This is a genomic window from Achromobacter sp. (genome assembly GCF_050285585.1).
Lineage (GTDB): Bacteria > Pseudomonadota > Gammaproteobacteria > Burkholderiales > Burkholderiaceae_B > Achromobacter.
The window spans coordinates 1-222433 of sequence record NZ_JBLZXF010000004.1; the positions used below are offsets into that span (position 1 = coordinate 1).

Annotated in this window: 218 protein-coding genes and 1 riboswitch (1 of these 219 cut by a window edge); of the genes, 112 read left to right on the forward strand and 106 right to left on the reverse strand. The window is 65.6% G+C overall.

Translation table 11 applies throughout. The features are described from left to right. On the forward strand, positions 1–1085 hold a 1085-nt coding region (gene obgE / locus ACN6PJ_RS07545), incomplete at its 5' end, for a GTPase ObgE (protein WP_427995263.1). A gap of 57 nt (positions 1086–1142) precedes the next feature. Next, positions 1143–2279 (forward strand): glutamate 5-kinase, encoded by a 1137-nt coding sequence (gene proB, locus ACN6PJ_RS07550; RefSeq protein WP_427995264.1) that lies wholly within the window; start codon positions 1143–1145, stop codon positions 2277–2279. Here proB and ACN6PJ_RS07555 read toward each other — a convergent pair. Continuing rightward, a complete protein-coding gene (locus ACN6PJ_RS07555) occupies positions 2248–2961 on the reverse strand; it encodes a transcriptional regulator (RefSeq protein WP_427995265.1) in 714 nt (237 codons plus the stop codon). The genes proB and ACN6PJ_RS07555 overlap by 32 nt on opposite strands. 75 nt (positions 2962–3036) lie before the next feature. Here ACN6PJ_RS07555 and ACN6PJ_RS07560 point away from each other — a divergent pair, with 75 nt between their 5' ends. Further along, positions 3037–3489: a helix-turn-helix domain-containing protein gene (locus ACN6PJ_RS07560; protein WP_427995266.1), complete on the forward strand. Its 453-nt coding sequence runs from the start codon at positions 3037–3039 to the stop codon at positions 3487–3489. Positions 3490–3555: 66 nt separating this feature from the next. Here the strand turns inward: ACN6PJ_RS07560 and ACN6PJ_RS07565 are convergent, their stop codons facing one another. After that, a complete protein-coding gene (locus tag ACN6PJ_RS07565) occupies positions 3556–4119 on the reverse strand; it encodes a SecDF P1 head subdomain-containing protein (RefSeq protein ID WP_427995267.1) in 564 nt (187 codons plus the stop codon). Between the two features lie 363 nt (positions 4120–4482). Here ACN6PJ_RS07565 and thiC point away from each other — a divergent pair, with 363 nt between their 5' ends. Further along, complete coding sequence (gene thiC / locus ACN6PJ_RS07570; RefSeq protein WP_427995268.1) at positions 4483–6396, forward strand: phosphomethylpyrimidine synthase ThiC; 1914 nt, start codon at positions 4483–4485, stop codon at positions 6394–6396. 198 nt (positions 6397–6594) lie between these two features. Here the strand turns inward: thiC and ACN6PJ_RS07575 are convergent, their stop codons facing one another. The 7 genes from ACN6PJ_RS07575 to gpmA all read right to left on the reverse strand — a co-directional run bounded on the left by ACN6PJ_RS07575 (position 6595) and on the right by gpmA (position 14756). Continuing rightward, the gene (locus tag ACN6PJ_RS07575; protein ID WP_427995269.1) at positions 6595–8007 is read right to left on the reverse strand and encodes an FAD-binding oxidoreductase; all 1413 of its coding nucleotides are present in this window, start codon (positions 8005–8007) and stop codon (positions 6595–6597) included. Further along, positions 8004–8720: a FadR/GntR family transcriptional regulator gene (locus ACN6PJ_RS07580; protein ID WP_427995270.1), complete on the reverse strand. Its 717-nt coding sequence runs from the start codon at positions 8718–8720 to the stop codon at positions 8004–8006. Before ACN6PJ_RS07580 ends, ACN6PJ_RS07575 begins: the two co-directional genes overlap by 4 nt. Before the next feature lie 81 nt (positions 8721–8801). After that, positions 8802–10001, reverse strand: a complete 1200-nt coding sequence (locus ACN6PJ_RS07585) for a diguanylate cyclase domain-containing protein (RefSeq protein WP_427995271.1) — start codon at positions 9999–10001, stop codon at positions 8802–8804. Positions 10002–10110: 109 nt separating this feature from the next. Further along, positions 10111–10866: a HesA/MoeB/ThiF family protein gene (locus ACN6PJ_RS07590; RefSeq protein WP_427995272.1), complete on the reverse strand. Its 756-nt coding sequence runs from the start codon at positions 10864–10866 to the stop codon at positions 10111–10113. Further along, the gene (locus ACN6PJ_RS07595) at positions 10863–12308 is read right to left on the reverse strand and encodes a S41 family peptidase (RefSeq protein WP_427995273.1); all 1446 of its coding nucleotides are present in this window, start codon (positions 12306–12308) and stop codon (positions 10863–10865) included. The genes ACN6PJ_RS07590 and ACN6PJ_RS07595 overlap by 4 nt, the downstream gene beginning before the upstream one ends. Positions 12309–12388: 80 nt before the next feature. Beyond that, positions 12389–13978 carry a peptidoglycan DD-metalloendopeptidase family protein gene (locus ACN6PJ_RS07600; RefSeq protein ID WP_427995274.1) on the reverse strand — a complete coding sequence of 530 codons (1590 nt, stop codon included), beginning with the start codon at positions 13976–13978 and terminating at the stop codon, positions 12389–12391. Between the two features lie 25 nt (positions 13979–14003). Further along, a complete protein-coding gene (gene gpmA, locus ACN6PJ_RS07605) occupies positions 14004–14756 on the reverse strand; it encodes a 2,3-diphosphoglycerate-dependent phosphoglycerate mutase (protein ID WP_043546851.1) in 753 nt (250 codons plus the stop codon). 171 nt (positions 14757–14927) lie between these two features. Between gpmA and ACN6PJ_RS07610 the strand changes: the two genes are divergently transcribed. From ACN6PJ_RS07610 to ACN6PJ_RS07630, 5 genes are all read left to right on the forward strand, one after another. Next, positions 14928–15350 carry a rhodanese-like domain-containing protein gene (locus tag ACN6PJ_RS07610; protein ID WP_427995275.1) on the forward strand — a complete coding sequence of 141 codons (423 nt, stop codon included), beginning with the start codon at positions 14928–14930 and terminating at the stop codon, positions 15348–15350. A gap of 51 nt (positions 15351–15401) precedes the next feature. Further along, a complete protein-coding gene (grxC, locus tag ACN6PJ_RS07615; RefSeq protein ID WP_043546853.1) occupies positions 15402–15659 on the forward strand; it encodes a glutaredoxin 3 in 258 nt (85 codons plus the stop codon). A gap of 63 nt (positions 15660–15722) precedes the next feature. Next, positions 15723–16268 carry a protein-export chaperone SecB gene (secB, locus tag ACN6PJ_RS07620; protein ID WP_427995276.1) on the forward strand — a complete coding sequence of 182 codons (546 nt, stop codon included), beginning with the start codon at positions 15723–15725 and terminating at the stop codon, positions 16266–16268. Between the two features lie 21 nt (positions 16269–16289). Beyond that, on the forward strand, positions 16290–17357 hold the full coding sequence (locus tag ACN6PJ_RS07625) for an NAD(P)H-dependent glycerol-3-phosphate dehydrogenase (protein WP_427995277.1): 1068 nt from the start codon (positions 16290–16292) through the stop codon (positions 17355–17357). 42 nt (positions 17358–17399) lie between these two features. Beyond that, positions 17400–18392, forward strand: coding sequence for a Bug family tripartite tricarboxylate transporter substrate binding protein (locus tag ACN6PJ_RS07630; RefSeq protein WP_427995278.1), 993 nt, complete (start codon positions 17400–17402; stop codon positions 18390–18392). Between the two features lie 21 nt (positions 18393–18413). Here the strand turns inward: ACN6PJ_RS07630 and ACN6PJ_RS07635 are convergent, their stop codons facing one another. Both ACN6PJ_RS07635 and ACN6PJ_RS07640 read right to left on the reverse strand, forming a co-directional pair. Beyond that, positions 18414–18884 (reverse strand): tRNA (cytidine(34)-2'-O)-methyltransferase, encoded by a 471-nt coding sequence (locus ACN6PJ_RS07635; protein ID WP_427995279.1) that lies wholly within the window; start codon positions 18882–18884, stop codon positions 18414–18416. 80 nt (positions 18885–18964) lie between these two features. After that, positions 18965–19447 (reverse strand): ComF family protein, encoded by a 483-nt coding sequence (locus ACN6PJ_RS07640; RefSeq protein WP_427995280.1) that lies wholly within the window; start codon positions 19445–19447, stop codon positions 18965–18967. Between the two features lie 318 nt (positions 19448–19765). Here ACN6PJ_RS07640 and ACN6PJ_RS07645 point away from each other — a divergent pair, with 318 nt between their 5' ends. Then, positions 19766–20701 carry a methyltransferase domain-containing protein gene (locus tag ACN6PJ_RS07645; protein WP_427995281.1) on the forward strand — a complete coding sequence of 312 codons (936 nt, stop codon included), beginning with the start codon at positions 19766–19768 and terminating at the stop codon, positions 20699–20701. Positions 20702–20734: 33 nt separating this feature from the next. Here ACN6PJ_RS07645 and ACN6PJ_RS07650 read toward each other — a convergent pair whose 3' ends face one another. The 7 genes from ACN6PJ_RS07650 to rsmB form a co-directional block, all read right to left on the reverse strand. Then, positions 20735–21979 (reverse strand): YbdK family carboxylate-amine ligase, encoded by a 1245-nt coding sequence (locus ACN6PJ_RS07650; protein WP_427995282.1) that lies wholly within the window; start codon positions 21977–21979, stop codon positions 20735–20737. A 360-nt stretch (positions 21980–22339) separates the two neighbouring features. Beyond that, entirely contained in the window at positions 22340–23809 is a 1470-nt protein-coding gene (locus tag ACN6PJ_RS07655) for a TrkH family potassium uptake protein (protein WP_427995283.1), read from the reverse strand. Between the two features lie 51 nt (positions 23810–23860). Next, a complete protein-coding gene (gene trkA, locus ACN6PJ_RS07660; RefSeq protein ID WP_427995284.1) occupies positions 23861–25240 on the reverse strand; it encodes a Trk system potassium transporter TrkA in 1380 nt (459 codons plus the stop codon). After that, on the reverse strand, positions 25237–25929 hold the full coding sequence (locus ACN6PJ_RS07665; protein WP_043546865.1) for a response regulator: 693 nt from the start codon (positions 25927–25929) through the stop codon (positions 25237–25239). Before ACN6PJ_RS07665 ends, trkA begins: the two co-directional genes overlap by 4 nt. A gap of 11 nt (positions 25930–25940) precedes the next feature. Continuing rightward, complete coding sequence (locus tag ACN6PJ_RS07670) at positions 25941–28256, reverse strand: ATP-binding protein (RefSeq protein ID WP_427995285.1); 2316 nt, start codon at positions 28254–28256, stop codon at positions 25941–25943. Continuing rightward, positions 28253–28843, reverse strand: coding sequence for a DUF4390 domain-containing protein (locus tag ACN6PJ_RS07675; RefSeq protein ID WP_427995286.1), 591 nt, complete (start codon positions 28841–28843; stop codon positions 28253–28255). Before ACN6PJ_RS07675 ends, ACN6PJ_RS07670 begins: the two co-directional genes overlap by 4 nt. 39 nt (positions 28844–28882) lie before the next feature. Beyond that, positions 28883–30220 (reverse strand): 16S rRNA (cytosine(967)-C(5))-methyltransferase RsmB, encoded by a 1338-nt coding sequence (gene rsmB, locus ACN6PJ_RS07680; protein WP_427995287.1) that lies wholly within the window; start codon positions 30218–30220, stop codon positions 28883–28885. Between the two features lie 105 nt (positions 30221–30325). On the opposite strand from rsmB, the gene ACN6PJ_RS07685 reads away from it, so the two are divergent. Then, positions 30326–30958, forward strand: a complete 633-nt coding sequence (locus ACN6PJ_RS07685) for a LysE family translocator (protein ID WP_427995288.1) — start codon at positions 30326–30328, stop codon at positions 30956–30958. Between the two features lie 19 nt (positions 30959–30977). Here the strand turns inward: ACN6PJ_RS07685 and ACN6PJ_RS07690 are convergent, their stop codons facing one another. Further along, positions 30978–33062, reverse strand: a complete 2085-nt coding sequence (locus ACN6PJ_RS07690) for a putative bifunctional diguanylate cyclase/phosphodiesterase (protein ID WP_427995289.1) — start codon at positions 33060–33062, stop codon at positions 30978–30980. 31 nt (positions 33063–33093) lie between these two features. After that, positions 33094–34740 (reverse strand): methyl-accepting chemotaxis protein, encoded by a 1647-nt coding sequence (locus ACN6PJ_RS07695; RefSeq protein WP_427995290.1) that lies wholly within the window; start codon positions 34738–34740, stop codon positions 33094–33096. A 134-nt stretch (positions 34741–34874) separates the two neighbouring features. Here ACN6PJ_RS07695 and ACN6PJ_RS07700 point away from each other — a divergent pair, with 134 nt between their 5' ends. Then, positions 34875–35006, forward strand: a complete 132-nt coding sequence (locus ACN6PJ_RS07700; RefSeq protein ID WP_427995291.1) for a hypothetical protein — start codon at positions 34875–34877, stop codon at positions 35004–35006. 191 nt (positions 35007–35197) lie between these two features. Here ACN6PJ_RS07700 and ACN6PJ_RS07705 read toward each other — a convergent pair whose 3' ends face one another. Next, positions 35198–36127, reverse strand: coding sequence for a LysR family transcriptional regulator (locus ACN6PJ_RS07705; RefSeq protein ID WP_427995292.1), 930 nt, complete (start codon positions 36125–36127; stop codon positions 35198–35200). A gap of 416 nt (positions 36128–36543) precedes the next feature. Between ACN6PJ_RS07705 and ACN6PJ_RS07710 the strand changes: the two genes are divergently transcribed. Both ACN6PJ_RS07710 and rimO read left to right on the forward strand, forming a co-directional pair. After that, on the forward strand, positions 36544–36801 hold the full coding sequence (locus tag ACN6PJ_RS07710; RefSeq protein WP_427995293.1) for a helix-turn-helix domain-containing protein: 258 nt from the start codon (positions 36544–36546) through the stop codon (positions 36799–36801). 179 nt (positions 36802–36980) lie between these two features. Further along, positions 36981–38318 (forward strand): 30S ribosomal protein S12 methylthiotransferase RimO, encoded by a 1338-nt coding sequence (rimO, locus tag ACN6PJ_RS07715; RefSeq protein ID WP_427995532.1) that lies wholly within the window; start codon positions 36981–36983, stop codon positions 38316–38318. 37 nt (positions 38319–38355) lie between these two features. Here rimO and ACN6PJ_RS07720 read toward each other — a convergent pair whose 3' ends face one another. Then, positions 38356–38673, reverse strand: a complete 318-nt coding sequence (locus ACN6PJ_RS07720) for a DMT family transporter (protein ID WP_427995294.1) — start codon at positions 38671–38673, stop codon at positions 38356–38358. Positions 38674–38755: 82 nt separating this feature from the next. Here ACN6PJ_RS07720 and ACN6PJ_RS07725 point away from each other — a divergent pair, with 82 nt between their 5' ends. Further along, positions 38756–39160 carry a winged helix-turn-helix transcriptional regulator gene (locus ACN6PJ_RS07725; RefSeq protein ID WP_427995295.1) on the forward strand — a complete coding sequence of 135 codons (405 nt, stop codon included), beginning with the start codon at positions 38756–38758 and terminating at the stop codon, positions 39158–39160. Here ACN6PJ_RS07725 and ACN6PJ_RS07730 read toward each other — a convergent pair. Beyond that, complete coding sequence (locus ACN6PJ_RS07730) at positions 39157–39717, reverse strand: ferritin-like domain-containing protein (protein WP_427995296.1); 561 nt, start codon at positions 39715–39717, stop codon at positions 39157–39159. The genes ACN6PJ_RS07725 and ACN6PJ_RS07730 overlap by 4 nt on opposite strands. Before the next feature lie 255 nt (positions 39718–39972). Here ACN6PJ_RS07730 and ACN6PJ_RS07735 point away from each other — a divergent pair, with 255 nt between their 5' ends. From ACN6PJ_RS07735 to ACN6PJ_RS07755, 5 genes are read left to right on the forward strand one after another with little or no spacing between them, the layout of a single operon-like run. Continuing rightward, complete coding sequence (locus tag ACN6PJ_RS07735) at positions 39973–40560, forward strand: TIGR00730 family Rossman fold protein (RefSeq protein WP_427995297.1); 588 nt, start codon at positions 39973–39975, stop codon at positions 40558–40560. A 35-nt stretch (positions 40561–40595) separates the two neighbouring features. Next, the gene (locus tag ACN6PJ_RS07740; protein WP_427995298.1) at positions 40596–41162 is read left to right on the forward strand and encodes a hypothetical protein; all 567 of its coding nucleotides are present in this window, start codon (positions 40596–40598) and stop codon (positions 41160–41162) included. A 32-nt stretch (positions 41163–41194) separates the two neighbouring features. Further along, on the forward strand, positions 41195–41821 hold the full coding sequence (locus tag ACN6PJ_RS07745) for an HAD hydrolase-like protein (protein ID WP_427995299.1): 627 nt from the start codon (positions 41195–41197) through the stop codon (positions 41819–41821). Positions 41822–41838: 17 nt separating this feature from the next. Further along, positions 41839–42465, forward strand: a complete 627-nt coding sequence (locus tag ACN6PJ_RS07750; protein ID WP_427995300.1) for a pyridoxamine 5'-phosphate oxidase family protein — start codon at positions 41839–41841, stop codon at positions 42463–42465. 13 nt (positions 42466–42478) lie between these two features. Then, entirely contained in the window at positions 42479–42994 is a 516-nt protein-coding gene (locus ACN6PJ_RS07755) for a class IV adenylate cyclase (protein ID WP_427995301.1), read from the forward strand. 35 nt (positions 42995–43029) lie between these two features. Here the strand turns inward: ACN6PJ_RS07755 and fmt are convergent, their stop codons facing one another. After that, the gene (gene fmt / locus ACN6PJ_RS07760) at positions 43030–43971 is read right to left on the reverse strand and encodes a methionyl-tRNA formyltransferase (RefSeq protein ID WP_427995302.1); all 942 of its coding nucleotides are present in this window, start codon (positions 43969–43971) and stop codon (positions 43030–43032) included. A gap of 151 nt (positions 43972–44122) precedes the next feature. Further along, entirely contained in the window at positions 44123–44629 is a 507-nt protein-coding gene (def, locus tag ACN6PJ_RS07765; RefSeq protein WP_427995303.1) for a peptide deformylase, read from the reverse strand. A 218-nt stretch (positions 44630–44847) separates the two neighbouring features. Here def and dprA point away from each other — a divergent pair, with 218 nt between their 5' ends. From dprA to ACN6PJ_RS07780, 3 genes are all read left to right on the forward strand, one after another. Next, positions 44848–45957 carry a DNA-processing protein DprA gene (dprA, locus tag ACN6PJ_RS07770; protein WP_427995304.1) on the forward strand — a complete coding sequence of 370 codons (1110 nt, stop codon included), beginning with the start codon at positions 44848–44850 and terminating at the stop codon, positions 45955–45957. Positions 45958–46026: 69 nt separating this feature from the next. After that, positions 46027–46935, forward strand: a complete 909-nt coding sequence (locus ACN6PJ_RS07775) for a hydroxymethylglutaryl-CoA lyase (protein ID WP_427995305.1) — start codon at positions 46027–46029, stop codon at positions 46933–46935. A 56-nt stretch (positions 46936–46991) separates the two neighbouring features. Further along, positions 46992–47471 (forward strand): hypothetical protein, encoded by a 480-nt coding sequence (locus tag ACN6PJ_RS07780; protein ID WP_427995306.1) that lies wholly within the window; start codon positions 46992–46994, stop codon positions 47469–47471. A 61-nt stretch (positions 47472–47532) separates the two neighbouring features. On the opposite strand, the gene ACN6PJ_RS07785 is transcribed toward ACN6PJ_RS07780, so the two are convergent. Next, positions 47533–48549, reverse strand: coding sequence for an amino acid ABC transporter substrate-binding protein (locus tag ACN6PJ_RS07785; RefSeq protein WP_427995307.1), 1017 nt, complete (start codon positions 48547–48549; stop codon positions 47533–47535). A gap of 170 nt (positions 48550–48719) precedes the next feature. Then, on the reverse strand, positions 48720–49961 hold the full coding sequence (locus ACN6PJ_RS07790; protein WP_427995308.1) for a PLP-dependent aminotransferase family protein: 1242 nt from the start codon (positions 49959–49961) through the stop codon (positions 48720–48722). A gap of 200 nt (positions 49962–50161) precedes the next feature. On the opposite strand from ACN6PJ_RS07790, the gene ACN6PJ_RS07795 reads away from it, so the two are divergent. Next, positions 50162–50881 carry a YggS family pyridoxal phosphate-dependent enzyme gene (locus ACN6PJ_RS07795; protein WP_427995309.1) on the forward strand — a complete coding sequence of 240 codons (720 nt, stop codon included), beginning with the start codon at positions 50162–50164 and terminating at the stop codon, positions 50879–50881. Positions 50882–51037: 156 nt separating this feature from the next. Next, positions 51038–52006: a Bug family tripartite tricarboxylate transporter substrate binding protein gene (locus tag ACN6PJ_RS07800; RefSeq protein ID WP_427995310.1), complete on the forward strand. Its 969-nt coding sequence runs from the start codon at positions 51038–51040 to the stop codon at positions 52004–52006. Positions 52007–52075: 69 nt separating this feature from the next. Here ACN6PJ_RS07800 and ACN6PJ_RS07805 read toward each other — a convergent pair whose 3' ends face one another. From ACN6PJ_RS07805 to ACN6PJ_RS07820, 4 genes are all read right to left on the reverse strand, one after another. Further along, positions 52076–52471, reverse strand: a complete 396-nt coding sequence (locus ACN6PJ_RS07805; RefSeq protein ID WP_277756763.1) for an Hsp20/alpha crystallin family protein — start codon at positions 52469–52471, stop codon at positions 52076–52078. Between the two features lie 37 nt (positions 52472–52508). Next, positions 52509–52952, reverse strand: a complete 444-nt coding sequence (locus ACN6PJ_RS07810; RefSeq protein ID WP_277756762.1) for an Hsp20/alpha crystallin family protein — start codon at positions 52950–52952, stop codon at positions 52509–52511. A gap of 227 nt (positions 52953–53179) precedes the next feature. Continuing rightward, positions 53180–57139: a DUF3683 domain-containing protein gene (locus ACN6PJ_RS07815; protein ID WP_427995311.1), complete on the reverse strand. Its 3960-nt coding sequence runs from the start codon at positions 57137–57139 to the stop codon at positions 53180–53182. A gap of 130 nt (positions 57140–57269) precedes the next feature. Further along, positions 57270–57806 (reverse strand): YqaA family protein, encoded by a 537-nt coding sequence (locus ACN6PJ_RS07820; protein ID WP_427995312.1) that lies wholly within the window; start codon positions 57804–57806, stop codon positions 57270–57272. A 147-nt stretch (positions 57807–57953) separates the two neighbouring features. Between ACN6PJ_RS07820 and ilvA the strand changes: the two genes are divergently transcribed. Continuing rightward, positions 57954–59462, forward strand: a complete 1509-nt coding sequence (gene ilvA, locus ACN6PJ_RS07825) for a threonine ammonia-lyase, biosynthetic (protein ID WP_427995313.1) — start codon at positions 57954–57956, stop codon at positions 59460–59462. A 190-nt stretch (positions 59463–59652) separates the two neighbouring features. On the opposite strand, the gene ACN6PJ_RS07830 is transcribed toward ilvA, so the two are convergent. Then, complete coding sequence (locus ACN6PJ_RS07830) at positions 59653–60765, reverse strand: porin (protein WP_427995314.1); 1113 nt, start codon at positions 60763–60765, stop codon at positions 59653–59655. A 424-nt stretch (positions 60766–61189) separates the two neighbouring features. Then, positions 61190–61573 carry a DUF4148 domain-containing protein gene (locus ACN6PJ_RS07835; RefSeq protein WP_427995315.1) on the reverse strand — a complete coding sequence of 128 codons (384 nt, stop codon included), beginning with the start codon at positions 61571–61573 and terminating at the stop codon, positions 61190–61192. Between the two features lie 383 nt (positions 61574–61956). On the opposite strand from ACN6PJ_RS07835, the gene ACN6PJ_RS07840 reads away from it, so the two are divergent. After that, on the forward strand, positions 61957–62865 hold the full coding sequence (locus ACN6PJ_RS07840) for a LysR family transcriptional regulator (RefSeq protein ID WP_427995316.1): 909 nt from the start codon (positions 61957–61959) through the stop codon (positions 62863–62865). Between the two features lie 17 nt (positions 62866–62882). On the opposite strand, the gene ACN6PJ_RS07845 is transcribed toward ACN6PJ_RS07840, so the two are convergent. The 8 genes from ACN6PJ_RS07845 to purT all read right to left on the reverse strand — a co-directional run bounded on the left by ACN6PJ_RS07845 (position 62883) and on the right by purT (position 71965). Beyond that, positions 62883–63434 (reverse strand): adenine phosphoribosyltransferase, encoded by a 552-nt coding sequence (locus ACN6PJ_RS07845; RefSeq protein ID WP_129525530.1) that lies wholly within the window; start codon positions 63432–63434, stop codon positions 62883–62885. Between the two features lie 54 nt (positions 63435–63488). Continuing rightward, a complete protein-coding gene (cydC, locus tag ACN6PJ_RS07850; RefSeq protein ID WP_427995317.1) occupies positions 63489–65186 on the reverse strand; it encodes a thiol reductant ABC exporter subunit CydC in 1698 nt (565 codons plus the stop codon). Beyond that, positions 65183–66943 carry a thiol reductant ABC exporter subunit CydD gene (gene cydD, locus ACN6PJ_RS07855; RefSeq protein ID WP_427995318.1) on the reverse strand — a complete coding sequence of 587 codons (1761 nt, stop codon included), beginning with the start codon at positions 66941–66943 and terminating at the stop codon, positions 65183–65185. The genes cydC and cydD overlap by 4 nt, the downstream gene beginning before the upstream one ends. Further along, positions 66940–67065 carry a cytochrome bd-I oxidase subunit CydX gene (cydX, locus tag ACN6PJ_RS07860; protein WP_043546919.1) on the reverse strand — a complete coding sequence of 42 codons (126 nt, stop codon included), beginning with the start codon at positions 67063–67065 and terminating at the stop codon, positions 66940–66942. The genes cydD and cydX overlap by 4 nt, the downstream gene beginning before the upstream one ends. Before the next feature lie 15 nt (positions 67066–67080). Further along, complete coding sequence (cydB, locus tag ACN6PJ_RS07865) at positions 67081–68235, reverse strand: cytochrome d ubiquinol oxidase subunit II (protein WP_427995319.1); 1155 nt, start codon at positions 68233–68235, stop codon at positions 67081–67083. Between the two features lie 13 nt (positions 68236–68248). Continuing rightward, positions 68249–69823 (reverse strand): cytochrome ubiquinol oxidase subunit I, encoded by a 1575-nt coding sequence (locus ACN6PJ_RS07870; protein ID WP_427995320.1) that lies wholly within the window; start codon positions 69821–69823, stop codon positions 68249–68251. Positions 69824–69950: 127 nt separating this feature from the next. After that, complete coding sequence (locus ACN6PJ_RS07875) at positions 69951–70496, reverse strand: GbsR/MarR family transcriptional regulator (protein ID WP_427995321.1); 546 nt, start codon at positions 70494–70496, stop codon at positions 69951–69953. A 251-nt stretch (positions 70497–70747) separates the two neighbouring features. Then, entirely contained in the window at positions 70748–71965 is a 1218-nt protein-coding gene (gene purT / locus ACN6PJ_RS07880; protein WP_427995322.1) for a formate-dependent phosphoribosylglycinamide formyltransferase, read from the reverse strand. 104 nt (positions 71966–72069) lie between these two features. Here purT and ACN6PJ_RS07885 point away from each other — a divergent pair, with 104 nt between their 5' ends. The 9 genes from ACN6PJ_RS07885 (at position 72070) to ACN6PJ_RS07925 (ending at position 79511) form a co-directional block, all read left to right on the forward strand. Continuing rightward, positions 72070–73059 (forward strand): KpsF/GutQ family sugar-phosphate isomerase, encoded by a 990-nt coding sequence (locus tag ACN6PJ_RS07885; RefSeq protein WP_427995323.1) that lies wholly within the window; start codon positions 72070–72072, stop codon positions 73057–73059. After that, positions 73056–73664 carry a KdsC family phosphatase gene (locus tag ACN6PJ_RS07890; protein ID WP_427995324.1) on the forward strand — a complete coding sequence of 203 codons (609 nt, stop codon included), beginning with the start codon at positions 73056–73058 and terminating at the stop codon, positions 73662–73664. The genes ACN6PJ_RS07885 and ACN6PJ_RS07890 overlap by 4 nt, the downstream gene beginning before the upstream one ends. A 37-nt stretch (positions 73665–73701) precedes the next feature. Then, positions 73702–74334, forward strand: a complete 633-nt coding sequence (gene lptC / locus ACN6PJ_RS07895) for an LPS export ABC transporter periplasmic protein LptC (RefSeq protein ID WP_427995325.1) — start codon at positions 73702–73704, stop codon at positions 74332–74334. Then, entirely contained in the window at positions 74331–74960 is a 630-nt protein-coding gene (gene lptA / locus ACN6PJ_RS07900) for a lipopolysaccharide transport periplasmic protein LptA (RefSeq protein WP_427995326.1), read from the forward strand. The genes lptC and lptA overlap by 4 nt, the downstream gene beginning before the upstream one ends. A gap of 33 nt (positions 74961–74993) precedes the next feature. Further along, a complete protein-coding gene (gene lptB, locus ACN6PJ_RS07905; protein WP_043546932.1) occupies positions 74994–75788 on the forward strand; it encodes an LPS export ABC transporter ATP-binding protein in 795 nt (264 codons plus the stop codon). 200 nt (positions 75789–75988) lie between these two features. Beyond that, positions 75989–76327, forward strand: a complete 339-nt coding sequence (gene hpf / locus ACN6PJ_RS07910) for a ribosome hibernation-promoting factor, HPF/YfiA family (RefSeq protein WP_043546933.1) — start codon at positions 75989–75991, stop codon at positions 76325–76327. A 335-nt stretch (positions 76328–76662) separates the two neighbouring features. Beyond that, the gene (locus ACN6PJ_RS07915; protein ID WP_043546934.1) at positions 76663–77118 is read left to right on the forward strand and encodes a PTS sugar transporter subunit IIA; all 456 of its coding nucleotides are present in this window, start codon (positions 76663–76665) and stop codon (positions 77116–77118) included. A gap of 22 nt (positions 77119–77140) precedes the next feature. Further along, complete coding sequence (gene hprK / locus ACN6PJ_RS07920; protein ID WP_043546936.1) at positions 77141–78067, forward strand: HPr(Ser) kinase/phosphatase; 927 nt, start codon at positions 77141–77143, stop codon at positions 78065–78067. A gap of 22 nt (positions 78068–78089) precedes the next feature. Then, positions 78090–79511, forward strand: a complete 1422-nt coding sequence (locus ACN6PJ_RS07925) for a PLP-dependent aminotransferase family protein (protein ID WP_427995327.1) — start codon at positions 78090–78092, stop codon at positions 79509–79511. Here the strand turns inward: ACN6PJ_RS07925 and ACN6PJ_RS07930 are convergent, their stop codons facing one another. Beyond that, a complete protein-coding gene (locus tag ACN6PJ_RS07930; protein ID WP_427995328.1) occupies positions 79512–80792 on the reverse strand; it encodes a c-type cytochrome in 1281 nt (426 codons plus the stop codon). A gap of 12 nt (positions 80793–80804) precedes the next feature. Then, complete coding sequence (locus ACN6PJ_RS07935; RefSeq protein ID WP_427995329.1) at positions 80805–81563, reverse strand: c-type cytochrome; 759 nt, start codon at positions 81561–81563, stop codon at positions 80805–80807. A 184-nt stretch (positions 81564–81747) separates the two neighbouring features. Here ACN6PJ_RS07935 and rapZ point away from each other — a divergent pair, with 184 nt between their 5' ends. Both rapZ and ACN6PJ_RS07945 read left to right on the forward strand, forming a co-directional pair. Continuing rightward, positions 81748–82620, forward strand: a complete 873-nt coding sequence (gene rapZ / locus ACN6PJ_RS07940) for an RNase adapter RapZ (protein ID WP_427995533.1) — start codon at positions 81748–81750, stop codon at positions 82618–82620. Further along, positions 82617–83576 (forward strand): septal ring lytic transglycosylase RlpA family protein, encoded by a 960-nt coding sequence (locus tag ACN6PJ_RS07945; RefSeq protein ID WP_427995330.1) that lies wholly within the window; start codon positions 82617–82619, stop codon positions 83574–83576. Before rapZ ends, ACN6PJ_RS07945 begins: the two co-directional genes overlap by 4 nt. 13 nt (positions 83577–83589) lie before the next feature. Here the strand turns inward: ACN6PJ_RS07945 and ACN6PJ_RS07950 are convergent, their stop codons facing one another. Further along, on the reverse strand, positions 83590–84174 hold the full coding sequence (locus tag ACN6PJ_RS07950; RefSeq protein ID WP_427995331.1) for a methylated-DNA--[protein]-cysteine S-methyltransferase: 585 nt from the start codon (positions 84172–84174) through the stop codon (positions 83590–83592). Between the two features lie 2 nt (positions 84175–84176). Beyond that, positions 84177–85112 carry a 16S rRNA (cytidine(1402)-2'-O)-methyltransferase gene (gene rsmI / locus ACN6PJ_RS07955; RefSeq protein WP_427995332.1) on the reverse strand — a complete coding sequence of 312 codons (936 nt, stop codon included), beginning with the start codon at positions 85110–85112 and terminating at the stop codon, positions 84177–84179. A gap of 66 nt (positions 85113–85178) precedes the next feature. Between rsmI and ACN6PJ_RS07960 the strand changes: the two genes are divergently transcribed. From ACN6PJ_RS07960 to ACN6PJ_RS07975, 4 genes are all read left to right on the forward strand, one after another. Beyond that, complete coding sequence (locus ACN6PJ_RS07960; RefSeq protein WP_427995333.1) at positions 85179–85664, forward strand: YraN family protein; 486 nt, start codon at positions 85179–85181, stop codon at positions 85662–85664. 85 nt (positions 85665–85749) lie between these two features. After that, complete coding sequence (locus ACN6PJ_RS07965) at positions 85750–86343, forward strand: phosphoheptose isomerase (RefSeq protein ID WP_165359025.1); 594 nt, start codon at positions 85750–85752, stop codon at positions 86341–86343. Then, positions 86340–87077, forward strand: a complete 738-nt coding sequence (locus ACN6PJ_RS07970; RefSeq protein ID WP_427995334.1) for a BON domain-containing protein — start codon at positions 86340–86342, stop codon at positions 87075–87077. The genes ACN6PJ_RS07965 and ACN6PJ_RS07970 overlap by 4 nt, the downstream gene beginning before the upstream one ends. Further along, complete coding sequence (locus ACN6PJ_RS07975) at positions 87074–87568, forward strand: TlpA disulfide reductase family protein (RefSeq protein WP_427995335.1); 495 nt, start codon at positions 87074–87076, stop codon at positions 87566–87568. Before ACN6PJ_RS07970 ends, ACN6PJ_RS07975 begins: the two co-directional genes overlap by 4 nt. Before the next feature lie 78 nt (positions 87569–87646). Here the strand turns inward: ACN6PJ_RS07975 and ACN6PJ_RS07980 are convergent, their stop codons facing one another. Beyond that, positions 87647–88435 (reverse strand): MetQ/NlpA family ABC transporter substrate-binding protein, encoded by a 789-nt coding sequence (locus tag ACN6PJ_RS07980; RefSeq protein WP_427995336.1) that lies wholly within the window; start codon positions 88433–88435, stop codon positions 87647–87649. A 265-nt stretch (positions 88436–88700) separates the two neighbouring features. Between ACN6PJ_RS07980 and argB the strand changes: the two genes are divergently transcribed. The 5 genes from argB (at position 88701) to ACN6PJ_RS08005 (ending at position 93932) form a co-directional block, all read left to right on the forward strand. Beyond that, positions 88701–89603 carry an acetylglutamate kinase gene (argB, locus tag ACN6PJ_RS07985; RefSeq protein ID WP_102775214.1) on the forward strand — a complete coding sequence of 301 codons (903 nt, stop codon included), beginning with the start codon at positions 88701–88703 and terminating at the stop codon, positions 89601–89603. Positions 89604–89793: 190 nt separating this feature from the next. Next, positions 89794–90540 (forward strand): pyrimidine 5'-nucleotidase, encoded by a 747-nt coding sequence (locus ACN6PJ_RS07990; RefSeq protein ID WP_427995337.1) that lies wholly within the window; start codon positions 89794–89796, stop codon positions 90538–90540. A 54-nt stretch (positions 90541–90594) separates the two neighbouring features. Further along, positions 90595–91170 (forward strand): nucleoid occlusion factor SlmA, encoded by a 576-nt coding sequence (slmA, locus tag ACN6PJ_RS07995; protein ID WP_427995338.1) that lies wholly within the window; start codon positions 90595–90597, stop codon positions 91168–91170. 203 nt (positions 91171–91373) lie between these two features. Further along, entirely contained in the window at positions 91374–92867 is a 1494-nt protein-coding gene (locus ACN6PJ_RS08000; protein ID WP_427995339.1) for a DASS family sodium-coupled anion symporter, read from the forward strand. Positions 92868–92879: 12 nt separating this feature from the next. Further along, positions 92880–93932, forward strand: a complete 1053-nt coding sequence (locus ACN6PJ_RS08005; RefSeq protein ID WP_427995340.1) for an Ldh family oxidoreductase — start codon at positions 92880–92882, stop codon at positions 93930–93932. Positions 93933–94149: 217 nt separating this feature from the next. Here the strand turns inward: ACN6PJ_RS08005 and rodA are convergent, their stop codons facing one another. From rodA to ACN6PJ_RS08030, 5 genes are all read right to left on the reverse strand, one after another. Next, positions 94150–95286, reverse strand: a complete 1137-nt coding sequence (gene rodA / locus ACN6PJ_RS08010) for a rod shape-determining protein RodA (protein ID WP_427995341.1) — start codon at positions 95284–95286, stop codon at positions 94150–94152. Then, positions 95283–97211, reverse strand: a complete 1929-nt coding sequence (mrdA, locus tag ACN6PJ_RS08015) for a penicillin-binding protein 2 (protein WP_427995342.1) — start codon at positions 97209–97211, stop codon at positions 95283–95285. Before mrdA ends, rodA begins: the two co-directional genes overlap by 4 nt. A 15-nt stretch (positions 97212–97226) precedes the next feature. Then, positions 97227–97793 (reverse strand): rod shape-determining protein MreD, encoded by a 567-nt coding sequence (gene mreD, locus ACN6PJ_RS08020; RefSeq protein WP_043546959.1) that lies wholly within the window; start codon positions 97791–97793, stop codon positions 97227–97229. Beyond that, on the reverse strand, positions 97780–98664 hold the full coding sequence (mreC, locus tag ACN6PJ_RS08025) for a rod shape-determining protein MreC (RefSeq protein ID WP_043546960.1): 885 nt from the start codon (positions 98662–98664) through the stop codon (positions 97780–97782). Before mreC ends, mreD begins: the two co-directional genes overlap by 14 nt. A gap of 84 nt (positions 98665–98748) precedes the next feature. Next, positions 98749–99792, reverse strand: coding sequence for a rod shape-determining protein (locus ACN6PJ_RS08030; RefSeq protein ID WP_006216320.1), 1044 nt, complete (start codon positions 99790–99792; stop codon positions 98749–98751). A 227-nt stretch (positions 99793–100019) separates the two neighbouring features. Between ACN6PJ_RS08030 and gatC the strand changes: the two genes are divergently transcribed. The 3 genes from gatC to gatB are packed head-to-tail and all read left to right on the forward strand — an operon-like array spanning position 100020 to position 103323. After that, a complete protein-coding gene (gene gatC / locus ACN6PJ_RS08035) occupies positions 100020–100328 on the forward strand; it encodes an Asp-tRNA(Asn)/Glu-tRNA(Gln) amidotransferase subunit GatC (protein WP_427995343.1) in 309 nt (102 codons plus the stop codon). 3 nt (positions 100329–100331) lie between these two features. Beyond that, complete coding sequence (gene gatA, locus ACN6PJ_RS08040) at positions 100332–101864, forward strand: Asp-tRNA(Asn)/Glu-tRNA(Gln) amidotransferase subunit GatA (protein ID WP_427995344.1); 1533 nt, start codon at positions 100332–100334, stop codon at positions 101862–101864. Between the two features lies 1 nt (position 101865). Further along, a complete protein-coding gene (gene gatB, locus ACN6PJ_RS08045) occupies positions 101866–103323 on the forward strand; it encodes an Asp-tRNA(Asn)/Glu-tRNA(Gln) amidotransferase subunit GatB (RefSeq protein ID WP_427995345.1) in 1458 nt (485 codons plus the stop codon). 75 nt (positions 103324–103398) lie between these two features. On the opposite strand, the gene pyrE is transcribed toward gatB, so the two are convergent. After that, positions 103399–104085 carry an orotate phosphoribosyltransferase gene (pyrE, locus tag ACN6PJ_RS08050; protein WP_427995346.1) on the reverse strand — a complete coding sequence of 229 codons (687 nt, stop codon included), beginning with the start codon at positions 104083–104085 and terminating at the stop codon, positions 103399–103401. A gap of 131 nt (positions 104086–104216) precedes the next feature. Here pyrE and ACN6PJ_RS08055 point away from each other — a divergent pair, with 131 nt between their 5' ends. Beyond that, entirely contained in the window at positions 104217–105005 is a 789-nt protein-coding gene (locus ACN6PJ_RS08055; RefSeq protein WP_427995347.1) for an exodeoxyribonuclease III, read from the forward strand. Here the strand turns inward: ACN6PJ_RS08055 and ACN6PJ_RS08060 are convergent. Beyond that, on the reverse strand, positions 104987–105919 hold the full coding sequence (locus ACN6PJ_RS08060) for a LysR substrate-binding domain-containing protein (RefSeq protein WP_427995534.1): 933 nt from the start codon (positions 105917–105919) through the stop codon (positions 104987–104989). The two genes, ACN6PJ_RS08055 and ACN6PJ_RS08060, sit on opposite strands and share 19 nt — an antisense overlap. 107 nt (positions 105920–106026) lie before the next feature. Here ACN6PJ_RS08060 and ACN6PJ_RS08065 point away from each other — a divergent pair, with 107 nt between their 5' ends. Both ACN6PJ_RS08065 and gdhA read left to right on the forward strand, forming a co-directional pair. Beyond that, complete coding sequence (locus tag ACN6PJ_RS08065) at positions 106027–106638, forward strand: LysE family translocator (RefSeq protein ID WP_427995349.1); 612 nt, start codon at positions 106027–106029, stop codon at positions 106636–106638. Positions 106639–107067: 429 nt separating this feature from the next. Then, positions 107068–108414, forward strand: a complete 1347-nt coding sequence (gene gdhA / locus ACN6PJ_RS08070) for an NADP-specific glutamate dehydrogenase (RefSeq protein WP_043541184.1) — start codon at positions 107068–107070, stop codon at positions 108412–108414. 162 nt (positions 108415–108576) lie between these two features. Here gdhA and ACN6PJ_RS08075 read toward each other — a convergent pair whose 3' ends face one another. Beyond that, complete coding sequence (locus ACN6PJ_RS08075; protein WP_427995350.1) at positions 108577–109077, reverse strand: copper chaperone PCu(A)C; 501 nt, start codon at positions 109075–109077, stop codon at positions 108577–108579. A gap of 19 nt (positions 109078–109096) precedes the next feature. Beyond that, positions 109097–109996, reverse strand: coding sequence for a LysR family transcriptional regulator ArgP (locus ACN6PJ_RS08080; protein ID WP_427995351.1), 900 nt, complete (start codon positions 109994–109996; stop codon positions 109097–109099). A gap of 146 nt (positions 109997–110142) precedes the next feature. On the opposite strand from ACN6PJ_RS08080, the gene ACN6PJ_RS08085 reads away from it, so the two are divergent. The 6 genes from ACN6PJ_RS08085 to ACN6PJ_RS08110 all read left to right on the forward strand — a co-directional run bounded on the left by ACN6PJ_RS08085 (position 110143) and on the right by ACN6PJ_RS08110 (position 117018). Continuing rightward, positions 110143–110775 carry a LysE/ArgO family amino acid transporter gene (locus tag ACN6PJ_RS08085; RefSeq protein WP_427995352.1) on the forward strand — a complete coding sequence of 211 codons (633 nt, stop codon included), beginning with the start codon at positions 110143–110145 and terminating at the stop codon, positions 110773–110775. Positions 110776–110880: 105 nt separating this feature from the next. Then, positions 110881–111819, forward strand: coding sequence for a LysR substrate-binding domain-containing protein (locus ACN6PJ_RS08090; RefSeq protein WP_427995353.1), 939 nt, complete (start codon positions 110881–110883; stop codon positions 111817–111819). Positions 111820–112128: 309 nt separating this feature from the next. Then, the gene (locus tag ACN6PJ_RS08095) at positions 112129–113292 is read left to right on the forward strand and encodes an ABC transporter substrate-binding protein (RefSeq protein WP_427995354.1); all 1164 of its coding nucleotides are present in this window, start codon (positions 112129–112131) and stop codon (positions 113290–113292) included. A 187-nt stretch (positions 113293–113479) separates the two neighbouring features. Continuing rightward, positions 113480–114352, forward strand: coding sequence for a branched-chain amino acid ABC transporter permease (locus ACN6PJ_RS08100; protein ID WP_427995355.1), 873 nt, complete (start codon positions 113480–113482; stop codon positions 114350–114352). A 2-nt stretch (positions 114353–114354) separates the two neighbouring features. Beyond that, a complete protein-coding gene (locus ACN6PJ_RS08105) occupies positions 114355–116277 on the forward strand; it encodes an ABC transporter permease subunit (RefSeq protein ID WP_427995356.1) in 1923 nt (640 codons plus the stop codon). A gap of 18 nt (positions 116278–116295) precedes the next feature. Beyond that, positions 116296–117018 (forward strand): ABC transporter ATP-binding protein, encoded by a 723-nt coding sequence (locus ACN6PJ_RS08110; protein WP_427995357.1) that lies wholly within the window; start codon positions 116296–116298, stop codon positions 117016–117018. Positions 117019–117093: 75 nt separating this feature from the next. Here ACN6PJ_RS08110 and ACN6PJ_RS08115 read toward each other — a convergent pair whose 3' ends face one another. The 3 genes from ACN6PJ_RS08115 to ACN6PJ_RS08125 form a co-directional block, all read right to left on the reverse strand. Beyond that, the gene (locus ACN6PJ_RS08115; protein ID WP_427995358.1) at positions 117094–117519 is read right to left on the reverse strand and encodes an organic hydroperoxide resistance protein; all 426 of its coding nucleotides are present in this window, start codon (positions 117517–117519) and stop codon (positions 117094–117096) included. 140 nt (positions 117520–117659) lie between these two features. Then, entirely contained in the window at positions 117660–118121 is a 462-nt protein-coding gene (locus tag ACN6PJ_RS08120; RefSeq protein WP_427995359.1) for a MarR family winged helix-turn-helix transcriptional regulator, read from the reverse strand. 70 nt (positions 118122–118191) lie between these two features. Beyond that, positions 118192–118902: a Crp/Fnr family transcriptional regulator gene (locus ACN6PJ_RS08125; protein ID WP_427995360.1), complete on the reverse strand. Its 711-nt coding sequence runs from the start codon at positions 118900–118902 to the stop codon at positions 118192–118194. A 169-nt stretch (positions 118903–119071) separates the two neighbouring features. Between ACN6PJ_RS08125 and ACN6PJ_RS08130 the strand changes: the two genes are divergently transcribed. From ACN6PJ_RS08130 to ACN6PJ_RS08160, 7 genes are all read left to right on the forward strand, one after another. After that, positions 119072–121048: an AMP-dependent synthetase/ligase gene (locus ACN6PJ_RS08130; protein WP_427995361.1), complete on the forward strand. Its 1977-nt coding sequence runs from the start codon at positions 119072–119074 to the stop codon at positions 121046–121048. A gap of 5 nt (positions 121049–121053) precedes the next feature. Further along, on the forward strand, positions 121054–121851 hold the full coding sequence (locus tag ACN6PJ_RS08135) for an ABC transporter ATP-binding protein (protein WP_427995362.1): 798 nt from the start codon (positions 121054–121056) through the stop codon (positions 121849–121851). A gap of 11 nt (positions 121852–121862) precedes the next feature. Then, positions 121863–122792: a branched-chain amino acid ABC transporter permease gene (locus ACN6PJ_RS08140; RefSeq protein WP_427995363.1), complete on the forward strand. Its 930-nt coding sequence runs from the start codon at positions 121863–121865 to the stop codon at positions 122790–122792. 26 nt (positions 122793–122818) lie between these two features. After that, complete coding sequence (locus ACN6PJ_RS08145; protein ID WP_427995364.1) at positions 122819–123883, forward strand: branched-chain amino acid ABC transporter permease; 1065 nt, start codon at positions 122819–122821, stop codon at positions 123881–123883. A gap of 167 nt (positions 123884–124050) precedes the next feature. Further along, positions 124051–125388 carry an ABC transporter substrate-binding protein gene (locus ACN6PJ_RS08150; protein ID WP_427995365.1) on the forward strand — a complete coding sequence of 446 codons (1338 nt, stop codon included), beginning with the start codon at positions 124051–124053 and terminating at the stop codon, positions 125386–125388. A gap of 187 nt (positions 125389–125575) precedes the next feature. Beyond that, complete coding sequence (locus ACN6PJ_RS08155) at positions 125576–126415, forward strand: ABC transporter ATP-binding protein (protein WP_427995366.1); 840 nt, start codon at positions 125576–125578, stop codon at positions 126413–126415. Between the two features lie 82 nt (positions 126416–126497). Further along, positions 126498–127766 (forward strand): phenylacetate--CoA ligase family protein, encoded by a 1269-nt coding sequence (locus tag ACN6PJ_RS08160; RefSeq protein WP_427995367.1) that lies wholly within the window; start codon positions 126498–126500, stop codon positions 127764–127766. Positions 127767–127785: 19 nt separating this feature from the next. On the opposite strand, the gene ACN6PJ_RS08165 is transcribed toward ACN6PJ_RS08160, so the two are convergent. The 5 genes from ACN6PJ_RS08165 to ACN6PJ_RS08185 are packed head-to-tail and all read right to left on the reverse strand — an operon-like array spanning position 127786 to position 131066. After that, positions 127786–128616, reverse strand: coding sequence for a sulfite exporter TauE/SafE family protein (locus tag ACN6PJ_RS08165; protein ID WP_427995368.1), 831 nt, complete (start codon positions 128614–128616; stop codon positions 127786–127788). Positions 128617–128626: 10 nt separating this feature from the next. Beyond that, on the reverse strand, positions 128627–129862 hold the full coding sequence (locus ACN6PJ_RS08170; protein WP_427995369.1) for an NAD(P)/FAD-dependent oxidoreductase: 1236 nt from the start codon (positions 129860–129862) through the stop codon (positions 128627–128629). 18 nt (positions 129863–129880) lie between these two features. Beyond that, on the reverse strand, positions 129881–130300 hold the full coding sequence (locus ACN6PJ_RS08175) for a DUF6691 family protein (protein WP_427995370.1): 420 nt from the start codon (positions 130298–130300) through the stop codon (positions 129881–129883). Then, positions 130297–130734: a YeeE/YedE family protein gene (locus ACN6PJ_RS08180; protein WP_427995371.1), complete on the reverse strand. Its 438-nt coding sequence runs from the start codon at positions 130732–130734 to the stop codon at positions 130297–130299. The genes ACN6PJ_RS08175 and ACN6PJ_RS08180 overlap by 4 nt, the downstream gene beginning before the upstream one ends. Then, positions 130731–131066: an ArsR/SmtB family transcription factor gene (locus tag ACN6PJ_RS08185; RefSeq protein WP_062683320.1), complete on the reverse strand. Its 336-nt coding sequence runs from the start codon at positions 131064–131066 to the stop codon at positions 130731–130733. The genes ACN6PJ_RS08180 and ACN6PJ_RS08185 overlap by 4 nt, the downstream gene beginning before the upstream one ends. 123 nt (positions 131067–131189) lie before the next feature. On the opposite strand from ACN6PJ_RS08185, the gene ACN6PJ_RS08190 reads away from it, so the two are divergent. The 4 genes from ACN6PJ_RS08190 to ACN6PJ_RS08205 all read left to right on the forward strand — a co-directional run bounded on the left by ACN6PJ_RS08190 (position 131190) and on the right by ACN6PJ_RS08205 (position 134583). After that, the gene (locus ACN6PJ_RS08190; protein WP_427995372.1) at positions 131190–132053 is read left to right on the forward strand and encodes an MBL fold metallo-hydrolase; all 864 of its coding nucleotides are present in this window, start codon (positions 131190–131192) and stop codon (positions 132051–132053) included. A 128-nt stretch (positions 132054–132181) separates the two neighbouring features. Further along, complete coding sequence (gene pap, locus ACN6PJ_RS08195) at positions 132182–133648, forward strand: polyphosphate:AMP phosphotransferase (RefSeq protein WP_427995373.1); 1467 nt, start codon at positions 132182–132184, stop codon at positions 133646–133648. A gap of 24 nt (positions 133649–133672) precedes the next feature. Beyond that, positions 133673–134122 (forward strand): N-acetyltransferase family protein, encoded by a 450-nt coding sequence (locus ACN6PJ_RS08200; protein ID WP_427995374.1) that lies wholly within the window; start codon positions 133673–133675, stop codon positions 134120–134122. After that, on the forward strand, positions 134119–134583 hold the full coding sequence (locus ACN6PJ_RS08205; protein ID WP_427995375.1) for an HIT family protein: 465 nt from the start codon (positions 134119–134121) through the stop codon (positions 134581–134583). The genes ACN6PJ_RS08200 and ACN6PJ_RS08205 overlap by 4 nt, the downstream gene beginning before the upstream one ends. Before the next feature lie 22 nt (positions 134584–134605). Here ACN6PJ_RS08205 and ACN6PJ_RS08210 read toward each other — a convergent pair whose 3' ends face one another. Together ACN6PJ_RS08210 and ACN6PJ_RS08215 are read right to left on the reverse strand one after the other, a co-directional pair. Then, a complete protein-coding gene (locus tag ACN6PJ_RS08210; RefSeq protein ID WP_427995376.1) occupies positions 134606–135760 on the reverse strand; it encodes a glycosyltransferase in 1155 nt (384 codons plus the stop codon). After that, positions 135754–136137 (reverse strand): hydrogenase, encoded by a 384-nt coding sequence (locus ACN6PJ_RS08215; RefSeq protein WP_427995377.1) that lies wholly within the window; start codon positions 136135–136137, stop codon positions 135754–135756. Before ACN6PJ_RS08215 ends, ACN6PJ_RS08210 begins: the two co-directional genes overlap by 7 nt. A 148-nt stretch (positions 136138–136285) precedes the next feature. Between ACN6PJ_RS08215 and nhaA the strand changes: the two genes are divergently transcribed. The 7 genes from nhaA (at position 136286) to ACN6PJ_RS08250 (ending at position 143774) form a co-directional block, all read left to right on the forward strand. After that, a complete protein-coding gene (gene nhaA, locus ACN6PJ_RS08220; protein ID WP_427995378.1) occupies positions 136286–137497 on the forward strand; it encodes a Na+/H+ antiporter NhaA in 1212 nt (403 codons plus the stop codon). Between the two features lie 58 nt (positions 137498–137555). Further along, positions 137556–137945, forward strand: a complete 390-nt coding sequence (locus tag ACN6PJ_RS08225; protein ID WP_427995380.1) for a DUF488 domain-containing protein — start codon at positions 137556–137558, stop codon at positions 137943–137945. A 126-nt stretch (positions 137946–138071) separates the two neighbouring features. After that, positions 138072–138860, forward strand: a complete 789-nt coding sequence (locus ACN6PJ_RS08230; protein ID WP_427995381.1) for a 3-hydroxybutyrate dehydrogenase — start codon at positions 138072–138074, stop codon at positions 138858–138860. Between the two features lie 93 nt (positions 138861–138953). Then, positions 138954–139616, forward strand: a complete 663-nt coding sequence (gene tenA / locus ACN6PJ_RS08235) for a thiaminase II (RefSeq protein WP_427995382.1) — start codon at positions 138954–138956, stop codon at positions 139614–139616. Positions 139617–139662: 46 nt separating this feature from the next. Further along, entirely contained in the window at positions 139663–140424 is a 762-nt protein-coding gene (locus tag ACN6PJ_RS08240) for a uracil-DNA glycosylase (protein ID WP_427995383.1), read from the forward strand. A 275-nt stretch (positions 140425–140699) separates the two neighbouring features. After that, entirely contained in the window at positions 140700–142448 is a 1749-nt protein-coding gene (locus ACN6PJ_RS08245; protein ID WP_427995384.1) for a DEAD/DEAH box helicase, read from the forward strand. A gap of 138 nt (positions 142449–142586) precedes the next feature. Then, positions 142587–143774, forward strand: a complete 1188-nt coding sequence (locus ACN6PJ_RS08250) for a class I SAM-dependent methyltransferase (protein ID WP_427995385.1) — start codon at positions 142587–142589, stop codon at positions 143772–143774. Here ACN6PJ_RS08250 and ACN6PJ_RS08255 read toward each other — a convergent pair. Further along, positions 143769–144887 carry a CCA tRNA nucleotidyltransferase gene (locus ACN6PJ_RS08255; protein ID WP_427995386.1) on the reverse strand — a complete coding sequence of 373 codons (1119 nt, stop codon included), beginning with the start codon at positions 144885–144887 and terminating at the stop codon, positions 143769–143771. The genes ACN6PJ_RS08250 and ACN6PJ_RS08255 overlap by 6 nt on opposite strands. Next, positions 144884–147013 carry a transglycosylase SLT domain-containing protein gene (locus ACN6PJ_RS08260; RefSeq protein WP_427995387.1) on the reverse strand — a complete coding sequence of 710 codons (2130 nt, stop codon included), beginning with the start codon at positions 147011–147013 and terminating at the stop codon, positions 144884–144886. Before ACN6PJ_RS08260 ends, ACN6PJ_RS08255 begins: the two co-directional genes overlap by 4 nt. A 122-nt stretch (positions 147014–147135) precedes the next feature. Here ACN6PJ_RS08260 and ACN6PJ_RS08265 point away from each other — a divergent pair, with 122 nt between their 5' ends. From ACN6PJ_RS08265 to ACN6PJ_RS08290, 6 genes are all read left to right on the forward strand, one after another. Beyond that, positions 147136–147810 (forward strand): 5-formyltetrahydrofolate cyclo-ligase, encoded by a 675-nt coding sequence (locus tag ACN6PJ_RS08265; RefSeq protein WP_427995388.1) that lies wholly within the window; start codon positions 147136–147138, stop codon positions 147808–147810. Between the two features lie 424 nt (positions 147811–148234). Further along, positions 148235–149668, forward strand: a complete 1434-nt coding sequence (locus tag ACN6PJ_RS08270) for a circularly permuted type 2 ATP-grasp protein (protein WP_427995389.1) — start codon at positions 148235–148237, stop codon at positions 149666–149668. 2 nt (positions 149669–149670) lie between these two features. After that, positions 149671–150642: an alpha-E domain-containing protein gene (locus ACN6PJ_RS08275; RefSeq protein WP_427995390.1), complete on the forward strand. Its 972-nt coding sequence runs from the start codon at positions 149671–149673 to the stop codon at positions 150640–150642. 10 nt (positions 150643–150652) lie between these two features. Next, positions 150653–151456, forward strand: coding sequence for a transglutaminase family protein (locus ACN6PJ_RS08280; RefSeq protein WP_427995391.1), 804 nt, complete (start codon positions 150653–150655; stop codon positions 151454–151456). Between the two features lie 97 nt (positions 151457–151553). Then, positions 151554–152417, forward strand: a complete 864-nt coding sequence (locus ACN6PJ_RS08285) for a peptidase (RefSeq protein WP_427995392.1) — start codon at positions 151554–151556, stop codon at positions 152415–152417. A gap of 180 nt (positions 152418–152597) precedes the next feature. Then, positions 152598–153596, forward strand: a complete 999-nt coding sequence (locus ACN6PJ_RS08290; RefSeq protein WP_427995393.1) for a tripartite tricarboxylate transporter substrate-binding protein — start codon at positions 152598–152600, stop codon at positions 153594–153596. A 108-nt stretch (positions 153597–153704) separates the two neighbouring features. On the opposite strand, the gene metF is transcribed toward ACN6PJ_RS08290, so the two are convergent. From metF to ACN6PJ_RS08335, 9 genes are all read right to left on the reverse strand, one after another. Beyond that, positions 153705–154553, reverse strand: coding sequence for a methylenetetrahydrofolate reductase [NAD(P)H] (gene metF / locus ACN6PJ_RS08295; RefSeq protein ID WP_427995394.1), 849 nt, complete (start codon positions 154551–154553; stop codon positions 153705–153707). After that, positions 154553–154888: a phage holin family protein gene (locus ACN6PJ_RS08300; RefSeq protein WP_006389784.1), complete on the reverse strand. Its 336-nt coding sequence runs from the start codon at positions 154886–154888 to the stop codon at positions 154553–154555. The genes metF and ACN6PJ_RS08300 overlap by 1 nt, the downstream gene beginning before the upstream one ends. Before the next feature lie 121 nt (positions 154889–155009). Continuing rightward, complete coding sequence (ahcY, locus tag ACN6PJ_RS08305; RefSeq protein WP_427995395.1) at positions 155010–156428, reverse strand: adenosylhomocysteinase; 1419 nt, start codon at positions 156426–156428, stop codon at positions 155010–155012. A 100-nt stretch (positions 156429–156528) separates the two neighbouring features. Then, positions 156529–156664: riboswitch (S-adenosyl-L-homocysteine riboswitch) on the reverse strand. Positions 156665–156715: 51 nt separating this feature from the next. Beyond that, positions 156716–157807: a glycosyltransferase family 4 protein gene (locus tag ACN6PJ_RS08310; RefSeq protein WP_427995396.1), complete on the reverse strand. Its 1092-nt coding sequence runs from the start codon at positions 157805–157807 to the stop codon at positions 156716–156718. Positions 157808–157916: 109 nt separating this feature from the next. Further along, on the reverse strand, positions 157917–158153 hold the full coding sequence (locus ACN6PJ_RS08315; RefSeq protein WP_427995397.1) for a DUF1289 domain-containing protein: 237 nt from the start codon (positions 158151–158153) through the stop codon (positions 157917–157919). A gap of 88 nt (positions 158154–158241) precedes the next feature. Further along, entirely contained in the window at positions 158242–159144 is a 903-nt protein-coding gene (locus ACN6PJ_RS08320) for an alpha/beta fold hydrolase (RefSeq protein ID WP_427995398.1), read from the reverse strand. Positions 159145–159192: 48 nt separating this feature from the next. After that, on the reverse strand, positions 159193–159843 hold the full coding sequence (leuD, locus tag ACN6PJ_RS08325) for a 3-isopropylmalate dehydratase small subunit (RefSeq protein ID WP_427995399.1): 651 nt from the start codon (positions 159841–159843) through the stop codon (positions 159193–159195). Next, on the reverse strand, positions 159840–161261 hold the full coding sequence (gene leuC, locus ACN6PJ_RS08330; RefSeq protein ID WP_427995400.1) for a 3-isopropylmalate dehydratase large subunit: 1422 nt from the start codon (positions 161259–161261) through the stop codon (positions 159840–159842). Before leuC ends, leuD begins: the two co-directional genes overlap by 4 nt. An 18-nt stretch (positions 161262–161279) precedes the next feature. Continuing rightward, on the reverse strand, positions 161280–162263 hold the full coding sequence (locus ACN6PJ_RS08335; protein WP_427995401.1) for a tripartite tricarboxylate transporter substrate binding protein: 984 nt from the start codon (positions 162261–162263) through the stop codon (positions 161280–161282). A 126-nt stretch (positions 162264–162389) separates the two neighbouring features. Here ACN6PJ_RS08335 and ACN6PJ_RS08340 point away from each other — a divergent pair, with 126 nt between their 5' ends. Next, a complete protein-coding gene (locus ACN6PJ_RS08340) occupies positions 162390–163313 on the forward strand; it encodes a LysR family transcriptional regulator (protein ID WP_427995402.1) in 924 nt (307 codons plus the stop codon). A 16-nt stretch (positions 163314–163329) separates the two neighbouring features. Here ACN6PJ_RS08340 and ACN6PJ_RS08345 read toward each other — a convergent pair whose 3' ends face one another. Beyond that, positions 163330–164334, reverse strand: a complete 1005-nt coding sequence (locus tag ACN6PJ_RS08345; protein WP_427995403.1) for an Lrp/AsnC family transcriptional regulator — start codon at positions 164332–164334, stop codon at positions 163330–163332. Between the two features lie 81 nt (positions 164335–164415). Between ACN6PJ_RS08345 and ACN6PJ_RS08350 the strand changes: the two genes are divergently transcribed. After that, positions 164416–165732 (forward strand): MFS transporter, encoded by a 1317-nt coding sequence (locus ACN6PJ_RS08350; RefSeq protein WP_427995404.1) that lies wholly within the window; start codon positions 164416–164418, stop codon positions 165730–165732. Positions 165733–165734: 2 nt separating this feature from the next. Next, positions 165735–167162, forward strand: coding sequence for an amidase (locus ACN6PJ_RS08355; protein ID WP_427995405.1), 1428 nt, complete (start codon positions 165735–165737; stop codon positions 167160–167162). A 60-nt stretch (positions 167163–167222) separates the two neighbouring features. On the opposite strand, the gene metK is transcribed toward ACN6PJ_RS08355, so the two are convergent. Further along, complete coding sequence (metK, locus tag ACN6PJ_RS08360) at positions 167223–168386, reverse strand: methionine adenosyltransferase (RefSeq protein ID WP_427995406.1); 1164 nt, start codon at positions 168384–168386, stop codon at positions 167223–167225. A 284-nt stretch (positions 168387–168670) separates the two neighbouring features. On the opposite strand from metK, the gene ACN6PJ_RS08365 reads away from it, so the two are divergent. The 5 genes from ACN6PJ_RS08365 to xerC all read left to right on the forward strand — a co-directional run bounded on the left by ACN6PJ_RS08365 (position 168671) and on the right by xerC (position 173102). Beyond that, on the forward strand, positions 168671–169537 hold the full coding sequence (locus tag ACN6PJ_RS08365; protein WP_427995407.1) for a lysophospholipid acyltransferase family protein: 867 nt from the start codon (positions 168671–168673) through the stop codon (positions 169535–169537). 35 nt (positions 169538–169572) lie between these two features. Further along, positions 169573–170463, forward strand: coding sequence for a lysophospholipid acyltransferase family protein (locus ACN6PJ_RS08370; RefSeq protein ID WP_427995408.1), 891 nt, complete (start codon positions 169573–169575; stop codon positions 170461–170463). 31 nt (positions 170464–170494) lie between these two features. Continuing rightward, positions 170495–171406, forward strand: coding sequence for a diaminopimelate epimerase (dapF, locus tag ACN6PJ_RS08375; RefSeq protein WP_427995409.1), 912 nt, complete (start codon positions 170495–170497; stop codon positions 171404–171406). Between the two features lie 3 nt (positions 171407–171409). Next, complete coding sequence (locus ACN6PJ_RS08380; protein ID WP_427995410.1) at positions 171410–172087, forward strand: DUF484 family protein; 678 nt, start codon at positions 171410–171412, stop codon at positions 172085–172087. Between the two features lie 79 nt (positions 172088–172166). After that, positions 172167–173102: a tyrosine recombinase XerC gene (gene xerC, locus ACN6PJ_RS08385; protein ID WP_427995535.1), complete on the forward strand. Its 936-nt coding sequence runs from the start codon at positions 172167–172169 to the stop codon at positions 173100–173102. Here the strand turns inward: xerC and ACN6PJ_RS08390 are convergent. From ACN6PJ_RS08390 to ACN6PJ_RS08410, 5 genes are read right to left on the reverse strand one after another with little or no spacing between them, the layout of a single operon-like run. Then, positions 173099–174109: a nickel/cobalt transporter gene (locus ACN6PJ_RS08390; protein WP_427995536.1), complete on the reverse strand. Its 1011-nt coding sequence runs from the start codon at positions 174107–174109 to the stop codon at positions 173099–173101. The two genes, xerC and ACN6PJ_RS08390, sit on opposite strands and share 4 nt — an antisense overlap. An 11-nt stretch (positions 174110–174120) precedes the next feature. Further along, the gene (locus tag ACN6PJ_RS08395) at positions 174121–174804 is read right to left on the reverse strand and encodes a DUF1007 family protein (RefSeq protein ID WP_427995411.1); all 684 of its coding nucleotides are present in this window, start codon (positions 174802–174804) and stop codon (positions 174121–174123) included. Continuing rightward, positions 174765–175760, reverse strand: a complete 996-nt coding sequence (locus ACN6PJ_RS08400; protein ID WP_427995412.1) for a metal ABC transporter substrate-binding protein — start codon at positions 175758–175760, stop codon at positions 174765–174767. Before ACN6PJ_RS08400 ends, ACN6PJ_RS08395 begins: the two co-directional genes overlap by 40 nt. 18 nt (positions 175761–175778) lie before the next feature. Next, positions 175779–176645, reverse strand: a complete 867-nt coding sequence (locus tag ACN6PJ_RS08405) for a metal ABC transporter permease (protein WP_427995413.1) — start codon at positions 176643–176645, stop codon at positions 175779–175781. After that, positions 176642–177361: a metal ABC transporter ATP-binding protein gene (locus ACN6PJ_RS08410; RefSeq protein WP_427995415.1), complete on the reverse strand. Its 720-nt coding sequence runs from the start codon at positions 177359–177361 to the stop codon at positions 176642–176644. Before ACN6PJ_RS08410 ends, ACN6PJ_RS08405 begins: the two co-directional genes overlap by 4 nt. 316 nt (positions 177362–177677) lie before the next feature. Between ACN6PJ_RS08410 and ACN6PJ_RS08415 the strand changes: the two genes are divergently transcribed. The 5 genes from ACN6PJ_RS08415 (at position 177678) to hslU (ending at position 182335) form a co-directional block, all read left to right on the forward strand. Next, the gene (locus ACN6PJ_RS08415; RefSeq protein WP_427995416.1) at positions 177678–178181 is read left to right on the forward strand and encodes a Fur family transcriptional regulator; all 504 of its coding nucleotides are present in this window, start codon (positions 177678–177680) and stop codon (positions 178179–178181) included. A gap of 375 nt (positions 178182–178556) precedes the next feature. Next, positions 178557–179684 carry a CobW family GTP-binding protein gene (locus tag ACN6PJ_RS08420; RefSeq protein WP_427995417.1) on the forward strand — a complete coding sequence of 376 codons (1128 nt, stop codon included), beginning with the start codon at positions 178557–178559 and terminating at the stop codon, positions 179682–179684. 125 nt (positions 179685–179809) lie between these two features. Beyond that, positions 179810–180274, forward strand: a complete 465-nt coding sequence (gene dksA, locus ACN6PJ_RS08425; RefSeq protein ID WP_043544572.1) for an RNA polymerase-binding protein DksA — start codon at positions 179810–179812, stop codon at positions 180272–180274. 116 nt (positions 180275–180390) lie between these two features. Further along, the gene (gene hslV / locus ACN6PJ_RS08430) at positions 180391–180930 is read left to right on the forward strand and encodes an ATP-dependent protease subunit HslV (RefSeq protein ID WP_043544571.1); all 540 of its coding nucleotides are present in this window, start codon (positions 180391–180393) and stop codon (positions 180928–180930) included. Between the two features lie 70 nt (positions 180931–181000). Beyond that, the gene (gene hslU, locus ACN6PJ_RS08435; RefSeq protein WP_427995418.1) at positions 181001–182335 is read left to right on the forward strand and encodes an ATP-dependent protease ATPase subunit HslU; all 1335 of its coding nucleotides are present in this window, start codon (positions 181001–181003) and stop codon (positions 182333–182335) included. 89 nt (positions 182336–182424) lie between these two features. On the opposite strand, the gene ACN6PJ_RS08440 is transcribed toward hslU, so the two are convergent. Then, positions 182425–182730 carry a copper-binding protein gene (locus ACN6PJ_RS08440; RefSeq protein ID WP_427995419.1) on the reverse strand — a complete coding sequence of 102 codons (306 nt, stop codon included), beginning with the start codon at positions 182728–182730 and terminating at the stop codon, positions 182425–182427. Positions 182731–182938: 208 nt separating this feature from the next. On the opposite strand from ACN6PJ_RS08440, the gene ACN6PJ_RS08445 reads away from it, so the two are divergent. From ACN6PJ_RS08445 to ACN6PJ_RS08500, 12 genes are all read left to right on the forward strand, one after another. Then, complete coding sequence (locus ACN6PJ_RS08445) at positions 182939–183499, forward strand: cob(I)yrinic acid a,c-diamide adenosyltransferase (protein ID WP_427995420.1); 561 nt, start codon at positions 182939–182941, stop codon at positions 183497–183499. Positions 183500–183667: 168 nt separating this feature from the next. Further along, positions 183668–184729 carry a dTDP-glucose 4,6-dehydratase gene (gene rfbB / locus ACN6PJ_RS08450; RefSeq protein ID WP_427995421.1) on the forward strand — a complete coding sequence of 354 codons (1062 nt, stop codon included), beginning with the start codon at positions 183668–183670 and terminating at the stop codon, positions 184727–184729. 85 nt (positions 184730–184814) lie between these two features. Next, positions 184815–185738, forward strand: coding sequence for a glycosyltransferase family 2 protein (locus ACN6PJ_RS08455; RefSeq protein WP_427995422.1), 924 nt, complete (start codon positions 184815–184817; stop codon positions 185736–185738). 8 nt (positions 185739–185746) lie between these two features. After that, positions 185747–186640 (forward strand): dTDP-4-dehydrorhamnose reductase, encoded by an 894-nt coding sequence (gene rfbD / locus ACN6PJ_RS08460; RefSeq protein ID WP_427995423.1) that lies wholly within the window; start codon positions 185747–185749, stop codon positions 186638–186640. Then, complete coding sequence (rfbA, locus tag ACN6PJ_RS08465) at positions 186637–187518, forward strand: glucose-1-phosphate thymidylyltransferase RfbA (protein WP_427995425.1); 882 nt, start codon at positions 186637–186639, stop codon at positions 187516–187518. The genes rfbD and rfbA overlap by 4 nt, the downstream gene beginning before the upstream one ends. Then, positions 187518–188063, forward strand: coding sequence for a dTDP-4-dehydrorhamnose 3,5-epimerase (gene rfbC / locus ACN6PJ_RS08470; RefSeq protein ID WP_277756736.1), 546 nt, complete (start codon positions 187518–187520; stop codon positions 188061–188063). Before rfbA ends, rfbC begins: the two co-directional genes overlap by 1 nt. Before the next feature lie 12 nt (positions 188064–188075). Next, on the forward strand, positions 188076–189086 hold the full coding sequence (locus ACN6PJ_RS08475; RefSeq protein ID WP_427995426.1) for a glycosyltransferase family 2 protein: 1011 nt from the start codon (positions 188076–188078) through the stop codon (positions 189084–189086). 100 nt (positions 189087–189186) lie between these two features. Further along, the gene (locus ACN6PJ_RS08480; protein ID WP_427995427.1) at positions 189187–190350 is read left to right on the forward strand and encodes a glycosyltransferase family 4 protein; all 1164 of its coding nucleotides are present in this window, start codon (positions 189187–189189) and stop codon (positions 190348–190350) included. Next, positions 190347–191297, forward strand: a complete 951-nt coding sequence (locus tag ACN6PJ_RS08485) for an NAD-dependent epimerase/dehydratase family protein (RefSeq protein WP_427995428.1) — start codon at positions 190347–190349, stop codon at positions 191295–191297. The genes ACN6PJ_RS08480 and ACN6PJ_RS08485 overlap by 4 nt, the downstream gene beginning before the upstream one ends. A 4-nt stretch (positions 191298–191301) precedes the next feature. Further along, positions 191302–192321, forward strand: a complete 1020-nt coding sequence (locus tag ACN6PJ_RS08490; RefSeq protein ID WP_427995429.1) for a rhamnan synthesis F family protein — start codon at positions 191302–191304, stop codon at positions 192319–192321. Positions 192322–192389: 68 nt separating this feature from the next. After that, complete coding sequence (locus tag ACN6PJ_RS08495) at positions 192390–193178, forward strand: ABC transporter permease (RefSeq protein WP_427995430.1); 789 nt, start codon at positions 192390–192392, stop codon at positions 193176–193178. A gap of 26 nt (positions 193179–193204) precedes the next feature. Continuing rightward, a complete protein-coding gene (locus ACN6PJ_RS08500) occupies positions 193205–193960 on the forward strand; it encodes an ABC transporter ATP-binding protein (protein ID WP_427995431.1) in 756 nt (251 codons plus the stop codon). A gap of 219 nt (positions 193961–194179) precedes the next feature. Here ACN6PJ_RS08500 and ACN6PJ_RS08505 read toward each other — a convergent pair whose 3' ends face one another. From ACN6PJ_RS08505 to ACN6PJ_RS08515, 3 genes are all read right to left on the reverse strand, one after another. Beyond that, positions 194180–194851, reverse strand: coding sequence for a putative nucleotide-diphospho-sugar transferase (locus ACN6PJ_RS08505; RefSeq protein ID WP_427995432.1), 672 nt, complete (start codon positions 194849–194851; stop codon positions 194180–194182). Positions 194852–195076: 225 nt separating this feature from the next. Continuing rightward, positions 195077–196189, reverse strand: a complete 1113-nt coding sequence (locus ACN6PJ_RS08510; RefSeq protein ID WP_427995433.1) for an acyltransferase family protein — start codon at positions 196187–196189, stop codon at positions 195077–195079. A gap of 34 nt (positions 196190–196223) precedes the next feature. Continuing rightward, the gene (locus tag ACN6PJ_RS08515) at positions 196224–199730 is read right to left on the reverse strand and encodes a glycosyltransferase (protein WP_427995434.1); all 3507 of its coding nucleotides are present in this window, start codon (positions 199728–199730) and stop codon (positions 196224–196226) included. Positions 199731–200184: 454 nt separating this feature from the next. Here ACN6PJ_RS08515 and ACN6PJ_RS08520 point away from each other — a divergent pair, with 454 nt between their 5' ends. From ACN6PJ_RS08520 to ACN6PJ_RS08530, 3 genes are read left to right on the forward strand one after another with little or no spacing between them, the layout of a single operon-like run. Further along, entirely contained in the window at positions 200185–201228 is a 1044-nt protein-coding gene (locus ACN6PJ_RS08520) for a dehydrogenase (protein ID WP_427995435.1), read from the forward strand. Beyond that, positions 201225–201815: an SIS domain-containing protein gene (locus tag ACN6PJ_RS08525; protein WP_427995537.1), complete on the forward strand. Its 591-nt coding sequence runs from the start codon at positions 201225–201227 to the stop codon at positions 201813–201815. Before ACN6PJ_RS08520 ends, ACN6PJ_RS08525 begins: the two co-directional genes overlap by 4 nt. Further along, positions 201812–203020, forward strand: coding sequence for an HAD-IIIA family hydrolase (locus ACN6PJ_RS08530; protein ID WP_427995436.1), 1209 nt, complete (start codon positions 201812–201814; stop codon positions 203018–203020). The genes ACN6PJ_RS08525 and ACN6PJ_RS08530 overlap by 4 nt, the downstream gene beginning before the upstream one ends. A gap of 201 nt (positions 203021–203221) precedes the next feature. On the opposite strand, the gene ACN6PJ_RS08535 is transcribed toward ACN6PJ_RS08530, so the two are convergent. The 12 genes from ACN6PJ_RS08535 to lipA all read right to left on the reverse strand — a co-directional run bounded on the left by ACN6PJ_RS08535 (position 203222) and on the right by lipA (position 215770). After that, positions 203222–203674: a DDE-type integrase/transposase/recombinase gene (locus ACN6PJ_RS08535; protein ID WP_427995437.1), complete on the reverse strand. Its 453-nt coding sequence runs from the start codon at positions 203672–203674 to the stop codon at positions 203222–203224. A gap of 431 nt (positions 203675–204105) precedes the next feature. Further along, positions 204106–204210 (reverse strand): transposase, encoded by a 105-nt coding sequence (locus ACN6PJ_RS08540; protein WP_427995438.1) that lies wholly within the window; start codon positions 204208–204210, stop codon positions 204106–204108. A gap of 102 nt (positions 204211–204312) precedes the next feature. Next, complete coding sequence (locus ACN6PJ_RS08545) at positions 204313–206040, reverse strand: tetratricopeptide repeat protein (protein ID WP_427995439.1); 1728 nt, start codon at positions 206038–206040, stop codon at positions 204313–204315. Positions 206041–206051: 11 nt separating this feature from the next. Next, positions 206052–207137: an acyltransferase family protein gene (locus ACN6PJ_RS08550; protein ID WP_277756723.1), complete on the reverse strand. Its 1086-nt coding sequence runs from the start codon at positions 207135–207137 to the stop codon at positions 206052–206054. A gap of 157 nt (positions 207138–207294) precedes the next feature. Beyond that, on the reverse strand, positions 207295–207672 hold the full coding sequence (locus tag ACN6PJ_RS08555; protein WP_277756722.1) for a GtrA family protein: 378 nt from the start codon (positions 207670–207672) through the stop codon (positions 207295–207297). 23 nt (positions 207673–207695) lie between these two features. Beyond that, positions 207696–208631, reverse strand: coding sequence for a WxcM-like domain-containing protein (locus tag ACN6PJ_RS08560; RefSeq protein WP_277756721.1), 936 nt, complete (start codon positions 208629–208631; stop codon positions 207696–207698). A 5-nt stretch (positions 208632–208636) separates the two neighbouring features. Further along, positions 208637–209578 carry a glycosyltransferase family 2 protein gene (locus ACN6PJ_RS08565; RefSeq protein ID WP_277756720.1) on the reverse strand — a complete coding sequence of 314 codons (942 nt, stop codon included), beginning with the start codon at positions 209576–209578 and terminating at the stop codon, positions 208637–208639. Beyond that, positions 209575–210699 (reverse strand): DegT/DnrJ/EryC1/StrS family aminotransferase, encoded by a 1125-nt coding sequence (locus ACN6PJ_RS08570; RefSeq protein ID WP_427995440.1) that lies wholly within the window; start codon positions 210697–210699, stop codon positions 209575–209577. Before ACN6PJ_RS08570 ends, ACN6PJ_RS08565 begins: the two co-directional genes overlap by 4 nt. Positions 210700–211462: 763 nt before the next feature. Continuing rightward, the gene (locus ACN6PJ_RS08575; RefSeq protein ID WP_427995441.1) at positions 211463–213271 is read right to left on the reverse strand and encodes a DUF2142 domain-containing protein; all 1809 of its coding nucleotides are present in this window, start codon (positions 213269–213271) and stop codon (positions 211463–211465) included. An 8-nt stretch (positions 213272–213279) separates the two neighbouring features. After that, positions 213280–213618 (reverse strand): 4-amino-4-deoxy-L-arabinose-phospho-UDP flippase, encoded by a 339-nt coding sequence (locus tag ACN6PJ_RS08580; RefSeq protein ID WP_427995442.1) that lies wholly within the window; start codon positions 213616–213618, stop codon positions 213280–213282. After that, positions 213615–214619: a glycosyltransferase gene (locus ACN6PJ_RS08585; protein ID WP_427995538.1), complete on the reverse strand. Its 1005-nt coding sequence runs from the start codon at positions 214617–214619 to the stop codon at positions 213615–213617. The genes ACN6PJ_RS08580 and ACN6PJ_RS08585 overlap by 4 nt, the downstream gene beginning before the upstream one ends. 146 nt (positions 214620–214765) lie before the next feature. Beyond that, positions 214766–215770 carry a lipoyl synthase gene (gene lipA, locus ACN6PJ_RS08590; protein ID WP_427995443.1) on the reverse strand — a complete coding sequence of 335 codons (1005 nt, stop codon included), beginning with the start codon at positions 215768–215770 and terminating at the stop codon, positions 214766–214768. A 240-nt stretch (positions 215771–216010) separates the two neighbouring features. Here lipA and ACN6PJ_RS08595 point away from each other — a divergent pair, with 240 nt between their 5' ends. Continuing rightward, positions 216011–216748: a LacI family DNA-binding transcriptional regulator gene (locus ACN6PJ_RS08595; protein WP_427995444.1), complete on the forward strand. Its 738-nt coding sequence runs from the start codon at positions 216011–216013 to the stop codon at positions 216746–216748. Between the two features lie 176 nt (positions 216749–216924). Here the strand turns inward: ACN6PJ_RS08595 and ACN6PJ_RS08600 are convergent, their stop codons facing one another. The 7 genes from ACN6PJ_RS08600 to ACN6PJ_RS08630 all read right to left on the reverse strand — a co-directional run. After that, complete coding sequence (locus ACN6PJ_RS08600) at positions 216925–217647, reverse strand: tetratricopeptide repeat protein (protein ID WP_427995445.1); 723 nt, start codon at positions 217645–217647, stop codon at positions 216925–216927. Further along, on the reverse strand, positions 217625–218281 hold the full coding sequence (gene lipB, locus ACN6PJ_RS08605; protein WP_427995446.1) for a lipoyl(octanoyl) transferase LipB: 657 nt from the start codon (positions 218279–218281) through the stop codon (positions 217625–217627). Before lipB ends, ACN6PJ_RS08600 begins: the two co-directional genes overlap by 23 nt. A 12-nt stretch (positions 218282–218293) precedes the next feature. Then, positions 218294–218566 (reverse strand): YbeD family protein, encoded by a 273-nt coding sequence (locus ACN6PJ_RS08610; protein ID WP_043544559.1) that lies wholly within the window; start codon positions 218564–218566, stop codon positions 218294–218296. A 112-nt stretch (positions 218567–218678) separates the two neighbouring features. Continuing rightward, positions 218679–219545 carry a D-amino acid aminotransferase gene (locus tag ACN6PJ_RS08615; RefSeq protein ID WP_427995447.1) on the reverse strand — a complete coding sequence of 289 codons (867 nt, stop codon included), beginning with the start codon at positions 219543–219545 and terminating at the stop codon, positions 218679–218681. A 129-nt stretch (positions 219546–219674) separates the two neighbouring features. After that, the gene (locus ACN6PJ_RS08620) at positions 219675–220940 is read right to left on the reverse strand and encodes a D-alanyl-D-alanine carboxypeptidase family protein (protein WP_427995448.1); all 1266 of its coding nucleotides are present in this window, start codon (positions 220938–220940) and stop codon (positions 219675–219677) included. A 235-nt stretch (positions 220941–221175) separates the two neighbouring features. Further along, complete coding sequence (locus ACN6PJ_RS08625; protein WP_427995449.1) at positions 221176–221829, reverse strand: alpha/beta hydrolase; 654 nt, start codon at positions 221827–221829, stop codon at positions 221176–221178. A 33-nt stretch (positions 221830–221862) separates the two neighbouring features. Further along, positions 221863–222433, reverse strand: the 3' portion of a protein-coding gene (locus tag ACN6PJ_RS08630; RefSeq protein WP_427995450.1) for an ABC-type transport auxiliary lipoprotein family protein. Its footprint extends 32 nt past the window's final position; 571 of the gene's 603 nt are visible here — the last part of the coding sequence; its start codon lies off the right edge, out of view — the gene reads right to left on this strand; its stop codon occupies positions 221863–221865.

Genomic DNA, 222433 nt, shown 5'->3' on the forward strand with positions numbered 1-222433 from the left:
ATGGCGTGGCGAGCTTTCGCCGCGAAAAGTTCATCCCCAAGGGCGGCCCGGACGGCGGCGACGGCGGACGCGGCGGCTCCATCTATGCGGTGGCCGATCGCAACATCAACACGCTGATCGACTTCCGCTACGCCCGCCTGCATCGCGCCAAGAACGGCGAAAACGGCCGCGGCTCGGACCAGTACGGCGCGGCCGCCCCCGACATCACGCTGCGCGTGCCCGTGGGCACCGTGATCCATGACGCCGAAACCGGCGAAGTCCTGTTCGACCTGAACCAGCACGACCAGAAGGTCGTGCTGGCGGCGGGCGGCCAGGGCGGCATGGGCAACATCCATTTCAAATCCAGCGTGAATCGCGCGCCGCGCCAATGGACGCCGGGCAAGGAAGGCGAACACCGCTACCTGCGCATGGAGCTCAAGGTGCTGGCGGACGTGGGCCTGCTCGGCCTGCCCAACGCCGGCAAGTCCACGCTGATCACCCGCATCTCCAACGCCAAGCCGAAGATCGCGGACTATCCCTTCACCACGCTGCACCCCAACCTGGGCGTGGTGCGCACCTCGCCGTCGCGCAGCTTCGTCGTGGCCGACATTCCCGGGCTGATCGAAGGCGCCTCCGAGGGCGCCGGCCTGGGCCACCTGTTCCTGCGCCACCTGGCGCGCACCCGCGTGCTGCTGCACCTGGTGGATGTGTCCACGCCCGATCCCGACGCCGATCCGGTTGAGCAGGCCGTGACCGATGCCCGCGCCATCGTCGAAGAACTGCGCCGCTATGATCCGGAACTGGCGGCCAAGCCTCGCTGGCTGGTCCTTAACAAGCTGGACATGGTGGCCGACCCCGAAGACACCAAGCGCCGCTTCCTCGAACTCTACGACTGGAAGGGCCCGGTGTTCGGCATTTCCGGCCTGTCGGGCGAAGGCACGCAAGACTTGATCTACGCGTTGCAGGACTACCTGGACGCCGAGCGCGAAAAGGAACAGCTGGCGCAGGACAAGGCCGATGACAGCTACGTTGCGCCGGATCCGCGCTTCGACGACAAGCGTTCGGACGCGGACCCGCGCTCCGCGCCGCGCAGCGGCGACGAATAGGCCATAATCGCAGTCCCTACGATTACGTCTTTGCACGCGCCGCAGCCCGCCGCCATCATGTCTGCCGAATCACCCGCCGTTTCCGTCGTCACCAACGCCCAGCGCCTAGTCGCCAAAGTCGGCTCGTCGCTCGTCACCAATGAAGGCCGCGGCCTGGATCGCGCCGCCGTGGCGCACTGGGCCGCGCAGATCGCCGCCCTGCACAAGCAGGGCAAGCAGGTCGTGCTGGTTTCCAGCGGCGCCATTGCGGAAGGCATGGCGCGCCTGGGCTGGCGCAAGCGCCCGTCCGTGATGCACGAGCTGCAGGCGGCGGCGGCCGTGGGCCAGATGGGCCTGTGCCAGGCCTATGAGGCCGCGTTCGCCGAGTTCGGCCTGCGCACGGCCCAGATCCTGCTGACGCACGAAGACCTGGCCGACCGCCACCGTTACCTGAACGCCCGCAGCACGCTGTTCGCGTTGCTGCGCCTGGGCGTGGTGCCCATCGTGAACGAAAACGACACGGTCGTCACCGACGAGATCCGGCTGGGCGACAACGACACGCTGGGCGCGCTGGTCACCAACCTCATCGAAGCCGACACGCTGATCATCCTGACGGACCAGCGCGGCCTGTACGACTCCGACCCCCGCAAGAACCCGGACGCCAAGTTCATGTCGCATGCCCAGGCGGGCGACCCGGCGCTGGAAGCCATGGCCGGCGGCGCCGGCAGCGGCATCGGCACGGGCGGCATGCTGACCAAGGTGCTGGCCGCCAAGCGCGCGGCCCACAGCGGCGCGCACACCGTCATCGCTTCAGGCCGGGAGCGCAACGTGCTGACGCGCCTGGCCCAGGGCGAATGCATCGGCAGCGAATTGCGCGCCGTGCTGCCCGTGTGGTCGGCACGCAAGCAATGGCTGGCCGACCACCTGCGCTTGCGCGGACGCGTGGTGCTGGACGATGGCGCCGTGCAGGCGCTGCTGCGCGAAGGCAAGAGCCTGCTGCCCATCGGCGTGACTGACGTGCAAGGCGAATTCGGCCGCGGCGACGTGGTGGCCTGCGTGGACAGCCAGGGACGCGAATGCGCCCGGGGGCTGATCAACTATTCATCGGCCGATGCCCGCCGCATCCTGCGCCAGCCGTCGTCGCAGATCGCGCGCATCCTGGGCAGCATGACCGAGCCCGAGCTCATGCATCGGGACAACCTGGTCGTGCTGTAGCGCCACGCCTTTGCGGCCGCGCGACGTCGGGTAGCAGCATGTAGCCCCACCCGCGCACCGCGAGCACGGGAAATTCGACATTGAGGCGCTGGGCCTTGCCGCGCAGCCGGGACACCAGCACGTCCACCCGCCGCGCCCCCTTCCGCGAATCGCGCCCGTCCTGGCAAGCAAGCGCTTCGCGGCGCAGACGATGACCGGGCGCATTCAGCAACCGGACAAAAAAAGCACACTCGGCGGCCGTCAGCGGCAATAACGCTCCGGCGGGGCCGGCCAGCGCGCCGGCCTGGGGATCGAGCCGCCACGGCGAGCCGCCGCCAAACCGGCGCCGGCACAGATTGCGCAGCAGCGCATCCCACTCCGGCACCTCCGTGCCTGCATCCACACAGAGGTCCGCGCCGGCATCCAACGCGGCGATGCGCGCGTCCGGGGCCGCGCCGCCGCGGTCCAGCCAGACCAGCCCGGCCGCGGGCGCCGCGCCGCGCAGCGCGGCGATCCATTCCGCCACGCCGGCGCCGGCGCCCTGCACCACCAGGACGTCGACCACCTCGGCCCGCAGGCCGTCGAGCAGGACCTCCAGGGAATCGAAAGCGCGCGCCGCCCACTGAAACGTGCGCAGCGCTGCGACGAGATCGTGCGCCGCCCCGTCGCACGCAAGAACGAAGACGCTGCCCCGTTGCGGCATAGGTTCCCTCTCTTTTATCACTTAAGTAATTTTTATAACTACCAAAGTACCTGACCGCCAAGCTTCAATCGACCTGTGAAGACATTCTCGGACCGACTGAAGCATGCGCGTTTGCTGCGTGGCCATACGCAGAAGACGCTCGCCCGTTTGGCGCGCCTCTCGCAGAGCGCCATCGGAAGCTATGAAAGCGGCTTGCGGCACTCCAGCCGCTCGGCCCGCAAGCTGGCGCAGGTGCTGAAGGTCGAAGCCGAATGGCTGGAAACCGGCAAGGGCCCCATGGAACTCCCCATGAGCGGCTACGATCTGAGCGACACCCTGCCCGCCACGGGCGTGGCGGAATCCGCGCCCAGGCCCGGCAGCCGGCCGCGCCCGATGGCTCCGTGGCCCTTCTCCACTATTTCACCGACCCAGATCGATCTGCTGACGCCTGACGAGCGCATCGGCCTGGAGGCGATGGCGCAGACCTACATCGAACATGCCGTGCGCATCCGCCGCGGCTCCAAGCCGCGGGGCCGCAAGACCGGTTGACGCTTGCGGCATTCACGAAAAAAAAGCCGCGACCATGTCGCGGCTTTTTTGCAGGGCGAGAACCGTTCAGGGCTTCGCGGCGGGAGCGGGAGCCGGAGCGGCGCCGCCCGCGGGAGGCACTGCGGCGTCGCCGCGGATCTTGGCGGCGATCTCCGAGGCGGCCTGGGCGGAGGGCACGCCAAAGGCCAGCACGCCGCGGTTCAGCGGTTCGCCGATGAGCGGCGCGGCGACCAGTTCGCGGTCGATGACCAGCGCCAGCATGTTGCCGACGTTCTTGGAGCTGATGTCATTGAGCTTGCGGGCGCCCGCTTCGGAGAAGCGCAGGCCCACGAAATTCTGGCCCTGGCGGTCCACCAGCGCGGCGGCGTCGGTCAGGTCGGCGCGCGTGAGCACCGGCACTTCCTGCATGTAGAGCTTGCCGTCCGGCAGGCTGATTTCGCGCAGGCCGGCGCCAGGTTGCTTGTGGGCCAGATAGAAGTCCACCGTGGCGGCCGTGGCGGGCGTCGTGGATTGCTGGCCGGATGTGGCGGGCGCGGTGTCGGACGTCTTAGTCGGGGCGGTCTTGCAACCCGCTAGCGCCAACGTCACGACAACCAGGGCGGGCGCCAATGTGCGTAAGGTCAGTTGCATGCTCGATTCCTTCTTAAGTGGACTAAGACCAGGCCGCACGGGGGCACGCCCGGCATGTCTGAAAAGTGTACCGAACCTGAATGATAGTGTCGCCCCAGTCTGAATCCAAATGTAAAGCGGTAATACCAGCTTCTCAGACTGAACCTCGCAACTTGCACCGACGCCATTCGTCGGAACGCGTTCCAGCCTCTATACTTCGCTTTCGCGCAGGGGTACTCGTCGCGGCTTGAATGCCGCGGCGTGTTGAGAGAGTCCCTTCGTACCAGTACGGATAATGCCGATGCTGGGAGCCGTATTTCCGTCCGCCCCTGCGCGGCGGAGATTCCTTCCCGATCGGCTCCAACCACTCGCTTGGAGCTTTCCATGAACGCAAATCCCAAATTCCTGGCCGCCACCGCCGAGGTCGACGCGGCCGCCGTCGCGCCGCTGCCCAAATCGCGCAAGGTGTACGAAACCGGCTCGCGGCCCGACATCCGCGTGCCGTTTCGCGAGATCGAACAGGCGGACACGCCCACCATGTTCGGCGGCGAGAAGAACCCGCCGCTGACGGTGTACGACTGCAGCGGCCCCTATACCGATCCCGAAGTCCGGATCGACATCCGCCGCGGCCTGCCGGAAGTGCGCCGCGCCTGGATCGACGAGCGCGGCGACACCGAAGTGCTGGCGGGCCCCACCAGCGACTACGGCAAGGAACGCCTGACCGATCCCAAGCTGACGGCCATGCGCTTCGACCTGCAGCGCCCGCCGCGCCGCGCGAAGCCCGGCGCCAACGTCTCGCAGATGCACTATGCCCGTCGAGGCATCGTCACCCCCGAAATGGAGTACGTGGCGATCCGCGAGAGTCTGCGCCGCGAGCACTACCTCCAGTCGCTGCGAGATAGCGGCCCCGACGGCGAGAAGATGGTCAAGCGCCTGCTGCGCCAGCATCCGGGCCAGTCCTTCGGCGCCGCCATCCCCGCCGCCATCACCCCCGAATTCGTGCGCGACGAAATCGCGCGCGGCCGCGCCATCATCCCGGCCAATATCAACCACCCCGAAGTCGAGCCGATGGCCATCGGCCGCAACTTCCTGGTGAAGGTCAACGCCAACATCGGCAACTCGGCCGTCAGCTCCGGCATCGGCGAGGAAGTGGAAAAGATGACCTGGGCGATCCGCTGGGGCGGCGACACCGTCATGGACCTGTCCACCGGCAAGCACATCCACGAAACGCGCGAATGGATCATCCGCAACTCGCCGGTGCCGATCGGCACGGTGCCGATCTACCAGGCGCTGGAAAAGGTCGACGGCAAGGCCGAGGAACTGACCTGGGAGATCTTCCGCGACACGCTGATCGAGCAGGCCGAGCAAGGCGTGGACTACTTCACCATCCATGCGGGCGTGCGCCTGCCGTTCATCCCCATGACGGCCGACCGCATGACCGGCATCGTCTCGCGCGGCGGCTCGATCATGGCGAAGTGGTGCCTGGCGCATCACAAGGAGAGCTTCCTCTACGAACGATTCGAGGAGATCTGCGAAATCATGAAGGCCTACGACGTCAGCTTCTCGCTGGGCGACGGCCTGCGTCCGGGCTCGGGCTACGACGCCAACGACGAAGCGCAGTTCGCCGAACTGAAGACGCTGGGCGAGCTGACCCAGGTGGCCTGGAAGCACGACGTGCAGGTCATGATCGAGGGCCCCGGCCACGTGCCGATGCAGATGATCAAGGAAAACATGGAGCTGCAGCTGGAGCACTGCCACGAGGCGCCGTTCTATACGCTGGGCCCCCTGACCACCGACATCGCCCCCGGCTACGACCACATCACCTCCGGCATCGGCGCCGCGCTGATCGGCTGGTACGGCACGGCCATGCTCTGTTACGTGACGCCCAAGGAGCACCTGGGGTTGCCGAACAAGAAGGACGTGAAAGACGGCATCATCACCTACAAGATCGCGGCGCACGCGGCCGACCTGGCCAAGGGCCACCCCGGCGCGGCGATCCGCGACAACGCCCTGTCCAAGGCCCGCTTCGAGTTCCGCTGGGACGACCAGTTCAACCTCGGCCTGGATCCGGACACCGCGAAGGAATTCCACGACGAGACCCTGCCCAAGGACTCGATGAAGGTGGCGCACTTCTGCTCCATGTGCGGGCCGCATTTCTGCAGCATGAAGATCACGCAGGACGTGCGGGATTATGCGGCGGCGCAGGGGGTCAGCGAGAAGGATGCCTTGCAGAAGGGGATGCAGGAGAAGTCGGTGGAGTTCGTGAGGAAGGGGGCCGAGGTCTATCACCGGCAGTGAGCCCGCGCGTTGCGTCGTAGGATGAGTGCAGCGCGAGAGCATCCGGGCAACGAACCGGATGCTCATCGCGCGTAACCCATCGGCCGGCGAGCGCCGGCGTTGTCTCTTGCCACGAAAAACGGCGGCTGGCGCCGCCTGATGGGTTACGCGCGTTGAATATTCGAGTTCTTGCTCAAGGACGCTCGCGCTGCACCCATCCTACAGCAGCTTCCCGGGATTCATGATCCCCGCCGGATCCAGCACCGCCTTGATCTGCTTCATCAACCGCAACTCCAGCGGATCCTTGCTATGCAGGAAGTGATCCCGCTTCAGTTGCCCGATCCCGTGCTCCGCCGAAATGCTGCCGCCATAGCGGTTCACCTCGTCCAGCACCGCATCGGTGATCGCCGGCCCATGCGTCGCCACCCAATCGCGGTCGGCGCCGGCCGGGCGCGACAGGTTGTAGTGCAGGTTGCCGTCGCCGAAGTGGCCGAAGATGAAAGGGCGGATATCCGGGTACAGCGCGCGCACGCGGGCCTCGGCGGATTCCATGAACTCGGGGATGCGCTCGATCGGCAGCGACACGTCGTGCTTCAGGTGCGGACCGTCGGCGCGCTGCGCTTCGGAGATTTCCTCGCGCAGCTTCCACAGCGCCTGCAGTTGCGCCAGCGACGCGGAGACGGCGGCGTCCAGGCACAGGCCGCGCTCCAGCGCCGTGCCGATCACGTTTTCCAGCAGGCTGTTCAACGCGGCCTCGTCGGCCGTGTCGGCCAGCTCTACGAGCACATAGGCCGGGTAACGCTCGGCGAAGGGCTCCTGCACGCCTTCGGCATGCTCCAGCACCAGATCCAGGCAATCTCCCGAAAAATACTCGAATGCCTGCAGCCGCGCCCCGCACTGCTCGAACAGGATCTCGAACAGCTGCAGCGCCTGCGCCGGTGATTCCACCGCGGCCAGCACCACAGAGCGGACGTCGGTGCGCGGGAACAGGCGCAGCGCCACGGCGGTGATGACGCCCAGCGTGCCTTCCGAGCCGATCAGCAATTGCTTGAGGTCGTAGCCGGTGTTGTCCTTGCGCAGGGTCCGCAGGCCGTGAAAGATCTCGCCCGTGGGCAGGACGGCCTCCAGGCCCAGCACCAGTTCGCGCGCCATGCCGTAGCGCACCACGTTCACGCCGCCGGCGTTGGTCGCGACGTTGCCGCCGATCTGGCTGGAGTCCTCGGCCGCCAGGCTCAGCGGCAGCAGGCGGCCCGCCTCCTGGGCGGCGCGGCGCAGATTGCCGAGAATGGCGCCCGCCTCCGCCACCATGGTGTTGGCCACGGTGTCGATGGAGCGCACGGCGTTCATGCGGTCCAGGCTGAGCACCACGTTCGCGGCGCCCGAGTCGGGCGTGGCGCCGCCGCACAAGCCGGTGTTGCCGCCGCGCGGCACGACCGCAACGCCGGCCTGCTGGCACAGCGCCAGGCAGGTGGCGACCTCGTCCGTGGTGCGCGGACGCACGACGGCCTGCGCCCGGCCCTTGTACAGCCCGCGCCAATCGGACAGCCACGGCGCAATGTCTGCCTCGGCGGTAAGCACGGTGTCGGGGCCCAGGGCCTGGACCAGGCGTTGTGTGAAGTCGGAGTCGCTCATGATGTCTGCCTTGCGGCCGGAAAGAGAAGATCGAGTCGCAGGCGGCTGGCCGCCTGCTGCAGATGATGGGTCGCCGCGAGCCGCGCCCGTTCGGGATCGCCCGCGCGGATCGCCTCGAACACGGCCACATGCTCCTGCTGCACGGCCGCGGTCAGGCCGTCGTGCCGGCGGCTGTTCGTGCGCGCCGTGCTGACGGCCAGCCGCAGTTGCAGATTCAGATATTGCAGCAGGTCCTGGTAGTAGCTGTTGTGGGTGGCGGCGGCGATGGCGACGTGGAACGAAATATCGTGCTCCACCCCCTCTTCTGGGTGCTCCAGATGCGCTTCCAGCGATTCCAGGGCCTGGGACATGGCCGCAAGGTCCGCGGCATTGCGGCGCACCGCGGCCAGGGCGGCCGCGCCGCCCTCCAGTTCCATCCGCAATTCGTAGACACTGGCGAGCTGCTCGCGGTCGGCGATGCCGGCGGACACCTGGAACCCCTGCGTGCCGGTGCGCGACACCACCACGCTGCCCGAGCCCTGGCGGCTCTGGATCAGCCCCTGGGCCCGCAGGCGCTCCGTGGCCTCGCGGATGACCGCGGCGCTGACGCCGTATTGCTCCGCCAGGATCCGCCCTGGCGGCAGCTTGGCGCCCACGGGATGGATGCCCTCGGCGATGCCGCCCGCGATCTGGCGGGCGACCTGTTCGGTCAGGGTAAGGCTCTTGCTCAGCATGCGCCCATTATAGGCGCACTTATCAGGTTATCTGAAAACTTTTGGAAAAATGAGCCCCGGGACCGGCGCCGGGCCGGCGCTTCACGCGACGGCGCGCTCGCCGTCCGGAAGGATCTTGCCCCCGGCCTGGTCCGTCTGGTCTGCGCCGGCCACCGCGCAGCAGCGCCCGCCGCGCGCCTTGGCGCGATACAGCGCGGCATCCGCCGAATCCAGGGCAGCTTGCGGGCTACGGTTCGAACCGGACACGATGGAAATGCCGATCGACAGGCCCACGCTGACGCGCGTGCCGTCCGCCAGCGTGATCGGCTGCGACACGTCGTGCAGGAGATGCTCGCCCAGGCGCAGGGCCGAGGTGGCGTCGATGCCGGTCACCAGGACGATGAATTCGTCGCCGCCGATCCGCGCCGCGACATCGTCCACGCGCAGCATGGCCCGCATGCGCTGGGCGATGGTCATGAGCACCTGGTCGCCGGCGGCGTGGCCGTAGGTGTCGTTGATCAGCTTGAAATCGTCCATGTCCATGTAGAGCAGCGCCGCCGAGCTGTCATGGCTGCGCGCGCTGGCGCACACGCGTTCCAGCGAGGCCAGCAGGCCCGCGCGGTTCGCCAGGCCGGTAAGCGCGTCCTCGCTGGCGCGGCGGTCGCTGTCGCGCTCGGCAAGCATCGTGGACACCAGGATGCGGTTGAGCCGGTGCGACGCAATGCTCATGCTGACCAGGTAGAACGGGATCTGGATGAAGACGATGGCCGTGACGTATTCGCCGGTGAAGGCCGCGCCCAGGCACATCGGCCCCAAGCTCAGGAAGATCATGGCGCCGACGAGCCTGGGCGCGCCGTAGTTGCGAAAGCAGATGCCCCCGGCCATGGCGCCGCAGGACACCCCGGCCAGCGTGGCCGCCAGCCAGTCGCCGTTGAGGAAGGTGACGAAAACGCCGTAGCCCACGCTGAACGCCCAGAGCAGCGCCAGCAGGATGTAGATGTCGGTATGGGTGTTGCCGCCTTTGGCCGCCGCCTTCAGGGCGGACCGCAGGATCGTGACCCGGACGATGGCGAGGAACACCTCCAGCACCAGCCACGACACGTATAGCGGCTCGGGGCGGCGCCAGGCGACGACGCCGGAGATCATCAATGTGTTGATGACCCCGCCCGCGAAAATGGGGAGCGTGCCAAACAGGCTGGCGATCAGCGCCGCACGGATGTCCGCGGGCGTATCGTGCCCCGAATGCGTCAGCCAACGCGTCAGGCGCCATTTGGGCAAGCTGAACTTCAGTGCTGTATCCACGCTGTCACGTCCCTGGCCACATCTACCCGGATTCAGATAGGCTGGCTGGCGTTATAGCAGGTATTTCAAGCCCTTAATATTGTCCGCGGGTTCAATACGCGGGGAAAATTCAGTGCCCGCGATGCCCGCAGACGGCGCATTCCGGATCGCGCTGGACGTTCACGCTGCGCCATTGCATGGTGCGCACGTCCAGCCACAGCAGGCGGCCGGACAGGCTTTCGCCGACCCCGGACAGCAGCTTGAGCGCCTCTGCCGCCTGCATGCTGCCGATGATGCCGACGACCGGCGCGAACACGCCCATCGTGGCGCAGTTGGCTTCCTCGACGTCATCGCCTTCCGGGAACAGGCAGTGGTAACAGGGCGCGCGGTCGTCGCGCAGGTCGTAGACGCTGACCTGGCCGTCGAAGCGGATCGCGGCGCCGGACACCAGCGGCTTGCGGTGCTGGACGCAGGCGCGGTTGATGGCGTGCCGGGTGGTGAAGTTGTCGGTGCAGTCCAGCACCAGGTCCGCCTGCGCCACCGCATCGGACAGGGCCTGGCCCTGGAGCCGCTCGACGCGGGCATGGACCCGCGTCTGCGGATTGAAGGCCGCCAGCATGTCGCGCCCCGATTCGGCCTTGTGGCGGCCGACGCTGGCGGTGGTGTGCAGGATCTGGCGTTGCAGGTTGCTCAGCTCGACGACATCGTCGTCGGCCAGGGTGATGTCGCCCACACCGGCGGTCGCCAGGTAGAGCGCGGCGGGCGAGCCCAACCCGCCGGCCCCCACGATGAGCACACGCGCCGCCAGCAGTTTTTCCTGCCCTTCTATTCCAAGCTCGTCGAGCAGGATGTGGCGGGCGTAGCGCAGCAGTTGCTCGTCGTTCATTTGTCCTTGCTGGGCTCGACTCCGGTCGGCGTGATCTTCATGCGCTGGGCAGTGCCGCCGCCGGGCTTGGCGTCGGCCTTGGCCTGGGCGCGGGCGGAGCCCTTCTGCACCGGCTTGCCGGCCAGCAGGTTCAGCGCCTGCTGCAGCTGGAAGTCGTCCTTGCCGCCGAATTCGAACACCTTGGCGGGCACTTCGGCGTTGTCCTGGTCCGCGGCGGACTTCACTTCGTTGGCCGTCTGCTGGTTCGACAGGTGGCGCTGCAGATCGGCTTCGCGCGGCAGGCGGAACAGGTCGCCGTCGGCGGTATCCGCGACGACGTAGTCCGGTTCGATGCCGGTGGCCTGGATCGAGCGGCCGCTGGGCGTGAAATAGCGCGACGTGGTGAGCTTGACCGCAGTGGTTTCGGACAGCGGAAGGATCACCTGCACCGAGCCCTTGCCGAAGCTGCGATTGCCCAGGACCTTGGCGCGCTTGTGGTCCTGCAGCGCGCCGGCCACGATCTCGGAGGCCGAGGCGGAGCCGACGTTCACCAGCACGACCATGGGCACCGTCTTGGTCCAGGCCGGCAGGCCGGACAGGTAGTTGCTTTCGCCGCGGGCGTACTCGGACGGCGTGGCCAGGTACTTGTGACGGGCGTCGGGGGTGCGGCCGTCGGTGGACACCACCAGGGAATCGGGAGGCAGGAACGCGCCGGCCACGCCGATGGCGCTGGTCAGCAGGCCGCCCGGGTCATTGCGCAGGTCCAGCACCAGGCCCTTGGGAGCCTCCTTCGCGCCCAGGTCCTTCAGCTGCTTGGCCAGGTCGGCGCCGGTCTTTTCCTGGAATTGGGCGACGCGCACGTAGCCCACGCCGTTGTCCAGCATCTTGCTGCGCACGCTGCGCACCTTGATGATGTCGCGCACGATCTTCAGCACGATGGGCTGGGGACGGTCGGCGCGCATGATGGTCAGCGTGATCGGCGACTTGGGCGCGCCGCGCATCAGCTTGACCGCGTCGTTCAGCGTCATGCCCTTGGTGGGCGTGTCGTCGATCTTGATGATGAGGTCGCCGGCCATCACGCCGGCGCGGGCGGCGGGCGTGTCCTCGATCGGCGAGATCACCTTCACGAAGCCGTCCTCGGCGCCGACCTCGATGCCCAGGCCGCCGAACTCGCCCTGCGTCGCCGTCTGCATTTCGCGGAACGCGTCGGCATCCAGGTAGGCGGAGTGGGGATCCAGGTTCGACACCATGCCGGAGATGGCATTGTCGATCAGGGTCTTGTCGTCGACGGCCTCGACGTAGTTGTTCTTGATGGCGGCAAACACGTTGCTCAGTTGCCTGAGCTCGTCCAGAGGCAAGGGACTGCCGCGCTGCGCGACCGCGGTCACGCCCACGCTGAGCAACACACCAGCCACCGCACCGATGGCAATCAGACCGAAACCGCGAAACTTACGAGTGCCCATGCACACTTCCCGAATTGTGTTTTCGCCGATGGGGTTTGGTATTCAATTACCAACGACACGTATCTGCCAACGACATCAATCTACTGCGCCAGCCACTGGGCCGGATCCACAGGAGCGCCACGATGGCGAATTTCAAAGTATAGGCCGGATTCCACTTGGCCGCCGGTTGCGCCTACCGTGGCGATCGTGTCGCCACCCGTCACCGAATCTCCCACCCGCTTGAGCAGGCTTTGGTTGTAAGCATAGACGGTCAGGTATTGCTGCCCATGATCCACAATGATGAGGTTGCCGAAACCCCGCAGCCAATCGGCGTAGACCACGGTGCCCGGCGCGACCACCTTGACCGGCGTGCCCTCGGGAGCGCGCAGCACCACGCCGCGCCAGACGCCGCCATCCGGGCGGTCGACCCCGAAACGGCCCTGCACCTGGCCGCGCACCGGCATGGCAAGGCCGTGGCGCAGGCCGCTGCCCCCGCCGACCGGCGCGGCGCGCGCGGTCTGCTGGGCTGGCTCGCTACGGCTTGGAGCGGTTTTTTCCTGCACAGGTTCCGCCTTTTTAGGCGGTTCCTGGGGCTTGGCCGGGGGCGGCGCTTCCTCGGGAACGATCAGGCGGGACTGCCTTTGCTCGGCCGGGCGCAGGCCAGCGGCGTCCGGGTCGGCCACGGCGACCGGTCCGCGGTTCTGGCGCGAGGCCGCTTCGACCTGCTCACGGGCCTGGGCGGCCTCGCGGGCATCCCGGGCGTCGCGTTCGCGCCGCGCATTGTCCGCGGCCACCTTGCGGTCGGCTTCGGCCTTCTTGCGGGCTTCCTCGGCACGGCGATCGGCTTCGGCGCGCTTGCGGGCCTCTTCGGCCACGCGGCGCGCCTCTTCCGCCTTGCGCGCCTCCTCGGCCTTCCTGCGCGCTTCCTCGGCCTTGCGGGCCTCCTCGATCTGCTTGGCGATGGCCGCGTCCAGATCGGTAATGAGCCGCGACAGGCGCTGGTCGTCGCGCCCCAGCTTGCTGGCCTCGGCCCGCTGGGCGGCGATCTGGCCTTCCAGCCGCGCCAGGAGCGTGGAGCGCTCTTTCTGCTGCGCGACCAGCGCGGTTTTCTGTTCGGTGGTTTCGGCCACGACCTTTTCGATCTCGGCGCGCCGGGCGTCGGCGCGCTCCTGCAGGGCGGCGAGACGGTCGATGTCCGCCCTCAGGGCCTGCACGGCGGCGGCGCGGGCCTGCGAAACGTAATCCAGGTAGCCCAGATTGCGTCCCAGCACCTGGGGATCGTCGCCGGACAGCAGCGCCGTCCACGGCGACAGGCCGCTGGTGTATTGGGTCCGGAGCTGCTCGGCCAGTTCGGTGCGGCGCTTGGCCAGCACGGCCTGCTGCGCGTCGATCTGCTTTTCCAGCCCGGCCAGGTCCGCCTGGGCCTGGCGGTTGGCCTCGGCCAGTTCGCGCAGACGCAGGTTGATGCGGGAAATGGCCGATTCCGACTGCTTGAGCGCGTCGGCCGCTTCCTTGCGGGCGGCCTCGCGGTCGTCGATTTCCTTTTGCAGGTTCTCGATGCGGTCCCGCAAGGCGGCCTGCTGCTTTTCGGCGTCGGACTGACGGCCGGCAAGGTCATTGGGCGCGGCGCCAGCCGACAACGCTCCCCCGGCCAGAACGACCGCCAACAACAACCCCGCCGTGCGACACATGGAAATATCAGTCCTTCTCAGGATGTCAGTCCTTCTTGGCCTTGCCTTGGGCGGCCACCGCCGCCATGGCCGCCTCGATCTCGGCGGCATCGCCCAGATAATAGTGGCGGATGGGGCGCAGGTCATCATCCAATTCGTAGACCAGCGGCTGGCCGGTGGGAATATTCAGGTTGACGATGTCGTCGTCGGACACATTGTCCAGGTGCTTGATCAGGGCGCGCAGGCTGTTGCCGTGGGCGGCGATGAGCACCTTGCGGCCCGAACGGATGGCCGGGGCGATGGATTCGTTCCAGAACGGCAGCACGCGGGCCACGGTGTCCTTCAGGCATTCGGTGGCCGGCAACTGATCGGCCGGGATCCGGGCGTAGCGGCTGTCGAAGCGGGGGTGGCGCTCGTCGTCCAGGGACAGCGGCTCCGGGGCGATCGCATAGGCGCGACGCCAGATCAGCACCTGCTCGTCGCCGTACTTGGCGGCGGTTTCGGCCTTGTTCAGGCCTTGCAGCGCGCCGTAGTGGCGCTCGTTCAGGCGCCAGTTGACGCCCACGGGGGTGTACATGGCGTCCATGGCGTCCAGGGCGATCCACAGCGTGCGGATGGCGCGCTTGAGCACGGACGAATAGGCCAGGTCGAAGGTGTAGCCTTCCTTCTTGAGGAGTTCGCCCGCCTTGCGGGCCTGCTCGCGGCCGGTGTCGGTGAGGTCGACGTCGGTCCAGCCCGTGAAGCGGTTTTCCAGGTTCCACTGGCTTTCGCCGTGGCGCATCAGAACAAGTTTATGCATGGTTTGGCACGCGATTGTCGCGGGTTAAAGTTAGGAAATGGTCAGAGAATGCGCTCATTTTATAATTGAGTGATTTTGCCCTTGATTTTGCCCCGGCGCACCCGCCCGTTTCGGCGGAGCCGCCCCGGGGTTCGCCGATACCAGGCTAGCCGCCACACTTCAGGATGCCCCGTGGATCTTCTGCAATTCTTGCTCGATAAAAACAACATCTTCATTGTCGCCGTAGCCGTGGTTTCCGGCGTGATGCTGGCCATCCCCGCCCTGCGCCGCGGCCGCACCGGCTCCGCCGTCAGCACGGGCGAAGCCATCCAGATGGTCAACCAGCGCCAGGCCGTATGGGTCGACGTGCGCCCCGCGGAACAATTCCAGGCCGGCCACATCGCCCAGGCGCGCAACGTGCCGGCCGCGGACCTGGAGCAGAAGGCCGCCTCCCTGCCCAAGAACAAGCCGCTCGTCGTGGTGTGCGACAACGGCCGCGATTCCGCCCGCGCCGCCGCCAAGCTGCGCGCCCAGGGCTTCGCCGACGCCGTGCCGCTGGAAGGCGGCATGCGGGCCTGGGCCGCAGCCAGCCTGCCGGTCACCCAGAAGGGTTGAATCCAAGGGTTTCGCCCCCATTTGCCTATTCTTGTACCCACAGGAGCGCCCATGAATAAAGTCGTCATGTACAGCAAGGACTACTGTCCCTATTGCGCGCGCGCCAAGTCGCTGCTGGAGCAGCGCGGCGTGACGGACCTGGAGATCATCCAGATCGACCGGGACCCGGCCCAGCGCGACGTCATGATCGAACGCACCGGCCGGCGCACCGTGCCGCAGATCTTCATCGGCGATACCCACGTCGGCGGCTGCGACGACCTGATGGCGCTGGACCGCTCGGGCGGCCTTGCGCCCATGCTGAACGGCTAGGGCGCCCTCCCGGCGCTCCGGCCCATCGCCCCTTTTTTGCCCCTCCCACCAACGGAAACACTCATGGCTGATCAAGACCAAAACACCCAGCAAGAAGGCGGCAACGACGCGCCCTCGTTCAATCTGCAGCGCGTCTACCTGAAAGACCTTTCGCTGGAGATGCCGAATGCGCCTCACGTCTTCCTGGAGCAAGAAGCGCCCCAGGTCGAAGTGAGCATCACCGTGGGCGGGCAGCGCCTGGCCGACACCGTGTTCGAGACCACGGTCACCGTGACCGTCACCACCCGCGTCAACGAAAAGGTCGTGTATCTGGTCGAAGGCACGCAGGCCGGCATCTTCGAAGCCGCCAACATTCCTGAAGAGCAGCTCGATCCGCTGCTGGGCATCGTCTGCCCGACCATGCTGTATCCGTACCTGCGCGCCAACATCGCCGACGCCATCACCCGCACGTCGATGCCGCCGCTGCACCTGACCGAAGTGAACTTCCAGGCCCTGTACGAACAGCGCCTGGCCGAACTGCAACAACAGCAGAACGCGGCCAACGGCAATGGCAACGGCAACGGCAGCGACTCGGGCATCATCCTGCCCCCGGGCGCGACCCGCCAGTAAGCACGCCGCGGCGGCTCTGCGATGAAAAAAAACCCCGAGCCGCGCCTGCGCGTCGCCGTGCTGGGCGCGGGAAGTTGGGGCACCGCGCTGGCGGCGGCCGCCAGCCGCCGCCACGCCACCCTGCTCTGGGCGCGCGACGCCGCCCAGGCGGCCGATATGGCCGCCACGCATGAAAATGCGCGCTACCTGCCCGGCATCCCGCTGCCGCAGGCACTGAACATTTCCTCCGATCTCGACGCCACCCTGCGCAGCCTGCAGGACGAGGGCGCGCAACGCCTCATCGTGCTGGGCGTGCCCGTGGCCGGCCTGACCGCCATCTGCGGCGAGCTGTCGCGCCGGCTGCCCGCGCTGGGATTGCAGGACACCCCTATCGTCTGGACGTGCAAGGGCTTCGAAGCCGACACGGCCAGGCTGCCCCACGAAATCATGCGCGAGGCCCTGCCCGGCGCGACCGGCGGCGCGTTGTCGGGCCCCTCGTTCGCGCGCGAAGTCGCGCAAGGCCTGCCCGTGGCGCTGACCGTGGCCAGCGACAGCGCTTCGCTGCGCGCCGCCACCACGGCCGCCTTCCATGGCGCGGCGCTGCGCGTCTACGCCAGCACCGACCTGGTCGGCGTGGAAGTGGGCGGCGCGCTGAAGAACGTCATCGCCGTCGCCTGCGGCATCTGCGACGGCCTCGCCCTGGGCACCAATGCCCGCGCGGCGCTGATCACCCGCGGCCTGGCCGAAATGACCCGCTTCGGCGTGGCCCTGGGCGCGCAGGCCGAAACTTTCGCCGGCCTGACCGGCCTGGGCGACTTGGTGCTGACCGCTACCGGCGAACTGTCGCGCAACCGCCGCGTCGGCCTGGAAATCGGCGCCGGCCGCAAGCTGGCCGACATCCTGGCCAGCGGCATCACCGCCGAAGGCGTGCGCTGCGCGCGCGCCGCCCTGGAGCGCGCGCGCGCCATCCAGGTCGAACTGCCGATCACGGAAGCTGTCTGCGCCGTGCTGTTCGACGGCGTCGCCCCCATGACCGCCGTGTCCGCCCTGCTCGCCCGGGACGCCCGCTACGAAAGCGGCGCCGGCCTGCCGGACGGCCCGTCCCACTGATCGACGACAAGACACCACGCCCCCATCGAGGAGACATTCTTCATGACGCAAACCCGCAAGTTCCGGGTCGGCCAGCTGCTACGCGGCCTGTGCCTGAGCCTGGCCGCGATCCTGCCCGCCGCCGCCCACGCCGACTGGCCCGACCGTCCCATCCATATGGTCGTGCCCTTCCCGCCCGGGTCTTCGCCCGACATCCTCGCGCGCACGATCTCGGAACCGCTGGCCCAGGCCCTGGGCCAGCCCATCGTCATCGACAACAAGCCGGGCGCGGGCGGCAACATCGGCACCCGCATGGTGTCGCAGGCCAAGCCGGACGGCTATACGCTGCTCTATACGATCAACGGCCCGCTGGTCACCGCCCCCACGCTGTACAAGAAGACCCTGGGCTACGATCCGCTGCGCGACCTGGCGCCCGTGTCGCTGGTGGGCACCAGCCCGAACGTGCTGGTCGTGCCCGGCAGCCTGCCGGTCAATAACGTCAAGGACTTCGTCGCGCTGGTGAAAAGCCGCGGCAACTCGCTGAACTACGGTTCCGTCGGCCCGGGCAGCTCGGCCCACCTGGCGATGGAAATGTTCAAGGAAAGCGCCGGCGTGGACCTGGCGCACATTCCCTATTCCGGCTTCCCCCAGGTCATCACCGCCATCATCGGCGGCGACGTCCAGGCCGGTTTCATGGTGCCCGCCATCGCCGTGCCGCAGGCGCGCGACGGCAAGGTGAAGCTGCTGGCCGTGACCAGCCTGGAGCCCAGCGAGGCGCTGCCGGGCATCCCGACCATGGCCTCCCAGGGCTATCCGGACTTCGAAGCCATTTCCTGGAACGCCGTGCTGGTGCCGGCCGGCACGCCCACCCCGATCGTCGAGCGCCTCAATAGCGAACTGGCGCGCATCATCGACAGCGAAGCCGTGCGCAAGCAGCTGGCCCTGCAGTATTTCACGCCCGCGCCCTCCACGCCCGAAGCCCTGACCGCGCGGATCAAGAACGAAAAGGCGCGCTGGGACCAGGTGATCGAAAAGCTGAAGCTGTCGCTGGATTGACCGCCGGACGGGCGGCCGCCCTTACACGCCGCCCTCGTAGCCCTGCTGGCGCCAGGCCTCGAATACCGTGACCGCGACCGCATTGGACAGGTTCAGGCTGCGCTGGCCGGCGCGCATCGGCAGCCGCAGGCGCTGCTGGGGCGGGAACATCGCCTGGTGTTCTTCCGACAGCCCGGCCGTTTCGCGGCCGAACACGAACACGTCGCCCGGCTTGAAGCCGATGTCCGCCACGCTGCGCTGCGCGTGCGTGGTCAGCGCATAGATGCTGGACGGCCCCGCGCCGGTATCGGCCAGGGCCTCTTGCAGCGTGTCGTGCACCCGGACGGGCTGCCACTCGTGATAGTCCAGCCCCGCGCGGCGCATGCGCGCGTCGTCGAGTTCGAACCCCAGCGGGCGCACCAGGTGCAATTGCGCGCCCGTATTGGCGCACAGGCGGATGGCGTTGCCGGTATTGGGCGGGATCTCGGGGCAGACGAGAATGACGTGGAACATGGCGGAGAGAGGCTCGGCAAACAGCTTGCGGCGCGAAAGGCCGTATACCGGAATTGTCGCCGATTTGCCGCCGCGCCGCCTCAGGGCGTGCGCGCGGCCACCAGCACCGTAACGCCCGCCGCGCCCGCGGCCAGCAGCGCGCCGGCCGCGGCATCGGCAGTGCTGCCGGTCGTCATGACGTCGTCCACCACGGCCACGTGCCGGCCCCGCACCCCGCCCACGCAGGAAAACAGTCCGATGGCGCCGCTTCGGCGGGCCTGCCGGCTCCTGCCCGTCTGCCGCGGCGCCTCGCGCCGCCGCAACAGCACGCCCCGCGCGAGGGGCAGCCCCAGCTCCGCCGAGAGGCCGCGGGCGATCTCGGCGGCGGGATTCATGCCGCGCCGGCGCAGCGAGGCGCGGCCCGCGGGCACGGGCACCAGCAGGGTGCCGGCGGGCAAGGGGCCGTCGCGCGCGACGGCCGCGGCAATCAGCCCGGCAAGCACGGGCGCCATGCTGAGGCGCCGCTGGGCCTTCAGCATCAGCACCAAGGCGTCGGCGGGCGGCTCGTAGTCGAATGCCGCCACCGTGCGCGCAAAGGACCGGGGGGCGCCCAGGCAGGCGGGGCAGCAAGGCGCGCCCCGCGGGACCCTGAGGGCGCAGCGAGGGCAGCGCGGCGGCGCGCCCGGGTCCCAGGCCAGGATGTCGGCCTCGCAACCCGGGCAGAGCCTTGCCCCCGCCACCCGAGAGCCGCACAAAGGGCAGTCGCAGCCGACCCGGGACAGCAGCCGCCGCCCCATGTTCTGTAGGGACAATCGGAGCCGGAGGCCGGGATGCGCAATAATGGATGCCATCCCTCATGAAACCATGATCCGCTCCGCCACGAAGGCGCGGGCGCGACCGAAATGTCCCTGCCAGAACCCGCAACGCTCCCTACCCTACCCATCGTCAGCGCCGACGTGCCCAGGCAGTTCGCCCGCCGCGGCGACCTGTCCGACGCCCAGTTCCTGTACGGGGAAGTCGCCCGCCGCATGCTGGGCCGCCTGCAATACATCCGCATACAACCCCAGGCGATGCTGGACGCGGGCTGCGGCGCGGGCGACAACCTGCCCCTGCTGCGCGAGCGCTATCCCGAAGCGGCCTACACCGGCCTGGACAACTGCGCCCCGCTGCTCGATCTGGCGCGCAAGCGGCATGCGCCGGCGGGCCTCTCCGCCTGGATCGGCAAGCTGGCCCGCCGCGGCCCGGCCGCCCCGGCTTTCGTGGCCGCCGACCTCGCGGAGACCGGATTGCCGCCCGAATCGCTGGAACTGGTGTGGTCCAACCTGGCCATGCACTGGCACCGCGCCCCGCACGCCGTGCTGGCGGAATGGCGGCGCATCCTGAAGGTGGGCGGGCTGGCCATGTTCTCCTGTCTGGGTCCGGCCACGCTGCGCGAACTGCGCCAGGCGCTGGCGGACGCGGGCCTGCGAACGGCCACGCCGTCCTTCGTGGACATGCACGATTTCGGCGACCTGCTGGTGGAAAACGGCTTTGCCGACCCCGTCATGGACCAGGAAATCCTGACCCTGACCTACCGCAGCCCCGAAAAGCTGCTGCAAGACGTGCGCGCGCTGGGTGGAAACCCCGCGGAAGGCCGCCGGGGCGGGCTGGTGGGCCGGGACTGGCGCGACCGCCTCTGCGCCGCGCTGGAAGCGCAGCGCAGGCCGGATGGCGTCATTGCGCTGAGCATTGAAGTCGCCTACGGCCATGCGTGGCGCGCGGCCGCGCATCGCACGACGGCGGGCGAAACCCGCTTGTCAGTCAGCGCGATCGGCGGCCGCCACCGCGGCAACCCCTGAAGCGGGGCCCCGCCGGCAGGCTGGGGGGGCGGCCTAGTGCAGGCGCTCGGGCATGGGCACCGCGACGCCCGGCTCGGACGCCCGCAAGGGCTGCATGGGCTCGGAGGTGGCCCGGATGCGGCGCCGCAGGACCGCCGTGGGTTCGGCGGGCGCGGCAACGCCGGCGGCCACGCCGCGCCATGCATTCGACATGGCTTCGACGAGCAGGGGCAGGTCGCGCAGGCGATGGAACTGGCTGCGCAGCCAGCGGGAATCGTTGCCGCTGCGCATGGATTCGTCGCGCAGCGCCGCGATCATGTCGCCCGTGCCCAGTTCCTCGGCCACCGGCATCAGGCGCTGGAACAGCACCCGCAGGTGGTCCATCAGGCGCAGCCGCTGGCCATCGGGGGTCACGTAGCTGCCTTGCAGGCCGAAACGGCACGCCTGGAAATGGTTGCTGCGGTAGGACAGCCAGGCGTTGTCGCTAGGATCGTCCTCGCGCATCAGCAGCACCGCCAGGGCCTGCGCGAACGCGGCGATCTGGCAGGCCCGCTCGACCGTCAGGGGCGTGTCGCAGACGCGGATCTCGACCGTGCCGAATTCGGGCTTGGGGCGGATGTCCCAGTACAGGTCCTTGATGCTCTCGGCCAGGCCATAGGCGCGCAGCTGGGCCAGGTGCGCCTCGAATTGGTACCAGTCCTTCACTTCCGGGGGCATGTGACCGGCCAGCGGGAAGCTATTGACCGCATTCAGGCGCGAGCACGAGAACAGCGTATCCACGCCCTCGCAATAAGGCGAGGAGGCCGACAGCGCGATGAAGTGCGGGACGTACGGTGACAGGCGGCGCAGCAGCTTGATGGAGTCGTCGCCGTTCCTGACGCCCAGGTGGATGTGCTGGCCGAAGACAGTAAATTGACGCGCCAGGTAACCATACATTTCGGCCAGGTACTGGAAGCGCGGGGTGTCGGAGATGGAGCGCTCTTGCCAGCGCATGAAGGGATGAGCGCCGCCGCCGGCCACCGAAACCCCGACAGCGTCCGCCGCCTCAACCAGCGCGTCGCGCATCTCGCGCATTTCTGCCAGGAGGCCCATCGGGTGCTCATGCACCGAGGAATTCAGTTCGATCATGGACCGCGTGATTTCCGGTTTGACGCGATCGGCGATGGGGTGGTTGGCCATTTGGGCCAGCAGCTCGTCAGAGGCTGCGGTCAGGTCAAAACTGCGGGGATCTATCAGTTGCAGCTCGAGCTCGATGCCCAGGGTGTTGGGGGCCGACGAAATGAACGGGATCTGTTCCATCTCGGACTCCTTTGAATGTTTGATGAGGATGTGCGCCGTTCGACCTTGAAGCCCGGCAACTTCCCGGGGGGCACTAGACGGCAGCTTGTGCATGCATGATAGCCGCAACTTTGTGGCAAAACGATTGAGAATCGTGACATTTATGTGCAACATCGCGAAGCATTCGGTTTTTCCCTGCGAGAGAAAGTGAGCGAGTGCTTACGGCATAGAAATGGCGCGGGTCTCCGGCCTGCGGCGCGCGCAAGGCCAGTCTGGAAGGGGCTTTCAGGGATGAGAGGGATAACCCTTATTAGGGTTATTACTAGGAAATCCGGGGGTGGCGGCCGCCATGGAATGAGCGCCCGCTCCCGCCGGAGCCGGCTACTTCCGCCAGAAAATCGGCGTGAACAGCACCAGCACGGTGAGCAGCTCCAGGCGGCCGATCAGCATCGCGAAGGTACAGACCCAGATCTGGAAATCGGACAGGACCGCGAAATTTCCCATGGGGCCGACCGGACCCAGGCCCGGGCCGGTGTTGTTCACGCTGGCGAACACGGCCGAGAACGCCGTGATCGGATCCAGGCCGGAGAGCAGCAGCAGGCTGGTGAACACGGCGATGGACAGGCCGTAGAACAGCATGAAGGCCAGCACGGACGACATGGTCCGGGCTTCGACCGCCCTGCCGTTGATCCGTACCGGGCTGACCGCGTGGGGGTGCAGCATGGTCACGAGCTCGTTGCGCGCCTGCTTGACCAGCAGGATCGCCCGGATCATCTTGATGCCGCCGCCCGTCGATCCCGCAGACGTTGCGAACCCCGAGAGCAACAGCATCGTCAACGGCGCGAACAGCGGCCACTGGGCGAAATCGGTATTGGCGTAGCCGGTCGTGGTCGCCATCGAGATCGTGTTGAACATCCCGTACCGCAGGGCCTCCAACGGTTCGGCATAGACCCCTTTCAGGTAGAGGAAGACGGAGATGACCAGCCCCACCCCCAGGACGACGACCAGGTAAGGGATGGCTTCGGGGCAGCGCACGTAGGCCCGCGCGCTGCGCTGGCGGAAGGCATTGAAATGGGTGGCGAAGTTGATGCCGGCGATCAGCATGAACACCATCGCCACCATTTCCACGGCGACCGAATCGAAATGGGCGAAGCCGTCGTCCCAGGTGGAAAAACCGCCCAGGCCCATCGTCGTGGCCATGTGGCACCAGGCCTCGAACCACGACAGGCCGACCGCGCGGTACGCCAGGAAGCACAGGATCGAAAACACGAAATAGACCGCATACAGCGCCTTGGCGGTGCTGGCGATGCGGGGGGTCAGCCGTTCGTCCTTCATCGGCCCCGGCGTTTCCGCCCGCACCACCTGATGGCCGCCGACCCCGAGGAGCGGCAGGATGGCCACGGCCAGGACCAGGATGCCCATGCCGCCGATCCAGATCAGCGTGGCCCGCCACAGGTTGATCGACGCCGGCAGGGTGTCCAGGTTGGTCAGGACGGTGGCGCCGGTGGTGGTCAGGCCGGACATGGCCTCGAAATACGCGCCGGTGAACGAGAGCGGCAGCCCCGCGCCATGGAAATAAAGCATCAGCGGGATGGCCGCCAGCAGGGGCAGGCCCGCCCACACCGCCGACACCAGCACGAAGCCGTCCCGCGCCCGCAGTTCGCACCGGGCGCGGCGCGTCAGCGCGGCGAGACCCACGCCGATGCCCACCGAAATCAGGAACCCGTCCAGGAAGGCATCGCGCGCCGCGTCGCCGCCTGCATAGGCGACGCCCAGGGGGATCAACATGGTGAGCGCGAACATCACCATCGTCAGGCCCAGGATGTAGAGGGTGCCCAGGACGCGCTTCATGGAGCTATCCGGCCGCGCGCGGCCCGCGCAGGATGAGGAAGGCGGCTTGCATCAGAAGAAGGACGCCGAGACTTGGAACAGCTTTTCCACGCGCGGCATCTGCCGGCGCGATGGCACGAAGACGATGACGTGGTCGTCCGATTCGATCACGGTGTCGGCGTCGGGCAGGATGATTTCATCCTCGCGCACCAGCGCCCCGATGCTGGCCCCCTTGGGCAGGCTGATCTGCCCCACCGCCCGGCCGACCACCTTGGAATTCGAACGGTCGCCGTGGGCGATGGCCTCCAGCGCTTCCGCCACGCCCTGGCGCAGCCGGTGCACCGCGGCCACGTCGCCCCGGCGCACATGGCGCAGCAGCTCGCTCATGGTGGCCTGGGAAGGCGAGACGGCGATATCGATATGGCTGCCCTGCATCAGCTCGCCGTAGGCCTGGCGGTTGATCAGGGCGATCACCTTGCGGGCGCCCAGGCGCTTGGCCAGCAGCGAGGACATGATGTTGTCCTCGTCGTCGCTGGTGAGCGCCAGCCAGGTGTCCATGTCTTCGATGCTTTCGCGTTCCAGCAGGGCCTCGTCGGTGCCGCTGCCATGCAGGACGAGCACGCTGTCGGGCAGCTGGGTGGCCAGGTACTCGCAGCGCTTCAGGTCGCGCTCGATGATCCGGACGCTGTATTTTTCCTCGGCGAGCTGGCGCGCCAGGCGCAGGCCGATGTTGCCCCCGCCCGCGATCATCACGCGGCGCACGTCGCGCTCGGCCTCGCGCAGCTGCCGGACCGCCCGGCGCGCGTCGCGCGAATCCACCACCAGGACCGCCTCGTCGCCCGGCGCGATGACGGTGCCGCTGCCGGCGCGCAGCGGCCGGCCGTTGCGCAGCACGTCGATCACGCGGGCCTTCACGTCGGGCCAGACGTCGCGCAGCTTGTCGACCGGGGAATGCGCCATGGGGCTGCCATGCCCCACCCGCACGGTCACGACGCTGACGCGCCCTTCGGCGAATTCCACCACCTGCAGGGCCTCGGGGAACTCGATCAGGCTGTGCAGGTACGTGGTGACGCTGCGCTCCGGGCTGATCAGCGCGTCGATGCAGAAGCCCTCTTCGCTCATGAGCTCGGCGTGCTCGGCGAATTCGGCGGACCGGATGCGGGCGATGCGGCGGGGGATGTTGAACAGCTGGCGGGCGATCTTGCACGCCACCATGTTGGCCGTGTCGGAGGCCGCGCAGGCGATCAGGAGATCGGTGTCCGCGGCGCCGGCGGCTTCCAGCACCGAGACCTGCGAGCCGTCGCCATGGACGACGCGCAGGTCGAAGTGTTCTTGCAGGTACTGCAGCTGGACGGGATCCGAATCGATGACGGTGATGTCGTTCTCTTCCGACACCAGGTTCTCTGCCACGCTGGTGCCCACGCGACCAGCGCCCATGATCAGGATCTTCATGTGCTCCGCTTGCGTGCGGACTCGATGCCCAATTGCTTGAGCTTGCGGTACAGGTGGGTGCGCTCCAGGCCGGTGCGCTCCGAGACCCGGGTCATGCTGTGGCTTTCCCGGACCAGATGGTATTCGAAATAGATGCGCTCGAATTCGTCGCGGGCTTCGCGCAGGGGCTGGTCCAGCGAGATGCTGCCCAGCTGGCCGTTGGACGCGACCGGGATTTCGTTGGCGGGCGCGGCGGCCAGGGCCGGGGGATCCAGCTCGTCTTCCAGCGCCACCGCCGGGCTGGCGGCGGCCGGATGCGCGGCCACGGGCGCCGGATGCGGCGCGCGGCCGCGGGCCAGGCCGGCGGCCACGGTCTTCAGCAGGCGCTGCAGCGTGATCGGCTTTTCGAGGAAGTCCATGGCGCCGATGCGCGTGGCTTCGACCGCCGTGTCGATGGTGGCATGGCCGCTCATCATGATCACGGGCATGTCCAGCAGCCCCTGCGAGCCCCACTCCTTGAGCAGGCTCACGCCATCGGTGTCGGGCATCCAGATGTCCAGCAACACCAGGTCAGGACGCATGCGCAGCCGCGCCGCGCGTGCCTGCGCCGCATTTTCAGCCAGCTCGACCGTGTGTCCTTCGTCGTAAAGGATCTCCGACAAAAGCTCGCGTATACCGACTTCGTCGTCAACCACCAGAATTCTGGCCATAAAGCATCCACCTATTGCGTAGCCGCATTATCCTTTTCTTGCGCGGTCGCGTCCATAGTATCGGCCTCGGAAGCCAGCCGGGTCAACAAGATGGAGATCCGCGCGCCCCCCTCCTTGCGGTTTGCAAGGTCGATACGCCCGCCGTGTTCTTCCACGATCTTGCGTACGATTGCCAATCCTAACCCAGTCCCGTGGGACTTGGTGGTGACGTAAGGCTCGAACGCGCGCTGCATGACCTGGGGCGGGAACCCGGGCCCGCTGTCGGCCACGGTGAACCTGAGGGCCTCGTGGTAGGCGCTGTCGGGCTGTTCGCTGCGCATGAGCTGCGTGGTGACGCTCACCCGCCCCTGTCCGCCCTGCTCCGCGATCGCGTCGCGGGCGTTGGACAGCAGGTTGTGGATCACCTGGCGCAACTGGGTCGGGTCGCCCTCGATCGCCGGCAGGTCCGGCCCCAGCGTCACGTCCAGGTTCAGGGCCTTTTCGCCATGCCGCGGCGAGCCGCCTTCGGGGTCCCAGCCGTACAGCGACAGCACGTCGGCCACCAGCGCATTGAAATCGATCCGCTGCATCACGGCCGGCGGCGTGCGGGCGTACTCGCGGAAATCGTCCACCATCTGCTTGAGCGAGGCCACCTGGTTCACGATGGTATTGGTGGACCGTTCGACGATCTGGGCCTCGGCGGGCGGCAGCTTGCCCTCCAGCTTCATGGCCAGGCGCTCGGCCGACAGCTGGATCGGGGTAAGCGGGTTCTTGATCTCGTGCGCCAGCCGGCGGGCTACCTCGCCCCAGGCCACCGTGCGGTTGGCCGAGATCACTTCGGTAATGTCGTCGAACACCACCAGGTAGCCGTTGCCGCGCCCGTCCACCTTCAAATGCGTGCCCCGCGCCAGCAGGGTCAGCGGCTGCGGCGCGACGGAGGCGCCGCCCTGGGCCGGGCTGATCTCGAACTGCTGCTGCCAGTGCTGGCGCTCGGAGCCCACCGCCGCGTGGGCGGAGAAGGCCTGCCGGACGATGTTGGCGAATTCGAGCATGCCATCGGCCGTCTCCAGCGGGCGGCCGATCACCGAGCGCAGGTCGGCGCCGAGAATGGTCTGGGCGCCCTGGTTGACGGTGGTGACGCGGAACGACTCATCGAACACCAGCACCCCAGAGGACAGGTTCGACAGCACGTTCTCCAGGTAGACATTGGAGCGCTCCAGCTGCTGGCGGTTGCTTTCGACCATGCGCCGCGCCTCGTCCAGCTGCCGCGTCATGGCGTTGAACGACCGCGTGAGCTGGCCGACTTCGTCGCGCTCCGGCGGCTCGGGCAAGGGCCGGTAATCGCCCACGCCCACCGCCTGCGTGCCGCCCGCCAGGCTGAGGAGCGGACGCACCAGCCGCTTGGACAGCGACAGCGCGACCGCGATGGCGCCGAACGCCGCCAACAGCAGGGCCAGGGTCAGCGTGATGCCATACAGCTTGCGCAGGCCCAGCCGCGACAGCGCCAGCTCCTGGTAGTCGCGGAAACCCTGCTGCACCAGGTTGGCGTTGTGCGCAATCTGCTCGGGCACGGGCTGCAGCAGCTGCAGCCAGCGCGGCTCGGACGACGCCCCCAGCAGATTGTCGTAGCGGTCCGGCCCCGCCAGCGGGATCACGACCCGCAGGTGCAGGCCGCCTTCGGCGCCCGGCGTCACGGGGTCGTCGGCCTCGGCGGCCGAATAGCCGCGCGCCAGCCGCAGCTGGTTCATGACGGTGGACGGCGGCATGGCGGGCAGCAGCTGTCCATACTGGCTGGTGGAAAACGCCACCATGCGCCCGCTGCCGGTGAACACCATGGCTTCCTGCACGCCATTGGCCTCGCGCAGCCGCGTCAGGGTCAGCGCCACGCCGCTATCGCTGTTGCGATTCAGCTCCATGGCCATGGAGCGGGCGCGCGCGTCCAGGTCGGCCAGCAGCGAATCCAGCGCCGCGCGGCCGAGGTTCAGGCCCGCTTCCAGCGCGGTATCCACGCGCACGTTGAACCAGGATTCGATGGAGCGCGACATGAACTGCACCGACACGGTGTAGATCAGCGCCCCCGGGACGACGCCGATCAGCGCGAACGCCAGCGAAAAGCGGGCGGTCAGCCGCGCTCCGAACTGGCGCCGGCGGATCTGCCTGGCCAGCCGCACGGTCAGCGCCACCACCCAGACGAAAAGCGCCAGCGCAAAAATGCCGTTCAGCACCAGCAGCGTGTCGTAGTAACGCGCGAAGCGCGAGGCATTGCCGGTGGACCAGGCCAAGAGCCCCAGCAACGCCAGGCCGCTCACGGCGCCGACCATCAGGGCCAGCCGAAGCAAAAGCCTCATGAGGGGTCTTTCTCCTTGTCACTCAATACGAACGAGAAATCGGTCCAGGGCGTGGCCTGCACCCACGAACTGCTGTTCAGGGCGTTGACCTGGAAGGGCCGCGGCAACATCGAGGTGTCCAGCCGCAGACGCAGCTGGCCGCCGTACAGCACGCCCGCGTCGAACTCGGCGGCATCCGCCACCGGCCAGTTGCGGATATGGCGGACGACGCCCATGGCGTCATCGAGCGACGCGACCGGGAAGGACAGTTCGCCCACGCCGGCGCGCCACTGCCGGGTCAGCGCGTTGTAGACGATGCGCCAGGTGCGGGACGTGTCCACCAGGGAGGCGTCGAACCACCACCAGCGCTCGCGCGTGATGGTGAGGTCGGCCGTGAAATACAAGGGGACGCCGCGCTGGGCCGCATCCCGGAGCTGGTCGTTCAGCCCGAATTCGATGTCCGCGTCGATCTCGAGCTTGCCGTCGCGAACCACGGGACTCACCTGGGTGACTTTGGGCTCGGCCCCATGTGCGTTTCCGCCCGATGCAAACGAAAGCAAGGCAGATGCGAGCAACAACCCAAGAAATAAGCGCGAGATAATGGACATACGACACCGAGACTACGTCATGCCCCTATTCTTGGCGATTCAGGACTGCTTGGCAAACAAGGCGTAGAAAAATCCGTCATGCTGCGCCGCCGGTGTTGCATCGACCGCAACTGGCAGCAATTGGCCCGGCGCGTCCAGCCGCAGCGCATCGGAATGGCGCTGCAGGAACGCCAGCGCCTGGCGCACCCCCTCCATGGGGAACACCGAACACGTTACATAGAGCAACCGGCCGCCGGGCGCCACGGTGCGCCAGAGCGAGTCCAGGATCCGGGCCTGCAGCGCGGCCGTGCGCCGCACGTCGTTCTCGCGCCGCAGCCAGCGTATGTCGGGATGGCGGCGGACGATGCCGGAGGCCGTGCAGGGCACGTCGGCCAGCACGGCGTCAAAGGGCTTGCCGTCCCACCAGGCGTCCAGGTCGGCGGCGTCGGCCGCCTTCAGCCGGACGTGGCTGCCCGCCAGGCCGAGGCGGTCCAGGTTCTGCTCCACGCGGGCGAGGCGGCCGGCGTCGGCGTCCAGGGCCAGCAGGTCGATATCGGCCAGCTCCAGCAGATGCGCCGTCTTGCCGCCGGGCGCCGAGCAGGCGTCCAGCACCCGCATGCCGTTGGCCGGAGCCAGCAGCTCGGCCGCCAGTTGCGCGCCGGCATCCTGCACCGACCACCAGCCCTCGGCGAATCCCGGCAGCTGCGTCACGGGCCGGGGCGAGGACAGCGCCAGACCGGACTGGCCCACGGGCTCGGCGTCCAGCCCAGCGGCCTGGAACGCGGTCAGCACCTGCTCGCGGCTGGCGCGCCGGCGGTTGACCCGCAGGGTCAGCGGCGCCGGCACGTTGGCGCTGGCGAGGATGTCGCGCCATTGCTGCGGATAGGCCACCGCCAGCTGCTTGACCCACCAGCCAGGGTGGTTCCATTGGGCCTCCGGACTGTCCGCGACCGCGGCCTCGAGGGCCGCGCGTTCGCGCAGGAAACGGCGCAGGCAGGCGTTCAGCATGCCCTTGTACGAGGCCAGGCCCCGCTGGCGGGACGCCGCGGTCACCGCCTGGTCCACGACCGTATGGGCGCCGTAGACCGGCATGCCGGGCAAGGCCGCGGCGGCCTCGCCCTCCTCTTTCAGCAGGGTCAGGGACACCAGCAGCAGCGACTCGAACAACACGCTGGGATAGCGCTGCACCAGTTCGCGCCCCACGGCATCGGCCCAGCCGAGGTAGCGCATCGCGTGGAACGACACCGCCTGGACCGCCGGCCGCAAGGACGGCCCCACGTCGGCCAGCGCGTCCGTCAGGGAACGGCCGTCCAGCACGCCCTCGACCACCTCCGCGCTGGAAAGCAGGACGGCGGAAAGCGGGGGAGCCAGAGCGGGGGAGTCGGAAGGCGTGGACATGATGCGGATTCTAGGGATAAGACGGATATGGTAGCCGGACCTGGACGAATTCCGGCCGCGGCGGCAAACTGGCCCGGGGCGCATTGGCCCCCGCGGAGCCCTCCCATGACCCTTGCAACCCTGCTGCTTTTCATCCTGGCCTCGGCCGTCACGATCATCACCCCCGGCCCCACCGTCCTGCTCGCCATGAGCAACGGTTCGCGCCACGGCGTGCGCGCGGCCTGCTGGGGCATGGGCGGCGCGGTGCTGGCCGACCTGATCCTGATCGGCACGGTGGCCTCGGGGCTGGGCGTGGTGCTGGCGGCCTCCGAAATCGCATTCCAGTTCATCAAATGGGCCGGAGCCGCCTATCTGGCGTATCTGGGGTGGAAAATGCTGCGCTCGGACGCGGCCCTGGTCATGCCATCCGTCCAGCCGGACGCCCCCCGCCCCGGCGGACTGGCCCTGGGCCTGCGCAGCTTCGCCGTGGCGCTCACCAATCCCAAGGCGCTGCTGTTCATGTCCGCCTTCCTGCCGCAATTCATCAACCCGGCCGCGCCCTTGTTCGCGCAGTACGCCATCCTGGCCTGCGTCATGGCGCTCATGAATATCGCCGTGATGCTTGTCTATGCGGCGCTGGGCGCGCAAATGGTGCGCGCATTCCGGGGCGCCGGCCTGCGCTGGCTGAACCGCGCCTGCGGCGGCCTGCTGATCGGCCTGGCGGGCACCCTGGCGCTGTACCGGCGCGGCGGCTCTTGATCGTCTGCGGAGGCAGCGCTCAGCGGCGGCGTCCGCCTTCGCGCAAGCCCCCCTCCTCTTCCAGCGGCTCCGGCCTCCCGAACAAATAGCCCTGGAACGCCTGGCACCCGTGCTCTTCCAGGAAATGGAACTGCTCCATCGAATCCACCCCCTCGGCCACGACGTCCAGTTCCAGGGCGCAGGCCAGGTCGAGAATGGTGCGCGCGATCGCCTTGCCGCGTGGATGGGTCATCAGGTCCCTGACGAAAGAACGGTCGATCTTGAGCTGATCGAAGGGCAGGTCCTTCAGGCAGGCGAGCGATGAATAGCCCGTGCCGAAGTCGTCCATGGAAAAGCGGATGCCGATCTTCTTCAGCATGGTCATCACTTCCACGGGCTGCTCGGGCCGGGCATGGAACATGCTTTCGGTCAGCTCGAGCCGCAGCCGCCTCGGATCTATCCCCGCCTCCTCGACGAGCCGCTGCACCGTGGCGGGAAAACCGGGGTCCCGGATCTGCCGGGCGCTCACGTTGACCGAGAGACTCCATTGGGCGCTGGCCGCAACACCGCTCCAGGCGCGCAACTGGCGGCAGGCGCTGCGCAACACCCATTCGCCGATGTCCACGATAAGCCCGGTCTGCTCGGCCAGGCCGATGAACTGATTGGGCAGCACCACGCCCCGTTGCGGGTGCAGCCAGCGGATAAGCGCCTCGTATCCCGTGACCCGGTGGCGGGCATCGACCACGGGCTGGAAATACAGGCGGAATTGTTCGCGCGCGATCGCCGCGCGCAGGTCCGCCAGCGTCGAGGCCCGCTGCAGGATGCTGTCCCGGAGGTCCGGGTCGAACAGGCTTGCCTGGTTCTTCCCCTGCACTTTCGAGCGGTACAGCGCCATATCGGCATGCCTGAGGATATCGCCATCGCACTCGGACTCGCCATGAAATAGCACCACGCCGATGCTGGAGGACGAATGCACCTCGACCTGCTGGATGCGGTACGGCCGGTTCAGTTCGCGCCGGATCCGCTCCGTCAGCGCGTGAGCCTGCGAGGCGGCTTCCGCCTCGTCCCGGCCCAGGTCCCCCACGATGATGACGTACTCATCGCCGCCCGCCCGCGCCACGGTGTCGCCTTGCCGCATCAAGCCGCTCAGGCGCGCGCTCACCTGCTTGAGCAGATCGTCGCCGCTTTCATGCCCCAGCGTATCGTTGACCTCCTTGAAATTGTCCAGGTCCAGGAACATCAAGGCCCCGTATGCCCCCGACTGCGCGCAGGCCTTCTTCGTTTCGCACAAACGCCGCTTCATCAGCCTGCGGTTGGGCAATCCGGTCAGGTCGTCGAAGAATGCGCGCCGCAAGCTTTCCTTTTCGAGGAGCTTGCGTTGCGTGACGTCGACCCTCAGGGAGATGTACTGCACCGGCTTGCCGGCGGCATCCAGGAACGGCACGATGGTCGTCTGCACCCAATACAACGAGCCATCCTTGGCCCGGTTGCAGATTTCGCCCGTCCATATCTCTCCCGAGGAAATGACCTTCCACAGCTCCTGGAAGAACGCGGGCGGGTGCGTGCGGGAATTGACGACCCGGTGCGTCTTTCCAACCAGCTCGTCCCGCTCGTATTGCGAGATCGAGCAGAATTTCTCGTTGACGGACGTGATCACGCCGCGCGCGTCCGTCACGGCCACGATGGCATGCGCGTCCAGGGCGATCTTCAGGTCCGCCAGGGCGTTGACCGACGATCGCAGCTTCTGCCTCATCCGCGCGGACTCGGTATGGTCGGACACGAGCATCAGCACATCCCACCCGTTTCCGGCCGCCCCGGACGCCTGCGGCAGCAGGGTCACTTGCTTGTGCGACGCCGCCCCGTCCGCGTGCCTGACGGAGAAATCGAACCGGACCCTGTTCCCGCGCAAGGCCTCGGCAGCCGCCGGCGCCAGCGCCGCCTGCCAATCGGGCGGCAGCAGTTCCATCACCCGGGCGCCTTTCAGCGCCTCGGGCGGCAGGCCGGCCTCATGGCTGAACGGCAGGTTCGCATACTTGCACCGCAGGCGCGGGTCGAGCCAGGCCGCCTGGATCGGCAGATGCTCCAGCACGGCCCATATCTGCATTTCCTGATTCGACGCGATCAAGATTCGGCACTCCAGACGTGACGGGCCACCTTCAGAAGGTTTCCCAGTCCGCCTCGCCCGCGCCACGCAAGGCCATGGCGGAACGAGGCGACGGCAGCGCGGACGGGCGGCCGGGGGCGGGCGTGGCGCCAGAGGCGGCGTCTAGCCTGAAGACGCCCACGGTGCGGACCAGTTCCTCGGCCTGGCTCCGCAGGCTGGCGGCCGCTGCCGACATTTCCTCCACCAGGGCGGCATTCTGCTGGGTCGCCTGGTCCATCTGGGTGACGGCTTCGCCGACCTGGCTCACGCCCGCGCTCTGTTCGACGCTGGCGGCGCTGATTTCCCCCACGATGTCGGTAACGCGGCGAATGGAGGCCACGACCTCGGCCATCGTCGCGCCAGCCTGCGCGGCAAGCGCGCTGCCTTGCTCGACCCGGCCGACACTGTCGAGGATGAGCGTCTTGATTTCCTTGGCCGCCGTCGCCGAACGCTGGGCAAGCGCGCGCACCTCGGAAGCCACCACGGCGAAGCCGCGGCCCTGCTCGCCCGCGCGCGCCGCCTCGACCGCGGCATTGAGCGCGAGAATATTGGTCTGGAAGGCGATCGAATCGATGACCTGGATGATGTCGAAGATCTTGTTGCTGGACTCGCTGATGTCCTTGATCGTGCCGACGACCTCAGACACGGCCTTGCCGCCGCGCTCCGCGGTCGCCGAGGCGTCCTGCGCCAGCTGATTGGCTTGCTGCGCGTTGTCGGCGTTCTGGCGCACCGTCGCGTTCAGCTGTTCCATCGAGGCTGCCGTTTCTTCCAGGGCGCTGGCCTGGCTCTCCGTCCGGGCGGACAGGTCCAGGTTGCCCTGCGCGATCTGGGCGCTTGCGGCGGCAACGCTGTCCGAGCTGCCGCGCACCGAACGCACCACGCCGCGCAGGCCTTCCTGCATCCTGCGCAAGGCTTCGAGCAGGACCGAGATCTCGTCCTTGCCGCGGACTTCGACCGCGCGCGTCAGATCGCCCCCGGCGATCGCATGGGCCGACGCCACCGCCTGCTTCAGCGACGACTGGATTCCGCGTATCAGCGCGATGCCCAGGAAAATGGCAAGGCCGATGCCCAGGAACGTCAGGCTGAAGGAGATGACTTCCACGATGACGTACCGCGCCTGGGCGGCGTCGTACTCGCTCTTGCCCGCGCTCAACTGGAAATCCGTCAGCTTGACGATGTCATCGCGCAGCGGCGCATACAGTTGCTCGTCCTTCTCGACAAGCAGCCGCCTGGCGTCCTCGGGGCGCCCCGCGCGCAAGGCGCCCTGGGCGGGAATGAGGTAACCGTCCAGGAACATTCTGCGACGGCCTTCGAAATCCGTCGCGATCGCCTGCTCTTCGGGCAACAGATTGGTGGACTTGAATGCGGCCCAGGCCGAATCGATCCGCGCGACACCGTCCGCGATGTCCTGCAGCAGTCTCTCGGTTTCCCGGGGATCCCCGACGGCGATGGCCCGCGACACCGAACCCCGATTGCGCAAAAGCTGCCGCTGGACGTCCAGCAGCTCTCCCAGCGCGACCATCCTGTCTTCATAAACCATCTGGAAACCGGCATTGGTCTGGCGCATGCCGTAAATTCCCGCCCCGCCGATGCCCATCATCAAGACGGAGAGCCATCCAATAATCAATGCCAGCCTGGTCGATATTTTCAAATTATTCATCCTGATTATCCTTGAAGCGGCTATTCGGTCCGCCTTGATCGATCCCGCGTTTATGTTTTTCATGCACGACAGGCGGCCTGGGCCGGGCCCTGTTTGCACAAGACCGTCGCCCACCTGGACATTTGGAAATTCAGTTGACCGCGCTGCTGCCGCCCAAGGCCCCGATCCTCTTTCCATCGGGTTTGGGCAAAGCCGTCGTTTTGCAATTGCGCCGCGCCCCGTTCGGGCGCCCTGACCGCGGCCAGGCAAAGAACGGCAACAATTGATGAAAACAGGATGATAAATGCAGGGTAAACCCTGATGTGTCAATTTTTTAATACATCAGTTGTATTGATAAATTGACGGTGAAATACAATTTATTGCATTTCAATGACTTATATTGATGTCGCCTTTTCCCGGCCCGAGCGCCATCGATAATCGACGCGGACGTGAATGTCGTTTTCAAACAGCACTCGGCCTAATACCTGTCGTTCCAACCGGGCATCGCATTTCTTTTTTCGACCAGAAAATCGATAAGCGCCCGCAGCCGCGCGGGCATTTGCGCGCGGACGGGAGCATAAATGTAGAACCCCGGGAAAGGCCGGCACCATGGCCGCAGCACGCGCACGAGGGAACCCTCGGCGATATGGCGCTGGACCACGACGTCGATGTGCTGCATCAGGCCCACCCCCTGCAAGGCGGCGCGGATCATCCCGTCGTCATCGTTGGTGGTGATGCTTCCGCGGGGCTCGACCGTGAATGCGTGGTTTTCGGGAGCGGGCGACGTGAATTCCCATTGGAAAACGGCGCCGCTGGCCAGCCTGTAGCGCAGGCAATTGTGCCGCGCCAGGTCGGCTGGCGTCGCCGGCTCGCCGAATCGGTCGAAATAATTCGGCGTGGCCACCACCGCCATTTCCAGGACCGGCGTAATCGGAACCGCCATCATATGTTCCGCCAGGCTTTCCCCGATGCGGATACCCGCATCGCAGCCGTCGGCGATGATATTCGCCAGTCCGTCGTCCATGACCAGTTCGAGATCCAGCCTGGGGTAGCGCGAGCAGAACTCCTCCAGATGCGGCTCGATCAGGAGTTTCCCGGCGGCGCGGGACGTATTTACCCGGATCAATCCAGCGGGCTCGTGCCGGGCGCCATGGATGTCGTCCACCGCCCGCCCCACGGCGACCAGCGCCGGATACCAGACGTCGTAAAGGCGTTGCCCCTCTACGGTCAGGGACATGTCCCGGGTGGTCCGATAAAGCAGCTTGACGTTGAGACGGCGTTCGAGGGCCTTCACATTCTGCGAAAGATTGGCCCGCGAAACACCCATCTCCGCGGCTGCCTTCGTAAAACTGCGGTGATGCGCAACGTGAGCGAACCATGCCAAAGACGGAAGCAACGACGGATCCATGCGCTCACTTCATATTTTGATTTTTGCGATATGACTATATTCCAGATTTCCGGATTTGCCTGGCCGGGCCATTCCCGCCATTCGCGGCCATGGCCTCCTGATTAATAATCATTGTTTTTCCAACCCCGTGAAAGGGGCGCATCGCGGCACGTTGTCGCGCCGGAATCCACGCAAGAAAAGAAATGCCGCGAAAATCGACACCGAAATCCGCCATGCGGCGAAGCCGGGCGCGAACCTGTTTCGCGTGCCGGGCTTTCGGGCCAAGGCCGCGGAGAAGCTGGGAGAGCCTCGGCCGCGTGCCCCCGGCCGCCCTACGGCAATGCCGTATAATTCGACCTTCGCCGTCGCCGCCATCCCGGCGCGACGGCCGGACCCTCGGGGGCCATGCCCAGGCGGCGCCCGAATGTTGAAGAGCCATGAAGAATGCTGCCCCGACGGCGCGCGGCGCGCGGTGGCAGGCGTCGCATATCAGCGAAGCACGCAGCCGCGTGGGCCTGCCGCAAACGGATTTCGCTGAACTGCTGGGAGTAAGCGTGCGCACTCTGCAGGATTGGGAGCAGGGACGGCGCACCCCCTCGGGCGCGGCGAAGACCCTGCTGCAAGTAGCAATGCTGCACCCCGAGACCCTGCGAGAGCTACCCCCGTGGCGCGCCAGCGAGCACGCCGAATCTTGAGGCCTGCCGCCCCGGCCTCGCCCGACACGAACAACACATCCGCCGCGCAGCATGCTTGCCGCGCGATTTTTTGGTGAACGATATTGGAAATCCTCGAAACCTCCCGGCCTGGCAAGGGCCCCGGCAAGGCCAACAGCGCTGACGCGAACGCCACCGCCGCCTCCACCCTGGCCGATACCATCGCCGCCGCCAACGCCGACGGCCGGACCCCGCGCGTGGGGTTCGTTTCCCTGGGCTGTCCCAAGGCCCTGGTCGACTCCGAACGCATCCTGACCCAGCTGCGCACCGAAGGATACGTCGTCACGCCCGAGTACAACGACGCGGACGTCGTCGTCGTCAACACCTGCGGTTTCATCGACAGCGCCAAGGCGGAATCGCTGGACGCCATCGGCGAAGCCCTGGCCGAGAACGGCAAGGTCATCGTCACGGGCTGCATGGGCGTCGAGGAATCGGTGATCCGCAACGTGCATCCCAGCGTGCTGGCCGTGACCGGCCCGCAGCAATACGAAGAGGTCGTGCGCGCCGTGCACGACGCCGCGCCGCCCAAGAAGGACCACAATCCCTACCTGGACCTGGTGCCGCCGCAAGGCGTGAAGCTCACGCCGCGCCACTACGCCTACCTGAAGATCTCGGAAGGCTGCAACCACCGCTGCAGCTTCTGCATCATCCCGTCCATGCGCGGCGACCTGGTCAGCCGCCCGGTCGGCGACGTGCTCAATGAGGCCGAGCGCCTGGTCAAGGCCGGCGTGAAGGAACTGCTGGTGATCTCGCAAGACACCAGCGCCTATGGCGTGGACGTCAAATACCGCAGCGGCTTCTGGAACGGCCGTCCGGTGAAGACGCGCATGACCGAGCTCTGTACGGCCTTGTCCGAAATGGGCGTGTGGACGCGCCTGCACTACGTCTATCCGTATCCGCACGTGGACGAAGTGATTCCGCTCATGGCCGAAGGCAAGATCCTGCCTTACCTGGACATTCCGTTCCAGCACGCCAGCCCGCGCATCCTGAAGGCCATGAAGCGCCCGGCGTTCGAAGACAAGACCCTCGCCCGCATCAAGCGCTGGCGCGAGATCTGTCCGGACCTGACGATCCGCTCGACCTTCATCGTGGGCTTCCCCGGCGAAACCGAGGAAGACTTCCAGTACCTGCTGGACTGGATGCAGGAAGCGCAGCTGGACCGCGTGGGCTGTTTCCAGTATTCCCCGGTGGAGGGCGCGCCCGCGAACCTGCTGGACAACCCGGTGCCCGACGAGGTCAAGCAGGAACGCTGGGAACGCTTCATGGAGCTGCAGCAATCCATCTCGACCGCCCGCCTCGAACGGAAGGTCGGCCGCGAGATCGACGTGCTGATCGATGAGGTGGATGAGGACGGCGCCGTGGGCCGCAGCAGCGGCGATGCCCCCGAAATCGACGGCTGCGTCTACGTCAGCTCGGACAAGCCCCTGAAGGCGGGCGACATGGTGCGCGCGCGCGTCACCGATTCCGACGAATACGACCTCTGGGCCGATACGGTCTGAATCCGGCCTCATGGGCGGCGCGCGCCGCCCGAGGGGCTCAGGCTTCCAACAGCTTGAGCCCCGCCACGCCGCCCACGATCATGGCGATGCAAAGCAGGCGCGCCACGGACGGCGAATCCCCGAACAGCATGATCCCCAGCACGGTAATGCCCACGGACCCGATGCCGGTCCAGATGGCGTAGGCCGTGCCCGCGGGCAGCTGCTTCATCGCCAGCGTCAAGAGGAACACGCTGCCCAGCGCGGCGGCGATGCCGATCACGCTGGGCCAGAACCGCGTCCAGCCGTCCGCGTACTTCAATGCCAGCGCCATCACGATCTCCACCGCGCTCGCGGCGACCAGAATCAACCAGGCCATCTCGGCCTCCCGACGGGAATGGAAAGAGCGCCAGCGTAAAAGCTATAGTTACCGGAAGACAAGTACGCACCTTTTGGTAACCATGGAAAACGCCCTGCCCTCCCCCGGAGACGTCTTCGACGCCGCCTGCCCGTCGCGGCGCGCGCTGGAACTGATCTCCGGCAAATGGGTGCCCCTGATCCTGCCCGCGCTCGAGCACGGCCCCCTGCGCAACAATGAATTGCTGCGCAGGCTGGATGGGATCTCGCAGAAGGTCATGACGCAAACGCTCCGGGAACTGGAGCGCCACGGCCTAGTGCTGCGCGAAGACCTTGGCACGGTTCCGCCGCACGTGCGGTACCGCCTGAGCGAATTGGGGCGGTCCCTGAACGTGGTCCTGGTTGCGCTGGACCGCTGGGCGGAACGCCACCATGCCGCGCTGGACGCGGCGGCGCGCCAGCATGACGCGCCCGCCGCCGCCCCGCCGCGCGCCTCCCGGCGCTCCTAGCGCTTCGCCAGGAAGTCCGACATATCGTCCGCGTGCTCCTCTTCCACGGCCAGGATCTCTTCGAGCAGGCGGCGCGTGGTGGAGTCCTGCTCGCCGATGTAGTCGATCATCTGGCGATAGCTGTCGATCGCGATACGCTCGGCGATCAGGTTTTCCTTGATCATTTCTTCCAGCGATCCGCCCTCGACGTACTCGGAATGGCTGCGCTCCAGCAGGCCCTTGGGCGAGAGATTGGGCTCGCCTCCCAGCTGCACGATGCGCTCCGACAGCCGGTCGGCGTGCTCCTGTTCCTGGGTGGCGTGTTCGGCGAACTCGGCCGCCACGGGCTCGGCATTCAGCCCGCGCGCCATGAAGTAATGGCGCTTGTAACGCAGCACACAGACGATTTCGGTGGCCAGCGCTTCGTTGAGCAGCTTGAGCACGGTCTGCCGGTCCGCGCGATAGGTATCGGTCACCGCGCCGGATTCGATGTCCTGGCGCGCTTTCGCGCGTATCGCCTTCACGTCCATCTCGAAGGGGCGGCTCGCCTGCGCTTGGGTACGGGTTGCTTGTTCCATATCGTGGCTCCTCTTGGTCAAGTGAAAGCACTGCGACATTGGGCGCACCGGTTCACACTGAAGCCGATGCTCCCTGGCTTCCTGTCGTTCCGAACCACCCAGTCTACCGATCGTGGCGGATCATGCTGTGTCCAAACATTGCCTCCGCCCCCGATACCGGCGCTGCAGAAGCCGCTTCGCAACCTTGCGTAAACTATGGGCTTCCCAAAACCCGTGACGCAATCTGTAACGGGGACAGGCATTACCCGAACGACTATGACTCTGAAGAATATTTGCGTGTATTGCGGCTCGAACCCCGGCTCCAGGCCGGAGTACGTGGAACAGGCCCGCGTGCTGGCCAGGGAACTGGTCCGACGCGACCTGGGCCTGGTGTATGGCGGTTCGGTCGTCGGCATCATGGGCGTGGTGGCCAATGAAGTGCTGGCCGGCGGCGGACGCGTGATCGGCGTGATCCCGGAACTGCTTCTGAAGAAAGAGCATGCGCACCGCGGCCTGACCGAACTGCACCTGGTGCAGAACATGCACGAGCGCAAGGCCATGATGATGGAGAAGGCCGACGGCTTCATCGCGCTGCCCGGCGGCGCCGGCACGCTGGAAGAGTTCTTCGAGGTCTGGACCTGGGCACAATTGAACATGCACCAGAAGCCCTGCGGCCTGCTGAATATCGCCGGTTACTACGATTCGCTGGTCCAGTTCGTGGATCACGCCGTGGAAGAAGAGTTCATCCGCCCCCAGCATCGCGACATGCTGGTGGTGGAAGACGACCCCGTCCTGCTGCTGGATCGCTACGCCATTTACGAGCCGCCCAACGTCTCGAAATGGTTCGATCCGGTCAAGGCCTGACAGGGCCCTAGCCCCTTAACGCGGAAACCCTTGCGATGTCCATCGATACATTGCCTCCCTCCAGCACCGAATCCGTCTTGCGCGACTATTTCCACGCCAAGGACGAGAACCGCCCGCACTACATGGCGCGCGCGTTCGCGCCGGACGCGGTGCTGAAGATGGCCTTGCGCACGCAAGCCATCGCCTTCCCGCCCGAATCGCATGGCCTGGCGGCCATCGCCGATACGCTCGTGCGCAAGTTCGGCCAGACCTACGAGAACGTCTACACGTTCTATCTGTCGCGGCCCGAGCCGGGCGCCCGCCTGCCGGGCTATCAGTGCGACTGGATCGTGGGCATGACCGAAAAGGGCACCGGCAACGTGCGGGTGGGCTGCGGCCGATACGACTGGGAATTCCAGGACGAGCCCTATCTCGCCTCCAGCCTCGTCATCACCATCGAAACCATGGTCAGCCTGCCGGCTGCCGACGCGGAAGCGGTATTCGGCTGGCTGCTGGCGCTGGACTATCCCTGGACGAATGCCGCCCGCGTCGTGGCGGGCGCGCCGCCGCTTGAAGCCCTGGCGCCCGTCGTGCACTATCTACTCCATCCCAACGGCGTCTGACGCCTGCGTCCGCCGCGCATTGGATCCTTCCCTTGAAATACGACATCGCCGCTTTTGACTTCGACGGAACCCTGGCGGACACCATGCCCTGGTTCAACTCCATCCTGAACACGGTGGCCGACAAGTACGGTTTCCGCAAGATCGACGCAGCGGAACGCGATCAGCTCCGGCATCGCGAGGCCTCCGAGATTCTGAAGTTCCTGGGCATCCCCCTCTGGAAACTGCCGGCGATCATGGCGCACGTGCGCACGCTCATGCAGGACATCGATCCCAGCGTGCACCTGTTCGACGGCATCCCCGACGCGCTCGCCCGGCTCAAGGCCGGCGGCCTGCGCCTGGCCGTAGTCAGCTCGAATTCCACCGAAAACGTGCGGCGCGTGCTGGGCGCCGAGACCGCCGCCCTGTTCGACGATTTCGAATGCGGCACCGACCTGTTCGGCAAGTCCGCCAAGATCGACCGCCTGCTCAAGCACCACGGCACCGCCCCCGAACGCTTCCTGCTGGTGGGCGACGAAATGCGCGACATCGACGCCGCCCGCAAGGCCGGCGTGCGCGTCGGTTCCGTCGCCTGGGGCTATAACCATGTCGAGGCGCTGCGCGAACGCGGCCCCGACGAGCTGTTCCTGACAGTCGCCGACCTGCCATCCACCCTGGCCTGAACCTGGAGCCCATCGCCATGCACCTAGATCCCGCCCATCTGATTTCCGACGCCGACACGCTGCACGCCTTATACGGCGAACCCGGCGAAGCCTCGATCAAGAAGGAAGTGGATCACGTGCATCCGCACTACCGAAGCTTCATCGAAGCCGCGCCGTTCGCGATCCTGGCAACTGCCGGGCCCGATGGGCTGGACGCGTCGCCGCGCGGCGACCCCGCCGGCTTCGTCGTGGTGGAGAACGAGAAAACGCTGCTGCTGCCGGACCGCCGCGGCAACAATCGCATCGACAGCCTGCGCAACGTGCTGGCCGATCCGCGCATCGCGCTGCTGTTTCTCGTGCCCGGCGTGAACGAGACCCTCCGGGTCAATGGCACGGCCCGCATCAGCGTCGACCCCGCCCTGCTCGCGCGCTTCGACATGGATGGCAAGCAGCCGCGCTCGGTGCTCGTCATCGACGTGCAGACCGTGTACTTCCAGTGTTCGCGCGCCCTGCTGCGCTCGAAGCTCTGGGACCCGGGCACCCAAGTGCCGCGCAGCGCGCTGCCCAGCGTGGGCCGCATACTGTCGGACCTGACCGCTGGCACCTTCGACGGCGTCGCCTACGACCGCGACCTGCCCGCCCGCGTGGCCGGCTCGCTGTACTGAGGCGGCGTCCCGCATGGCGCGCAACGTCGAGATCAAGGCCAGGGTCGACAGCCTGGCCGCCATTGAACCGCTGGCGGCCGCCATGTCCGGCCAGGAGCCCGTCTCCATCGCCCAGGACGACACCTTCTTCGCCTGCGCCAACGGCCGCCTGAAACTGCGCGCCTTCGCCGACGGCACGGGCGAGCTGATCTTCTATCGCCGCAGCGACTCGGCGGGGCCGAAGGAGAGCTTCTACGTGATCTCCCGGACCGATGCGCCCGACTCCCTGCGCGAAGCGCTCACATTGGCCTATGGCACGGTGGGGCGGGTCAGGAAGCAGCGGCGGCTGTACATGGCCGGACGCACCCGCATCCACCTCGACCTGGTGGAAGGCCTGGGAGAGTTCCTGGAGCTGGAAGTGGTGCTGCGCGAGGGCGAAACCCCGGACGCCGGCATGGAAGAGGCCCGCAGCCTGATGGCGGGGCTGGGCGTGGCCCCCGAACAGCTGGTGTCCGGCGCCTACGTGGATCTCCTGGGCCGCAAGCCCTGACCCGGTTCCCCCGGCGGGCCAGCCGGCGCCTGGATTCAGGCCGGCTGCCAGCCGCGCGCGAACACATCCACGGGCTGGCGCTTGCCGCCCGCCTTCTGTAATTCGAGCAGGCGCAGCACGCCCTGGCCGCAGGCGATATCGATTCCCGCGCCATCGACGCGCAGCACGCTGCCGGGCGCGGCCGTCGCCGCTTCGTCCAGCGCTTGCGCGCGCCAGACCTTCACGGGGTCGGGCAAGCCCGGCAGGCGGATGCTGGCGCCGGGCACCGGATTGAATGCCCGCACGCGGCGCGCCAGCAGCTCGGCCGGCTGGGTGCAGTCCAGCGCGCCCTCGGCCTTGTCGAGCTTGGCGGCGTAGGTCACGCCTTCCTCGGGCTGCCTGCGCGGCGTCAGCCCGCCCTTCGCCAGGGCGTCGAGCGCCTCGACGATGGCCTCGCCGCCTGCCAGGGCCAGCGCATCATGCAGCTGGGCCGCGTTGGTGTCGGCGGCGATCGGCACAATGCGTTCAAGCAGCATATCGCCGGTATCCAGCCCCTGGTCCATCTGCATGATGGTCACGCCGGTCTGCGCATCGCCGGCCTCGATGGCGCGCTGGATGGGCGCGGCGCCGCGCCAGCGCGGCAACAGGCTGGCGTGAATGTTCAGGCAGCCCAAGCGCGGCAGGTCCAGCACCCATTGCGGCAGGATCAGGCCATAGGCGGCGACCACCATCACATCGGGCGCCACGCGCTCCAGCAGCGCACGGGCCTGCCCGGCCTCGTCCGGATAGCGGCCGTCCAGGCGCAGGCTGCGCGGCTGGGCCACGTCGATGCCCGCGTCCAGCGCCGCCTGCTTGACGGGGCTGGGCGTCAGCTTCAGGCCCCGTCCTGCGGGACGGTCGGGCTGGGTCATGACCAGGGGAATTTCGTGGCCGGCGGCCCGCAGGGCGTCGAACGCGATGCGGGCGAATTCCGGCGTGCCGGCAAAGACTAGGCGCATGGGAATTGGCAAAGAATGAGACAGGGGTTCAAAGAATCGCGTTTCCGCGCAGGCAGATGCCCTGCCCGATTCGGGGCGCCGCGGAGCCGGCTTCGCCGGTCCGCCAGCGCCGCCCCCCTTGAGGGGGGCCGCGAAGCGGGTTGGGGGTGGGTCACGCCCTTTCGCGCTCGGCCTTCTTCAGCTTGGTCTTGATGCGGTTCTGCTTCAGGCTGGAGAGGTATTGGACGAACACCTTGCCTTCGAGATGGTCCAGCTCATGTTGCACGCACACCGCCAGCAGGCCATCGGCCTCGAATTCGAAAGGCTTGCCGTCGGCGTCCAGCGCCTTGCAGCGGATACGCGACGCGCGTTCGACCTCGTCGTAGATGCCGGGCACGGAGAGGCACCCTTCTTCGTAGACCTTGTAGTCGTCGCTGCGCCAGGTGATCTCGGGATTGATCAGGACCAGCAGCTGGTTGCCTTCCTCGGACACGTCGATCACGACGACGCGTTCGTGCACGTCGACCTGGGTCGCGGCCAGGCCCACGCCGGGCGCGTCGTACATGGTTTCGGCCATGTCGCGCACCAGTTGGCGGATGCGGTCATCGACCTCGGCGACCGGCTTGGCCTTTTTGTGCAGGCGCGGGTCCGGGTAGCGAAGAATGGGAAGTAAAGCCATTGAAGGGGAATTGCCAGGTAGTGTTGCTTAGCAACAGTTTAATTCATTAGATTCTTGATTTCTAATAGTTTTCGGCTAATTTCAGTATTGGCCGGATTGCTGCGTCCCTTATTATTGCGCGGGCGCTTGGCGCCGCAATTCCGTCCGCCCCGAGGCGCCGCCTGCCGGCCGGCATGCGACACTCTCGCACCACCCACCGACGCTCCCGCGCCTGCGACATGCCGCTTACGCAATCCCCCCCAGAACTGGCCGCCTGGCTGCGGCTCTCCCTTGAGCCGAACGTCGGCCCGGCCACGGCCTGCACGCTGCTGAGCGCGCTCGGCCTGCCGGAGCAGATCTATGCGCAGCGCGCCACGGCGCTGGCGCGGCATCTGCCCGAGGCGCTTGCCCGCCAATTGGCCGCGCCGATGCCCGCCGACATGGCTGCCCAGGTCGAAGGCGCGCTGGAATGGGCCGCCGAGCCGGGCCGGCACATCCTGACCCTCGCGGATCCGACCTACCCCCAAAGCCTGCTCACGATCGCGGATCCTCCGATCCTGCTCTATGTCGCCGGCGACCCGGCCTTTCTGCAAGGGCCCACGCTGGCGGTGGTGGGCGCGCGCAACGCCACGCCCGGCGGCCGCGAAAACGCCCGCGCGTTCGCCCGCCACCTGGCCGCCCATGGCTGGCGGGTGGCCAGCGGCTTGGCCCTGGGCATCGATGGCGCCGCCCACGAAGGCGCGCTGGAAGCCGGGCCGGACGGCGCGGGCACGGTGGCGGTCATGGGCACGGGCGTCGACCGCGTCTATCCCGCCAAGCACCGCGAACTGGCGCACCGCATCGCGGCGCACGGGGCGCTGGTATCCGAACTGCCCCTGGGCACCGGCGCGCAGCCCCAGCATTTTCCCCGGCGCAACCGCATCGTGGCGGGGCTGGCGCGCGGCGTGCTGGTGGTGGAGGCGGCCCGCCAGAGCGGATCGCTCATCACCGCCCGGCTGGCCGGCGAAAGCGGGCGCGAAGTCTTCGCCATCCCGGGCTCGATCCACTCGCCCCTGTCCCGCGGATGCCATGCGCTGATCCGCCAGGGCGCGAAGCTGGTGGAAACCGCCAGCGACATCACCGACGAACTCGGCGGCGGCCCGGTGCCCGCCCCGCGCGTCCAGGCCGCCAGGGCCCCGCTGCCCTCCCATCCCGTGCTCGAGGCGCTGGGCTTCGACCCGCTGCACCAGGATGCCATACAGGCCCGCTGCGGGCTGGCCACCAGCGACCTGCAGGCGCAGTTGGTGGAACTGGAACTCCAGGGCCGGATCGCCCGCCTGGACGACGGCCGATACCAGCGTCTTGAGTAGGCGCTAATATTGGGCGATAGCGCCGCAGCCTTGCGGCGCCGGTCATCCCATCCCGAAACAGGAAGAGACATGGCTTTGCCCTCCCGCGTGAAGATCGTCGAGGTGTCGCCTCGCGATGGCCTTCAGAACGAAAAGGAATTCGTGCCTACCGACGTCAAGGTGGAACTGGTCGACCGGCTGAGCGCCGCCGGCTTCCCTAACGTCGAGGCCGCGTCGTTCGTATCGCCCAAATGGGTGCCGCAAATGGCCGACGGCGCGGACGTCATGGCCCGCATCCAGCGCCGCCCCGGCACGATCTATTCCGTGCTCACGCCCAACATGAAGGGCTTCGAGGGAGCGCTTGCGGCCGGCGCCGACGAGATCGTGATTTTCGGCGCCGCCAGCGAGGCCTTCTCCCAAAAGAACATCAACTGTTCCATCGCGGAATCCATCGCGCGTTTCGAACCCGTCGTGCAGGCCGCCCGCGAGGCCGGCATCCGCGTGCGCGGCAGCATCAGCTGCGCGCTGGGCTGCCCGTACCAGGGCGAGGTCCCGGTCGAGGCGGTGGTGGACGTGGCGCAGCGCTATCTGGCGATGCAGGTCGACGAAATCGACGTGGCCGACACCATCGGCGTGGGCACGCCCAAGCGCGTGCGCGAGGTGATGGCGGCGGTCACGCGCGCGGTGGATCCGGCGCGCGTATCCGGCCACTTCCACGACACTTACGGCCAGGCCCTGGCCAACATCCTGGCGGCGCTGGAGTCGGGCATTTCCATCTTCCACACCTCCGTGGCCGGCCTGGGAGGCTGCCCCTATGCCAAGGGCGCCACCGGCAACGTCGCCACCGAAGACGTGCTGTACATGTTGCGCGGCCTGGATATCGACACCGGCGTGGATTTCGACGCCGTGGTCGACATTGGGCAATGGATGTCGTCCCACTTGAACCGCAAGGGTTCCAGTCGGGCCGGCAACGCCATCGCCGCCAAACGGGCCGCATGAGCTCGCCGGGCCGCCCCAATAGCGAATACCGGCATGCGCAGCGTGAAGGTAGCCCAGTGAGCGCTCCCGCCGGCACACCCGCCCCCGAGGACCGCGCGGCGCTGCTGCGCGCCATCGGTCCGCTGCCCTTGTCGGGCCAGGCGTGGCCGGACTGGGTGCGCATCCTGACCTGGATCATCCTGGCGATTCTGGGCGTGCAGGTGGTAACCACCGCCATCCGCGCGCCCTCCCAACCCTTCGATACCCTGCTTATCGCGGCGGTCGTGCTGTGCTTCGTGGGCCTGCTGTTCGTGTCCTGGCACATGCAGACGTCCATCACCACCATCGACGAACGCGGCCTGCGCCAGACCTGGTTCACCCGCCGCGAAGTCGCCTGGGAAGACGTGCGCTATGCGCGCTTCGTGCCCATGCTGTTTTCAAAGCGCCTGGTCGTGTTCACGCATCGCGGGCGCCCGATGATCTTCCAGGGCGGCACGCGGGAGTTGCGCGCGGCGTTCGTGAAGATCGCGGAACTCTACAAATCTTCCCATGCCTGACACCCCCCGCGAGGCGGCTCGACGGGCGATGCCGCCCCGCGTGGGCGCCGGGCGCGCGGAATCACCGGATCGGTAAGGCGTACATCAGGCCGCCCTGGGTCCATTGCGCATTCAGGCCGCGCTGGATCTTCAGGGGGCTGCCCTGGCCAACGTTGCGCTCGAAGCTCTCGCCGTAGTTGCCCACCTGCTTGACGATGTTGTAGGCCCATTTCTCGTCCAGCCCCAGGTTGGCGCCGCTGCCGGGGATGACGCCCAGGATGCGCTTGATGTTGGGGTTGGCGCTCTTGGCCTGCTCGTCCACGTTCTTGGACGACACGCCGTACTCTTCGGCCTCGATCATGGCGGACAGCGACCAGCGCACGATGTTCAGCCAGGCGTCGTCGCCCTGGCGCACGAAGGGGCCCAGCGGTTCCTTGGAGATGATCTCGGGCAGCACCACGTAATCGTCGGGATTCTGCAACTTGGAGATGCGGATAGAGGCCAGGCCCGACGCGTCCGTGCTGAAGACGTCGCACCGGCCCGCCGCAAAGGCGTTGACCACCTCGTTGAAGGTTTCGATCACGACCGGTTTGTAGCTCACGTTGTTGGCGCGCGCCCAGTCGGCCAGCGTGTTTTCGTTGGACGTGCCGGTCTGCAGGCAGATGGTGGCGCCGTTGATCTCCTTGGCGCTTTTCACGCCCAGCGACTTCGGCACCAGGAAGCCCTGGCCGTCGTAGAAATTGATGCCGGCGTGGATGATGCCCAGCGCGGTGTCGCGCTGCTGCGTCACCGTGGTGTTGCGCGTCAGCACGTCCACTTCGCCGGATTGCAGCGCGGTGAAGCGCTGTTGCGAATTCAGCGGCACGACCTTGATCTTGTCGGCATCGCCGAAGACGGCCGCCGCGATGGCTCGGCAGAGGTCCACGTCCAGCCCCTGCCACTTGCCCTGGGCATCGGGCGCGGAAAAGCCGGCGAACCCCGTCGTCGTGCCGCAAGCCACCGCGCCCCGCTGGCGCACCACGTCCAGCGTCGCCGCTTGCGCGCCTTGCGCCGCCGCCACCAAGAGCGCCGCGCCCATCAACCCTTTTGCAATGTTCATGACCTGTTTCCTGTTCTTCTGCCGGACGCGGGGACGCGCCGAGGCAAGAAGCTTATAGACATGAAGCGCCCTCGCCAAATAACAAGCGCTCATTTAGGTATGCGCGCCCGGCCGGGCCGGGACGCAGGCGCAAGGATAGCAATCCGCTGGCGGGCAGCGGATGCGCGCCGTCAAGCCGCCAGCGAGATCGACACCGGTTCGTTGGCCTCGCAGGCGTCCAGCGCGCGGGCCAGCCGCTGCATGCCCAGCGCGATCTGGCTTTCGTTCATGGTGGCGAACGACATGCGCATGGCATGCAGGTCGGCCTGCGCCGGGTCTGCGTAGAACGCCTTGCCCGGCACATAGACCACTTCGTTCTCGATGGCATAAGGCAGCAGGCGGGTGGCATCCGCCTCGCCCGTCAGGCGTGCCCAGAAGAACATGCCGCCCTCGGGCTTGCTGAAGGTGACCCGGCCGTCGAGTTCGCGGGCGAGCGCCTCGGCCATCGCGTCGCAGCGCTGGCCGTAGGCGGCGCGGATGCGCGGCACGTGCTCGGCGTAGCGGCCGTTGGCCAGGTACTGGGCCACGACTTCCTGGATCCACGCGGACGAAGCCATGTCGTCGGCCGCCTTGGCGCCGACGCAGCGGCGCCGGATCTCGGGCGGGGCGACCAGCCAGCCGATGCGCAGCGCCGGCGCCATGGTCTTGGACATGCTTGCCAGATACACCGCCCAATGGCGGGCCTCGCCTTCGGCCAGGGCGGCGATGGGCGGCACCGCGGTGCCGGCGAAGCGCAGCTCGCTATAGGGATCGTCCTCGACGATCAGGAAGCGGTGCTTGACCGCGAGCTCCAGCAGCCGCAGGCGGCGCTGGCGCGTGAGCGTGGCGCCGCAGGGATTGGAGAAAGAAGCGACGACGCACACGATCTTCGGCTTGACCCGCGCGGCAAGCTCGTCCAGCGCGTCCACGTCGATGCCCTCGGGCCCCGACTGCACCGTGTGCACCGTGGCTCCGGTGTAGCGCAGGGCCTGCACGGAATTGGGAAACGCGGGCGATTCGATGATGGCGTGGTCGCCGGGTTGCAGCATGACTCGGCTCAGGAGGGCCATCGCCTGCTGGGAACCGCCGGTCACGGCCAGTTCGGTGTCGGCGTTGCAGGCAAGGCCGCGTTCGGCGGACAGCCGCGCCAGCTCATGGCGCAGGCTGGCCTGCCCATCGATGTTGGAATACTGCAGGCATGCTCCCAGCCGCGCCATGACCTGGGTCGACGCGACCGTCAGGCCTTCGATGTCGAACAGTTCCTGGGCGGGATATCCGCCCGCCAGCGAAATGGTGCCCGGCCGCATGGCATAGGGCATCAGCGATCGGATGGGCGAGGCGGGGGGATGGGCGAAAGGCGTGGCAAAAGCGTAATCGGGCGCTGCGCTGGACATGGCGGGGGGACAGGGAAGGTGGAGAACCGTGTCGCCCGCAAGGGCGGCGCCGGACCGCTTAGAACATTGAAATATAAACAAATCCCTTCAAATTCTAAGCCTGGCCTTTGCACAGGGTCAACGGCCGGACCGGGCTGTGTGGCGAAACGATCCTGCGCAGTCCTACACTATGGGACATCCCATTTCCGCAAGAGAGCTGCATGACCGCCGTAGACACCATGGCCGGGCGCCTTGCCCAGATCCAGCAACGCATCGCGCGCGCCTGCGCGCGCGCCGGCCGCGCCCCGGAAAGCGTGACGCTGCTGCCCGTCAGCAAGACTTTCGGCGTCGAGGCCATCCGCGAGGCCATGGCGCTGGGGCTGACCCGGTTCGGCGAAAACAAGACGCAGGAAATCCGCCAGAAGGCCGCCGCCCTGGCTGGCCAGGGCCTGCAATGGGTGCTGATCGGCCACCTGCAGACCAACAAGGCCAAGGATGCCGCGCGCGACGCGGCCGAGGTGCAATCGCTGGACCGCGCGGAGCTGGCCGAGGCCCTGCACCGCCGCCTGGCCGCCGAGGGCCGCAGCCTGGACGTGCTGGTCCAGGTGAAAACCTCGTCCGAACCCAGCAAGTACGGCATGGCTCCCGAGGACGTGCCCGCCTTCCTGCGCCGCATCGCGGCCGACTTCCCGACCTTGCGCGTGCAGGGGCTGATGACGCTGGCCGTGAACTCCCCGGATCCGGAGGAAGTGCGCGCCTGCTTCCGCGCCCTGCGCGAGCTGCGGGACCGGCTGCGCCAGGAGAATATCCCCGGCGTATCCCTGGAGCGCCTGTCCATGGGCATGAGCGGGGATTTCGAGCTTGCGATCGAGGAAGGCTCGACGGAGGTGCGCATCGGCACGGCCGTGTTCGGCGCGCGCGCCTATCCCGATCCGCAGTAGTCCCGGACGCGGACGGCAAGAAGAAAGCGCCCGGTTTCCGGGCCCTTTTGCGTGGGCGCAAGGCATAATGGCGGCGCAAGAAAAAAGCGGCGCGAACTTGACGACGATCAAGGACGCAACGCCGCGCTTTCGACATTCCGCACGAGGAGACACCCCATGCACAAACCCATGAAGCGCCTGCTGGCGCTAGCCGCCCTGTCCCTGGCCGCCGGCGCGGCCTCCGCCCAATCCTGGCCCACCCAGCCGGTCCGCTGGATCGTTCCCTACCCCGCCGGCGGCGGCACCGACGTGGTGGCGCGCACGGTGGCGAGCGGCCTGGAAAAGGCGCTGGGCCAGACCATCGTGGTCGAGAACCGCCCCGGCGCCGGCACCATCATCGGCGCCACCGCCATCGCGCAGGCGGAGCCCTCCGGCTACGTCGTCGGCACGGCCGACTCCGGCACCCTGGCCTTCAACTCGTCGCTGTACGCCAAGCTGTCCTACGATCCGGCCAAGTTCACCTACATCGGCGGCATCGCCAAGTTCCCGCTGCTGCTGGCCGTGAACGTCAACTCGCCGTACAAGACCGTGGACGAGGTGCTCGCGGCCGCCAAGAAGGAGCCGGGCAAGCTGACGGCGGCTTCCGCCGGCGCGGGCTCGCCCCACCACCTGGCGTTGGAGCTCTTCAAGCAGCGCACGGGCGCCAACGTGCTGCACGTGCCGTACAAGGGCGCCGCGCCCGCCATCCAGGACCTGCTGGGCGGCCAGGTCGATCTGATGTTCATCGACCTCGCCTCGGGCCTGCCCAACGTGAAGGCCGGCAAGCTGCGCGTGCTGGCTGCGGCCACGCCCGAGCGCCTGTCGGTGCTGCCGGACACCCCGACGATGGCCGAGCAAGGCATCGCCAATTTCACCGCCTACGCCTGGCAAGGCCTGGTGGGCCCGGCCGGACTGCCGGAAAACGTGGTCAAGAAGCTGTCGGCCGACCTGGAAGCCACGCTCAAGAGTCCGGCCGTGTCGCAAAAGATCCTGGACATGGGCGTCATCCCCATGCCGATGCCGGCCACGGAGTTCAAGGCCTACGCCGACCAGGAGCGCAGCGCCTGGGCGGAAGTCATCAAGAAGGCCGGCATCAAGCTGGAATGAGCGCGGGCGCCGGAACGTGAAAAAGCCGCGGCCCGCAATGGCCGCGGCTTTTTCTTTGGCGCCGGCGCCTCAGCCCGCCTGGACGGGAATCTGGCGCGGTTGCGCCTCGCGCACGCGCGGAATGCGCAACGTCAGCACGCCCTGCTTGAGGCTGGCGCTGATTTCCCCGCGGTCGAACTCCTGCCCCAGCCTGAATGAGCGCCGGAACAGCGGCGCGCGCAACTCGCCGTGCACCAGCCGCAGGCCGGCGGGCGCGGACACGGCGGCCTCGCCCTCGATCAGCAGGACGTCGGATTCCACATTGATGCGCAGCCGTTCCTTGGACACGCCGGGCAAGTCGGCGATCAGACTGATGCCTTGCGGGTCCTCGAATATATCCACGGCCGGGGTGGTGACGCCGCGAGTGTCGCGCTTGTCGGAAGCGGCTTCCTGCGCGGGCACGGTCAGATCTTTCTGTTCATTCATGATCGGTACTCCTTGGTGCGTAGGGGGGAAGATCACGTCACTGCACGGTCACCAGACGCGGCTTGGACGCTTCCTTGCGCTTGATGGAAATGGCCAGGCAGCCGTCGGCGTAGCGCGCCTGCACGTTGTCGGGATCGGCATCCGCGGGCAGTTCGACCACACGCGTATAGCGGCCTTCGAACCGTTCCCGCGCGTAGTAGCGCGCATTGTCCGGCAGTTGCGGGGCCTGGCGTTCGCCGCTGATCGTGAGCAGGCGCTTTTCGATCGACACGTTCAGCGTGTCGGGCTCCACGCCCGGCACGAACGCGACGACCTCGATCGAGTCGCCGGACACGCCCACGTTGACCGGCGGAAAATGCGCCTGGGGCGTGGCGCGCAAGGCGGCTGGAACGCCGACGCCTCGCAGCACGCGGTCCATATGCTCCTGGATGGCGTCGAACGCCGTGGCAAAGCCGTTGTCGCTGAATGGAAAGCTGGTCATGTTGGACTCCCGAATGAAAAAGGGACAAGTCGAGACACAACGCAATCGCCAGAGCCGCGACCGCAGGTCTGGTCTCTTCAATTCCCAGTATGGGAGCGGTTTCGCCAGCTTCAAGAGGCCCGGAATCCGGGAAAAATGGGTGCCTGGCTTGCCGGGCGCGGCCGCGGCAATGCAAAAAAAATCGCAGCCGGAGACGGCTGCGATTTTCGTTCCGAGTCGGATGCCGGCTACACCAGCACGCGTTCGATGCCGCCCGCGTTGGCGCGGCGGACGTAGTCCTCCATCCAGCTTTCGCCCAGGATGTGGCGCGCCATTTCGACCACGATGTAGTCCGCGTCCATGCCGGTGTCGCCCTCGTAGCGCGACAGGCCTTGCAGGCACGACGGGCACGAGGTCAGCACCTTCACGTCGCCCGTGAAGCCATCGCTGCGCAGCGCGGCGTCGCCCTTGAGCAGCTCTTCCTGCTTGCGGAAGCGCACCTGCGTGGAAATGTCCGGGCGGCTGACGGCCAGCGTGCCCGATTCGCCGCAGCAGCGGTCGCTCTTGACGGCGCCGTCGCCCACCAGGGCGCGCACCGTCTTCATCGGCTCCTGCAGCTTCATGGGCGTGTGGCAGGGGTCGTGGTACATGTAGCGCACGCCCTTCGCGCCTTCGAGCTTGATGCCCTTTTCGAGCAGGTACTCATGGATGTCGATCAAGCGGCAGCCGGGGAAGATCTTCTCGAACTCGTAGCCCGCGAGCTGGTCGTAGCAGGTGCCGCAGCTGACCACCACCGTCTTGATGTCCAGGTAGTTCAGCGTGTTGGCGACCCGGTGGAACAGCACCCGGTTGTCGGTGATGATCTGCTCGGCCTTGTCCGTCATGCCGTTGCCGCGCTGGGGATAGCCGCAGCACAGGTAGCCCGGCGGCAGCACGGTCTGCACGCCGGCATGCCACAGCATGGCCTGCGTGGCCAGGCCCACTTGCGAGAACAGCCGCTCCGAGCCGCAGCCCGGGAAGTAGAACACGGCCTCCGTATCGGCCGTGGTGGCCTTCGGATCGCGGATGATGGGCACGTAGTTCGCGTCTTCGATGTCCAGCAGCTTGCGCGCCGCCTGCTTGGGCAGCCCGCCCGGCATCTTCTTGTTCACGAAGTGCACGATCTGCTCGCGCATCGGGGGCTTGCCCACCGTGGCCGGAGGCGCCGCCGTCTGCTTCTTCACCAGGCCCGACAGCAGGTCGTGGGCAGCGCGCTGCACCTTGTAGCCCACGCCCACCATCGCCTTGCGGGTGGCGTTGATGGTGGCCGGATCCTTCGCGTTCAGGAAGAACATGGCGCTGGCCGTGCCGGGGTTGAACGACTTGCGGCCCATGCGGCGCAGCACGGCGCGCATGTTCATGGACACGTCGCCGAAATCGATGTCGACCGGACAGGGGTTGTAGCACTTGTGGCAGACCGTGCAGTGGTCAGCCACGTCCTCGAACTCTTCCCAGTGCTTCAGGCTGACGCCGCGGCGGGTCTGCTCTTCGTACAGGAAGGCCTCCACCAGCAGCGAGGTGGCCAGGATCTTGTTGCGCGGCGAGTACAGCAGGTTCGCGCGCGGCACGTGGGTGGCGCACACGGGCTTGCATTTCCCGCAGCGCAGGCAATCCTTGATGGATTCCGAGATGGCGCCGATATCGCTTTGCTGCATGATCAGCGATTCGTGGCCCATCAGGTTGAAGCTGGGCGTCCAGGCATGGCGCAGGTCGGCGCCGGGCATGAGCTTGCCGGCGTTGAAGTGGCCCTTGGGGTCCACGCGGCGCTTGTACTCCTGGAACGGCGCCAGCTCAGCTTCGGTCAGGAACTCGTACTTGGTCAGGCCGATGCCGTGCTCGCCGGAGATCACGCCGTCGAGGTCGCGGGCGATCTGCATGATGCGCTCGACGGCCTGGTGGGCCTCCTGCAGCATCTCGTAATCGTCCGAGTTGACCGGGATGTTGGTGTGCACGTTGCCGTCGCCGGCGTGCATGTGCAGCGCGACGAACACGCGGCTCTTGAGCACCCGGCCATGGATGGCGACCAGCTCGTCGACGATCTTCTTGTAGGCCGCGCCCGAGAACGCGCGCTGCAGGCCGGCCAGCACTTCGGTTTTCCAGGATATGCGGATCGTGCGGTCCTGCACGACGTCGAAAATGCGCGCCTCGGGCTGGACCGCCAGGCGGTCCGACAACGCGGCCTGCAGGTCGCCCAGGCCCAGCCCGTGCAACTCGGGCAGCGCCTGCAGCAGCGGCAGGTCCAGGTTGTCCAGCAGCCACTGCCAGCGCTTCCTGGCGCCGGCGAGCAGTTCCAGCGCCTGGCGCGTGCGTTCGGCCAGCACTTCGGCGCGGGTGGTTTCGATGTCGGCGTCGTCGATCTTGCCGACCGGCAGCGGCGTGCACAGGTACGCGTCCAGCGCGCCCAGCAGCTTGAGCTTGTTGCGGGTCGAGAGCTCGATGTTGATGCGTTCGATGTGATCCGTGTATTCGCCCATGCGGGGCAGCGGGATCACCACGTCTTCGTTGATCTTGAAGGCGTTGGTGTGGCGGGCGATGGCGGCGGTGCGCGAACGGTCCAGCCAGAACTTCTTGCGGGCCTCGGGGCTGACGGCCACGAAGCCTTCGCCGTGGCGGGTATTGGCCAGGCGCACGACCTCGCTGGCCGCCGCGGCGACCGCGTCTTCGTCGTCGCCGACGATATCGCCGATCAGGACCATCTTGGGCAGCACGCCGCGCTTGCTCTTGGTGGCGTAGCCCACGGCGCGCAGATAGCGTTCGTCCAGGTGCTCCAGGCCGGCCAGGATGGCGCCGCGCTCGCGGCCCTCGCCGTCCAGGTAGCCCTTGACCTCGACGATCGACGGGATGGCGTCGCGCGCCTGCCCGAAGAACTCCATGCAGACCGTGCGCGTGTGGCGCGGCATGCGGTGCAGCACCCAGCGCGCCGACGTGATCAGGCCGTCGCAGCCTTCCTTCTGGATGCCCGGCAGGCCCGCCAGGAACTTGTCGGTGACGTCCTTGCCCAGGCCTTCCTTGCGGAACACGCGGCCCTGGATCTCGAGCGTCTCGGTCTTGAGCAGGCGCTCGCCCGGCTTGCCGCGGCCGTCGAACCACTTGAGCTCGAAACGGGCCACCTCCACGTCATGGATCTTGCCCATGTTGTGGTCCAGGCGGCTCACTTCGAGCCAGTTGCCGTTCGGGTCGACCATGCGCCACCAGGCCAGGTTGTCCAGCGCGGTGCCCCACAGCACGGCCTTCTTGCCGCCCGCGTTCATGGCGATATTGCCGCCCACGCAAGAGGCTTCGGCGGAGGTCGGATCGACCGCGAATACGAAGCCCGCCGCCTCGGCCGCCTCGGATACCCGCTTGGTCACCACGCCGGCGCCGGCGTGGATAACCGCCACGGGCTCGCTCAGGCCGGGCAGGATACAGGACTCGACCTGGCCCAGCCGGTCGAATTTCTCGGTGTTGATGACCGCCGACTTCCAGGTCAGCGGAATGGCGCCGCCGGTATAGCCGGTGCCGCCGCCGCGCGGGATGATGGTCAGGCCCAGTTCGATGCAGGCCGTGACCAGCGCCGCGACCTCGTCTTCCGAGTCGGGCGTCAATACCACGAAGGGATATTCCACCCGCCAGTCGGTAGCGTCGGTGACGTGCGAGACGCGCGACAGGCCGTCGAACTTGATGTTGTCGCGGGCCGTGATGCGGCCCAGCGCCTTCTGCGCCTGCTTGCGCATCATGGCGGTCTGGTCGAATTCGCCTTCGAAGGCCGCGATGGCCGAACGCGCCCGCGCCAGCAGGCCGACGACCTTTTCGTCGCGGTGCGGATCGTGGCCGGCTTCGGCCGGCACGTCCGGTTCGCGGCGGCGGTCGATCTCGGCCAGGCGGTGATGCAGGGCCTCGATGAGCTGCTTGCGGCGCTTGGGATTGTCGAGCAGGTCGTCCTGCAGGTACGGGTTGCGGCGCACCACCCAGATATCGCCCAGCACCTCGTAGAGCATGCGGGCGGAACGCCCCGTCCGGCGTTCGCCGCGCAGGTCGGTCAACAGGCTCCAGGCATCGTCGCCTAGCAACCGGCCGACGATCTCGCGATCGGAGAACGACGTGTAGTTGTAGGGAATTTCACGCAGGCGCGCGGGTGTTGCGGGCGGCATCGCCCCGTTCAAGATGTGGCTAGCGAGTGGGGCGTTCATGGCTGCAAGGGGGGCCCGTAAAAAACTATTTTATGCCATTGGTCGAGTCTGCCCCCGAATACCCCCAGGGACGCGCCCGAAACCGCGGGGAAACCGGATTTATCCGTCCCCAATTTAATCCGGACAGAAGCTAGATCTGCCCCGGGAAGAACCACAGCAGACTGGCCGTCATGGCCAGATAGCGCAGGAATTTGCCGATGGCCATGTAGGCCACGCAAGGCCAGAAGGATAGCCTCAGCCATCCCGCCACCGCGCACAGCGGGTCGCCCACCGCGGGCAGCCAGGACAGCAGCAGGGCCGGCGGCCCCATGCGGTGGATCCAGTCGTGGGCCCGCTCGTTCCAGCGCCCGCGCATGCGGCCGCCCTCGGTCGCGTCCGGATGCGGATGGGGGTGCTTTTCCTTCCACCGCTGCACGGCCCGCTCGGCGCCCAGGCCCATGGCGTAGCTGATGGCCCCGCCCGCCGTGTTGCCCAGGGTGGCCACCAGGATGGCCGGCCAGAACATGTCCGGCGCCAGCTTCACGTAGCCGAACACCGCGGGCTCGGATCCCATCGGCAGCAGTGTCGCGGACACGAGCGAGACCGCGAAAATCGCGGACAGGCCGACCGAAGGCAGCGCCAGCACGCCCAGCATCCAGTTGACGGCGGATAACAGACTTTCTTCCATAGTGGGCCGAGTGTAGCCGCGCGCGCGCCCCTTCCCCTCGCCCAGCGCCGTCCAGTCCGCGAAAAAGCCGGAGAAACCTGGCGGGCGGCGCGGATTTCCCTGTAATAATCTCCCCCACTTTCCCACTCTCGACGCCACGCGCAGTCCATGTCCACCGATTATCTGAAACGCATCCTGACTTCCAAGGTTTATGACGTCGCGGTCGAATCGCCGCTGGAAACGGCGCCCCTGCTGTCCCAGCGGATATCGAACACGATCCTGCTCAAGCGCGAAGATACCCAGGCCGTGTTCAGCTTCAAGCTGCGCGGGGCGTACAACAAGATGGCCAACCTGAGCCCCGCGGCGCGCAACCGCGGAGTCATCGCGGCCTCGGCGGGCAACCACGCCCAGGGCGTCGCGCTGGCGGCCAGCCGGCTGGGTTGCCGCGCCGTCATCGTCATGCCCACCACCAGTCCGCAAGTGAAGATCGACGCGGTGCGCCGCCTGGGCGGCGAGGTGGTGCTGGCGGGCGAGAGTTTTTCCGACGCCTACGCACACGCGCAGATCCTGGAAAAGAAGGAAAAGCTGACCTTCGTCCATCCCTTCGACGATCCGGACGTCATCGCCGGCCAGGGCACGGTGGGCATGGAGATCCTGCGCCAGCATCCCGGGCCGATCGATGCCATCTTCGTGGCCATCGGCGGCGGCGGCCTGATTGCCGGCGTGGCGGCCTATATCAAACAGCTGCGTCCCGAGATCAAGATCATCGGCGTGCAGACGGAAGACTCCGACGCCATGCTGCGCAGCGTGCGCGCCGGCCGCCGCGTGCAGCTGAACGACGTCGGGCTGTTTTCGGACGGCACGGCGGTCAAGATGGTGGGCGCCGAAACCTTCAAGCTGACGCGCCAGTACGTCGACGATTTCGTGGTGGTCAACACCGACGCCATCTGCGCGGCCATCAAGGACGTGTTCCAGGATACGCGCAGCGTGCTGGAGCCCGCGGGCGCGATGGCGGTCGCAGGCGCCAAGCAATACGCGGCCGAGCACAGCCTGAAGGGCAAGACCCTGGTCGCCATCGCCTGCGGCGCCAACATGAATTTCGACCGCCTGCGCTTCGTGTCCGAGCGGGCCGAGGTCGGCGAGATGCGCGAGGCCATCTTCGCCGTCACCATGCCGGAACAGCGCGGCAGCTTCCGCCGCTTCTGCGAACTGGTGGGCGAGCGCAGCGTCACCGAATTCAACTACCGCATTTCGGACTCCGACCGCGCGCACGTTTTCGTCGGCGTCCAGGTCTCGTCGGCGTCCGAGCCCGACAGGATTGCGGCGAACTTCCGCCGCCATGGCTTCGATACGCTGGATCTCACCCATGATGAAATGGCCAAGACCCACTTGCGCCATATGGTGGGCGGGCACTCGGCGCTGGCGCGCAACGAGCTGCTGTACCGCTTCGAGTTTCCGGAGCGCCCGGGCGCGCTGATGCGCTTCCTCAACGCGATGAATCCGGACTGGAACATCAGCCTGTTCCACTACCGCAACCAGGGCGCGGACTACGGCCGCATCCTGATCGGCATCCAGGTGCCGCCCGCCGACAAGAAGCAGTTCCGCAATTTCGTGGCGGAACTGGGCTACCCGCACTGGAACGAGACCGACAACCCGGCGTACAAGCTGTTTCTATAGCGCCTCGGCGCAAAGGCGGCCCCGCGCCGCCCCGCCAAGAGCCGGAAAACGAGAGGGCCTCCTTGCGGAGGCCCTTCCCTTCCCTGCTCTAGACGCATCCGGCGGCAACCAGTGGGGGGGTTCGCTGTCACTCGGCGGCCCACGGAGATGGGCCGCGCATTCAGCAAGGTCTTGCCGGACGCCCTATCGCTTAGAAACGGTGGCGAATGCCGACGGCGACGGCGGTGTCGGTCGCATCGCGCTGGAACGCGTAATTGTCGCCATAGGAGGCATACGCGTACAGGTTGGTGCGCTTCGTGAAATCGTACGTGTAGCCCAGGCTGTAGACGTTGAACGTCGCGTCGTCGCCGGTCAGCTTGTCGTTGCTCGCGGTAGCGCGCTGCCACGACCCGAAGATCGCGTGGCGGCCCAGCGGCACGGTGGCGCCGATCATGTACGAATTGGCGCGGAAGCCATCGGCCAGCTTGAACGAACCGAAGTTCTGCATGCCGTCGGGCGTGGTGCCCATGTTCTGGCCGATGAACCAGCCGTCGCGGGTCTGGCCGAAAGCGGCAGCAACCTTCACGACTTCGAAGTCATACGAACCGCCGACAATGTATTCCTGGATGCGCGCTTCGGACTTGCCCCCGGTCTGGCCGTTGGACGGATTGAAGCGGTCATACGCTGCGGCCAGGTTCAGCGGGCCGTTGACGTACTGCACGCCCGCGGTCAGCACGCGGTTGTTGTTGCCGGTTTCGAAGCCGGTCTGCGAGCTGTCGCTGACCGTATCATCGGCGCTGAACGAGTAGCCCACGCCCAGCTTGAAGCCGCCCATGACGGGGGTCTGGTACAGGACCATGTTATCCAGGCGCATCGTGTTCGCGCTGCCGAACGTGGTACCCATGTTGGCGGTGTTGTAGCTGATCGAGAACGGGTCGATCGAACCGAAGTACTTCGAAGCCAGGTTCGTCTGGCGGCCGAATTCCAGGCGGCCCCAGGAATCGCTGTCCAGGCCCACGGTGGCTTGGCGGCCCCATAGGCGGTTGCTTTGGAGGGACTTGCCGTTCATGGGACCGAAGCCGCCTTCCAGCGTGAACACGGCGCGCAGGCCGTCGCCCAGGTCTTCGGTGCCGCGCAAGCCGAAGCGCGAGCCGCTGCTCACGCCCTGCACGCCGCCGAAGCGGCTTTGCGAATTGCCGTCGAACTTCACTTTCTCGTAACCGACGCCGGCGTCGATCAGGCCGTACAGCGTCACGGAGTCGGCAGCCTGCGCGGCACCGGCAAAGCCGGCCAGCAGCGCGGCGGCCAATAGCGTCTTCTTCATAGGAGTCCCCAAAATGGCGAGATAAAAGGCAAACCGCAAACCCGCCACGCAAACGGCCGGAATTTGCGTGCCGCAGCCAACAAGCAAGCGGCGCATGCACTGAAGCTAGTGTCCGGCCAGCGCCAATTCGAAGTAACCCGGATTTCGAAGAACTACTTTCCATGGTTGGGATAATGGCCCGTCGCGGACCTCCCGCCGTTTTTGGAAACCTGCGCTAACGCATTGATATCAAATATGAATCATTGCTCGCAATATCCCTATCTCCTTCGCAGACATTCTCTGCCCCGCGCTTTAGCCCAACAAGAGTTGTTGCGGAGTTCGCCCAATTTCTGATGCGTAAACGCGACATTCTTCCGCGCGGTCCAAGAAAAAGCCCCCTCGGATTCACACACAAGGGGGCTAGGCGGCCTTCCGGAAGAAAGGCTTACTTGCCCTGGGGCGGGTAATCGAGTTCGCCGAAGGAATAGTCGCCGCGCGCCTTGGCCTCGGCCAGTTCCTGGCGGACTTGTTCGCGCGTCTTGCCGGCCGACTGCGACACGGCGGCCTTGGGCGGGTAATCGAGTTCGGCCGAGGTCACCTGGCCGGCGGCCTTGGCGGCTTGCAGTTCTTGCTGAACCTGCTCGCGCGACAGGCTGGTTTGCGGGGCGGCGGCGGGCGGATAGTCCAGTTCGCCGAACGTGACTTGGCCGGCGGCCTTGGCGGCCTGCAGTTCCTGCTGGACTTGTTCACGCGTCTTGCCATCGGCGTGAGCGGCGGACATACCCACCAGCGTGGCGGTGACCATAAGTGCGGTAGCTAGGGCTTTCATTGAGAGGACCTCCATCCTAAACCTTGCACACCGTCTTCTGCCAGGCTGGCAGGTGCGGTGTGACAATTTGATTGCTGGGACGAAGTATCTGGCGATCTCGAGCTAGTAAAAACCCTTATTTTGGGGAACATATTTGCATGAGTGGGACAATTTCCGGTCGCATCCCTGAAAATCTGCTCAATTTCTGCACAGTACGCCGAGGAATCCTTCTGCGACGGGCCTTGCCGGCATTCAGCCTTGCGCAAGCTACGTAACGCAAAATAATGCCGCCATGTGCTGGATGGAATGTACGCCGTTGGGAAATAGACATTTCTGCTGGCGGGACAATAATTCCATTTATCATATGAATCTGCCAGAAATGGAATTTTGACTCAGAGGACCCCATGGATATCCAGCTTAACGACATCGCGCTATTTGTCGAAGTCGCCAAGCGCAAGAACTTCAGCCACGCCGCCGAAGCCTTGAATATTCCGACGTCCACGCTGTCGCGCCGGGTCAGCGAACTGGAACGCAGCATCGGCATGCGTCTCCTCAACCGCAGCACGCGCAAGATCGACCTGACGGAGGCCGGGGCCATCTATTTCGAGCGCTGCCGGCACATTGTCGAAGAAGCCCGCATCGCCCACGACCAACTGCTGGACATGGCGGTGCAGCCCAAGGGGCGGTTGCGCATTTCGCTGCCCACCAGCCTGGCGCAGCTGTTCCTGCCTGCCGTCATCCGCGAATTCCGGGAACAGCACCCCGACATCGAATGCGATTTCGATCTGAGCATGCGGCCGATCGATCCCATCAGCAATCCCTTCGACCTCATCTTGCGATTCGGGCAGCAGCCCGATTCCAGCCTGATTTCACGCAAGATCGTGCTGATGGCCCACCAGCTGTATGCCTCGCCCGACTACCTGGCCCGCCACGGCGAGCCCCGCGTGCCCGCGGATCTCAGCCACCACGAGTGCCTGCGCCCCACCATGCGCGAGGAGTCGTCCTTCTGGATGCTGCATTCGGGCGACAAGGTGGAACGCGTGCAAGTATCGGGGCGGCTGTCCGCCAACAATGTCGGCATGCTCGGCCGGCTGGCCGGGCAGGGCCTGGGCATCACGCCGCTGCTGGTGTTCGACGCCATGGAGCGCGCCATCAAGCAGTCGGGCCTGGTGCGCGTGCTGCCCGAATGGAGCCTGACGCCCCTGCCGCTTTTTGCGCTGCTGCCCTCTCGCATGCTGCCCGCCAAGACCAAGGCCTTCCTGGACTTCATCCAGCCCCGGTTGTCCGACGACGTGGTGCGCGCCGCGGCGTAGGCGGCGGGCTTGCGGGCTCAGGGAGTGTCGGCGCCGTACTGGCAGACCGTATAGAGCGGCGTGCCCGTGGCCGCGACCTTGGCCGACCCGCCCAGGTCGGGCAGATCGATGATGGCGGCCGCCTCGACCACGTTGGCGCCCAGGCGCTGCAGCAGATTGATGGCGGCCAGCATGGTGCCGCCCGTGGCGATCAGGTCGTCCACCAGCAGGACGCGTTGCCCGGTACGCACCGCGTCCGTGTGCATTTCGACCGACGCATTGCCGTATTCGAGCGAGTATTCCTCGGCCACGGTGCGAAACGGCAGTTTGCCCTTCTTGCGCACGGGCACGAAGCCCAGGTTCAGTTCGTAGGCCAGCACGCTGCCCACGATGAAGCCGCGCGCGTCCACGCCGGCGACGAGGTCGAGCCGCTGGCGCATGTAGCGGTAGACGAAGAGATCGATAAGCACCCGGAACGCGCGAGGATCCTGCAGCACCGGCGTGATGTCGCGGAAAACGACACCGGGTTGGGGCCAGTCTGGAACGCTGCGGATGGTGCGCCGGATGTACTCGGCGTAGTCGGTCTGCATGGAAGACGGCCCTGGAGAATTGAAGCAAGGCGAACTATAACCTCGCAACCGCGCTTAAGCCAGGATTGCCGTCCCCGATGACAATTCATGAAGCCTTCCCGCCCGCAACTCGCAGCAGCGGTCCACCGCTCCAGGCGGCAGGGCCGCATGGGTGGCCAGCACCACGGTCCGTCCGCGCGCCGCGGCTTGCAGGTCCTGGAAAAACGCCTCCTCGGCAGCGGCGTCCAGTCCGGCGGTCGGCTCGTCCAGCACGATGACCGCGGCCGGCGACAGCAGCGCGCGCGCCAGACACAGGCGGCGCGCCTGACCCACCGACAGCTGGGAGCCGGTTTCGCCCGCCCAGGTATCCAGCCCCTCGGGCAGGCCCCGCACGAAATCGCCCAGCCGAGCGGCGTCGAGGACGCCCCAGAGCGCGGCGTCGTCCGCCGCCGGATCGCCTATCAGGAGGTTGGTGCGCAACGTGCCCAGGAAGACCGGCGCGTCCTGCGGCAACAGCGCGATACGCCGATGCCAGTCGGCCTGCGCGCAGGCGCGCGCGTCGCAACCGCCGAAGCGCACCTGCCCCGCCTGCGGGTCCTCGAGGCGCAAGAGCAGATGCAGCAACGTCGATTTGCCGGCGCCGCTGGGGCCCACGATGGCCACTCGCTCGCCGGGCGCCACGCGCAGGCTGACATCCTCCAGCACCGCCGGGCCGGTGCCCGGCGTTCTGCCCGGATAGGAAAAACGCACGCCGTCCAGTTCCAGCACACCGCGGCCGGGCAAGGCTTGCGGCGTGTCCGGATCCTGCATGTCGGGCTCGCAGTGCGTCACTTCACGGATGCGCGCCGCCGCCGACATCGCGGAACCCATGCGCGAAGCGCCCCGCATGATCGGGCCCGCCACCTCGAAGATGCCGATAACCGCCAGAAGCAGGCCGACGAGCGCGGGCCCGGCGATCCGGCCCGACGCTAGCGTGTCCAGGCCAAACCACAGCAACGCCAGCACCGATGCCCCGGCCGCGGCCTGCAGGAAAAACTGCCCCCGGGCCGCCACCCATGACTGGCTGCGCCGCGCCGCGGCGCTCGCCTCGCACAAGCGCTCGAAGTGCTCCGCCGTCTGGGCCTGCGCGTGCAAGGCCACCATGTCCGCATGGCCGTCCACGGCGTCCAGCACGGCCGCGCGCAACCCCGCCGCGCTTTCCTGAGCTGCCTCCCCCGGTTTGCGCGCCGCGCGCAACAGCCACAACGGCACCAGCACGCAGGCAGCCAACAGCGCCAGCGCGACCGCCAGCGCGGCGGCGGGCACCCAATATCCCAGCACCGCCGTCAGGATGGCGCCGCCCAGGAGCGCGGTCGCCAGCGGAGCGAGCACGAACAGGAACACGGTATCCAGCGCGTCCACGTCGCCCGTCATTCGGGCTACCAGGTCGCCGTCGCGATAGCGCGCCAGCTGCCTCGGCGTGAGCCGGATCAGCGCCGCGAATACCGCGGCGCGCAGATCCGCCAGCAGGCGCAGCGTGGCGCCGTGCCCGACGACGCGGTCCGCGTAGCGCGACACGATGCGCAGGAACGATAGCCCGCGCACCAGGGCCGAGGGCGCGAACAGGTTGAATGCGCCGCCGGCGCCCGCCAGCGCGGCGCCGGTCAGGAACCAGCCCGACACACCCAGCAGGCCCACACCCGCAGCCACCGTGGCCAGGGCGCAGAACAATGCGAGCAAAAGCCCGCCTTTCCGGCGCGCGTATAGCGGCAGGAGCAGCAACAGGTTCTTCATGCGTCTTCCACCTTTCCGCCGGCCACGCGCAAGATCCGGCCGAGCCGGGCCGCAACGGCGGGCGCGTGGGTCGCCAGCAGCAGGGTCCTGCCCGCGGCGAATTCCAGGATCTCGTCCAACACGCGCTCCTGCGTGGCCTCGTCGAGGTGCGCCGTGGGTTCGTCAAGCAGGATCAGGCCCGGATCGCGCAGGAACAGGCGCGCCAGCGCGACCCGCTGCGCCTGTCCGCCGGACAGGCCGTGCCCGCGGCCGCCCAGCGGCGTGTCCAGCCCTTGCGGCAACGCCGCCGCAAACTCCAGCACACAGGCACGCCGCGCGGCGTCTTGCACCGCCGCGTCGGACGCGCCGGGACAGCCCAGCCTGATGTTGTCGGCGATGGAACCCGCCAGCAGCTGCGGCTTTTGCCCGATCAGGGCGACTCGCCCCCGCAAGGCCGGTTCGCTCCAGTCGGCCAGGAGCCGGCCGTCCAGCCGGATGTCGCCCTGGCACGGTCTCAGGCGCGCGATCGCTTCGATCAGCGTGGATTTTCCGATGCCGCTCGGCCCCATCAGCGCCGCATGCTCGCCGGGCGCCAGCGCAAGCGAGGCGTCCGACAGCACCGGCAGGCCCCGGCCAGGCGCCTGCACGCTCAGGGCGCCGGCCATGAGGGCGGCGCCCTTGCCCCGGTCCGCGCTGGTGGTACGGACGGGCTCGCCCCCGGCCTCGCCGCGCATATCCTCATCCTGCGGCAAGCCATCGAACAGCGCAGCGATCTGCGTGACCGCCGCCAGCGCGGCCGCACGGTCGTGATAGTGCGCGGCGAACTGCCGCAACGGCGCGTAGATTTCCGGCGCCATCAGCAGGCAGAACAGGCCTGCCTGCAAAGTCAGGGGCGTCCAGCGCAGATCGAGGAATCCCAGATAGGTGAGGCCGATATAGACCGCCACCCCGGCCACGCCCAGCGCGGCGAAGAACTCCAGCACGGCCGACGACAGGAAGGCGATGCGCAGGACCGACATCGTGCGCAGCCGCAGGGCGTCGCTGGCCGCCACGACGGACTCGGCTTCGGCCTCGGCCCGGCCATGGAGCTTCAGGGTGGACAGCCCGCGCAGGCGGTCGGCGAAGAACCCCGACAGGCGGGCGAAGGCGCGCAAATGCCGGCGGCTGGCGCCTTGGGCGCCCCACCCCACCAGAGCCATGAACAACGGAATCAACGGCGCGGTGATCAGCAGAACCAGGCCGGCGATCACGTCCACCGGCAACAGCACGACGGAAAAGGCCACGGGCAACAGGGCGGCCGCGGCCATCGCGGGCAGGTACTTGGCGAAGAAGCCGTCCAGCGCCTCGACCTGGTCCACCACCGCGCTGGCCAGTTCGCCGGCGGCCCGGCTCCGGCTCCAGTGCGGTCCCTTGCGCACCAGCCGCCTGAAGAGCGACTGGCGCACGTGGCGCTTGATGCGCTCGGCGGCGCTGGCGCCGGCGCGCTCGCCCGCCCAGCCGATGCAGGCGCGCAGCAGCATGAGCGCGGCGATGCCCAGGATGCCGCCGATCAGCTCTTGCCGGGGCGCCCGCCCGACGATCGCGGCATCCAGCACACTGGCCAGCAGCCAGGCCTGCACGACCAGCAGGACGCCGCTCACCAATGGCGCCGCGCCCGCCAGCAGCAAGGGCAGCCTTGCGGCCCTGGCAAGCGCCATCAGCCACCGCGACTGCTCGCGCGGCGGTTTTTCCAGCGCTGCCGAAGGATCGTGCTCGAGCGCGCTAGCGGCGCCCCTCACTCGTCGTCGCGGCTGGCGCGCGGGTCATGCGTATGCCCTTCGCGCAGCTCGAACCACATCGCGTTGAGGATAGCGAACGCGCACGCCAGGCCCAAGCCGAGTATCCACGAGAAATACCACATGGTGGAGGCTCCTTGTCAGTATGAGTTGGGCGTGCCGCCCACCGATGCTTCAGTGACCTTGCCGCGCATGACGCGGTACACCCATGCGGTGTAAAGCGTCACGATGGGCAGGAAGACGGCCACCGCGATCACCATGATCCACAGCGTCATGTGGCTGGACGAGCCGTCCCAGATGGTCAGCCCGGCCTGCGGCTTCGTCGACGAAGGCATGATGAACGGGAAGAGCGAGAAGCCCACCGTCAGGATCACGCCCGCGATCGACAGCGAGGACGCCAGAAAGGCCAGCACGTTGGCGCGCGCGGTCAGCAGCAATGCCACCAACACCGCGCCTCCCGCGCCCAGCGCGGGCGCGATCCACATCAGCGGCCATTTCGCGTAGTTGGCCATCCATGCGCCATCCTGCACCGACACGGCCTTGAGCATCGGATCCGACGGGCCGGCCATGTCCACCGCGCTGGTGATGACATGGCCGCCGACGCCGCGAGCCACCCAGAAGCCGCCCGCGACGAACAGCAGGGCCGTGAGCAAGGCGCACAGCCGGCCCCAGTTGCGGGCGCGCGACGACACGGGGTCTTCGGTGCGCCAGGCCAGCAACACGGCGCCGTGCATGGCCAGCATCACCACGCTCAGCACGCCCGCCAGCAGCGCGAACGGCATGAAGAGCTGGTAGAAATGCCCCTCGTAGACAGGGCGAAGCGTCACCGGATCGAAGGTGAACGGAACGCCCAGGATGATGTTGCCCATGGCCACGCCGAACACCAGCGAAGCCACCACGCCAGAGAAACAGAGCACGGCGTCCCAGCGGCTGCGCCAGCGCGTGCCTTCCATCTTGCTGCGGTACTTGAAGCCCACGGGCCGCAGGATCAGGGCGACCAGGACCAGCATCATCGCCAGGTAGAACCCGGAGAACGATGCGGCGTACAGCAGAGGCCACGCGGCGAAGATGGCGCCGCCCGCCGTAATGAGCCAGACCTGGTTGCCTTCCCAGACCGGCCCCACCACGTTGATCACCACCCGACGCTCCACGTCGGTCTTGGCGACCACCGGCAGCAGCGCCGCCACCCCCAGGTCGAAGCCGTCCATGACGGCGAAGCCGATGAGCAGCGCGCCCAGCAGCACCCACCACACCACGCGCAGCGTGCCGTAGTCGAAAGGAATGAGCGTTTCCATCGCGATCTCCTCCTCAGGCGCGCACGGCGGCGCGGACAGGATCGGCCGCGGCGGTGCCAGGCGCCGGCCCATCGGATTTCGGCCCCGCCTTCACGGCATGCAGCATCACCTTCACGCCGATGATCAGCAGCACCGTGTACAGCACCAGGAAAATCGTCAGACTGATGGCCAGGTCCATGATGGTCAGGCCCGAAGCCGCGTAATAGGTCGGCAGCACGCCTTCGATCACCCAGGGCTGGCGGCCGTACTCGGCCACGAACCAGCCGCTTTCGATGGCCACCCAGGGCAGCGGCAGGCTCCACAGCGCCACCTTGAGCAGGCCGCGGCGGCTGTCCAGGCGGCCGCGCGAGGCCAGCCAGAAGGCCACGCCGAAGAACAGGATCAGGTACATGCCCACCGCCACCATGATGCGGAACGCCCAGAACAGCGGCGCCACGTTCGGCACGGTGTCCACCGCCGCCTTCTTGATGTCGGCTTCGGTGACCTTGCTCATGTCGGGCTGGTAGCGCTTGACCAGCAACGCGTAGCCCAGGTCGGGCCAGGTCCGGTCGAAGACCATGCGCGCATCCACGTCCTTGGGATTGGCGCGGATCTTCTGCAGGGCGTCATACGCCACCATGCCGTCGCGGATGCGGTTCTCGGCGCGCAGGATCAGGTCGTCGATGCCCAGCAGCGGCGTCGTCAGCGACCGCGTTCCGATGATGCCCATGACGTAGGGGATCTCGATCGCGAAGTCGTTCTTGCGCTCTTCCTGGTTGGGAATGGCGATCAGGTTGAACGACGCGGGCGCGGGCTCGGTGTGCCACATGGACTCCATGGCCGCGATCTTCATCTTCTGGTGTTCGGTGGTGAGGTAGCCGCTTTCGTCGCCCAGCACCACGACGGACAGCGCCGAGGCCAGGCCGAAGCTGGCCGCGACCGCCATCGAACGCTTGGCCAGGTCGATGTGGCGGCCCTTCAGCAGATACCAGGCGCTGATCGACATGACGAACATGGCGCCGGCGACGTAGCCCGCGCTGACCGTGTGCACGAACTTGGCCTGGGCCACCGGGTTGAAGATCACCGCGGCGAAGTCGGTCATCTCCATGCGCATGGTGTCGGGATTGAAGATCGAGCCCACCGGATTCTGCATCCAGCCATTGGCGATCAGGATCCACAGCGCCGAGAAGTTGGTGCCGAACGCCACCAGCCAGGTCACGACCAGGTGGCTGACCTTGGACATGCGGTTCCAGCCGAAGAAGAACAGGCCGACGAAGGTGGCTTCCAGGAAGAAAGCCATCAGCCCTTCCAGCGCCAGCGGCGCGCCGAAGATGTCGCCGACGTAGTGACTGTAGTAGGACCAGTTCATGCCGAACTGGAATTCCATGACCACGCCCGTGGCCACGCCCAGCGCGAAGTTGATGCCGAACAGCGTGCCCCAGAACATGGTCATCTTTTTCCAGATGGGGCGGCCGGTCATGACATACACGCTCTCCATGATGGCCAGGATGAACGACAGGCCGAGCGTGAGGGGGACGAACAGGAAGTGATAAAGCGCGGTCGCGGCAAACTGAAATCGCGACAGGTTGACGACGTCGAGATCAATCATTGGGGCGCTCCCAGGCAGTCGAGGTGCCGCGGCAACCGGCATGGTTCCCAGGCCGACTCTCGCGCCATGTTACGGGCGTTGGATACAACTTCATAGAGGTTTCCTGAAAAAACGGGGCGGATCAAGGTCAGGCCTTGCCCCGCAATTTGCCGGCGAAGCCCAGCACCTTCTGCACTTTCGAACCAAGTTTCATCAGGTTCTGCAGGGTTTCGGGCGGCAGTCGTTGAACCTCATCGAACCATCCGGTGGACAGTTCGATGAGCTCCAGCATTTCGTTCATGCGCTGTTGCGCGTAGGCCTCATCGGGCCCCGACGGGGGTTCCAGCAGGGTGTCCCGCAGCAGGGAGAGCGTGGGGTCGATTTCGCGCTTGCGCTTTTCTTCCATCAGGATGCGGAAGATCTCCCATACGTCCTTGGGTGTTTCGAAGTAGTCGCGGCGGTCGCCGACCTGGTGGATCAGCTTGACCAGGCGCCAGGATTGCAGCTCCTTCAGCCCGAGGCTGACGTTGGAACGCGAGAAACCGAGCGTCTCGGAGATGTCGTCGGCGTTCAGGGGCTTGGACGAGAGGAACAGCAGGGCGTAGATCTGGCCGACAGTGCGGTTCACGCCCCAGCGGCTGCCCATTTCCCCGAAATGCAGGATGAAGCGTTCGTTTTGAGGGGTGAGAGCCATGGTCGATCCGCGCCAGCAAGGTCCAGCGGCGCGGCCAGATAAATCTAGTTACGCTGCTTTCAGAAATTTCTGAAATTATCGAACAAACAATGAGAAAGCGCAAACCACACTGGCGGCAGGGGCACGCCCGCAAGCAAGGCGCAGATCGGCGGGCGCGCCCGCCTCCGGATGGCCGCGGACGAGCGCCGGCGGGCCGCCCGCCGGGTGGCGGAGGGCCCGCTGAGGGCAATGGAATGGGGCTGGAGGCCGGGTCAGCCGGCCTTGACGGACACGGCGGCGGAAACGCGCTTGGCCTTGGCGCGCGCGGCCGCAACATCCTCGGCCACGGCCAGGCCCACGCCCATCCGGCGCTTGACGAAGGATTCGGGCTTGCCGAAGAGACGGACATCCGTGCCGGGCTCGGCCAGCGCTTCGGCCACGTTGTGGAACGAGACCGCCGCGGCCTCGACGCCGCCGTAGATGACGCTGCTGGCGCCGGGCTGGCGCAGGCTGGTGTCCACCGGCAGCCCCAGCAGGGCCCGGGCGTGGAGTTCGAACTCGTTCTGGACCTGGGTGATCATGGTGACCATGCCCGTGTCATGCGGGCGCGGGCTGACTTCCGAGAACCAGACCTGATCGCCGGCCACGAAAAGCTCCACGCCGAAGATGCCCAGTCCGCCGAGGTTGGACGTGACGGCCAGCGCGATTTCCCGGGAACGCTCCAGGGCGGCGGGCGACATGGGGTGCGGCTGCCAGCTTTCGACGTAGTCGCCGTCGAGCTGCTTGTGGCCGATGGGCTCGCAGTAGCGGGTGTGGATCTCGCCGTCGGCGCCGCGAGCGCGCACGGTGAGCAGGGTGATTTCGTAGTCGAAGCGGATGAAACCCTCGACGATGACGCGGCCGGCGCCCACCCGGCCGCCTTCCTGGGCGTAGCGCCAGGCGGAGGCGACGTCGTCCTCGGTCTTGATCAGGGACTGGCCCTTGCCCGACGAGGACATGACCGGCTTGATGACGCAGGGATAGCCGATGCCGCCGTCGATGGCCTGGCGCAGCGCGTCTTCCGTGTCGACGAAGCAATAGGGCGATGTGGGCAGCCCCAGGGTTTCCGCCGCCAGGCGGCGGATGCCCTCGCGGTTCATGGTCAGCTGGGCGGCGCGAGCCGTCGGCGTGACCCGCGCCACGCCGGCCTCTTCCAGTTCCACCAGCAAATTGGTGGCAATGGCTTCGATTTCGGGGACAATAACGTGCGGCCGCTCCTGGTCGATGACCTTGCGCAGGGCCTCCGGGTCCGTCATCGAGACCACATGCGCCCGGTGAGCCACCTGGTGGCCCGGGGCGTCGGCGTACCGATCCACCGCAATGACTTCCACGCCCAGCCGCTGCAGGGCGATGATGACCTCTTTGCCCAGCTCGCCCGAACCAAGCAGCATGACTCGGGTGGCCAGGGGAGACAAGGGCGTGCCAAGGACGGGGCTGGGAATGCTGGACATGGAACGAACCTGGAAAGAGAGTTTGAAATCCGTTGAAAAGAGCCGCCAGAATGCCATACCCCCCTGCCCGGGGCAAACCCGCATACTGATATTAAAATCCGTGCATGACTGACCATCCCACAACATCGTCCGAGACCGCGCTGGCCTCTGCGCGCAGAACGCTGCAAATCGAAAGCCAGGGCCTGCTGGACCTGTCGGCTCGGCTGGACGACAGCTTCACGCACGCCGTCGCCATGCTGCTGGCCTGCCGTGGCCGCGTGGTCGTCAGCGGCATCGGCAAGACCGGCCACATCGCGCGCAAGATCGCCGCGACGCTGGCCTCCACGGGCACGCCCGCCTTCTTCCTGCACGCGGCCGAAGCCGTCCACGGCGACCTGGGCATGATCACCCGGGACGACGTGATCATCGCCATTTCCTATTCCGGCTCCGGCCAGGAACTGCTGACCATCCTGCCCGTCGCCCGCCGGATGGGCGCGCGGGTGATCGCCATCACGGGCAATCCCCAGTCCGAACTGGCCTCGCTGGCCGACGTCCACCTGGACGGCAGCGTCGCCCAGGAAGCCTGCCCGCTGAATCTTGCGCCCACGGCCAGCACCACCACGGCCCTGGCCCTGGGGGACGCGCTGGCGGTCGCCTGCCTGGAGGCGCGGGGGTTCGGTCCGCAGGATTTCGCCCGCTCGCACCCGGGCGGCGCGCTGGGCCGCCGCCTGCTGACCCACGTGCGCGACGTGATGCGCCAGGGCGACGCCCTGCCCATCGTCATGGCCGGCACGCCGGTGTCGCAGGCGCTGGAGGTCATGTCCGCCAAGGGCATGGGCATGACCGTCGTGACCGACGCGCAGCACCGCCCGCAGGGCATTTTCACCGACGGCGACCTGCGCCGCCTGATCGCCCGGCACGGCGACATCCGCAGCCTGACCGTGGAGGCGGGCATGACGCGCTCGCCTCGCAGCATCAATGCCGACGCGCTGGCGGTCGAGGCCGCCCAGCAAATGGACGAACAACGGCTCAACCACATGCTGGTGCTGGACAACGATGGCGCCCTGCTCGGCGCCCTGCACATGCATGATCTGATGGCCGCCAAAGTGGTATGACTATGACTCTTCCTGCTTCCGTGACTCACCCGGCCGACGCGCTGGTCCTCGCCCGCGTCCCCGCCACCGTGCGCGAACGCGCCGCCACCGTGCGCCTGATGGTGTTCGACGTGGACGGCGTGCTGACCGACGGCAGCCTCTACTATGGCGAAGGCGGCGAACTGCAGAAGCGCTTCAACGCGCTGGACGGCCACGGGCTGCGCCTGCTGATGGAAGGCGGCCTGAAGGTCGCGCTGATGACCGGCCGGTCCGGGCCCATCGTGGCGCGCCGCGCCGCCGAACTGGGCATCGCCGAGGTCGTTCAGGGCGTGCGCGACAAGGGCGGCGCCCTGAACGAACTTGCGCAGCGTTCCGGTGTCCAACTGAACCAGACCGGCTACATGGGCGATGACATCATCGACCTGCCGGCCATGCAGCGCGCGGGCTTCGCCGCCAGCGTGCCGAATGCGCCCGCCTACGTCAGCCAGGCGGCCCACTGGATATCCTCGCAGCCGGGGGGCAGCGGCGCCGTGCGCGAATGCTGCGACCTGCTGCTGGCGGCCCAGGGGCGCCTCGGCGCGTTCCTGGCGGCCCCGGGCCTGCTGGGCCCGGGCGCGATCCAATAACCGCCGCGACAACCAACACGCCCTTGCGGCGAACCCGATGAAAGAACGCTTTCCCTCTCTGATCGCGCTGTTCCTGCTGCTGGTGCTGGTCACCAGCTCCTGGTGGGCGGCCGACTATGCGCAGCGGGCCATCCAGGTGGACCCGCCGCGCCGCATCACCCACGAGATGGACGCATGGTCCCGCGATTTCGTCATGCTGCGCACCGACCCCGGCGGCCGGCCCATCAACCGGCTGGAAGGCCAGTACGCGGAGCATTTCCCGGACGATGACTCGTATCACATCACCGAACCGCGCGCGGTCGGCCAGCGCGAGACCAACCCCATCACGGTGGCCGTCTCGAAGACGGCCGTGATGGAGCAAGGCGGCAAGCGCATCGTCATGAATGGCGACGCGCACGTGCACCGCCAGCCCGACGCCAACAACGACATGCTCGACGTGCGCAGCCAGCAGCTGATCATCCTGCCCGACGAGGACGTGGTCTATACCGACCTGCCCGCCGAGGTGCTCAAGGGCCGTTCGCGCATGAACGGCAAGGGCATGCACTACAACAACAAGACGCGCCAACTGCAGGTTTCGGCATCGACCGATGTGGAAATTGCCGGTTCCGAAGGCAAGCAGCAACGTCGGACCGAAATTCCCGCCAACAACACTGACCAGAAGAAACCATGACCGACCTCCGGATTCTCCTTGCCCCGACGACCCGTCTGATCGGCGCCGTCCTGCTGACGGCCTCGGCGCTCGCGCCCGCCTTCGCCGCGGATCCGGCGTCCAAGTCGGCCGCCCCGGCCGAAGAGCCCAGCACGCTGATCCTGTCGGATACGCTGCACTACGACGACGTGAAGAAGCAAAGCGTCTTCACGGGCAACGTCAACCTGACCCGCGGCCTCATGACCCTGACGTCGGACACCCTGCAGATGAACGAGGACCCGCAGGGCAACCAGTTCGGCACCGCCACGGCCAACAAGGGCAAGGTCGTGACGATCCGCCAGGAACGTCCCGAGACCTTCGAGCTCATCGAAGGCAAGGGCCTGCGCGCCGAATACGACGGCTCGAAAAGCACCTTCGACCTCATCGGGCAGGCCGTCGTGATCCGCTACGTCTGTGGGAAACCGTTCGATACGATACGTGGCGAACGGGTGCGCTACAACGAAAAGACCGGCACGTACGAAGCCCAGGGCGGGCCCAACTCGTCGGCGGCGGGCGGACGGGTCCGCTCGGTGGCGGAGCCGCGCGCCAAGACCGACGCCGCCATCGCCGAATGCCGCAAGCAGCAAGCCGCCAAGAAAGGGCGCTGAAGCGCCTCCCATGCAACACCACTCGCAGCCACGATGAACCAACCCTCAGTGCAGACTCCCGTGACCTCCGCCCCTTCGGGCGTCAAGCAGGGCAGCCTGCGCGCAACCGGCTTGCGCAAGACCTATAACGGCCGCACCGTGGTGCAGGACGTGTCCCTATCCGTGGTCAGCGGCGAAGTCGTCGGCCTGCTCGGCCCGAACGGCGCGGGCAAGACCACCAGCTTCTACATGATCGTGGGCCTGGTGCCCGCGGACGCCGGCCGCATCGAGATCGACGGCGCCGCCATCACCGCGATGCCCATCCACAAGCGAGCGCGGATGGGGCTGTCGTACCTGCCGCAGGATGCTTCCGTGTTCCGCCGCCTGACCGTGGAGCAGAACATCCGCGCCGTGCTGGAACTGCAAATAGGGCCGGATGGACGCCCGCTCTCCACGGCCAAGATCAACGAACAGATGGAAGCCCTGCTGGAAGAGCTCCAGATCGGCCACATCCGCAGCAACGCGGCCATTTCGCTGTCGGGCGGCGAACGCCGCCGCGTCGAAATCGCGCGGGCGCTGGCCACCAGCCCGCGCTTCATCCTCCTGGACGAGCCCTTCGCCGGCGTGGACCCCATCGCCGTCATCGAGATCCAGCGCATCGTGCGTTTCCTGAAGGGCCGGGGCATCGGCGTGCTGATCACCGACCACAACGTCCGCGAAACGCTGGGCATCTGCGACCGCGCCTACATCATCAGCGAAGGCAAGGTCCTGACCGACGGCCACCCCGACGAAATCGTGGGCGATCCCGCCGTGCGCCGCGTCTACCTGGGAGAGCACTTCCGCATGTAACGGGCGGCTCCGGGAAGACCCCTATGGGCCCCGTGGACTCAGCCATAAAAATGCCATGTTCTTGCGTTAGGTCAGCTTGTTTTATCGGCCCGAGTCTATACACTAGTACTAAACGAACCCTCTCGATCAAGGAGAACGCCTAACGAACCAGCCGCGCTCTTTTGCGCACCCTTTTTCCTCTTTTAGAAGGAGAGCACACTATGAACCTGAGCATCTGCGGTCGTCACCTCGACGTCACCCCGGCCATCCGGGAATATGTCATGAACAAACTGGCGCGAGTGCTGCGGCATTTCGATCACGTCATCGATACCCAGGTCATGCTCTCGGTAGAGCCCCTGCGGCATAGAGCCGAAATCACCATGCGTCTGAGCGGTAAGGACATTCATTGTGAAGCTACCGATGAAAATCTCTATGCAGCCATAGATCTTCTTGCTGACAAGGTCGACCGTCAGGTCATCAAGCACAAGGACAAGGTACGAAGTCACACAGCGGAGTCCGTGAAGCGGCAAGCGGCGAATCTTTCGTCACCCCAGCAATAACGCGCCTCACGATAGCTCGCCTGCGAGACTAACGAAACAGCGATTCTAGAATCCTGCCTCAGTCCCGGTGTCCCGCTAGACCACGAGTCCAGCCGGGGCATCGGCAAACTTCCCTCCCCCCTCACTGTCCCCCATTCCCGGCCCCGCCCGGCGATCCTGTTTTCCCCAATTCCCGACGTTTCCCGGCCCGCAAGACTGCGCAGGGCGCAAGAATGCCCACAATCCGCCGCTATCGGTCTATGCTGTCGCTCTTGCCGCCCCGCCGCGCGCCCACGCAGAGGACGCGCCGCAGAGGCCGATTATTGCACTGCGTCATATAACCATATAATGATCCGATGAATCATTTGTCGCGCATCCTACCCGCCGGCAACGTCGTGCTCGATATGCTCGCAACGAGCAAGAAACGTGCGTTCGAGCAGGCCGGCCTTCTCTTCGAAAACAACCATGGCTTGGCTCGGGCGCTCGTGTTCGACAGCCTGTTTGCCAGGGAACGCCTGGGCTCCACGGCCTTGGGGCAGGGAGTGGCCGTCCCGCACGGCCGCGTGAAGGGCCTGGAGCAGGCGCTGGCGGCCTTCATCCGCCTCGCCCAGCCCATCGCCTTCGATGCGCCCGATGGACAGCCGGTCTCGATGCTGCTCTGTCTGCTGGTGCCCGAAGCGGCCACCCAGCAGCACCTGGACATCCTGGCCGAGCTGGCCCAACTCATGTCCAACAAGGCATTGCGCGAGGCCCTGGCCACGGAAACCGATCCGGCCATCGTCCACAAGATGCTCACGACCGGCCAACTCTGATTCTTCCCGCGGAAACGCTGCCATGCTTACGGTGCAGGAACTCGTCGACGACAACGCCGACAAAATCCCCTTTAACTGGATTTCAGGCCAGGGCGCAGCGGACCGCGCAATTCCCGACGACGGCATGTCGGCCGCGGACCTCGTCGGCCACTTGAACCTCATCCACCCATCGCGGATCCAGGTGTTCGGCCAGGAAGAGCTGGCGTACTACACGCGCTTCGACCTGCGCCGCCGCATGCACCACATGGACGAGCTGCTGATCGGCGGCGTCCCGGCCATTCTGCTGGCCGATGGGCTGACGCCGCCCCAGGACCTGGTCGACCAATGCGAGCAGCACCAGGTGCCGCTGCTGTCCACTCCCGTGGCGGCCGCACAGCTCATCGACCTGCTGCGCATCTACCTGGGCAAGAAGCTCGCGCCCACCACCACCGTGCACGGCGTATTCCTGGACGTGCTCGGCCTGGGGGTGCTCATCACCGGCGAATCCGGCCTGGGCAAGAGCGAACTGGCGCTGGAGCTGATTTCGCGCGGGCACGGCCTGGTGGCCGACGACGCCGTGGAGTTCTCGCGCACCGCCCCCAACATGATCGAGGGCCACTGCCCGCAATTGCTGCAGAACCTGCTGGAAGTGCGCGGCCTGGGCCTGCTCGATATCCGCACCATCTTCGGCGAGACCTCCGTGCGCCGGAAGATGCGCCTGAAGCTCATCGTGCACCTGGTGCGCGCCACCGCGCAGGACAAGTTCGAGCGGCTGCCCCTGCAGGACATCACCCAGGACATGCTGGGCCTGCCGGTGCGCAAGGTCATGCTGCAGGTTGCGGCAGGCCGCAATCTGGCGGTGCTGGTGGAGGCCGCCGTGCGCAACACGATCCTGAAACTGCGCGGCATCGACACGCTGGGCGAATTCATGGAGCGCCAGGCGATGGCGATCCTGCAAAGCAGCAAGTAAGCGCGTGCCGCCCGGCGATGCCGTGAGCCTCTACGAAACGCTGGCGGCCGAGATCGCCAAATCGATACGCGACGGCGTGCTGCGCGCGGGCGACAAGCTCCCTTCCGTGCGCGACGCCTGCGCGGCGCGGCGGGTCAGCCCTTCCACGGTTTTCCAGGCCTATTACCTGTTGGAGGCGCGCGGCCTGATCCGGGCGCAGCCGCGCTCCGGCTATTACGTCAACGCGCCCGCGGCCTCGCTGCCGCCCGAACCCGGCGCGTCGCGCCCGGACGGCGAATCGACGGAGCTCGCGATCAGCGAGCGCATCTTCGACATCCTCGGCTCCGTGCGCAACCGCGACGTCACGCCGCTGGGTTCGGCCTTTCCTTCGCCGCTGCTGTTCCCGCTGCCGCGGCTGGCCCAGGCGATGGCCGCGCACCTGAAGCGGCAGGATCCGCTAGACACGGTGGAAGACCTGGCTCCCGGCAACCCCGGCCTGCGCCGCCAGATCGCGCTGCGCTACCTGATCGGCGGCATCAACGTGCCTGCCAGCGACATCGTCGTCACCAACGGCGCGCTCGAAGCGCTCAATCTTTGCCTGCAGGCGGTCACCCAGCCCGGCGACACGGTCATGGTCGAAGCGCCCACCTTCTACGGCGCCCTCCAGGCGCTTGAACGGCAGGGATTGAAGGCGCTGGAAGTGCCTACCCATCCGCGCACCGGCATCGACCTGGACGCAATGGAGGCCGCGATCCGGCGCCACGCGCCCAAGGCCTGCTGGCTGATGACGCAGTTCCAGAACCCGCTGGGCAGCCTGATGCCGGACGCCGGCAAACGGCAGCTGGTGGAGACGCTGGCCCGCCATGGCATTCCCCTGATCGAAGACGATGTGTACGGCGAGCTGTACTTCGGATCGACGCGGCCCGTGCCCGCCAAGGCCTACGACACGCAGGGGCTGGTGCTGCATTGCTCGTCGTTCTCGAAATGCCTGGCGCCGGGCTATCGCATCGGCTGGGCCTGCGCCGGCCGCTATGCCCAGCGCGTGCAACGCCTCAAGCTGTCTTCGACGCTATCGGCGTCCGGCCCCGCCCAGGGCGCCATCGCCGAATACCTGGAACAGGGCGGCTATGACCGCCACCTGCGCCGGCTGCGCGAAACGCTGCAGGCGCGGCAAGCGCGCATGGCCGACGCGATCGCCCAGGAATTCCCCGCGGGCACGCGCGTTACCCGCCCGCAAGGCGGCTTCTTCCTGTGGCTGGAACTGCCCGCGCGGGTGGACGCGCTGGCCTTGCACCGGCAGGCGCTGGAGCGCGGCATCAGCGTGGCGCCCGGCCCCATCTTTTCGGCCAGCGGCCAATTCGGCAGCGCGCTGCGCCTGAACTACGGCCATCCCTGGGACGCCGGCGCCCAGGACGCGATCCGCGTGCTGGGCGAGCTGGCGCGCCTGGCCTGCCGCCGGACCTGACTAGTTCCGCGTCGACGCGGCCCGCGCGCGCTTGACCTCCAGGGGCGTCACGCCGCCGGCTTCGTTGCCCCAGCTATTGCGGATGTAGGACACCAGCATGGCGATATCGCCATCGTTGAGCAGCTGGCCGAACGGCGGCATGCCGTGGGGCCGGGGATTCGCGGCCGTGGCGGGCGCGTAGCCGCCGTCGAGCACCATGCGGATGGCATTGACCGGCGATGGCGCCGTCACGGTGGGATTGCCGGCCAGCGCGGGCCAGGCCGTGCCGCTGCCCTCGCCCGCGGGCTGGTGGCATTGCGCGCATTGCTGGCGGTAGATCTTTCCGCCCAGCTCCATCGCCGCGGCCGAGACCGGCGCCGAAGGCGGATCCGCCGTGGGCACGGCAGGCAAGGACTTGAGATAGACGCCGATGGCCAGCGCATCGTCGTCGCTCAGGTGCTGCGAGCTGCCCAGGACCACTTCGGCCATCGGGCCGCTGGCGCTGGAATGCCTGGACATGCCCGTCTTGAGCAGCGCGGCGATGTCCTCGGCCGACCATCGCCCCAGCCCGGTCTGCATATCGTTGGTGAGCGGCGGCGCGTACCAGTCCAGCGCCGGGATCTCGCCGCCGGCCAGGGGTTGGTCCGAACGCAGCGCGCCGAGGCGGTTGCGTGGCGTGTGGCAGGCGGCGCAATGCCCCAGCCCTTCGACCAGATAGCGGCCGCGGTTCCATTGCGCCGACTGCCCCGCGTCGGCCTCCAGCACGCCCGGCTTGAAATACAGCGCCCGCCAGGCGGCCAGCAGCGCGCGCTGGTCGTACGGGGATTCGAGCTCCGGCGGCCGGCTGGGCTGGCTGACCGGCGGCATGCTGCGCAGGTAGGCGAACAGCGCGTCGGAATCCGCGCGGGTGACGCGCGTGTATTCCGTGTATGGGAAGGCGGGATAGAGCAGCGTGCCGTCCCGCGACTTGCCGTTGTGCAGCGCCTGCCAGAAGTCATCGGCCGTCCATGCGCCGATGCCGGTCTTTTCGTCCGGCGTGATGTTCGGGCCGTACACCGTGCCGAACGGCGTCGGGATGGGCGTGCCTCCGGCCAGCGCCTTGCCGCCCCGGCTCGTGTGGCAGGCCATGCAATTGCCCGCCGACGCGAGATAGCGTCCGCGCTCGATCAGGGTCGAGGCATCGGCGGCCGCCGCGGCCGGGCCGGTGCTGGAATCGTCGCGCGTGCCCGCCCAATAAAGGCCGCCCGCCCCCGCGACAATCGCCAGCAGCAGGACCAACAGGACTTTCTTCATGAGTTTCATCCGCTCGCCCGCCTACCGTTGTGCCTGGCTGCCGCATTCCGCGGGCAGGCGCAGCGAACCTGCCGGTTCGGGCGCATAGGGTTCGACGACGGGCCGCGACGACAGCCATGCCGCCAGCGCGCCGATGTCGGCGGGGGTGAGCTTGTTGGAGATATCGGCCATGCAATCCGGCTCCGCCGCCCGGCGCAGCCCGGTCTTCCAGCTGCCGATCTGCGAACCGATGTAGTCGCGCGGCAGGCCGAGCAGGCCGGGGATCGCGGGCAGCAGGCCGCCCAGGGCGGCGCCGTGACAGGACGCACAGGCGGGCAGGCCGCGCGCCGCGTCGCCGTCCAGCGCGAGCCTGCGGCCGGCTTCCAGCGTGGCGGCGGACACCTCGGCGCGAGCCGGCGCTGGATACGGCACATGCTGCTCGGAGAAATACGCCGCCATTTCGCGCAGGTAGTCGTCCGGCAGGCCGGCCAGCAGATGGCTCATGGGGCGGTACTGGCGCCGGTCATCGCGAAAATTGAGCAGTTGGTGGTACAGGTATTCCTGGGGCTTGCCGGCCAGGCGCGGATAGTAGCCGTCGGTGCCCGCCCGGCCCTGCGCGCCATGGCAGGCCGTACAGGCCGCCACGCGGGCGGCCATGGTGTCGGGGCGCAAGGGCGCCGGAGAGGCGTCCTGGGCCTGAGCGGGCCTTGCGGAAAAAACGACGGCGGCGGCGGCCACGAGCGCGGAGATTGCCCAAAACCGAGGCAGTGAAACACTACGAAAGGAAATGAGGGCTAACATCTAGGTCGAATTCCAATCCCCCGAAGCGCATGACGGCGGGGCGCGTATGTGAATCTGTCGAGTACCCGGCGCCAAGCTTACGCCAGGGCGGCCGGAAAGGTACAGGCGCAGATTCGGAGTTTACGGCCATATCAGATGCCATCCCGCCGGCATCGTCCTGGAAAAGCGTGCCACAATCATGTCCATGTTGAAAGTCGTCCTAGTCACCGGCATCTCTGGCTCCGGCAAGTCCGTCGCCCTGCGCATGCTCGAGGATGCCAGCTATACCTGCGTCGACAATCTGCCCGTAAGGTTCCTGACCGAATTCATCGCCAACGTCCGGGACGAAGGCCTGGAGCGGGTCGCCGTCGCCATCGATGTCCGCTCGCCCGGCGAGCTCGCCGAACTGCCCGACGTGGTCACCGCGCTGCGCGCCATGGGCACGAGCCTGCGCGTGGTCTTCCTCGACGCCAGCACCGCGACGCTGGTGCAGCGCTACTCCGAATCCCGGCGCCGCCACCCGCTGACCGATCGCCTGCAGCGCGGCGGCACCGCCCCCTCCCTGGTCGACTGCATCGCGCTGGAGCGCGAACTGCTGGCTCCGCTGCGCGAACAGGAACACGTCATCGATACCTCGGACCTGACGCCGGGGCAGTTACGCGCCTGGATCCGTGACCTGATCCAGGCGGACCGCGCGCCGCTGGTCCTGACGTTCGAATCCTTCGCCTACAAGCGCGGCGTGCCCCGTGACGCCGACCTGGTGTTCGACGTGCGCTGCCTGCCCAACCCCTACTACGACCGCAACCTGCGCCCCCTGACCGGGCGCGACGAGCCCGTGGCCGCCTGGCTGGCGGGGTTCGAACAGGTGGGCCTGATGATCGACGACATCGCCGGCTTCCTGAACCGCTGGCTGCCGCGCTACACGCAAGACACCCGCAACTACCTGACCGTCGCCATCGGCTGTACCGGCGGCCAGCACCGTTCCGTGTACGTGGTCGAACAGCTGGCGCTGCGCTTCGCCGACCACGACCCGCTGCTGGTGCGCCACCGCAACCAACTTCCCGACGAATCCGCATGACGCTGTCCCGCCCGCTCCGCCTGATCCTGATGTTGTCGCTGGCCATCGCCGTGGCCGGCTGTTCGTCCACCGGCGGGCGCAAGAAGGGCGGCTACTACAAGGATGACGGACCGGACGCGAATCCGCCGTCCAATCTGGACCAGGTGCCCGACGCGGTGCCCCGGATCGAACCGTACGCCAGCGGCGCGAACCGTCCGTACGTCGTGTTCGGCCAGCGCTACGTGCCCGACACCAGCGGCCAGCCCTACAAGAAACGCGGCATCGCCTCCTGGTACGGCAAGAAGTTCCACGGCAACTCCACGTCCATCGGCGAGTCCTACGACATGTACGCCATGACGGCCGCCCACACGACGCTTCCGCTGCCCAGCTACGCCCGCGTCACCAGCCTGGTCAACGGCAAGACGGTCGTGGTGCGGGTGAACGACCGCGGCCCCTTCCACAGCGACCGCATCATGGACCTGTCCTATGTCGCGGCGCACAAGCTCGGCATCATCGGGCCGGGCAGCGGCCAGGTGATCGTGGAAGCCATTCCTCCCGACGAAATACGGCGCCTGGCCTCGCAAGGCGCGCCCGCCGCCGCTTCGCCGGAGCCGGAGTCGGCCACCGGCTCCAAGCCGGTGCCCGCGCCCGTGGCCGCCGCCCCCGTCGCGCTCACGGCGGAACCCCTGCCGGCGCCCGCGCCCGGCTCCGCCCCGGTGCGCCAGCCGGCGGCGGGCGGTCTCGGCAGCGTCTATCTGCAAGTGGGCGCGTTCAGTCAACCGGCCAATGCGCAATCGCTGGTCAGCCGGATCAATACCCAGCTGGGCGCCGACGGCGCGCCGCCCGCCTCGATGGAACAGTCCAACAATCTCTACCGGGTCAGGATCGGCCCCTACCCCGACCGCCAAAGCGCGCTGAACGCCGTGCAGCTGGTGTCGGACCGCATCGGCATCCTGCCCAGCATCGCCGCGCAATAAACGAATCCCCTGGCTACCAGGGCAGCTCCGCCTGGCCGTCGCAGACGCGGCGCGCCCGCGCATTGCGGCTCCGGTACAGATTGCCTTCGTGGGCCAGCAGCGCCTGCTTGCGCGGCAATCCGCCGCCGAAGCCGGTCAAGGAAGTGTCGGCGCCGATCACGCGGTGGCACGGAATGATGATGCTGATCGGGTTGCGTCCCACCGCCCCGCCGACCGCCTGCGCCCCCTTGGGCCGGCCCACCGTGCGGGCCAGGTCGCCATAACTGGCCAGCACCCCGAAGTCCAGGTCGCACAGGGCATGCCATACCTGGTGCTGGAAAGTCGTGCCGACGGGATCCAGCGGCACGTCGAACGCGCGGCGCTGGCCGGCGAACCATTCGTCCAGCTCGCGGCGCGCCTGCTCCAGGATGGGATCGGATTCGCTAAGGATCCAGCCTTCGGCCGAGGGCAGCAGGGCCTGGTCCGTGAACCAGGCGCCCCGCAGGCCTTTGGGGCTTGCGACCAGGCGCATGTCTCCCAACGGCGTGGGCATGTCGCGGTAGGTGAGCCGCTCGTTGGGATCGGCGGGCTTGTTGGACACGACTGTCGCGTAGGCCATGATTACTCCGCCGCCTTCTTGCGGGCCAGCGCCCGGTTGTACAGCACGTCCCGCGGCAGGCCCGAGACCTTGGCCGCGACGCGGGCCGCATCGCGCAACGACAGCGACTCCAGCAAGGCGTCCAGCAGCGCGTCGGTGCGAGGATCGGCGTCGTCCTGCGCCGGCTCGTTCTCCCGGGCATGCGCGATCAGCACGAATTCGCCCTGCTCGCGATGGGCGTCCGCCGCCAGCCAGGCCGCGCCCTCTCCCATCGGGAAGGTGGCGATCTCCTCGAAGCGCTTCGTGAGTTCGCGCGCCACGGTCAGGCGGCGGTCCGGCCCGCAGACTTCCAGCAGGTCGGCCAGGGTGGCCGCGAGCCGATGCGGCGATTCGAACATCACCACCGGCGCGGGCAAGGCGCACCAGGTGCGCAGCCAACGCTGGCGCGCCGCGGCCTTGGGCGGCGCGAAACCCGCGAACGCATAGGCCGGGTTTTCGTCCGTGGTGACGCCGCTGCCCATCAGCGCGGCGATCACGGCGCTGGGACCGGGCACCGGCACCACCTTGAAGCCGGCTTCGCGCACGGCGCGCACGATACGCGCGCCCGGATCGCTGACGGCGGGCGCGCCCGCATCGGACACCAGGGCCACGCGCTGGCCCTGTTCCAGCCGTTCGCATATGGCCTGGGCCGCCGCGGCCTCGTTGTGGCGGTGAGCGGCCATGAGCGGCGTGCCCACGCCCCAGGCATCCAGCAGCGTGCGGCTTGCCCGCGTGTCCTCGGCAGCGATGACGTCCGCCCGCTGCAGGGCATGCCAGGCGCGCAGCCCCAAATCGCCCAGATTGCCGATCGGCGTGGCCACGACATACAGCGTCGCGGCGGGCCAATGCTGCTCCGCCACGCGTTCGGCAACGCGTGACCAGGCATCTCCGGCTAGCGGGGGTGAGACATTTTGATTCATTGCGGCCTACTGACACGGAAAACCATGTCAGTGTAGCCGCCATTGCACGCTGCCTCTGGAGCCCCCGTGACGGATGAGACCTTGCGCCTGGCCTGCGAACTGGCCCTGGCCGCCCGCCGCCGCGCCGACAAGCGCCGCCGGCGCGCGGGGCGCCGCCCGCCCCCGGCCGATCCGCCCGCCCCGCGCCGCTCGCCCGCCCAGCGCGAAGGCGACCGGCACGAGGCGGCCGCGCTGCGCCTGTTGCGGGCGCAAGGCCTGACGTTGCTGGCGCGCAATCTGCAGACCCGCGCCGGCGAGATCGACCTGGCCATGCGCGACGGCGATGTCCTGGTGCTGGTCGAGGTCCGTTCGCGCGGCCGCACCCGCTATGGCGGCGCCGCGGCCAGCATCGGCCGCGAAAAGCAGGCACGGCTGGCCCGCGCCGCCGCCCAGTGGCTGCCCGAGCTGGCCCGGCGCCACTGGCAGGGCAGGCCGCCCGCCGCCCGCTTCGACGCGGTCGTCTTCGAGGCCGGCCATCCCCAGTGGTTGCGGGGGGCGTTCTGGCTGCCCTGAGCCGCGCCGCCCTCGGTAACGCCCCTCCCGAAGCTCGTTACGCCTGGACAGAACAGGGTAACGGCACCGTGAGATAATCGCGGCCATGGATATGACCTCTCGTATGACGTCGCACTTTCGCGATGCCATGGCAGCGTACGAACAAAGCATGAACGTGCTGGCCGAGCCGCTGGCGATAGCGGTGGACGTGCTGTTCGGCGCCCTGGCGAACAACGGCAAGATTCTGGCTTGCGGAAACGGCGGCTCGGCCGCCGACGCGCAGCATTTCATCGCCGAACTCGTGGGCCGCTTCGAGCGCGAACGCCTGCCCCTGGCCGGCATCGCGCTCAATACCGACACCTCCATACTCACCGCCGTCGGCAACGATTACGGCTTCGACGAAGTCTTCGAGCGCCAGGTCAACGCCTTCGGCCAGGCCGGCGACGTGCTGGTGGCGATCTCCACCAGCGGCAACTCCCCCAATGTGGTGCGCGCCATGGAAGCCGCCAGCGCCCGCGAAATGCACGTGCTTGCCCTGACCGGCAAGGGCGGCGGCGTCATGGGGGAACTCATTACGCCCATGGACGTCCATCTATGTGTTCCCAGCGATCGCACGATGCGCATCCAGGAAGTCCATATTCTGCTGCTGCACGCTCTGTGCGACGGCATTGACGCTCTTCTGCTTGGAGACACCGAATGATTTCTGACGTCCGCACCGCAGTCCGTCCGCTGATGCTTGCCGCCGCGCTGTCCACCGCCGCGCTGTCGTTGTCGGCCTGCGCGCCGTTGATCGTGGGCGGCGCCGCCGCCACCACGGCCGTCGTCGTGACGGACCGCCGGACTTCCGGCATCCAGCTCGAAGACCAGAACATGGCGTTCAAGGCGCAGAGCCAGATCTCGCAGAAGCTGGGCGACACCGCCCGCGTCAATGCCATGTCCTATGGCGGCCACCTGCTGCTGACCGGCGACGTGCCCACCGAAGAGGCCAAGAGCCAGGCCACGGCGATCGCCCAGGGCGTGGAAAACGTCAAACAAGTCACCAACCAGCTGACGGTGGGCCCCATCGCCTCGTTCGGCGTGCGCTCCAACGACACCTGGCTGACCTCCAAGGTCAAGACCGCCCTGCTCAATACCAAGTACGTGCCTTCCGGCACCATCGCCGTGACCACCGACCACAGCGTCGTCTATCTCATGGGCAAGGTGACGCAGGCCGAAGGCGACTACGCCGCCAATGCCGCCGCCGACGTCGGCGGCGTGGCCAAGGTGGTTAAACTGTTCGAAACCATCAGCCGCGAGGAAGCGATCCGGCTGTCGAACAGCGGCTCCGAATCCAAAACCACGGAAAGCAAAGCGCCCATCGAAAGCGGCGCCGGCGCGGCCAGCGATAGCGCTGGCGGCACGGGCGCCGGCGTAGAGGCCATGCCCATCAAATGAAAAAAGCCATCGTAGCGCTCGCCGTCCTGGTGGCGGTCGGCATCGGCGCCTGGTTCGTCCTGCGCCCCGCGCAGACCGCCCCCGACGTCACCTTCACCACCCTGGAAGGCAAGACCTTCTCCATGCAGGATCTGCGCGGCAAGGTCGTGCTGGTCAAGTTCTGGGCCACCAGCTGCGTGACCTGTGTGAAACAGATGCCCGAGACCATCGCGGCCTACAAGGAATACGCCGGCAAGGGCTACGAGGCGGTCGCGGTCGCCATGGACTATGACCCGCCCAATTTCGTGCTGAATTTCGCCGAAACGCGCAAGCTGCCGTTTCCGGTGGCGCTGGACACCAAGGGCGACATCGCCCGCGCCTTCGGCGACATCCGCCTGACCCCCACGGCCTTCCTGATCGACAAGAAAGGCAACATCATCAAGCGCTACCTGGGCGAATACGACGTCGCGGAATTCCACGCCACGGTGGAAAAGGCGCTGGCGGCAGGTTGAGCCCCGCCGCGGGGCCGCCTGCTTCGCAAAAAGAAAAACCGCCCGGTCGGGCGGTTCGCGCATCGGCGCTGGAAGAACTCAGAACGCCGGAACCACCGCGCCCTTGTACTTTTCCTGGATGAACGTCTTCACCTCGGGGGTATGCAGGGCATTGACGAGTTTCTTGATGCCCGGTGCGTCCTTGTTGTCCTCTCGGGTCACCAGGATGTTGGCGTAGGGCGAATCCGAGCCCTCGATGAACAGCGCATCCTTGGTCGGCACCAGCCCGGCTTCCAGCGCGTAGTTGGTATTGATCAGCGCCAGGTCCACGTCGTCCAGCGAACGCGGCAGCATGGCGGCTTCCAGTTCGCGGAACTTCAGCTTCTTGGGATTCTCGACCACGTCCGCGGCGGTCGCGAGGATGTTGGACGGATCCTTCAGCTTGATCAGGCCCTGTTTCTGCAGCAGCACGAGCGCGCGGCCGCCGTTGGACGGGTCGTTCGGAATGGCGACGCTCGCTCCTTCCTTGAGCTCGGACACGCTCTTGATCTTCTTCGAGTAGCCGCCGAACGGCTCGACGTGCACCAGGGCCACCGGCACCAGGTTCGCCTTGCGGTCCTTGTTGAAGGAATCCAGGTACGGCTTGTGCTGGAAGAAGTTGGCGTCCAGCTGCTTGTCGGCCAACTGCAGGTTGGGCTGCACGTAATCGCTGAACACCTTGATATCGAGCTCCACGCCTTCCTTGGCGAGTTGCGGCTTCACCACTTCCAGGATTTCGGCATGCGGGACCTGGGTGGCGCCCACCACCACTTTTTCGGCATGGGCGGCGTTCGCCGCCACCAGGAAGGCCGACGCCACCAGGGCGGAGCGGACAAGATTCAAACGCATGTGTTGCCTCTTATATGGGTTAAGAATTGGGGACAAATGTCCAGCCAATGTGGCCCCGCCCCCTTTTGCGGGGCCTGCCGTTGTGAAAACGCCCCCAATTTACCTGAATGCCGGTTATTTGTCGGGCATATGAACATGGGTTTAAAGCATAAGAAACCTGTGGGTACTACAATCCGTCGTATGCTTGCGCTAACGCGTCCCGAACGCGTTTTTGTGCAGGCATTTTTTCTAACCACTCATACGTATATTTGCCGACTTAGCTGCCATGACCGACACCCCCGACCCTGCCGCCGTTTCGTCTCCTGCTGTCAAAGCCGCCGTGCTGTCTGAAGCACTGCCGTATATCCGACGATTTCACGGCAAGACCATCGTGGTCAAGTACGGCGGCAACGCCATGACGGAAGAGCGGCTGCAGCGCAGCTTCGCCCACGACGTCGTGCTGCTGAAGCTGGTGGGGCTGAATCCTGTGGTGGTCCACGGCGGCGGTCCGCAGATCGACGACGCGCTGCGCCGCATCGGCAAGCAGGGCACCTTCATCCAGGGCATGCGCGTCACCGACGCCGAAACCATGGAAGTCGTGGAATGGGTGCTGGGCGGCCAGGTCCAGCAGGACATCGTCATGATGATCAACGAGGTGGGCGGCAAGGCCGTCGGCCTGACCGGCAAGGACGGCGGGCTGATCCAGGCCCGCAAGAAGCTGATGGACAACAAGGACAACCCGTCCGAGCCCATCGACATCGGCTTCGTCGGCGACATCACCACGGTCGAGCCGGCCGTGGTCAAGGCGCTGCAGGACGACCAGTTCATCCCCGTCATCTCGCCCATCGGCTATGGCGAGGACGGCACGGCCTACAACATCAATGCCGACGTCGTGGCCGGCAAGATGGCGGAAGTGCTGGGCGCCGAAAAGCTGCTGATGCTGACCAACACCCCCGGGGTGCTGGACAAGGGTGGCAAGCTCCTGCGCAGCCTGTCGGCCCAGACCATCGACGAGCTGTTCGCCGACGGCACGATCTCCGGCGGCATGCTGCCCAAGATCTCCTCCGCCCTGGACGCCGCCAAGAATGGCGTGAATTCCGTGCACATCGTCGACGGCCGCGTTCCTCACTGCCTGTTGCTGGAAATCCTGACCGACCAGGGCGTCGGCACGATGATCAGCTCCCATTGATGTCCCCCCCCGTAGCGCTGCGCGCATCCCCCCCGGGGGGGCGCCGCTGCGGACCGGCGGAGCCGGATCCGCGCGGCCCTGATCGGGGAGGCCTTGCCATGTTGGGGGGCTTTGCCTGCCTTGCCGCATCGCCGGCGGGAACCTCTTCGTTCGGCCTCTTTCGGGTGGCGCGTAGCGCCATGGGCAATTGATGCGGGCCCATCGCCAGTTGCTGCGGCCGGCCGTACGGCTGCGCCGCTCCCGGCGGACGGCCGAAGGCGTTGCTGAACGCCTGTGGCTGTTCGACCTGGACAACACGCTGCACGATACCTCGCACGCCATCTTCCCGAAGATCGACCATGGCATGACCATGGCCGTGGCCGAGGCCCTGGACGTGGACATCGACACCGCCAACCGCGTGCGCTCGATGTACTGGAAGCGCTACGGCGCCACCATGATCGGCATGGTCCGGCATCATGGCGTGGACGCCCACGACTTCCTGCACCGCAGCCATGACTTCGACGTCGCTTCCCTCGTGCGCGCGGAGAAGGCGCTTGCCTACAAGCTGCGGCGGCTGCCCGGCCGCAAGGTGCTGTTGACCAACGCGCCGCTGCATTACGCCCGCGCCGTGCTGTCCCGCCTGGGCATCCTGAACCAGTTCCACAGCCTGTGGGCGATCGAACACATGCGCCTGCACGGCGAATTCCGGCCCAAGCCCTCGCCCGCCCTGCTGCGCTATGTGCTGGCGCGCGAAGGCGTTCCGGCACACCGCGCCGTCCTGGTGGAGGACACCCTGGCCAACCTGCGCGGGGCCCGCCGGGTGGGGCTGCGCACCGTCCACGTGTATCACCCCGGCACTCCTTTCGCCCGGGGCCGGTCGCACCGTCCGGCCTACGTCGACTTGCGGGTAAACTCCGTCAGTGATTTGCTGTTACGCCGACGCCCCTTGCGGGGATAGCGGCGCGCTCCTCCTCCCCTCCACCGTCAAGCCTGCGCGAGAGCAGACACTTCCATGGCGAGCAAACCCGGCGAGCGCAAGACCCAAATTCTGCAGACCCTGGCCGAGATGCTGGAGCAGCCGCACGCGTCCCGGATCACCACGGCCGCCCTCGCCGCGCGCCTGGAGGTCTCGGAAGCCGCGCTTTACCGGCATTTCGCCAGCAAGGCGCAGATGTTCGAGGGGTTGATCGAGTTCATCGAAACCAGCATTTTCACGCTGGTGAACCAGATCGCCACCGCCGAACCCTACGGCCTGGCTCAGGCCCACCAGACGGTATCCATGCTGCTCACCTTCTCGGAACGTAACCGGGGCATGACGCGGGTGCTGACGGGCGACGCCCTGGTGACGGAAGACAACCGCCTGCAGGAACGCATCAACCACATCAACGACCGCATCGAAGCGTCGCTGAAGCAATCGCTGCGCATCGCGATCACCGACGGCGGCCTGCCGCCGCAAGCCAATGTGGCCGCGCACGCCAGCCTGCTGACGCATCTGGTGCTGGGCCGCTGGCTGCGCTATGCCCAGAGCGGCTGGCGCGTTGCGCCCACGCTGCACCTGGACGAGCAGTTGCGCCTGGCGCTGGGCTGAGCGGCTTGCGGCCGGCGGGGGCCGACGAGCATAATGCCCACGGTAGGTTTTCCACAAGCGCCAATCTCGACTTGCTTGATCTGCATCAATACGGGTTTTCCGCAATGCCGTCACGATCATCCTGTAGCGTCGACATGCCGAATTGGTAAATCCCGTGCTCGCGGGGCGGTGTGTCGTCAGTTTGACCTCAACCGGAGATGGATATGACCGCGCAAGCCGCCGTTCCTGCCTCGCAAGCCCCAAAGAAAACCAAAATTCCCATCGGACTGGCCGCCGGCATCATCGTGATGATCGGCGTGCTCATGCTGCCCCTGCCGGCCGACCTGCCCGTGGCCGGCCACCGCATGCTCGCCATTCTCGCCTTCGCCGTGGTGGTCTGGATTACCGAAGCCGTGTCCTACGAGGCCAGCGCGATCATGATCACGACGCTGATGGCCTTCCTGCTGGGCACGGCTCCGACAATCAAAGACCCGCAGGTGCTCTACGGCACCTCCGCGGCGATCAGCATGGCGCTGACCGGCTTCTCGAATTCGGCGCTGGCGCTCGTCACGGGCGCCTTGTTCATTGCGGCCGCCATGACGTTCACCGGGCTGGACCGGCGCATCGCGCTGGTAACCCTGTCCAAGGTGGGCACGAGCACCCGCCGCATCCTGATCGGCTGCATCGCCGTGACCATCGTGCTGAGCCTGGTCGTGCCCAGCGCCACGGCGCGCAGCGCGGCCGTGGTGCCCATCATGATGGGGGTGATCGCGGCCTTCGGCGTGGACAAGCGCTCCAACATCGCCGCCGGCATCATGATCATCGTGGCGCAGGCCACCAGCATCTGGAACGTCGGCATCCAGACCGCCGCCGCGCAGAACCTGCTGACCGTCGGCTTCATGGAAAAGATGCTGGGCGAGCGCGTGGCGTGGTCCGACTGGCTGATCGCCGGCGCCCCCTGGTCGCTGATCATGTCGGCGGTGCTGATCGTCATCGTCCTCAAGCTGCTGCCGCCGGAAAGCGACAGCATCGCGGGAGGCAAGGAGGCCGTCGAGAAATCCCTGCTTGAACTGGGTCCCATGACCGGCGCGCAAAAGCGCCTGATGGCCGTGTCGGTCATGCTGCTGTTGTTCTGGTCGACCGAGGGCAAGCTCCACCGGTTCGACACCACCTCGACCACCTACTTCGGCCTGGTGCTGCTGCTGCTGCCGCGCTTTGGCGTGATGACCTGGAAAGACGTGCAATCGCGCATTCCATGGGGCACCGTGATCGTATTCGGCGTCGGCATCAGCCTGGGCACCGCCCTGCTGACGACCCAGGCCGGCCAATGGCTGGGCAACCAGGTCGTGGCGCATACCGGCCTGGACCACCTCGGACCGCTGGCCATCTTCGCGATCCTGGCGGCCTTCCTCATCGTCATCCACCTGGGTTTCGCCAGCGCGACCGCGCTTACCTCCGCCATGTTGCCGATCCTGATCTCCGTGCTGGCCACGCTGCCGGGCGATTTCAGCCGCCTGGGCATGACCATGCTGCTGGGCTTCGTGGTCAGCTATGGCTTCATCCTGCCCATCAACGCGCCGCAGAACATGGTGTGCCTGGGCACGGAAACCTTCAACGCCAAGCAGTTCGCCAAGGTCGGGATCCTGGTCACCATCATCGGCTACGCGCTGATGATCCTGATGGGCATGACCTACTGGCGCTGGCTGGGTTGGCTGTAAGGAGAGCGGACGATGAAACTATCGCTAGCCCAAGCCAACGACTATGGCCGCCTGGTGCTGATGGCCCAGGGTGTGCCCGAGGACATCGCCCGCGACGTGGCCGAGCACCTGGTGGAATCCGATCGGGTCGGCTACACCAGCCACGGCCTGTCCATCCTGACGAACTACCGGCGCGTGCTGTCCGAGGGCCTGGCGCGGCCGGACGGCCGGCCCGAACTGGTCAACGACCGAGGCGCGATGCTGGCCTATGACGGCCACCACGGGCTGGGGCAGTATGTCGGCAAGGTGATCATCGAGAAGGCCATCGAACGCACCCAGGAGCACGGCCAGTGCATCCTGACCCTGCGCCACAGCCACCACCTGGGCCGCATGGGCCATTTCGGGGAGATGGTGGCGGCAAAGGGCCTGATCCTGCTGGCCTTCACCAACGTGATCAACCGTTCGCCCACCGTCGCGCCCTTTGGCGGCGCGCAGGCCTGCCTCACGACGAACCCGCTATGCTTCGCCGGCCCCCTGCCCGGCGGCCGCCCGCCCTTCATCGTGGACATGGCCACCAGCTCCATCGCCGTGAACAAGGCCCGCGTGCTCGCCGCCAAGGGCGAGCCCGCGCCCGCGGGCTCCCTGATTGACGCCCAGGGCAACCCGACCACCGACCCGAACGCCCTCTTCACCGATCCGCCCGGCGCCCTGCTGCCATTTGGCGGCCACAAGGGCTACGCGCTGGGCCTGGTGGCCGAGCTGCTTGCCGGCGTGCTGTCCGGCGGCGGCACGATCCAGCCCGAGCATCCCCGCATCGGGGTGGCCACGAACAATATGTTCGCGCTCCTGCTCGACCCCCAGGTGGACTTCAATACGGACTGGCGGTCGATGGAGGTGGGCGCGTTCATCGACTACCTGCACGCCTGCAAGCCGCAGCCTGGCGTCGAAGCGGTGCAGTATCCCGGGGAATACGAAGCCCGCAACCGGGCGGCGAACGCGGATTCCGTGGAATTCGACAGCCGGATCTGGGACGGATTGAAGCAGTTGGCGAACGACCTGGGCGTGCCGGAGGCATTGCCGTCGTGAGGGAGCGTTTCGCGAGTGCCAGACACCTGGCATTCTTGAGACGCCTCCCGAGGCGGCGCGGCCCCGGTCGCCACTTCAACCCCGCTGCCGGATGGACGGCGCGAGCGGCCGTGGCGCCCGCGCCGAAGGGCGACCTACGAAGAACAACCTGCGAAGAGCGACCGGGGAAAAGCAACCAACACGCCGACAAAGCCCGCCCCCACGCCCGCCAGAAGCATCAAGTCTTCACCGACCGATGCCGGCTAATGCTCATCATGATGCCGAACGCAATCCCCATGGTGAACAACGCCGTCCCCCCATAGCTCATGAACGGCAACGGCACCCCCACCACGGGCAGGATTCCCGTCACCATTCCCACGTTCACGAATACGTAGATGAACAGCATCATCGTCAGCGCTCCGGCCAGCAGGCGCCCGAACTGCGACGACGCCCGCGACGCGATGGTCAGCCCGCGCGCCATCATCAGCCCGTACAGCACCAGGAGGGCGATGCCGCCGTACAGCCCGAACTCCTCGGCGTACACGGCGAAGATGAAGTCGGTGGTGCGCTCGGGGATGAAGTCCAGATGGGTCTGCGTGCCCTTCATGTAGCCCTTGCCGTACACCCCGCCAGAGCCCACCGCGATCATCGACTGGATCGTGTGGAAGCCCTTGCCCAGGGGATCGGAGCTGGGATTGAGCAGCGTGCACACCCGGTGCTTCTGGTAATCGTGCAGCACGACCCAGTCCACGTCGGGTTCGCACAGCTGGTCCTCGTAGTAGACCAGCGTGCCGATGGCGATGATGCCGGCCAGCAGCACCGGCACCAGCAGCTTGAACGACAGGCCCGCGAAATAGATCACGAAGAAACCGGCGCCGAACACCAGCAGCGCCGTGCCCAGGTCGGGCTGCAGCACGATCAGGCCGAACGGCGCGGCCAGCATGGCGGCGGCGGCCAGGAAGTCCCGGATCCGGACGGCGCCCTCGTGGCGCTGGAAGTACCAGGCAAGCATCATCGGCACGGCGATCTTCATCATCTCCGACGGCTGGATGCGGGTCACGCCCAGGTTCAGCCAGCGGGTCGCGCCCTTGCTGGTCTCGCCGAAGAACTCCACGCCCAGCAGCAGCACCACGCCCACCACGTAGAAGGGCAAGGCCAGCTTCATCAGCCATTTGGGCGGAATCAGGGCCATGGCCCACATCGCGAAGAAAGCGATGACGAAATTGCGCGACTGCTCGGCAAACCGCCAGTCGGTGCCGCCCACCGCCGAATGCATGACGGTCAGGCCCAGCGCCGCGAACATCAGCAGGATCGCCAGCAGCGGCCAATCGAAGGCCGTGAATACGCGCAGCAGGATGAGGCCCAGGCGTTTCATGGTTGGCGCACCGCCTCGGAAGCAATGGTTTCAACCGAGGCCAGGGGATCCGCGCGGTCCGGCCGCACGATCCTGTCCTGCCGGTCCTGGGCCAGCCAGTAGTCGAACACCTTGCGCGCGACCGGCGCGGCCACGCTCGCGCCCCAGCCGGCATTCTCTACGATCAGCGCCACCGCGATGCGAGGATGCTCCAGCGGCGCGAACCCCATGAACAAGGCATGGTCGCGCAGGCGCTCATCGATGGCGCTGGCGCGGTAATGGCCGCCACGCAGGCTGAAGACCTGCGCGGTGCCCGTCTTGCCCGCGGCCTGGTACGGCGTGTTCGCGAACGCGCGCCGCGCCGTGCCGACGCGCACCACGTCCGCCATGGCGTTCTTGATCACGTCGACGTTGGCCTGCTTGAGCGGAATACGGTAATCCGGCGTGGATTCGGAGGGCTTGGCCTCGCCGCTGCGCGGATCGCGCACGGCATGCACCAGGTGCGGACGGCGGTACAGGCCATTGTTGGCCAGGGTGGAGGTGCCTTGCGCCAGCTGCAGCAGCGTGAAGGCGTTGTAGCCCTGCCCCACCGCCACGGAAATCGTCTCGCCCGCATACCAGCGCTGGCGCTCCTTGTCCTTGTAGGCCGAACGCTTCCATTCGGTGGACGGCAGCACGCCGCGCTTCTCGCCTTCCAGGTCGATGCCGGTGATCTGGCCGAAACCGAACTGCTTGGTGAAATCGTGCAGCGCGTTCACCCCGATCTCGGGGCCCAGGGAATAGAAATAGGTATCGGACGACACCACGATGGCCTTGTGCATGTCGGTCATGCCGTAGGCCGCGCCGCCCGCGTTGCGGAACTTCTGGCCGCCGAATTCGAAGTAGCCCGGGTCCGAGACCCGGTCCGTGGCCCGGCGCTTGCCCAGCTCCAGCGCGGCCAGGCCCACGAAAGGCTTGTAGGTGGAGCCGATGGGATAGGTGCCGTAGAGCGGCCGGTTGATGAGGGGATGGTCCGGCGATTCGTTCAGCATGCGCCAGTTGTCCACGTCGATGCCGTCCACGAACAGGTTGGGATCGAAGGACGGCTGCGAGACGAAGGCTAGCACCTCGCCGGTATCGGGATCGAGGGCGACCAGCGCCCCGCGCCGCCCTTCGAATGCCTCTTCGGCTACCTTCTGCAGGCCCAGGTCGATGGAGAGCATGATGTCGGAGCCGGGCACCGGATCGATCCGCCGCAGGGTGCGCATGGGGCGCCCGCCGGCCGTCACCTCGACCTCTTCCAGGCCGGTGCGGCCGTGCAGCTGCTCTTCCCAGGTCTTCTCGATGCCCTTCTTGCCGATGACGTCGGTGCCGCGATAGTTGCCCAGCAGGCCCGACCGGTCCAGCTCTTCGATGTCGCCTTCGGCGATGCGGCCGATGTAGCCCACCACGTGGGCGGCGGAGGCGCCCTGCGGATACTCGCGCACCCAGCGGGCGCGCAATTCCACGCCCGGGAACTGGAAGGCATGCGCGGCGAACCAGGCGGCCTCGGTCTCGTTGAGGTTGTTGCGCAGTTGCAGGCTGGCGTATCGGCTGGATTCCGCGGCGCGGCGCTTGAAGCGGCGCTGGTCGGCCGGGCTGATGTACACGACCTCGGTCAGCCGCTCGAACAACTCGTCCATGCTGCCAGCCTTGGCCGGCACGACCTCCAGCGTATAGGTGCGGTAGTTGCGGGCCAGGACTTCGCCGTTGCGATCCAGGATCTCGCCGCGGCGCGGCGGGATCGGCACGACGGCGATGCGGTTGCGGTCGGCGCGCTCGGACAGACCTTCGTAGCGGTCGACCTGCAGGTACCAGAACCGCCCGACCAGCACGCCGAAGCACGCCAGGGCGAAAATGCCGCCCACCCAGGCGCGCAGGCGGAAACGCTGCTTCTGCTGCTGGCCGGTTTTCTTGAACTCGAACATGACGCGGCGCCGCCGTCAGGCGGAGGAGGATTCGGCGTCGTCGGCACCGCGCTGCGGCAAGTGCAGGACCCAACCCGCCAGGGGCCACAGGGCGGTGGTCAGGAGCACGCTGATGCCCCAGTCCCAGCCCGGCCATTTGCCGGCCAGCCATGCATGGATGATCTGGGTGAGAAAGCGGGCGAGGAAGAACACAGGCAGCATGTGCATCGCCTGGCTCCAGAGATCGAACCGCTGCAGCCGGCGGTGCAGCACCACGGCGCCGTACGCAACCAGCGTATAGGAAAGCGCATGTTCGCCCAGCAGGCCGGCATCATGCACGTCCATCAGCAGGCCGAAGAAAAAGGCGGTGAACAGGCCCACGCGGCGCGGCTCGTGCACGCACCAGAAGGCGATGATCAGCAACAGCACGTCGGGCGCGCCCTGCCACAGGCGCCAGGGCAGCAGGGAAACCAGCCACGCCAGCAGCACGGTGCCCCAGACGAATACGCCATGCGCCGGGCCGGACAGGCGGTCGGGCTGCACGTTGCTGGGGGTGCCCAGCCGGGGCCGGGCCTGCCCCGCGGATTGATTAGTCCGATCCACCGGAATCGACCTCCTGACGGTTGGATTCGGCGCGGGCCACGTCCACTTGCAGCACCAGGAAGTGGCGATAGCGTTCGGGATGGGCCAGCGGTTCGCCCACGGCGCGCGCGAAGCCGGAGGCCGTATCGCGCTCGACCGAGGTCACCTTGGCCACCGGCAGGCCGGCCGGGAACAAGCCGCCGACGCCGCTGGTAACGATGGTATCGCCTTCCTTGATATCGGCATTGGCCGCCAGGTAGCGGACTTCGATCTTGCCCGGGGAGTTTCCCCCGAAGGCGATCAGCCGCAGTCCGTTGCGCAGCAATTGCACGGGAATGGAAACCTGCTCGTCCGTGACCAGCGCCGCCTCGGCCGTCATGGGGGTCACGCGGACGATCTGTCCGACCACGCCGCCTTCGTCGATCACCGGCATGCCCGGCGCCAGGCCAGCCTTGCTGCCCTTATTGAAGACCAGGCGCTGGGTGAACGCGTTGGTGGGTTCGTACATGACCTCGACCACGACGGCCGATTGCGCCACGGTGTCGGTCACGCCCAGAAGGCGGCGCAGCTGCGAGTTCTCGGCGGCCAGCTGGGCCGCGTGCGTGGCCACCTGGGCCAGCTCGATGCGCTGGCGCTGCAGGGCTTCGTTTTCGCTACGGATGAGATTGGCCGCGTTGACCCATTCATTCACCTGCTGGACGAGGTCGCGCGGCGCCATGACGGCGCGCTGGAAGGGATAGAGGGCGACGGACATCGCCCGGCGCGCCGGTTCCAGCATGCGCCATTGCGAATCCATGACGATCAGGGCCAGGGCAAGGACGACCAGAACGACCAGCCGCACCTCCGCAGGTGGGCCGCGCCTGAATAGGGGGGGAGTCCCTTGTCGTTGCATGAATCTCAGCCCGGACGCCCGCGCCCGTCGCTCCGGCAGCGGCCGGAGCCGTGAAAAAGCAGGGCTCCGGGCTGGCGGGCAAAATTAGTCGTTGATGAAGATCGCGCCCAGCTTTTCAAGATGTTCCAGCGCCTCGCCGCAACCGCGCACGACGCAGGTGAGCGGGTCGTCAGCCACCACGACGGGCAGGCCGGTCTCTTCCTGCAGCAGGCGGTCGAGGTCGCGCAGCAAAGCGCCGCCACCCGTCAGGGCGATGCCCTTGTCGGTGATGTCGGCGCCCAGCTCGGGAGGCGTTTGCTCCAGCGCGATCTTCACGGCCGAGACGATCTGGTTCAGCGGATCGGTCAGCGATTCCAGGATTTCGTTGGAGGAAACCGTGAAGCTGCGCGGCACGCCTTCGGCCAGGTTGCGGCCCTTGACCTCGATTTCGCGGACTTCGGAGCCGGGGAAGGCCGAGCCGATTTCCTTCTTGATGAGTTCGGCGGTGGGTTCGCCGATCAGCATGCCGTAGTTGCGGCGGATGTAGTTGACGATGGCTTCGTCGAACTTGTCGCCGCCCACGCGCACCGAGCCCTTGTAGACCATGCCGCCCAGCGAGATGACGGCCACTTCGGTGGTGCCGCCGCCGATGTCGACCACCATGGAGCCGCTGGCGTCGGAAACAGCCAGGCCGGCGCCGATGGCCGCGGCCATCGGTTCTTCGATCAGGAAGACGTGGGACGCGCCCGCGCCCAGGGCCGATTCCCGGATGGCGCGGCGCTCGACCTGCGTGGATCCGCAGGGAACGCAGACGATGATGCGCGGGCTGGGCGCCAGCATGTTGCGGGGATGCACCATGCGGATGAACTGCTTGAGCATCTGCTCGGTGACCGTGAAATCGGCGATGACGCCGTCTTTCATGGGCCGGATGGCTTCGATATTGCCGGGAACGCGGCCGAGCATCTGCTTGGCCTCATGGCCGACGGCCTGGATGATCTTCTTGCCGTGGGGACCGCCTTCATGACGGATTGCGACGACGGAAGGCTCATCGAGCACGATGCCCTTGCCGCGGACGTAGATCAGCGTATTGGCGGTACCGAGGTCGATCGCCATATCGCTGGAAAAATAACTGCGCAGGAATCCGAACATGGGAGCTCAGCTAAATTCTGGGGGGAATTGGGGTCAGGCCGCGGGGCGTTTGGCCCGTAAAACAACGGGTCCGCCTGTCATCACGGCGATTAAACCGTGAATCATAACTTATAATTTCCCCGGAAATAGCGCATAAATGCAGGCTATTCAAGCTTTGTAACGGGTTCGGCATATGCATACTGCCCGGTCCCGCCCTTCGGCCTTCGCTTATCGATTTTGCAATCCCCATGGCGCTCAATGACACAGATGTGGCCCGCATTGCCCGGCTGGCCAGAATCGAACTGACCCCCGACCAGCGCGCGCTTGCGCAAGCTGAACTCAATGGCATCCTCCACCTGATCGAACGGCTCCAATCGGTCGACACCCAGGGCGTCGAGCCCCTGGCCCATCCCCTGTCCGCCCACGAGGACATCGTGCTGCGCCTGCGCGAAGACGCCGTGACCGAAGCCGGTTCGGAAGCCCGCCGCGAGGAACTCCTGGCCAACGCTCCCGACGCCCAGGACGGCCTGTTCCTGGTTCCCAAGGTCCTGGATTAAGTCATGACGAAACCCGCACTGCACACCCAATTCGAGGGGATCGCCGGCCTGCGCGCGGCCCTGGCGCAACGCCAGGTCAGCGCCGTCGAAATCGCGCAAAGCGCCCTGGCGGCGGCCGAAAAGGCCAGCGCCCTGAATAGCTTTTTACATATTGACGCCGAATTGACGCTGGCCCAGGCCCGCAGCGCCGACGCGGCGCTGGCGTCGGGCTCGGCCGGCCCGCTGGCCGGCGTCCCCATCGCCCATAAAGACGCGTTCGTCACCCGCGGCTGGCGCACCACCGCCGGCAGCAAGATGCTCGATGGCTACGTCAGCCCCTTCGACGCCGCCGTCGTCGAACGGTTGGCGCAAGCCGGGGCCGTGTCGCTGGGCAAGCTGAACTGCGATGAATTCGCCATGGGTTCCGGCAACGAGAACTCCGCTTACGGCGCCGTGAAGAACCCCTGGGACCACGCTGCCGTGCCCGGCGGCTCCTCGGGCGGCTCGGCCGCCGCCGTGGCCGCCCGCCTGGTGGCGGCCGCCACCGGCACCGACACCGGCGGCTCGGTGCGCCAGCCCGCCGCCCTGTGCGGCGTCAGCGGCATCAAGCCCACGTATGGCACAGTCTCGCGCTACGGCATGGTGGCCTTCGGCTCCAGCCTGGACCAGGCCGGCCCGCTGGCCGAAAGCGCCCGCGACCTGCTCGAGCTCCTGGACGTCATCAGCGGTTTCGATCCGCGCGACGCCACCAGCCTGCAAAAGTGCGACGACGCCGTGAACGAGCCCGGCCGGGTCCGGCGCGACTTCGACGCCGCCCAGGGCCGTTTCGATGCCGCGGGCAGCCAGCCGCTCAAGGGCCTGCGCATCGGCGTGCCCGAGGAATACTTCGGCGCCGGCCTGGCGCCCGACGTGGCGGCCGCGGTCGAAGCCGCGCTGGCCCGCTTCGAAGCACTGGGCGCCGTGCGCGTGCCGGTTTCGCTGCCGCGCACCGAACTCGCCATCCCGGCCTATTACGTCATCGCCCCCGCCGAAGCGTCCAGCAACCTGGCCCGCTACGACGGCGTGCGCTACGGCCACCGCGCCGCCCGATACGGCGACCTGAACGACATGATCAGCCGTTCGCGGGCGGAGGGCTTCGGCGACGAGGTCAAGCGCCGCATCCTGATCGGCACCTACGTGCTGTCCCACGGCTACTACGACGCCTACTACCTGCAGGCGCAGCGCCTGCGCCGCATGATCGCTCAGGACTTCCAGCGCGCCTACGCGGGCCAGTGCGACGTGATCATGGGCCCCGTTACGCCCACCGTGGCGAAGAACATCGGCGACAACCGCGACGACCCCACCGCCGACTGGCTGGCCGACGTCTACACGCTGGGCGTCAGCCTCGCCGGCCTGCCCGCCCTGTCCGTCCCCTGCGGCTTCGGCCATGGCGGACGGCCGGTCGGTCTGCAGATCATCGGCAACTACTTCGACGAAGGCCGCCTCCTGGCCATCGCCGACCGCTACCAACAAGTCACCAGCTGGCATAAAGAAACGCCCGCTCAGCAGGACGCGTAATATGAACTGGGAAATCGTCATCGGCCTGGAAACGCACACCCAGCTTTCCACCGACTCCAAGATTTTTTCGGGCAGCAGCACCCAATTCGGCGCCGCGCCCAATACCCACGCCAACGAGGTCGACCTGGCGCTGCCGGGCAGCCTGCCGGTCATGAACCGCGGCGCCGCCGAACGCGCCATCCGCTTCGGCCTGGCGGTGGGCGCCGAAATCGCGCCCCGTTCGGTGTTCGCGCGCAAGAATTACTTCTACCCCGACCTGCCCAAGGGCTACCAGATCAGCCAGTACGAGCTGCCGGTGGTGGTGGGCGGTTCGCTCTCCTTCTTCGTGGGCGAAGAGGAAAAAACCGTCAACCTGACGCGCGCCCACCTGGAGGAAGACGCGGGCAAGTCGCTGCATGACGACTTCCATCTCGCCAACGGCGCCCCCGGCAGCGGCATCGACCTGAACCGCGCCGGCACGCCGCTGCTGGAAATCGTGACGGAACCCGAAATGCGCTCGGCGGCCGAGGCCGTGGCCTACGCCCGCGCCCTGCACAGCCTGGTCGTCTGGCTGGGCATCTGCGACGGCAACATGCAGGAAGGCTCGTTCCGCTGCGACGCCAACGTGTCCGTGCGCCCGGTCGGCCAGAAGGAATTCGGCACCCGCACCGAGATCAAGAACGTCAACTCGTTCCGCTTCCTCGAACGCGCCATCATCTACGAAGCCCGTCGCCAGATCGAACTGATCGAGGACGGCGGCACGGTGGTGCAGGAAACCCGCCTGTACGACGCCGACCGCGACGAAACGCGCAGCATGCGCAGCAAGGAAGACGCGCACGACTACCGCTACTTCCCGGATCCCGACCTGCCCCCGCTGGCGATCTCGCGCGCCTGGGTGGACGAGGTGCGCGCCGCCATGCCGGAGCTGCCGGCCGCCCTGCGCGCCCGCTTCGAGTCCGATTACGGCCTGACCGCCTACGACGCGGCCCAGCTCACCGCCAGCCGCGGCCTGGCCGCGTACTTCGAGTCCGTGGCCCAGGCCCTGCCGGCCGGACAGGCCAAGCTGGCGGCCAACTGGATCATGGGCGAAGTGGCCGCGACGCTGAACAAGGAAGAGAAGGACATCGCCGACTCGCCCGTGCAGGCGCCCGCCCTGGCCGCCCTGATCGGCCGCATCATCGACGGCACCATCTCCAACAAGATCGCCCGTGAAGTGTTTGGCGCCATGTGGGCCGGCGAGAACGGCGGGCAGCCCGACGCCATCATCGAGGCGCGCGGCCTGAAGCAGATCAGCGACACAGGCGCCATCGGCGCCATGATCGACGACGTGCTGGCGGCCAATCCGGCCATCGTGGAAGAGTATCGGGCCGGCAAGCAGAAGGCGTTCAACTCCCTGGTCGGCCAGATCATGAAGGCCGCCCGCGGCAAGGCCAACCCCCAGCAGGTGAACGAACTGCTGAAGCAGAAGCTGGACGCCTGAGGCCCTGCCCTCGTTCCCCGAAAAAAAAGCCGCGGCCAGGCGCCGCGGCTTTTTTTCGTGGGCCGGCGCGCCGGCTTACTGCACCCCGTACTTCGCGCGGTAGGCCAGCACGGAATCGCGATGCTCGCCGAAAGAGGCGTCGTCCTGCAGCAGGGCCAGGATGTCCGACAGCGACGCGATCGAGACCACCGGAATGCCGTAGGTCTTCGCCACGTCCTGCACGGCGGAATGGGCCGACAGGGCGTCGTCCGCGCCCGCGCGCTCCATGCGGTCCATGGCGATCAGCACGGCGGCCGGCTCGGCGCCCGCGGCGCGGATGATCTCCACCGATTCGCGCACCGACGTACCGGCGGTGATCACGTCGTCGATGATGACGACCTTGCCCTGCAGCGGCGCGCCCACCAGCGTGCCGCCCTCGCCGTGGTCCTTGGCCTCCTTGCGGTTGTAGGCGAAGGGCACGTCTGCCCGGCCTTGCATGTCCGGATGGCCGGCCAGGGCGATGGCCGTCGCCGTGGCAAGCGGAATGCCTTTGTAGGCCGGGCCGAAAAGCATATCGAACTCCACGCCCGAATCCAGCAGCGCCTGCGCGTAGAACCGCGCCAGCGTGCCGACCGAGCGGCCGCTGTTGAACAGGCCCGCGTTGAAAAAATAGGGACTGATGCGGCCCGACTTGACCTTGAAGCTGCCAAAGCGCAGCACGCCCTCGTTCAAGGCGAAGCGGACGAAATCGAGGGCAGTGGCGGAAGAATGGGCGGCGGGCATGCGAAAGAATCCGGTAGGTGGCAAACGCAGGCATTTTATCCGTTGTCGGGGCCTTTCCCGGGCATCGGCGCCGAGTCGGTTAAATTCCTGGCATTGTCCGGCCCTCGCGGCCGCCCTACAGGAGTCCCGCTTTGCTGCGCATCACGTCTATCAATCTCAATGGCATCCGGTCCGCCTTCCGCAAAGGCCTGCAACCCTGGATGGAAAAGCATGCCGCGGACGTGCTTTGCCTGCAGGAAATCAAGATCGCCCACGACGACCTCACCGAGGACCTGCGCCACCCGCCCGGCTACACCGGCCATTTCCACCATGCGGTGAAAAAAGGCTATAGCGGCGTCGGCATCTACCTGCGCAACGCGGCCGAACGCGTGCACACCGGCCTGGGCTGCGAGGAATTCGACCCGGAAGGCCGCATCATCCGCGCCGACTGGAAGAACCTGTCGGTGATCAGCGCCTACCTGCCCTCGGGCTCCAGCGGCGACGAGCGGCAGCAGGCGAAGTACCGCTTCCTGGACCGCTTCGGCCCCTGGATCGACGGCCTGATGCAAGAGCACCGGACCACCGGCCGCGAGTTCATCATCTGCGGCGACTGGAACATCGCGCACAAGGAAATCGACCTGAAGAACTGGAAGGGCAACATGAAGAATTCGGGCTTCCTGCCCGAGGAACGCGCCTGGCTGACCGACGTCTTCGACAAGCGCGGCTTCGTGGACGTGTTCCGCACCATCGACGACCGGCCCGACCAGTACACCTGGTGGAGCAACCGCGGCCAGGCCTGGGCCAAGAACGTCGGGTGGCGCATCGATTACCAGATCGCAACGCCGGGCATCGCGGCGAAGGCCCGCAGCGTGGCCATCTACAAGGACGAACGCTTCTCGGACCACGCTCCGCTGACGATCGACTACGACGCCGAACTCTGATCCGGCCCGGGCCCGGCGGCCGCGGCATCGCTCAACGACGCGGCCGCCTCCCGCCTCAGCCACGCGAGGAACGCCGCCGCCCGGGGATCCTCCGCGCAGGACCGGGGCGACAGCAGGAAATAGGCCGAACCGTCCCGGACGAATCCACAAGGCGCCGCCAACCGGCGGTCGCGGACGGCGTCGCACGCCATCAGCGCCGATCCGATAGCCACGCCCAGGCCCGCCGCGGCCGCCTGCAAGCTCAGGTAGAAATGCTCATAGACGGCACCCGCGCGCTTCGGCGGTTTCCTGCCCGAAGCCTGGGACCATTGCCGCCACGCCTGCGGCCGCGTCGCGCTGCCGAGCGCCGGGGCGCCGGCCCAGCCCTCGCCCGCCATGCCGGCGCCCTGCGCATCGAGCAGGCCCGGCCTGCATACGGGCCCGGTCCATTCCTCGCACACCCGCTCCGCGTGCAGCGCGGCATCCCACTCGAAATCATTGCGGCGCAGCGCCACGTCCACGCCTTGGGCCGCGAAATCCAGGGGACCGCCGGCCGCGTATAGATGCACCTGCACGCCGGGGTGAATCCGCTGGAATTCCGGCAGCCGCGGAATCAGCCACATCATGGCGATCGTCGGTTCGCAGGACAGCACCAGAGGCGCATCGGCCGCGGGCTGGCGCAGCGCCGCCAGGCCCGCCGCCAGCTGCTCGAACAGGGTCCGTGTCAGGTCGAACAACTGCCGGCCAGGATCGGTCAGAAAAACACCTCTATTTCGGCGCTCGAACAGGGACAGCCCCAAGCTCTCCTCAAGCAGCCGGACCTGGCGGCTGACGGCCCCATGCGTCACGTGGAGCTCGTCGGCGGCCTTGCCGAAGGCCTGGTGGCGGGCGGCGGCGTCGAAAACGCGCAGGGCATTGAGCGGCGGCAGCTTCATGGCAATCAGTGATTTTTTCTGACAGATATCCGGCATTAAAAATCGTTTTTCCCGCGCGCGCCAGCCACGCACAATGCCATTCCCCTCCCCGCACGCCCCGCCTGGCCATGACTGAACTGATTGCCGTCTCCCTCATCACCGTACTCGCTGTCATCAGCCCGGGACCGGATTTCGCCATGGTCGTCCGCTACAGCTATCTGTTCGGCCGGCGCACCGGCCTGGTGTGCGCCGCCGGCATCGCCCTGGGCGTCCAGGTGCACGTGTTCTATACGATGTTCGGCGTGAGCCTGCTGGCGCGCTATGCGCAGCCCGTGCTGCAGGGCATCAAGCTGGCGGGTGCCTGCTACCTGGTCTACATGGGCTGGAAAACCTTCTTCAATCGCTCCACGGTCGACCGCGACCTGTCCGGCCGTCCCGCGGTCTCCGGATGGCGGGCCCTGTACAGCGGTTTTCTGACGAACGCCCTCAATCCCAAGACCACCCTGTTCGTGGTCAGCACCTATACGCAACTGGTGTCTCCGGGCACGCCCCTGGGCCGGCAATTCGGCTACGGGCTGTTCATGTCGCTGGCGCACTGGATCTGGTTCAGCATCGTCGCGTGGTCCATCTCCTCGGCGCTGCTGCGCCGGACATTGCTGGATCACCAAAGAACGGCCGATCGTGTAGTGGGCGCCATTCTGATGGCGCTGGGCGGCGGACTGGCGGCTGCGCAGGTATGAACTGTTGCCGCAGCGTGACTTTTCTCAAATAAATAATTGGGGACATATATATATGGAATATCGGTGCAACCGATGCCGCGACGGCTTCTCGGAGCGCCGCTTCCGGGGCTGCCGCCAGGCCAGACCCTTTGAAATACAACCCTCATAAATTGGGGACATATTATTTTCCCCAGGAAATTCAAGCTTGTTCGCGGAAATACGGCTTTTCCGCATGTGAATCCGGCCTTTCATCATTAAATACGTCCCTAATTATTAGCCAGAAAAAAGGGCTTTGATATCAAGGTGATGGCGCACATTCCCTCTTTGCGCAGGGCAACAATTTAGTCCTACAATTCCGCACCATACAGGTGCACCCCCGCACCAAATCCGTGTTTTTGCGCCCCAGTTCGGCGCACCCCCGCACCTATTCGAAGCACCCCCAAGGAGATCATGTTGAAAGTGCAGAGTCTGGACGACTTCCTGCGTGGCGTCGCCGCGCGCGACCCGCAACAGCCTGAATTCATGCAAGCCGTCCAGGAGGTGATGCTGAGCCTGTGGCCTTTCATCGAGAAGCACCCCCACTACGCCGAGCACGCCCTGCTCGAGCGCCTGGTGGAACCGGAACGCGTCATCCAGTTCCGGGTGTGCTGGACCGATGATCAAGGCCGCGCCCAGGTCAACCGCGCTTTCCGCATCCAGCACAGTTCCGCCATCGGCCCCTTCAAGGGCGGCATGCGCTTTCACCCCTCGGTGAACCTGTCCATCCTGAAATTCCTGGCCTTCGAACAGACCTTGAAGAACTCGCTGACCACGCTGCCCATGGGCGGCGGCAAGGGCGGCTCCGACTTCGATCCCAAGGGCAAGTCCGACGCCGAGGTCATGCGCTTCTGCCAGGCCCTGATGATCGAGCTCTACCGCCACCTGGGCCCGGACACCGACGTGCCGGCCGGCGATATCGGCGTGGGCGCGCGCGAAGTCGGCTTCATGGCCGGCATGATGAAGAAACTGTCCAACTCGACCGCCAGCGTCTTCACGGGCAAGGGCCTGACTTTCGGCGGCAGCCTGATCCGCCCCGAAGCCACCGGCTACGGCACCGTGTATTTCGCCGAAGAAATGCTCAAGCGCGTGGGCCGCTCCTTCGACGGCCTGCGCGTATCGGTTTCGGGCTCGGGCAACGTCGCGCAATACGCCATCGAAAAGGCCATGGCGCTGGGCGCCAAGGTCGTTACCGTGTCGGACTCGAACGGCACCGTGGTCGACGAGGCCGGCTTCACGCATGAAAAGCTGGTCGCGCTGATGCACATCAAGAACGACCTGCGCGGCCGCCTGGACACCTATGCGCGCCAGTTCGGCCTGAAGTACGAAGAGGGCAAGCGCCCGTGGCACGTGCCCGTGGACGTGGCCCTGCCCTGCGCCACCCAGAACGAACTGGAACTGGACGACGCGCAAACGCTGATCAAGAACGGCGTGCTCTGCGTCGCCGAAGGCGCGAACATGCCGGCCACGCTGGAGGCCGCCAAGGCCTTCATCGCCGCCCGCGTGCTGTATGCCCCGGGCAAGGCCAGCAATGCCGGCGGTGTGGCCGTATCGGGCCTGGAAATGGCGCAGAACTCGGCCCGCCTGGCCTGGACGCGCGAGGAAGTCGACACCCGCCTGCACGCCATCATGCGCGACATCCACGAAAACTGCGTGCGCCACGGCCACACCGAGCGCGAGTACGTGAACTACCTGGACGGCGCCAACATCGCCGGTTTCGTGAAGGTCGCCGACGCGATGCGTCAGCAGGGGTTGTACTAGTCCCCCCGAAGCGCTGCGCGCTCCCCCCCAGGGGGCGCCGCTGCGGACCGGCAAAGCCGGCTCCGCGCGCCCGCGATTGGGTGGGCCTGCTTTATTTGGACGGATTTGCCACTCTTTTCAGGTGAGGCGCCCGCGCCTTCAGGCGCCGGCGGCGCTTGACGCTTAGTGCTTCATCGCGCCGTGGCTCATGCCGCCGTGGTTCATGCCCGGGTTGTGCGAGGCGGGCTTGACCTTGAATTCCACGGCCACTTCCCCCGCCTTTTCGAATTTCAGCGTGGCCGGGACCGTGCCGCCCTCGGCGAACGGGGCCTTCAGCTTGATGAACATCACGTGGTAGCCGCCCGGGCTCAGCTTGACCTCGGTATCGGCCGGCAAGGCGATGCCGCCTTCCACCTGGCGCATCTTCGACACGCCGTTCTCGGTCTGCACCGTATGCAGCTCGACGCGCTCCGCCGCGTCCGAGGTGACCGACAGCAGGCGGTCCTCGGCCTTGGCGTCATTATCGATATCCATATACCCCGCGCCATTGGACTGGCCCGGCGCGGAAGCGCGCACCCAGAGATCGTCGACTTCGATCTGGCCAACCTTGTAGTCCTTCGCCCAAGCCGTACCGGCCGTGCACAGGCCCAAGGCGGCAATGACAGCGAACTTGCGGATGTTCATGGGTTGTTCTCCTAAGGGGTTAACGCCGCCGGACCAGGCTGCGGGCAGCGGACAGAACCGAAGCGGTCAGGGCTTCCATCGCTTCGGAGTTTACCCGCCAATGCTGCCAATACAGCGGCACATCCTCCCAGGCGCGCCCCCGAAGCAGCATCAACTGACCTGCGTCAAGGTGCTCCTGGACCAGCGGCAGCGGATTCATGGTCCAGCCCAGCCCGCCCAGCGTGGCCTGCACGAACGCCCGCGTGGACGGCACCCACCAGACCGGCGGCTGCCAGGGCACGGGATCCGAGATCTTGTGCGCGAAGCGCGCCTGCAGGGCATCCTTGCGGTTGAACACCAGCACCGGCGCCTGCGCCAGCGTCTGCGCGTTCACACCTTGCGAGAAGTGGCGCTTGTGGAACGCCGGGGTGCACGTCGCCACGTAGCGCATGCTGCCCAGCGCGTGGATGCGGCAGCCCTGGACCGGCTCCGCCAGCGCGGTCACGGCGCCCAGCACCGACCCGTTGCGCAACAGGGCTGCGGTATGGTCCTGGTCTTCCGACTGCATGTCCAGCGTGGCCCGGGTGCGGGCCGAAAACTGCACGGCCGCGTCCACGAACCAGGTTTCGAGGCTGTCGTGATTGACCGCCACGGGAATGCTGGCGTAGGGCACGTCGTCGTCCGCCACCCCCAGCCGGTTGAGGGCATCGTGCTCCAGCAGCGCCGTCTGCTCGGCCAGCCGGACCAGCACCTGGCCGTCGGCGGTGGCCACCGCCGGCACCGTGCGCTGCACCAGCAGGCGGCCCATCCGGTCTTCCAGGGCCTTGATCCGCTGCGATACCGCGGACGGCGTCACGTTGAGCGACAGCGCCGCGCGCTCGAAGCTGCCTTCCCGCACCACCGCCGCCAGGGCCCGCAGATTGCCGTGATCCAGTTTCATGAAATTAGTTTTACTTAAGATAGTGAAGGAAAATTAGCTTTATTTCAGGCCGCCTGCAAGGGAAAATAGCGTATTGCCGGAGCGTCCATAGCGCCCGGCGTTGTCATAAAAGCGCCGCCACAGGCGTTGCAGCACAGGTGCAGGTCATGTTCGCCACGTTGTCATCCCCCCTCTTTCTCACTGCCTGGGCCAGCGGAACGGCCACCGGGCTGGGCCTGTTCGCCGTCGTGGGCGCGCAAAGCGCGTTCATCCTGCGCCAGGGGCTGATGCGCGCGCATCTTCTCAGCGTGGTCGCGATCTGCGCGCTGATCGACGCCGTCTTCATCTTCGCCAGCGTATCCGGCCTGCAAGCCCTGACGTCCTGGTTCCCCTGGCTCACCACCGCCGTGCTGTGGTTCGGCGTCGCCTTCCTGTCCTGGTATGCCCTGCAATCGGCCCGCCGCGCCTGGACCGCCACGGGCGGCCTGGCCGCCGCGCGCAACGCCGTCCCGTCGCGCCGCGCCGCCATGCTGGGCGCGCTGGGCTTTTCGCTGCTGAACCCGCACTTCTGGCTGGACATGGTGGTCGTCGGCTCGCTGGCGCATGGCTTCGAGGACGCCCGCATGGCGTTCGCCGCCGGCGCGCTCACGGCCAGCCTGCTGTGGCTGGCCGTGCTCGGAATCGGCTCGCGCCTGTTCGCGCCATTCTTCGCCAGCGCTTCCGCGTGGCGCGTGCTGGACGGCGTCATCGCCGTGGTCATGGCCGCCCTGGCGGTCAGCCTGGCGCTCAAGGGCGTCTGATCCGGCCGACGTCCGGGCAGCATCGGAAAGGCAGGGCGGCGCCGTCCTTATAATCGGCCCTTAGCCACTATTTCGTCGGGCGCAACGCCGGCCCGCCAGACGATCATGCGCGGACCCTCCCCCAAAGACGTGCGCCTGCCGCCGCTCGCCGCCATCCAGGCGTTCGAGGCGGCCGCCCGCCTCGGCTCTTTCGAGCGGGCCAGCGAAGAACTCTTCGTCACGGCCAGCGCCATCGGCAAGCGCATCGCGGCGCTGGAGGCCCTGCTGGACGTCTCCCTCTTCATTCGCAGCAGCCGGGGCGCGACCCTCAGCTCGGCGGGGCTCGAATACCTGGAACAGGTGCGCACCGCGCTGGACCTGCTGTCCGATGCCTCGCTGCACAAGCGCCGCGAGCCCAAGCCCGAGCCATTGCGCGTCGTGTCCACGCCGACCTTCGCCCGGCAGGTCCTGATCCCTTACCTGCCCAGCTTCACCGCCGCCCACCCCGGCGTGGAGCTGGAGATCATGCTGTCCATTCCCTATCTGGACATCATGCCGCCGAACGCGGACGTCTGGATCCGATTCGGCAGCGGCCGGTATCCCGGGCTGCACGCCCGCCCGCTCACGTCGGATCCGGCGTTCGCGGTCTGCGCGCCCGGCTACCGGGACGCGCACGGCCCCTTCCGCCGGCCCGCCGACCTGGCGCGGGCGCAGCTGCTGCGCTGCCCGATGGAACCCTGGCGCCCCTGGCTGGACGCGGCCGGTCTGGACTGGCCCGAACCGTCTCGCGGCGTCTGGCTCGTCGACCTCGGGATGATGCTGGACGCCGCGCGCGCGGGCCAGGGCATTGCGCTCACGCGCCGCACCCTGGCAGCCGAGTGGCTGGACGAGGGCAAGCTGGTGCGCGTGCTGGACATCGAGGTTCCGGGCGAGTCCCAGTATTACCTGTGCACCGAAACCTCACGCCCGCCCGGCGGCGCGCGCCAAGCGTTTTCCCTATGGCTGGAAGCGGTGTGCAAACAGGCCGCCCAATGGCCGCGCGGGCTGCGGACCGAGCAGGAATAAATTTCCAGCCCGGGGCGGAATGAATTTCCGCGCAACGCGCCGCCGCGCTGGCTAGGATGCGCCAACGCAGCTGTCCCGGCTCCCTCCACGGCGCGCCCCTCCCATCGTTCCATCCCATGCTGCATCGCAGCGCATGGCCGAGGCCCCGTGCATCCGTACTAGGTATTTACGCGGAAAACCCCCACCGGGTCAGATTCGCGTAAGCGATTGGGCAGACAGTCACGACACGCAACACAGGAGAGCGCCGCAACGCCGCGGCGCAGGCATTCGGTTTTCCACGCAGTTCCACCAATTACAACGGAGACATCCATGGATTTTCGTTTGAAGCTGCTAGCAGGAACCCTCGCATTTGCCGCAATGGCCGCCAGCCACGCCGCCGACCCGATCAAGATCGGCGTCGCCGGTCCCTACACCGGAGGCTCGTCCTCCATGGGCGTCAGCATGCGTGACGGCGTGCGCCTGGCCATCGAAGAAATCAACAAGAACGGCGGCGTGCTGGGTCGGCAGCTGATTGCCGTGGAACGCGACGACGAAGCCAAGAACGAACGCGGCGTGCAGATCGCCCAGGAGCTGATCAACAAGGAGCAGGTCGCGGCCACCGTCGGCTACATCAACACCGGCGTGGCGCTGGCCTCGCAGCGCTTCTACCAGGATGCCAAGATCCCCGTGTTCAATAACGTCGCCACGGGCAGCGTCATCACGCACCAGTTCAAGGCGCCCGAGTATCCGGACAACTATGTGTTCCGCAACGCGGCGCACGACAGCATCCAGGCGCCGATGATCGTCGAGGAAGCCATCACCCGCCGCGGCTACAAGCAGGTCGCGATCCTGGCCGACTCCACCAACTATGGCCAACTGGGCCGCGAAGACCTGGAAAAGGCGCTTGCGACCAAGGGCATCAAGCCCGTGGCGGTCGAGAAGTTCAACATCAAGGACGTCGACATGACGGCCCAGTTGCTGAAGGCCAAGTCGGCCGGCGCCGAAGCGGTGCTGACCTACGGCATCGGCCCCGAACTGGCGCAGATCGCCAACGGCATGGCCAAGCTGGGCTGGAAGGTGCCGATCGTCGGCAGCTGGACCCTGGCCATGGCGAACTACATCGACAACTCCGGCGCCAACGGCGAAGGCGCGCGCATGCCGCAGACCTTCATCCAGGATCCCGACACGCCGAAGCGCAAGGCCTTCATTGACGCCTACCTCGCCAAGTTCAAGCCCAAGAACGACCGTATCGATTCGGCCGTGTCGGCAGCCCAGGGCTACGACTCGATCCTGCTGCTGGCGGCCGCCATCAAGCAGGCCGACTCCACCGACGGCCCGAAGGTTCGCGCCGCGCTGGAAAACCTGCAGACGCCCGTCGAAGGCGTGGTGATGACCTACAACAAGCCGTTCAGCCACGACAACCACGACGCGATCACCGCCAAGGAAGTGGTCATCGGCGAGGTCAAGGGCGGCCGCGTCGTCAAGGCCAACTAGACGCACCTCCGAAGCGCATTCGCGCTTCCCCCAAAGGGGGGGCGCGCCTCTGCGGACCGGCGAAGCCGGCTCCGCGCGGCCAGGCAGGGGCGGCCTTGCCGAGCCGCGGCTCTTCGCGTTGGACAACTAAACGCCGCGTTCCACCCGCATCGCCTGGGTCGGGATGCCGGCGCTACGAACACACACCATGATTCTTCTACAGCTCATCTATAGCGGCATCGCGCTAGGCATGATCTATGCCGTCATCGCGTTCGGATACCAGCTCACCTTCGCCACCTCGGGCACCCTGAATTTCGGCCAGGGCGAAGCCCTGATGCTCGGCGCGCTCGTCGGCCTCACGCTGGTGGGCCTGGGCGTGAACTACTGGGTCATGATTCCCATCGTCTGCATCTTCGGCTTCGCGCAGGGCGCGCTGGTCGAGTGGGTCGGCGTCAGGCCCGCCATCAAGGCCCGGTCGGAATTCGGCTGGATCATGGCCACCATCGCGCTGGGCATCATTTTCAAGAACGTGGCCGAGAACATCTGGGGCCGCGACGACCTGCGCTTCCCCTCCCCCCTGCCCGAGGCGCCGATCCAGGTGCTGGGCGCCAACGTGCTGCCGATGGAACTGCTGGTGGTCTTCGGCGCGCTGGCCATGATGCTGCTGGTGGAGCTGTTCAACCGCAAATCCATCTACGGCAAGGCCTTCGTCGCCACCTCGAACGACCGCGATGCCGCCGGCCTGATGGGCATCAACACCGGCATGGTGATCACCTTTTCGTATGCCCTGTCGTCGCTGACGGCGGCGTTCGCGGGCGTGCTGGTGGCGCCGCTGACCCTGACCGGCGCCACCATGGGCGCCGTGCTGGGCCTGAAGGCCTTCGCGGTCGCCATCATCGGCGGCCTGTCCAGCGGCATGGGCGTCGTGGTGGGCGGTCTCATCCTGGGCATCGCCGAAACGACCACCGGCTTTTATCTATCGACGGGGTACAAGGACGTGCCCGGCCTCGTGCTGCTTCTGCTCGTCCTGACCTTCAAGCCCGCCGGCCTGTTCGGCAAGACCGCGATCAAGAAGGTGTGACGATGAAACCCCTGCACCTCCTGCTTTCCATCGTGGCCGTGGCCTGCCTGGCCGCCGTGCCGCTGGGCGTCACCAACACGTATTACCTGCACCTCATCGAAACCATCATGATCTACGCGATCCTGCTGTTCGGGCTCGACATCGTGGTGGGCTACACCGGCCAGGTCTCGCTGGGCCACGCCGGTCTGTTCGGCATCGGATCCTACGTGGCCGGCGTGCTGTTCTTCCACCTGCAGATGCCCATCTGGGTCATTCTCCCGGCCGCCATCGTGATCGCGGCGGTCTTCGGAGCGGTGCTGGCGCTGCCCGCGCTGCGGGTCACCGGGCCGTACCTGGCCATGGTGACGCTGGCGTTCGGCACCATCATCCAGATCCTGATCAACGAGATGACCTTCCTCACCGAAGGCCCCCTGGGCGTCAAGATCCCCAAGCCTTCCATCGCCGGCCACGTCCTGACCAAGAGCGAGTATTTCTGGCTGGTGGCCGCGTTGCTGGTGCTTTCGCTGATCGTGGTGCACCGCATCCTGAAGTCGCACCTGGGCCGCTCGTTCGAGGCCCTGCGCGACAGCCCGATCGCCTCGGACTGCATGGGCGTTTCGGTGTACCGGCACAAGGTGTTCGCCTTCGTGATCAGCGCCGGCTTCGCCGGCCTGGCGGGCGCGCTGTACTCGTACTCGGAACAGTACATCTCGCCCAACACCTACAACTTCGAGCTGACCATCCTGTTCCTGCTGGCCATCATCATGGGCGGGCGCAAGAGCCGCACGGGCGCGCTGCTGGGCGCTTCCATCATCGTGCTGCTGCCCAAGATGCTCGACGACATCGCGACCTTCCGCCTGATCGCGCTGGGCGTTGCCATCCTGGTCACGGTCGGCAGCGCCATCGCGGTCTCCAAGGGCCGCGCCGAGCCGCGCCGCGTGGCGGTGCCCGTCATCGGCACCATCGTCCTGACGGTCTTCGCCTACTGGCTCGACGCCGTGACCGACTGGCGCCTGACGATCTTCGGCGTCATGATCCTCTTCGTCGTGTACTACCTGCCCGACGGCATCGTGGGCTTCGTGCGCAACCTGTTCTTCTCCGGCCGCCGCGCCGCGCTCACCGTCAAATCGGACCTGGTGAAAGCGCAGGACGCGGTGCCCGGCGCCGCCAAGGGCAAGGACGAAACCCTGCTCGCGGTCAAGGGCGTGCTGATGCAGTTCGGCGGCCTGAAGGCGCTGAACCAGGTCGACCTCACGGTGAAGCGCGGCACCATCCACGGCCTGATCGGGCCGAACGGCTCCGGCAAGAGCACCATGATGAACGTGCTGACCGGCATCTACGTGCCGACCGCCGGCGCCGTGGAGTTCTCGGGCAAGTCGCTGGTGGGCCTGGCGCCCGCGGACATTGCGGAAGCCGGCGTCGCGCGGACGTTCCAGAACGTGCAGCTCTTCGGCGAAATGACCGCGCTGGAGAACGTCCTGGTCGGCCTGCACCATACCTTCACCACCGGGCTGGCCGGCATCGCGCTGCGCACCGCCAAGTGGAAGGGCGAGGAACAGGGCGCACGCGCACGCGCCATGGCGCTGCTTGAATTCGTGGGCCTGGAATCGCTGGCCAGCGAAGAGGCCCGCAACCTGCCCTACGGCAAGCAGCGCCTGCTGGAAATCGCGCGCGCCCTGGCCCTGGACCCTCAGCTGCTGCTGCTGGACGAGCCCGCCGCCGGCCTGACGGCGCCCGACATCGTCGAGCTGCTGGCCATTATCCGCAAGGTGCGCGACCACGGCATCACCCTGATTCTCATCGAGCACCACATGGACGTGGTGATGGGAGTCTGCGACACCGTGTCGGTGCTGGACTTCGGCCAGAAGATCGCCGAAGGCCTGCCCAACGAAGTGCAAAGCAACGCCAAGGTCATCGAGGCGTATCTGGGCGGCGCGCCCGCCTGACGCCAAGGGGACGACAACATGCTATCGATCAAGAATCTGGAAGCTGGCTACGGCAAGGTGAAGGTGCTGCACGGCATCAGCATGGAAGTGCCCAAGGCCAAGGTAGTGACGCTGATCGGCTCCAATGGCGCCGGCAAGACGACCACGATGCGGGCGCTGTCCGGAATGATCCGTCCCACCGCCGGCGAAATCATGCTGGGCGGCAAGCGCATCGACGGGCTCGAGTCCCACCGCATCGCGCGGCTGGGGCTGGCGCACTCGCCGGAAGGCCGCCGGGTATTTCCCACCCTGTCGGTGACGGACAATCTGCTGCTGGGCGCGTTTCCCCGCCTGACGGGCAGCCGGCCCAAGGGCGATGTGCAGGCCGACCTGAGCCGCGCCATGGACCTGTTCCCGCGCCTGAAGGAGCGCCGCGACCAGTTGGCGGGCACACTGTCGGGCGGCGAGCAGCAGATGCTGGCCATGGCCCGCGCCGTGATGCTGAATCCCGAACTGGTGCTGCTGGACGAACCGTCCATGGGCCTGGCGCCGATCCTGGTGGAAGAAGTATTCAGGATCATCGCGCGGCTGAAGGACGAGGGGGTCACGATGCTGCTGGTGGAACAGTTCGCCGCGGCGGCGCTGAACGTGGCGGACTATGGATACGTGCTGGAGAACGGCCGGATTTCCGTCCACGGGAGCGCGGACAAGCTGAAGCATGATCCGGCCGTGGTGGCGGCCTATCTGGGGGGATCGCATTAAGGACGGCCTCGGACGCGCGCAAGCGGGCGGCGGCTAGCGGCCTGCCCAGGGCCGCTAGCCGCCAAGGCGCGCCGCTCAGACGATCGTCAGCGTCACGTCGATGTTGCCGCGCGTCGCGTTCGAGTACGGGCAGACGATATGCGCCGCCGCCACCAGCTTCTCGGCCTCCGCCCGGTCCATGCCCGGCAGGGAGATCTTCAGCTCGACCTCGATCCCGAATCCGGTGGGAATGGGGCCGATGCCGACGGCGCCGTCGATCGTCGCGTTCGACGGCATCGCGATCTTGTCGCGGCCGGCCACGAATTTCATGGCGCCCATGAAGCAGGCCGAATAGCCCACCGCAAACAGCTGCTCGGGGTTGGTGCCGGCCGCGCCGGCTCCGCCCAATTCCTTGGGCGTGGTCAGCTTGACGTTCAGGTTGCCGTCGTCGGAAGCGCCGGTGCCTTCACGGCCGCCGGTGACGTGCGCATGGGCGCGGTACAGCACTTTTTCGATAGACATGATGGTTTCCTTGTAAAAGATGACAGGGGACTGCCGAGCCTGGCGGGACCCTCCCTGCCATGGCTTTACCAACAAAGTAGTACACAATCATATCGTGCACTACTTAAATGACCGGACGATGGCAGGCGCCAACGTCCGCCTCAAAGACTGTCGACCAGCTTCTCCCGCAACGCGTGCAGGGCCTTCATGGTGTCTTGCGCCTCGTCCAGCGTGCATTGCGCCGCCGCGGCGACCGCCTGGGGCACCGCCAGCGCCTTGTCGCGCAGATCGCGGCCTTCGCGGGTCAAGGCCACGATCACCTGGCGCTCGTCGTCCTGGGCGCGCTGCCGGCTCACCAAGCCGGCAGCTTCCAGCCGCTTGAGCAACGGCGTCAGCGTGGCCGAATCCAGGAACAGGCGCTCGCCGATATCCGTCACCGTGATTCCGTCGCCTTCCCAGAGCACCAGCATCACCAGGTACTGCGGATAGGTCAAGTCCAGATCGCGCAGCAGCTTGCGGTACACCTTGTTCATCGCCAGGGAGGTCGAGTACAGGGCGAAGCATAGCTGGCTGTCCAGCAGCAGCGGGTTGAATCCGCTTTTGGATTTGGATCTTGATTTCATTGCGCAATATTAAATAGCGCACTATTTATCGTCAAGTTTTTTTTTCGAGCTTTTTCTGGGGCCGCCCTCCCTAGGAGGGCGCCTGCTCCGCTTCCGCCGCGCCGCGGTCCGAGCCGTATTGCTTCAGCCCGTCCAGGTCCAGCACGCGGACCGCGCCGTACTCCACGTTCAGCAACCCCGCTTCCTCCAGCTTGCGCAGCGCCTGATTGGCGCGCTGGCGCGACACCCGGGCCAGATAGCCTACCTCTTCCTGGGTAATCGTCAGCCGCATCCCCATGCCAGGATACAGCAAAGGGTTGAACAGCTCGGCCAGGCAGCGGGCCACGCGGGCGTCCGGATCCAGCAGGCGGTCGTACTCCGCCTTGCCGATGAACTGCGCGACGCGCTCGTTCAATTGGTGCAGCAGATAGCGGTTGAACGGAATGCTGGTGTCCAGCAGCCAGTCGAAAGTGGCGCCAGGCAGCCGCGCCACTACCGAATCCCGCAATGCAACGATGTCGTATTTGCGGACCTCGCGCTTGAGCAGCGACCCTTCGCCGATCCATCCGCCGGCGGGAACGCCCGTCAGCGACGCCACCTTGCCTTCGGCATTGCCCACGGACACCTTGACGAGCCCGGCCAGCACCCCGATCCAAGCCTGTGCGAGTTCGCCTTTGCGCTCTATGATCGACCCGGCGGCAACCTGCTGCACGGTCAGGTCCCGCTCGACGCGCGCTTGCTGTTCGCGGTCGAGCACGCGAAACCAGGCCGCGGCAAGTTGCAGGGAATCGGATAGCTGCATCGGGAATACCCTAAAAGGTCCTTGAATGTCGCGATGGTGACAGTTGGTAGCAACCCAACCTTATACCTTAACTCCTGCCGTAAATCTAAAACCAACTGGTCAAGCACCTCATCGCCATCGCCGCCCGCGCGGACTCCTGGCCCGATGCGCCCAAACCGGAGGAGACAACGTGGCACATACACCGCCCGCATCCGCACGGATGCCGGCGGCGTCGGATACCTTTCCGGCGCTGCTGTTCACGCATGCCAAGGTTCGTGGGTCGCGGCCCGCGATACGCGAGAAAGATCTGGGGATCTGGCAAACCCTTACGTGGTCCGAAGTGGCGGAACATGTCCGCCACGTCGCCCACGGCCTCGCCGCGCTTGGCATCCAGCCCGGCATGCACGTGGCCGTCGTCGGCGAAAACCGTCCGCGCCTGTACATGGCCATGATGGCCGCGCAATCGCTGGGCGCGATTCCCGTGCCGCTCTACCAGGACGCCGTCGCCCAGGAAATGGTCTACGTGCTGCAGGATGCCGAGATCAGCGTGGCCATCGTCGAGGACCAGGAGCAGGTCGACAAGATGCTCGAGATCCGCGGACAGTGCCCCGCCCTGAAGCGCGTGGTGTTCGACGATCCCCGCGGCCTGCGCCACTACACCGACGCGATGCTGCTGTCCTATGAAAAGCTGGAAGCGCTGGGCGCCGAGTATGCCGCGCAGCATCCCGGCTTCCTGGATGGCGCCATCGCCGCCGTCCAGCCTCATGACCCGGCCGCCATGTTCTACACCTCTGGAACGACCGGCAAGCCCAAGGGCGTCGTGCTGACGCACCATGCGCTGATCGACCGCGCGCGCGCCGTGTCCGAACTGGAAAAGCTGACCGACCAGGAAGACGTGCTGGCCTACCTGCCGCCCGCGTGGATCGGACAGAACATGTTTTCGTACACGCAGCTGCTGGTCACCGGCTTCACCGTCAACCATCCCGAATCGCCCGACACCGTGGCGATCGATATGCGCGACATCGGCCCCACCTATTACTTCGCGCCGCCACGCGTGCTGGAAGGCCTGCTGACCCACGTGATGATCCGCATGGAAGACGCCGGCTTCATCAAGCGCAAACTCTTCGCGCGCTGCATGAAGCTGGCGCGCCGCGTCGGCACCCGCATCCTGGACGGCGAACCCGTCGGCGCCTGGGACCGCCTGCGCTATGCGCTGGGCAACGCGCTGATCTATGGTCCGCTGCGCAATGCGCTGGGCATGAGCCGCGTGCGCGTGGCGTATACGGCGGGCGAAGCCATCGGGCCCGACCTGTTCGTGTTCTACCGCTCGATCGGCATCAACCTGAAGCAGCTCTATGGTTCCACCGAAACCTCGGTGTTCGTCTGCGTGCAGCCGGACGGCCAGGTGCGCGACGACACCGTGGGCCCGCCCGTCGAAGGCGTGGAAATCCGCGTGGCCGACAACGGGGAAATCCTGGTCAAGAGCCCCGGCCTCTTCAAGGAGTACTACCGCAACCCCGAAGCGACAGCCGAGGCGCGCAGCGCCGATGGCTGGTTCCATACGGGGGACGCGGGCTATCTCGACACCGACGGCCAGCTGAAGATCATCGACCGCGCCAAGGACGTGGGCAAGCTCGCCAACGGCAGCCTGTTCGCGCCGAAGTACATCGAGAACAAGCTCAAGTTCTTCCAGCACATCAAGGAAGCGGTCGCTTTCGGCGCCAACCGGGACGACGTGTGCGCCTTCATCAACATCGACCTGGAAGCGGTCGGCAACTGGGCCGAGCGCCGCGGCATGCCCTACGCGGGCTATACCGACCTGGCCTCCAAGGACGAGGTCTACCAGCTGATCGCGGAATGCGTGGAGCAGGTCAACGCCGACCTGGCCACCGACCCCAAGCTGTCGGCCTCGCAGATCAGCCGCTTCCTCATCCTGCACAAGGAACTCGATCCCGACGACGACGAGCTGACCCGCACGCGCAAGGTGCGCCGCGCCTTCATCGCGCAGAAATACGGCGTGCTCATCGACGCCCTCTACGGCGGAAAGCAATCGCAGTTCATCGAGACCGAAGTGAAATTCGAAGACGGACGCACCGGCAAGATCTCGGCGGACCTGAAGATCCGCCCGGTCAAGACGTTTCCCGCCATCACCGCCAAAGCCGCGTAGAGATCATGAGCCACAACGACCGCGACCAGCGCATCGGCGACGTCATGCTGGACATGCAGAACATTTCCCTGTCCTTCGGCGGCGTGAAAGCGCTGACGGACATCTCCTTCAACGTGCGCGAACACGAAATCCGCGCCATCATCGGTCCCAACGGCGCGGGCAAGAGCTCGATGCTCAACGTCATCAATGGGGTCTACACGCCCCAGGAAGGCGCCATCGCCTTCCGGGGCGAGCACTTCTCGCGCATGAACCCCCGCCGCGCCGCGGAGATGGGCATCGCGCGCACGTTCCAGAACCTGGCGCTGTTCAAGGGCATGAGCGTGCTGGACAACATCATGACCGGCCGCAACCTGCGCATGAAATGCGGGCTGCTGTCGCAGGCGTTCCGGATGGGCCGCGCCGAGCGCGAAGAGATCCAGCACCGCGAGTTCGTCGAGAACATCATCGACTTCCTGGAAATCCAGGCGCATCGCAAGACACCGGTGGGCCGCCTGCCCTATGGATTGCAGAAGCGCGTCGACCTGGGCCGGGCGCTGGCGATGGAGCCGCGCCTGCTGCTGCTGGACGAGCCGATGGCCGGCATGAACATCGAGGAAAAGCAGGACATGAGCCGCTTCATCCTGGACGTGAATGACGAATTCGGAACCACCATCGTGCTGATCGAGCACGACATGGGCGTGGTCATGGATATCTCCGACCGCGTCGTGGTGCTGGACTACGGCAAGAAGATCGGCGACGGCAAGCCGGACGAAGTCCGCGCGAATGAAGACGTCGTAAAAGCCTATCTAGGCGTGTCGCACTAAGGCGGACAGACATGGGATTTTTTCTAGAGACCTTATTCGGCGGCCTGATGAGCGGCATGCTGTACGCCCTCATCGGACTGGGCTTCGTGCTGATCTTCAAGGCATCGGGCGTCTTCAACTTCGCGCAGGGCGCGATGGTGCTGGTGGCCGCGCTTTCCATGGCGCGCTTCTCGGAATGGCTGCCGCGCTGGCTCGGCTTCGACAACATGATCCTGGCCAATGTGCTGGCGTTCATCGTCAGCGCGGCCGTGATGTTCCTGCTGGCTGTCGCCATCGAGCGCTTCGTGCTGCGCCACCTGGTCAACCAGGAAGCCACCACCTTGCTGATGGCTACGCTGGGCATCAGCTACTTCCTCGATGGCCTGGGCCAGATCACCTTCGGCAGCTCGGTGTACTCCATCAACGTGGGCATGCCCAAGGATCCCATGATGATCCTGGAGTCCGTCTTCGAGGGCGGGCTCCTGATCAATCTGGAGGACCTGACCGCCGCCGTCATCGCCGCCCTGCTGGTGGCGGCGCTGGCCATCTTCTTCCAGTACACCTCGACCGGCCGCGCGCTGCGCGCGGTGGCCGACGACCACCAGGCCGCGCAATCCATCGGCATCCCGCTCAACCGTATCTGGGTGATCGTGTGGAGCGTGGCGGGCCTGGTGGCGCTGGTGGCCGGCATTATCTGGGGATCCAAGTTCGGCGTGCAGTTCACGCTCTCCACCGCGGCGCTGCGGGCGCTTCCGGTGGTGATTCTGGGCGGCCTGACCTCGGTTCCTGGCGCCATCCTGGGCGGCCTGATCATCGGCGTCGGGGAAAAGCTGTCCGAGGTCTACCTGGGGTCGCTCGTGGGCGGCGGTATCGAAATCTGGTTCGCCTATGTGCTGGCGCTGGTGTTCCTGCTGTTCCGCCCGCAAGGGCTGTTCGGCGAGAAGATCATCGATCGCGTCTAGGCGGACAGGACCTCTAGGATAAGAAAATGTTCTATCGCGAAAACGGCCAATTCAAGACCACCTATCGCGCCGACCAGCAGATCTTTCCGATCCGCCAGGACCGCATCTTCATCTGGCTGCTGCTGGCGGTCGCGTTCGTCGCCATTCCGGCGCTGGCCAGCGACTACCTGCTGCGGGCCATCCTGATCCCGTTCCTGATCCTGGCGCTGGCCGCCGTGGGCCTGAACATCCTGGTGGGCTATTGCGGGCAGATCTCGCTGGGCACGGGCGCCTTCATGGCCGTCGGCGCCTATGCGGCGTGGAATTTCGGCGTGCGCTTCCCCGGCATGCCATTGATCGTCCAGATCCTGCTGGGAGGTTTTTTCGCCACGATCGTCGGCGTGATATTCGGCATACCCAGCCTGCGCATCCGGGGCCTGTACCTGGCGGTGGCCACGCTGGCCGCGCAGTTCTTCGTGGATTGGGCGTTCCTGCGCATTCCGTTCTTCACGAACTACTCCTCGTCCGGCAACGTGTCGGTGCCGCCGCTGACCGCGTTCGGCCTGCCCGTCCAGAGCGCCATGGAGAAGTACCTGTTCGTGCTGATCCTGGTGGTGGTATTCAGCCTCCTGGCCAAGAACCTGGTGCGCGGCGCCATCGGCCGCCAGTGGATGGCCATACGCGACATGGACGTGGCGGCCTCCGTGATCGGCATCCGCCCCATGTACGCCAAGCTCACGGCCTTCGCGGTCAGCTCGTTCATCGTCGGGGTGGCGGGCGCCCTGTGGGGCTACATCCACCTGGGCTCCTGGGAGCCGCTGGCCTTCGACCTGGGGCGTTCCTTCCAGCTGCTGTTCATGGTGATCATCGGCGGGCTGGGATCGATCATCGGCAGCTTCTTCGGCGCGGCGTTCATCGTGCTGGTGCCCGTGGCGCTGACCAACGTGCCGCACATGCTGGGCCTGTCGCTGTCGGTGGACACCGCCGCGCACGTCGAGCACATGGTGTTCGGCGCGCTGATCGTCTTTTTCCTGATCGTCGAGCCGCACGGGCTGGCGCGGTTGTGGAGCATCGGCAAGGAGAAACTTCGCATCTGGCCCTTCCCGCATTGAGCGGGGTTGCTGGAACATGTGCTGTACGGCGTTGCATTGCTTCTGTATTGAACATCGCCTGGCGCGGCGGCATGAGCGCCGCGCCAGGCATCCTGAATACCCGGCTCAAGACCGGGCCAATCCCGGTGTCCCAGGGTTTATGGACCCAAACACCACGCAGGAGGTAAATGGAGATGAAGCGTCTTAACCTGAAGTTGGCGGCAGCCCTGGTGGCCGCAGCAGGCGCCGTCGGCGCCGCGGCCACGCCGGCGATGGCGGCCGAAGAGCAGTTCGTTCCGTTGCTGGTGTATCGCACCGGATCCTTCGCCCCCCTGGGCATTCCCTGGGCCGACGGCAAGCTGGACTACCTGAAGCTGGTCAACGAACGCGATGGCGGCGTCAACGGCGTCAAGATCACGTACGAGGAATGCGAAACGGCCTACGCCACCGACCGCGGGGTGGAATGCTATGAACGCCTGAAGGGCAAGGGCACCGGCGCTTCGGGCTTCGACACGCAGTCCACCGGCATCACCTTCGCCGTCAGCGATAAGGCCATGGTCGACAAAGTGCCGGTCGAAACGATGGGCTACGGCCTGTCGCAGTCGGTCGACGGCAGCGTGTTCGAATGGAACTTCCCGCTGCTGGGCACGTACTGGACCGCGGCCGACGTGATGATCCAGGACATCGCCAAGAAGGAAGGCGGCATGGACAAGCTCAAGGGCAAGAAGATCGCCCTGGTCTACCATGACTCGCCCTACGGCAAGGAACCCATCCCGCTCCTGCAGAAGCGCGCGGCCAAGGAAGGCTTCGAACTGCTGCTCTATCCCGTCACCGCTCCCGGCGTCGAGCAGAAGTCCACCTGGCTGCAGATCCGCCAGGCGCGCCCGGCCTATGTGCTGCTGTGGAGCGCGGGCATCATGACGCCCACCGCCATCCGCGAGGCGCAGGCCAGCGGCTATCCGCGCGACAAGATGTACGCCATCTGGTGGGCCGGCTCCGAAGGCGACGTGAAGGACCTGGGCGACGTCGCCAAGGGCTACAACGCCATCACCATCCACAACAGCGGCGCCAACCACGACAAGGTCTACGACGACCTGAAGAAGTTCGTCTACGACAAGGGCCAGGGCTCGGACAAGACCGGCAACACCACGCTGGGCACCATCGCCCACACGCGCGGCATGATGATCTCCATGCTGCAGGTGGAGGCGATCCGCACCGCCCAGGAGAAGTACGGCAAGGGCAAGGCGCTGACGCCGGAGCAGGTGCGCTGGGGCTTCGAGAACCTGAACCTGACCCAGGAGAAGCTGGACAAGCTGGGCTTTGGCCAGATCATGCGCCCGGTCAAGACCTCCTGCGGCAATCACAAGGGCGATGACTGGGCCCGCATCGTGCAGTGGGACGGCTCGAAGTTCAAGGTCGTGTCCGACTGGTACCAGGCCGATTCCGCCATCCTCGATCCCATGGTCAAGGAAGCCGCGGCCAAGTACGCCAAGGAAAAGAACATCACGCCTCGAAAGTGTGAGTAACCCCCGAAGCACCTGCGGTGCCTCCCCCCAAGGGGGCGCCGCGCGCGGACCGGCAAAGCCGGCTCCGCTGCGGCCCCGCTTTAGCCGCGCCAGCTGCATGCGGCGCGGGCGCCGCAGATGCAGAGGATGTTGATACGAACCGCTGCCGTCCCTTGGGACAGGCAGCTGCCACGCCGCAGGAACCTTTATGAACGACGCCACTATTGCTGCCCCGACAGACACCCCAAAGGTCCTGCTCGACGTGAATGGCATCGAGGTGATCTACAACCATGTGATCCTCGTGCTCAAGGGCGTGTCCCTGCAAGTGCCGGAAGGCCGGATCGTGGCCCTGCTGGGCGCCAACGGCGCAGGCAAGACCACGACATTGCGCGCCATCTCGAACCTGCTCAAGGGCGAGCGCGGCGACGTCACCAAGGGCTATATCCAGTATCGCGACCAGCGCATCGAAAAGCTGTCGCCGGCAGAACTGGTCAAGCGCGGAGTGGTCCAGGTGATGGAAGGCCGCCATTGCTTCGCGCACCTGACCATCGAGGAAAACCTGCTGACCGGCGCCTACACGCGCAGCATGAGCCGCGGCGACACGACGGCGGCGCTGGACCGGGTCTACCAGTATTTTCCGCGCCTGAAGCAGCGCCGCGCCAGCCAGGCGGGCTATACCTCCGGCGGCGAACAGCAAATGACCGCCATCGGCCGCGCGCTGATGGCCGATCCCAACATGATCCTGCTGGACGAGCCGTCCATGGGGCTTGCGCCGCAGATCGTCGAAGAAATCTTCGAGATCGTGCGCGACCTGAACCAGCGCGAGCGCGTCAGCTTCCTGCTCGCCGAGCAGAACACCAACATCGCGCTGCGCTATGCCGATTACGGCTACATCCTGGAGAACGGGCGGGTGATGATGGACGGCGCGGCCTCGGACCTCGCCGAGAACGAGGACGTGAAGGAGTTCTACCTGGGCATCTCCAGCGGCGAACGCAAGAGTTTCCGCGACAACAAGTTCTACCGCCGCCGCAAACGCTGGCTGGCCTGATTCCTGGAGCGGCGATGCCGGCGCGGTCCGGCCCGCCGCCGGCAACGACACCGCAGTACGGCACACGAGAGGGTGCGATCCCATGTCCGAGTTTTTCGATGTTCTGGAAACCCGCGCGCCCGAGCAGCGCGAGCGCGACCTGATGGCCGCCCTGCCCGGCGCGATCGCCCGGGCCATTGCCCGGGCGCCGGCCATCGCCGAGCAGTTGCGCGGCATCGACCCCGCGACCATCACGTCGCGCGCGGCCCTGGCGCGGCTGCCCGTGCTGCGCAAGCACGAGTTGCTGGAGCGGCAGCAGCACAGCCGCGACGACGCGTCGGCGCCCGCGGGGCCGCGCAAGGCATTCGGCGGCTTCTCCGCCATCGGCTGGGGCGAAGCGATGCGCGTCTTCGCATCGCCCGGCCCCATCTACGAACCGGAGAGCGGGCGCGCCGACTACTGGCGCTTCGCCCGCGCCCTGCATGCGGCCGGATTCCGCGCCGGCGAGCTGGCCTACAACTGCTTTTCCTATCACTTCACGCCTGCCGGCTCCATGATGGAAACCGCGGCGCACGCCGTGGGCTGCACCGTGTTTCCCGGGGGCACCGGACAGACCGAGCAGCAGGTGCGGGCCATCCAGGATCTCGCGCCCAGCGGCTACACGGGCACGCCCAGCTTCCTCAAGATCATCCTGGAAAAAGCCGACGAATTGGGCGTCAAGCTGGATTCGCTGCGCCGCGCGCTGGTCTCCGGCGAGGCCTTCCCGCCGTCCCTGCGCGACTGGCTTGCCGCGCGCGGCATCGAAGGCTACCAGGCATACGGCAGCGCCGACCTCGGCATGGTGGCCTTCGAAACGCCCGCCCGCGAAGGCCTGGTGCTGGGCGAAGACATCATCGTCGAAATCGTGCGTCCGGGCACGGGCGTACCGGTGCCGGACGGGGAAGTCGGCGAAGTCGTGGTCACCACACTGAATCCGGACTATCCGCTGGTGCGCTTCGGCACCGGCGACCTGTCGGCCGTCATGCCCGGCCTCTCGCCCTGCGGACGCACCAATACCCGCATCAAGGGCTGGATGGGCCGCGCCGACCAGACCACCAAGGTGCGAGGCATGTTCGTGCATCCGTCGCAGGTCGCGGACGTGGCTCGCCGCCACCCCGAGATCCTCCGCGCCCGGCTGGTGATCAGCGGCAATACCGGATCGGACCGCATGGTGCTCAAGGTGGAAGCGCAGGCGCCCAGCGTCGAGCTCGGCCAGCGCATCGCGGAATCGGTGCGCGACGTGACCAAACTGCGCAGCGACGTGGAGTGGGTGGAAGCCGGCGGCCTGCCGAACGACGGCAAGGTCATCGACGACGTGCGCACCTACGAGTGAACGACGCGGCGGCGCGGATTCACGCGGCCCCGATCAGCGCCATCGCCCCTTTGGCGAGCATTGCCACCGCGACCGCCCCCGCGAATAGCGCGAAGCTCTGCTGCAGGCGCCTGGGAGGAAAACGGTCGGCGACCCCGCGCCCCGCCAGCATGCCCAGCACGGCGGCGGCCGTGAAAGGCGCCGCAATGCCCCAGTCCAGGTGCCCGCCCGCCGCCGCGGCCGCCACGCCGCTGGCCGACACCAGCGCGATCACGGCCAGCGACGTGCCCACGATGGCCTGCATCGGCAGATCGGTGGCGCGGCGCAGCGCGGGAACGATGACGAAGCCGCCGCCCACGCCCAGCAGCCCCGACAGCAAGCCCGCGATCACTCCCGTGCCCGTCAACGCTCGGGCGCAAGGCGCCGTCCACCGCAGCCGGCCGGTGCCCGCATTGAGCCGGCAGGGCGGCATGCGCGGCGCGTCCGAGGCGGCAGCGACCGGCCGGGCGCCTTGCGTCCACATCCGCCACGCCACCATGCCCAGCACGCAGGCGAAGATGATGGCGAGGGGCGCGTTGGGCACCCGCCGCGCGGCCCACAGCCCCAGCGGCGACACGATGATGCCGGTGATGGCCATGAATCCGGCCGCCCGATAGCGCACCTGACCCTTGCGCAGCCCCAGCACGGCCCCCAGCGCGGCGGACAGCCCCACCGCCAGCAAGGCGATGGGCGCGGCCTGCGCCACCTGCAGATGCAGGCCGAAGACCAGCAAAGGGACGGCCATGATGGCGCCGCCCGCGCCCGTCAACCCGAGAATCAGGCCGACGCATCCTCCCAGCGCCAGGCTGGCCGCCCATACGGTAGCGATCATGCCGGCGCGCTCAATTGCCCAGGGGACGAGCGAGCCACTCCCGGCCCTTGAGCATGCCGTTCCAGTAGATCCACGGCAGCATCCTGGCCTTGAGGAACCAGGCGCTCTTGCGCGGCACGGTCGGATCCAGCGGAAAAGTCGGCAGCAGCTTGCCGCCGTAGCCGAATTCGGCCAGCACGATGCGGCCGCGCTCGACAGTCAGCGGGCAGGAGCCATAACCATCGTAGGTCACCGGCATGGCATGCCCTTCGCGCAGCGCCAGCAGGTTTTCGGCCACCGTGACGATCTGCTTGCGCGCCGCGGCGGCGGTCTTGGCGTTGGGGGTGCTGATGCCGTCGCCCAAACCGAAGACGTTGCCATGGCGGACGTGGCGCAGGGTGGCGGGATCCACCTCGCACCAGCCCGCGGCATCCGCCAGCGGACTGTTCTTCAGGAAGGCATGGGGAACCTGCGGCGGCACCGCGTGCAGCATATCGAAGGATTTCTCCACGCGCGCCACGGCGCCGTCGGCGTCCTTCACGTCGAACCAGGCCTTGCGCGCCGCGCCGTCCACGGCAACCAGCGACGAATTGAAGGCCAGCCCGATGCCGTAGCGCTCCACGTAGCGCATCAGCGGCGGCACGAAGGCCGGCACCCCGAAAAGCACCGCGCCGGCCAGGTCGAACTCCACGTCGATGCGGTCCAGCACGCCCGCGCGCCGCCAGTGATCGCAAGCCAGGTACATCGCCTTCTGCGGCGCGCCGGCGCATTTGATGGGCATGGCGGGCTGCGTGAACAGCGCCCGCCCCCCCTTCAGCCCCCGTGCCAGCTCCCAGGTATAGGGCGCCAGATCGTAGCGGTAGTTGGACGTGACGCCCTGCCGGCCCAGCGTCTCGGCCAGCCCGTCGACCTGTTCCCACGCCAGGCGCAGCCCGGGACTGACGATCAGTTGCTGATAGGTCACGGCCCGGCCGTCTTCCAGCAGGACGCGGTCGGCCTCGGGTTCGAAACCCGCCGCCGCGGCCTGCAGCCAGGTGGCGCGCGCCGGCATGACGGCGCGGGTCGGGCGCACCGTCTTGGAGACGTCGAAGGCGCCGCCGCCCACCAGGGTCCAGGCGGGTTGGTAGTAATGCTTGTCGCTGGGTTCGACCACCGCGATGCGCAGGTCCGGCCGCCGGCGCAACAGGCTGGCGGTCACGCCGATGCCTGCCGCCCCGCCGCCCACCACGACCACGTCGAAATCGCGCTGGCCTTGTGCCATGGGCATGCTTGTCTCCGAGCCGGTCTACCGGCTTTTGATTTTTTCCAGGATTGAAAATATCGCCATGCCGGCAAGCATGGCGGCCACGAACACCAGAGCCTGGGGCACCCCGGCCGACGCCGCGACCAGGGCCGGGCCCGGGCAGAACCCGGCCAGCCCCCAACCCGCGCCGAACGCCAGGCTGCCGAGCGCCAGGCGCGCGTCGATGCGGGTCGCGGTGGGCCAGTGCAAGGGTTCGCCCGACAGGCTGGCGCGGCGGCGGCGCAACACGGAAAAGCCTGCCGCGGTGACCAGCACCGCACCGCCCATCACGAAGGCCAGCGACGGATCCCAGGAGCCCGCAAGGTCCAGGAAGCCCAGCACCTTGGCGGGATTGGCCATGCCGGACACGATCAGCCCCAGCCCGAAGGCCAGGCCCGACACGAAGGCGAACAATGCGGTCATGATCCGCCTCCCGCCAGATGGCGCATGACGTAGACGACGCCGAAACCCGCCGCCATGAACAGCGCGGTTGCGGCCAGCGAACGGGGCGACCCCCGCGACACGCCGCAGACGCCATGGCCGCTGGTGCAGCCCGACGCGTAGCGCGTGCCGATGCCCACCAGCAACCCCGCGACGACCAAGCGGGCCGTGCCGGCCTCGACCGCGACGGCGGGCAGCGTGGCGCCGATGCGATACAGCCAGGGAGAGGCGAACAGGCCCAGCAGGAAGGCGAGCCGCCAGGAGCTGCCGCCCTGGGGCGGCCACAGGCCGCCCACGATGCCGCTGATGCCCGCGATGCGGCCCGCGCCGGCCATCATCAGCACGGCGGCCGCGCCGATAAGCAGGCCGCCCAGGGCCGACGACGCGGGCGTGAAGGCGGACCAGTCCAGGTTCACTTGAGTGACTCCATGGCCCGGCCGCAGTACAGACTCGATAACGTCTTCATGACCTGGCTGACCTCGAAACTGGCCATCTGGTAGTAAACGTACTTGCCTTCGCGCCGCGTCGCCACCAGCCCTTCGTCGCGCAGCACCCCCAGTTGCTGGGACAGCGTTGGCTGGCGGATGCCGGTCAGCGCTTCGAGTTCGCCCACGTTGCGTTCGTTCTGGACCAGTTGGCACAGCAGCAGCAGGCGGTCTTCGTTGGCCAGCGCCTTGAGCAGGGCGCAGGCCTGGGAGGCGGATTCGCGCAGGACGGCGACTTCGCACTCGGTCAGGACTTCGTTCATTTGATGAGCATCAATCGGCCTAGGAGGGTTTGATCATTATATTGACCAATAGAATATTCAACAATATTATTGAAATATATATATTGTTTTGATGCGCAGCGATACGCTGCCAGGCGAGCGTCCATGCCCCCGCAGATCCAAGGTTTTTTCGATCCCGTCACCGCCACCATCACCTACGTCGTCCATGAGCCGGCGCCGGGTGGCGCCTGCGCCATCATCGATTCGGTCCTGGACTACGATCCCAAGTCCGGCCGCACCAGCACCGCCAGCGCGGACCGCGTGGCCGACTACGTGCGCGAGCACGGCCTGAAGACGGAATGGCTGTTGGAAACGCACGCGCACGCCGACCATCTCTCGGCCGCGCCCTACCTCCAGCGGCAGCTGGGCGGCGTCATCGCCATCGGCCAGAGCATCCAGACCGTGCAGGGCGTATTCAAGAAGATCTTCAACCTCGAGCCGGAGTTCCAGCTGGACGGGTCCCAATTCGGCCACCTGTTCGCCGACGGCGAAACCTTCCGCATCGGCGGGCTGACGGCGCGGGCCATCCATGTGCCGGGACACACGCCCGCCGACATGGCCTACCTGATCGGCGATGCCGCCTTCGTGGGCGACACCCTGTTCATGCCCGACGTGGGCACGGCGCGTTGCGACTTCCCCGGCGGCGACGCCCACCAGCTCTACCGGTCGATCCAGCGCCTGCTGAGCCTGCCCGCCGATACCCGGCTGTTCATGTGCCACGACTACCCTCCCGCCAGCCGCGACGCATCCTGGCAGACCACCGTGGCCGAACAGCGCCGCGCCAACATCCATGTGCGCGATGGCGTGGGCGAAGACGAGTTCGTCGACATGCGCACCCGGCGCGACGCCACGCTCTCCATGCCCACCCTCATCCTGCCCGCCATCCAGGTGAACATCCGCGCCGGCCACTTCCCGCCGCCCGAAGACAATGGCGTGCGCTACCTGAAGATACCCGTCGACGCGTTGTAATTCCCGCGCCGCCGTCAGGCGCGCGACCGCTAGACGCGCCGCGGGCTTGCATGCCCCGGGCTTGCGTGCCCCGGACTTATCCCGGAAGATCGTCCGATCGCAACATTGCCGACCAGACGGATCCTCACATGTTCGCCGAAGCCGAAGCCGACCCCAGCCTGTCCAAGGAAGAATTCAAGCCCCTGGAGGCGCGGCTGCGCGTCGCCTTGCTGAACGCGCAGTACCAGCGCCTTGCCAAGGCGGAAAAAACGCTGCTGATCGTCGTGGCGGGGATCGACGGCGCCGGCAAGGGCGCCACGGTGAACCTGCTCAATGAGTGGATGGACCCGCGCCACATCAAGACGCTCGCTTACGGCCCGCGCGAAGGCGAAGACCTGGAGCGCCCGCCGCTGTGGCGATACTGGAACGACCTGCCGCCCAAGGGCAGCACCGGCATCGTGTTCGGTTCCTGGTACGCGCCGCTGATCCTCGAAGCCACGCGCAAGAAGCCCAACCATGAAAGCATAGAAGCGCAGGCCGCCACGATCCATCGCTTCGAAGCGATGCTGGCGGCCGAAGGCGTGCAGATCGTCAAGCTCTGGTTCCACCTCTCGGCCGAGGCCCAGAAAGCCCGCGCCAAGCGCCTGCTGGCCAGTCCGGAAACCTCCTGGCAGGTCAGCCCCATCGATCTGAAGGTCCACAAGAAATACGACCGCATCCGCAACGCGGGGCAGTCGGTGCTGAACCGCACGGATTGCGGCCATGCGCCCTGGGTCGTGATCCCCAGCGCCGACGAGAACTTGCGGGCGGTCCGCACCGCCGAAGCGGTGCTGGCCGCCATGCGCCAGCATGGCGTGCCCCGCATCCCGCCGTCGTTCGTGGCGCACTCACGGCCCACGCGGGTGGTCGATCGCCTGGGGCAGCTGGACTACGACGCCAAGGTCGACAAGGACGACTACGAATCCGAGCTGGGCTTGCTGCAAGGCCGGCTGGCGCGCGCCGCGCGCTCCCGGAAATTCCAGGAGCGTGCGCTGGTGCTGGTATTCGAAGGCCAGGACGCGGCCGGCAAGGGTGGCGCCATCCGGCGCGTCACGCACGCGCTGGACGCCCGCCAGTTCGACATCACTCCCGTGGCCGCGCCCAACAGCGAGGCGCTGGCAAGGCCCTACCTGTGGCGCTTCTGGCGCCAGGTGCCGCGTCATGGCCGCATCGCCATCTTCGACCGCTCCTGGTACGGCCGCGTGCTGGTCGAGCGGGTCGAAAAGCTGGCCTCGCCGGCCAATTGGCGCCGGGCCTACGCCGAAATCAACGACTTCGAGGAACAACTGGCCGCCAGCGGAGCGCTAGTGTTGAAGTTCTGGCTGGCCGTCACGCCGGACGTGCAGCTGGAACGCTTCAAGGAACGCGAGAAATCGCCGTTCAAGAACTTCAAGATCACGGCCGAGGACTGGCGCAACCGCGACAAATGGAAAGACTACGCCGCGGCGGCCAACGAAATGCTGGCCCGGACCGACGTCGCCCACGCGCCCTGGCATCTGGTGTCGGCCAACGACAAGCGTTACGCTCGACTGCAAGTGCTGCGACACATCGTCGAAGCCATGGAAGACCTACATTGAACCGCTCCGGGGAGACCGCAAGCCATGAGTACCGCTGAAATCCGTCCCATCGTCGCCGCCGACTTCGATTCCTGGCTGCCGCTATGGAAAGGCTACCAGGACTTCTACCGCGTCGACATCGACGACGCCGTCACCCGCAACACCTGGGCGCGGTTCCTGGACGGCGCGCAGCCCATGCATGCCGCGCTGGCCTATGACAGCGGCCGGGCCATCGGTCTGGTGCACTGGATCTTCCACCGCTCCACCTGGACTGCCGGCGACTACTGTTATCTGCAGGATCTGTACGTGGCCCCGGACGTGCGCGGCACCGGCGCCGGCCGCAAGCTGATCGAACACGTCTACGCGCAAGCCGCCGCGGCCAATTGCGCGCGCGTGTACTGGCTCACCCACGAGACCAACGCCACCGCCATCCAGCTGTACGACCGCATCGCCGACCGGTCCGGTTTCATCCAGTACCGCAAGGTGATGCCGTGAGCGCGCGCGACCCCAACTGCCCCCTGTGCCAGGAAGACGGCGGCGCGCTGCTCTGGAGAGGGCCACACCTGCGCATCATCGAAGTGGCCGACGCCGATTACCCCGGCTTCACCCGCGTGATCTGGAACGGCCACCTGGCCGAAATGACCAGCCTGTCCACGCATGGACGCGACCTGCTGATGCGGGCCGTGTACGTCGTGGAAGAGACGCAGCAATCGATCCTGGCGCCCGACAAGATCAACCTGGCCTCGCTGGGCAACATGGTGCCGCACCTGCATTGGCACGTGATCCCGCGCTGGCGCGGCGACCGCCATTTCCCCGATCCGATCTGGGCGCCGCCGAGGGTGCCCGCCGGCGCGGAATCCCAGGAATGGAAGGAACGGCGGGCGGGCGTCGAAGCCCAGCTGCCGCGCTACCGCAACCGGCTGGTCGAAGCCATGAACGCCCTGCTCTGGCATTGAGCATCGGCGCGGGGCCGCGGCATCAGCCGGCGGCGCCCTTCGCGCGCAATTCTTCGAGCCAACGGAGGTAGGCCTGCTCCACCTGGTTTGCCGCGCGCCCTGCCGAGAACAGGCCCTGGCCCCGGATCAGGCGCCGGCCCGCGTCGCCCATGCGCCGGCGCAGCGCCGGATCGGCCAACAGGCGCTCCAGCGCGGCCGCAAGGGCGGCGGGATCCTTGGGCGGCACCAGTAGTCCGGTCACGTCGGCCCTCATGGTTTCCGGCACGCCGCCCACGTTCGTGCCGATGACCGGCAGCCCCATCGCCGCGGCCTCGACGAAGACCGTGCCCAGGGCTTCCCGATGGGTGGGCAGCGCGAATACGTCGAACGCCGCCAGGACGTCGCCGATGTCGTGGCGGCGCCCGGCGAAATGCACCCGGTCCGCCAACCCCAGCCCAGCCGCCTGCGCCCGCAGGCGCTCGAACAGCGGCATGCCGTCGCCCACCAGCACCAGATGCGCCTGGGGAAATGCGGCGGAGATGCGATGGAAGGCATCGATCAGGTCGCCGTGCCCCTTTTCCGGGCGCATGATGGCCACGCAGCCCACCACCAGGGCGGCTCCGGGCAGGCCGAGCTCGCGCCGCACGCAGACGCCCTCGCGCGCCTGGGGCAGCACCACCGGTGAATGGATGGTGGCAACGGACTCGGGCGGCGCGCCGCCCTCCAGCAGTTGCGCGCGCACATAGGCGCTGACGGCGATCACGCGGTGCGCCAGCCAGGTGTAGGCATAGAGGGAATTGATGGGCTTGGCCAGATGCCGCGTGCGCACGATGAGCGGCGTGCCGGCCAGGCGGGCCGCCATCGCGGCCAGCACGGTATCGCGCCGGCTGTGGGTGTTGACCACGTCGAAGCGCCCGCGGCGCAGCAGGCGGCGCACGAACGTCACCCCGCGGATGAAATTGCGCGGGCCATCCATGGGAAACAGATGCACCGCGAAACCCGCCTCCCGCAGCCGCTCGCCCAACTCCGCCCGGGGCTGGCACAGCGCCTCGAGATGATGGCCGCGCTCGCGCATGGCGACCATCTCTTTGTAGATGCAGAACTCCTGCCCCCCGAACGAGGTGGCGGCCTCCGTATGCAGGATGCGTAGGCGCGCGGGCCGTGCCCGGCCGCCCCGTGTTTCACCGAGGCTCAGCATGAGGGGGACGGCTCGCCTTCCATGAGGGCGGAATCGCTCCAAGGCCGGCCCTGCGAGAACAGATAGGCCTCCAGGTAGGCGACGTCCTGCTCGCCCAGCGCCGCCACGCCCGAGCCCGCGCAGTCAAGCGCGCATTCGGAAGCCAGGAGCGCGCCGCCGGACCAGACGCGCGCGGCCCCGGTGCGCGACAGGTCGAACTGCGCGCCCTCGCGGGCCCACGCCAGCAATTGCGCGCTCGGCTCCAAGCGCTGGATCCGGTAGGTACCGTGCGGGGCGGGGCCGGGAGCGGCCAACGTATCGCCGGTGTGCACCAGGCGACTCTCCGCGCCCGGCTTGGCGGAGGTATAGGTCAGTACCGCGATGGGGAGTAGAGGCATTTCCGGAATCTAAAGAAAGCGGTCCGCCTGCGGCACGGGAATCGGTCTGGTAAGGAAGCGCCGCCGTAAAAGCCTCACGATGGATATTCAGTTAAAATTCAGCTTTGTGTCGGCCACCTCGTAATCTGTATCCAAGGAAGTTCTAACAGTGACCGCCCCGGCGTCGTCCCGAGCCAACTCCCCCTCTTTCCTCCAGTCTTTCCTGCGATCCGAAGCGCTCGGCGGCTACGTGCTCATGCTGGCCGCGCTGATCGCCCTGGCGGTCGCCAACAGCCCCGCCGCTCCCTATTACTTCGGCGCGCTCGAAACCAAGCTCGGTTTCCAGGCGGGGCCCGTCGTGCTCAAGGAAAGCGTGCTGCATTGGATCAACGACGGCCTGATGGCCGTGTTTTTCCTGCTGGTCGGGCTGGAAATCAAACGCGAGGTGCTGGACGGCCAGCTGCGCGGCGCCGGCCGCATCGTCCTGCCGGGCATCGCGGCGCTGGGCGGCATGGCGGTGCCCGCCCTCATCTACGTGCTGGTCAATGCCGGCAGCCCCGACACGCTGCGCGGCTGGGCGATTCCCGCCGCGACGGACATCGCGTTCGCCCTGGGCATCCTGGCGCTGCTGGGCAGCCGCGTGCCGACGTCGCTGAAGATCTTCCTGACGGCGCTGGCGATCCTGGATGACCTGGGCGCCATCGTGATCATCGCGCTGTTCTATACCTCGACGCTCAACACGTTCGCCCTGGGCATGGCGGGCGCCCTGCTGGCCTGCCTGTTCTGCCTCAACCGGGCGGGGGTGCTGCGGCTTGCACCGTATCTGCTGATCGGCGCCGTGCTCTGGTATTTCGTCCTCAAGTCCGGCGTGCACGCCACGCTGGCCGGGGTGGCGCTGGCGCTGGCCATTCCATTGCGTCCGCAGAACCAGGGGCATCCCGCGGCGCACTCGCCGTTGCACGCGCTGGAGCATGCCCTGCACAAGCCGGTCGCCCTGTTGATCGTGCCGGTATTCGGCTTTGCCAACGCGGGCGTGTCCTTCGCCGGGCTGGGGCTGGCCACCCTGGCTCAGCCCGTGCCGCTGGGCGTGGCCCTGGGCCTGTTCCTGGGCAAGCAGCTGGGCGTGTTCGGCTTTGCCTGGCTGGCCATCAAGAGCGGCATCGCCAGCCTGCCGCGGCATGCCTCCTTCACTCAGCTGTACGGCGTTGCGCTGCTGTGCGGCATCGGATTCACGATGAGCCTGTTCATCGGCGCCCTGGCCTTCACCGACCCTGCCGACGTGGACGCCACCAAGATCGGCGTCCTGACCGGATCGCTTGCCTCTGCCGTCGCCGGGTTCGCGCTGCTGCGCGCCAGCGGCGCGCGCCCCGAAATGCCATAAAGGGTGCGGCCGGCGCTAAAGTAGGCGGGGTCAGCCACCACGCCTCCGAGGAGCCGCCATGAAACCGCCCGTCATCAATATGCAGCGCGTCTACGAGGGCACCGGCCCGGAAGGCAGTTACCGGGCGCTGGTGGACCGCGTCTGGCCGCGCGGCCTGCGCCGGGCCGATCTGGGGCTGGACGAATGGGCCCGCGACCTCGCGCCCACCGCCGAACTGCGCAAATGGTTCAACCACGTCGAGGAACGCTGGGAGGACTTCCGCCGCAAGTACCGGGCGGAGCTGGCTGCGCCGGAACAGCAGGAGCGCATGGCCGCCCTGCTGGAAGCCGCCGGGAAAAAGCCGTTGACCCTGCTTTACGGCGCCCACGACACCGAACACAACCAGGCGGTCGTGCTGCGCGACGCCCTGCTCGATTACGCCCGCCGCCACGGCAAGCGCGCCGGCTGAGGCCGCCTGCCGCCCGCGTTCAGCCGGCTCTCATGCTGAAGCGCTACCATCGAACCATGCTCCCTGCACCCGTGGGCGATGCGGCCCCGACCGGCCCACGGCCAATCCCAACCCGGAGGTACCAGCATGCAGCATGACCTGAATGGAAAAGTCGCCGTCGTCACCGGCGCCGCCAGCGGCATCGGCAAGGAAATCGCGCTGACGCTCGCGCGCGCGGGCGCCGCCGTCGCGATCGCCGACCTGAACCAGGCGGGCGCCGAGGCCGTCGCCAAAGAGATCGAACAGGCCGGCGGCAAGGCCATGGGCGTCGCCATGGACGTCACCAGCGAAGAAGCCGTGAACCAGGGAATCGACCGCGTGGCCGCGGCCTTTGGCAGCGTGGACATCCTGGTCTCGAACGCCGGGATACAGATCGTGAACCCGATCGAAAACTTCGCCTATTCCGACTGGAAGAAGATGCAGGCCATCCACGTCGACGGCGCCTTCCTCACCACCAAGGCCGCGCTCAAACATATGTACAAGGGCAACCGGGGCGGCGTCGTCATCTACATGGGCTCGGTCCATTCGCACGAAGCGTCGCCGCTCAAGTCCGCCTACGTCGCCGCCAAGCACGCGCTGCTCGGCCTGGCCCGCGTGCTGGCCAAGGAAGGCGCGGCCCACAACGTGCGCTCGCACGTGATCTGCCCGGGCTTCGTGCGCACGCCCCTGGTGGAGAAGCAGATTCCGGAACAGGCGAAAGAACTGGGCATCAGCGAGGAAGAGGTGGTCAAGAAGGTCATGCTGGGCGATACGGTGGACGGCGTGTTCACCACCGTCGAGGACGTGGCGCAGACCGCTCTGTTCCTGGCAGCCTTCCCCAGCGCCGCGCTCACGGGCCAGTCGTTCGTGGTGAGCCACGGCTGGTACATGCAGTAGGGCGCCGGGCGCGGGCAGTTTCCGAGCGGTCTTTGGTACCCTAGGGCCGGCGCGCATCCCAGCGCGCCGGTAGGCCTGCCTCGAGGAAATCCCATGTCTTTCAGCTCCGACGCCTGGGCGCGCAATATCGCGTTCTACGAAAAAACGCGCGCCATGCCGTTCAACCAGGAACTGGCCAGCGGCCAGCTCGATGAGAATGCGTTCCGCCACTACATGATCCAGGACGCGCACTATCTGGTCGCGTTCGGACGCGCCCTGGCCATCGCCGCGGCCAAGGCCGACCATGCCGACGGCGTCGTGCAGTTCGCGGATGCCGCCAAGGGCGCGGTCATCGTCGAGCGCAGCCTGCATGCCGGGTTCATGAAGCAGTTCGGCATCGACTCGGCCACCTTCGAAGCCACGCCGCTGTCGCCGGCCAGCCACCACTACACCAGCTTCCTGATCGCCACCGCCTGGAGCGCCCCGTACCCGGTGGCGCTCGCCGCCTTGCTGCCCTGCTTCTGGATCTACGCCGAGATCGGCCGCGACATCCAGGCGCGCGCCGCGAAACCCAATCCCTACGCCGCCTGGATCGACGCCTATGCGGGCGAGGAGTTCCATGCGCTGGTGCGAGCCGTCATCGCCACGGTGGACCGCGCCGCGGAAGCCGCCTCGGCGGAAACGCGCGAGGCGATGCACCAGGCCTACACCCATGCGGCTCAGCTGGAATGGATGTTCTGGGACTCGGCCTATCGACAGGCCGGCTGGCCGGTCTGAGCCCCGGGGCGCGGCGGAGTCCGCGCCGTGTGCCAAAATCCGGCCCATGCCGATCGACAACCGCCTGACTCCCCACGCCCTCGCCGCCCAGACGGCCGAACTTCCCGCCGCCTGGCAGGCGGCATTCGCCGACCGGCCCGTGGCCGACGCCCTGGCCGCCGTGACCGCCCACATCGAAAAACGCCTGGGCGAAGGCGCGACCATCTATCCGGCCACCCCCTTCCGGGCCCTGCACGGGCTGGCGCCATCGGACGTGCGGGTCGTGATCCTGGGACAGGATCCCTATCATGGTCCGGGCCAGGCCCAGGGCCTGGCGTTCTCGGTCCCGGACGATTGCAGGCGGCCTCCCAGCCTGCGCAATATCTTCAACGAAATCGCCCGGGAATATCCGGGCGCGCCCGTCCCCGCCGGCAATGACCTGAGCCACTGGGCCGACCAGGGCGTGCTGCTGCTGAACACCGCGTTGACGGTGGAAGACGGCCAGCCGGCCTCGCATGCGAAGCGAGGCTGGGAAACGGTGACCGACGCGCTGATCTCGCTGGTCGCGCGCGACCCGTCCCCCAAGGTATTCATGCTCTGGGGCGCGCATGCCCAGGCCAAGCGTCTGTTGCTGCCTGACAACAGCGGACACCTGGTTCTGATGTCCAATCACCCGTCACCGCTTTCCGCGAGGAGGCCCCCCGCGCCGTTCCTGGGCTGCGGCCACTTCCTGGCCACCAACGAATGGCTGGCCGACCAAGGGAAAAACCCTATTGATTGGGGGCTGGACAAAAAAACAATTCCCATGCAAGGCGAATTCAGGTTATGATCGCCGCACTGCACAAAACGAGTTCGGCATTTACCGCCTTGATTTAGCGGAAGTTTTCGCAGTCCGCCGGGCAAACAGCCCCGGCCCCTGCCGAACCATCATCGATTCCTGACCCCTTTCCTTTCGCCCTGCGTTCCAATCTCCACCCGAGAACGCGCCACGCGCATGGTTGATCCGGTCGGCACGATGCTCCATCAACCGTCGCCTGGATCCGGCCGCCTAATCCCCTGGCCCGACCAAGCACTGCGTCGCATTGATTGCGGCAAGGGAAAGTAATGTCTTTCGAAACCCTGGGTCTCGCGCCCGCCCTGTTGTCGGCCGTTCAAGAAGCTGGCTTCACCACCCCCACCGCCGTTCAAGCCGCCGCCATTCCGCAAGCGCTGGCCGGCCATGACCTGATGGTGTCCTCGCAGACCGGCAGCGGCAAGACCGCCGCCTTCATGCTGCCCGCCCTGCACCGCATCGCCCAGATGCCCGCCAACAAGGGCGTCGGCGTGCAAGTGCTGGTGCTGACCCCGACCCGCGAACTGGCCCTGCAAGTCACGGACGCCACCGCCACCTACGGCCGCAAGCTGGCCGACCTGCGCACCGCGACCGTCGTGGGCGGCATGCCCTACGGCGCGCAACTGAAGGCGCTGTCGCGCCGCGTTGACGTGCTGGTCGCCACCCCCGGCCGCCTGATCGACCACCTGCAATCCGGCCGCGTCAAGCTGAACACCGTGCACACGCTGGTGCTGGACGAAGCCGACCGCATGCTGGACATGGGCTTCATCGAAGACATCGAGACCATCGTCGAACGTCTGCCGGAAGGCCGCCAGACGCTGCTGTTCTCCGCCACGCTGGACGGCACCGTCGCCAAGCTGGCCGCGCGCATGATGCGCGAACCGCAACGCATCGAGATCGCCGGCCACAAGGAAAAGCACACCAACATCACGCAAAGCCTGCTCTACGCGGACGACGCCAGCCACAAGATGCAACTGCTGGACCACGTGCTGCGCGACGCCTCGCTGGACCAGGCCATCGTCTTCACGTCGACCAAGCGCGGCGCCGACGACCTGGCAGACCACTTGGCCGACCAGGGCTTCGCCGCCGCCGCCCTGCACGGCGACATGAACCAGCGCCAGCGCACCCGCACCCTGTCGCAACTGCAGCGCGGCCAGCTGCGCATCCTGGTGGCCACCGACGTCGCCGCCCGCGGCATCGACGTGCAGGGCATCAGCCATGCCGTCAACTTCGACCTGCCGATGCAGGCCGAAGACTACGTGCACCGCATCGGCCGCACGGGCCGCGCCGGCCGCAACGGCCTGGCCTTCACGCTGGCCACGCATTCCGAGCGCCACAAGGTCCGCCGCATCGAGCACTACATCGGCCAATCGATCACTCCCGAAGTGATCGCCGGCCTGGAACCCAAGCGCACCCCGCGTCCGTCGGCCGGCGGCGCTCCGCGCGGCGGCAAGCCGTTCGGCAAGCGTCCGGGCGGCTACCAGGGCAATCGCGACGGCGGACCGCGCGAAGGCCGTTCCTTCGGCGGCCCGCGTGGCGAATTCAAGCCGCGCGAAGGCGGTTACCAGGGCGCTCGCGAAGGCGGCTTCCGCGGCGACCGCCCGGCCCGTTCCTTCAGCGATCGCCCCAGCTTCGGCGACCGTCCGCCGCGCGAAGGCGGCTACCAGGGCAACCGTCCCTGGGGCGACCGTCCCCAGCGCGAAGGCGGCTTCCGTGGCGGCGACCGTGATTCGCGTCCGAGCTTCAGCGACCGTCCCAGCTATGGTGATCGCCCCAGCTACGGCGACCGCCCGCAACGCGATCCGCGCCCGTTCAGCGAGCGTCCGCAACGCGAAGGCGGTTTCCGCGGCGGCGACCGCGACTCGCGCCCGAGCTACAACGATCGCGCCAGTTTCGGCGACCGCCCCAGCTTCGGCGACCGTCCGCAGCGTGAAGGCGGCTTCCGTGGCAAGCCCACGTTCGACAAGCGTCCCGGCGGCCCCGCCAAGCGCTTCGCGAAGCCGGCCGACCGCCGCGGCTGATCCCGCCGCTTGAGCCCGACGCAAACCCCGCGCCTGCCGCGGGGTTTGTTTTTTTGGCCGCCGCGCCGGCTCGGGGCCGCGCCGCGCGGCGCTTCGATTTTTTGGGAAAATAGCTGCTTGCCCATGCCTCATCCGACCATGCAACGCCCCGCACCCGCCAATCTGCCCGCCCTGCCTCCCGCCGCCCTCGAACACAGCGAAGCCGCGGCCGCCCACTTGCGCGACGCCATCGCGGCCAACGGCGGCTGGCTGCCGTTCGACCGCTGGATGGCGCAGGCGCTGTATGCGCCGGGCCTGGGCTACTACGCCGCCGGCAACGTCAAGCTGGCCGAAGCGGACGGCGACGCCCGCGCGCCCGCCGGCGACTTCGTCACCGCGCCGCAGCTGACGCCGTTGTTTGCGCGCACGCTCGCCCGCCAGGCGGCCCAGGTGCTGCGCCAGACCCGCACGGACGCAGTGCTGGAATTCGGCGCCGGCACCGGCGCGCTTGCCGAAGGGGTGCTGGCCGAGCTGGATGCGCTGGGCCTCGCGCAGACCCGCTACCTGATCCTGGAAGTGTCCGCCGACCTGCGCGCGCGCCAGGCGCAAAGGCTGGCGGCGTACGGCGACCGCGTGCAGTGGCTGGATGCGCTGCCCGAGGCCTTCTCGGGCTGCGTGCTGGCCAACGAAGTCCTGGACGCGATGCCGGTCTCGATGTTCCGTTGGAGCGAGGACGGCACGGTGCTGGAGCGCGGCGTGGCGCTCGACGCCTCCCGGGGTTTCGTCTGGGAAGACCGGCCGGCGCAGCCGGCGCTGGCGGCCGCGGTGGCGGACCGGATGCCCGCGCTGCCCGGCTATGTCTCCGAAATCAATCCGCAAGGCGAAGCCTGGATCGCCGAAATGGGCGGCTGGCTCGAACGCGGCGCGGCGCTGCTGGTGGACTATGGCTTTCCCCGCAGCGAGTACTACCACCCCCAGCGCGCGGGCGGCACGCTCATGTGCCATCTGCGCCATCACGCCCACGGCGATCCGTTCACGGCGCCCGGCCTGCAGGACATCACCGCGCACGTCGACTTCACCGCGATGGCGGACGCGGCGCTGGCGGCCGGCCTGCAGGTCCTGGGCTATACCTCGCAGGCCCGCTTCCTGATGAACGCCGGGCTGATGGAGCTGCTGGCCCAGCTGGATCCGGCCGACGTTCAGAACTACGCGAAGACCGTCGCGCCCGTGCAGAAGCTGCTGTCCGAAGCGGAAATGGGCGAGCTCTTCAAGGTGCTGGCGGTGGGGCGCGGCATGACGGAACCCCTGACGGGCTTCTCGCGCGGCGACCGCCTCGGCAAGCTATAGCGGCGCGTCCGCAGCGCCCGCCCGCAGGCGTTCCAGCCGGGCATCGCGCACCCGCTCCTTGATGCGCGCCGTATCGCCGGCGCAGGCTTTCGCGATCGCCCCGGCATCCACCCCGCGCACGGCGGCCACGCGCGCGCGCCATGCCGGCCGGTCCACGGGCCCGAGCACCGCTGCCGCCTCCAGCAGGTCGAAAAAACGTTCCGGCTTGCGCAAGGCGTCGGCACGCTCCATCAGCGCAAGTTGCTTGCCGGCGGCGTCCCCATCGCCTTGCAAGGCGCCCAGGCCGGCCAGCACTTCGGGCAGCAGGCGCGCGTAGTCGTTGCATTCCGTGGGCACGCGCAGCCGGCGGCCCAGCGCGTCGCGTCCGGGAGTCAATCGGCACAGCAGGGCATAGCGGCCCGGCAGCGACAATCCCAGGCCCGCGGCGCGGTCCACGTCGGCGCCGACCTCCTCCACGCCCTGCAATTCCGGCATGACGCGGGCCAGGGCGCCGCATTCCTGCAGGACGTCCAGCATGCGAGAGGGCGCGGCCGCCATCAGGCCGCGCGACAACTCCTTCCAGACCCGCTCGGCCACCAGCGCGTCGGCCTCGCCCGCCTCGACCATCCGCCGGCACAATTCCAGCGTGGCGGGCGCGACGGTGAAATCGCCGAAGCGCGCCGCAAAGCGGCCCAGCCGCAGGATGCGCACGGGGTCTTCCTGGAAGGCCTCGCCGACGTGGCGCAAGACCCGGGCCCGCACGTCGGCCTCGCCGCCCAGGGGGTCGATCAGCCGGCCCTCGGGCGTCTGGGCAATGGCATTGACCGTCAGGTCGCGGCGGCGCAGGTCTTCCTCGAGCGTGACGTCCGCCCCCGTATAGAACGTGAAGCCCTTGTAGCCGCGCCCGGACTTGCGCTCGGTGCGCGCCAGCGCGTATTCCTCTTTGCTGCGGGGATGCAGGAAGACCGGGAAGTCGCCGCCCACCGGAATGAAGCCGCGGCGCGCCATGTCTTCCGGGGTGGCGCCCACCACGACCCAATCGTGGTCGCCCGGCGGCAGGCCGAGCAGCGCGTCGCGCACCGCTCCGCCCACGATATAGACCTGCAAGCCCTCGATGGCCGGGTCCCGGCTCATGGAATCGACGTGCTTTCGGCGCCCAGCGGCACGATGTTGCCCAGGCGTTCCTTCAGCGACTGGGGCTGGCCGCTGAACATGGCGGCGTAGTACACCGAATTGGACATCACGTTCTTCACGTAGGTGCGCGTTTCATTGAACGGGATGGTCTCGGCGAAGATGGCGCCTTCCACCGGATGCGTGAACGTCGAGCGCCAGTTGTGCGGGCGGCGCGGACCGGCGTTGTAGCCTGCGCTGGCAAGCATCTGGGAACCGTCCAGGTCGCGCAGCACCATATTCAGGTAGTTGGTGCCCAGCTCGGTGTTCGTGTCGAAGTCGTTGACGCTGTCGGGCGTGAAGTTGCTCATGCCGATCTTGCCCGCCACCCACTTGGCGGTGGCCGGCATCAGCTGCATCAGGCCGGAGGCGCCCACGTGCGAGCGCGCGTCCATGATGAAGCGGGATTCCTGCCGGATCAGGCCATAGACCCAGGCGGGATCGAGCGCGATGGCGTTGGCCTTGGCGGTGACGCGGCCTTCGAAGGGCGCGATGAAGCGCTGGCTGAAGTCGAATTCCTTTTCCGTGCGGTCGGAGGTGTTGACCACGCGATCGTAGATGTTCTCGGCGCGGGCCAGTTCAGCGGCGGCCAGGAGCTGGCGGTCGCTCATGCCGCGCAGGCTGAAGTTCCATTCCGGCACGGCTTCCGCGCGCCAGCCCAGGCGGAACAGCTGGACCGCGCGGCGCAGGCCCGGATTGGCGCGGGCCTCGGCGATTTCCTGGTCGCTGATGGGCGCGGGACGCGGCGGCACGTTGATGCGCCGGCCCAGTTCCTCGGCGGCCAGTTGGCCGTAGAAATCGAAGCGGTCGGCAATGCTGGCGTAGGCGGCCTCGGCTTGCTGCTTGTGGCCAAGCGCCGCCTGTCCGCGCGCCTTCCAGTACACCCACGACGGATCCGCCTGCTGCTCGGCAGGCATCTGCTCGATGGAGGCGATGACCCATTTCCAGTCGATCTTGGGCTGGCGCAGGGCGGCGCGCACCTTCCAGGCGGCGTTGTATTCCGTCATGCGGATGTGGCCGGCCTCGTGGTACCAGTCGTCCGCCCGGCTGTCCAGCTTCAGCGCGGCCACCAGCGCATACTGCCCGCGCACCCAGGCAAGGTTCGACTTGGCCATGGATTTGGACCAGTCCCCGGACTTGCCCCACATGCGGCGCAGATAGGAATCGGCCACGCTGACGTCGGAACGCGCCAGGCGGGCCAGCGCGATGGTCACCAATTCCTTCTCGTTGCGGCCCACGGGCTGACGGTCCTGGCGCGTCAGCCACTTCATGGGATCCTTCATGAGCTGATCGTAGGCCTTCAGGTCGCCCGGCTCGAACATGTATTGCGCGAACTTGCGCGCGTCGGCCGTCTTGTTGGCTTCGATGGCGTCGCGAAACTGAGGCTCCAGTTGCTCCCAGCCCAGCACGCCGTCGGCGACGAGCTGGTCGTACAGCGCCCAGCAGGCGCTCCCTGGCGCGAACACCGCCGTGGCCTGCGCGGCGGTGGCGCGCTGCCCGGTCATGTGCTTGGCGTCCAGGATGGCGCACTCGATCTGGGCGTTGCTGTTTTTCACCGGCGCCAGCTTGCGCACGGTTTCGAAGTCGCCGCTGCGCGCCGCCGCCAGCAGCCAGTCGCCGCGCAGGCGATCCGCCAGGTAGGCGTCCGGGTTGCCGCTGATGAACTGCTGCAGGGCGGCCGTGGGCCGGCCGGTGGCGGGCGGGGTCCACAGCTGGTAGCGCAGCAGCCAATATTCGGGATACATGCCCAGCGGGTCCGGCTTGGCCTGCGGCACCAGCGCGCCCAGAATGGACCATTGCTTGCGGCTCATGGCTTCGCGCGCTGCGACCACGGCGGCCAGCGCGGGCGTTTCGGCGGTGGGCGGCAGGCCGGCCAGCACCGCGGGCGGCACCGAAATGACGGGCTGCGCGGCCTGGACGGCGGGCTGGGGCTGGGTATTGAGGGAGGCGCTGCGCTGTTGCGCATCCACCGGCGCGCAGGCCGCGGTGAACAGCGCCACCAGCGGCAGCCAACGGCGCAGGTTGAACCCGGCTTCGGAGACGGCGCGCGCGGTTTTCTGATACCGTCCAGGTTGCAGAGTCTGTGTCATGCCCTACCCCTCATATACGGGCCTTGCCGCAAGCCCGCATGCCGATCGTCCCCATGCAGATCGTCCACATGCCGGCCATCCGCACATCCGCCATCTTTGTCCATCCCCATCACAGCCACCGCATGACTACGCAAAATACTCCAGAGGATACCGCAGTCCAGCTACGCACGCGATTGCGGAAAATGCGTGCCGAATTGCCCGAAGACCAGCGCAGCCGCGGCGGTCTGCTGATGCGCGCGCGGCTGTTCACCTGGCTGAACGTGGCGCGCGACGAAGCCGCCCGCGCCGGCCGTCCGGCGCCCGCCACCGTCGCCGCGTTCTGGCCCATGGCCGACGAGCCCGACCTGCGCCCCTTGCTTCAGCAGTGGGTCGACGCCGGCGTGGCGGTGGCGCTGCCGGTGGTGCGCGAACGCAACGCGCCGCTGGCCTTCCTGCCCTGGACGCCCGACGCCGAACTGCGCGCCGGCCCCTATGGCATCCAGGAACCCGTCCATGGCCCCGACCTGCTCCCCGACGTGGTGCTGGTGCCCACCCTGGGCTACACCGAACAAGGCGACCGCCTGGGCTACGGCGGCGGCTATTACGACCGCAGCCTGGCGGCCCTGCGCGACCGCGGGCATCCGTTCATCGCGATCGGCATCGCCTGGAGCTGCGGCGAGCTGGAGGCGGGCTATGAACCCGCCGCCCATGATTTCAGGCTTGACGCCGTGCTGACCCAGGACGGCTGGGTGCCGCAGGCGCCCCTGGAGCAAGGCGGCCCGGCCGGCACCACGCTGCACAGCTTCCGGATGCACTGACGCCCCCGCATTGCCCGGCAGCTTGCACCAAAATGGTGCAAGCCGTATCATAGCGGGCCAGGACGCCTCGGCCCGGGGCGTTCCCGCAACCATTCCCACCCGCAACATCGCGTCCGCTGCACCCGCTGGCGGAGTCCGGCCCGTTCCGGACGGATTCCCGCGCCCGACCGCGCAAAACTGCGCCCCCACCGCGCCCCACCCGCGCGCCACCCCACCCGCCGCTCGGCCCCTGGCGTTCCGCCCGGCCGGCGCATGCGCCATCCGCCGACCCCGCGCGTCAACCGCCGCGGGGATGGCGTTCCAACGTCCTTGGGAGGATATTGTCCCCAAGGCGCCCGCGCGCCCGACCCAACCTGGCACGCGTGTTGCTTAATCCGCAGAGGCCGCGCGCAAGCCGGCCGCAAGCACCAGTACCGGAGGAGCCATGAAGGACAGAACAGCCCGTCCCACCGCTTTTGACGAGATGCGCGACAGCGCCGGCGGCATACGCTCCCATTACCAGGCCTTCGAGCGCTGGCACGGCGAGCAGTCCGCGGAGGCCATGGCCGTGCGCCGGCTGGAGGCGGACCTGAGCTTTCGGCGGGTCGGCATCACCTTCTCGGTCGCGGGCGACGCCGCCGGCACCGAACGCCTGATTCCCTTCGACCTGATCCCGCGCATCATCCCCGCCGACGAATGGCGCCTCCTGGATGCAGGCCTGAAGCAGCGCGTGCGCGCGCTGAACATGTTCATCCACGACATCTACCATGGCCATGACATCGTGCGCGCGGGCGTGGTGCCGGCCGAGCAGGTCTTCCTGAACGCCCAGTACCGTCCCGAGATGCAGGACGTGGACGTGGCCGAGGACATTTACTGCCACATCGCCGGCGTGGACATCGTGCGCGCCGGCGCCGGCGAGTTCTATGTGCTGGAAGACAATCTGCGCGTGCCGTCGGGCGTGTCCTACATGCTGGAGAACCGCAAGATGTCCATGCGGCTGATGCCGGACGCCTTCAGCCGCATCAAGGTGGAACCGGTGGCCCACTATCCGGACCTGCTGCTGGACAACCTGCGCGAGGTCGCCCCGCACGGCGGCGACAACCCCACCGTGGTGGTGCTGACGCCCGGCATGTACAACTCGGCCTATTTCGAACATGCCTTCCTGGCCCAGCAGATGGGCGTGGAACTGGTCGAGGGCCAGGACCTGTTCGTCGAGCAGAACACCGTCTACATGCGCACCACGCAAGGGCCGCGCAAGGTGGACGTGATCTACCGCCGGCTGGACGACGACTTCCTGGATCCCTTGTCGTTCCGCGCGGATTCCGCGCTGGGCGTGCCCGGCCTGCTGTCGGTGTACCGCGCCGGCCGCGTCACGCTGGCCAACGCCATCGGCACCGGCATCGCGGACGACAAGTCCACCTACCTGCACGTGCCGGACATGATCCGCTTCTATCTCGGCGAAGAGCCGGTGCTGTCGAACGTGCCTACCTGGCGCTGCAGCCGGCCGGACGAACTGTCCCACGTGCTGGCGCACATGCATGAACTGGTGGTGAAGGAGGTCCACGGTTCGGGCGGCTACGGCATGCTGGTGGGCCCTTCGGCCTCCCGCGCGGAAGTCGACGCGTTCCGCGAGCGCGTGCGCGCCCACCCCGCCAACTACATTGCGCAGCCCACGCTGGCGCTGTCCACCGTGCCGACGTATGTCGACTCGGGCGTGGCGCCCCGCCACGTGGACCTGCGCCCCTATGTGCTGTGCGGCAAGGAAATCCGGACCGTGCCGGGCGGCCTGTGCCGGGTCGCGCTGGTCGAAGGGTCGCTGGTGGTCAACAGCAGCCAGGGCGGCGGCACCAAGGACACGTGGGTACTGGAGGAGGACTGAACATGCTGAGCCGAACCGCCGACAATCTCTTCTGGATGTGCCGCTACACCGAGCGCGCCGAGAACACCGCCCGCATGCTGGACGTGAACCTGCAGATGTCGCTGCTGCCGCAGGACGCGCAGACGCGCGAGGGCTCGTGGCTGGGCGTGCTGCGCATCTCCGAACTGCAGGGCCTGTACCTGCAGAAGTACGCATCCATCTCGCCGCACGACGTGCTGGAGTACATGGTGCGCGACCCCGAGAACCCCTCGTCCATCTTTTCCTGCATGCGCTCGGCCCGCGAGAATGCGCGCGCCGTGCGGGGCAGCCTCACCACCGAAGTCTGGGAAACCTACAACACGACCTGGCTCGAACTGCTCAAGCACCTGCACACCGGGCTGCTGGAACGCAATCCGGGCGAGTTCTTCGAATGGGTGAAGTTCCGCTCGCATCTGGCGCGCGGCGTCACCATCGGCACCATGCTGCAGGACGAGGCCCTGTACTTCCTGCGCATCGGCATGCACCTGGAACGCGCCGACAACACCGCGCGCATGCTGGACGTGAAGTTCCACGAACGCGACGGCAACGGACAGGAGAGCCGCGCCGAACCCGCCGACGCCGACGCGCTGCAAAGCGAGTTCTACCGCTGGTCGGCCCTGCTCAGTTCGGTGTCGGGGCTGGAGATCTACCGCAAGGTGTACCGTGACGTCATCACCCCGGACCGCGTGGCCGAGCTGCTGATCCTGCACGGCGACATGCCGCGCTCGCTGCTGGCCTCGATGCGGGCGGTGGCCGACGACCTGGCGCGCGTCTCCAACCAGCGCTCGACCGAGACCGAGCGGCGCGCCGGCATGCTGTGCGCCGAGCTGCAATACGGCCGAGTCGAGGACATTCTGGCCAGCGGCCTGCACCAGTACCTGGACCACTTCCTCGACCGCATCAACGACCTGGGCAACCGGATCAGCCAGGACTTCCTGGTGCCGCTGTCGGCCTAAGGAGACAGGAATGAAGCAGATCATCACGCATCTCACGCACTACCGCTACACCGCGCCGGTCACCTACAGCATCCAGACCTTGCGCCTGACGCCGCGCGACGACGAGCACCAACGCGTCCTGCGCTGGCACATCGAGGCGCCCGGCGCGCTGGAAAAGCAGGTGGACGCCTACGGCAACATCACGCACACGCTGACCCTGAACCACCCGCATACCGAAATCGAGCTGCGCGTGACCGGACAGGTAGTGGTGGCGCCGCTGGCGCGCGGCCTGCTGGGCGGCGAAGACAGCCGGCTGCCGGTGCACGCCTACTGCGTGCAGACGCCCCTGACCCAGGCGGACGATACCGTCATGGCGTTCGTGCGCGAGGCGCTGCCCGGCGGACTCAACACCCCCGACGACATCCTCGCCCTGGCGACCGCCATCAGCGACCGCGTCGCCTACGAGCCCGGCACCACCGACGTCACCACCGCCGCCGCCCAGGTGCTGTCCCTGGGCCATGGCGTGTGCCAGGACCACGCCCACCTGTTCCTGGCCTGCGTGCGCGGCCTGGGCGTGCCCGCCCGCTACGTCAGCGGCTACCTCTACACCGCGGCCGAACACGCCGCCAGCCACGCATGGGCCGACGTGTGGCTGTCCGGCGTGGGCTGGACCAGCGTGGACATCACCAACCGCCAGTTCGCTTCGGACTGCCATTGCCGGCTGGCGGTGGCGCGGGACTACGACTCGGCCTCCCCGGTGCGCGGCGTGCGCAGCGGCGGCGGCAACGAATCGATGGAAGTCAGCGTGCAGGTCCAGACGAGCGCCCAGCAGTAACATCCGCTCCGGGCGGCTCCGGGCGGCGCCAGGCCGGGCCGGGCCGCGTCAGGCCGCGCCGCAATACAATGCAGCGTGGTTTTCCCTATTTCCGATCATGACCTACTGCGTAGCAGCCCGCCTTGATTCCGGCCTGGTCTTTCTGTCCGATTCCCGCACCAATGCCGGGGTCGACCAGATCAGCGTCTTCCGCAAAATGACCGTCTTCGAGCGCCCCGGCGAACGCGTGATGGTGCTGATGACCTCCGGCAACCTGGCGGTCAGCCAGGCCGTGCTGAACGCACTGAGCCGCCAGCCCGCCGAAGGCGGCGAGACACTCTGGAACGCGCCCGACATGTTCGAAGCCGCGCACCGCGTCGGCGCCGCGGTACGCGACGTGTTCCATCGCGAGGCCTCGGCCCTGCACGAGCAGGGCGTGGACTTCAACGTCAACCTGATTTTCGGGGGCCAGATCGGCGCGGAACGCTGCCGCCTGTTCCAGGTGTATTCGGCGGGCAACTTCATCGAGGCCGGGCAGGAATGCCCGTACTTCCAGATCGGCGAGGCCAAGTACGGCAAGCCCATCCTGGATCGCGTGCTGCGCCCGGACACCTCGCTGGACGAGGCCGCCAAGTGCGCGCTGATCTCCATGGATTCCACCCTGCGCTCGAACATCTCGGTGGGCCTGCCGCTGGACCTGCTGGTCTACGAAGCGAATGCGCTGCGCGTCACGCATTTCGCCAGCATCGACGAGCACAACGAGTATTTCCGCATGATCCGAGGCACCTGGGGCGAACGCCTGCGGCAGGTCTTCGCCGAGATCCCGGACCCGCTGTGGACCAGCCCGGAAGACCCCGTCTCCCTCGTGCCGTCCAGCCGGGTGCACCAGCCGCTGCGGGCCGAGCCGGTGGGCGAGCCCGGAGGAAGCTACCCCGCGCCGCAGGCGCTGGCCGAGGACCCGGGCAAGGACCAGCCTGGCTGAGCGCCGCGGCGGCGCGCCGCGCATACACGCGTAAACCCTCCTTTCCGCCAGCTGAAACCCGGCTTGCGAAACTGCGAATTCTCATTCCTGCCCCAGCGGCCGACACTACGGTGTGTCCGCAGGACCATGGCCCGCGATGCCCAGGCTTGCGGGCCCCCAAAGCAACCACAGGAGTGAGACATGCCCCCAATTTTCGCGCGCGCGGCCAGGCGCGCCGCCTGGCCCATCCTGGCCTTGTCGTGCCTTGCCTCGGGCAACGCGCTCGCGCAAGGCGCCTATCCCAACCATCCCATTTCGCTGGTCGTGCCGTTCGCGGCGGGCGGGCCCACCGACGTGGTCGCGCGCAGCCTGGGCGCATCGATGGCCAAGACGCTGGGCCAGAGCATCGTCATCGAAAACCGCACGGGCGCGGGCGGCACGCTGGCGTCCCAGCACGTGGCGCGCGCGGCCCCCGACGGCTATACCTTCCTGATCCACCACAACGGCATGGCCACCGCGCCGGCGCTGTACCGCAAGCTCTCGTTCAATCCGCTGACCGACTTCGCGTACGTCGGCCAGGTCGCGGACGTGCCCATGACCCTGTTGGGCCGCAAGGACCTGCCGGCCGACAGCATGAAGGACTTCATCAAGTACGCCCGCGAAAACGGCAACAAGATCAACCTGGCCAACGCCGGCCTGGGCGCCGTCTCCCAGCTTTGCGGCATGCTGCTGCAGGAATCGCTGGGCGTGCAGTTCACCACGGTGCCCTATGCCGGCACGGCGCCGGCGATGACCGCCCTGCTGGGCGGCCAGGTGGACGTGCTGTGCGACCAGACCACCCAGACCATTCCGCAGATCAAGGCGGACCGCGTGAAGCTGTATGGCGTAACGACGCTGGAGCGCATCAAGACGCTGCCCGACGCGCCGACCCTGCAGGAAAACGGCCTGAAGGGCTTTGAGGTCAAGGTATGGCACGGCGTGTACGCGCCCAAGGGCACGCCGCCCGAAGCCATCGCCAAGTTCAACGAGGCGCTGCGCGCCGCGCTGAAGGACCCCGCCTTCACGCAGAAGATGTCGGAATTGGGCGCCGAGATCGTGCCGGAATCCAAGCAGACCCCGCAGGGCTTGCAGACCTGGCTGCAGTCCGAGGTCGACAAATGGGGCGGCGTCATCCGCAAGGCGGGCGTGTACGCGGACTGACCTGGCGGCGGCAGCCGACAGTAATCGGCCGCCTGTCCGCGGGCAACAAAAAAGCCCACCCTCGCGGGTGGGCTTTTCATTGCCTGCGCGGCATGGCCGCGCGACGGCCTAGTCCTGCAACGCCAGTTCCTTCCACACCGCCAACGGGGCTTCCGCGTGGTTCAGGGTATAGAAATGCAGGCCCGGCGCGCCGTTGTCCAGCAAGGTCTGGCACAGCTCGGTCACCACATCCACGCCGAAGGCGCGGATGGATGCCTTGTCATCGCCGAACTCCGCCAGGCGCAGGCGGATCCAGCGCGGCACTTCCGCCCCGCACATCTCCGAGAAGCGCAGCAGCTGCGTGTGGTTCGTGATCGGCATGATGCCCGGCACGATCGGCACGTCGACGCCCTTGGCCTGGGCCCGGTCGACGAAGTCGAAGTAGGCATCGGCGTTGAAGAAGTACTGCGTGATGGCAGCATTGGCGCCAGCCTTCACCTTGCGCACGAAATGATCCAGGTCGGCCGAGGGATTGGCCGCCTGGGGATGCATTTCGGGATAGGCGGCCACTTCGATGTGGAACCAGTCGCCCGTTTCCTCGCGGATGAACGACACCAGTTCATTGGCGTAGCGCAGTTCGCCCGCGTCGCCGCCCATGCCGGAAGGCAGGTCGCCGCGCAGGGCGACCACGCGCCGCACGCCTTCGTTCTTGTAGGCCTGGAGGATGTCCCGCAGGTCCTGGCGGGTGGCGCCGACGCACGACAGGTGCGGCGCCGCATCGCAGCCCAGATTGCGCAGCGTGCGCACGGCGTCGGCCGTGCCCGCGCGCGTGGAACCGCCCGCGCCGAACGTCACGCTGACGTACTTGGGCTGGATGGCCAGCATCTGCTTGGCCGCGCGCACCAGCCGTTCTTGGCCGGCCAGGTCGCGCGGGGGGAAGAATTCCAGACTGAAGGCGGGAGTAGTCGAATCAGACATTAGGGGATCAGCTTGGTGAGCAGGCCCGAGATGATGCTGTACAGGATCGCACCGCCCACGGCCCACCAGAACCCGTTGACCTGGAAGCCTTTCAGCACGGAGCCGACGAACCAGAACAACAAGGCGTTGATGACGATGAGGAAGAGACCGAGCGTGACGATCGTGATGGGCAGCGTCAGCAACACCAGCACCGGCTTGACCAGCATGTTCACCAGGCCCAGCACCAGCGCGGCGATGAGCGCCGATCCGAAACTGGCCACCGTGATGCCGGGCAGCAGGTAGGCAACGGCCAGCAGGGCCACCGCGTTCAGGATCCAGACGAGTATCAATGCCATGTTCGACCTCCTGTTTTGGGCCCGTCGGCCCCGCTGCCGCATTGCGATCGCGAGGGAACTCGGCGGACCGGAAAGCCCGCGCCGACATGGCGCGGCACTTTCCTATTTTGCTATCAACCGATCAATAGCGGTAGTGATTGGGCTTGTAGGGGCCCTCGACCGGCACGCTGATGTAGTCGGCCTGTTCCTGGCGCAGCGTGGTCAGCTGCACGCCCAGTTTCTTCAGGTGCAGGCGCGCGACCTTCTCGTCCAGGTGCTTCGGCAGCACGTAGACTTCGCCGGACTTGTAGGCTTCGTTGCGCGTGAACAGTTCGATCTGGGCGATCGTCTGGTTGGCGAACGACGACGACATCACGAACGACGGATGGCCGGTGGCGCAACCCAGGTTCACCAGGCGGCCCTGGGCCAGCAGGATTATGCGCTTGCCGTCCGGGAAGATCACGTGGTCGACCTGCGGCTTGATCTCTTCCCACTTGCAATCGGCCAGGCTGGCGACGTCGATCTCGTTGTCGAAGTGGCCGATGTTGCACACGATGGCCTGGTCCTTCATGGCGTTCATGTGCTCACGCGTGATGACGTGGTAGTTGCCGGTGGCGGTGACGAAGATGTCGCCATGCGCGGCCGCTTCTTCCATCGTCACGACCTTGAAGCCTTCCATGGCGGCCTGCAGGGCGCAGATCGGATCGATTTCGGTGACCCACACTTGCGCGCGCAGGGCGACCAGCGCCTGGGCGCAGCCCTTGCCCACGTCGCCGTAGCCCGCCACGACGGCGATCTTGCCGGCAACCATGACGTCGGTGGCGCGCTTGATGCCGTCCACCAGCGATTCGCGGCAGCCGTACAGGTTGTCGAACTTGGACTTGGTGACCGAGTCGTTGACGTTGATGGCGGCAAACGCCAGCTCGCCCTTCTGCGACATCTGGTACAGGCGATGCACGCCGGTGGTGGTTTCTTCGGTCACGCCCTTGATCAGCGCCAGGCGGGTCGAGTACCACTTCGGATCGCGCTTGAGCGTTTCCTTGATGGCGGCGAACAGGATGCGCTCTTCGTCGCTGCCCGGATTGGCCAGGACGGAGAGGTCCTTTTCGGCCTTGGTGCCCAGGTGCAGCATCAACGTGGCGTCGCCGCCATCGTCCAGGATCATGTTGGCGTTCTGGCCATTGGGCCATTCGAAGATCTTGTGCGTGTACTGCCAGTACTCTTCCAGCGTCTCGCCCTTGACGGCGAAGACCGGCGTGCCCGACGCGGCGATGGCGGCGGCGGCGTGGTCCTGCGTGGAGAAGATGTTGCACGAGGCCCAGCGCACTTCGGCGCCCAGGGCCACCAGCGTTTCGATCAGCACGCCGGTCTGGATGGTCATGTGCAGGCTGCCGGCGATGCGGGCGCCCTTGAGCGGCTGCTGGGCGGCGAATTCCTCGCGAATGGCCATCAGGCCGGGCATTTCGGTTTCGGCGATGGCGAGTTCGCGGCGGCCCCAGCCGGCCAGCGACATGTCGGCAACGATGTAGTCGGAAAAGGATTTGTCGGTCACGGCATTCATGGTGTGTAGGCTCCACGTGAAATACGAACGGCGCGCAAGATGGCCGGACAACGCGAAAACACCACGACAGTCGAGTGCCCGCCTTTTCCGCCATATGCGACAAAGGTGAGCGCCGTTGCTGTAGCGCCGCGCAAGGCGCGCCGCTTGAACAAGGATTCCTGAGCCTGGCGAGCCGGGTTCCGCCAGCAGCCTATGCCGCCGGGAACCGCAGGGTCGTCGCAACGCTCCTCAGGATTGCCGGGCATTGTACCCGGTAACTGGCCGGCAGGCAGCAAACCCCTGCCCCTCTAGCGGCCATTTCCCCGCCGCGAGGCCTCGAGCGAGTACGCCCCCTCCGGCACGCAGGACACATCCGCATCCGCCGCCGCGCGGGCGGTCCCGTCCAGCGGCGCCAACGCCGCCAGCAGGTCGGACGCAACCGCATCCCAGCTGCGCGTCAGCGCGTGCTCGCGCACGGCATGGCGGTCGAGCGACAGGGCGGCGCGGCAGGCGTGGGCAAGGTCCTCGTCCAGGAAGCCCGTTACGCCCTGGGCCACCACCGCCAGCGGCGCCTCGCTGCGGAACGCGGCCACCGGCGTGCCGCAGGCCATGGCCTCCAGCATGACGAGGCCGAACGTGTCGGTCAGGCTGGGAAACACGAACACGTCGGCGCCGCCATACAGCTCCGGAAGCGCGCCGTCGTGCTGCATGCCGGTGAAAACCGCGTGGGGAAAACGCTTCTTCAGGCGCGCCTCGTCAGGCCCGGCGCCGACCACCACCTTGCTGCCCGGCAGGTCCAGCGACAGGAAGGCGTCCAGGTTCTTCTCCCGCGCGACCCGTCCGACGCTCAGGAACACCGGACGGGGCAAGCCCTCGAACACCGTGCTCGGACCGGGCTGGAACTTGCGGGGATCGACCCCTCGCGACCATACCTGCAGGTTCGCCAGGCCGCGCCGCGCCAGAATGTCGCGCACCGTGGGCGTGGGCACCAGCACGCGCTGCGAAGGCCGGTGGAACCAGCGCAGGTAGCGCCAGGGCAAGGCCGCCGGAATGCCCATGCGCGCCTGCAGGTAGTCGGGAAACATGGTGTGGAACGAGGTCGTGAAGCGCCAGCCCCGCGCCAGCGCCATGCGGCGCGCGGCCAGACCCAGCGGGCCTTCGGTGGCGATGTGCAGCGCGTCGGGCACGGTATCGCCCAGGATGCGGCGCAGTTGCCGGCCAGGTTGCAGGCAGAGGCGCAAATCCGGTTCGGAAGGCGCCGGGACGGTCCGGCTGCCCTGGGGGTTCACCACGATCAGTTCGTGCCCCCATTCGCCGAGGATCTGCCGCATGGTCGTCCAGGTGCGGACGACGCCGTTGACTTGCGGATGCCAGGCATCCGTAACCAGGACGATGCGCATGATGGAGCCGGAAGTGGGAGATGGCTCGATTTAGCCCGCGCCATGTGACACGCCCAAGACGGCGCGAGCGCCCGGCCCCGCGCATGCGGGTAGCGGCCCCGTGCGGGCCTCAGTTGTTGCGGCGGGGATACCCTTGCGCCTTGATGCGCACCCAGACTTCTCGCTTTTCCGCTTCCGTCATGAAGACCCAGTTGGCGACTTCCATGGCCGTCCGGCCGCAGCCGCGGCAGATGTCGTCGAACAGCGTGGAGCAGACCGCGACGCACGGGGAATCCGTGGCCTTGAAGGCGCGTTGCGCGTCTTCGGCGGCGGGTAACTCGGAAAGGTCGGCGATGTAGCGATTCATGGGGCGAAGGTTAACACCCGGGGTGCGTCCCTTTTTGGATGGCCCTACTGCCCATCCTGGCTTGGTTGACAGGCCTCGCCCCGGAAGCCTAGCGGGCCGGACCGCCGCCCCACCCGAAGAACTTCCGGACCTGGGCGAGCAGCGCCTCCGGACATTCCTCGGCCAGGTAATGCGCTCCGGGCAGCGGGCCGCCCGACACCTCGCCGGCCACCGCCCGCCACAGGGCCAGCACGTCGAAGTTCCTGCCCACGGCGCCCTTTTCTCCCCACAGGACGCACAGCGGCTGGCGCACGCGCTCGCCCGAAGCGCGGCCCGCGCGGTCGTGTTCCAGGTCCAGCGTGGCGGAAGCGCGATAGTCCTCGCAGATGCCTGTGGCCCAGCCGGGCAGCCGGGCGGCGCGCTCGTACTCGGCCATCGCCGCGCCGGAAAAATGCGCCAGCCCGCCGGGCCGGCCTCCCATCACCGAGCGCAGGTAGAAAACGGGGTCGCGCTCGATCATGGTTTCCGGCAAGGGCGCGGGCTGGATCAGCCAGAACCAGTGGAAATAGGCCTGGGCGAAGGCGCGCGTCGTGCCTTCGTACATGTCCAGCGTCGGCGCGATATCCAGCAGCATCATGCGGGTGACGGCTGCCGCGTGGTCCAGCGCCAGCCGATGCGCGACGCGCGCCCCCCGGTCATGGGCCAGGACCTCGAAGCTCGAATGGCCCAGGGCCCTCATGAGTTCGACCATGTCGGCCGCCATCTCGCGCTTGGAATGCGCCGCGTGGTCCGCCGTGGCGGCCGGCTTGTCGCTGTCGCCGTAGCCGCGCAGGTCCGCCGCCACGCAGGTCCGGTGCCGCGTCAGTTCCGGCCATACCCGATGCCAGATGGCGTGGGTCTGCGGATGCCCATGCAGCAACAGCATAGGCGGGCCCGAGCCGTCGATGCGCGCCGCGATCTGGATGCCGTTGGCGGCGATGCGGCGCACGGGAAGGTCGAAGAAATCGGTCATGGGTCTCCCTCGGAGCCTGCGCGAGGCTCGTGTTGGCGTGAACGGGCCCTAGCCGGCCCTGGCGGCGTCCAGGCGATCGCGCACCTGGCGCGCCACGTCCTTCATCCACGGATGGCGCGCCCAATGCCCGGCCTCGAAGCGCTCCACCTCGTCCAGCCGCTGCAACGAAGCGCCGACCATGTCCAGGCCCTGGGCATACATCTGGCGATGGCGCTCGGGCAGGGTGAAGCCCGCGCTCCAGCCGTCCGCCGCGCTCACCCGCCCGGCCGCGACATCGATGCCGACGCGGGTGGTGGCCTTATTGGACACCCGCGCGAGCAGGGCGTCGACCTCGGCCGGCGCCAGGCTGACCAGCAACAACCCGTTGTTCACCGCGTTGAAGTAGAAGATCTCGCCGAAGCTGGGCGCGATCACCGCGCGGATGCCGAACTGCTGCAGGCCCCATACGGCATGTTCCCGGCTGGAGCCACAACCGAAGTTCGGCCCCGCGACGAGAATGGACGCGCCGGCATAGGCGGGCTGGTTCAGCACGAAATCGGGGCGCGGCGCGCCGTCGGCATCGAAGCGCAGGTCGTGCAGCAGCCCTCGGTCCAGTCCCGATTTATCGATGATGCGCAGGAACTGCTTGGGCATGATCTGGTCGGTATCCAGATTGGAAAAGGGCAAGGGCGCGGCCACGCCTTCCATCATCGGGTTCATGCTTGCGGCTCCCATTCCCGGACATCGACGATGCGGCCGGCCAGCGCGGCGGCGGCGGCCATCGCCGGGCTCATCAGGTGGGTGCGTCCCGCCCGGCCCTGCCTGCCTTCGAAGTTGCGGTTGGTGGTGGACGCGCAGCGCTCGCCCGGAGCCAGCACGTCGTCGTTCATGGCCAGGCACATCGAACAGCCCGGCTGGCGCCATTCGAAGCCCGCCTCGATCAGTTGCGCCGCAACGCCCTCGGCCTCGGCCTGGGCGCGCACCGCCCCCGATCCCGGCACCACCATGGCCCGCACGCCGGCGGCCACCTTGCGCCCGCGCGCGACGCTCGCCGCCGCTCGCAGATCCTCGATGCGCCCGTTGGTGCAGGATCCGATGAATACGCGGTCTATCGGCAGGCCCGCGATCGGCGCGCCCGGCGCCAGGCCGATGTAGTCCATCGCCTTCTCCAGCGCCAGGCGCGCCAGCGCGTCGGGCTCGGCCTGCGGGTCGGGCACGACGCCGTCTATCGGCATGGCCTGGTCCGGGCTGGTGCCCCAGGTGACGAACGGCGCGATCGAGGCGGCGTCCAGCACGTGCTCCGCCTCGAAGACCGCATCGTCGTCCGAGCGCAGCCCTGCCCAGTAAGCGCGCGCCTGCGCCAGGACCTCGCCCTGCAATTGCGGCGCGCGGGCCGTGACGTAGGCGTCGGTGATGGCGTCCGGCGCGATCAGCGCGGCGCGCGCGCCGGCCTCGACCGTCATGTTGCACAGGGTCATGCGGGCCTCGGCCGAGAGCGCGTCTATCGCCTCGCCGCAGAATTCCACGGCATGCCCGCGCGCGCCCTGCGCGCCTATGCGGTGCACGACGCAAATGACCAGGTCTTTCGCCGTGACGCCGCGCGGAAGCGCACCGTCGATGCGGATGCGCATGTTGCGCGCCACGCGGTAGGCCAGTGTCTGGGTGGCCAGGATGTGCTCGACTTCGGAGGTGCCGATGCCGAAGCCCAGCGCCCCCAGCGCCCCGTAGGTCGTCGTGTGGCTGTCGCCGCAGAGCACCACCATGCCCGGCAGCACCATGCCGTGTTCGGGCGCGATCACGTGCTCGATGCCCTGCAGCGGATCGGTCGTGTCGAACAACGCAATGCGCTGCGCTTCGCAATTGCGCTTGAGGTTGACCGCCTGCCGCGAAGAGGCCTCGTCCGCGATCACGCGCAGCGCGGCCGGGACCGGATGGGTAGGGATGATGTGGTCGACCACCGCCATCTGTTGCCCGGGACGCAGCACCGCGCGTCCGCGCGCCGCCAGGCCGCTGAATGCCTGCGGGCTGGTGTATTCGTTCATGATGTGCAGGTCGACGTAGAGCAGCACGTGCTCGTCGTCGATCCGGGCCACTTCATGGCTGGCCACCAATTTGTCGTACAGCGTCATGCCGGGCATGTCTTGCGTCCTCGAGATTCAGTTTGCCTGGATTCCGGCGTCCTTGACGATGCCGGCCCAGCGCGTCATTTCTTCGGCCACCATGGCGTCGGTCTTGTCGGGCGTGGAGATCAGGGGGTCGAAGCCTTCCTTGCTCATGCGCTGGGCAAGCTCGGGAGAACGGAGGGCCTGCTCCAGCTTGGCGTTCAGCACGTCGATCACCGGCTGCGGCGTGCCCGCGGGCGCGCTGATGACGAACCAGGTATTGAACTCATAGCCAGGCAGGCCGGATTCCGCGATGGTGGGCACGTCGGGCAGCAGCGGCGAGCGCTTCGTACCGGTCACCCCCAGCGCGCGGAGCTTCTTGCCGTCCACTTGCGGCTTGGCCGCGGACAGCACGGGAAAACTCATTTGCACCTGCCCGCTGATGGTGTCGAGCATGGCGGGGCCGCCGCCCTTGTACGGCACGTGCAGGATCTGCGTGTGCGACACGGACTTGAACAGTTCCGCGGCCATGTGGAACGTGCTGCCCGTGCCCGCCGAGCCGAAACTCAGGTCGTTGGCCGGCCGCTCGCGCACATAGGCCAGGAGTTCGCTCACATTGGCTACCGGCAGGCCGTTGGTCACCGTCAGCACGTGCTGGGACGTCCCGACCGTGCCCACCGAACGCAGGTCCTTCCTGGTGTCGAACGGCATGCTCTGGAAAAGCGCGGGGTTGATCGCCAGCGACATGGTGTTGATCGCCAGCGTATAGCCGTTGGGCTCGGCGCGTGCCACCGCGGCCATGCCGATGTTGCCGGAGGCGCCGGCCCGGTTCTCCACGACCACGCTTTGCCCGAGCGCCCGGCTCCAGGCATCGGAGATCAACCGCGCGGCGATATCCACGCTGCCGCCCGGCGCGAAGGGCACGACGAGCGTCACCGCGCGTTCGGGGAAGGCGCCGGCGGCGAGCGCAGGCTGGGTCCAACAGGATGCGGCGGCAAGGGCCGCGCACAAGGCGCCGGCCGCGGTCTTGATCTTCATTCCTGGTCTCCTCGTGTGGCCGCGCTCTGCGGCTCTGTCATGGGCGAGTCCAGTGTATAGGCCCATTGGATTCTTATAATTAATAATCTACCTAAAGCTTTATTAAATTTGATTTATAAATAAGCCATGGACGCCCTATCGGATCTCGCCTTTTTCTCGCTGGTGGTCAAGCATGGCAATCTATCCGCCGCCGCGCGCGAGCTAGGCCTCACGCCGCCCGCGGTCAGCACGCGGCTGGCCAAGCTGGAACAACGGCTGGGCGTGCGGCTGCTGAACCGCACCACGCGCCGGGTCAGCGTCACGCAGGAAGGCGAGCTGTACCTGGCCGAAGGCGGGCGCATCCTGGCCGACCTGGAAGCCCTGGAACGCTCGGTGTCCAGCGCCCGGGCCCAACCCCAGGGTCTGTTGCGGCTGAATGCCACCTTCGGCTTCGGGCGCGCGCACATCGTGCCCGCGGTGTCCGACTTTGCGCGCCAGTACCCCGAGGTCGAAGTGCAGATGCGGCTCACCGACAGGCCGCTCAACCTGATCGAGGAAGGCTTCGACGTGGCGGTGCGCTTCGGAGACCTGCCGGACGCGCGCCTGACCGCGCGCAAGATCGCCTCGAACCGCCGGCTCCTCTGCGCGTCGCCACGCTACCTCGAAACCTATGGCGAACCGCGGGCGCCGGGCGACCTGCAACGCCACCGCTGCATCGTGGTGCGCGAAAACGACGTGGCCTACGGCACCTGGCGGCTGGAATCGGGGCTGCGCGCGGAAACCGTCAAGGTGCGCGGCGCGGTCAGTTCGAACGACGGCCAGAGCGCGCTGGAGTGGGCGTTGGACGGGCACGGGATCGTCATGCGGTCCGAATGGGAAACGGCCGCCCACTTGCGCGCCGGCCGCCTGCGCGCGGTGTTGCCGGACTGGCGCACGCCCTCCGCCGACATCCACGCCCTGTACCCGGAACGGCTGAATCTGCCGGCCAAGACGCTGGCCTTCGTGGAATTCCTCTCGCAGCGTTTCGCCCGCCACCTGCGGCCGCCCGGTGCGGACGACCCGGTATGGTGACTCGACCCGCGCGGGACTAAGCGTCCGGGTCCAAGCGCGCGCCGGCGCGCACGATGCCGCAACGCTTGTGCGCCCGCATGACCACGCCGACCTCGCTGTTCAGCACGCCGTCCAGCTCGCCCAGGCGGTGCGTGACCACTTCCCAGAGGTGCAGGCTGTCGCGACACAGCACGTGCCAGAACAGTTGGGAGGCCCCGCTGGTGCCGAACAGGCAGCGCGTGTTCGGATCCAGCGCCAGGTGCGCGGCCAGCGCGTCCACCGCCTGCGGCCGCACCTGCACGGAAATCACCGCCTCCACCGGGAATCCGACCAGCGCCGGCTCCACTTCCACGCGAAAGCTCAGGGCGCGCCGGTCCACCATGTGCTGCAGCAGGCGCTGCGCCGTGGGTTCGCTGACGCCGGCCCGTTCGGCCAGCTCGGCCAGGCTGGCGCGCCCGTCGCGCATCAGGTGGTTCATCATGCGCTGCTCCGGCTCGGTCAGGGCCGCTGGCGGCTGGCTGCGCGCGGGCTCGCCGGCGGCATCCGGCGCCTGGGCCTGTATGCGCCATTGGCCGGCGCGCCGGAACGGCCGCAACACCAGCCTCGCCTCCACGTGCTCCACGCCATCGATGGAAGGCAGGACGCGCGTCACCACGTCCGGCATGTCCGCCGCGTCCGCCAGCGTCAGCTCGGCCATCAGATCGGCCGAACCGGCCAGGGTGACGACCAGCTGGCTGATGTCGAGCCGCGCCAATTGCTCCGCCACGTCCGGCACCCGGCCCGAGCGGCAGCGCACCCAGGCATGCAGCACCACGCCCCGGCCGGTGGCCAGAGGATCGGGTTCGGCGATCACGCGCAGCGCATCGGTCTGCATCAGCCGCTTGATGCGGCGCGCGACCGTTCTCTCGGCGATCCCGGTCGCCGCCCCCAGCTCGCGCCAGGAAGCGCGGGGCTCCGCCTGCAGCGCGATCAGGCAGGCCAGATCGGTGTCATCCAGCGCGGGAATTAGGGGGTTACCCTTACTTGACGTGACTATATTCATTAACTTAACGTTCGCGCATTGATAAAAACACAAAATTAAATGGTCTTTGTGACCAAAAATAAATTCTTATTTGAGGATCCCATGAGCAGCCCCTCCGCATCCCTGCCTAAGACGCAGGGAGCAGCCGCCCCGGCCGGCGCCCCGTCCGTATCCCGCGCGCGCACCATCCTGGCCGGTAGTGTAGGCAATGCGGTCGAATGGTTCGACTGGACCATCTACGCCTCCTTCGCCATCTTCTTTTCCAGTCAGTTCTTCCCCGAAGGCAATGAAACCGCCTCCCTGCTGGCGACGTTCGGCATTTTCGCCGTGGGCTTCTTCATGCGGCCGGTGGGCGGCTGGGTGCTCGGCATCTTTTCCGACCGCTATGGCCGCAAGGCCGCGCTGGGCCTGACCATCCTGATGATGGCCGGCGGCTCCCTGATCATCGCCATCACCCCCACGTACGCCACCATCGGCCTGGCCGCCCCGCTGCTGCTGACCGCCGCGCGCCTGTTGCAAGGCCTGTCGCTGGGCGGAGAGTATGCCTCGGCCACGACCTTCCTGGCCGAAATGGCGCCGCCGAACAAGCGCGGCTTCTATTCCAGCTTCGTATTCTTCAGCGCCGCCGTGGGCATCCTGGCCGCCTCCGCCGTGGGCTGGGCACTGACCTCGACGCTGAGCAAGGCCGAGATGGCCGCCTGGGGCTGGCGCATCCCGTTCCTGCTGGGCGCCCTGGGGGGCCTGGCCGGCCTGTGGATCCGCCGCTCCATCCCCGAGACCGAAGCGTTCTCCCACAGCAAGAAGGCCGGCGTGGAAAAGCAGCCTCTGCGCACCCTGCTTCGCAGCCACCCGCGCGAAGTGCTGCGCATCGTGGGCTTTTCCATCCTGACCACCTTCGCCTTCTACATCTTCGTGGCCTACGTGCCGACCTACGCCATCCGCCAGGCGCACGCGGATCCCAAGACCGCGTTCGCCGCCAACACCGTCGCGCTGATCGTATTCATGCTGGTGCAGCCGCTGTTCGGCAGCCTGTCCGACCGCATCGGACGCAAGCCCCAGCTCATTTTCTTCGCGGCCGGCTACCTGGTGTTCTTCTATCCGCTGATGACCACGCTGGGTCCCTCCTTCGGCTCGATCCTGGCGGTGGAACTGTTCGGCCTGGTGCTCTACGCCATGTACACGTCGATCGCGCCGGCCATCATGTCCGAGCAGTTCCCCACCAGCGTGCGCGCCGTCGGCATCGGCACCCCGTACAACCTGGTCGTTGCGCTGCTCGGGGGCACCACGCCCTACCTGCTGACCTGGCTGCAGAGCAAGGGCATGGAACGCTGGTTCTTCTACTACGTGCTGGCAGGGGCCGTGATCACCCTGGTCACCTTCATCCGCATGCCGGAGACCAAAGGCCAGGAACTGAAATAACCATGCCGGATCAAGATACCGCCCTGCATTTCCAAGACGCCCGCGAACTCGCCCGCGCCATCCGCCAGCGCGAACTGAGTTCGCGCCAGGTTACCCTCCACTTCCTGGACCGCATCGAACGCGCCCCCGCGCTCGCCGCCTTCAGCGAGGTCACGGCCGAACGCGCGCTGGCTCAGGCCGACGCCGCCGACCGGCTGCTCGATGCGGGCATCCTGCTGGGGCCGCTGCATGGCGTGCCGATAGCGGTGAAAGACAGCGTGCAATGGGAAGGCGTGTCGGCCAGCCTGGGCTCCAGCGCCCTGGCGGGACGGACCAGCGGCCGGACGGCCGCGGCGCTGCGCGGCCTGGCCGCGCAAGGCATGGTGGTCCTGGGCAAGACCCGCATGACCGAATTCGCCTTCGGGCTGTCCGGCCAGAACCCCACCCAGGGCACCGCGCGCAATCCCTGGGACGCGCGCACGGCGCGCGCGCCGGGCGGCTCGTCCAGCGGTTCCGGCGTGGCGGTGGCCGCAGGACTGGCGCCGCTGGCGCTGGGCGGCGACACCGGCGGCTCGGTGCGCGCGCCCGCCGCGCTCAACGGTCTGGTCGGCTACAAGCCTTCCACCGGCGTCATCAGCCTGGCGGACTGCCTGCCGCTGTCGGAGACGCTCGACGTGCTGGGCCCGATCTCGCGCAACGTGGCGGACGCCCGCCTGCTGACGCAATTGCTGGCCGGCCCCGACGTCGACGACGCCGCCACGCTGGCCTTCCCCGCAAGCGCCATTGCCGCCCTGCGCCGGCCCGCCAGGCGCGGCCCCGCCCCCCTGGCCGTGCTGGTTCCCGAAGCCTGGCCCGCCCCGCTGACGGAGTCCGGAATGCAGGCCTGGCGCCAGGCGCAGGAAAACCTGGCGCTTGCGGGCTTCACACCCACGCCCTGGCGCCCGCCGGCGGCCTTGTCCTTCGCCCGCATGGCGGACGACAACTCCCTGGTGCTGGCCTACGAGGCCTACCGCCACTACGGCGCGCTGGCCGAGGACCCTGCGCAGCCCCTGTGGGAAGTGGTGCGCGCCCGCATCGCCGCGGGCGGCCGGATCGCGCAGGCTGACTACGAAGCCGCCCTGCTGCGCCGCGCCTCCTGCATGGCCGCTTTCGCGCAGGCCATGGAGGGGGTGGACGCCCTGCTGATGCCGGCATGCGACCAGGCCGCCCAGGCGCTGGATGCGGACGATACGCGCCACGCCGGCCTGGGCAGGCTGCTGCGGCCCGCCAACTTCCTGGGCGCGGCCGCCATCTCGCTGCCTGCCGGCTTCGATGCCGAGGGCATGCCCGTCGGCGTCCAGCTGCTGGCGCCCGCGGGCGGCGACGCCGCGCTGCTGGACTGCGCCGCGGCGCTGGAGCCCGTGCTGGCGCCGGCGGTCCGGCGGCCCGACCTGTCGTCCTGGAGCCTGTGATTCCGCCGCGCCAATAAAAATGCCCCCGCGACGCGGGGGCATTTTTTTGAAGACAGGCGCTTACAGGGCCTTCTTCAGCGCCTGCACCTTGTCCGTGGCTTCCCAAGAGAATTCCGGCTCCGAACGGCCGAAGTGGCCATAGGCCGCGGTCTTCGCGTAGATCGGGCGCAGCAGGTCCAGCATGTTCACGATGCCCTTCGGACGCAGGTCGAAGTGCTCGCGCACCAGCTTGGCGATCTCGTGGTCGGGGATGACGCCCGTGCCTTCCGTGTAGACGGTGATGTTGATCGGCTCGGCCACGCCGATGGCGTAGCTGACCTGCACCTGGCACTGGCGCGCCAGGCCGGCGGCCACGATGTTCTTGGCCACGTAGCGCGCGGCGTAGGCGGCCGAGCGGTCCACCTTGGACGGGTCCTTGCCCGAGAACGCGCCGCCGCCGTGCGGGCAAGCGCCGCCGTAGGTGTCGACGATGATCTTGCGGCCGGTCAGGCCGCAATCGCCTTGCGGGCCGCCGATGACGAAGCGGCCGGTCGGGTTGACCAGGAACTTGGTCTTGGGCGTGATCAGGCCTTCGGGGAAGCTGGGCTTGATGATGTCTTCGATGACCGCTTCGCGGATGGTCTCTTGCGAGACTTCCGGCGCATGCTGGGTCGACAGCACCACGGTGTCGACTTCGGCGGGACGGCCGTCGACGTAGCGGAACGTGACCTGCGACTTGGCGTCCGGACGCAGCCAGCCCAGGCGGCCGTCCTTGCGCAGTTCGCTCTGGCGCTGCACCAGGCGGTGCGCGTACCAGATCGGGGCGGGCATCAGGTCGGGGGTTTCGTCGCAGGCGTAGCCGAACATCAGGCCTTGGTCGCCGGCGCCCTGGTTCAGGTAGTCTTCCGAGCTGCGGTCCACGCCCTGCGCGATGTCGGGCGACTGCTTGTCGTAGGCGACCAGCACCGCGCAACCCTTGTAGTCGATGCCGTACTCGGTGTTGTCGTAGCCGATGCGGCGGATCGTGTCGCGCGCGACCTGGATGTAGTCGACGTTGGCGGTCGTGGTGATCTCGCCGGCCAGCACGACCAGGCCCGTGTTGCACAGCGTCTCTGCTGCAACGCGCGCGTTGGGATCCTGCGTGAAGATGGCGTCGAGGATGGAGTCCGAAATCTGATCGGCAACCTTGTCGGGGTGCCCTTCAGAGACGGATTCGGAAGTGAAGAGAAAGTCGTTGTTGGCCACAGATGCGTCCTTACGTGCCCGGCTTTGCCGGCGCATAGGTTCACGAGGCGCGTAGCACCTCGAACCGTATGCCTTGCGGCATACCCTGGATCTGGGCGCGACGCTTTAGCGGATTTGGCAAAGGACGCGCAACGCGCTACACCCTTGCCGTCGCCCCGCAAGTTGTCGGTTAACTCGGCGACTGGCCCATTTTAGGCGAAAATGCCGTTCTGCTGCTCGTGCCGGGGCGCCTGCCCGTTCCCGGGGCCCGGGCGCCCCCCCTGCCAGCCCCATACCTTTGCCGCATGCTGCTCTTCCTGTTCAGACTATTCGCCGCCCTTCCTCTCCCCGTCGCGCACGCCCTGGGGCGCCTCGCCGGGCGCGCGATCTACGCCTGGCCAGGCAAGTACCGGCGGCGGCTCCAGGCGAACGCCGCCCAGGCGGGCTACCCGGACCCGGCCTTCGCGCGCCGCGCGGCGGGCGAGATCGGCGCCATGATCCTCGAAAGCCCGCGGGTCTGGTTCCGCAACGAAGACAGCCTGGCCCGGGTCGTCTCGGACGACAACGAGGTGGTCAGCGCGGCCCGCGCCGAGAACCGGGGCATCCTCTTCCTGACGCCCCACCTGGGCTGCTTCGAAATCACCGCCCGCTACCTGGCTCGCCAGATGCCGATGACGGTCATGTTCCGCCCGCCGCGCAAGGACATCCTGGCCCCGCTGCTGGAAACCGCGCGCAACAGCTCGGCGGTCAACGCGGTTCCGGCCACCATGCAAGGCGTGCGTGAGTTCGTGCGCGCCCTGCGCCGGGGAGAATCCGTGGGCATGCTGCCCGACCAGGCGCCCAGCGTGGGCGACGGCGTCTGGGCGCCGTTCTTCGGGCGCATGGCCTACACCATGACCCTGCCGGGCAAGCTCGCCACGCAGACCGGCGTTTCCATCATCCTGACCGCCGGCGAACGGCTGCCCAAGGGCCGGGGCTGGCGCATCCATTACGTTCGGGTGCCCGAGCCGCTGCCCGCCGATCCCCAGGCGCAGGCCGCGTTGCTCAACACCGCCATGGAAACGCTGATCCGCCGCTGCCCGGAGCAATATCTCTGGAGCTACAACCGCTACAAGACGCCGCGCGGGGCGCCGCCGGCGCCGGCCGCCGATACGGCTTCCACGGCGGGCTGAACCCCGCCGCGCCCCGCCCGTACCCTGCTGACACTATGACTGATTTCAAAACGCGCGCGCTGGTCTCCCTGTTGAAATGGTTCGGCCGCATCAAGCCGTCGACGCGGCTGCGCATCGGCGCCTGCCTGGGCTGGCTGGCGCCGCGCCTGGCCAAATCGCGCGCGCGCATCGTCCGCCGCAACCTGGAACTCTGCTTTCCCGAGCAGCCCGAGTCCGTGCGCGAACGCTGGCTCGCCGAGCATTTCCGCGCCCTGGCGCAATCCATCGTGGACCGTGGCGTGCTCTGGTACGGCACGCCGGAAGCCATCAAGGAAATGGTGACGCAGACCGGCAGCGAACGCATCAACGCATTGACGGCGCAAGGCCGCTCGGTGATCCTGCTGGCCCCGCACTTCATCGCGCTGGACGCCGCGGCGACCCGGCTAACCATGGACGTGCCCAGCGGCGCCACCATGTATACCCCGCAAAGCGACCCGCAAGTCGACGCCGTCGTGGCCGCCGGCCGGGCCCGCTTCAACGAAGTCTTCCTGGTCAGCCGCAAGGACGGCGTGCGCGAACTGCTGCGCCATCTGCGCGCGCCGCGCCCCGTCTACTACCTGCCCGACATGGACTTCGGCCGCCAGGGCTCGGTCTTCGTGCCGTTCTTCGGCGTGCCGGCAGCGACCCTGCTCGCCACCGCGCAGCTGGCCAAGAAATGGAATGCCGCCGTCATGCCCATCGTGGGATTCTGGAATCCGGAGACCGGCCGCTACCACGTGGACGTCCTGCCGCCCCTGGCCGATTTCCCGGGCGAGGGTTCGCTGGAAGACGCCACCGCCCGCTTGAACCGCGAACTGGAAACCTGGGTGCGCCGCTGCCCCAGCCAGTACTACTGGGTCCATCGCCGTTTCAAGACGCGGCCGCCGGGCGAGCCCAAACTCTACTGAACCCCGGCCGCGCGCCGCCCGCGCCCCAATAATGGGCGATAATCCGGTGATGAACTGGAACTTCACCAAAATGCATGGCGCGGGCAACGATTTCGTCGTGCTCGACGGGGTTCGCCAAACGATCGAAATGACGCCCGAGCGCGCGCGCGCCTTGGGCGACCGGCATTTCGGCATCGGCGCCGACCAGATCCTCCTGGTCGAGCGGGCCACCCGGCCGGACGCCGATTTCCGCTACCGCATTTTCAATTCCGACGGCAGCGAAGTCGAGCATTGCGGCAACGGCGCCCGCTGCTTCGTGCGCTTCGTGCACGAACAGGGCCTGTCCGACCGCAACCCGCTGCGCGCTGAAATCGCCACCGGCATTCTCGTCCTGGACGAAGGCGACGACGAGCAGGTCACCGTCGACATGGGCAGCACCCGCTTCGATCCCGCCGCCCTGCCGTTCAATACCGACGGCCTGGCCTCGCAGCGCCAGGGCGACGACACGCTGTGGGAGCTGCCGCTGGACGCGCCCGCCGGCCTGCCGCGCGCAGTCTCGGTATCCGCCGTGGCCATCTCCAATCCGCACGCCGTGCAGGTCGTGGAAAACGTGGATACCGCCCCCGTCTCCGCCCTGGGGCCGCTGATCGAGACCCACCCGCGCTTCCCGCGCCGCGTCAACGCCGGCTTCATGCAAGTGGAAGACCGGAACAACATCCGGCTGCGCGTCTTCGAACGGGGCGCCGGCGAAACCCTGGCCTGCGGCACGGGCGCGTGCGCCGCCGTCGCCGCCGGCATCCGCCGCGGCCTGCTCGATTCCCCGGTGCGCGTGCAGACGCGCGGCGGCGTGCTGACCGTCGCCTGGGACGGCGAACAACTGCGCATGACCGGCCCGGCGGAATCCGTTTTCACGGGGCAGGTCGACATCGACAAGCTCGTCTTCTCCATGGGGCTGAACCGATAAGCCATGACTGATACCGCTTTTACCGCTCACGACATCGCGGGCTTCCTGCAAGAGAATCCCGGTTTTTTCGACGAACACGCCGACGTCTTCGCCACGCTGCAGGTGCCCCATCCGCACGGCTCGCGCGCCATTTCGCTTGGCGAGCGCCAGATCATGACCCTGCGCGAACGCAACCGCGAACTGGAATGGCGCCTGAGCGAACTGGTGCGCAACGCCACCGCCAACGAAACCATCGGCACGCATCTGGCCAAATGGTGCAGCCGGCTGCTGTCCGAATGCGATCCGCAACGGGTGCCGGGCGAAATCGCCCTGGGCCTGGCCGAACAGTTCGACCTGAACCATGCGGCCCTGCGCCTCTGGGATCTATCCGACCTGCCCCCGACCGGCTATGGCGAGCCCGTCACCCAGGACGTGCGCGCCTTTACCGACAGCCTGAAGGCTCCGTACTGCGGCGCCGACACGGGTTTCGAAGCCGCCGGCTGGCTGGACGCCAAGCCGAAGTCGCTGGCGCTGGTGCCCCTGCGCCTCGAAGCGGACGGCCCGGCCGTCGGCCTGCTGGTGCTGGGCTCTGACGACGCCGAACGCTTTACCCCCGAAATGGGCACCACGTTCCTGGAATCCATCGGCCAGCTGGCGTCGGCGGCGCTGCACCGCCTGAACCCCGCGAGCCCCAAGGCCTAGGCCCCGGGCGGACACGGAGCACGCCTTGCGACCCGCCGCGCACGACACCGATCCGCCCGAAGCGCCCCTGCCCGACGCGATGAGCGCCTGGCTGCGCCATCTCGAAACGAACCGCCGCTATTCGCCCCATACGCTGGACGGCTACCGCCGCGAGCTGCGCTTCCTGCGCGCGCTGGCCGACAAGGCGGGGCTGCCGCTGGACAAGATCGGCAACGGCCACATCCGGCAATTCGTGGCGCGCCTGCATGCCGAGGGCCGCGGTCCGCGCAGCCTGGCGCGCACGCTGGCGGCCTGGCGCGGCTTTTATCAATGGTGGGCGCCCGCGATCGAGCTGGCGGGCAACCCCGTGGCCGGCGTGCGCGCGCCCAAGGCGCCCCGCGGCCTCCCCAAGGCCTTGTCGGTGGAGCAGACCCAGGCCCTGCTGGACCGCGCCCCGGCGCAGGTGGCGACCGAGCCCGCCGCGCTGCGCGACCAGGCCATGTTCGAGCTGCTGTATTCCAGCGGCCTGCGGCTCTCGGAGCTGGTCGGGCTGGACCTGCGCTACGAGCGCGCCAACGGCTATGAATCTCGCGGCTGGCTGAACCTGGACGAAGCCGAGGTCGTGGTGCTGGGCAAGGGCGGCAAGCGCCGCTCCGTGCCCGTCGGCCAGGCCGCCCTGGAATCCTTGCGCAAATGGATCGCGGCGCGCCCGCAGCTTGCGCCCTTCACCTCGCAGCCCGAAGATGCCGCGGCGCTCTTCCTCGGCGCGCGCGGACGCCGCATCTCGCCGCGCGTGGTGCAACTGCAGCTCGCCCGCATCGCGCAAGCGGCCGGCGTGCCCACCCATGTGCATCCGCACGTGCTGCGGCATAGCTTCGCCAGCCATGTGCTGCAATCCGCGCAAGACCTGCGCGCCGTGCAGGAAATGCTGGGCCACGCCAATATCTCCACCACCCAGGTCTACACCCGGCTGGATTTCCAGCACCTGGCCCGCGCCTACGATCAGGCGCACCCGCGCGCCGGCCGCAAGTCCTAGCCGCCCCTGGCCACCGCGCCGCCCAGCAGCATCCCCCCCAGCAACAGCACCGCAAGCGCCGCGAGCGCCTCCACGCCGTAGCGCAGGCGCGCCGCGCCCGCGCCCGAAAGCCGGCGGCCCAGGCGGCTGGCCGCGCCGCCGGCCGCCACGGCCAGCATGGCCAACGCCGCGACGGTCAGGCCGGTGCCCACGCCCATCGCCAGGGCCGAGGCCACGCCAGCCAGGAAAAATCCCTGCGACAACGCGAACACCAAGACGATCAAGGCGCCGCTGCAGGGCCGCAGGCCCACGGCGAGGACCGCCGACGCGGCGCGCCGCCAGTCCAGCGGGCCCGCCACGCTTTCGGGTGCGGGCGCGTGCGCGTGCCCGCAAGCGCAATCCCGCCCATGACTGTGTCCATGGCCGTGCCCGTGGCCGTGTTCATGGCCATGCGCGTGGACTCGCGCGGACACGGGCGCGAGCGCCCGCAACGGACGGATCGCCTTGGTCCAGACCAGCCACGCGCCCAGCGCCGTCACCAGCGCATAAGACGCCAGCTCCAGCCAGCGCGTGGCCGAGTTCATCACCGCGGCGGTGGCGTTGAACGCCACCGCCAGGACCGCCACCATGGCAATCGCGACCAGCGCCTGGATCAAGGCGGACAACAGCGCCAGCAACGCGCCGTTGCGGGCGGTCTGGCGGTTTGCCAGCACATAGGACGAGATCACCGCCTTGCCATGGCCAGGGCCCAGGGCGTGGAATACGCCGTAGGCGAACGACAGGCCGACCAGGACCCAGGCCGCCCTGCCATCGTCCTGCCAGGCGCGCACCGCGCCCGTCAATTGCCGGTAGAAATGGGATTGCCACACCGCGACCTGGCCGAAGAAGCCCGACAGCCAGCCCGGCCCGCCCGCGCCGCCGCTTTCCGGCACGCCGAAGGGATGAGCGCCCTGCGCCGCGGCGGCCGCCATCCACATCCCCCCGCTCCATCCCAACAGCGCCAGCGCGAGCGCCGCCGCGATGGACATGGCCGGCCGCGCTATGGACATCTCACCTCGATGCGGTGCGTCAGCCCCTTGGTAATGGCGAAGAGTTCGTCGGGCAATGCGTCCGGATCGGCCGGGATCGCGGCCAGTTGCTGCATGGTTTTCCAATCCAGTTCCTTGGGCTTGCGGTAGGCCGACGCACAGGCCGCGCCTTGCGGGCCCCCGAGGGACACGGCGTTCTTGCCATCGAAGGCGTAGGCCACAAAGTAGGTGGGGTCGTAGATGTCCACGTGCGCGCCGTCCGCGCCCGGCGCGGCGGGCTCGGCCAGCGGCAATGTAAAGGACAGGGTCAGGCGCGTGGTCTTGGGATCCCAGTCGACGCGCGCGTCCCGCGGCGCCGCGAAGGCCGCGGTCTTGCCGTCGACCGTGACACGGGTGAAGTAGTGCGAGACGGGTTCGCCCAGCGCCTTCATCCAGTCCTGCGCCATGCCTTGCAGAACATCCGCCGGCAGGGCGCCGCCCTTGCCCCGCTTCAAGCCCTGCGTGGCATAAGCGCCGAACATTTCGTCGAACAGCCAGGTCTGCCGCAATGCGGTGATGCGCTTGTTGGCGTCGATTTCGATCACCGCGCGGGCATCGATCCACATATGCGGGTGCGCGCCGGCCGCGCCCGCGCCCAGCAGGGCCGCCACGGCGGTCAAGGTTGCAAGGCCGCGGCGAGCTGACGTGCGTTCCATTCGAACATTTCCAGGTAGGTGGCGCCGGGTTGGCCGGCTTTGGACAGGGCATCGGAATAGAGCGTACCACCCACCTTGGCGCCGGTTTCCCGCGCGATCTGCTGGACCAGTTTGGGGCTGCTGATGTTCTCCACGAACACCGCCGGGACGCGCTCGCGCTTCACCTGTCCGATGATGCGCGCCACATCGCCTGCCGAGGGCTCGGCATCGGTCGACATCCCCATCGCCGGGATGAAGGCCACGCCGTAGGCGGCGCCGAAATAGCCGAAGGCGTCGTGCGAGGTCACGACCTTGCGGCGTTCGGCCGGAATCGCGGCGAACGTCTTGCGGACATCGGCATCCAGCGCCCGCAGGCGGGCGATGTAGGCCCGGGCGCGTTCGCGATAGGCGTCCGCGCGCGCCGGATCGGCGGCGGCCAGCCCTTCGGCCACGTTGCGGGCGTAGATCACGCCGTTGGACAGGTCCTGCCAGGCATGCGGATCGGCATCGCCGTGATGATGGCCGCCCTTGTGATCGTGGCCATGGTCGTGGTCGTGGCCATGGTCGTGGTCGTGGTCGTGGCCATCGTGATCGTGGCTCCCGCCCGCTTCCGCGAATTTGCGCGGCGTCACGCCCTTGGAAGCCACGACGGTCAGGCCGGAAAACCCCGAGGATTTCGCCAGGCGCGGCATCCAGGTTTCGAAATCCAGCCCGTTCACGAACAGCACGCCGGCGGCGGACAGTTTTTTCGCGTCGCCCGGCGTGGGCTCGTACTCGTGCGCGTCGCCGTCGGGCCCGACCAGCGTGGCCACGCTGACGTCCTGGCCGCCGACTTCGCGCACGATGTCGCCCAGGATGGAAAAGCTCGCGACGGCCTTCAGCGGGTCCGCGGCATGCGCAGCCCCGAAAGCGGCCGAAAGGCACAGGCCGGCCAGGGCCAGCAGCGCGCGGCGGCGCGCGGTGGAAACGGAACGCATGGCGAATCTCCTTTGAAGTCAGGCCCGCCGCATACGGCGCGGCGTCCGCAGCAGCCCGCCTTGCGGGCCGCCCACGATGGAAAACAGGTAACACGCGCCGGCCGCCAGGATGATGGCGGGCGACGCCGGCACGTTGAAGTGATAGGAGACGAGCAGGCCGGCCACGGACGCCGCCACGCCCAGGCCCGCGGCCAGCGGAATCTGGCTGGCCGCCGAACGGACCCAGAAGCGGGCGGCGGCGGCGGGCAGCATCATGATGCCGACCACCATCAGCGTGCCCAGCACCTGGAATCCCGCGACGAGGTTCACCACGACCAGCACCAGAAAGCCCATGTGGACCCAGCCCCCCCTGCCGCCGCTGGCCCGCAGGAAACCCGGATCCAGGCACTCGGCCACCAGCAGCCGGTAGATCGCGGCCAGCGCAAGCAGGGTCGCGCTGGCGACAGCGGTCACCAGCAGCAGCGCCGGATCGTCCAGCCCCAGCACCGTGCCGAACAGCACGTGCAGCAAGTCCATGTTGGAGCCCCGCAGCGACACCAGCAGCACGCCCAGGCCCAGCGATATCAGGTAGAACGCGGCGAAGCTGGCGTCCTCGCGCAGCGGCGTCAACCTGGCCACCAGGCCCGCCAGCAAGGCCACGGCCAGGCCCGTGGCGATGCCGCCCAGCATCATCGCGCCCAGCGACAACCCCGCCAGCAGAAAGCCTGCCGCCACGCCGGGCAGGATGGCATGCGACATGGCGTCGCCCATCAGGCTCATCCGCCGCAGCACCAGGAACACCCCGAGCGGCGCCGCGCCCAGGGACAGCGCGCTGGCGCCGGCCAGCGCCCGCCGCATGAAGCCGTAATCCAGGAAGGGCGACACCACCCATTGCACGAGGCTCATGCCGGGAGCCTCGCATGCCATTGCCGGGCGGCTCGCAGGTGCGCGTCGTCCAGGGCGCTGGCCGTATCGCCCCAGGCCACCACCGCGCCGGACAGGAGCAGGCATTCGGGAAAGTGGTCGCGCACCAGGTCCAGGTCGTGCAGGACCGCGATCACCGTCCTGCCCTGCCCATGCAGACCGCAAAGCAAAGCCATCAGATCGTCCGCGGTGTGGCTGTCCACCGCGGCGAACGGCTCGTCCAGGAGCAGCACCGGCGCGTCCTGCACCAGCATCCGCGCAAATAGCGCGCGTTGCATCTGCCCGCCCGACAAAGTGCCCACGCCGCGCCCCGCCGCATCCGCCATGCCCACCGTTTCCAGGGCGTGCATGCAACGCGCGAGCTCGTCGTCGGCCACCCTGCGCCATCCGCCCACGCGGCGCCACGCGCCCATGGCCACCAGTTCCAGCACCGACACGGGAAACGACCGGTCCAGCTCCGCCGCCTGGGGCAGCCACGCGAGGCCGGCGCGGCCGGCGCCGGTGACGCGCACGCTGCCGGCCATGGGAGGCAACACGCCCATGATGCCTTTGATCAGCGTGGACTTGCCCGCGCCGTTCGGCCCCACCACGGCGGTCATGCCGCCTGGCGCGAAGCGCCCCGACACCGACTTGAGCGCAGCATGGCCGTGCCAGCCGAAGGAGGCCTCCTCCAGTTCGATGGTGACGGGCGCGCTCATTGCGGCCACCAGCCCAGCGCCCAACCGGTCAAGGCCCACAGGGCCGCGGCCGCCGCCAGCGCGACCGCCATGCGGCGCCCGGCCGAAACGAGAAAAGCGGAACGCGGAGGCAGGCTTTGCCCCGGCGCGGCGCCGGGCCGCGGAGACCAGAGCGTGAAATGCGACATCGGGAATCGGTGAGAGAGATAGTTTTATTATGTTATATCATAACTAAAACGCTTGATTCTGCCGGTTTCGCCCGCATCTGGGTGTTTTCTGCTACCTTCCTGGCATCTCGCGCGCATCGCGCGCGTTATCCATACACATGAAGCCAGCCATGCCCGCAACGCCCCGCTCCCCCCGCAGCGACACCGTGGACGCCCAGCTCGGCGTCGCCGAGACGCTGTGCGAGCAGCGCGGACGCCGCCTCACGCCCATCCGCCGCAAGGTGCTGGAACTGCTGCTGCGCCACGGCCGCAGCCTGAAAGCCTATGAATTGCTGGATGCGATGCGCGCGGTGCATCCGGGCGCCGCGCCGCCCACGGTGTACCGGGCACTGGATTTCCTGATGGACGAGGGCCTGATCCATCGCCTGGACGCGGTCAATGCCTGGAGCGCCTGCCACGACGCGGGCGGCGCCCCTCACGACTTGCTGGTGGTCTGTACGGGCTGCGGCGCGGTCGCGGAAGTGTCCGACCCCGCCATGAGCCGGCAACTGGCCGAGCGCGTCGCGCAAACCGGCTACGCCCTGGCCACGCACGAAACCGAAATCCGCGCGCTGTGCCCCCAGTGCCAGAAAAAGCAGCCCGCGGACGACGCCCACCATCATCACCACCATTAGGCGGGGCCGCAGCGCGGCCGGATCTCATCCGTTCGGCCTGCTCCATCGGCCAGCTCCGCGCGATGGGCGCATCCTGGCGGACCCGTCCGCTCTTGAAATACCGGAAACCGCCCCAAAATAGTGGTATCGCCCGATACTTGACGGCGTACGGCAGCCATCCGGGCCGCCGGGCCCCCGGGTTCACCCTGGGTTTGCCCCCTGCCCCCGACTGTGCTGTAATCCTGCGTCCGGCCGCTGTCGGCGGCCATCGCAGCCTGTGGCAAACATCCTCCGGCCAAGCCAGGGAAACCCCGTTCCAGAACGCAATGCGGGGTTGCAAGTCCCCTTGCCGAGAGTTCCTGTTTAACGCCTTGACTTCACGCTAGCAGCTTCGCCATGAATACCCCGCGCAGTTTGGACAAAATGGTTCCCGTCACCATCCTCACCGGCTTTCTCGGTGCGGGCAAGACCACCCTGCTCAAACGCATCCTGACCGAGTACCATGGCCGCCGCGTCGCGGTCATCGAAAATGAATTCGGGCCGGAAAGCATCGACAACGACCTGCTCGTCCAGGACAGCAACGAGGAAATCATCGAGCTGTCCAACGGCTGCGTCTGCTGCACGGTGCGCGGCGACCTGATGCGCACGCTGTCCGAACTGCGCGCCAAGCGCGAAGCCGGCGAACTGAATTTCGAACGCGTCATCCTCGAAACCACCGGCATGGCCAACCCCGGCCCCGTCTGCCAGACGTTCTTCATGGATGACGACATCGCCGAGTACTACCGCCTGGACGCGGTGGTCACCGTGGTCGATGCCAAGCACGGCATGTCCACGCTGGACGAACAGCCCGAAGCCCAGAAGCAGGTCGGTTTCGCCGACCGCATCCTGATCTCGAAGAAAGACCTGGTCAACGAAGTCGACTACGAAGCGCTGCGCCACCGCCTGGTTCACATGAACCCGCGCGCGCCGATCACCGCCATCAACTTCGGCGAAGTCGACCTGAAGTCCATCATCGACATCAGCGGCTTCAACCTGAATTCCATTCTGGACATCGACCCGGAGTTCCTGGCCGATGAGCATCCGGACGCCGCGCACGACCATGCCCACGGGCACGATCACGACCATGATCACGGCCACGGCCATGACCACGATCACGATCATGACCACGACGGCGAATGCGGCGCGCACTGCAATCATGCCCATCATCACCACCCCAAGCACGACGACGAAATCGGCGCGTTCGTGTTCCGTTCCAACAAGCCGTTCGATCCCGCGCGCCTTGAGGAATTCCTGGGCGGCGTCGTGCAGGTCTATGGCCCCGACCTGATGCGCTACAAGGGCATCCTGTACATGAAGGGCATCAACCGCCGCATGTTGTTCCAGGGTGTGCACATGATGATGGGCGCCGAACCCGGCAAGCCGTGGACCGCGGCCGAAAAGCCTTCCACCAAGATGGTTTTCATCGGCCGTAAGCTGCCCCAGGAGATTTTTACCCGGGGCTTGGAGCAGTGCCTGGCGGGGTAATCCCCTTCCTGACGTGACGCGATGCGACGAAGGCAGTACTGTGAGGTACGAATAGCGTAGGCAACAAGTAACACGGACGGGGAATGAACGCCCGCGCCAGGATCGATTCATAGTGGAGTGTTTTCATGGCTACCAAGGCAGCAACCAAGAAACCAAGCAAGTCGACGAGCGATACGGCGATTGATCTGCCCAGCGAAAAAGAATTGCTGGCCATGCCCGAGTCCGACTATATGAACGAACGCCAGCTGGCTTTCTTCAAGGAACGGCTCAAACAACTCGAACAGGACATCCTGGCCAATGCCGGCGAAACCACGGAGCACCTGCGTGAAACGCAATTCGTGCCCGACCCCGCCGACCGCGCCACGATCGAGGAAGAACATGCTCTCGAGCTGCGCACCCGCGACCGCGAGCGCAAGCTGCTGAAGAAGGTGCAGCAATCCATCGCTCGCATCGACAGCGGCGAATACGGCTGGTGTGAGGAAACGGGCGAGCCCATCGGCATTCCGCGCCTGCTGGCCCGCCCCACGGCGACCCTGTCGCTCGAAGCGCAGGAGCGCCGCGAAATGCGCCAGAAGCTCTACGGCGACTGATCCGTCCCGTATTCAGATCGACCCTGAAAGGCTATGCTGGTTTCCAGCATAGCCTTTTTTGTTCCCTTGATTTCCCTGGAAACGCCCCCAGCTATTTCCTTCAAAGGAAGGAAAGCATGGAACAATTTCACGCCACCACCATCGTGTGCGTGCGCCGCGGGAACCGCGTCGCACTGGGCGGCGATGGCCAGGTCACCCTGGGCAACATCGTCATCAAGGGTACGGCCCGCAAGATCCGCCGCCTGTACCACGACAAGATCCTGGCCGGCTTCGCCGGCGCCACCGCCGACGCATTCACCCTGCAGGAGCGCTTCGAAGCCAAGCTGGAGAAGCACCAGGGCAACCTGATGCGCGCCGCGGTCGAGCTGACCCGCGACTGGCGTACCGACCGCGTGCTGCGCCGCCTGGAAGCCATGCTGATCGTGGCCGACGCCGAACACACGCTGGTGCTGACCGGCAACGGCGACGTGCTCGAGCCGGAACACGGCCTGGCGGCCATCGGCTCCGGCGGCGCCTATGCCCAATCGGCCGCGCTGGCCCTGCTGCGCAACACCGAACTGCCGCCCGAGGCGATCGTCAAGCAATCGCTGGAGATCGCTGGCGATCTGTGCATCTACACCAACCAGAACCACGTCATCGAAACGCTGGGCGAGTGATGCCCGCAAGCGGCGCCTTGCGGCGCCGCGCCGCTCCCCCAGCCTGTCCCAGCATCAAGGATCCGCCCTCATGTCCGCATCCAACATGACGCCCGGAGAGATCGTCTCCGAACTCGACAAGTACATCGTCGGCCAGAACCGCGCCAAGCGCGCCGTCGCGGTGGCCCTGCGCAACCGCTGGCGCCGCCAGCAGGTCGCCGAGCCCCTGCGCCACGAAATCCACCCCAAGAACATCCTCATGATCGGCCCCACCGGCGTGGGCAAGACCGAAATCGCGCGCCGCCTGGCCAAGCTGGCCAACGCGCCCTTCATCAAGATCGAGGCCACCAAGTTCACGGAAGTGGGTTACGTGGGCCGCGACGTCGACACCATCATCCGCGACCTGACCGAATACTCGATCAAGCAGACGCGCGAACTGGAAATGCGCCGCGTGCGCACGCAGGCGGAAGACGCCGCCGAGGACCGCATCCTCGACGCGCTCGTGCCGCCGGCGCGCAGCGCCTCGGGCGAGCCCGAGCGCGGTGAGGACAACAGCGCCCGCCAGACCTTCCGCAAGCGCCTGCGCGAAGGCAAGATCGACGATCTCGAAATCGAGATCGAAGTGGCCCAGGCCGTGCCCCAGATGGATGTCATGACGCCCCCCGGCATGGAAGAAATGGCCGAGCAGCTGCGCGGCATGTTCGCCGGCATGGCCCGCGACAAGAAAAAGCCCAAGAAGATGAAGGTCCGCGAAGCCTTCAAGCTGATCGTCGAAGAAGAAGCCGCCAAGCGCGTCAACGAAGAAGACCTGCGCTCCGTGGCGATCACCAACGTCGAACAGAACGGCATCGTGTTCCTGGACGAAATCGACAAGATCGCGGCCCGCCAGGAAAGCGGCGGCGCCGACGTTTCGCGCCAGGGCGTGCAGCGCGACCTGCTGCCGCTGGTGGAAGGCACCACGGTCAACACGCGCTATGGCATGGTCCGCACCGATCACATCCTGTTCATCGCGTCCGGCGCGTTCCACCTGTCGCGCCCGTCCGACCTGATCCCCGAGCTGCAGGGCCGCTTCCCGATCCGCGTCGAACTGGAATCGCTGACCGCCGAGGACTTCGTGCGCATCCTGTCCGATACGGACGCGTCGCTGACCAAGCAGTACAAGGCGCTCATGGCCACCGAGGACCTCGAGCTGGAATTCACGGACGACGGCGTGCGCCGCCTGGCGGAACTGGCCTTCGACGTGAACGAAACCACCGAGAACATCGGCGCGCGCCGCCTGTACACGGTGATGGAAAAGCTGCTGGAGGAACTGTCCTTCGACGCCACATCCAGCCAGGACAAGCACGTGAAGATCGACGCCGCCTACGTCAACGCCCAGCTGTCGGAAGCCGCCAGCAGCCAGGACCTGGCCCGCTACGTGCTGTAAGCGCCAGGCGGCCCTGGCCGCCGGCCGAAAGCCGTTTGCCGCGATTCAGCGGCAAACGGCTTTTTCGTTGGGGGTCGCGAGCGCAGGCTTTAGTTCGCGATCTCGGTCACGATGTACTTGCCGTCCTTGCGCTCGGCGGTAAAGGTAACCTTGTCACCCGCCTTGATCTTGGCCAGCAGGGCCGGATTGGCCTCGTACACCAGCGTCATGGCGGGCAAGTCCAGCTGCTTGATGGCGTCGTGCTTGATCGTGACCTTGCCCGCGGCCGGGTCCACCCGCCGCACTTCGCCGCTCGCCTGGGCCTGCTGCGCGAACGCCATCGGCGCCGCCACCGCCACGACGGCCACGGCGGCAGCCGCGACCATGGGGATTGCGTACTTGCGGTCAAAAACCATGCAGATATCCTCCGGTTGCTGCGAAGGCCCATCAGGGCGGACTGGGCCACCCCGGCCTTCCATAGTGCTAGGATACCGCCCTTGTGCAACAGTCGCCCGGCGCGAACGCAACAATCCTGACCATTGATTGCATCCGACGGGCCGCGCGGCAGCCCTCCCAGGGCCGGACAAAAAATCCGAACCATTCGTCACTATTTCAGGAATTCCCATGGCCAATCGTCTATCTGTCATAGCCACCCGCACGGGAGACGACGGCACCACGGGCCTGGGGGACGGATCACGTGCCCCCAAGGACGCGCCCCGGATCGCCGCCCTGGGCGACGTGGACGAACTCAATAGCGCGATCGGGCTGCTGCTGACCGAAGCGCTGCCCGCCGAGATCTCCGCCGACCTGGCCGCCATCCAGCACGACCTCTTCGACATGGGAGCGGAACTCTGCATTCCCGGCCACGTTGCCGTGACCGACGAACAAGTCGCCCGCCTGGACGCGCGCCTGGCCCACTACAACGGCACCCTGCCGCCCCTGCGCGAATTCATCCTGCCCGGCGGCTCCCGAGCGGCCGCGCTGGCGCACATGGCGCGCACGGTGTGCCGGCGCGCGGAGCGGGCCGTGGTGGCTCTGGCGCGGGTGGACAGCGTGAACCCTCCAGTTCGACAATATTTGAACCGACTGTCCGATCTGATGTTTGTGCTGGCGCGCCATCTCAATAAAGTGCTAAATGTCGGGGACACATTCTGGAGCAGTCCGAACGCCCGTAAGGCCACGTAAGCCATGCGAGGAATTGCAAGTCATCCCTCTCCGGTAAGGTTGGCATTCCATATATTGCATCCTACACTTTGTTTCATTTATTAGGTTGCCTAAGCGGAGTTGCGGCATAATGAGCGGTTATCGAGCGGGTTTGCGCACCGCGCTCACAGCTCAAGGATCCAATAAAGAATGAGTATTATTGTCACCGGCGGCGCCGGATTCATCGGTTCGAACTTCGTACTCGATTGGTTTGCAACAAGCGACGAACCTGTCATCACTCTTGACAAGCTCACCTACGCTGGCAACCCCGAGAACCTGGCATCGCTGGCAGGTAATCCCAACCATCAACTCGTGCAGGGCGACATTGGCGATACCAAACTGGTGCCCGACTTGCTGGCCAGGCACAAGCCGCGCGCCGTGTTGAACTTCGCGGCCGAATCCCATGTGGACCGTTCCATTCACGGCCCTGGCGAATTCATCCAGACGAATATCGTCGGCACCTTCCACCTCCTGGAAGCCGTGCGGGCGTACTGGAATGAACTGCCCACGGACGAACGCACCGCCTTCCGCTTCCTGCACGTCTCGACCGACGAAGTCTACGGATCGCTAAAAAAGGATGATCCCGCGTTCAGCGAGACCAACCGCTACGAGCCCAACAGCCCATACTCGGCTAGCAAGGCGGCCAGCGACCATCTCGTTCGCGCGTATCACCACACCTACGGTCTGCCGGTACTTACGACCAATTGCTCGAACAATTACGGTCCTTATCATTTCCCGGAAAAGCTCATTCCGCTAGTGATCCACAATGCACTGGCCGGCAAGCCCTTGCCGATCTACGGCGACGGCCAGCAAATCCGTGACTGGCTGTACGTGAAGGATCACTGCTCCGCGATCCGTCGGGTGCTGGCCGACGGCAAACTGGGGGAAACCTATAACGTGGGTGGTTGGAACGAAAAGGCGAATCTTGAAGTCGTCCATACCCTTTGCGCACTCCTTGACGAACTCAGCCCTCGAGCCGATGGCAAGCCTTATAAGGATCAGATAACCTTCGTCAAGGATCGCCCCGGCCACGATCAGCGTTACGCTATCGACGCCTCTCGCCTGGAGCGCGAATTGGGCTGGCAACCGGCCGAGACTTTCGAGTCGGGTATCCGAAAAACGGTGCAGTGGTATCTGGACAACCAGCAATGGGTCGCCAATATCACCAGCGGCGCCTATCGCGATTGGGTCAATACCCAGTATTCCGCTTGATTATTCGGGCTGCATTAGAAGGCGCGCACGCGCCTTTTCCCGTTCTATCACTACCATACAGTCATCCCTTTACATGGGTAGGCCATTGAGCCAACAAGTCGCTATTCTTCTTTGCACATACCAGGGTGAAAAGTACGTGCCGGAACAGTTGGACTCGTTTGACGCTCAAACCTATCCGCATTGGAAGGTATGCGCCTCGGACGACAGCCCCGACGACGCCACTCGGCGGGTGCTGGCCGACTACCAATCGCGTTGGAAGCCGGGCCAACTGACCGTGTACGACGGCCCACGCAAAGGCTTCGTCGCCAATTTCATGTCCTTGATCTGCCGGCCCGAAGTCGAGGCGGACTATTACTCCATGTCGGACCAGGACGACATCTGGTATCCCGAAAAGCTGCAGCGCGCAGTGGAATGGCTGGATACGATCCCGGAAGGGGTGCCCGCGCTGTATTGTTCCCGCACCGAATTGATCGATAATCTCGGCACGACATTGGGGTATTCACCGCTATTCAGCCGCCCACCGGCGTTCGCCAATGCGCTCGTGCAGAATGTGGCCGGCGGCAATACCATGGTGTTCAACAATGCGGCCCGGCGCCTGCTCATCGCTGCCGGCAGCGATATCGATGTAGTGGCCCACGACTGGTGGGTCTATATCGTGGTCAGTGCTTGCGGAGGCCGCGTACACTATGACAGTCAACCATCCTTGAGGTATCGCCAGCACGGCGGCAACCTGATCGGCGCAAATGCTGGGATCGGGGCTCGATTGTTGCGGATCCGCATGCTGTTCCAAGGTCACCTCAAGAAGTGGAGCGACCAGCACATCACGGCAATCGCACCGTTGCTGCCTCAGCTTACGCCAGAGAACCGCAGGACCTTTGATCGATTTACCCGAGCGCGCAAACGTAGCCTGCTTCCCCGCATTGTGGGCATCGTGCGCTCCGGCATTTATCGGCAGACCACATTGGGCAATATTGGCCTGCTGGCGGCGGCTATTTCGAATCGCATCTAGAGACCCATATGAAGATCTTGCTGCTCGGCAAAGACGGCCAAGTCGGCCACGAACTGCAACGCACCCTGCTGCCATTCGGTGAACTCATCGTTATGGGGCGAGCCACCGCAAACCTCGAAGACCTGACGGCGCTCGATACGCTTTTGCAGGATCAATGCCCCGACATCATCGTCAATGCGGCAGCCTACACCGCAGTGGACAAAGCGGAAACGCACCAGGACACTGCTCGCTTGGTTAACGCCGAAGCCGTAAGCGTACTTGCTCAGTACGCGAAGCAACACGACGCGTTATTGGTGCATTACTCGACCGACTATGTCTTCGACGGGACAAAGGCGTCCGCCTACGAAATCAACGATCCCACAGCGCCTAAGAGCGTCTACGGAGCGACCAAACTCGCTGGCGAAGCCGCCATCAGTGCATCAGGCTGTCGCTCACTCATCTTCCGCACAAGCTGGGTGTTCTCGGCCCACGGTGGGAACTTCATCAAGACGATCCTTCGGTTGGCCAAGGAACGCGACACCTTGAATATCGTGGCCGACCAGCACGGCGCCCCAACCTCCGCGGAACTGATTGCCGACGTCACCGCCTTGGCAATCGCCAGCTATCGGCAAGGCCATCTGATCGGTGGCATTTATCACTTGACCGCATCGGGTCATACAACTTGGCACGGCTTGGCACTCCGCGTGGTGGAGCGTGCGCTTCACAACGGAACGACGCTCAGGGTCAAGCCTGAACACATCTTGCCTATTACTACGGAGCAGTACCCGGTACCTGCCGCGCGCCCGAAAAATTCGCGGCTAAACTGCGCGGCGCTTACCAGCAAGCTCCTGCTGGAACTCCCTGATTGGTCGGTCCACGTCGACCGCACCGTAGATAAACTTACTCTGGAACCTTCCGCATGAAACGCAAAGGAATCATTCTGGCTGGCGGATCCGGCACGCGTCTGCATCCGGCCACGCTTGCGATCAGCAAGCAATTGCTCCCCGTCTACGACAAGCCGATGATCTACTATCCGCTCAGCACTTTGATGCTGGCAGGTATCCAGGACATCCTGATTATTTCCACTCCGCAGGACACGCCTCGATTCCAGCAATTGCTCGGAACCGGCGAGCAATGGGGTTTGAATCTCCAATACGCCGTACAGCCGTCTCCCGATGGGCTGGCTCAGGCATTCATCATTGGCGAGTCCTTCCTGCAAAATGATCTGTCCGCTCTTGTTCTGGGCGACAACATTTTCTATGGCCATGATTTCCACCAGCTGCTAAACAATGCCGATGCGCGAACGGATGGTGCCACCGTGTTCGCCTATCACGTGCATGATCCGGAGCGCTATGGCGTGGCCGAATTCGACATGGACGGCAAAGTGCTGTCGTTGGAAGAAAAGCCTGCCACACCCAAGTCCAACTATGCGGTGACCGGCCTCTATTTCTACGACAAAGACGTTGTCGAAATTGCCAAGAGCATCAAACCTTCGCCCCGCGGCGAACTGGAAATCACCGACCTGAACCGCGTCTACCTTGAACGTGGAAAGCTTGCCGTTGAGAAAATGGGCCGCGGCTATGCTTGGCTGGATACCGGAACGCACGATTCCCTACTGGAAGCGAGCCAGTTCATCGCCACGCTTGAAAACCGCCAAGGACTCAAAGTTGCCTGCCCCGAGGAAATCTCGTATCGGCAAGGCTGGATAGACGCCGCGCAACTCGAGGCGCTGGCAGTACCATTGTCCAAGAATGGCTACGGCAAATATCTTCAACGCCTTCTTGTTGAAAAGGTCTACTGATGAATGCGACTCCTCTCGCAATTCCGGATGTCGTCCTATTCGAACCTCGTGTTTTTGGCGACGATAGAGGCTTCTTCTTTGAGAGTTTCAATCTCCGAGAGTTCGAAGCAGCCATTGGACGTAAAGCCAATTTTGTCCAAGACAATCATTCGCGATCTGCGAAGGGAGTCCTACGTGGACTCCACTATCAAATCCAACAGGCGCAAGGCAAGCTTGTACGTGTAATCTCGGGAGCAGTGTTCGATGTCGCTCTGGACATACGCCGAAGCTCGCCCACTTTCGGCAAAGCCGTGGGTGTCATGTTGAGTGCCGAAAACAAACGTCAATTGTGGGTGCCTGAAGGCTTTGCGCACGGGTTCTACGTCACCTCAGACTCGGCGGAATTCCTTTACAAGACGACGGACTATTACGCTCCTGAGCACGAGCGTTGCATCGCATGGAACGACTCCACCCTCGATATCCAATGGCCCTTGGACGGCGAACCGATCCTGTCCCAGAAGGACAGCCAGGGCAAATCGCTCGCTGATTCGCCCGTCTACGAATAAGGGTGTTGATAGATGGAGCAAACGAACGTGGCGGACGGCGTAAAGGCCTCGGTGATTATTCCCACCAAAAATCCCGGACCAATTTTTGCTCGGGTGCTGGACGCTGTCTGCAGTCAGACAACCGATTTCCCGTACGACGTTCTTGTCATCGACTCGGGCTCCACCGATGGAACGCTCGAACTCGTTCGGCATCATACGGACCCACGTGTCCGGCTCCATGAAATTCCATCCAAAGAGTTCGGACACGGCAAGACGCGCAATGCGGCAGTCGCCATGACACGCGGCGAATACGCGGTGGTGATCACTCATGACGCCCTTCCAGCCACCGACAATTGGCTGGCTGCCATGGTCAACGCTGCGGATGCTGACCCAAGCATCGCGGGCGTATTTGGTCGGCACCTAGCCTATCCGGAAGCTAACCCATACACAAAGCGGGATCTGGACCGGCACTTCCAGAATTTCGTTCACAAGCCTGTGGTCTGGCTAGAAGACCGCGCTCGTTACGATCGCGATCAATCGTATCGGCAATATCTCCATTTCTTTTCCGACAATAATGCTCTGATCAGACGCTCCGTATGGCTCCAACTGCCTTATCCCGACGTGGACTTCGCCGAGGATCAGATCTGGGCTCAAAAGGCGATTGAAGCGGGATGGAAAAAAGCCTATTCCCATGATGGCGCGGTATTCCATTCGCACGATTTTCCGATATTTGAAACGCTCCAGCGGAGTTTCGACGAGTCGTATGCGCTTTACCGGCTATTTGGCTATGTGCTGACATCCGGACTTGCGCACGTGGTGCTCTCGACGCTGCGCCAAACTCGTGAGGATCTCGCCTACGCTCGACGCACGGGAATCTGGCGGGACCAGCCTCGCATCGTCCTCCAAATGCCCCTAAAGAACTTGGCGCGGGCGATCGGTCATTACCTCGGCTCACGCGCAGAACGGCTACCTCACAAAGTGAGAAATTGGCTGTCCCGCGACCGACGCATGTTGATGGGACTGCCGACATCCACAGGGAATTGATCTTTAGATGAATTTTTATACGTTCCTTCGCCGCGCGCGAACCGCCCTACGATATGGCCGGGAGCAAGGACCTGTCGCGCTTGGCCGTTTGGCGCTCCAGATGCTTCGGCAGCAGCCCCTGTTCACGAAAACGGACATCGTGCACGCGCATCGGTTCATGCAAGATGCACCGGTGGGCGCGCCGCTGCGGGCGGAAGATGCGGTTCCTGCGAATTCAGTCAATTGGTTCATTCCTCCCGTGGGTCGCGGCTCCGGCGGTCACCTGAACATTTTCCGATTCGTGAGATACCTGGAACAACAGGGTTTTGAGTGCCGCATTATCGTTCCGGGAGACTGGCCCACATTGACTCCGGCCATTGTCGAAAATGAAATTCAATCCTGGTTTTTCCCGCTGAAAGCCCGGGCATATATCGGAACAGAGAACGCCCCTCCCGCCCACATCTCGATCGCGACAGCTTGGCACACGGCTTATGATGTCAGGAACTTTCAACCCACCCGCCATAAGTGCTATTTTGTGCAGGATTTTGAGCCTTGGTTCTTTGCGTCTGGCGCGTCGAGCACCTTTGCGGAGGAAACCTATCGCTTCGGTTTCACCGGAATCACTGCCGGTACTTGGCTAGCAGGGCTGTTGAAGGATGAATACGGGATGGTGACATACCCGGTGGGATTCTCCTATGATCGGGAGCTCTACAAGCCAATGCCGCGCAGAGATCCCGACACCAAACGTGTGTTTTTTTACGCGCGGCCCAACACTCCCCGCAGGGCGTTCGAACTGGGCGTGCTGGTGCTGAATGAAGTCGCCAAACGTCTGCCGGGCACAGTGATTGCCTTCGCTGGGGCGGATCTGTCTAATTACACAATCCCGTTCGAGCACACGAACTTCGGCATTGTGGATCTTGCCGACCTGCCTGACCTCTATGCCCAATGCGACGTCGCACTTGTCCTGTCATTCTCGAATCTTTCGCTACTGCCTCTCGAATTAATGGCTTGCGGCGTGCCGGTGGTCAGCAACAAGGCCCCCTGCACCGAATGGCTGCTGGACGAGTCGAATTCAACGCTTGCCCAACCCACCGTTGGCGCCCTTGCGGACGCAGTTTGTGAACTGCTGGAAGACCCAAAGAAGGCGGACAGCCTCCGTCAGGCCGGCTTCGCCTGCGCCGCAGCAACAGATTGGGCTGTCGAAGGCCAACGCATGGGCGACATATTGCGCAACTTGGACCACACTGCGCCATTACCTCCTGCCGGCCAGGCGCTTACAGCATGAATAGCCTTCAAGACATACGATGCGTCGTTCTGGGGGCCGGAGGCTTCATCGGCACGAACTTGTGCAGGATGCTCCTTCCGCAAGCCAGCCTAGTCCGAGGATTCGGTAGGCGTCGCGCATTTCCAGACGCGCTTCGCGGTGTGGAATGGATGAGCGGCGACTTTAGCGATCCGACAAGCGTGGCTGCGGCTATCGCCGGATGCGATACGGTGTTTCACCTAATCAATGCGACCACGCCTGCAAGCGCCAACGTGGATAAGCTTGCCGACCTGCAGGCGAACGTGGCCAGCACGCTGCGCCTGCTCGACGCGTGCCGCGAAGAAGGCGTCAAACGCATCGTGTTTGTCTCCTCTGGCGGCACTATTTACGGCGTGCCTTCCCAGATTCCTACCCCGGAAAGCGCACCGACCTCGCCCATCACCGCGTACGGCATTTCCAAGCTCTCCATTGAAAAATACCTGGCGCTGTACGAGTACCTATATGGCATCGAACATCGCGTTCTCCGGGTCGCGAACCCCTTCGGCCCCTACCAAACCGCACAGAAGCACCAAGGGGTAATTGCGGCCTTCATGCACCAATGTGTGACCCGCCAGCCCATACAAATATGGGGCGATGGTCAGGTCGTGCGTGATTATATCTATGTCCAAGATGTCGCAGCTGCGCTCGTTTCGGCGGCCACCCATATCGGACCGTCGAGGATTTTTAATATTGGCAGCGGCGAGGGCCGCAGCCTGCTCGAGATTATTTCCGCGATTGAAGAGGTCTCGGGCGTAACCCCCTCAATGAGATTCTCTCCCGGTCGGACCGTGGACGTTCCTCGTAGCATTCTCGACACCAGTCTGGCAGCGAAGGAGCTTGCATGGAAGCCGGCGACGCCATTCATGGATGGTATGCGACAAACGTGGAATTGGATCTCTCAGCGCCCGGACGTGCGAGCTGGAGAATAGTCCGATGAAATTTCTCAAAACCGTAGCGTCCATGCGCGCGATGATCAAAGAAAAGGGCGGCCCGATCAAATCCACACGCACGGCGCTACGCGTGTTTCGTCATCACGGCATTCAGGGCTTGCAGGATGCACTCATCCGCCCTCCCGCCTGGCACGCCCTGCCAATAGGCAGTGACTACGCCATCGAAGTTCCCTTTCAATATGTGCCGCCGCCGCGTACACGACGGGTTTGCGCCATCGTTCACGCCTATTATCCTGAACTTTGTTTGGAGATACGAAAGTATCTGGAAAATATACCGGGCGATCTTGACGTATACATCTCCACGACGTCTCCCGGCAAACGTGACGAGATCTCGCATGTATTTGAAGGATTCAACAAGGGAAAAGTTGAAATACGGATATTCGAAAATCGCGGTCGAGACATTGCGCCTAAATTAGTCGGATTCAAGGATGTCTACGCTCTATATGACTTCGCCTTAAGCCTGCACACAAAGAAATCCCCCCACGGCGGCACTCCCTTGGAAAACTGGCGCCATTACCTTTATGAGAATCTGCTGGGCTCGTCCGCCATTGTGTCCTCCATATTTGAACTGCTGGAGCATGATCGCGTGGGACTCGTGTTTCCACAACACTTTCCCTACCTACGAAGCAGTCTCGGCTGGGGGGCCAACTTTCCACGCTGCCGCAGATTGTTGAAAAAAATGGGCCTGAAGCTGAGCCCGGGAGCCTCCTATGACTTCCCGTCGGGCTCCATGTTCTGGTGTCGAACCAACGCATTGACGAAACTTCTCAGTCTGAACCTGGACTTCAAAGATTTTGACGACGAAGCCGGTCAAATAGATGGAACATTGGCTCATGCCATCGAGCGAATGTTTCTGTTCGCAGTGGAGGGATCTGGCTACACTTGGGCAAAAATTTCAAGGCCAGATCTCTATCCGCTCCAAAGTGCCATTCTGCCGGTGCATGAAGCGGCGGATTTGCCCGCGCTTTTGTCTCGAGTCCATCGATCTCTGCTGAGAAGTTGAGCTTTCGCCCGCCCGACGTCGAGAACAGAACACGCCCTCCTCCACATTTATCCCGTATGTCAAAATCAATGATCACCGGCGCCATAACTGATATCGCCCAAGCATTCCGGCGTTACACGCTAATCGGCACTCTAGGTTGGCAAGATGTTCGCCAACGATACCGCCGATCGGCCGTCGGGCCGTTCTGGCTTACGATCAGCATGGGCGTCATGATCGCAACCATCGGCATCGTATTTGGCACCATATTCAAGTCCCCTGTTGAGGAATTTCTGCCGTTCCTCTCCGCCGGCCTGATATTCTGGGGATTCATCTCTTCCGTCATAACGGAAGGTTGCACATCCTTTACCAGTTCAGAAGCCATTATTAAGCAGCTTCCGATTCCGCTTTCAGTGCACATATTCCGCCAGATATGGCGAAACATGATTATTCTGGCTCACAATATAGTGATCCTCCCATTGGTATTTATCGCCGTTCAGAAATCTATCAACTGGAGCGCCTTCCTTGCTATTCCGGGATTTTTTATCCTTCTGATAAATTTGACTTGGATGGCTCTACTGCTCGGCATTGTCTGCACACGCTATCGCGATATTCCGCAGATAATAACAAGCGTGATTCAGGTGGTTTTTTACTTGACGCCGATCATGTGGCTTCCGGGCCTCCTCCCCAATAGGACCAGTGTCTTCATCCTGAACTTGAATCCGTTCTATCATTTACTGGAAATCGTTCGCGCACCTCTTCTTGGCGAGATTCCGGCGTTGATACACTGGCTTTCCTCTTTAGGTATTGCAGCCGTCGGCTGGGCGCTCACTCTCGCGTTGTATGGCAGATATCGCCGCCGCCTCGCCTACTGGCTTTGAACTTTTACAATATTTCCGTTCCAACCATGGCTTCCATAGTATTTGATCAGGTCTGCGTTGATTTCCCCATTTACAACGCCAGCGCGCGATCTCTAAAGAAGCGCTTATTTCAGGTCGCGACAGGCGGACAGATTGGCGCAGATACCAATGGACGAGTAGTTGTCCGAGCCCTTGAAAACCTGTCCTTCTCCTTGAAGGATGGCGACCGAGTCGCGCTCCTAGGCCATAACGGGGCGGGAAAAAGCACGCTCCTTCGCCTTCTCAGCGGCGTGTATGAGCCGTCCAGCGGTCGGGCCGTCGTGAAGGGAGAGATAGGCTCCCTTATCGACATCGGCTTCGGCATTGACGCTGAATCGTCCGGCCGGGAGAACATCTATTTGCGAGGTGCGCTGCTAGGCTTGACTCGCGCCGAGATTACCAAGAAGCTGGATGAAATCATAGAATTCTCCGAACTCGGAGATTTCATAGATATGCCCACGCGCACTTACTCCGCGGGCATGCATCTACGTTTGGCGTTTTCAGTATCGACGGTCATCAGACCGGAAATTCTGTTGATGGACGAATGGCTGTCCGTAGGCGATGAAGGATTCAAAGTCCGCGCCGAAAAACGCTTGAACGAGCTTGTCGAATCAACCCGTATCCTCGTGATTGCAACGCATTCCCGTGCCCTGGTCGCCCACACATGCAATCGCGCAATCTGGCTCGAACATGGCAGGGTTAAAATGGATGGGTCCCCCGACGAAGTGACTTCTGCATATTTCGGCCCTCCTGAGCCAGAATAAAGAAGCCGGTCAATGACCGGGGCCAAGAGCGCCGCGGCGACCAGCCGCTGGCACTGCTGCTGAGGCCCCGCGCCAGCTCAAGGGGCAAGCCCACAGCCCCCCAACTCGATTGATCAAGTCCTGTGGTGCTTGCGACGGTGCCCGTCCAGCTACGCACCTGAATACGTTCCAGAACCTCCGTTCCTCACGGAATTCAAACACGTACCATTGCAGAGCGCGTCATGAAATCCTCAATTTCTTATACGCCTCCAAATCAACACCCCCCAAAAGAGCTTCGGGAATCAAGAATTCGTTCAAATCAAATCGTTCCCGAAATCCTTCAAGCAATTGTTCTTTTGTCTTGATCGCAGATGCCAAGTGCAAAAGTCGGTGCTCATCCGCGGACTCCTTGTAGTGAAATTCTCGCGAATTGAACTCCGAGTAATCCAGCCGGACGAAGAATTCGCCCTCACGAAAACGCGGATCAGTCGCCAGAACATATACCATGACATCCTGATCACCGCTGGTGAACATGCCGTACTTCTCTTGGCTCCACCATGTCTTCACCTGTTCAAGATCGGTATTCCGCATTACATTCAGAAATGCAGCCGAACGGCGTGTAGATTTCAGGAAAAACTGCCCTGACGACACATATGTCCAGGCCCCATTGTTGATCGGGCTCTTACATATCACCAGATCGTATTTTGAATATGGCGAGACATACGGGAGCAGGCGCCAGGAAAAATCAGTGAAATAGGCGTCATCGTCCAGCCAGAACAGCCATTCATCTGCTCCCAATGCGCTTTGTACGGCATCTATCTTACGGAGATATGGGTTTAGCCCATCGCGTCGCAACATGAAGGACCACACGTAATTGACGTCATTGAGATCGGCAAAAAACTTGTGATTCACGAATGATTTCAACCTGAGCCTATCACAACCACTGACAATCGTAAGACCGGATTTTCGCGCGCTCAAAAGACGCTTAGAGAAGAACATAACCCCATAACCCCTAAGTTGTATTCCTGAATTCTGATTATTACCGCCGGACGCAATATGCACCGCCAGCCACGCACCGCTCTGTTGGGTAAAACGCCACGGTCGTTATTCTGCGGCCTCACTCTGAGGTGAGTGCCCCTATGCCAATCCATCAGCCCTTGGGGCTTTAGCAGGGGCCCTCTTTGCCAGCCCGCGCCCCATCTCGTGAAACGGACGCTCCACGACTCGATGCACGAAATCTGCAAACAAAATCGCCGCGCCAATGGTCAAAACCGGAAGCAGCACAATACGTGGGACGCCCTGCAAGCCTACCTTGTTCGCAAGCCACATGCATCCGAACAGCACTTGCATATGTCCAAGAAAAAGGGGGTAGCTGATTTTTCCCAAATATGTTAAAGCTCGCCCTCGCAGGAGGCGCGCAACCTCGTTCCCATTCTCAGTCCGCGAATCCGCGCAGATAAAATAAAGCAGCGCGACCCAGATCGCTACGGGAACCGCGTATTCTTTCAAGAAAATTAGACTACCCGCAAAACTCACTGCGGCGATACCGCCCATCCACTCCTTAGACAGGCGCGGCACCACATTGCGATAAAAAAAATAGCTGAGAAAGCCGACCATGAACATCGGCAAGTAGCTGCCAATGAATCCCCCGTCCATATATGGAGTCAATAGCCAACAGACCGATGAAACCGCCAGAACCGTTAATTGAGCTTTCTTTTTATTAATGGACCTAGCCATCCAAAAGAGCAATGGTGCCACAATGTAAAACTGCCATTCCAGTGTCAGGCTCCAAGCCTGACCCACAATGGTAAGCGCCGAATATGGCAGGATCACCGTTGGCGGCAACCCCTGTAACAAGGGAATATGCAAAAGAACGTGTGCAGCAAGATTACTCTTGGCCACGTCGATAATAAACAGCCGCCCTTCCGTGGAAAATCCTATTGGAGAAGCCCGAAGGACATCTGCGGCGAAGGTGAGCGATAGTACAGAGAGCGCCAGCACTAACCAATAAACCGGAAAAATACGCAGCGCACGAGCAAGAAGATATCTCCCGTAGGGCACCTCTTCCCTATCCAGCATCGAGAATATAACGAAGCCGCTCAGGATGATGAAGACATACACCGGGTATACGCTGTATATGCCGTTGGGAACAGGACCCGGAATGGCAGGCAGTGCACCGAGGACGTGCGCGATCACAACCCATAGAGCCATGATTCCCCGCACGCCTTCGAGCTCCTTCAGATATTTCATCGACTTCTTGCCTTCCGGCCTTGCCGAGGCACAGTCATGCTTGGCCGAGTCCGCGGGATACCGAGAATGCACGCTCCAGATCATGCCTCATACGATCACGGCCGAAATGGTCGTCAACGAACTGGCGCTGTCGGTTAGAGCATGCGGACCACAATGCCGTGTCCTCGATAAGACGGATCACGGCCTCCGCATACTCGTATGGAGTATTAGCGATGGCGCAGACCTCCGCAAGGCCATACAGCCCCTGCGCGCCAACCGGGGTCGTTACAAGCGGAACGCCCTGCTGCAACGCTTCCACGACTTTCAGTTTGACCCCCGCACCATAATGCAACGGTGCGATCGCCACACGCGCAGCACCGTACCGCGCGGCAAGCTCTTCGTCGCTAACGAATCCCGTAACCTCAATGTCGGTTCCGGCCAATTCCTTGACCTGCGTGGTGGGATTCGAACCAACGAGGCTCAGCTTTATGCCAGGTACTCGCTGACGGATAAGCGGATAAACCTCTTTGCAGAACCACAATGCGGCATCTACATTGGGAGAATGCGCGAAGCCGGCAACAAAGATTATTCCTTCCCGACCGGCCGGCGTGAGGTCTCCGGGGACGCTAGGAGCAAAGGCGTAAGGCGAGACAGCCATAGCTTTCACATCAGGGCATTGTCTCAGCACCTCCCGCGCCTCATCTTCCGACGGGTACAGCACAGCATCCACACTTCGCCATACACCGATCTCCTGATCACGCATTTCTGCAGCATCCATGAACTTAAGCTCATTGTTGGTCTTCTGAGCCTCAAGGAACATGCGCGCATGATGCAAGTCATGCCCATAGTACGCCAGCACCGCGCGCGTATGAGTGCGCAGCAAGGGAATGTACGGAGGAGATATATGCGGCCGAGACAACAGCACCTCGTCGATATCGCCACCGTTCTCCGTGATCCAGGAGTCGAAGGTTTCTCCTTCCTGGCCGTATAGCACCTCGACGCCCTTGCTCAACAGGGCATCGGTGTAACCTGGCGAGCGATACCGATTGTCCGGCCAGAACTTCACGATGCGCCCCATAGCTATAAGCTGATCAATGAAGGTGGCCATGGTGCGCGAACCGGCATCCCGATCTGGCTCAGGAACATAATGGTCAATGATCAGGACGACCTTACGATCACCTACACGATCTCGCGCCCGAATTGACTTGTCGCCCGGGAAGCTGTGTTCAGCATTCAGGATACTACGCCAACGCTGAAAGAGCTTTTGCGAATTCGCGACCTGGCTGGCCTTCACGCCCGTGTTGGTATCACGCCCATGGGATATGCCTTCGAAGTGAACGACTTCGGAATCCGCCGTGTAGACGACCTCGTATCCAGCCTGACGAACCCGAAAAGCGAGGTCGCTATCTTCGCAATAAGCCGGGAGGTAATGTTCGTCAAATCCTCCAAGATCCATCCACAATTGCCGCGGCAGCATAATGGCCGCGCCGGAAATATAGTCGGTAGGACGTCGATAAGTATATTCATGCTTTTCGGGGTTATCCATGCGACCCAGATTGGCAGCGCTACCATCATTCCAGACAAGGCCGCCGGCTTCCTGTAAGCTGCCATCCGGATAAAGCAGCTTGGAGCCGGCCATACCTACCGGAGTAGGCCAGCGCTCAAACGTATCGAGCAACGCCTCGATTGCACCTGATGCAACCTCCGTATCGTTGTTCAGCAAGAATATATAGCTTCCGCGCGCCTCCTGAGCTGCCGCATTACACGACCGCAGGAAGCCCAAATTCTTTTCCCGTTCAATGAGCCGGATGTTATTTACCACACGCAGACGTGCGACATCTGGATCTCCGGACGCATCTTCGGCGACAATAATCTCGAACGGAACCTTTATTTCAGCTTTATATAGGGAATAAAGACAGTGAACCGTGTAATCGACCTGCCCATACGTGGGTATTATTATGGTGACGATCGGGCTATCATATTTCGGAAAAGTTATTTTTCCGATTTTTTCAAAAGCTTCTGAATACATCAATCCAGCATCACGACCCTCTGTGATGTAGTGCAACAGAGGATTCGTCTTGGCGCGTACATTACTGTCCGCCTGCGAAATATAATACGGTGCATCAAAGAACCTGCGCGGGCTACGCCCTTCGGCCGCGCCGTGCTGTACATAGTGACGCAGAAGGTCGACAGTACCGTTTCGCACGTCCGGGTATCTTTCGTAATACCAATCTTCGTCAAATAGCTTGCTCTTCCTCAGAATCGCAATATCGCGGCGCTCCGACATATTTGCCCGTGCCCTAGCTGCCGACATGCCGCGTTTCAGCAGCGCTTTAGTCGATTTGAGACGATCCACCACTCTCCTTGGAATGCTTGTGGCCTTCCAGGCCGCGCTATTTGCGATGCGATCATGCGCAGCATGCCATCCAGCGGCGTGCGCTCGCAGTTGCGCTATTTCTTCGGACTGTTGCTTCTCAATCTGCCTCACAGCGGCAATGCGGTGAGCCATTCGCCCAAGATCCGCGCGATATATTGCGCGTTGTGCCGCGGTAGCTTCGTCTGCGATTTTTTGAAAATGCGCCGCGCCATCCTCGAATACCCTGGTCGCGTCGGAGAGGGCATCATCGGCTTCTCGCGCCAAGACCCCGCGCCGCCGCATTTCATACTGAACGATCTTCAGCAGCGCATCAGGACGGGGAATATAGGGAGATCGGCCGAGCAACTCCAACACCGAGGGAAGTCGAATCGCATCCTTGAGCACTTCACTATAGGTCTTCTCACCCTCTGCGACGTCGCGAACAAAGACAGTAGGTGTACCAATCGATGTCGAAAAATCCTCCCATTTCAGAGGCAAATCGACCGTACCTGAGTCCCAATAGCTGTAGGGTACACCGTAGGCGACAGCGAGAATCGCACCATGTAAAGAGCCGGAAAGGATGAAACTCGCGGATGCGAGCTTGTCGATAAACTCCTCTATCGCCTTCAGTTCGTTGGGAACCGACGTTCTGAGGACGAGGTCGCACCCGCTTGCGGCGAGGATCGCCTCGTCATTGCGCCTATCGTGAAAATGAGGAATGCAAACGCGCTTGCCGGCATACTCGGGATTGTGCTGCGGCGAATACAATGCCGGCATCAACAATCCCGGATCGCCCATCGGAACGTCCGCCCCAGCTTGAACCTCTGCGGCGGTGATAGACCCGCGCACTGCAAGAATGTCGACACGACTTCGCGCTTCCGGTGTCAGGCTGCCTCGATCGCGAACACCGAGTCCCCAGGCCACTAGCGTGGGACTCTGTTCGACGTCCCGGTGCGCCGCCAAAGCTCCGCCATGCTCAGGGACAAACGCATCCGCAAGCGCACTGCCCACCATGCGAACCACCACCCCAGGACGTGTGGTTCTAATAAAAAGATGCTCTGCAAAATACTCGGACAGGAAATCGCCCAGATTTTGTTCGCTCTCGCCCTTAAGCCAATATTCTATTTCGTTCACGCGACCACCGTCGTGAGTAGCTGAAGCACTGTAGGTATACGCGACGCGGCCCTGCAGCGCTCCTTCATCCACGAGCTCGCGTGCCGAATGCGTGACCCGGTTAAGCGGAAGATTGTACGATGAAGTCTCGCTACCCTCACGGCCAGTGCCTGGGGTAGTCATTCACACTCACGTGGGGTTGCAGGTTGATAGGCAGTTCCCCCATGACCTACGCTACCCGGCACGGTACAATCGTCCCCCGATGGGGCCGTGGCGCGCCGCCAGCGTGGAAGCTACACTGCGCGATCAGCCAATGGAAGTCGGCTACCAGCCCGCACCGGCTGGACGTGATCGTCGCCGTTTGACCGTATGCGCCAGTAGCTTTCACGCTCAAGCCGGCGCCAGGTCATCCTGGCTTTGACTCTGTGACAGGCGGCAACTTTTTACCGCGAGACCTTCCGATGGCGTCGGAACCGCCAGCCCGGCTCGTCTAGTTTGCACTTCGGCACTGACCGGAAATAACCGACTGCGCGCACTTCACATATAGATGATGTCTAAACACAAAAATTTCCGTAGCCGGGCGCCTTTGCGGCTCGGGTTGGCTGGAGGCGGCACTGATCTCTCGCCCTATAGCGACACTCATGGTGGCGCCGTATTAAATATAACCATTGATCGATTCGCGCATGCGTCATTGCGGCTGACCGAGAAGTCGGAAGTCAAAATCGACGTGCTGGACATGGGGGCTTCAGCGACCCACCCAATGGGTCATCTACCTACAGATGGCCCTTTCGCTTTGGCCGCCGGCGTCTACAATTATGTGGTGGAGCGCTATCTGGCGGGCCGCCCCTTTGGCGCGGAAATAGCCACCACCATCGATGCGCCGCCTGGCTCCGGGCTAGGCGCGTCCTCCGCCTTGACGGTCGCCCTTCTTGACTCGTTTCGTGCCGCGTTTGAGTTGCCTCTCGGGGAATATGATGTGGCTCACGGCGCATTCGAAATCGAACGTGTCGACCTCGGGCTGGCGGGCGGCAAGCAGGATCAGTACGCCGCGTCGTTTGGCGGCGTGAATTTCATAGAATTTCTCGCCGACGATCGCGTGATCGTCAATCCATTGCGTATCAGCGACACAATACTGTATGACTTGCAGTCATCCATCGTTATCTGCTTCAGTGGTCAGTCTCGCGCATCCGAGACGGTGATTCGCGAACAGGTTTCCGCCATGTCCCGCAATGATGCTCAGGTGATCGAAAACCTGCATAAACTAAAGCGGGATGCCCACGATATGAAGTTGGCGCTGTCTCGCGGCGATTTTTCGTCGCTTGCGCGCTTGCTCAATGAGTCCTGGAAGGCCAAGAAGGCGACCGCCAGTAGCGTAACTAATTCGCATATCGACAACCTCTGGTCCGTTGCGCATAACAATGGCGCTTTTGCCGGCAAGGTGTCGGGCGCTGGTGGAGGCGGGTTTGTAATGTTCTTGGTGGACCCCGATTCACGACCGCGCATCTTCAAAGCGTTGGCGGAAGCGGGCGGTGTTCCTGCGGATGTGAATTTAACTAAAGATGGGGTGGTCAGTTGGCCAACAAGCATTTGAACGCAGTGCTCCATGATCTGGAGATGGCTCGTGAAGTCCTGGACCAAACAATAGCCTCTAAAGATACGCTGGAAGCGGTTGCGCGAGCGGCGCAGGCTATTGTTGCTGCGCTGAAGCAGGGCCGCAAGCTTATGCTTTGCGGCAACGGCGGTAGCGCTGCCGACGCCCAACACATTGCCGCAGAGTTCGTTTCGCGCTTCAACTTCGACAGGGAACCTCTGGCGGCGATTGCATTGACCACCGATACGTCGATACTGACGGCGATTGGCAATGATTATGGCTATGAGAACCTGTTTTCGCGCCAGGTAGGCGCTCTGGGACATGCCGGCGACGTCTTGATCGGCATCACCACCTCTGGCCGTTCGCCTAACGTGCTGAAGGCCATGGAACGTGCTCGCCGGATGGATATCTCGACAATTTCATTTACTGGCGGGCATCCCGCGCCCATTGACGCCCTGGCAGACATCAGTATCAAGGTGCCCTCCTCCAACACGCCACTGGTCCAGCAGCTCCACATCACGCTGGGGCACTCGATTTGCGCCATCGCCGAACTTGAGATCTACGGCGAAGACAGGAAGCCAGAGTGAGGAATTCCATTGCCCCCACACAGGCAGTCATCCTGGTTGGCGGACTGGGAACGCGACTGGGCGAACTTACGAAGTCGTACCCCAAGCCCCTATTGCCGGTAAATGGCAGACCATTCCTCGATCTACTGCTCTGGCATCTGGCCCGACAGGGATTCGAGGAGCTTTTGCTACTCGCGGGCCATTGTGCAGAAGCAGTGGAGGAATATGCTCGCAATTGCGAATATCGTGACACGATCCACATCAAGGTCCTGACCGAACCCGCCCCTCTGGGGACTGCAGGCGCGCTCTCCTTTGCGGGTCCGCACCTGCATGACAGGTTCCTGCTCATGAACGGCGACTCGGTGTTCGACTTCAATTTGCTCGACCTGCACGAGCTGTTGTCCACCCATCCCGACTGCCTGGTCGCGATGGGGCTTCGGCAGCTAAGCGATGCCAGTCGATTCGGGATAGTGTCGCTCGACGAAGAGTACGTCGACTCCTTCGCAGCCCGCGGCACCGAAGCAGGTGGCCTTGTTAATGGCGGAATTTATCTGATTCGGCGGGAAATTCTCCAATACGTACCCGAAAGAGGTTCGTTGGAGCAGGAAGTTCTACCGCTTCTCGCCCCCCGACGTAAAGTCTGTGCCCGGAAATATGAAGGCTTTTTTCTGGACATCGGTGTACCTGAATCATACGAATTTGCCGCCACTTCCGTATGGCAAAGCATGCGCCGGCCTGCGATCATCTTCGACCGAGACGGGGTGCTTAACGTTAATCATGGCTATGTTGGCGAAATAGAAAGATTCTATTGGACCGAAGATGCCATAGAAGCAGTGAAGTACGCCAACGACCTCGGCTATTTCACATTCGTATTTACCAACCAAGCTGGTATTGCGCGCGGCTACTATACTGAAAGTGCGATGCATACATTGCACAAGTTCATGCAAGATTCCTTGCGTGCGCATGGCGCCCATATTGACGCGTTTGCCTATTGCCCCCACCATGTCGATGGGGTCGTACCCGAATTCGCCATCTCATGCAACTGCCGAAAACCCAATCCTGGAATGTTGCGAGAGTTGCAGGCAGCCTGGCCCATTGATTCCAAAGGAACGTTGGTCATAGGCGATCAGCCAACCGATATTCAGGCTGCGGAGGCCATGGGATACGACTCCGCTCAGTACACGGGCGGAAGCCTTTCGCAGTTTCTAAAAACCTCGCTGGCTTAAGAAAATAGCCTGCGATTCTGAACTGCCCCCCGAAGGGTTGGGCATTGATCCAATCTTCGGGGTTTTTTATTGACCTTCCCCCGTAATTTGGACAGTTCAAAACTGGAGGGTGGCTGCCTCTGTTGGTTGCACTGACCACTTTTGGACGTACTCACACGGGTCAGATTGGGGACGGTGATGGTTGTAGTCGTCCTGCCAAGCCTAAAGTTTTTGCCGCAGGTCGTGCAGCGTGATGAATTCGTGCAAGTTAAGGAATTCGTCGCGCAGTCGACCGTTGAACGATTCGATCAGCCCATTATCGGTCGGCTTGCCGGGGCGCGTGTAATCGAGCTTGATGCCGCGCCGGTATGCCCGGTCGTCCAACGCCCGAGACGTGAATTCCGTTCCGTTATCCACGGTGATTGCCTTGGGCCAGCCGCGAAGAACGGCCGAGCGGTCCAGTGCCAGCCCGACACGCCGGCCATTTCGCCGAAAGTTGGCCTCTGGGCACACGCTCTCGCAACTCCATTGATCAATGACGGTCAGGATGCGAACGCTGCGTCCGTCTAGCATCTGATCATGAACGAAATCCATGTTCCAGTGCTGGATGGGCCTGGTCGGCACCGGTGGCTTGCCTCGAAGTAGAGCAATGCGCTTGCGGCGCTTGATCTTCATCGCAGTTGCAAGCCTTCGCCTATAGGGACGATAGACGCGTTTCTTGCCTACGCTCCAGCCCTCGCAGCATCACTAACACACGCCAGTAGCCGAATCTCGGACGACTCAGTGCGATGTCGCGAATGCGCCGGCGCAGCGCGCTTTGGTCTCGCGCATGACTCTTGGAGTGCCACGTCGACCGTTGCAGCAACGCGAGTGCGCAAGCGCGCCGCACGCTGATCCGGACGCGCTCGTGCATCCAAGCCGTCAGCTCGCGCCGTTTGGCGGCTTTCAGACTTTACCCGCATCACCCCTCCTGCAGGAGCCGCTTGTCCCGTCAGATCAGCGACGATACGCCGCAGGCCTGCGTTCTCGTCCTCAAGCTGCTCGAGCTTAGGCAGTTCACTCACGCCGAAATCGGCGTATTTCTTCTTCCAAGTGTAGAAAGTCGCCTAGGACACACCGAGTTGCCGACATACATCGACCACCGGTGTGCCGCTATCTGCCAGTCGCAACGCATAGGCAATCTGCTCTTCGGTAAATCTCGACCATTTCATGGCTTCTCCTCACCCTGCTTGGGGCGCTGAGGGGGCAGCCTCACCTCTAGTTTTTGACCTCTACGGATACTCCGGGGGCACGTCATTCCGCAGGTTATTTTTTTATTTTTCAACCTGCTTCCGCATATTCTCAAATATCGGATTTTTTGGCTCGATAGCCAACGCCCGGTTTATCGCAGCAAGTGCCAAATCCGTGCTGCCGACACTGCCGTAGGCCTTTGCCAATTGGAAGAATATCCACGGTTGAGCATGATCTAGCCCAGCATACTCTTCCCACAAGGCAATTGCGTCCTTAAACTCTTCCGCGGAAACAAGGCAGTCAAGGGCTTTGAGCAACTGGGCTTCGTTCGACACCACGCGCGAACCGGTCGCTTCACTGCAAAGGAGAACACGGCTACGTTCCCCGGGCGGCATTGCCAGCAAATCGGCAGGAGTGTACACCCCCGCGAGGCTCCCCGCTTCCGACAATACATAGACGCGGCTATAACCCCGCAGGTTGAGCTCGGAGGGATATACAGCGTTAACCAACTCGCGAGCCGCCATCTTGTTCCAAGACATTTCACTCCTGCGGGCCAAGATATCAAAAGAGTGAATGGCGGGAAACACGCGCTTGATATATTCCGTATTTCTCAATGGATGATACGGCCCTCGTGCTCCCGCAAAAATTATCCGACCGGAACCCTGCGGTTCAAGTGCTGAAAGCATATCCAGCATGTGTCGATTATATCGCTGGTTATTGCTTGCCCATTCTGCCGCAGCAGAACCCGACCCTGCACTGACCAATAGCAGGCCCGAGACCGCTGCTACCAGTAAGTAAGCCATCACGGCACCGACTGCCCGAGCTCGAGCGGCCTGCTGCTGCAGGATCGCCGAACCGAGCAAAATCAGCATTGCAAATATGGCGGTCGAAAACCAAGCGTATATATCCCACAGGCGATTGACCAAGAGCGCCATCGGCGCGGAGCTCCCGACCGCCGCAACGACGATGAAAAGGAGTAGTTTCCATTGTCGCGCCGCGAGCAAAGCCAACGCGCAAATTGCTACGGCAAGTTGCATTGGAAACGTCAGCGCGTTCTTCACATAGAATCCGAGCGCCTGAATGTTGCGGGGAATATCGATGACGACGGAATACACGTTATTTGTGCTCGCCGACTGAATGAAGCCCGATCCTAACAAAACGTCTTTGACGAAGACCGCACCCAGTATGAACGCCACTCCCAGTGTCGCCAACAGATAGGCGCGCCGACGCGTCAGCAGTGTCGCCACAGCCGATACCCCGAGCAGCGCCAACCCATATGTAGGCTTCGTCTCCAAGGACGCCCATACTAAAAGCATCGCCCACGCCCACGTCCTTCCGTCAACTGGGCGCTCTGCCCTCGGGAGCACGAGATAAATGGCGGAAGCGGCTAGAAAGCCGGAGAGCATTCCACCATAGTCGTACTGAAACATCGGCAGAAAATGAGGCATACCGAAGGCAGTAACGCCAAATAAAAAAATCGATAGCCCTGAAATCGGCACAGTACTGATGCGAGAGCCTATTAGCGCCAGCATCACAATAAATGCCATTGACGGCAATGCGAGTAGAACATACAAGCTGCCGGGGCTGTGAAACACACCGGCAAGCTTGAGATATGCAATCATTAACGGCCGTGGAGTCAACCAAGTTGATGCGACCCACGGAGCTTCGGCTATAAGAAAATACCGATAAAGATCGCTGTGCGCAGGCGCAGTCAGATCAATATAGCCAGGCTTGAATAGAAGGCTAGTAAGGAAGAACGCCGCAGCAACAATCAAGACCGTGCGTAACACGGAGGGTAGGGGATTGCCCATTCGCGTATCCATTAGCCCCTCATCCCCGAAAGTTGTTCCGTCTGGCCGTCCCGATGGTATGCCTGTTGACGCGGCCTCAGAAATCTCTTCAGCGACAGCATAGGCCTCTCGATCCAATGCCAAGAAATCGCAGCTAAAATCGTTGATATCACTATTGCGCCCAGTGCATTTGTTATCTGACTCTGCTCAGGCCAAATGAGCACCAATGTCTGCTGGACAGGCCAACCCCATAAATAGACTCCGTATGAATAGTCTCCGATGCGGTCAACCCAGCTAAAGGTGGGCATAAATGCCAACAGGATAAACAGGCAGACAAGTATCAGGATATAGCCAAATTGAAAATTCGGTGTACCAATGGAGACCAATGCGATGGCCACAGCCGACAGTACAAATGTCGGAGACACTGTCACCAAGTCCTTGTTCATATACAGGAAGCAGCCCAATGCGAACAATAGGGCCACATGAACGTCGGTCGCACCCGCTACACCTGGAATATGAATTGTCTCAGTCCAGACTAGTAAGGAAATTAGAGCAAATACGACATTGAAAATCACACGATTGCGGAGCACGCCCAACATGTATGCAACTGCGAGATACAGATACATCCTAATCTCAACGATGACTGACCATATCGAGCCGTTCATAGAATCATAACGGTTCCCGGTGAACACGCCCGGCAAAGTCCATTCGCTGCCCATTCCCAATCCAATCTGAGACAGGTAGCGCCAAGTTTGTGCGTGGGTCAAATATTCTTTGAGCGGCATTGTAGTTACAATGCCCCCCAATACGAACACCACGATAAAGAGATTAAACCAAAGACCCGGGAACAACCGCAGCACTCTGGAGGCCGAGTACCTGAAGACACCTGAGCTCTTGATACTGCCGCAGACGAGAAATCCACTTAGCAAAAAGAAAAAATCAACGGCCAAACCTCCAAAATGCGCATAGTGCGTGATTGTGCCCAGCCAGTCCCTTTCGGTACTTCTGGTGATCACGAACGCGTGGCTATATATAACAGCCCAAGCCGCCACCAATCTAAAAAACGTTATGCTATTTACGCGACCTTGAGAAATAGCCGCGAGGGTTTGCGTGGACATAAGTCGAATGATGAGCGGAACAGCAATGCGCTGCGGAAGCCGGCACTAGAGCGCGGCCGTTGGTATGTAAACCCTAGGAATTCTGAAAAGGGGGTAGCGTACAATTGAGCTCGAGTTCGTTATTCTAGCGTCAAAGGAGCGCGAGCACGCGTCCCACCTAACGTGGACGTCGCAGCACGAAGCGAGACAATATAAAGCCGAGCGATGTCGTCACCGCCAAAGAAATAAAGATGGCAAGTCGACGATGTATATCCATATCAATGGCTTTCGTCAGAATCAAAACGCCAACGTAGTATGTAACGGCATAACAGAATACCACCAGGACTCTCGATACAATGTCCTTCCGGCCGCCGACAAATACCCGACTGGGATAGACAATCGCGACATAGGCCAAGCCAACCACCCATCCCAAAGCGTACGAAACCCGCTCTGACCACCAAATCAGTGCTACCTGATAGACCAGCAGGGTTAAAAGCGTATTTAAGCCACCCGCCACCAAAAAACGAATAGCGTCGTATCTTGGCGAGGCCTTCATAATTCTATTGAAAATTTCCAATATCAGGAGCCTGTAGCGGCACGCTGGAACTCGGTGTAGTCCCGTATATAGTCTTCGTTCTCGTAGGGCAACGAGGCAAAAACCTGTAAAATTGTACCCGGCTCAAATTTATATTGCACTCCCCAAACCATAGGAGGAATATGCAAACCCACTCCGGGACCCTCAAGCATAATTTCCTTTCGGTGCACACCATCATCAACGACCACCGCTACCCGCCCGGCGACCGTAAATAAAAATTGATGGCATTTCTTGTGAGCGTGCTCACCACGGACTTTATTGTTCGGGACGTCAAAAACGAGAAACGACCGTTGGGGAACAAACGGCAGTGCGCTAAATTCGATCGCGGATAATTTTCCCCTCATGTCCTGAAAAATAGGGGAGCGTATGAGTCGACAGCCGCCGATTCCCAAATCCCCTTCTTCAAAGCCATCTATTGATGCGACCGGCGCATATGACTTCTCGGACGTTTGGTAGCCTACTATTACCGCAGGATTTCCAACTACGGTCGCGTTGGGAGGGACGTTCTTCGTGACCACGGCCCCCGCGCCAATCATCGCCCCTGTGCCTATGGTGATACCAGGCAGAATTGTCGCATTCGCACCGATTGACACACCTTTTTCAACAACGGTTTGCAAAAATGCTGCGGGATATACTTTTGACCGTGGCTGCTTGTCATTGGTGAACGTTGCGTTGGGGCCTACGAAAACCCTATCCCCCAATCGCACTCCGTCCCAAAGCTGCACACCACATTTTAGGGTAACGTCGTCACCCACGATCACGTCGTTCTCTATAAAAACGTGATCACACACATTGCAGTTTTTGCCAATCCGCGCCCCGGGCAGAATGTGGGCAAAAGCCCAAATCCGACTACCCGTTCCGATCGCGTCAGATTCGCAAATGGCTTTTTCGTGAATGAATACTGCTGAATCTTGGTTCATAGTACTTACTTGATAGACGTTGGGCTTTCCATCACATGGCTCACAATGCTAAGCGGCCGGCGTTTCGTGTTCTCGGCTGTGCGCCACGTATAGCAGCCCAATATACCCTGAACCATAAGGATCAGCGACCCAAAGAACATGATTAATATAAACAAGCTGGCGTAGCCCGCCTCGTGAATATAGCCAGTTATCCTAGCCACCGCAGTCACCACACTTAGAACGACGCTTATTGAACACCCCATAATGCCTAACCAGAGGGCAATCATGATAGGTAAATCCGAAAACGCCAAAATGCTGTCCATCATGTAGCGGAAACGCCTGGACAAATTCCATGCACTTACCCCATGCTCTCGCCGACGCCGCGTGTATGGCACGAATTTACGCCGGAAACCCACCCAAAACAACTGGGCGATAAGCGAACTATTGGGTTCAACGATCGAGAGAGTAGCATCCAATACCGAACGATTGCACGCAAAGATATCAACTCCTCCAGCGGGCATGTCACGCACGACGTATCGTCGATATACACCCCAGAATAGCTCGGAGAGCTTTCGAGATATAAATGGATCATTCCGCGCCACACGCTGCCCGAATACTACGTCTGCCTCATCATTTTCCAGAATCTGGAAAAACATCTCGATCAATTCTGGCGGCTCTTGAAGATCCGCAGCCATTACTGCCAGATACTTTCCCGTGGCCAGGCCTAGCCCCGTTCGAATAGCAGCGAATGAGCCGAAATTCCTACTATGAAAAGCTATCTTGTATGCAAAATCAAAATTCTTGGCCGCATCCATTAACAATTCGGCCGAATTATCGGGCGAGCCATCGATAACAAAAACGACTTCGAATCCGTCGCCCACCCTTTCCCGCATTTTCACGATTGCGTCGACCAACGACGGCACGTTAGCTGCATTCCGGTACACCGGGATAATGAGCGAATATTTCATCGCAGGGCCCAGGCTTTAAGCGCCTCGACGACACGAGTTATTTCATCCTGGGTCATGCCGGGAAAACAAGGAAGGGAAACGATCTTTTCCACGGACTCCCGCGAGTTTTTTAGATCCCCAGCCACTCGCTTGGGCATATCGACCCATGCAGGCTGATCCGTATCCAATATCGGGTAATGAATATCAGATGCAATCTTTCGCTCACTTAAATAAGTGCAGAAAGCTGCCCGATCCTGAACCAGCGCTACAGCAAGATGGGTCACTGCACCGTCCCCATTTTTCAGGAACTGCACACCATCAGAAGACACTTCACGATACTGTTCAACGATGCGATTACGCTCCGAATTAAGTTCCGTCAGATGCTGCAGCAGTATGGAAAGAATGGCTGCCTGCACTTCATCCATGCGGGAATTTCGTCCACCGGCGAGGTCGATCTTGTATTTGCTGCCCCAGCCATATTGCTGCAGCATTCGTACCATTTTCTCTAGCTTCGCATCATTCGTAACAACGCAGCCGGCGTCTCCCATCGCTCCGAGATTCTTGCTGGGATAGAAACTGAAAGCGGCAATATTCCCCATCGAGCCGACTTTTTCTCCCCCCACCGTAGCCCCATGGGCCTGCGCGCAGTCCTCCACTATCGCTACGTCCGCATAACCGGCGGAATCCAACAGTGCCCTCATCGCAGGCACATCCACCGTGCCACCATACAAATGGGTCGCCACTACCGCTACGGTGTGCTCGCTGAGCGCACTTTCAAGCGCGCGAAGAGACATTAGCTGTGACTCGGGATCGATATCGACGTAAACAGGAACGGCCCCAATCTGACGGCAAGCGGTAGCGGTATAGCCTCCGGCATTTGCAACCGTGACTACTTCATTCCGCTCAAGATTGGCGCCCACACCGACTGCGCGGAGAGCAAGCTCGAGAGCGTCGGTCCCGTTGGCGACTGGAATGCAATGGGACGTCCCCACGAATGCAGCAAAGCTCTCGGAGAATCTGCGCCCCTTGTCGCCATTGAGCCACCAACCGCTACGTAGCGTGGCCACGACTGAATGCTCGATCTCACCAGCATAGCGGTCATAGATTCGCTTCAGGTCGTTGGTCGGAACGATTTCTAGCATACGCGCCACATTGAAAGTTGGGATGTTGAGAAACCAATCGTCGCTCTCCAATTGCAACGACGGTCGAGGCCGCAATTTTAGCACCAAGGGTCCGTCGCAGGTCCTCCGCGGGTTGCCCATGATCGTGCGGCGCCGCCTCGAAAAGTACCGCGGCGAAGGCGGATCTGAGATAACTCGTTCCGCCCCCCTTTGGTACGCCTACATAGCCACTGCGACTTGCCGTGTGCCCCTTGGCTCCGCCGTCCCGAACCTGACACTTCCCAGCTTCGCACCAGCTCTGCTACGCGCTGCCCAGGAAGGCAGCCCCTGCCCATTCATGCCTCGGATAGAGAAATAACACCTCGCTCGCAGGGCTCTTAGGAAGAACAGAACGCACGCAGTTCAAGGACAAAATTGAGAATCAAGCAAAATTCATCCACGCAAATATTGGGGGCGGATTTAATATTTCGGCGGATTCAGAATATCAAAATTCTGCCCCAATACGAGACTATCTTGTTCTCAAGATACTATTCACAGCGAATCAAAAATGCACACTCAGTTTATTAAAATCGACGATTGTGCTCGCTAAATTCTTAGAGTCAGAAAAATTCCGACAGACTCCCCTGTCCGTCGCAAAGATCAGGAGCAGCCAGATGGCGAGTGGATTCAGCAATCCCGACTGCAGGCGATTCAACACCGTATCGGCGCGCTCCATTCCGCTGCACGTCATGGGCTTCGCAGAACGATCTGTCTGTTTACAAATTCACCCGATTCTCACCGCGATTCATGGCGTCGGGCAACCTTCCGTAAACTGGGATGACCCGTCGACATAGACATAGACCATGCAGGTAGCCGGCCCGCCGCCGGCCGGCGTCGCCTGCCAGACGCTGACGCCCCCGCCCGTGATCGATACGATCCGGCCTGACACGTATCGACCCTGCGGAACGTCGAGCAGCGCGTATTCGTTATCCTTGAGTTCCGGCAGTGCAATGGGCACGCGCACCGTCTCGCCGGCCGGAGTGAGCAACTGCAGTTCCGCCTCGCCACGGTTCGTGCGCATGTGTGTGCCAAAGTTGATGCCCAGCCGGCTGATCTCGCGCTGGTCCGCGAGGTAGCGAAAACTCATACTGACTCTGAGCGGGTTTGCTGGCGAGAGCGGCGGTGTGGGGCTCACGGACACTGAGACCGACTCGATAGGCGCGAACGACTGATAATAGCGACCGAGCATCAGCGAGACCGTCGCCGTTATAGACAGGTACATCAGCGCGACCAACACAACGGCGGCTCCCTTTCGAGCAAGGCCTTCGAACGCGCCCTTGCTGGCCCCGAGGGCGTAGGCCAGTAGAATCATTGGCAGCGCAAAATACCGGCCTTGCACACCCAGGACTACATCGGCGGGGTGCTTGTTCCATGTCACCAGCAACGCAAGGAACGTCATGAAAACGGAGGCCACTGCGCATAACAGCAGCGCAGCCCGTGAAGGCCAGTCCATGCGCAGCCGGCGAAATGACAGCGACAGGATGCCGATGGCCGCTAAAGCCAGCAGCGCGAGCCTGTAGACCTCCGGTCTAAAACTCGCGTCCAGCCAGCCCAGCACTCCGATGAATGAATGCGTGTAAAACTCCCTCAGGTCCGGCCGCTTCAGCGTTGCACCCAGCACACGCAGAAAATCTACGGGATGCTTTAGATAGTGCAGGCCGACCTCGGCCGTACTCGCGCCTATCAACACCCGCTTGTCCACTGTGCTGCCCATGGCATGCAGCAGCCAGGCCGCGATGATCGCAATGGCCAGTATGAAGAGATAGTAAGAGGACTTCGTGCGCACGTAGAAGCAGGCCATCGCAAGCATCAGCAACGCCGGCAGCATATGGACACGGCTTCCGATCAGGACGATCAGCGCCAACGTCAACGCTGGCATCAACCACGCGGCGGCGGCCCGCCTATCCTGCGCAATGCGCAGAAAAAGGGACACCGACAGGACCGTCAGCGCCATAGACAGGCCGTCGATGGTCGAGGAAGCAAACTGGAAGAGACTCATCGGCAGAATGAGCAAAGCCAGCACCGCCGGATTGACCGGATAGATCCAGAACGCGGCCCACAACAGCAAGCCACAGCTCAAAATGGTTAGCAATACGGCGAGATCGTACGACGCGCCAATGGTTAGCCCAGTAGCCTCGCCGACCATCAGCCCCAGTGCCTGAGGAATATAGATAGCCGGCAGATAGTAGCCAGTTCCGGGCGCGGCACTGAATTCGCGTTGGCCGGTCCAACGCGCCGTTTCGGCGGCGAAACTCTCCTCCAACGACAACTTGCGGTGCGGGCGATATGGCAGGACGCCATAGGCGTTGAAATAGGACAGCAAACCGGTATCCACCATCCCGCCTGACCCTTGGTCCGCAGATGCCTGCAACGTGAATGCGCCCTTGCCCAGCAAGTAGGCACGCTTGACGTGATCGAACTCGTCCGGCGATTGCATTGACGGGATGAGCGTTGCCATCGTGACGCACGTCAACACGAAAAGGGCGATCAGCCACCTGCGGCTACAACTCCCATCGCGTAATTCCTGCGGCGAAGTCATGTCCAGCCGGTTCATTCCCATGATCAGGATCGGACCGCGATGACGATGCCCGCGGCAATCAGCGCAACGCCGATGAAATATTGCGGGCTGAACCTCTCGCCCAGGAAGAAGTAACTACCGATGGGCACCAACACGAAGGCCATTGCCATCAGCGGATACACCCGACCCAACTCCGCCTTTTGCAAGACCCAGACCCACGCAATAGTAGTCAAGCCATATAGGGCAAAGGCAGAGAACAGCAAAGTCAGGGTGCCCATGTCGAAAAAGTTGCCCGTCCTATGAAGCGACTGAGCACTGAGTTTGAATAGTATCTGCCCGACGGCAATGCCGATCACACAGATTATCGCGACGACGTAAATCATGGGGCATCCACCGATTTTCTGCTTTTCTTTGTAAGGCTCTTCACCCGTCGATGAAACGGCCGCTTGGGCACGGATGCGATGTCATACCCGATAAAGGCGAGAATGAACTGCACGCCCAGGATGATGGGTAGAGCAGCCAGCATAACCGTGCCGGCGGGCGTGGCCACGCCCGCGTGGGACGACGAACTCCAATGGATCAAGCCGTAGCCGACGCCCCAGGTCAGCATAGCCACGCCTAACGGCAGCTCAAGCGAGGCCAGCGACATATCGCGTAGGTAGTAGTTGTAGAAAACGCGCTTCCAGAAATTTCGCACGTGCTTGGCAGCGAACTCTCCAACAATCTTCGAGATTTTCAAGTTGCTGACTTCATCGCCGTATTTGGCATCCATGGGGATGTCAACCACGACCGCGCGCAGGATATTCAGGCGGAACAGTATGTCGGTTTCAAAGAAATACCGATTGCTGATCTTGTCGAAAGGCAGGTGCCTGACCACATCCCGGTGAATGGCGGTATAGCCATTGGTAGGATCAAATACATCCCAGTACCCGGAGGACACCTTGGTCATAAATGACAGCACGGCGTTGCCGAAGGATCGAATCCGAGGCATTTCCCGGATCTTCTCCAAATCGAAGAATCGGTTGCCCTTGGTGTAGTCGGCCTCGCCGGCTTGAATCGGAAGAACGAACTCGGAGATCAGCGCCGGATCCATCTGGCCGTCGCCGTCGATCTTGACGATGATCTCCGCGTCATCTGCCAAGGCAGCGAGGTAGCCCGTCATCACCGCGCCCCCCACTCCCCGGTTCACAGTATTGCGAACGACCTTCACGCGAGAGTCGGGGCAATGCTGCAGCACGAAGTCTCCGGAACCTTCCGGGCAACAATCGTCGACCACGTAGATACGCCCGACCTCGGGGCCGATGCCGTCGATAACGTCCAGAATGTGCGCCTTCACCTTGTAGCTGGGAATGACGACGGCAATCTGGCAAACCGGACTTTGCATATCCACTCTGGGTCGCGCCTCGCTGATAGATTCATATTTCGCGACGAAATCCTCGCGCGCGTCAAACAGCGCGCCAGAGTATATCCAGCGCGCGCTTCGAAGAAGAAGCGCATCGGCTCCACCTTCGTCGGGATCTTGTCCCGTGATTAGTTCACCCCAGCCGCGTGCGCCTGCTCGTCCGCATGGTACGAAGACCGCACCATCGCGCCCACCGCCGCGTGCGTGAACCCCATGGCATAGGCCTCGCGCTCGAACATCGCAAAGGTGTCCGGATGCACGTAGCGCAGTACCGGCAGATGATGCTCGGACGGCTGCAGATACTGGCCGATCGTCAGCATGTCCACCCCGTGCTCGCGCATGTCGCGCATCACTTGCAGGATTTCCTCGTCGGTCTCGCCCAGACCCAGCATCAGGCCGGACTTGGTGGGGACCTCGGGGTGCAGCTTCTTGAATTCGGCCAGCAGCTTCAGCGAGTGCATGTAGTCCGAACCCGGGCGGGCCTGCTTGTACAGGCGCGGCACGGTTTCCAGGTTGTGGTTCATCACGTCGGGAGGACCGGCGTTCAGGATGGTCAGCGCGCGGTCCAGGCGGCCGCGGAAGTCCGGCACCAGCACCTCGATGCGAGTGGTGGGCGAGAGTTCGCGGATGTGGGTGATGCAGTCCACGAAGTGGCCGGCGCCGCCGTCGCGCAGGTCGTCGCGGTCCACCGAAGTGATCACCACGTAGGACAGCTTCATGGCGGCGATGGTGCGCGCCAGGTTGACGGGCTCGTTGGTGTCCAGGGGATCCGGGCGGCCGTGGCCCACGTCACAGAAGGGGCAGCGGCGCGTGCACTTGTCGCCCATGATCATGAAGGTGGCGGTGCCCTTGCCGAAGCATTCGCCGATGTTCGGGCAGGAGGCTTCCTCGCACACCGTATGCAGGTTGTGCTCCCGCAGGATGCGCTTGATGTCGTAGAAGCGCGAGCCTGGCGCGGCGGCCTTCACGCGGATCCATTCAGGTTTCTTCAGGCGCTCGGCCGGAACGATCTTGATGGGAATGCGCGCGGTCTTGGCCTGCGATTTCTGCTTTTGCGTCGGATCGTAGGCCGCGTCCGCGGGCGCCGCGGTGGATTCGTTCGAGGGAACAGGAGACTCGGCGAGCGTAGACATTGGACACCTTCATAGCCGGCGCGCGAACGGACCGGGTCTGGGACAAAAACGGCATTTTACCCCTCGCGGCCCGGATCCGCCCCGGATGGGGCCGCCCACGGAGCGCTCGGCGCCCGGAAGGCGGGCGAGCCTGGGTTATCGTCACGCCTGACGAATCCGCGGATTTCCCCATGGCCCCACTGCCCCCGCCCCATCGCCCTGATCGCGCCCCGCCTGGACACCGGGCTTGCCGCCCGCGCCATGCAGGCGTGCGCCGAACTGCTTGCCCCGGCCGGCTATTACCTGGCCGCCGCGCCCTGGCAGGGCGCGCCCGGCCTGTCGCTGCTGAGCGAACTGCGGCCGGCGGCGGCGCTCGTCATCGGCCCGCTGGACGATCCCGGCTTGCGTTCCACCGTGGCCGCGCTGGAGATCCCCGTGGTCGAGACCTGGAGCGCCTCCGCCCAGCCGCTGGACGGCGCCATCGTTATCGACAACATGGAGGCGGGACGCCTGGCGGCCCGGCATCTCGCCGCCAAGCGCCATGCGCGCGTCGCCTGCATCAGCGCCGACAACCCCTGGGAACGGGCGCGGCGGGAAGGCTTCATCGGCAGCGCCGCCGCGCTGGGACTGGAACAGATGGCGGACATCGTGCAGCCTGAAGCGCAGCACATGAACGATGGCCGCATGGCCTTTCTGCGCCTGCTGGCTACCAATACGATCTTCGACGCCGTCTTCTGCACTTCCGACCTGCTGGCCGCGGCGGCGGTATCGGAGGCCCACAATCGCGACCTGCACGTGCCCCAGGACCTGGCCGTGCTGGGTTTCACGGATGACGGCAGCGCGGCTCAGTGGGCGCAGGGGCTGACGACGCTGGGCATCGATGCCGCCGCCCTGGGCCGGCGCGCCGGCCAGTTCCTGCTCGACCGTCTTGACGGCGAGCGCGGCGCCCGGGAACACGCCACCATCGAGGTCGTGTTCGAGGAGCGACTGAGCACGTAGGATGGGTGGAGCGCGGGAGTTCTTAAGAAAGAACTCAGGTATCCAGCGCGCGAAACCCATGCTGTCGTGGGCAGACAGTGCCTGGCACCGGCCGGAAAACAGCCGATTGCGGCCGCATGGGTTTCGCGCGCTGGAGAGCAATGCTCTAGCTTAAGAACTCTCGCGCTCCACCCATCCTACGCCTCGTACAAAGCCGGGAACCCGCTGGCCTGGAGCATGGCGTTGGCTTCGCGCAGGAACGCCGGCGTGGCCGTTTCGGGCACGCGGACCAGCCACGGGACGGCGTCTTCCTTGCGGCCGCGCAACAGCAACAGGCGGCCGAGGTGGAACATGCCGCGGAAGTCGCCCCCCTCGGCGCAGCGCCGGTAGCAGTCGAAGGCCCGCTCCATGTCTTGCTCGACCACGTCGCCCGCCTCGTAATAGCGGCCGACCACGCCGATGGATTTCACGTGCCCGGCCTGCGCGGCCTGCTGGTACAGGGCCAGCGCCGCGGCGGAGTTCTGCGCCACGCCGCCGCGGCCGCTGCGCAGCATGTGGGCGTAGTTGTACATGCCCCAGTCCAGCCCCCTGTCCGCGGCCAGCCGGAACCAGTAGGCCGCGACGGTATCGTCCGCCGCCACGCCCCAGCCGTTTTCGTAGCAGCGCCCCACCATGTTGATCGCCATGAGATGGTCGGCGTTCGCGGCGCGCTTGAACCACGCCAGCCCTGCCGCCTGATCGCGTTCGACGCCGGCGCCATCGAGCAGCATCTGCCCGTGGATGGCCTGGGCTTCGACCAGGCCCAGCTCGGCGGCCGCGCGGATCCAGGCGGCGTAATCCTCGAGAGGTCCATCTTCGCGCAGGCGGGCCAGCTGCTCGGGCGTGGTGGCGGCGATGTCAGCCGGGCTGTAGGTTTTCATGTCTTTCCCTTGCGCGGCCCCAGGCCAGGGCCAGATTGCGGCCTAGCGCATCGCCCGCCTCGGTCGGCTCGCAGCGCGCGCCGCAGCTGGCCATATCGACGGTGCGCAGCCCCTGGTAGCCGCAAGGGTTGATGCCCAGGAAGGGCGCCAGGTCCATCGACACATTCAGCGAAACGCCATGATAGGCCCTGCCGTTGCGGATCTTGATGCCGAGGGCGGCGATCTTGGCCAGTTCGCCGCCCTCGGGGTCGGGCACGTAGACGCCCGGCGCGCCGGGCTTGCGACAGGCGTGCGCCACGCCCAATTGCGCCAGCGTGTCGATGACGGCGCCTTCCAGCAGGGTTACGTACTCCTTCACGTACATGTCCGCCCGGCGCAGGTCGAACAGCGCGTACGCCATGACCTGGCCGGGGCCGTGGTAGGTCACCTGTCCGCCGCGGTCGCAACGGACGACGGGGATATTGCCGGGATTGAGCACGTGCTGCGGCAAGCCCGCCTGGCCCAGGGTGTAGACCGGCGCGTGTTCGCAAAGCCAGATCTCGTCGGGCGTATCGGCGCCCCGCAGGTTGGTGTATGCCTGCATATCCTGCCAGACCGACAGATAATCCGCCGGCCGCGCGAGCCACTTGATCACGACCGACCCGCGCTAGAGGACGATGGACACCATCGGGTGGCCATGCAGCGCCCGGTAGAGCGCGTCCAGCTGTTCGCGCGACGTGGCGCGCACCGTGAAGGTCAGCCCCATGTAGTTGCCGCCCTTGCTGGGCCGCATTTCCACCGTGGCGGCGTCGAATCCGGGATCGAACTGCAGGACGACTTCGGTCAGCGTCTGCGCGAATTCGGGGTGCTGCTTGCCCATGACCTTGATGGGAAAGTCGCTGGGATATTCGATAAGGGAATCTTCGGGCGGGATATGCATGATGTGCCTAAATAAGTGTTGCCCCCCACGGCGCGCCCACCGCGTGGGCTACCTGCCCCCCGAGGGGAGTCTCTTGCTTTGGGGCGGCCCCGGCGGCCGCCCCGCGCCCGGACTACAGCGCGGCGATGCGGGCATCATAACCCGCTCGCAACCGCTCAAAAACAGGGCCGGGCTTGCCGGATCCCACGGGTTTGCCGTCCAGGGAGACGATGGCGAGCACCTCCTTGGTGGCCGAGGACAGCATCAGCTCGTCCGCCTGCTCCACCTCTTGCTGCGAGATGCGGCGCGCCTCGAACGGGATGCCCGCCTCCGCGGCCAGTTCGCCCATCAGGCCGTAGCGGATGCCTTCCAGGATCAGGTTGTTCTTGGGCGGCGCCAGCAGCTTGCCGCCGGAAACCACCCAGATATTGGTGGACGAACCTTCGGTCAGATAGCCGTCGCGGAACTGGACGACCTCGTCCACCTGCGCATCGACCGCCTGCTGCTTGGCCAGCACGTTGCCCAGGAGCGAGACCGACTTGATCTCGCAATGCAGCCAGCGCTCGTCGGGGATGCTGATCGCGGCCAGGCCCTGGGCACGCTGCGCGGCCGTCGGCGGCGACCAGGCCGACACCATGCCGAAGACGGTCGGGGCGACCGGAACGGAAGGAAACTGGTGGTCCCGCTTGGCCACGCCGCGCGTCACTTGCAGATAGACGATGCAGGTTTCCAGGTTGCTGCGCGCCAGCAGTTGCTGGATCAGGTCGATCCAGCCCTCGCGGCCGAAGGGCTGGGCGATCCGCAGGGCAGCCAGGCTGCGGTCCAGGCGATTGAGGTGTTCGGCCATGCGGAACGCATTGCCTTGGTACACGGGAACGACTTCATAGATGCCGTCCCCGAAAATAAAGCCGCGGTCGAGGACGGAGATCCTGGCCTCGTCCACACGCAGGAACTCACCGTTGAGATACACCTGGCTTTCGCCCGGCACGCCCGGAATCATGACGCACTCCTGAGAATCAAAGGATAGGGACGCACCGGCAGGTCCGTCCCGGGAATGAAGACGGGCGTTTCGACATGAAACGCCCGTTGCTAGCTTACACCCGCGGCGCGGCGGCCGCGCCTCGCGATCCTATTCGAACCAGCGCTTGACCGTATCGACCATGCGGCCGAAGAAGCCCGCGCGCTCGACCGCGTCCTGCACCACCAGCGGCTCGGTGCGCAGCACCTTGCCGTCCAGCGTGAACTGCAGGGTGCCGACCTGCTGGCCCTTGGCCAGGGGCGCGATCAGCGGGTCCGTGCGCTGGGCCACGGGCTTCAGCTCGCCGGCCTTGCCGCGCGGCACCGCGATCGACACGGGGTTGGGCGGGCCCAGCTTGACGTTTTCGGCCGTGCCTTCCCAGACGCGCGCGTCGATGCCGGGCTGGCTCTTGTCGAACAGCTTCACGGTGTCGAAGTTCTGGAAGCTCCAGTTCAGCAGCTTCAGGCTTTCCTCGGCGCGCGTGGCCTCGCTGTCGGTGCCCACCACGACCACGAGGATGCGGCGATCACCGCGCACGGCGGTCGACACCAGGCAGTAGCCGGCCGAGTCGGTATGGCCGGTCTTCATGCCGTCCACCGAGGGATCGGCCCACAGCAGGCGGTTGCGGTTGGGCTGCGTGATCTTGTTGTAGGTAAAGCTCTTCTGCTTGTAGTAGTGGAAGAAGTCCGGATGATCGGTGATCAGGCGCGACGACAGGATGGCCAGGTCGCGCGTGGACGTCATGTGCTGCGGATCGGGCAGGCCCGTGGCGTTCATGAAGTGCGTGTTGCGCATGCCCAGGCGTTCGGCCTCCTGGTTCATGAGCGAGGCGAACGCGCCTTCGCTGCCGCCGACCGCTTCGGCCAGGGCCACCGACGCGTCGTTGCCGGATTGCACGATCATGCCCTGGTTCAGCTCGTCCACCGTGACCGGCTTGCGCGGTTCGATGAACATGCGCGAACCGCCCGTGCGCCAGGCATGCTCGGACACGGGAACGGTCTGCTCCAGCGTCAGGCGCTTTTCATCGAGCGCGTTGAACACGACGTACGCCGTCATGATCTTGGTCAGCGAAGCCGGCTCCACCTTCATGTCCGGATTGGAGGCGGCCAGGGTCTGGCCGCTGTTCACGTCCATCACGATCCAGGCCTTGGCCGCGATCGTCGGCGCCGGCACTGCCGACACATCGCCCACCGGCACCACGCTTGACGCCGAAGGCGCGGGCGCGGCGGCCGGGGCGGCGGGGGCCGCGGCAGGGGCCGGCTGTTGCTGCGCCCAGACCGGCATCGAGGCGGCGAGCATCGCCGACAGCACCGCGCCCGAAACGAGGCGGCGGGTAAAGACTACGGGGGAGTGAGCGGAGTAAGGCAAATTCTTCATCGGCAACGTGGGTCCAGGAATGACGCCCGCCGGCGCGGGTCAAGTGGCTGACAATTATAGGCAGTCGATAGGACCCCTCCCGCCCGGGCAGGGTTCCCCTTGCGGCTAAAACATGCAACGCGATGCAACCCCGGCTGCGCGTGCAGACCGGTTTTGCCGCCGGGCCGCCCCAAGGCGGGACGCCCCCCGTGGGGGGCAGCAGGCGAGCACAGCGAGCGCGGCGCGGGGGCCCTTTTCAATCCAGCGCGACCTTCAGCTGCGCCTGCACCAGCTGGCGCAGCACCAGCAGCTTGCCATGGAAAAAATGCGACGCGCCGGGGACCACGACCACCGGGATGGCGCGCGGACGGGCCCAGTCCATGGCCTCGGACAGCGGCACGACTTCGTCCTCCTCGCCATGCACCATCAGCGTGTCGCCGGGCACCTGCACTTCGTGCGACTGGAAGCGGTTCACGGCGGGGCCCATCAGCATCAGGGCGGACGGCAGCACGGACTCGCCCTGCTCCGCCAGCGCCGCATACGTTTGCGCGGCGACCGCGGTGCCGAAGGAGAAGCCCGCCAGCACCCACGGCGCCTGCGCCAGTTCGGGATGCCATTCGCGCATCTGCGCCACGACGGCCAGCATGTCCTGGGTCTCGCCCACCGACTTGTCGAACTCGCCCTCGGACAGGCCGACGCCGCGGAAGTTCGGACGCACAGCCACCAGGCCGTGCTGCACGCAGGCGCGCGACAGGGTCGTGACCACCTTGTTCTCGCGCGCGCCGCCCTGCAACGGATGCGGATGCAACACCAGCGCCCAGCCTCGTGGCGTGCCGGCGGGCCAATCGACGGCGCAATCGATGCGGCCGGCGGCGCCGTTGAATGCATGGGTTTCAGTGCGTGCGGACATGGCGGAACTCAGGAAGCGGAAAAAGAGACGATGTTAACCCCCCGCCCTGGGCGAGGGTTTCAAGGTGGCGGCCAGCCACTGCGCCAACTGGTCCGCAGCCTCGTCGCTGGCCTGGCGCAAGGCGGCCACGCCTCCGGCGGCGTCCTGCGTGGGCGCGGCCGCCTGCACCGCGATGCGCTTCTGGCCCAGCACGCTGCGGCCTTCGACCAGCACCGCCTGCAACAGGATGCGCCCCTCGCTGGATTGGCCATCGGCAGCGAATACCTGCTCGAACTGCGACAGGAATACCTGCAATTGCGGGGTCTGGAGGCTGACACGCTCGTTCAGCACCGGCCCCTGGCGCGACAGGCGGTCGGCGAAACGCTGCCGCACCAGCTCCGTCGGCGACGAGGCCCAGCGGTAGGTGGCATAGGCCTTGGGCGCCGCGCTGTCGCCCACCCGCCAGATCACGCTGGTATCTGAAAGGCTGGGCACGGCCTGGAAAACCAGGGCGATGGGCTCGCGGGCCGGCAGCGCCGGCACGGGGCTGGCATCCAGCCCCAGGTCGAACACCGTGGGCGGCGCGGGCACGCGGCCGATGCCGCAGCCGGCCAGGGCCAAGGTC

What these genes read in the sequence shown, in the direction of transcription:
- proB (WP_427995264.1), top strand. Translation starts at nt 1,143, where the DNA reads ATGTCTGCCGAATCACCCGCCGTTTCCGTCGTCACCAACGCCCAGCGC.
- ACN6PJ_RS07555 (WP_427995265.1), bottom strand. Translation starts at nt 2,961, where the DNA reads ATGCCGCAACGGGGCAGCGTCTTCGTTCTTGCGTGCGACGGGGCGGCG.
- ACN6PJ_RS07565 (WP_427995267.1), bottom strand. Translation starts at nt 4,119, where the DNA reads ATGCAACTGACCTTACGCACATTGGCGCCCGCCCTGGTTGTCGTGACG.
- thiC (WP_427995268.1), top strand. Translation starts at nt 4,483, where the DNA reads ATGAACGCAAATCCCAAATTCCTGGCCGCCACCGCCGAGGTCGACGCG.
- ACN6PJ_RS07575 (WP_427995269.1), bottom strand. Translation starts at nt 8,007, where the DNA reads ATGAGCGACTCCGACTTCACACAACGCCTGGTCCAGGCCCTGGGCCCC.
- ACN6PJ_RS07580 (WP_427995270.1), bottom strand. Translation starts at nt 8,720, where the DNA reads ATGCTGAGCAAGAGCCTTACCCTGACCGAACAGGTCGCCCGCCAGATC.
- ACN6PJ_RS07590 (WP_427995272.1), bottom strand. Translation starts at nt 10,866, where the DNA reads ATGAACGACGAGCAACTGCTGCGCTACGCCCGCCACATCCTGCTCGAC.
- ACN6PJ_RS07595 (WP_427995273.1), bottom strand. Translation starts at nt 12,308, where the DNA reads ATGGGCACTCGTAAGTTTCGCGGTTTCGGTCTGATTGCCATCGGTGCG.
- ACN6PJ_RS07600 (WP_427995274.1), bottom strand. Translation starts at nt 13,978, where the DNA reads ATGTGTCGCACGGCGGGGTTGTTGTTGGCGGTCGTTCTGGCCGGGGGA.
- gpmA (WP_043546851.1), bottom strand. Translation starts at nt 14,756, where the DNA reads ATGCATAAACTTGTTCTGATGCGCCACGGCGAAAGCCAGTGGAACCTG.
- grxC (WP_043546853.1), top strand. Translation starts at nt 15,402, where the DNA reads ATGAATAAAGTCGTCATGTACAGCAAGGACTACTGTCCCTATTGCGCG.
- secB (WP_427995276.1), top strand. Translation starts at nt 15,723, where the DNA reads ATGGCTGATCAAGACCAAAACACCCAGCAAGAAGGCGGCAACGACGCG.
- ACN6PJ_RS07625 (WP_427995277.1), top strand. Translation starts at nt 16,290, where the DNA reads ATGAAAAAAAACCCCGAGCCGCGCCTGCGCGTCGCCGTGCTGGGCGCG.
- ACN6PJ_RS07630 (WP_427995278.1), top strand. Translation starts at nt 17,400, where the DNA reads ATGACGCAAACCCGCAAGTTCCGGGTCGGCCAGCTGCTACGCGGCCTG.
- ACN6PJ_RS07635 (WP_427995279.1), bottom strand. Translation starts at nt 18,884, where the DNA reads ATGTTCCACGTCATTCTCGTCTGCCCCGAGATCCCGCCCAATACCGGC.
- ACN6PJ_RS07645 (WP_427995281.1), top strand. Translation starts at nt 19,766, where the DNA reads ATGTCCCTGCCAGAACCCGCAACGCTCCCTACCCTACCCATCGTCAGC.
- ACN6PJ_RS07650 (WP_427995282.1), bottom strand. Translation starts at nt 21,979, where the DNA reads ATGGAACAGATCCCGTTCATTTCGTCGGCCCCCAACACCCTGGGCATC.
- ACN6PJ_RS07655 (WP_427995283.1), bottom strand. Translation starts at nt 23,809, where the DNA reads ATGAAGCGCGTCCTGGGCACCCTCTACATCCTGGGCCTGACGATGGTG.
- trkA (WP_427995284.1), bottom strand. Translation starts at nt 25,240, where the DNA reads ATGAAGATCCTGATCATGGGCGCTGGTCGCGTGGGCACCAGCGTGGCA.
- ACN6PJ_RS07665 (WP_043546865.1), bottom strand. Translation starts at nt 25,929, where the DNA reads ATGGCCAGAATTCTGGTGGTTGACGACGAAGTCGGTATACGCGAGCTT.
- ACN6PJ_RS07670 (WP_427995285.1), bottom strand. Translation starts at nt 28,256, where the DNA reads ATGAGGCTTTTGCTTCGGCTGGCCCTGATGGTCGGCGCCGTGAGCGGC.
- ACN6PJ_RS07675 (WP_427995286.1), bottom strand. Translation starts at nt 28,843, where the DNA reads ATGTCCATTATCTCGCGCTTATTTCTTGGGTTGTTGCTCGCATCTGCC.
- rsmB (WP_427995287.1), bottom strand. Translation starts at nt 30,220, where the DNA reads ATGTCCACGCCTTCCGACTCCCCCGCTCTGGCTCCCCCGCTTTCCGCC.
- ACN6PJ_RS07685 (WP_427995288.1), top strand. Translation starts at nt 30,326, where the DNA reads ATGACCCTTGCAACCCTGCTGCTTTTCATCCTGGCCTCGGCCGTCACG.
- ACN6PJ_RS07695 (WP_427995290.1), bottom strand. Translation starts at nt 34,740, where the DNA reads ATGAATAATTTGAAAATATCGACCAGGCTGGCATTGATTATTGGATGG.
- ACN6PJ_RS07705 (WP_427995292.1), bottom strand. Translation starts at nt 36,127, where the DNA reads ATGGATCCGTCGTTGCTTCCGTCTTTGGCATGGTTCGCTCACGTTGCG.
- ACN6PJ_RS07710 (WP_427995293.1), top strand. Translation starts at nt 36,544, where the DNA reads ATGAAGAATGCTGCCCCGACGGCGCGCGGCGCGCGGTGGCAGGCGTCG.
- ACN6PJ_RS07720 (WP_427995294.1), bottom strand. Translation starts at nt 38,673, where the DNA reads ATGGCCTGGTTGATTCTGGTCGCCGCGAGCGCGGTGGAGATCGTGATG.
- ACN6PJ_RS07725 (WP_427995295.1), top strand. Translation starts at nt 38,756, where the DNA reads ATGGAAAACGCCCTGCCCTCCCCCGGAGACGTCTTCGACGCCGCCTGC.
- ACN6PJ_RS07730 (WP_427995296.1), bottom strand. Translation starts at nt 39,717, where the DNA reads ATGGAACAAGCAACCCGTACCCAAGCGCAGGCGAGCCGCCCCTTCGAG.
- ACN6PJ_RS07735 (WP_427995297.1), top strand. Translation starts at nt 39,973, where the DNA reads ATGACTCTGAAGAATATTTGCGTGTATTGCGGCTCGAACCCCGGCTCC.
- ACN6PJ_RS07740 (WP_427995298.1), top strand. Translation starts at nt 40,596, where the DNA reads ATGTCCATCGATACATTGCCTCCCTCCAGCACCGAATCCGTCTTGCGC.
- ACN6PJ_RS07750 (WP_427995300.1), top strand. Translation starts at nt 41,839, where the DNA reads ATGCACCTAGATCCCGCCCATCTGATTTCCGACGCCGACACGCTGCAC.
- ACN6PJ_RS07755 (WP_427995301.1), top strand. Translation starts at nt 42,479, where the DNA reads ATGGCGCGCAACGTCGAGATCAAGGCCAGGGTCGACAGCCTGGCCGCC.
- fmt (WP_427995302.1), bottom strand. Translation starts at nt 43,971, where the DNA reads ATGCGCCTAGTCTTTGCCGGCACGCCGGAATTCGCCCGCATCGCGTTC.
- def (WP_427995303.1), bottom strand. Translation starts at nt 44,629, where the DNA reads ATGGCTTTACTTCCCATTCTTCGCTACCCGGACCCGCGCCTGCACAAA.
- dprA (WP_427995304.1), top strand. Translation starts at nt 44,848, where the DNA reads ATGCCGCTTACGCAATCCCCCCCAGAACTGGCCGCCTGGCTGCGGCTC.
- ACN6PJ_RS07775 (WP_427995305.1), top strand. Translation starts at nt 46,027, where the DNA reads ATGGCTTTGCCCTCCCGCGTGAAGATCGTCGAGGTGTCGCCTCGCGAT.
- ACN6PJ_RS07785 (WP_427995307.1), bottom strand. Translation starts at nt 48,549, where the DNA reads ATGAACATTGCAAAAGGGTTGATGGGCGCGGCGCTCTTGGTGGCGGCG.
- ACN6PJ_RS07790 (WP_427995308.1), bottom strand. Translation starts at nt 49,961, where the DNA reads ATGTCCAGCGCAGCGCCCGATTACGCTTTTGCCACGCCTTTCGCCCAT.
- ACN6PJ_RS07795 (WP_427995309.1), top strand. Translation starts at nt 50,162, where the DNA reads ATGACCGCCGTAGACACCATGGCCGGGCGCCTTGCCCAGATCCAGCAA.
- ACN6PJ_RS07800 (WP_427995310.1), top strand. Translation starts at nt 51,038, where the DNA reads ATGCACAAACCCATGAAGCGCCTGCTGGCGCTAGCCGCCCTGTCCCTG.
- ACN6PJ_RS07805 (WP_277756763.1), bottom strand. Translation starts at nt 52,471, where the DNA reads ATGAATGAACAGAAAGATCTGACCGTGCCCGCGCAGGAAGCCGCTTCC.
- ACN6PJ_RS07810 (WP_277756762.1), bottom strand. Translation starts at nt 52,952, where the DNA reads ATGACCAGCTTTCCATTCAGCGACAACGGCTTTGCCACGGCGTTCGAC.
- ACN6PJ_RS07815 (WP_427995311.1), bottom strand. Translation starts at nt 57,139, where the DNA reads ATGAACGCCCCACTCGCTAGCCACATCTTGAACGGGGCGATGCCGCCC.
- ACN6PJ_RS07820 (WP_427995312.1), bottom strand. Translation starts at nt 57,806, where the DNA reads ATGGAAGAAAGTCTGTTATCCGCCGTCAACTGGATGCTGGGCGTGCTG.
- ilvA (WP_427995313.1), top strand. Translation starts at nt 57,954, where the DNA reads ATGTCCACCGATTATCTGAAACGCATCCTGACTTCCAAGGTTTATGAC.
- ACN6PJ_RS07830 (WP_427995314.1), bottom strand. Translation starts at nt 60,765, where the DNA reads ATGAAGAAGACGCTATTGGCCGCCGCGCTGCTGGCCGGCTTTGCCGGT.
- ACN6PJ_RS07835 (WP_427995315.1), bottom strand. Translation starts at nt 61,573, where the DNA reads ATGAAAGCCCTAGCTACCGCACTTATGGTCACCGCCACGCTGGTGGGT.
- ACN6PJ_RS07840 (WP_427995316.1), top strand. Translation starts at nt 61,957, where the DNA reads ATGGATATCCAGCTTAACGACATCGCGCTATTTGTCGAAGTCGCCAAG.
- ACN6PJ_RS07845 (WP_129525530.1), bottom strand. Translation starts at nt 63,434, where the DNA reads ATGCAGACCGACTACGCCGAGTACATCCGGCGCACCATCCGCAGCGTT.
- cydC (WP_427995317.1), bottom strand. Translation starts at nt 65,186, where the DNA reads ATGAAGAACCTGTTGCTGCTCCTGCCGCTATACGCGCGCCGGAAAGGC.
- cydX (WP_043546919.1), bottom strand. Translation starts at nt 67,065, where the DNA reads ATGTGGTATTTCTCGTGGATACTCGGCTTGGGCCTGGCGTGCGCGTTC.
- cydB (WP_427995319.1), bottom strand. Translation starts at nt 68,235, where the DNA reads ATGGAAACGCTCATTCCTTTCGACTACGGCACGCTGCGCGTGGTGTGG.
- ACN6PJ_RS07870 (WP_427995320.1), bottom strand. Translation starts at nt 69,823, where the DNA reads ATGATTGATCTCGACGTCGTCAACCTGTCGCGATTTCAGTTTGCCGCG.
- ACN6PJ_RS07875 (WP_427995321.1), bottom strand. Translation starts at nt 70,496, where the DNA reads ATGGCTCTCACCCCTCAAAACGAACGCTTCATCCTGCATTTCGGGGAA.
- purT (WP_427995322.1), bottom strand. Translation starts at nt 71,965, where the DNA reads ATGTCCAGCATTCCCAGCCCCGTCCTTGGCACGCCCTTGTCTCCCCTG.
- ACN6PJ_RS07885 (WP_427995323.1), top strand. Translation starts at nt 72,070, where the DNA reads ATGACTGACCATCCCACAACATCGTCCGAGACCGCGCTGGCCTCTGCG.
- ACN6PJ_RS07890 (WP_427995324.1), top strand. Translation starts at nt 73,056, where the DNA reads ATGACTATGACTCTTCCTGCTTCCGTGACTCACCCGGCCGACGCGCTG.
- lptC (WP_427995325.1), top strand. Translation starts at nt 73,702, where the DNA reads ATGAAAGAACGCTTTCCCTCTCTGATCGCGCTGTTCCTGCTGCTGGTG.
- lptA (WP_427995326.1), top strand. Translation starts at nt 74,331, where the DNA reads ATGACCGACCTCCGGATTCTCCTTGCCCCGACGACCCGTCTGATCGGC.
- lptB (WP_043546932.1), top strand. Translation starts at nt 74,994, where the DNA reads ATGAACCAACCCTCAGTGCAGACTCCCGTGACCTCCGCCCCTTCGGGC.
- hpf (WP_043546933.1), top strand. Translation starts at nt 75,989, where the DNA reads ATGAACCTGAGCATCTGCGGTCGTCACCTCGACGTCACCCCGGCCATC.
- ACN6PJ_RS07915 (WP_043546934.1), top strand. Translation starts at nt 76,663, where the DNA reads ATGAATCATTTGTCGCGCATCCTACCCGCCGGCAACGTCGTGCTCGAT.
- hprK (WP_043546936.1), top strand. Translation starts at nt 77,141, where the DNA reads ATGCTTACGGTGCAGGAACTCGTCGACGACAACGCCGACAAAATCCCC.
- ACN6PJ_RS07930 (WP_427995328.1), bottom strand. Translation starts at nt 80,792, where the DNA reads ATGAAACTCATGAAGAAAGTCCTGTTGGTCCTGCTGCTGGCGATTGTC.
- ACN6PJ_RS07935 (WP_427995329.1), bottom strand. Translation starts at nt 81,563, where the DNA reads ATGTTAGCCCTCATTTCCTTTCGTAGTGTTTCACTGCCTCGGTTTTGG.
- rapZ (WP_427995533.1), top strand. Translation starts at nt 81,748, where the DNA reads ATGTTGAAAGTCGTCCTAGTCACCGGCATCTCTGGCTCCGGCAAGTCC.
- ACN6PJ_RS07945 (WP_427995330.1), top strand. Translation starts at nt 82,617, where the DNA reads ATGACGCTGTCCCGCCCGCTCCGCCTGATCCTGATGTTGTCGCTGGCC.
- ACN6PJ_RS07950 (WP_427995331.1), bottom strand. Translation starts at nt 84,174, where the DNA reads ATGGCCTACGCGACAGTCGTGTCCAACAAGCCCGCCGATCCCAACGAG.
- rsmI (WP_427995332.1), bottom strand. Translation starts at nt 85,112, where the DNA reads ATGAATCAAAATGTCTCACCCCCGCTAGCCGGAGATGCCTGGTCACGC.
- ACN6PJ_RS07965 (WP_165359025.1), top strand. Translation starts at nt 85,750, where the DNA reads ATGGATATGACCTCTCGTATGACGTCGCACTTTCGCGATGCCATGGCA.
- ACN6PJ_RS07970 (WP_427995334.1), top strand. Translation starts at nt 86,340, where the DNA reads ATGATTTCTGACGTCCGCACCGCAGTCCGTCCGCTGATGCTTGCCGCC.
- ACN6PJ_RS07975 (WP_427995335.1), top strand. Translation starts at nt 87,074, where the DNA reads ATGAAAAAAGCCATCGTAGCGCTCGCCGTCCTGGTGGCGGTCGGCATC.
- ACN6PJ_RS07980 (WP_427995336.1), bottom strand. Translation starts at nt 88,435, where the DNA reads ATGCGTTTGAATCTTGTCCGCTCCGCCCTGGTGGCGTCGGCCTTCCTG.
- argB (WP_102775214.1), top strand. Translation starts at nt 88,701, where the DNA reads ATGACCGACACCCCCGACCCTGCCGCCGTTTCGTCTCCTGCTGTCAAA.
- ACN6PJ_RS07990 (WP_427995337.1), top strand. Translation starts at nt 89,794, where the DNA reads ATGCGGGCCCATCGCCAGTTGCTGCGGCCGGCCGTACGGCTGCGCCGC.
- slmA (WP_427995338.1), top strand. Translation starts at nt 90,595, where the DNA reads ATGGCGAGCAAACCCGGCGAGCGCAAGACCCAAATTCTGCAGACCCTG.
- ACN6PJ_RS08000 (WP_427995339.1), top strand. Translation starts at nt 91,374, where the DNA reads ATGACCGCGCAAGCCGCCGTTCCTGCCTCGCAAGCCCCAAAGAAAACC.
- ACN6PJ_RS08005 (WP_427995340.1), top strand. Translation starts at nt 92,880, where the DNA reads ATGAAACTATCGCTAGCCCAAGCCAACGACTATGGCCGCCTGGTGCTG.
- rodA (WP_427995341.1), bottom strand. Translation starts at nt 95,286, where the DNA reads ATGAAACGCCTGGGCCTCATCCTGCTGCGCGTATTCACGGCCTTCGAT.
- mrdA (WP_427995342.1), bottom strand. Translation starts at nt 97,211, where the DNA reads ATGTTCGAGTTCAAGAAAACCGGCCAGCAGCAGAAGCAGCGTTTCCGC.
- mreC (WP_043546960.1), bottom strand. Translation starts at nt 98,664, where the DNA reads ATGCAACGACAAGGGACTCCCCCCCTATTCAGGCGCGGCCCACCTGCG.
- ACN6PJ_RS08030 (WP_006216320.1), bottom strand. Translation starts at nt 99,792, where the DNA reads ATGTTCGGATTCCTGCGCAGTTATTTTTCCAGCGATATGGCGATCGAC.
- gatC (WP_427995343.1), top strand. Translation starts at nt 100,020, where the DNA reads ATGGCGCTCAATGACACAGATGTGGCCCGCATTGCCCGGCTGGCCAGA.
- gatA (WP_427995344.1), top strand. Translation starts at nt 100,332, where the DNA reads ATGACGAAACCCGCACTGCACACCCAATTCGAGGGGATCGCCGGCCTG.
- gatB (WP_427995345.1), top strand. Translation starts at nt 101,866, where the DNA reads ATGAACTGGGAAATCGTCATCGGCCTGGAAACGCACACCCAGCTTTCC.
- pyrE (WP_427995346.1), bottom strand. Translation starts at nt 104,085, where the DNA reads ATGCCCGCCGCCCATTCTTCCGCCACTGCCCTCGATTTCGTCCGCTTC.
- ACN6PJ_RS08060 (WP_427995534.1), bottom strand. Translation starts at nt 105,919, where the DNA reads ATGAAGCTGCCGCCGCTCAATGCCCTGCGCGTTTTCGACGCCGCCGCC.
- ACN6PJ_RS08065 (WP_427995349.1), top strand. Translation starts at nt 106,027, where the DNA reads ATGACTGAACTGATTGCCGTCTCCCTCATCACCGTACTCGCTGTCATC.
- gdhA (WP_043541184.1), top strand. Translation starts at nt 107,068, where the DNA reads ATGTTGAAAGTGCAGAGTCTGGACGACTTCCTGCGTGGCGTCGCCGCG.
- ACN6PJ_RS08075 (WP_427995350.1), bottom strand. Translation starts at nt 109,077, where the DNA reads ATGAACATCCGCAAGTTCGCTGTCATTGCCGCCTTGGGCCTGTGCACG.
- ACN6PJ_RS08080 (WP_427995351.1), bottom strand. Translation starts at nt 109,996, where the DNA reads ATGAAACTGGATCACGGCAATCTGCGGGCCCTGGCGGCGGTGGTGCGG.
- ACN6PJ_RS08085 (WP_427995352.1), top strand. Translation starts at nt 110,143, where the DNA reads ATGTTCGCCACGTTGTCATCCCCCCTCTTTCTCACTGCCTGGGCCAGC.
- ACN6PJ_RS08090 (WP_427995353.1), top strand. Translation starts at nt 110,881, where the DNA reads ATGCGCGGACCCTCCCCCAAAGACGTGCGCCTGCCGCCGCTCGCCGCC.
- ACN6PJ_RS08095 (WP_427995354.1), top strand. Translation starts at nt 112,129, where the DNA reads ATGGATTTTCGTTTGAAGCTGCTAGCAGGAACCCTCGCATTTGCCGCA.
- ACN6PJ_RS08100 (WP_427995355.1), top strand. Translation starts at nt 113,480, where the DNA reads ATGATTCTTCTACAGCTCATCTATAGCGGCATCGCGCTAGGCATGATC.
- ACN6PJ_RS08105 (WP_427995356.1), top strand. Translation starts at nt 114,355, where the DNA reads ATGAAACCCCTGCACCTCCTGCTTTCCATCGTGGCCGTGGCCTGCCTG.
- ACN6PJ_RS08110 (WP_427995357.1), top strand. Translation starts at nt 116,296, where the DNA reads ATGCTATCGATCAAGAATCTGGAAGCTGGCTACGGCAAGGTGAAGGTG.
- ACN6PJ_RS08115 (WP_427995358.1), bottom strand. Translation starts at nt 117,519, where the DNA reads ATGTCTATCGAAAAAGTGCTGTACCGCGCCCATGCGCACGTCACCGGC.
- ACN6PJ_RS08120 (WP_427995359.1), bottom strand. Translation starts at nt 118,121, where the DNA reads ATGAAATCAAGATCCAAATCCAAAAGCGGATTCAACCCGCTGCTGCTG.
- ACN6PJ_RS08125 (WP_427995360.1), bottom strand. Translation starts at nt 118,902, where the DNA reads ATGCAGCTATCCGATTCCCTGCAACTTGCCGCGGCCTGGTTTCGCGTG.
- ACN6PJ_RS08135 (WP_427995362.1), top strand. Translation starts at nt 121,054, where the DNA reads ATGAGCCACAACGACCGCGACCAGCGCATCGGCGACGTCATGCTGGAC.
- ACN6PJ_RS08140 (WP_427995363.1), top strand. Translation starts at nt 121,863, where the DNA reads ATGGGATTTTTTCTAGAGACCTTATTCGGCGGCCTGATGAGCGGCATG.
- ACN6PJ_RS08145 (WP_427995364.1), top strand. Translation starts at nt 122,819, where the DNA reads ATGTTCTATCGCGAAAACGGCCAATTCAAGACCACCTATCGCGCCGAC.
- ACN6PJ_RS08150 (WP_427995365.1), top strand. Translation starts at nt 124,051, where the DNA reads ATGGAGATGAAGCGTCTTAACCTGAAGTTGGCGGCAGCCCTGGTGGCC.
- ACN6PJ_RS08155 (WP_427995366.1), top strand. Translation starts at nt 125,576, where the DNA reads ATGAACGACGCCACTATTGCTGCCCCGACAGACACCCCAAAGGTCCTG.
- ACN6PJ_RS08160 (WP_427995367.1), top strand. Translation starts at nt 126,498, where the DNA reads ATGTCCGAGTTTTTCGATGTTCTGGAAACCCGCGCGCCCGAGCAGCGC.
- ACN6PJ_RS08165 (WP_427995368.1), bottom strand. Translation starts at nt 128,616, where the DNA reads ATGATCGCTACCGTATGGGCGGCCAGCCTGGCGCTGGGAGGATGCGTC.
- ACN6PJ_RS08170 (WP_427995369.1), bottom strand. Translation starts at nt 129,862, where the DNA reads ATGCCCATGGCACAAGGCCAGCGCGATTTCGACGTGGTCGTGGTGGGC.
- ACN6PJ_RS08175 (WP_427995370.1), bottom strand. Translation starts at nt 130,300, where the DNA reads ATGACCGCATTGTTCGCCTTCGTGTCGGGCCTGGCCTTCGGGCTGGGG.
- ACN6PJ_RS08185 (WP_062683320.1), bottom strand. Translation starts at nt 131,066, where the DNA reads ATGAACGAAGTCCTGACCGAGTGCGAAGTCGCCGTCCTGCGCGAATCC.
- ACN6PJ_RS08190 (WP_427995372.1), top strand. Translation starts at nt 131,190, where the DNA reads ATGCCCCCGCAGATCCAAGGTTTTTTCGATCCCGTCACCGCCACCATC.
- pap (WP_427995373.1), top strand. Translation starts at nt 132,182, where the DNA reads ATGTTCGCCGAAGCCGAAGCCGACCCCAGCCTGTCCAAGGAAGAATTC.
- ACN6PJ_RS08200 (WP_427995374.1), top strand. Translation starts at nt 133,673, where the DNA reads ATGAGTACCGCTGAAATCCGTCCCATCGTCGCCGCCGACTTCGATTCC.
- ACN6PJ_RS08210 (WP_427995376.1), bottom strand. Translation starts at nt 135,760, where the DNA reads ATGCTGAGCCTCGGTGAAACACGGGGCGGCCGGGCACGGCCCGCGCGC.
- ACN6PJ_RS08215 (WP_427995377.1), bottom strand. Translation starts at nt 136,137, where the DNA reads ATGCCTCTACTCCCCATCGCGGTACTGACCTATACCTCCGCCAAGCCG.
- ACN6PJ_RS08225 (WP_427995380.1), top strand. Translation starts at nt 137,556, where the DNA reads ATGAAACCGCCCGTCATCAATATGCAGCGCGTCTACGAGGGCACCGGC.
- ACN6PJ_RS08230 (WP_427995381.1), top strand. Translation starts at nt 138,072, where the DNA reads ATGCAGCATGACCTGAATGGAAAAGTCGCCGTCGTCACCGGCGCCGCC.
- tenA (WP_427995382.1), top strand. Translation starts at nt 138,954, where the DNA reads ATGTCTTTCAGCTCCGACGCCTGGGCGCGCAATATCGCGTTCTACGAA.
- ACN6PJ_RS08240 (WP_427995383.1), top strand. Translation starts at nt 139,663, where the DNA reads ATGCCGATCGACAACCGCCTGACTCCCCACGCCCTCGCCGCCCAGACG.
- ACN6PJ_RS08245 (WP_427995384.1), top strand. Translation starts at nt 140,700, where the DNA reads ATGTCTTTCGAAACCCTGGGTCTCGCGCCCGCCCTGTTGTCGGCCGTT.
- ACN6PJ_RS08250 (WP_427995385.1), top strand. Translation starts at nt 142,587, where the DNA reads ATGCAACGCCCCGCACCCGCCAATCTGCCCGCCCTGCCTCCCGCCGCC.
- ACN6PJ_RS08255 (WP_427995386.1), bottom strand. Translation starts at nt 144,887, where the DNA reads ATGAGCCGGGACCCGGCCATCGAGGGCTTGCAGGTCTATATCGTGGGC.
- ACN6PJ_RS08260 (WP_427995387.1), bottom strand. Translation starts at nt 147,013, where the DNA reads ATGACACAGACTCTGCAACCTGGACGGTATCAGAAAACCGCGCGCGCC.
- ACN6PJ_RS08265 (WP_427995388.1), top strand. Translation starts at nt 147,136, where the DNA reads ATGACTACGCAAAATACTCCAGAGGATACCGCAGTCCAGCTACGCACG.
- ACN6PJ_RS08270 (WP_427995389.1), top strand. Translation starts at nt 148,235, where the DNA reads ATGAAGGACAGAACAGCCCGTCCCACCGCTTTTGACGAGATGCGCGAC.
- ACN6PJ_RS08275 (WP_427995390.1), top strand. Translation starts at nt 149,671, where the DNA reads ATGCTGAGCCGAACCGCCGACAATCTCTTCTGGATGTGCCGCTACACC.
- ACN6PJ_RS08280 (WP_427995391.1), top strand. Translation starts at nt 150,653, where the DNA reads ATGAAGCAGATCATCACGCATCTCACGCACTACCGCTACACCGCGCCG.
- ACN6PJ_RS08285 (WP_427995392.1), top strand. Translation starts at nt 151,554, where the DNA reads ATGACCTACTGCGTAGCAGCCCGCCTTGATTCCGGCCTGGTCTTTCTG.
- ACN6PJ_RS08290 (WP_427995393.1), top strand. Translation starts at nt 152,598, where the DNA reads ATGCCCCCAATTTTCGCGCGCGCGGCCAGGCGCGCCGCCTGGCCCATC.
- metF (WP_427995394.1), bottom strand. Translation starts at nt 154,553, where the DNA reads ATGTCTGATTCGACTACTCCCGCCTTCAGTCTGGAATTCTTCCCCCCG.
- ACN6PJ_RS08300 (WP_006389784.1), bottom strand. Translation starts at nt 154,888, where the DNA reads ATGGCATTGATACTCGTCTGGATCCTGAACGCGGTGGCCCTGCTGGCC.
- ahcY (WP_427995395.1), bottom strand. Translation starts at nt 156,428, where the DNA reads ATGAATGCCGTGACCGACAAATCCTTTTCCGACTACATCGTTGCCGAC.
- ACN6PJ_RS08310 (WP_427995396.1), bottom strand. Translation starts at nt 157,807, where the DNA reads ATGCGCATCGTCCTGGTTACGGATGCCTGGCATCCGCAAGTCAACGGC.
- ACN6PJ_RS08315 (WP_427995397.1), bottom strand. Translation starts at nt 158,153, where the DNA reads ATGAATCGCTACATCGCCGACCTTTCCGAGTTACCCGCCGCCGAAGAC.
- ACN6PJ_RS08320 (WP_427995398.1), bottom strand. Translation starts at nt 159,144, where the DNA reads ATGACCGATTTCTTCGACCTTCCCGTGCGCCGCATCGCCGCCAACGGC.
- leuD (WP_427995399.1), bottom strand. Translation starts at nt 159,843, where the DNA reads ATGAACCCGATGATGGAAGGCGTGGCCGCGCCCTTGCCCTTTTCCAAT.
- leuC (WP_427995400.1), bottom strand. Translation starts at nt 161,261, where the DNA reads ATGCCCGGCATGACGCTGTACGACAAATTGGTGGCCAGCCATGAAGTG.
- ACN6PJ_RS08335 (WP_427995401.1), bottom strand. Translation starts at nt 162,263, where the DNA reads ATGAAGATCAAGACCGCGGCCGGCGCCTTGTGCGCGGCCCTTGCCGCC.
- ACN6PJ_RS08340 (WP_427995402.1), top strand. Translation starts at nt 162,390, where the DNA reads ATGGACGCCCTATCGGATCTCGCCTTTTTCTCGCTGGTGGTCAAGCAT.
- ACN6PJ_RS08345 (WP_427995403.1), bottom strand. Translation starts at nt 164,334, where the DNA reads ATGAATATAGTCACGTCAAGTAAGGGTAACCCCCTAATTCCCGCGCTG.
- ACN6PJ_RS08350 (WP_427995404.1), top strand. Translation starts at nt 164,416, where the DNA reads ATGAGCAGCCCCTCCGCATCCCTGCCTAAGACGCAGGGAGCAGCCGCC.
- ACN6PJ_RS08355 (WP_427995405.1), top strand. Translation starts at nt 165,735, where the DNA reads ATGCCGGATCAAGATACCGCCCTGCATTTCCAAGACGCCCGCGAACTC.
- ACN6PJ_RS08365 (WP_427995407.1), top strand. Translation starts at nt 168,671, where the DNA reads ATGCTGCTCTTCCTGTTCAGACTATTCGCCGCCCTTCCTCTCCCCGTC.
- ACN6PJ_RS08370 (WP_427995408.1), top strand. Translation starts at nt 169,573, where the DNA reads ATGACTGATTTCAAAACGCGCGCGCTGGTCTCCCTGTTGAAATGGTTC.
- dapF (WP_427995409.1), top strand. Translation starts at nt 170,495, where the DNA reads ATGGGCGATAATCCGGTGATGAACTGGAACTTCACCAAAATGCATGGC.
- ACN6PJ_RS08380 (WP_427995410.1), top strand. Translation starts at nt 171,410, where the DNA reads ATGACTGATACCGCTTTTACCGCTCACGACATCGCGGGCTTCCTGCAA.
- xerC (WP_427995535.1), top strand. Translation starts at nt 172,167, where the DNA reads ATGAGCGCCTGGCTGCGCCATCTCGAAACGAACCGCCGCTATTCGCCC.
- ACN6PJ_RS08390 (WP_427995536.1), bottom strand. Translation starts at nt 174,109, where the DNA reads ATGTCCATCGCGGCGGCGCTCGCGCTGGCGCTGTTGGGATGGAGCGGG.
- ACN6PJ_RS08395 (WP_427995411.1), bottom strand. Translation starts at nt 174,804, where the DNA reads ATGGAACGCACGTCAGCTCGCCGCGGCCTTGCAACCTTGACCGCCGTG.
- ACN6PJ_RS08400 (WP_427995412.1), bottom strand. Translation starts at nt 175,760, where the DNA reads ATGCGTTCCGTTTCCACCGCGCGCCGCCGCGCGCTGCTGGCCCTGGCC.
- ACN6PJ_RS08405 (WP_427995413.1), bottom strand. Translation starts at nt 176,645, where the DNA reads ATGAGCCTCGTGCAATGGGTGGTGTCGCCCTTCCTGGATTACGGCTTC.
- ACN6PJ_RS08410 (WP_427995415.1), bottom strand. Translation starts at nt 177,361, where the DNA reads ATGAGCGCGCCCGTCACCATCGAACTGGAGGAGGCCTCCTTCGGCTGG.
- ACN6PJ_RS08415 (WP_427995416.1), top strand. Translation starts at nt 177,678, where the DNA reads ATGCCCGCAACGCCCCGCTCCCCCCGCAGCGACACCGTGGACGCCCAG.
- ACN6PJ_RS08420 (WP_427995417.1), top strand. Translation starts at nt 178,557, where the DNA reads ATGAATACCCCGCGCAGTTTGGACAAAATGGTTCCCGTCACCATCCTC.
- dksA (WP_043544572.1), top strand. Translation starts at nt 179,810, where the DNA reads ATGGCTACCAAGGCAGCAACCAAGAAACCAAGCAAGTCGACGAGCGAT.
- hslV (WP_043544571.1), top strand. Translation starts at nt 180,391, where the DNA reads ATGGAACAATTTCACGCCACCACCATCGTGTGCGTGCGCCGCGGGAAC.
- hslU (WP_427995418.1), top strand. Translation starts at nt 181,001, where the DNA reads ATGTCCGCATCCAACATGACGCCCGGAGAGATCGTCTCCGAACTCGAC.
- ACN6PJ_RS08440 (WP_427995419.1), bottom strand. Translation starts at nt 182,730, where the DNA reads ATGGTTTTTGACCGCAAGTACGCAATCCCCATGGTCGCGGCTGCCGCC.
- ACN6PJ_RS08445 (WP_427995420.1), top strand. Translation starts at nt 182,939, where the DNA reads ATGGCCAATCGTCTATCTGTCATAGCCACCCGCACGGGAGACGACGGC.
- rfbB (WP_427995421.1), top strand. Translation starts at nt 183,668, where the DNA reads ATGAGTATTATTGTCACCGGCGGCGCCGGATTCATCGGTTCGAACTTC.
- rfbD (WP_427995423.1), top strand. Translation starts at nt 185,747, where the DNA reads ATGAAGATCTTGCTGCTCGGCAAAGACGGCCAAGTCGGCCACGAACTG.
- rfbA (WP_427995425.1), top strand. Translation starts at nt 186,637, where the DNA reads ATGAAACGCAAAGGAATCATTCTGGCTGGCGGATCCGGCACGCGTCTG.
- rfbC (WP_277756736.1), top strand. Translation starts at nt 187,518, where the DNA reads ATGAATGCGACTCCTCTCGCAATTCCGGATGTCGTCCTATTCGAACCT.
- ACN6PJ_RS08475 (WP_427995426.1), top strand. Translation starts at nt 188,076, where the DNA reads ATGGAGCAAACGAACGTGGCGGACGGCGTAAAGGCCTCGGTGATTATT.
- ACN6PJ_RS08480 (WP_427995427.1), top strand. Translation starts at nt 189,187, where the DNA reads ATGCTTCGGCAGCAGCCCCTGTTCACGAAAACGGACATCGTGCACGCG.
- ACN6PJ_RS08485 (WP_427995428.1), top strand. Translation starts at nt 190,347, where the DNA reads ATGAATAGCCTTCAAGACATACGATGCGTCGTTCTGGGGGCCGGAGGC.
- ACN6PJ_RS08490 (WP_427995429.1), top strand. Translation starts at nt 191,302, where the DNA reads ATGAAATTTCTCAAAACCGTAGCGTCCATGCGCGCGATGATCAAAGAA.
- ACN6PJ_RS08495 (WP_427995430.1), top strand. Translation starts at nt 192,390, where the DNA reads ATGATCACCGGCGCCATAACTGATATCGCCCAAGCATTCCGGCGTTAC.
- ACN6PJ_RS08500 (WP_427995431.1), top strand. Translation starts at nt 193,205, where the DNA reads ATGGCTTCCATAGTATTTGATCAGGTCTGCGTTGATTTCCCCATTTAC.
- ACN6PJ_RS08510 (WP_427995433.1), bottom strand. Translation starts at nt 196,189, where the DNA reads ATGAAATATCTGAAGGAGCTCGAAGGCGTGCGGGGAATCATGGCTCTA.
- ACN6PJ_RS08520 (WP_427995435.1), top strand. Translation starts at nt 200,185, where the DNA reads ATGATGTCTAAACACAAAAATTTCCGTAGCCGGGCGCCTTTGCGGCTC.
- ACN6PJ_RS08535 (WP_427995437.1), bottom strand. Translation starts at nt 203,674, where the DNA reads ATGAAGATCAAGCGCCGCAAGCGCATTGCTCTACTTCGAGGCAAGCCA.
- ACN6PJ_RS08540 (WP_427995438.1), bottom strand. Translation starts at nt 204,210, where the DNA reads ATGAAATGGTCGAGATTTACCGAAGAGCAGATTGCCTATGCGTTGCGA.
- ACN6PJ_RS08545 (WP_427995439.1), bottom strand. Translation starts at nt 206,040, where the DNA reads ATGGGCAATCCCCTACCCTCCGTGTTACGCACGGTCTTGATTGTTGCT.
- ACN6PJ_RS08550 (WP_277756723.1), bottom strand. Translation starts at nt 207,137, where the DNA reads ATGTCCACGCAAACCCTCGCGGCTATTTCTCAAGGTCGCGTAAATAGC.
- ACN6PJ_RS08555 (WP_277756722.1), bottom strand. Translation starts at nt 207,672, where the DNA reads ATGAAGGCCTCGCCAAGATACGACGCTATTCGTTTTTTGGTGGCGGGT.
- ACN6PJ_RS08560 (WP_277756721.1), bottom strand. Translation starts at nt 208,631, where the DNA reads ATGAACCAAGATTCAGCAGTATTCATTCACGAAAAAGCCATTTGCGAA.
- ACN6PJ_RS08565 (WP_277756720.1), bottom strand. Translation starts at nt 209,578, where the DNA reads ATGAAATATTCGCTCATTATCCCGGTGTACCGGAATGCAGCTAACGTG.
- ACN6PJ_RS08570 (WP_427995440.1), bottom strand. Translation starts at nt 210,699, where the DNA reads ATGCTAGAAATCGTTCCGACCAACGACCTGAAGCGAATCTATGACCGC.
- ACN6PJ_RS08575 (WP_427995441.1), bottom strand. Translation starts at nt 213,271, where the DNA reads ATGAACCGGCTGGACATGACTTCGCCGCAGGAATTACGCGATGGGAGT.
- ACN6PJ_RS08580 (WP_427995442.1), bottom strand. Translation starts at nt 213,618, where the DNA reads ATGATTTACGTCGTCGCGATAATCTGTGTGATCGGCATTGCCGTCGGG.
- ACN6PJ_RS08585 (WP_427995538.1), bottom strand. Translation starts at nt 214,619, where the DNA reads ATGCAAAGTCCGGTTTGCCAGATTGCCGTCGTCATTCCCAGCTACAAG.
- lipA (WP_427995443.1), bottom strand. Translation starts at nt 215,770, where the DNA reads ATGTCTACGCTCGCCGAGTCTCCTGTTCCCTCGAACGAATCCACCGCG.
- ACN6PJ_RS08595 (WP_427995444.1), top strand. Translation starts at nt 216,011, where the DNA reads ATGCAGGCGTGCGCCGAACTGCTTGCCCCGGCCGGCTATTACCTGGCC.
- ACN6PJ_RS08600 (WP_427995445.1), bottom strand. Translation starts at nt 217,647, where the DNA reads ATGAAAACCTACAGCCCGGCTGACATCGCCGCCACCACGCCCGAGCAG.
- ACN6PJ_RS08610 (WP_043544559.1), bottom strand. Translation starts at nt 218,566, where the DNA reads ATGCATATCCCGCCCGAAGATTCCCTTATCGAATATCCCAGCGACTTT.
- ACN6PJ_RS08615 (WP_427995447.1), bottom strand. Translation starts at nt 219,545, where the DNA reads ATGATTCCGGGCGTGCCGGGCGAAAGCCAGGTGTATCTCAACGGTGAG.
- ACN6PJ_RS08620 (WP_427995448.1), bottom strand. Translation starts at nt 220,940, where the DNA reads ATGAAGAATTTGCCTTACTCCGCTCACTCCCCCGTAGTCTTTACCCGC.
- ACN6PJ_RS08625 (WP_427995449.1), bottom strand. Translation starts at nt 221,829, where the DNA reads ATGTCCGCACGCACTGAAACCCATGCATTCAACGGCGCCGCCGGCCGC.